Raw genomic sequence first — 228,904 nt, 5'->3', positions numbered from 1 at the left:
TCTCGGGTTCGGATGCCACGTCGAGCCGCAGGGCCTGGAGCAACGCCACGCCGTGCTTGGTGGTCAGCACGAGGCGTTCGAACTCGTCGTGACCGGTGAGGTCGACCACCACGCTGGGCTTTCGCCCGCGGATGATGACGAAGTCGTTGCCCCCCGCCGATTTCCACGTGCCCATGCCGACGGCGACGGGCAGGTTGATGCCGGGGTTGGGGACGCCGCGCAACCACGTCCACGCGTCATCGGTGAGCTGCACGCGCTCGATGTGCTCACGCGGAACGACGATGTTGGACTTCCGGAACGACATCGCCCGCTCGGTCGACGAGAGCACGACCTCGAGCTGCGTCGAATCGAGCAGCAGGGTCACCATGGCATCCATCCTGCCAGCGCGCGCGGGTGCCCACCGGCCCCGCACCTCACGAGAGCGCAACGATCGCCCTCACCGTGGGTGGCGACGCCATCGCACGACGACGCCGCGCCCGGGAGAGGTCCGGACGCGGCGTCGTCGTGAGCGATCAGCCGGGCGGTCAGCCGCAGCTCGCGGCGGCGAACGGCACCGAGACCGTGTCGGTCACAGCCTTGCCGTTCACCGTCGCCGCGGCATCCACCGTCACCGTCCCGGCGGGGATCGACCCCGCACGGGTGGTGAAGGCGGCCGACGAGCTCTTGCCCGCCGCGAGCGCACCGAACGTCTTCGTTCCGTAAGGGCCCTTCGCCGTCACCGTCACCGGGAAGCCCTCGGCGTTTCGCACCGTGACGGTCTGGGTGACCTTGCCCGCGATGCACCGGGAGCTCACGGCTCCGGTGACCTCGAGGCCGGCCGGCGCGGTGACGACGACGGTGGCCGTGACACGACGGTTGTCGGGCGCGACTTCTTCGGTGCTCTCCATGTCGAAGATCGGCAGGCCGTCCACGGCGAAGTGCACCCGGCGCACGAACATGTCGCGACCGCTGAGGTTGTTGTTATCGGTGCGGGCGTGGAAGACGTACAGCAGGTTGTCGTCCTCGTCCTGCGACCACATGCCGTGGCCCGTGCCGAGCTGCCAGGAGCCGTTGAAGACGCCCGACTTCTGGATCGGGTAGTTGAGCTTGCTCCACGCGCTCGGCGAGGTCAGGTCGACGTTCTCGCCGGCCGTGGCCAGGGCGAGCCCGGTCGTGTACGTGTCGCCGACGGTCGATCCGGAGTAGATCAGGTACAGCTTGCCGTCACGCGCGTAGACGTTCGGTCCTTCGGCGATGACGTTGTCCCAGGCGTACTCGGGGGCGAGGATGCGCACCGGCTCCGAGGTGAGGCGGGTGGGGTCGGCCGGGTCCATCCTGGCGATGAACAGAGCGCCGAGCTGCTGCCACACGTAGTACGACTGACCCGAGTCCTCGACGTAGGTCATGTCGAGCGAGATCGTCTGGACGGGGTTCAGGATGCCGCCCCCTGCCCGCAGCACCTTCTGCGCCTTCGTCCAGTTGGCGGGCACCGCGGGATCGAGGTCGCGTCCCTGCGCGTCCTTCTTGAGCTGGATGATGCTGGCCTGGCCGGTGAACATGTCGGGACGACCGTTGGCGCCGTCGTAGCAGGGCATGAACAGGATCGAGAGTCTGCCGCCGATGACGTGGTACTCCGGAGCCCAGAAGCATCCGGTCATCGCCCGGCCCTCGGCGTCGGTGTCACCGCGACGCAGCAGGTCGACCTCGACGTTGCGCCCGGCGCGGATGGCGTCGTCGGAGAGGTCCTCGATCGAGTTCGCGATGCGGATCGGCATGTGCGCGCCGCCCTGCGGGTCGATGTTGCCGCCGTAGATGTCCTCGGTCGCGATCATGAGGAACTTCTGCTGCCCGTTCAGGTCGTAACGGAACACCGAGGGGTCGGCACGCTCGTCGGCGAACGGCGTCGCGTACTCCGGCTGCTTGATCGTGCCGGTGACCTCGTAGGTACCGGGCGTGGAGGTGTCGACCGCGCCGATGGATGCGGCATCCCAGGTCACCGGGCGGGTGGCCTTCGAGCCGTCCGAGTACGACAGTTCGACGCGCTTCGCCAGGGCCGCCGCGTCGACGGTGGCCCCCTGCGCGATCTCGACCCGAGCCGGGGCGGTGACGCCGGTGTTGGCGACACGTCCGAAACGCACCTCGAGCGCCGCCAGGGTGTCGGCGTCGACCGGGACGGTGTTGCCCGAGTCGAAGTTCGCCACCTCGGCCTCGTCGACGTCGACGGTCGCGGCGACCTCGCCGCGGCGCACCTCGCCACGGGTGGAGACGTCGCCCAGGTCGGCGAACGAGGTGTACATGGCGGCGCCGGCGTCCGACGTCCACGAGACCACGTAACGGTCCGCGGCGGAGTCGTACACGGCCGCGGGGTCGTTGACCCCCGACGTCACGCCGAGGTCGACCATGCCCACTTCGTCGTAGCTGCGCAGGTCGGCGCTACGGGCGAAGAGCATGCTCGAGGTCTGCGTCCCGTCGGCTCCGCCTCCGCGGGCCGTGCGGGTGGCGACGACGCCGTAGCCGCCGTCTTCGAGCGTGAACAGGTGCGGGTCGCGCAGGCTGCGGATGTCACCGTCGCGCGGACCGTTCGCTGGCACGGGGACGGCGGTCTTCGGAAAGAAGATGCCGTAGTTCTCGTTGAGCGGACGCCAGGCGTCGTCCTCGCCCACGGCGAGGTGCATGCTGAGCGCGACATCGGCGTTGTTCGCCTCGGTGACCAGCGTGGGCACGCGGTTGTAGGCGAGCAGTTGCGCGGTCGAGTCGGCAGGGAGCACCGTGACGGCGAAGGTGCGGTCGGCGGTCGCGCCGGTGGCGATGTCGGTCACGCGCACGGTGATCGATCCGTCGGCGCCCGAGACGACGCCGTCGGTCACGACGACACCGCCGTCGGTCGACCTCACGGCGACCGTCGTCCCCTCGGGGGCGGTGGGAAGCGTCGAACCCGATTCGAGGACGCTGGGGATGACGAACCGCCCCGCGAGGCGGGCCGCGCGCTGTGCGGCGGTCTCGGTCGACGCGGTCACGGTCACGGTGATGGTCCGGGTCGCCGTCACCCCGCGGACGGCGGCGGTCGCCGTCAGCTGCGCGGTTCCGCCCGGTTGACCGGCGACGGGGGCGGTCACCGTTCCATCGGGTGCCACGAGCGCGGGATTGCTCGAGGTCCAGGTCACGCGACCGCCCGAGGTCGGGAGGTCGATGTCGGCCGAGGTCGAGATGTCCTTCAGCGCCAGTGCGTCCAGGATCGCCTGCGCCTGCGCCCGCAGCTCGGTCGCGTGGGTCTCGGCGTCGGTCTGAGCCGTGGCCGCGACCTCTGTCGCCGACAGCGCGCGATCGTAGACGCGGAAGGCCGAGATCGCTCCCTGGAAGAGCGGGTCGGGCCAGGGGGCGCGGCCGATGGTGTTCAGCGACTGGTCGCGCACGTCGGCGGGGGTGCGATCGATCGCGGCGTCGGCGACGCGGACGCCGTCGAGGTAGAGGGACGCCCGCCCTGCGGCACCGTCGACGACGGAGGCGACGTTGACCCACTGATCGGCGGCGACACCGCACGACGAGGCTCCCACGAGCCGCTCGACACCGTCGGACTTCACACCGACGAGCGGCGTCCGACCGGAGCCGCAGTTGAGGGACGCGAAGAAGTACTCGGTGGCGGCGGACTCGTTGCCCACGTTCCACAGGAAGTGGAACGAGTTGAGCATGGCCTGTGACGCTTTGACCTCCGCGACGACCGTGGCCGATCGGTCACCCGCCAGGATGTCGTCGGGCAGCTCGACCCAGTTCCCCGTCGAGGTCTTGGCCCCGCCGCGCATGGTCAGGCCGCTCGCGGTCCAGTCGGCGCTCTGCACGTTGCGGACGGTCGCGGGGCCGAACGACGATCCCATCGCAGTGTTGGGGACGGTCGCACCGGAAGGCTGACGGAAGTCGTAGGCGGCGACGAGTCCGTCGACGGGGGCGGCGGCGACGGCGGGCTGGGCGGTCGCGAAGGTCGCCGCCCCGACCGCAAGCGCGGTGAGGAAGGCGAGGCGTCGTCGGGTACTCACGGTTTCCGGCTCCTTTGCTCGGGTGGTCGTGCAACCCCGTCGAGCGATGTGCTCGTCGACGCCGAGCAAGTCGGCGGAAGTGGGGGGTGCCCGTCCGGCGATGTTAGCGGCAACATTCACGACTGTCCACGGTCACTACGCGGGACGGCCGCACGACGAGGGCGCGGACAGGATGATCGGGCGTCCCGACCGGACCTCACCGCCGCGGTCCCGGCCCCGATGTCGGGGGCGGGGGATAGCCTGGAGCGATGAGTACGGGCAGCGCTGCGCCGCGAGTCGCACCGGCCCGAGGCGCCTCAATCGACGATCTCCTGACGCGCATCGCAGAGGGTCATCGCCCCGATGTCGACGAAACCGAGATGCTGCTCGGCGCGCCGCTGCCACGGCTCTTCCGGGTGGCATCCGCTCTCCGTGACGAGGGACTCGCCCGCGCCGACCGCCCCCGCGTGATCACGTACTCGCGCAAGGTGTTCGTTCCGCTGACGACCCTCTGCCGCGACCGGTGCCACTACTGCGTGTTCGTCGACACGCCCGGCCAGCTCAACCTGCTGCGCAAACCCGCCTACATGAGCCCCGAGCAGGTGTTGACGGTGGTGCGCCAGGGGCAGGCCCTCGGCTGCAAAGAGGCACTGCTCACCCTCGGCGATCGCCCCGAGGAACGGTGGCCCGAGGCGCGCGCCTGGCTCGACGAACACGGCTTCGCCTCGACCATCGACTACGTGGCACACATCGCCGGCCTCATCACCGCCGAGACCGGCATGCTCGTGCACGCCAATCCCGGCGTGATGCACCCCGACGACCTCGCTGCCCTGCGCCCCGTCTCGCCGTCGATGGGCATGATGCTCGAGACCACCTCGCGGCGCCTGTACGAAGAGCCCGGTCAGGTGCACTTCGGCTCGCCCGACAAAGATCCCGCGCTGCGCCTACGCGTCATCGACGACGCCGGAGCCGCCGGCGTCCCGTTCACCACCGGCATCCTGGTGGGGATCGGCGAGACCGTACGCGACCGCGCCGAATCGCTCGTCGCCCTGCGCGAGCTCGACGACCGCCATGGGCACGTGCAAGAGGTGATCGTGCAGAACTTCCGCGCGAAGCCTCGCACCGCCATGCAGGGCGCACCGGACGCCGACATGCACGACTATCTCGCGGCGGTCGCGGTCGCGCGGCTCGTGTTCGGCGCCGACATGCGCATCCAGGTGCCGCCGAACCTCTCCGACCCGCGCGAGCTCGGCTTGCTCATCGAGGCCGGCGCCGACGACTGGGGAGGCGTGTCCCCACTCACCGCCGACCACGTCAATCCCGAGCGCCCCTGGCCGCAGATCGACGACCTCGCCGCGCACACGGCCGCGGCCGGGTTCCTGCTGCGCGAGCGTCTCACCGCCCACCCTGAATACGTTCGGGATGCCGCGCGCTGGATCGACCCGACGCTCCACGCTCCCCTCCGGGCATTGGCGGATGCCGAAGGACTCGCGGCCCCCGTGAAGCCTGTGGGCGTGAGCGTGCCCGCGACGGGAGGAGAATCCGCCGCGACCTCCGCGACGGGAGGAGAATTCCCCGTGGGAGGACGCACCGCCCCGGCCGCATCCTCCGCCCCTGGAATCCTCTCCATTCCCGGCGCCGTCCCCGCCGCGCCGCGTCCCTCCACCCCCCACGCCGATCCCCGGGCTGTGCGGCCCGGCGCCGACCCGGGCGTCCGCCGGCTCGCCGAGCGCGCGGCATCCGGTCCCCTCGCCCTCGACGACGGCGACTGGGTGCGTCTGCTGCACGCGACCGGCGCAGAGCTCGACGAGCTGACGGCCGTCGCCGACGACGCGCGGCGATACACCGTCGGCGAGCCGATCACCCTCGTGCAGAACCGCAACCTCACCTCGACGGGCTTCCGACGCACCGGACGCGCCGGCCCGGGCGAGTTCGACCTCGACGACGCCACCGCCATCGCCGCGGACGCCGCCGACCTCGGCGCGACCGAGGTCTGCGTGCAGGGCACGCTCCGCAGCGACGAAGACCCCGCCGGGTACCTCGACATCGTGCGGGCCATGAAGCGCGGGGCCCCCGGTATCCACGTGCACGCCTACCGTCCGCTCGACGTGCGCGATCTCGCCGACCGGGGCGGCCTCGGGCTCGATGGTGCTCTCACGGCGATGCGCGAGGCGGGCATCGACACCGTCCCCGGCACGGGTGTCAAAGTCCTCAGCGAGCGGGTGCGCGCGCTCGTCGCGCCGGGCGACCTCGAGATCGATCACTGGGTCGAGACCATCGCGGCGGCGCATCGAGCCGGTTTCCGCTCGACCTCGGTGATCTTCTATGGCCACGTCGAGACCGCCGAAGAGCGCATCGCGCACCTGCGGCGTCTGCGCGCGATCCAGGGCGAGACCCGCGGCTTCGCCGAATTCGTCCCGATCCCCCTGCCCGGCGGTGACGTGCCGCTCGTCGCGGGCCGCGCGCCGATCGACGAGCATCGGGCGATGGTCGCGGTGTCGCGGCTGCTGCTGTCGGGCAGCATCCCGCACGTCCAGATCCCGTGGACCCGCGTGGGCGGCGAGATGGCGGCTGTACTGCTGCGCTCGGGAGGCGACGACCTCGGCGGCACACTCTACGACGGCCGTGTCCTGCCCGACGCGGGCATCGAGCAGGGACTCGAGCTGCCGGTCGCCGCGGCAGAACGCATCGCGCGGAGCCTCATGCGGCCCTTCCGGCTCCGCACGACCGACTACCGCGTGGCAACGGCTCTGCCCGATCCCTCCTCCCCGTACATCGTCACGAGCGGCGGCACCCGTTACCCCCTCCCCGCCGACGGGGCGCGGCCGTGAGGGTCGTCGACGTCGCGATCGTCGGCGCCGGCTTCGCCGGACTCGCCATGGCCGGAGCCCTGCGCCGGGCCGGACGCGACGACATCGTCGTGCTCGAACGCGCCGACGATGTCGGCGGGACGTGGCGCGACAACACGTACCCCGGCGTCGCGTGCGACGTGCCCGCGCACCTCTACAGCCTGGCGGCCCACCCGAACGCCGGGTGGTCGCGCACCTTCGCGCGCGGCCAGGAGATACAGACGTACCTTCAGGGCGTCGCCGCACGTGAGGGCCTCGGCGATCGGCTGCGTCTTCGCACGCCCCTTCTCGGGGCGGAATGGGATGCCGTCGACGCGGTCTGGCGCCTCGACACGGGCGCCGAACCCGTCGTCGCCCGCTCCCTCGTGCTGGCGTGCGGCCGCCTCACCGAGCCGCACGTCCCCGACATCCCCGGACTCGAATCCTTCGACGGCCCGATCTTCCACACCGCACGGTGGGACCACAGCGTCGCCCTCACCGGCACGCGTGTCGCGGTCGTCGGTACGGGCGCGAGCGCCGTACAGCTGGTGCCCGAGCTCGCCCGTCGCGGCGCCCAGGTGACACTGTTCCAGCGCACCCCGGCGTGGATCGTGCCCCGCGGAGGCGGCGATATCCCCGGCGCCGATCGAGAGCACCTCGACGCTCACCCCGGTGACCTGGCGCGCCTGCGCGCCGACCTCTACGCCGAAGGCGAGCAGCGCTTCGCCTCGCGCTCGGGCGACGCCGCGGCGTCCGCCGCCGCCCGCGCCACCGCGCTCGACCATCTGCACGCCCAGGTCGCCGACCCGGCATTGCGTGCCGCCCTCACCCCCGATTACGCCTTCGGATGCAAGCGCGTGCTGCTCTCCGACGCGTTCTACCCCGCCGTGGCCTCGGATGCCGTGACCCTCGAGCCCACGGCCCTCGCCGCCGTCGACGGCCCGATGCTGACGGCGGAGAGCGGTGAGCGCTACGAGGCCGATGTGCTCGTGCTGGCCACCGGCTTCGCGTCGGCCCAGCAGCCCTACGCAGATCTCGTGCGGGGCGAGGACGGGACGCTCGCGGCGCACTGGTCCGAGGGCATGACCTCTTTCGGTTCGACGGTGGTCGCGGGCTTCCCCAACCTCTTCGTGCTGAACGGCCCGAACGCCAGCCTCGGTCACAACTCGGCCGTCCTCATGGCCGAGGAGCAGGCGGCCTACGTCGTGCGCGCCCTCTGCGAGCGCGACCGGCGCCCCGATCCCGTCCTGCGCGTGCGGCCCGAAGCCGAAGCGGCGTACACCGACGAGATCGCCGCGGCCGCGGCATCCACTCCCTGGCTGACCGGCGGATGCCGCAACTGGTACGTCGACGACCGCTCCGGCCGGCTGACCCTGCTCTGGCCGGGGACGGTGCAAGCGTTCCGTGAGCGCCTGGTCGGAACCGACGGGTCAGAATTCTTCGCCACGCCCGGCTCAGGACCCGAGGCGGCAGGCGCCGTCCCCGCCGCCGCAGCGTCCCCGGGTCGCGCGGCATCCCCGGGTCCGGCGGCCGAGCCCGCCCCGGTGGCCGAGCCCGCCCCGGTGGCTCAGCCTGCCGAAGCCATCCCCATCCGTCCGCACGTCCATCCGCACGCCTAGGAGACACAGTTCATGAGCGTTCCGCTGAGATTCGGTTACAAGGCCTCGAGCGAGCAGTTTGGCCCCAACGAGCTGCTCGACTTCGGTGTGATGGCGGAGCAGGTGGGCTTCGACTCCGTCTTCCTCTCCGACCACCTGCAGCCCTGGATGCACGACGACGGCCACGCCCCCAACGCCCTCCCCTGGCTCGGTGCCCTGGGTGCCCGCACCGAGCGCGTGATCATCGGCACGAGCGTGCTGACCCCCACCTTCCGTTACCACCCCGGGGTGATCGCGCAGGTGTTCGCGACCCTCGGCGTGATGTACCCGGGTCGGGTGGTGCTCGGCGTCGGCACCGGCGAGGCCCTCAACGAGGTCACCCTCGGCCTTGAGTGGCCCGAGCCGCCCGAGCGCTTCCAGCGCCTCAAAGAGGCCATCACGATCATCAACGAACTGTGGGCGGACGAACGGGTCACCTACGAGGGCACCTACTACTCGGTGAAGGATGCCACCATCTACGATCGCCCCGCGCAGAAGGTGCCGATCTACATCGGCGCCTCCGGCCCCGCCGCCACGCGCCTGGCCGGCCGCATCGCCGAGGGATACATCACCACGAGCGGCAAAGACCCCGAGCTCTACACCGACAAGCTCCTCCCCGCTCTCGACGACGGTCTGTCGAAGGCCGGGCGCACGCGCGACGACGTCGACACGCTCATGGAGGTCAAGGTGTCATACCACCCCGACCATGACACCGCTCTCGAGAAGACACGCTTCTGGGCCCCGCTGGCTCTCAGCGCTGACGAGAAGATGAGCGTTCACGACCCTCTCGAGATGCAGCGCCTCGCCGCCGAACTGCCCATCGAGCGGGTGGCATCCCGATTCATCGTCTCGACCGACCCCGACGAGCACGTGGAGCGCATCGCGCGCTACGTCGACCTCGGCTTCCGCCATCTGGTGTTCCACGATCCCGGGCACGACCAGAAGCAGTTCTTGGAGATGTACGGCGAGGAGATCCTGCCGCGCCTGCGCAAGCGCTTCAGCTGACACCGGGGGCGCCTTCGGGATCGAGACGGCGCGAGCTCCTCGAGATGACCCGTGATTCTGCCCAGACGTCGGCCATCTCGATGATCGCCGGTCGTCGCTGCACGATCTCGGACGCGCCCCACCCGTGAATGTCGGGGGTTCGACGCACAATGGACGCGATGGACATCCCTGACACCGCCGGCTGGACGATCATCGTCCCGGTGAAACCCGCCGCCGTCGGCAAGTCGCGTCTGGTCGACGTCGGCACCGACCGCGAGGCGCTCGCGCGCGCCATCGCCCTCGACACCATCGCCGCCGCGGCCGCCGCGACCCGCGTCGCCCAGGTCATCGTGGTCACCGACGATGCCGGCATCCGTGGCGCACTTCGACGCGCGCGCCGTGTGGAGGTCGTGGCCGAGGGCGAGATCCGCGGCCTCGACGCCGCCATCGCGCTCGGCGCCGCCGTCGCCGGTCAGGGCACTGCACGCGCCGCTCTGCTCGGCGACCTGCCCGCCCTGCGCGCCGCCGACCTCGACGTCGCGCTCGAGCTCGCGGCATCCGTCGAACGGGGTCTGGTTCCGGATGCCGAGGCCACCGGCTCCACCCTCGTCACCGCCCGCGCGGGGGCGGTGTGGGTCTCGGCCTTCGGCGAGGACTCCGCGGCCCGCCACCGCCTGCTCGGCTGCACCGACCTCGCCGTCGAGCGCGACTCGACCCTCCGCCGCGACGTCGACACGGCCGCGCAGCTGACGCAGGCCGTGACGCTCGGCGTGGGTGCGCACACCTCGGCGGTCCTGGCTGCTGCGGCGGCCTGAGCCATCGTGCGGGCCGCCGCCATGGGAAAAGCACCGGTGACGTGGTCAGCCACGCCACCGGTGCTCTTCGTCAGTTCGAGAACACTCGGAGTTCGTAAATCGAGTATCCGAACGAGGTGCCCCGTCGGATGCCGCGCATCCTGAGGTATCGACGCGAAGTGGCCGAGAAGGACAGAGACTCGGTTCCTCCGGCGCCGTCCTGTTTCGTCGCGGCAGTCGTCCATGAGACGCCGTCGGAGGAGACCTCGATGGCGTACTCCTTGGCGTAGGCGACATTCCAGACGATCTCGACTCGCGCCACCGTCCGATGTCCACCGAAATCGAGCGCCAACCATTGATCGTCCGGATTGGCCTGATTCGAGTAATTGCTTCCCCAACGCGTAGACGCGTCGCCATCGATGGCGTTGCTCGGAGCGAGCGAGCCTTCGACGGAGCTCGCGGATGCGCCCGCCCCCCGAGCGAGGTTCGCTGATCCCGTGGATGCCGCGTCCTTCTCGGCGAAGAAGAACGGCGTTCCGTTGCCCGGGGTAGGCGAAGTGAGACCGGTGATCTTCACGCCGGCGGGCACTTGGACGGTCTGCGGGCTCAGTTCGTGTTGGCTGGTGTGCCCGATCGCGAGCTGACCGAAGACATTCCACCCCCAGCTTCGGAGGGTTCCGTCCCCGAGCGACGCGAAAACAGATCCACCCCACGGCACGATGTTCTGAACGTCCGTCAGACCGCCGCAGTTCACGGGGCTGAGAGCGTGGCTGGTCGAGCCGTTACCCGTCTGCCCGTGCTCGTTCATGCCCCATGCGCGAAGGGTCTTGTCCGCGAGACGTGCGTACGTCGTCTCGCGTCCGGACACCAGGTCCACGACGTTCGAGAGCCCGGTGACGACCACCGGGAGGTAGCGGTCCGTGCCGGATCCGTCGCCTACCTGCCCATAGTTGTTCTGCCCCCAGGAAACGACCGTCTGATCGGTCAGGAGAGCGGCCACGGTCCAGTTGCTCGCAGAGATCTTCGTCACACGCCCAGGGATACCCAGGACCTTGCTCGATGTGAGCCGAGGGCTAATCCCCGTCGAATCCACCGACCCGTCTCCCAGTTGACCGACGTGGTTGTCACCCCACGCCCACACGGTCCCATCGGATTTGAGGACGTATCCGTTTCCGGCCGAAGCGACGATCTGGACCACGTCACTGACGTTGATGACCGTCGGCGAGAGAGCATCAGCCGTCGATCCGGTGCCGAGATTGCCGTACGACCCGGCACCCCATACTTTGATGGAGCCGTCCACGAGTCGCGCAGCGACCCAACGAGTACCGACGCTGACTTCCAGCACATCGGTCAGACCGGGGACCGCTGCCCACGTCGATCGCGACGTGGTCGTTCCGTCTCCCAGTTGGCCGTATGTGTTGTCACCTACCGTCCACACGGTCCGATCCTCGAGAACAGCGACCGAGAACCCGTCGCCGGACGAGATCTGACGAATGGATTTCGGGAACACCCGCGGCGCCTGAACCGGTGTCGAGCCGTACCCAGAACCGGAGCCGACGACGTTGGATCCGAGCAGGGTGACCGTTGTCCGCTGCGTAGCCGAGGACGTGGACGCGCTGAGCGAGACCGAGGTTCCAGCAGCCGCCCAGGAATCCGCCGTAGCCGTCACCGACGACTTTCCGTCCGACCCCGTCATTGCGGAGGGCGCGGACAGAGCGGCGACCGAGTCCGCACCGAAGGAAATGGTGCGGCCCGACACGGCCGACCCGTTTGCGAGGAGGGTTCCGGTGACGGTCGCATCAGCGCCTGCGGAAACGAGAGTCGGAGTCGCTGACAGACTCAGCGTCTCCAGACCGACGAGAAGGAAGACGGCGTCCGTCTGGCCGTTGCTGTTCATCAACCGGCTGATGACGTGGTCGGTCAGACCCGCGACGGTCACCGGAGCGGAGCTGTCGGTGGTCGTCCCGTCACCGAGACGGCCGTCGCCGTTGTAGCCCCAGCTGACCACGGTTCCGTCCGTGCGAAGAGCGTAGGAGGACAGACCAGCGCACGCGACAGCGGCCACGGAACTCAATCCGCTGACTGCGACCGGAGTGTTCCGATCTGTCGTCGAGCCATCACCGAGCTGACCCCGATCGTTCATTCCCCACATCCACACGCTTCTGTCCTGAAGGACCGCCGCCGACGACTCACGCCCGCCGGCGACCGACGTCACATTCGCCAATCCGGGGATCGTCGTCGGTGTCACGACGCTACCGGGGGACGGTCCCGTACCGGTTTGCCCACGATCGTTCTGCCCCCACGCGCGCACGGACCCGTCGGTGAGAAGGGCGATGACCGTCCTGTTGCTCGTGGCGAGCTGCGCCACGTTCGACACACTGGCTGCGACGACACCGCTCGAGCTCGAGGTCGACCCCGTTCCCATCTGTCCGGCGGTGTTCGAGCCCCACCCGACAACGGTGCCGTCCGAGCGGAGCGCATGTCCCGATACGGCCGCCGCGACGACCTGCACCACGCCGCTCAGCCCGGGGATCGCTGCGGGCGCGAGGACGTCAGCGGAACCTCCGTTGGCCATCTGTCCCACTTCATTCGCGCCCCACCCCCAGACCGTCCCGTCGCTACGTCGCGCGAAGACGATGTCGCGCCCGGCGGCGATCTGGACGACGTCTCCGATCCCCGGCACGACCGCCCATGTCGATCGATCCGTCGTCGTTCCGTTGCCGAGCTGACCTCGCGCGTTCGCTCCCTTGGACCACACGGTGCCGTCCGCGAGCAGCACGACCTGGAAGTTCAGGCTCGCGAGCGCCTGCTCGATAGGGGCCGGGAAGACCTTCTCGGCTTGTACGGCCGACGAACCGTAGCTCCCCCCGAGCGCGAACATGTTCGCGCCCAGAACGGTCGGGCTCACCGTCGAGGAGGCTCCGTCGCTCAGCGCCGCCAGGGTCACGGTCCCGCCCGGGGTCGCCCAGGGTGTGCCGAGGTCGATCGTCGTGGAGAACTGACCCGAGCCGTTGGTGGTACCACTGCTCGCCCCGAAAGAAGCGGATGCAGGTCCGGTCAAGGAGACGGCGGCGCCGGCGAATGCCGCTCCGCCGCTCTTCGCCACACTCACCTGGAGCGCCGTGGCGCCCGCGGCGGGAAGCGTAGAGCCTCCGGGCAGTGTCAACGTGACAGTGCGGTCCGTCGAAGAGGCGAATGCCGGTGACACGGACATCATGCTGATGGCCGGCACGCTCCAGGCGGCGCCGACCAGAATCGTTCGCCTACCGAGGGGGCGATCCGGCTGCGGTGGACTGTCAATTTCCGTCATGTCTTCTCCTAATCACGGGCGCGTCCCGCGGCGAATGACCGCAGAAGGGTGCTTCTGCATAGTGGCCACGCGTAGTGAAACGGTCGAATTCGATGCGCCATCGGCGTATCGAGTGCACCAACCCCGTTATCCGCCTCCCCGCGAGCGGCCTCGGCGGACGAAGTCCTCGACCTCGGGAGGTGACATCGGGGCTGACGGAGCCCATCCAGCGACGCGGATGCACAGACTCGAGCGAGTGCTATGCGAACCCACACACCCACCCCCAGCACCGCTGAGCCACGGAGTCGCGCTCATCTGATCGGCGATGACATGGCGCGATGGTTCGCTGCACAGGGGTGGGCCGCAGCGCCACGAGTAGGCTCCGTACCGCGCGCCTTCGTGGATGAATTACGTCTCTCGAAAGTCACGATCCGGAGGGTATGGCACACGCCGCTCGTTCTCACCCGGACGGTGGACGCTCCGCAGCCCACGAGACACGTCTGGCTCCAGACTCAGGGAGCCGCGCGCATCGACGACTCGACCGGAAGCGTGCACCAGTTGCGTACACAGTCAGCTATCGCGTGGGCTGATCCAGCGGTCTCTCGTCTCACCGCGTCACAACCGACGGCGCGTATCGAGATCGAGTCGCGCGGATTCACCGGCCTGCGAATCCAGGCAGATACGTACACCCACCTCGACGGGCGCACGGGAGGCCCGCTGACGGCATGGTCCTGCCTCGCCGGGACGGTGAACATGCTTCTCAACGCCGACACCCCCCTGGATGATCGGTCAGCGCGCCTCTTCGCACTGGCACTCGACGCCATGACAGACGCAGTCACCCCGCCGGCGGTCGGTGCAGGCCCACGACCTCGTCGCAACGACCTCGTCCAGGAGGCCCGGCGCCTTCTCTCCGAACATGCCTCGGATCCCTCCTACACCGTCCAACGTGCTGCCGAAGAGCTCGGGGTGACGCGGTCACATCTGACTCGAGCGTTCGGGAGAGAAGGCGATTCGCCGCGGCAGTTCCTGCGCACGCAACGAGTCAGCCGGGCTCGACACCTGCTGGCGATCGATCCCGACACGGATCTCTCAACGGTTGCACACCAAAGCGGCATCCCCTCCGCGAGAGCACTTCGCGAGAGTCTGCGGGCGAACGCTCGCGAGGACGCGCGCTCGGGCGACCCTTAGGCCCTGAGCGCCGCCTCCGCGATCCCGGCCGATGCGTTCTCGTCGCTCATCCACAGCGGAGCGACCACCGTGCGGATCCCCGCCGCCTCGACCTCGGCGACCGACGCGGCGTCCTCCTCGGCCAGCAGCCACGCGTCGAGCACGCCGCCCGCCGACCGCGCCCCGAAATGCTGCGCCACCGCCGCGGCAGACGTCTCGACCGCGATGGCCGTCAGGCAGACGTCCGCCATCCCGCGCACGACCCGCCCACCGATGATCGGCGACACGCCGACCACCCGCGCCGTGGTCTCCCGCAGGGCATCGCGCACACCAGGCACCGCGAGGATCGGACCGATCGATACGACGGGGTTCGACGGCGCCAGCAGCACCACGTCGGCCGCAGTGATGGCATCCACGACTCCGGGTGCGGGTACGGCATCCGTGATCCCGGGATTCTCGAACGCTCGGGGCGCGAGCTTCGCGCGGTGACGGGTCCACCACTCCTGGAAGTGCAGACGCCCGCCGTCCTCCAGGAGCACATGCGTGTCGACCTCGCTCTCGGTCATGGGCAGAAGACGGACGCCGAGGGGCCACCGCTCCGCCATGCGGGCGAGCACTTGGCTCGGGGTGAGACCCTCGCGCAGCCACCCGGTGCGTGCCAGGTGCGTGCCGAGGTCGAGGTCGCCCAGGGTGAACCAGGGCCAGCCGGCGCCCCACGCTTGAAGCTCTTCGTTGACACGTTCGGTGTCACCCGCGCGACCCCATCCGCGCACGGTGTCGTTCTGCCCCGCCAGCGCGTAAGTGATCGAGTCGACGTCGGGCTGCAACCGCACACCCGAGAGCCACAGGTCGTCGCCCGTGTTGACCACGACGGTGGCCTCGGGAGCGCCGAGCCGACGGAGCGCGGCGCGCACGCCGAGTAGGAACTTCGCCCCCCCGACTCCACCGGCGAGCACGACGACGCGGGGCTGAGGAATGTGCATCCGTCCAGTCTTCCACCGCGCCGCGGGGCACCGCGCGGCGTGCGCCTGAGCCCCGGGTCCGCCTCCGACATCTCGTGCGGCGGTTCCCGCCGCGCCGCGACCGATCAGCAGACGTGCGCCACTCGAGCGAGAGCGCTCGCGCGCACATCGACCACGAAGACGATGCGCGTCACCCCCGGCGGATGAGATGCGCCCGGGCGACGCCTACTGCGCGAGAAGCGTCGGATCCAGCGCCTCCGCTGCGGCCTTCGCCGCCGCCGGCAACGCGTCGAGCACGTGCTCGAGCGCCGCGTCGTCGTGCGCCGCCGTGAGGAACCACGCCTCGAACACGCTCGGCGGCAGCGAGACACCGGCATCCAGCATCGAATGGAAGAACGCGGCGTAGCGGTACGACTGCTGCGTGAGCGCGGTGGCGTAGTCGAGGGGGACCTCGGGCAGGAAGGCGACGCCGAACAGGGACCCGGCGCGCGGCACGACGTGCACCACGCCCTCCGCCGTCAGCGCCGCGTCGAGCGCATCGGCGACCCGACCGGCTGCGGCGTCGACCGCGGCGTACACCTCGGGCGTCGCCAGGCGCAGGGTCGCCAGGCCCGCGGCCACCGACAACGGGTTTCCCGACAGGGTTCCGGCCTGGTACACCGGGCCGAGGGGAGCCAGGTGGTCCATGATCTGGGCGCGGCCGGCGAGGGCGGCCAGCGGCATCCCTCCGCCGACGACCTTGCCGTACGTGAGGATGTCGGGCAGGTAGCGCTCGCCCTGCGAAGCCTGGAGGCCCCAGAAGCCGGCCGGATGCACGCGGAAGCCGGTGAGCACCTCGTCCACGATGAGCAGGGCGCCGTGGCTGTGCGCGATGTCGGCGAGCGCGGCGTTGAAGCCGGGCAGCGGCGGCACGACGCCCATGTTGGCGGAGGCCGCCTCGACGATGATCGCGGCGATGTTCTCGCCGTGCACCTCGAAGGCCTCGCGAACGGCGTCGAGGTCGTTGTAGGGCAGCACGAGGGTCTGCGCGGCGATGGGCGTGGGAACGCCCGCCGAGCCGGGCAGGGCGAGGGTGGCGACACCCGATCCGGCGGCGGCCAGCAGTCCGTCGGAGTGGCCGTGGTAATGCCCGGCGAACTTGATCAGCAGGTCGCGTCCCGTCACACCGCGCGCGAGACGGATCGCCGTCATCGTCGCCTCGGTGCCGGTCGACACCAGGCGCACCTTCTCGATCGGCTTCAGCTCGCCCACCTGCACACGGTGCGCGATGAGGTCGGCGAGCTCCACTTCGGCCCCCGTGGGTGCGCCGAACGACAATCCGCGGGACGCCGCTGACCGCACGGCCTCGACCACCTCGGGGTGCGCGTGACCGAGCAGCGCCGGACCCCACGAGGCGACGAGGTCGACGTACTCCCGGCCCGCGGCATCCGTGATGCGGGGCCCGGATGCCGACTGCACGAACCGAGGCGTCCCGCCCACGGAGCCGTAGGCACGCACGGGCGAGTTCACGCCGCCCGGAATGACGTCTTTGGCACGGGCGAACCACTGGTCGTTGAGATCGGTCATGGGGTGCTCATCCTCTCGATGTGCATAACGCAGGAGAATCGGGGGCCGTCCCGCGCCGCGGGGTCTGCAGGGTCAATCTTCCCGGAGTTGCCGGCGCAGAGGCCGCGAGAACCGGTGGGAATCTCCTGCGTCGTGTCCGGTCGACGACGCGATGGGCTGAGCGGGCCCGTGTCGCGGCTCGGCTGGGCGGGGAGACGTCAGAGCTCGGTGCGGAGCCAGCGGGCGGCCTCGACCGCCCAGTACGTCAGGATCGCGTCGGCGCCGGCACGCCGGATACCGAGCAGGCTCTCCGTGATTGCGCCCTGGCGGTCGATCCAGCCGTGGGCTGCGGCGGCCTCGACCATCGCGTACTCGCCCGACACCTGGTAGGCCCACACCGGCACGTCGACCGAGGCCTTCACCTCGGCGAGCACGTCGAGATACGGCAGCGCGGGCTTGACCATGACCACATCGGCGCCCTCTTCGACGTCGAGCAGCGCTTCGCGCACGCCCTCGCGACCGTTGCCGGGGTCGAGCTGGTACGAGCGACGATCGCCCTTGAGCTGCGAGTCGACCGCCTCGCGGAACGGGCCGTAGAAGGCGCCCGCGTACTTCGCGGAGTACGCCAGGATCAGCGTGTCGGTGAAGCCCTCGGCATCCAGAGCCTCGCGCACCGCGCCGACCTGGCCGTCCATCATGCCCGACAGGCCCAGCATCGCCGAGCCCGCGCGCGCCTGCGCGAGACCCATCGCGGTGTAGCGCCCGAGGGTGGCGTCGTTGTCGACCGCCCCGTCGGCCTGCAGGACGCCGCAGTGCCCGTGGTCGGTGAACTCGTCGAGGCACAGGTCGGTCTGCACCACCAGCGCGTCACCCACCTCGGCGACGACGGCCTCGGTCGCGCGGTTCAGGATGCCGTTCGGATCGTCGGCACCGGAGCCGACGGCGTCGCGCACCTCGGGCACGCCGAACAGCATGATGCCGCCGATGCGTTGCTCGGCCGCCTCGACCACCGCGCGGCGGAGCGAGTCGAGGGAGTGCTGGACGATCCCCGGCATCGAACCGATGGGGCTCGGCTCGCTGATTCCCTCGCGCACGAACATGGGCAGCACGAGCTGCGCGGGCACGAGGTGCGTCTCGCGGGCGAGACGACGGACGGCGGGGGTGCGACGCAGGCGCCGCGGGCGGTGCTCGGGGAAACTCATGGGGTCGATTCGGTGGGGAGGGGGAAGCGGGCGACCGCCTCGATGAGGGCGTCGACCGTCTGCCGTTCGGCGACGACGTCGACACTGAGCCCGGCGCGCTTGGCGTCCTTGGCGGTGCGGGGACCGATCGCGGCGATGACCGTGGATGCCGGGATGTCGGGGAACTGCTCGACGACCTGTTCGGCGACCGACCCGCTGGTGACGAGGATCGCGTTGATGCGACCGGAATGCACGTCGCCCGCGATCTTCTCGGAGACGGGGACCCCGACCGTACGGTACGCCACGACGCTGCGCACGTCGTGGCCCGCTTCGATGAGCAGACGCGTGAGCACCGGCTTGGCGATCTCGCTGCGCAGGGTCAGCACCTTGCGGGGCTCGGATTCGAGGTCGATCATCTGCTCGGCCATTCCCTGCGCGGAGTTGTCGCGCTCGGGCACGAGGTCGACGCGGTACCCGACCGCCTGCATGGCGGCGGCCGTCGTCTCGCCCACGACCGCGACGCGGGTCTGCACGGGGATCATCGCCTTGTACGCGTAGAGCACGTCGACGGTCGTCGCACTGGTGAGAGTGAGCCAGTCGAATGCGCCGGCGGCGAGATCGGCCAGGGCCTCGTCGAGGGTGGCCTGGTCGTTCGTGGGCGCGAAGTTGATGAGCGGTGCGATGACCGGGACGGCCCCGAGCTGCCGCAGGCGTGCGGCGACGCCGTCGCCCCACGGTCCGCCGCGCGGCACGAGAACGCGCCGCCCGGCAAGCGGCTTGGGCACGCTGCCCGTCGAGGGGTTCGGCGTGTGCCAGTGGCCTTCATTCATGTGGTCGACTCTCGTGGTACCAGGTCGGCCGCCCCGCGTTCGAGCAACCGACGCGCGGCTTCTCGGCCCATACGCGTCGCACGCGCTATGGGTCCCCCGTCGTCGGCAGCATCCGCATCATTGCCACTGCCAGGTTCCCGAGCATACCCCGTGTCAAGACGCACCGTCCGATCGATGCCGATCCGGCGGGAGCCGTCGAGGGCGTAGACGATGGCGCGCAACCGCAGGTCACCGTCGGCGATGGCCGCGTGCGTGCCCACGGGCGCGCTGCATCCGGCATCCAGAGCGGAGAGCACCGTGCGCTCCGCCGTGATCGCGATGCGGGTGTGCGCGTCGTCGAGCTGAGCGAGCGCGTCGTGGATCTCCGGGTCGATGTCGGCGCGGGTCTCGACGGCGAGCGACCCCTGCCCGGGAGCGGTGGGCCACTCGCCGAGACCCAGCTCCTCGGCGTGCAGTCCGCCGAGGTCACCGCCGAGGCGCGAGATACCCGCGGCCGCGAGGATGACGGCATCCAGCTCTCCGTTGCGGACCCGCGCGAGCCGCGAGTCGACGTTGCCGCGGATGTCGCGGATGTCGAGCCGCGGGTTGTGCCGCCGCGCCTGCGCGACGCGACGGGGTGAGCCGGTACCGACGCGGGACCCCGGCGGGAGCGAGCCGAGCGGCGTACCGTCGCGCGTCACGACGACGTCGCGGGCGTCCTCGCGCGCGGGCGTCGCCGCGATGATCAGACCCTCTGGCTGCAGCGTGGGGAGGTCTTTGAGCGAGTGCACGAGGAAATCGCACCGGTCGGCGGCGAGCGCCTCGCGCAGACCGTTCGCGAACACCCCGCGCCCGCCCAGCTGTGACAGGGAGGCGCGATTGACGTCACCCTCCGACACGATCGGCACGAGTTCCACGACCCGCCCCGACACCGCTGCCACGGCATCGGCGACCGTCTGCGACTGCGTCATCGCGAGGGCGCTGCGACGCGTGCCGAGACGCAGGGGTGCACTCACTGCAGGATCTCGGGGATCTCGTCGAGGGCGACGAGCCGCCCCGTGTAGAACGGCACCTCCTCGCGCACGTGACGGCGAGCCTCGGTGTAGCGCAGATCGCGCATCATGTCGACGAGGTCGGTGAGCACGTCGGCCTCCATCGGCAGGAGCCACTCGTAGTCGCCCAGGGCGAAGGATGCCACGGTGTTGGCGATCACGCCGCGGTACTGCGAGCCCTTCTTGCCGTGCTCGATGAGCATCTCGCGGCGCTCCTCCTCGGGCAGGAGGTACCACTCGTAGCTGCGCACGAAGGGATAGAGGCAGAGCCATTGCTGCGCCTCGATGCCGCGGAGGAACCCGGGCACGTGCGACCGGTTGAACTCCGCGTCGCGATGCACACCCATGGCGTTCCACGTCGGCAGGAGGTTCTTCAGCAGTTCGGTGCGGCGCAAGCGGCGCAGGTCGCGCTGCAGCGCCTGGGGGTCTTCGCCGTGCAACCACACCATGAGGTCGGCATCGGCGCGGAGGCCGCTGACGTCGTAGAAGCCGCGGACCGTGACCCCGTCGGCCTCGACGAGCGAGACCAGGTCGGCGAGTTCGGTCGCCTCGCTAGCGGTGACCGGGTTCTCGGGATCGCGGCGGAAGACCGCCCACAGCGTGTACACGGAAGAAGAGCTGTCGTGGGACATGGTTCCTAGTCTCGTCTCGCTGCGGCGGCGGGCCAAACCGGTTGACTCGCCGGTGGAAGACCGACAGGTGCGGCGCGCTGCCCGCCATTGGTACTGTGCGACGACGGCGTCGGGGGATGCCGCCGTGAAGGGGTGCCGGATGTGGCTCTACGACCTGCCGTTGTCCGTGGGACTGCCGGTGTTCATCGCTCTCGTGGTCGGCGGCTCGTGCGCCATTCTGCTGGTCCTTCGCAAGTGGGTCTTCCGGGTCGCACCCCAGGGTGAGGAGTGGGATCGCGTCCTCAGCTACGCGGTCGGCGCCTACGGCGTCTTCTACGGCGTGACCCTGGCGCTCATCGCCGCGGCCGCGTACGGCAACTTCACCGAGGTCGACGGCGTCGTGCTGGAGGAGTCCTCGACGCTCGCCGCGCTCTACCGCACCGGGGCGCTGCTTCCGGAACCGGCGTCGACTCAACTGCAGCAGCAGATCGCCGAGTACACGCGCAATGTCATCGACTTGGACTGGCCGATGCAGCGTCAGCTCCAGATCCCCGCCGAGACGGATGCCAACATCACCGCGATGCAGCAGGCGATCGCCTCCGTGCAGCCCACCTCCCCCGCCGAGATCCTGTACGTGCAGCAGTCGCTCGACCAGTTCCACATGCTGGTGGAGAACCGTCGGGAGCGCATCGCGCTGACCCACTTGGCACTGCCGAGCGTGCTGTGGATCGTGCTGGCCGTCGGTGCGGTGCTGAACGCGATCCTCATCGGCCTCATCGAGGTGCGAAATCTTCGCGTGCACCTGCTGATGTCGGGGATGCTCGCGCTGTTCGTCGCGCTGCTGCTCTACGCCATCGCCGGTTTCGACCACGCGTACGCCGGTCCGATCGCCGTGACGCCGGAGTATTTCGAGGATCTGCTGCAGGACCTGTTCGCCGCCGAGCCGTGACCCGCAGCCGGCCCCCGAGTGCGTCGAGGGGTCGGGCAGTCGTCCGGGCAGGTCCAGTCGCCACCGCTCAGGTTCCGGTGGCGCCGGCCTCCCGCGCCTGCCACAGTGAACTGCGCCCCCGCGCGACGACCCGAAATGATTCGAGGCCCCATGCTCCGCTCGCGCACCTCCGGACGATCCCGCCGCTTCCTGCGGTACCCGGCCGCCGTCCTCGCGGGCGCGGTCATCGTCGCCGGGAACGTGGTCGCGGCCCCCGCGCCGGCGCAGGCCGCATGGGAGGACGACGCGCAGAGTTGGATCGCGAGCATGCAGACGGGTCTCGGCTGGGCCGAAGGGCTGTTCGGCCTCAAGACCGGGCCGTGGAACACCGCTCTCTCGATCGCCTCCCCGTTGATCTCGGCGATCTTCGGCGGTTCGTCCGCTCCGTCGATCGGCGACGTGCTGGAACGGCTGAAGCAGCTCGACGACATCGAGCACAAGATCGATCAGGTGCAGAACTCGCTCGTGACGATCGAGGCGGAGATCGCCACGGTCGGCCAAGACGTCCTGACCGGTACCTGCGCCGTGCAGGCCAGCCGACCGCGCGACTATCTCACCAAGCTGGCCGCCGCGAACGACGCCTACGCGAACGTCGTCGACAAGATCGACGAGGTGCGCGTGGGCACCGCCGACGAGGACGACCTCAAGGTCGCGATCAACTCGTTCATCGCGTACACGACCGGTGAGAGCGAGGCCGTCCTTCCCGACCACAGTGCGTTCGCGGAATCCCTTCGCAGCGTGCACTCCGACATGGGCACCACCGGCGGCGTCGCGGGCATCATCCAGAGCTGCGGGCGCGCCTACCTCAACGACTGGAAGATCGGGAACACCTCCGCCGCGGCGTTGAACGGGATGCCGGCGACCGCCCACGGCGCGTGGCTCGATGATCGCGACTACTACGACCCGCTGCAGAAGCTCGTCTCGTTCTGGCAGACCGCCGTCGCTCAGGGCACCTACCTCCACCAGCAGGCATCGCTCATGCGCGTCAGCCGTGACTACGTCACCGCCCACGGACCCCTCAGCGTCGAGGACTCCGCGAGGGTGTGCGCCCTGGCGAAGGCGAACGGCCCGGCGCGGGCGAGAGCGACCTGCGAGGGCGGCCTGACCCTCGCGAAGACCATCTACAGCGGCTTCGCTGCCGAGTGGCGCGAGGTGGGGGTGCCGATCAGCGACGCGAACGTCGTGATGAGCATGGGTACCGACGTGAACGGCCTGTCGTACCAACCCCCCACACCCCGGGCCGCCGGGACATCAGCCGAAGACCCCCTCCCCTCGGCCGGAGCACCGGTGGGGGTGGCATCCCGGGTGTGGGCGAGGGATCCCTCGACGTTCCCGGCGAGCTGGACGACCGGGACCTGGTCGACGACGGCCGACGCCGTGTCGGCCTACGGAATCGACGGATTCGTCCCCGCGGGATCTCAGCAGTGGTCCGGCCTGAGCAACGGCTATCGTGCGTCGCACCCGACGGTGCAGACGACGACACGCGAAGAGGCCATGTCGTGGCGGTCGGGGAGCGGATGGCAGAACTCCGGTGTGGCCCCCTTCGCCCCGCTGGACATCCTCACGACGATGAAGGATTCCGTGGTTCCGGCGCCCACAGGCACCGATCCCACGCACGCCTTCACGGTGAAGCCGGACACGAGCGTGTGGATACCGAACGAGGCGGCCAGTCACGACTTCCCGATGTGGCGGAGTCCGATCCCGGAATGGTCCCGGGGAACGGGCCTGTCGTTCCCGCATTCGCGACTGTGGATGACGGTCGATTTCTCGCCGCGCGTGCTGGACGACGCGAAGATGAGCGTCAAGTGCTTCGTCGCGACCCAGGACGGCGTCGTGTGTCACGAGTCGGTGGGGTCGTGGTGGGTGAACCGTCTCTCGATCGAGGGGGCCATGTCCGTGCAGGACGTCTACCGCGTCACGCCCGTGAACTCCGACATCGACAGCATGGTGATGATCGACCGGGAGCGCGAGTGCCGCGGCCAGCCGAGGGTCGACGAGGAATGCGCGACCATCATCGACTCGATGTACTCCACCCGCGGCGAGTCGTTCGCGCAGGGTGCGCCCTCCTGGCTCGCCCCGATCGACGCAGCCGACGGACAGCACTACGACGGGGACCCCGCCGCGACCAGGACGCTCTGGCCGAGCGCCCCCGTTCCCGATTGCGCCCTCACCACGTGGGGCGCGAAGACCCGGTGCGGGCCCGCCGTCGAGGCCTGGATCGCGTCGCACGTGCCCAACCCGAGCCTCAGCGGTCCCGTCGCCACCACCGACGTCACCGTAGACCGAGCCGCCGACGGCAGCGCCGTATGCGTCGCCCCCGCCTGGGAGACGTCCTCGGTCATGCAGTACAGCGATGTGGCGTGGACGGCGTGGTCGCGCACCGGGCAGCCCTTCACCAAGGTCGCCCCGTTCGGCGCCCACCTCGATCTGCTCGCGCTCGTGACGGAGGCGGGCTGGAACACGGGCGGCACAGCCGGGGAGTCGGGGCGGATCACCTTCCGCTGCTCCTTCACCGCACGCACCGCCGAGGTGGCGAACGAGACGGAGGTGCGCAGTGCGACCGTCGCCGCCGTCCGCGTGGACGATCGCTTCGACTTCCCGAGCGTCGGAGTGGGCTCGCCCGGTGATCCCGGAGCCACCCCCGGCCCGGGCGTCATCCCCGATCCGTCGGGTGCGGCACCGGTCGGCGCCGTCGGATCGTCGGCGTCGGGTGCCCCCGCCCACGACACGGCGGCGCGGTCGGTCGGCGCGTCCGATCGGAACGCCTTGGCGAGCTCGGGGATCGGTGGGGAACCCTGGCGAGCGGCCGTGGGAGCCCTCATCCTGCTCGTCCTCGGCGCGCTTCTGATCGTCTTCGTCCGGACTCGACGGGCGAGACGGGGCGCGTAGCCCGTCCGCGCACGCCTCCACCGGGACTCGTGCCGGACCGGGCGCGGCCTGCGTCTGCCCGCCCGCCTGATCGGCCCGGCCCGAACCCGCGGCGGCCCCGAGCCGACTCGGGCCCGGCCTGATCGGCATCCGCAGAGGACCGCCGACGCAGAAACGGGGAGGTCGCCCTGTACGGACGACCTCCCCGCGGGAGCTTCTGGAGTGCGGATCCTCAGCGCGTGTACGCGCGGACGATCCCCCACACGGCGAGACCGACGAGCGAGGCGACACCCGCCACGGCCGCGGCGGCCACGGACGGGTTCTGCCGCGCCTTCGCGCGCACCTGATGCACGGTGCGGTCGACCGCGTCGCTCGCACGACGCGGCACGTTGGCCTTGACCTCGATGGCCGCCAACGCCGCCTTCAGCTCGGCGCGAGCCGACTCGACGGGGTCGGAGATGCCGAGCGGCACGGCGGTGCGGGGCACGGGGACGGGACGATCAATACTCATCGCGGGCCTCCTTCACGATGCGGACGTCTTCGGCGATGGCCTTGCCCGGGTTCTCGCGGTTCGACAGCTTCTTGAAACGCAGGTAGCCCAGCAGCGCCAGGATCGCGGTGATGACGACCATCACGCCGAAGACCACGAGGGCCGACAGCCAGACGGGCCACCACGACGACAGACCGGCGATGACGAAGGCGAAGAACACCGGAACGGCCCAGAACAGCACGATCAGCGCGCCGACGAACCAACCGGCGCCGATCCCGGCATCTTTCGCCGTCCGCTGCGCCCACGCCTTCGCCCCGTTGATCTCGGCGATGACGAGGTTGCGCACCAGTTCGGGGATGTCGCCGATGAGGGTGAACAAGCCGTCGTCGGAACGATCGCGGAACCCGCGAGGAGTGGTCATGCGCGTCAGCTCTCCGACGCGTCGGAGCCGCTCTGGGCCGCTTTGGCCCGCGCGGTGGCCGTCTTCTCGGCCTGCTTCGCGTCGTCGACGGAGTCTTCGACGGCGTCGGCGACCTCGGATGCCGACCGCTTGGCCGCTCGCGTCGCGCGCTCGGCGCGCTCCTGCACGGTGCCGGACTGGCTCGCGGCGCCCGTGACCGACTTCGCGCCCTTCCACACCACACCGGGGACGGACTTGAGGGCGGAGACGCCGAGCGCCTTCACCTTCTCGACCTGTCCTTGTACGGCGGGCTGGTCCCAGACCTTCTCGGCCTGCTCCTTGATCTGCTCGTAACGCTGGCGGCCGGCGCGTGCTCCGAGCACGTAGCCCGCCACGAGTCCGACGACGAGTGCTGCTTTGCCCCTCATGGGGTCTCCTCACGCTCGATCGAGTGCTGGTCGAGTCTCACAGTAGTCATGTATGCCGTTTCCGGCATCCGCCCTTGACAGCGCGCCCCGCATGGACGACCGCCTCGGCGCTCAGCTCTGCCAGAGCGCGGCGCTGCGAACGCGATCGGCTTCGTCGCGCGCGTCGGGGATCACCTGCGCCAGCCCGGTGCCCGAGATCCAGGCTCCCGTGGCACCGAGACCCGGCACGGCCCGGATCGCACCGCGCGCCGCGGCGGTCACGGCGGCACGACCGATCGTCGCGGCGGGCTGCGACTGCACATAGCGCGAGCGATGCGCGGCCAGCAGAACGGATGCCGGCAGCTCGACGCCGAGCAGAGCCGCCGCCTCCGACAGGGCGAGGCGCGCTGCGGCATCGTCGTCGAGCGCCGCGGTCGCCGGGTCCTCCCCCTGCGCACCGAACGACACGCGCACGACGTGGACGCCGGGCTCGGTGGCATCCCGAACCCAGTCCCACTTCGCGCTCGAGTGCGTGAGGGCCTTGGCGACATGACTGCCGGGCACCGTCAGAACCCCGGTCCCCCGCGGTGCCCGGTCGAGCTGCGGTGCGTTCACCACCAGGGTCACCACCTCGACCACCGGAGCGACCGGATCGCCGACGTCGAGTCCGGGGACCACCGGAGAGAGCAGCGCACGCGCCGGCCCCTCGGGCAGGGCCACGATGACGGCGCGTGCCGCGAGGGGCTCGCCGTCGGCCGAGGTGCCGACCGCCCACCCGTCGCCGGCCGGGGTCAGGCTCGTGGCGGCGACTCCCGCTCGAAGCTCGACACCGCCCTCGCGCAGCCCCTCCACGAGGGCGTCGACGAGGCGCGACATGCCTCCCCGGAGTCCTTCCACCGCGCCGCCGGGCGCGGGGGCGGCCTTCGCCGCATCGGAAGCGACGGGCACATCGGATGCCGGAGCGTCGGCGGGCCGCGCACCCGATCGACGCGCGCGCAACTCGGCGACCGCGCCCGTCAGCGAACCGGTGCGGGTGAGGGCGGCGTTGAGGCCGGGAGCGGCCAGGTCGACATCGATGTCGTCCGGGCGGGCGGAATAGACCCCGCTGGTCACGGGGGCGACGAGGCGGTCCCGCACCCGAGCGCCCAGGCGCGAGCGCACGAGCTTTCCGAGGCTGTGCGCGTGTCCGATGGTCAGCGGCGGACGCACCCGGTCGAGGTACGCGCGCCAGGAACCCGACCAGCCGATGATGCGGCGCACGTCGGGGGCGAAAGGATTGTCGGGGATGCCCAGCACCCCGCCCTTCGGCAGCGGCGCAGCGCCGACGCCGGGCACACCCGCCACCCACGCACCCGCCGGATTCGGTGACACGACGGCGTCGCCGAGATCGAGCTCGGTCAGCAGCGCGCGCACGACTCCGCCCCGGGTCGCGTAGCTCTCGGCCCCCACGTCGAGGGTCATGCCGCCGACCTCCGCGGAGCGCAGGACACCGCCGAAGGCGTCGGACGCCTCGATCACCGTGACCTGCAGTCCGACCTTCGCGCACTCGCGCGCGGCGACGAGGCCCGAGACACCGCCGCCGATGACGACCACACGCGTGTCGTGCGCGTGCTGCACCAGGCGGTCGAGGGCCTCGCTCACGCGGCGTTCCCGGGCGCGCTCTCGCCGACCGTGCCGCTTCCCCCGGCGTCCGCGCGGCCCGCATCCACGTCGTACCCGTGCGCGTGCGCCACGATGCGGGTCAGCACCTCGGGATCGGTGTCGGGCGGCACCCCGTGGCCGAGGTTGAGCACGTGCGCGCGCGCCGCGCGGCCTCGCGCGAGCACGTCGTCGACATGGGCGGCCAGCACCGGCCAGGGGGCGCCGAGCAGTGCCGGGTCGATGTTGCCCTGCAGGGTGACGTCGGGGCCGACGAGAGCTGCGGCCTCGTCGAGCGGCATCCGCCAGTCGACGCCGACCGCGTCGGCGAGGCCGCCCAGGCGCATGTCGTCGAGGAACGCGCCCGTTCCCACACCGAAGTGGATGCGGGGGACCTCGATGCCCTCGAGGGCGTCGTGCGAGTGCGGGGCGATGAACTCGCGGAAGGTCGACGGAGACAACGAGCCGGCCCACGAGTCGAAGAGCTGCACCGCCTGGGCACCGCCCTCGATCTGCGCGTCGAGGAACGCGCGCGACACCTTCGCGAGCCAGGCGGCCAAGCGGTGCCACGAGGCGGGGTCGGCGTGCATCATGCCGCGGGCGCGCAGGTGCTCCTTCGACGGCCCACCCTCGACGAGGTAGGCGGCGAGGGTGAAAGGCGCTCCGGCGAAACCGATGAGGGGCACCGCGTCGCTGAGCTCTCCCGTGACCCGACGCGCCGCCTCGCGCACGGGCTCCGCCGCGGCGGCGACGTCGTCGGGGTCGATTGAGGTGACGCGGGCCACGTCATCGGCCGTGCGCACCGGATCGGCGAAGACCGGGCCGCGCCCGGGCTCGATGACCACGTCGACACCGGCGAGGCGCAACGGCACGACGATGTCGCTGAAGAAGATGGCGGCATCCACGTCGTGGCGGCGGATCGGCTGCAGCGTGATCTCGGCCGCGAGGTCGGGGGTCAGGCACGCATCGAGCATGCGGGTGCCCACGCGGAGCTCCCGGTACTCCGGCAGCGACCGCCCCGCCTGCCGCATGAACCACACCGGCTGCCTCTCGGGGCGGTCGCCACGGAGGGCGCGGAGGAGGGGTGCGTCGAGGGAAGCCATGGCATCCATCCTCCCACCCGCCCCCTGGGCGTGAAGGGGATGCCTTGACGTCGAGACGCCGTCCGGAACACCCCGCGATACGCGGGCGTAGAATGATGACGTGTTGTTGTGCGTCAGCGCGAGTCACAAGACCGCGTCCTTCGAGCTCCTCGAGCGGCTCAGCGTACCCCGCACACCCGTCGCCCCCTTGATCGCCGCCCACGACGAGTGCGTGCAGGGCGCTGTCGTCGTGGCGACGTGCAACCGCTTCGAGGCGTACGTCGACATGGACGAGCCTGTGACCGCCGCCGTCGCACTCGGCATCGAGGCCACCCTCGCCGCGATCCAGGCCGCCACCGGCGTGCCCGCGAGCGAGCTCGAGGGCGGATACACCGTGCTGGGCGGCAGCGAGGTCGCCGAGCACCTGTTCTCGGTGGCATCCGGTCTCGAATCCGTCGTCGTGGGCGAGGGCGAGATCGCGGGCCAGGTGCGCCGCGCCCTCACCGAATCGCGCAAGCTCGGCACCACCTCCGCCGAACTGGAGCGGCTGTTCCAGCGGGCGTCCGAGGCGCAGCGCGGCGTGAAGAACTCCACGGCCATCGGTCGCGCGGGCCGTTCGCTCGTGCGTCTCGGCCTCGAACTCGCCGACAGCCGCATCGCCGACTGGTCGACGCAGCGCGTGCTCCTCGTGGGCACGGGCGCATACGCGGCCGCCACGGTCGCCGCCCTCCGCGACCAGGGCGCCGAAGACATCTCGGTGCACTCGCCCTCGGGTCGGGCGGCGAAGTTCGCCCTCAAGCACGGCCTGCGCGCGGTGTCGACCGAGACCTTCCCCCGCGCCGTCGCTCACGCCGACCTCGTCATCACGTGCACGACCGCCGAGCACTACGTGCTCAGCGCGGCCACGTTCGCGGCGGGTCGTGGCGCGTACGAGACCGCCATCGACACCTCGACCGGCACCTGCCCGGTCGATCACACCGCGAACCGCCTCGTCATCGACCTGGGGCTCCCCCGCAACGTCGACCCCGATGTCGCCACGGTCGTCGGCGTCGACCTGCTCGACCTCGAGACCATCCGCCTGCACGCCCCGCTCGAAGAACTGCAGGCGACGGACGCCGCGCGCGACCTCGTGCGAGACGCCGCGCGCCGTTTCACCTCGGTCGGCGAGCGCAAGAACATCACCCCGGCCGTCGTCGCCCTGCGCGCCCACGTCTTCGGCGTCCTCGACGCCGAGGTCGCACGTGTGCGTGCCCGCGGCGACGAGGGTGGACAGACGGAGCAGGCCCTCCGCCACTTGGTGGGCGTGCTGCTGCACACCCCGACGACGCGCGCGCACGAACTCGCCGAGACCGGCCGCGCCGACGAGTACGTCGATGCGCTCTCCGCTCTCTTCGGCATCGAGGTCACCGACCCCGCCGCCCTCGACCCCGCCGCCCTCGACCAGCGCGGCATCGCCGACGCGGGCTGACGCCCGGCGCTGCGGGGTCCGCCGCCGGTGAGCGGAGGGGATCCCGCGGGCGGAGGACCGAGGCCGCGGCATCCGTCCTCCCCTTCCCGAATCACCTCCGACGCCGGGCCTCTCCTCGCGGGGCGTGGGTCGGCTCGGGCAGGATGGATGCCGTGAACACACCGGCATCCGAGGTCTACGCCGTCGCCGGGGAGGACCGCGCCCGCAACGGGATGCGCTGGGCCGCCACCGTCGTACTCGGACTCCTCGATGCGGGCCGCGACGCGCCTTCGGTGAGCGAGGTCGTGATCCGTCGCGTCGACGGGTCGATCGTCAAACGACTGCGGGCGGGCGACGTCGATGACTTCACCGACCAGCTGAACGAGATCACGCGCGACCTCGCGACGATGGACGCCGTGCCGTTCGCCGAGAAGTGGGTCGCCGAGCGCGGGTGACCCGCGCGACGCCCGTTCGGGGCCACAGCGGGAGAATGGGGGCATGAGCTTGCGCATCACCGACGACCCCGCCGCCGACGACCTGCTGTCGAGCAATCCGCTCGCGCTGCTGATCGGGATGCTGCTCGACCAGCAGGTCGCGATGGAGACGGCGTTCGCCGGACCCCTGAAGATCCAGGAGCGCACCGGATCGATGGATGCCGCCACCATCGCCCATGACGACCCCGACGATTTCGCCGCGGCATTCTCTCAGTCGCCCGCGGTGCACCGCTTCCCCGGCTCCATGGCCAAGCGCGTCCAGTCCCTGTGCGCCGCGGTCGAGGAGGACTGGGACGGGGATGCCGCGAACATCTGGACCCGCGACGGCGCGACGGTGTTGAAGCGCCTGAAGGCATTGCCCGGCTTCGGCGAACAGAAGGCGAAGATCTTCCTCGCCCTGCTCGGCGAACAGCGCGGATACGACGGCACCGGCTGGCGAGAGGCATCGGCCCCCTACGGCGAGGAGGGCTCGTTCCGCTCCGTCGCCGACATCGTCAGCCCCGAATCGCTGACCAAGGTCCGCGAACACAAGCGCGCCGCGAAAGCCGCCGCGAAAGCGGGCGACTGACCCCTCCTCCCCCGCGCGGGAAAAAGGAGAGTTCTCTCATATTCGCTTCGTCGCCCAGGCGCGCTGGTTAGAGTCGTCGAGTTCGCTGCAAGTTGTTCACGATCGAAGGGTGGGCTCGTGAAGTTCGCAATGGGTTCCGACACTCTGGGTGTGCTGACGAAGGCAACCTCGGGGTCGAGTGATGAGCTGTCCCTGTTGGTGCGCCAACTGTTCGAGGCGGCGGAGCCGCTCGAAGGGCAGTTCCAGGGCGCGGGTCGCGCCGCGTTCGACCGCTTCAAGTCGCGCACCGACGCGATCTCCTCCGAGCTGAAGCTTGCGCTCGACGGCGTGCTCGGCGGCATCTCGAGCATGGACCGCTCCTTCCAGGAGGGCGAGTCGTCCATGGTCGACCAGACCACCGGCCTGGAAGCAGGATCATCGTTCGACGCCGCCCGCTTCGGCGCCCGTTGAGGATCGGAGAGGACTGACTCATGGTGAACCAGGGAGATCGTCGCGACTACTCGATCGCGGCCTCGCAGAACGCACAAGACAACTTCAACCGCGTCGCCGCGCTGCTGGAGTCGCTCATCGACCAGCGCGACCGCGACGTGCAGGCGGCCATGGCCGACTACTCCGCCGACGGTGTGTCCGAGGACTACCGCGCCAAAGAGTTGCGCTGGAAGAACGCCGCCGCCGAGGTGCGCGGCATCATCCAGACACTGCGTTCCTCGCTCGAGCGCAATGACGAGTCGGCCCAGACCGCGCTGAGCAAGGCCCGCGCGGCGGTGGAGTCGATCGGCTGACACGGGTGCACGATGCCGGGCGTCACCGCGCGCCCGGCATCACCAGCGCGCGACGTCCGGGGTGAGTGACGCGCGCGCAGAACAGAAGCGAAGGGGATCGGGCGATGACAGCGTGGCGTATTCAGCCGTCGGGCGTCGTATCCGTACTGCAGGACGTCAACGTCGATGCCGAGGCTCTCGGTACGGCGCTGAATGCGCTGAGCCCCGCTCTCGAGGGAGCGGTGACGGCGACACAGTCGGGTGCGATCTCCGAGGCGGTGCAGGCGTACTTCGAGCAGGAGGAGGGCCCGCGCATCCAGGGGATGAGTACGCGCATCGGCGCGGCGGCCCAGGGCGTCGTCTCCGCCACCGAGGCGTACGTCGCCGGTGACATGGAGATGGCCGCGACCGCGCAGGCCGCCGCCGTCGCCGCGGTCTACCCGCCCGCTCTTGCGAACGGGGTGATGTGATGCCCAGTCCCATCGATTACGACAAGATCCCCGGCGCCGACATCCAACCGGACGCCATCGAAGAGAACGCGCGCACGGTCGGCACGATCTCGGGCCAGGTGGCGGAGCACGGCTCGAACGTGAACTTCACGTGGCAGGGCATGGCGACGGTCTACGAAGCGCCCGAGTCGCCCACGCTGCTCGGGCTCATGGCGCCCGTCAGTTCCCAGGCGACGCAGGCCGGCGACAACCTCGCCGAGGTGTCGGCGGCGCTCGTCGCCTTCGCCGCCGAGGTCCGCCCGATCAAAGCCGAGCTCGACGCGCTGCGCGCCGACGCGAAGACCTTCGTGGACTCCATCCAGGGCGGCGTTCAGGTGCGCGAGATCAACCCGGCGTGGACGGCGGCGCAGTCCCCTTACGGCGGGGCGACCACCATGCCGACCTATCAGGGATCGTGGGGGTCGTCGACGACGACGGCTCCGACGGCCCCGGAGCAGTACCGCACGGTCACGAAAGAGTGGCACGAGTCGCAGGAGCACGTCGACCGCAACAACGAACTGCTCGCCGCGGTGAACGCCCAGCAGGTCAAGCTGTGGGAAGCCGAGCGCGCGTGCGCCAACCGCATCCGCGCGCTGTACGGCGCCGCCCCGCTGCGCGCCGCGCAGTCCGAAGACGACTCCCTCGGTTACGGCATCTCCGAGATCCCGGAGGGCACCGAGATGCCCTGGGGTGCCGAGGTCGAACGTACCGAGGGCTGCGGCGAGGCGACCGTCAACTTCGTCTTCAAAGACTTCCTGTGGGAGGGCATCGCCGTCGGCGGCATCTGGGGCACGGTCGAGGGCTTGGGCACTCTCGTGCTCGGCTACAACCCGGCCACGGGCGACTTCTTCTCGGGCGAGGCGTACGGCGCAGCCTGGGGCAACCTCGGAATGCTGCTCTTCGCGGGCGCCGCGAACACCGGCATCCTCGCCCCGATCTTCCAGTCGGACTCCCTCATGCAGTCCATGGGCATGGACGGTTTCCTCCCTCAAGAGGTGCGCGACTTCAAGGCGCAGGCCGACGAAGCCGCGATCAACACCGGCAAGGCGCTCATCGCCTGGGACAAGTGGCAGGACGACCCCGGCACGGCCCTCGGCGAGTCGGTGTTCAACGTCGGTACCGCGCTCATCCCCGTCGGCGGTGCGGCCGTCGCGGGTGTCAAGACCGCCTCGACAGCGGCGTCCGTCGTGTCGAAGATGGCGCGGGTCGTCGACTTCGTCGATCCGGCGGCCCTCGCGATGAACGGGGCCGTGCGCCTCGGCGGAGCAGGGCTGCACAGCCTCGACGGCCTCATCGGTCGCGTCGGCTCGAACTCCACCGACGCCATTCACCTCAACACCCCCGACATGCCCCTCGTCGCCGACGGCCCGACGTCGGCGCTGAGCGCACTCGACGGCGCGGGCGTGGACCTCGGCACCGTCACGGCCCGCGTCGACGACGGCGTACCCGTCTACGAGTTCCCTCCGACCGCCGAGATCCCCTCCGGTCGCATCGAGATGCCCGCCGGATCGTTCGACGGCGTCCGCGGCGCAGACGTGCCGGTTCGCACCGATCTCCCGGGTCGCGCCGAGGGCGGAATGGATGCCACGGTCACGGCGCGCGAGCCCGAGCTTGTCGCCGCCGGTGGCGTGCGCGGCGAGACCGGTCCCGCCGCGGTCGACTCGATCGTCGCAGACGCCCCGGTCCGCTCGGACGCGAGCGGCTCGAGCGAGTCGACGGTCGTGCGCGAGCCCTCCCCCGGGACCGGCGGCGGCAGCAGCCATGCCGGCGGCGAAGGCAGCTCCGGCACGGGTGGCCACGGCGGTTCCGACAACGGCAGCGGCGGCGGCGCGGGTCGTGGCGACGACGCTGCCGGCGGCGGACGCGCCGACGACACCGGTTCCGGGCACGGCGAGGATGCGCCCTCGAACGCGCCGGAGAGGGAGGCCACGGGGTCGGAGCGCGGCGATGGCCCCACGGACGCAGCTCACACGGACGGACCCGTCGAGGGTCCCGCTCACCGCGGCGACCCGATCGACCCGGGTTACGGTCAGCCGAGGGCCGAGCACGGCGCACTTGCGGAGAAGTATCTGCCGCCCGAGACCATCCCCGAGCCGGTGAGTCACCTGGTCACCGACCCCGCGGCGCCTTTCGGACGCGGTCCCGATGGTCACGCGTTCACCCGCGGCGAGTGGGAGTCGCGGTACGTCGATGAGGGCGGCGGACTCATCTACCCCGGCAATGACGGTGCAGTGCCGGGCACCCGTGTCACGTACACCGATGTCGACGCATTCCAGCGCGACTACGGAGCCACCCTCGACCGCTTCGGCGGAGACGGTGGAACGTATTTCGCCCCGGAAGGGAGCCCGTTCGAGGCGAGGGGACTCCCCGGCTCCAGCTTGTCCACTCCTTACCGTGCGTTCGGCGTCGCTGATCAGCTCCCTCCTGGCGTGCGGATCGAGGTGTCCGAGGTGGCACCGGCGTTCGGTCAGCCGGGGGGCGGTTTCCAGGTGCAGTTCGTCCACGAGACGAGTGGCCCCATCCGTCTTTTCGAGCTGAACGCGCCCGACGGCGGCGGCACGATCTTCGACGTCCAGCCCGGTGCATATCTCGACGTCGACTCGGGATCGGTCTCCGACCTCGCGACCACGGTTCCCGGGTCGACCGATGTCGTCGCGCTCCATGGCGGCAGCGTGCCCATCGAGCACCAGCCGTCGCTGTTGCGCCGGGAGTACCCGGGCTTCTTGGGCATCAACTCGAGCCGGTACACGGGTGGGGTGGGTCAGTTCGACCTCAACTGCACACGCTGCGTCATCGCGACGGATCGCCTGTTCGACGGAGACGCGTCATCCGCGATGCCCGTGACGAGCAACGGCGCGCCGGTGACCGACATCTCCCGAGCCCTGGGCACCACGGGCGGGTTCCAGATCACGGACAGCTGGGCGGCGATCACCGACGACATGACCCGTCTTCCCGTCGGCAGCCGCGGCGTCGTCCTGATCGAACGGCAGAACGGCATCGGTCACGTCGTGAACGTCGTCCACGATCGCAACGGAGTCGTCTTCCTGGACGCTCAATCCGGCCGGCTCGCCCACCTCGAGGATGCGTTCAGATTGAGACTCCTCATCACGAAAGGCAACGTGACCTGAGATGCTCACCAAGCAGGAAGCGCAGGAATGCGCGGTGCGTTACCTCTCCTCCTCGACAGAGAGCGATGGAGTGGAAAGAGTCATCCTCGGCGACCCGGTCGAGGCGGGCTCCAACTGGGTGTTCTTCTACCAGGGTCGCGGCTACGTCGAGCGCGGCGACTTGGACGACATGCTCGTGGGGAACATGCCCATCGTGGTTCCCAAAGACAACGGGGTCCCGTACGCACTCGATTCGCAGACCGATGTCGACGCACAGATCGATCGCCTCGCTCAGGGCTGACGTCCGCCGTCGTCTCAGCGGGCCGCCATTGCGGACGAGATCTCTGCGAGAGGAAGGTTCGCCACGTGGGTGAAAACGCGCGCGTCGTCGACTCGAACGAAGGTGCCCCGTTCGTCCTCGACCCTCGCGGCGTACCCCTCGGGACGGCGATCCACCGTGGCGCCGAGTGCCGGGGCGGCGGAGAACGCATCGCCCAGACCCTGAAGCGACCTCCAGAGCTGACCGAAGCGGACGAGAAGCATGGCGTCGGCCGAATGCCGGGAAGACGTCGTTCCATCCACCGTCCAGTGGCCGCGGTTGGCGTAGACCAGCGCGAATCGGTCCCCGACCGTGCGGACGCCGAACGCGACTTCGATGTCGCCCCAGGCCACGTCCGCCTCGGGGGTGCGCCGCGGCTCCAGATCGGCTCGCCGAGCCCATCCGTCGAGCAGCGACGTATCATCCATCCGTCCATCATGACAGAGCCCGTCGAGGCCCTTCCGGCCCCGCGTCCCGCGCGACGTCGGCTCATCGCCGGGTCGTCCGAGTGGGTCCCCACGCCGGCGCGACGATCGCGGCCTGCGAGCAACCGAGAGGCATCAGCATGACATTCGACTGGAAGAGCGTGCGAGAAAGGCTGGACGCCGCAGCCGTCGCGCTCGAGGCGGTGCGTCTCCCGGGTGATCGGACAGTCCCCTGGGAGGGCGCCCTCGACGTCTCTGAGGCGGCAGCGGGAAGATGGGATCTGAAGACCGTCGATTACGGCCAGGCGCGAACGTTGCTCAGCCGGACGACGAAGGACGAGATCGCATCCGCGCTCTACGCTTATCTCCTCTCGCCCCTCCCCCCTCACTCTCTCGTCGAGACAGGCGAGTACGAGCGCCTCCTCAACTGGGCCGCACCGCACATCCTCGACCTGCTGGGGCGTGCCGATCAGCCCCTGGTCATCGATGCCCCCGAAGGCCTTCTCCTCGACCGCATCGGGGCGCTCGACGGGTTCTTCCTCTACCCCGCCCGCACGTCTTTCGAAGCGCGGTCCCTGCCGCCGTCGGCCGTCGACCAACCTCTGCACGAGTTCCTCACGGCGACGACGATCAGGTTCGAGGTGCAGCGCACCGCGCCGTGGTTCGGACGGCCCGGTGGAGGTCTTCGCTTCTGCATCGTCGAACCCGGTGTCGGTGTCCGCGACCTCGTGCGCGAGGGGCGGCTCACGCAGATCGCCCACCAAGCCGAGTCGGAGCTCGCGTGAGCCTCGCAGCCCTGACGCTCTCCTCCCGCGGTGGCTGATGTCGACGGTGACCTGACCCGGAGCGCCCCGCTGCGCCTCGGGAGAGCCAGACCATGGGCGGCCCGTCGCACGACCGAATACGTGCTGATGAGTCGGCCATTCTGCCGCCCCGCGAGTTATCCACGGAAGAGCCGTACCGACTCGGCGTGGGCGCCGTGACCCGCATAGGGTGGAAGGTCGAGGAGGCGCTGATGACGAGCATGCAAGAGGCACCGCACCTGGCCGACGTGGACCCCTTCGTCTTCACCGAGCGCGCTCGCGCCGGCAAGATCGCCGGGGCTGTGGCTCTCGACCTCGTCATGCCGGTCGCCCTTCTCGCCGCCGGAGTCGTCGTCACCGCGACGGGTTCACCCGCCGTCGGATGGCCCCTCATGATCGCAGCGGTCAGCCTCCTCGCCGTGGCCGTGTGGCTCCTCGGACGCACCGGACGCACTCTCGGCACGACCACCGTCGACGCGCGCATCGTCCGCCGAACGACCGGGGCCGCCGCAGGCGGATCGGCACTGTGGGCACTGGCATCCGGCAAGCTCGAGATGTGCGACCTGCGCCGCGGTCGCGACCCGTTCGCACCGGCGATCGCGCCCTTCCGGTTCCCCGAGGCCGCCCCCGCAGCCCCGGGCCGGCACCGGCGCGGAACCGTGCCGGCACTGCTGCTCGACTCCGGCGAACGGCTGCCCCTCGACACAGCCCTCATCCTGGGCCGCGCTCCCTCGGCCCCGGCCGACGCACCCGCCGAGGTCTACCGCTGGGCCGACATGTCGCGCACGCTGTCGAAGTCGCACGTGCGTCTGGAATGGGACGGCCGGCAGGTGTGGGTCATCGATCTGGGCTCGACCAACGGCACCTTCGTCCGCGGCGACGGGTCGTCCACTCCCCTCCTCCCCCACCAACGCACCCCCGTGCCCACCGGTGTCGTCCTCGAGATCGGTGACCGCACCCTGACCGTTCGGGATGCCGTATGACCGCCGTCGACCACCCCCTCGTCGATGCCGCCGGCCCGGGTTGGGTCGGCACCGAGACGCGCGTGCCCATCATCGCCCTCACCACTGCGATGAGTGACTGGCTGCACAAGACGGCGACCCAGGGTCTGCGCCCGATCATCGTCTCGGGCGAGCACTCGCGCATGACGCAACCGCTGGCCCAGGTGCTGTCGGCCGTGCAGGGCCACTGGGTCGTCCGCGCCCGCGACCACGGCTTCTACGACGCCCGCACGGGCGTGCGCCTCGACGCTCCGGCCGATGCACTCGCCGCTGGAGCCCCGACTCCCGAGAACCTGCACCCCCTTTTCGTGAGGGCGCAGGTGGCATCCACTCTGCAGGTGGTGGCGACGGTGTCGACGCGTCATCGCGTGACGCGCCCGGTCCGGCTGGGCGGGGTCGCAGAGGCGGCTGTCGCGCTGTTCTCCGACGCGGAACCGACGGCGTGGGGCGCTGTCGAGCCGCTGCTCGCCCCCTGGGACCGCGACGACCTCACCGAGCGGTCACGGCGGCGGGTCCCCCTCGACAGCCACTGGATCGCCGTCGGCGGCGGCGAGCGCGCCGTCATCGCGACGCTGCAAGCCGCCCGGACCAGCGAGGGACTCGAAGAGACCACGCGCGTGTGGGCCGCGGTGCCGGGCGTCGGGCGCGACGCGGGAACGGCGGCGACGGCCGAGGCGCGTGAGCTCCTGGCGCGAGCGGCGACCGTGGGCCTGCCCCTCATCGGCGTCGCCTTCGCCGCGATCGGCGCCCCCGACCTCACCCGTCGCGCGACCGCCGCCCCGCACCCCGAGCCGCTCGCGCTGCTGATCGGACCGGTGGGCGTGCGGGCCCTGGGCATCGACGCGAAGCGCTGGATCGACGACGTCGGCGGAACGATCGTCGGGAGCCCTCGTCTCCCGGGCGTGCTGCTGCCCCTCGGATCCGTCGACGGCGGCGGATGGACGCGCCTGAACGAGGTGCTGGCGACGCTGGATCCGACGCGTCTCGCCGAACTGCTCGACCTCGCCCCGCACGTACGCGCGCAGCTCGTCGCGCGGGAAGGAGCCCGCTGATGCCCGACCAGCGCGACACCGTGCTCATCGAGCAGGCCAAGATCCAGCGCATGCGCCTGGGCGCAGCCCTCATCCACGGACACATCGGCGAGCGACGCACCGTCAACGACCACATGAAGCGGCTGATGGGATCCATCGTCGTCGCCGCGATCGCGTGCGCCGCGTGCGTGGGCGTGTCCTTCGTGTCGCAGCTGCTCACCGAGCGCGCGCAGTCGAGCACCTCGATCCAGACCCCGACCGGAGCCGTCACCCCGTGAGCATCTACACCCGCCTGACCGTCTCGGGATCGGAGCGTCGAGCCGAGGTCGTCGTCCCCAGCGGCGAGCCCGTCGGTGCTGCGCTGCCGCGCCTGCTCGACCTGCTCGGAGAGACCGCCGGCACCGTCGAGCGCCCCCTGGCCGTGATCGCGCCCGACGGCGAGCAGATCGACATCGCGCTGACGCCTCATCAGCTGGATCTCGTCGACGGCACCCTCGTGCGGCTCGTGCGTGTGGATGCCGCACCGCCGCCGCCCGTGGTGATCGACGTGACCGACGCCGCGGCAGATGCGCACGACGCCCGTGGCGACCGGTGGGACGAGCGGGCTCGGGCCGTGGCGGGCGGGACGGGGATAGCCGCCGCCTTCGCGGTCGCGGGCCTGCTGTCGCCGTGGTCGTCGCCGACCGTCGCGGCATTCGCGTCGCTGGTCGCGGCCGTGGTGCTCGTGGCCGTCGCCACGGGCCTCGGCCTCGGCGGGCTCCGCCGTCTGTCGACGTGCGTGTCGGCCGCCGCGGCCGGCCTGGCCCTGCCCGTCGGGGTAGCGACCACGGCGGCACTGGCATCCCACGGATCCGCGCCGGACACCGCGCTCGTCGGGGGTGTCGCCGCGGCACTGGCCACCGGATTCACCGTCGCCCTGCTCGGTGCCGGCGTCGCGCACCGCCGTCGCGGCGCCGCGTCCGGCGGAGCGCTGGGCGCGGTGCTGTCGTCACTGCTGCTCGGACTCATCCTCGGCGGGGTGGATGCCGTGGCCGCAGCGGCCGTCACCGGCGTCGTCGCCGCGTTCGCCACCGGCCCGCTGCCCTGGATCGCCCTGTCGGCCGCCGGGCTCACCGACCTCGACCAGCGCGCCGCCGACGGCGCCCCGCCCGCCCGTCCCCGCGCTTTCGCCGCCATCGACGAGGCGTACGCGGCGCTCACGTGGAGCGTGGGGGCCGTGGCATCCGTGCTCGGGGTCGCCGGCGTCGCGCTCGCGTTCTCGGGCACGGTCTGGACCGAACTGCTCGCCCTCGCGTTCTTCCTCGTCGCCGCACTCCGCACGCGTGCGTTCCCCTTGCGCTGGCAGGGCTGGCTGCTGTGGGCGGCCGCGGGAGCGATCGCCGCGGCGGGTCTGACGGTGCTGCTCTCGGGCAGCCTCGGCTGGGTCGGTGCGGGTTCCGCGATCGTGCTGGCCGCCCTCATCGCCACGATGGTGCTGGTGCGGCCCCGTCCGCACGTGCGGGCGCGGTTGCGCGGCCTCGGCAACGTCGTCGAAACGCTCGCCGTCGTGTCGCTGGTGCCGCTGCTGGTCGGCGCGCTGGGCGTCTACGCCGACCTCCTCGGCATGTTCGGCGGTCGCTCGTGAGCGTGCTCGACCTGCGTGCGGTGTCGACCACGGTGTTCGGCAGTGGGGCGAACGCCCGTGTCCGGCTGACCGAGTGGGATGCCGCGATCCGCGGCGGCTTGTCGACGACGCGGCGGGTGGGCGTGATGTCGCTCACACCGGGCGCCGGCACCAGCACCGTCGCCCACCAGCTCACGCTGGCGATCGCAGGCCGCCGCCGCGAGCCCGTGCTCGCCGTCGACGTGTCGACCGGGGCTGCGGGACTCTCCGGGCGTCTGGGGGCGGCCCCGACGCCACCCGACGAGACGCGAGCCGCCGCGCGCACCACCGCCGAAGCCCTCAGCGGGCTCGCCGAGCGCGACGGGGTCGTGGCGCTCCGCCCCCGTGACACCGACGACGCGGTGGGCGCGTGGCTCGGCGAAGCGGCGCCCATCACCCGGTTCTTCGACGTCGCGGTCACCGATTTCGGAACGCGGCATCCCGTGGTCGATCTCGCCGCGTGCGCGGCGCTGTGCGACGTCGTCTGCCTCGTCAGCGACGCACGTCGGGTCGCGGCGGAACACGCCCGCTCCGTCATCGACGCCGTTCGCGCTCTGCCCGAGTCGCCGTCGGTCACCCTCACGCTCGTCGACCACGCGCGAGAGGGCGACGGCGTGGCCCGCGCGATCACCACCGGGACCGACCACGTGGCGCTGCCCCTCCCGTTCGACGCGGGACTCGCCGCGGGCGGGCGGGCACGCCGCTCGGCCACGCACCTCGCGGTCATCCGGCTCGCAGCCTCCGTGGTGGGAGCGACGGGGAGGCCCGCGTGACCGTCCGTATCGTCCACCGTCCGGCCCGCATCAGCGAGACGGTCGAACCCGCCCCTAACGTGATCCTCGCCCCGCCGCCGCCGATCGGCGAGGGCAACACCGGCTTCCCGCTGCAGTCGCTGCTGCCGATCGTCGGCAGCCTCTCGTCGATCACGATGATCGTGCTGCTGCGCAACAACCCGATCATGGTCGTGGTCGGCGCCGTCATCCTGGTGGTCGCGCTCGTCGGCGGTCTCGGCATGGCCCTCACCCAGCGCGGCAACGCCGCCCGCCAGCGCCGCGTGCAGCGCGAGCGTTACCTCGACTACCTCGAAGAGACGCGCGAAGACGTGCGCCGCACGGCCGACACCCAGCGCAGCAGGGCGCTCGCACTGCACCCCGCTCCCGGCACGCTGGTCGAGATCGCGGCCGACCCCGCCCGACGCTGGGAGCGACGTCCGGGTGACGCCGACTTCCTCCGGACGCGGATCGGTACCGGCGACCTTCGCGCCGTCGACGTCGCGCTGCCGCCCGAGCAGAATCCCGTGCAGCCGTTCGACCCCGTGATGCGCGAGTCGGCCGAGCGGATGGTACGCCTGGCCGGCGTCTCCCAGGGGATGCCGGCGACGGTCGACCTCGAGCGTGGCGGACAGGTCTCGCTCGTCGGCGCGCGCAGCGACACCCTGCGGGTCGCCCGCGCCCTCGCCGCGCAGATCGCCGCGTTCCACTCCCCCGACGACGTGCACGTCGCCCTCGCCGTGGCTCCCGCGCAACGCGACGACTGGCACGGGTTCGACCTGCTCCCCCACGTCGCGGGCGATACGCCTCCCGCCGGCGCCGTCTCGGCGCGGCGGATCGCACCGAGTGTCGACGAGCTCCTTTCGCTGCTGCGCGACGAGCTGCGTGACCGCGTCGCCACCGCCGCCGCCTCGCGCCGAGCAGGACGACGAACCAAACCGGGCCGCCTCGTCGTCTTCGTCGACGAGGCCGACCACGCGGCATCCGCGGTCCCCCGTCTGGATGCCGCCCTCGACCTGACGGCGCTCGGCGTGACGGTCGTGCACCTCGTCGACGACCGGCTCAAGGAGCCGACGACGGTCGCTCTGCGCGTCACCGTCGACGGCGGTGTCGCCACCGTCGAGACGCCCGGGTCGGGGGAGGCCGCCGTCAGCGGCATCCGGATCGACACGTTCACCCCCGCCGCCCTCGAGATCGTCGCGCGTCCCCTCGCGGGCCTGCGCCTTCGCCGCACGTCGGCCGAAGACACCGGCACCACCCTCGCCCCCGACGTGACGCAGCTGATCGGGGTGGCCGACGTGGATGCCATCGACACCGCCGCCGCCTGGCGTGCCCGCAGCGCGGCGGAGTTCCTCCGCGTGCCGATCGGCGTCGACGATCGCGGCGGACCGGTGCTGCTCGACCTGAAGGAATCGGCGCAGCTCGGGATGGGGCCGCACGGCATCTGCATCGGCGCGACCGGCTCCGGCAAGAGCGAGCTGCTGCGCACCCTCATCCTGGGTCTCGCGCTGACGCACGCGCCCGACGATCTCAGCATGATCCTCGTCGACTACAAGGGCGGCGCCGCGTTCGCCCCGTTCGCGCGGCTCCCGCACGTCGCCGGCATCATCGACAACCTCGCCGACGACCCCCAGCTCACCGAGCGCGCCCGCGCCAGCATCCAGGGCGAGGTCGTGCGTCGACAGCGTCTGCTGAAGGAGGCCGGCAACGCGGCATCCATCGGTCACTACCGGCAGATGCGGCGCGAGCGGCCGGAACTGCCCGCCCTGCCGCATCTGTTCCTCGTCATCGACGAGTTCGGCGAGCTGCTCACCGCCGAGCCCGACTTCGTCGAACTGCTGCTGACCATCGGGCGCATCGGCCGCTCGATCGGGGTGCACCTGCTGCTGTCGAGCCAGCGCATCGAGGCCGGGCGCCTGCGCGGTCTCGACACCTACCTGTCGTACCGCATCGGCCTCCGCACGTTCTCGGAGTCCGAATCGGCCGTCGTCCTCGACACCCCCGACGCGTTCCACCTACCTGCGATCCCCGGCTTCGGCTACCTGAAGGTCGACACCTCGGTCTACACCCGCTTCCGCGCCGGGTACGTCTCGGGCCCCGTCCCCGACCCCGTCGAGTCGGGCCCCCGCCACGACGACGCCCCACCCGTGCTGCCGCTCGGCGCCTACGACCTGCCGGACGAGACCCCCGAAGACGACCATCTCGACAGCTCCGAGCCCGAGACGCCGGCCACCGGTCGCACGCTCGTGCAGACGGCGACCTCGCAGTTGGCGCGCGGCATCGCCCGCACACGGCCCGTGTGGCTGCCACCGCTGCCACCCGTGCTGACGCTCGGCGGAGTGCTGCCTCAGGCCGAAGGCGTCGGCACGCTGCGCGCACCGATGGGCCTGCTCGACGACCCCTCGACGCAGACGCAGGGGCCGTGGATGCTGGACCTGACGCGCTCGGGCGGACACGTCTCGATCACGGGCGCCCCCCAGTCGGGCCGCTCGATGTTCCTGCGCACCCTCGCCGCATCGCTCGCGTTCACCCACTCCCCGCGTCAGGTGAGCATCTACGGAATGGACCTCACCGGCGGCGGGCTCGCGCGCATCGAGCCCTTCCCGCACGTGGGCGGTGTCGCCACCCGGGGCAACCGGGAGCGGCTCACGCGCCTGCTCGAAGAGCTCACGGGCATGCTGGCCGTGCGCGAGCGCGTGTTCCGCGATCACGGCCTGGACTCGCTCGCCGACATGCGCCGCCAGCATGCGGCCGGGCGCCTCCCCGACCTGCCGAGCGCCGACGTCGTGCTGCTCGTCGACGGTCTCGGGGCGCTGCGGCAGGACTTCGAAGACCTCGAGGCACCGCTCGGCCAGCTGCTGGAACGCGGCGGGAGCTTCGGCATCCACGTCGTCGTCGCGCTCTCGCGCTGGAACGAACTGCGCATGAACCTGCAGGGGCTCATCGGCACGCGTCTCGAACTCAAGCTGAACGACCCGGCCGACTCGCAGATCGCCCGGAAGCTCTCGACGACACTCCGTGCCGACGAGCCGGGCCGCGTGCTGACCGACGCCAAGCTGTTCGCCCAGATCGCCCTGCCCCTGCTCGAAGAGGTCGACGACGGCGACACCGGAGAAGCCCTCGAACAACTCGCCCGCGAGAGCGCGGCCCGCTGGGGCGGCCAGGGAGCGGCACCGATCCGCCTGCTGCCCGAAGTCCTGCATCCGGACGACCTGCCCGACGCGATCGACGAACCGGATGCCGTGCCCCTCGGCGTCCGGCAGGACACGATGCAGCCCGTCACCCTCGATATGGCCACGCGCGACCCGCACCTGCTGGTGCTCGGCGACAGCCGGTGCGGCAAGACGACGGTGCTCCGGGGCATCGTGCAGGGAGCGATCGACCGGCACTCGCCGGAAGGGCTCGTCGTCGCTCTCATGGACGCCCGCGGTGACCTGGCATCCGAGATCCCCGACGCCTACCTCGGCGGGCACGCCACCTCCGGTCGGCAGGCGCGACTGCTGGCGGAGTCGATCGCCGTCGAGCTCGAGAAGCGGCAGAGCGACCGCGACTCCGGCCCGCGCATCCTCGTGGTCGCCGACGACTTCGACATCCTCGCCGCCGGCGGAACGGAGCCGTTGCGCCCCCTGCTGCCCTACCTGGCGTCGGCGCGCGACCTGCGGCTGAACGTGGTCGTGAGCCGCCCGGTGGCCGGTGCGTCGCGGGCGATGTTCGATCTGGCGCTGCAGGGCATCCGCGACACCGGCGGGACGACGCTCATCATGTCGGGCGACCGCTCCGAGGGTGCACTGCTGCCGAAGCTGTACGCCGAGCCGATGATCGCCGGCCGCGGGCGCCTCGCCCGCCGCGGCGACCGACCGACGCTCATGCAGGTGGCCAACTTCGTCGCCGGCGAGGAAGAAGGCGACCTGCCGGGCGACCGGGTTGTCGCGTCGATGGATGCCACGACCGCGGTGGCCGTCGCGCCCACCACGATCGACGGCGAGCAGCCACCCCTGACCCGCCGGAGGAGGAACCGTGCCCCGCAGTAGTGTCGCGTTCACGCGCGAGCCGATCGACATCGCGGCGCTGGCGGAGGCCGTGTCGGCCGTGCTCACTCCTGAGGAGCTGGCGGCGACGCCGATCGAGGTGCGCCCGCTCGACGACGGCGCGGCCGCCCAGGTCGTGATGCTCGACCGAGTGGTGCTGACGGTGCTGCGTCCGCGGCTCCTGCCCTCACCGGCGGAGATCGCCCGCGTCTACGGCGGCATGGAGCGACCGGCCGATGCCGGCTGGATGAGCGACTGCTACACGACGTGGGAACCCGAGGGCGTGATCGGTGTGCGTCTGATCGAGGCGGCCGCCACCGCCCGCGGCGGCGCGGCTGTGCACCTGGGCTGAACGCCGCCTCGAGCGGTACCGAAACGCGCGCCGCCGCGACGGCCCGACCCGCTGAACGCCCCCTCGAGCGGTGCCGCGAACGCTGGCGCCACCGCCAGAGCCCCACGCGCCGAACGCCGCCCTCCCGGCAACGCACGCGCCGCCGCCAGAGCCCCACGCCGGTGGCGGTCGAACCCGGTGACCGAGTCACTCCACCGTCAGCGGTGCCACCTTCGCCAGGAACGTCAACGTCTCGGCGAGCGCCTGCTGCGCCTCGGGTCGGTCGAGGTGGAACTGGTACTCGTGCGGCAGGGCGGGGGTGTGATCCGCCGGCCAGAACAGCGTGGTCACATCGACGTCGAGCTGCCGCAGGCGTTGCGCCATCGGGATCCCCTGCAACCAGGTCAGCCCGTCTCCGTTCCCGCCGCTGATGTAGGTCGGCGGAAATCCGGATGCCGCGAAGTCGATCGCCGACATGGTCGCGCCCGAGCTCTCGACCGACCAGTCCTTGGTGCCGGTGTACGCCCACAGCGATGACGAGAATCCCCACCCGATCAGGCCGTTGAGGTCGTCCATCGACCGCAGGTCGTAGATGCCGCAGTTCAACACGACCCCCACGAGCTGCGGCGCCGAGAGCGCCGGTGCGATGTCGAGAAGGTCGGCGTACTCGCTGTCGGTCGTGAGCGCGGTCACCTGGCTGGCGAGCTGCGCGCCCGCCGAGTCCCCGGCCAGCACGATCCGGGCGGGGTCGACGGAGAGATCGTCGCCGTGCGCGTCGATGTAGGCCAGGGCGTCGTTGATCTGGCGCACGGCCGTCGGGTAGACCTGCTCGGGGCCGAGGCTGTAGTTCAGACCGATCGCGGTGTATCCGTGGGTGGCGAGGATGCGCAGGTAGGGATCGACGTTGGCCGACGAGCCGGAGACCCAGGCTCCCCCGTGGATCCAGATGACGGCCGGGCGGCGCTCCCCCTTGTCGGCCGTGGTGAACAGGTCGAGGGTCGTGTCGTCGCCACCCGCACCGTCCTGCGCGTCGCCGTACGGCACGCCGAGTTCGGTGCGCAGCGGTGTGTCGGGCACGTAGCGCTGCATCTCGGCGACGGTGTCGGCGCCGTTCTTCTCGAAGACCGCCCGCACGATCATCGCCGACGGCCACGGGGTGAGCGAGAAGATCGCGGTGACCGCGAGTGCGACACCCACGATGATCGCCGCGGACACGGCGAGACGTCGCCGCCGACGCCGCGGCGTCGGGTACTCGGCATCCGGATGCGGCATCGTTTTCGCTCCCATGGCTCCCCCCTTGCTCAGTGTGGCAGGCGCAGGCGACGTCGTCCGCTCCGCGGCCCGACGACCGCGGGAACAACGGATGCCGCCACCCTCGGGCGACGGCATCCGGGCGTTCGACGAGAGCGTCAGGCTCCGCGCAGACGCTCCGCGAGGTAACCGTGCAGGGCGTCGAGTCCGATGCGCTCCTGGGCCATGGTGTCGCGGTCGCGGACCGTCACGGCGTTGTCGTCGAGCGAGTCGAAGTCGACGGTGACGCAGAACGGGGTGCCGATCTCGTCCTGGCGGCGGTAGCGACGGCCGATGGCGCCGGCGTCGTCGAAGTCGATGTTCCACCCGGCCGCGCGCAGGGTGTCGGCGACCTCGCGCGCCAGCGGAGACAGACGCTCGTTGCGCGAGAGCGGCAGCACGGCGACCTTGACGGGCGCGAGGCGCGGGTCGAGCTTGAGCACCGTGCGGGTGTCGGTACCACCCTTGGCGTTGGGCACCTCTTCTTCGCGGTACGCGTCGACGAGGAACGCCATCATGGCGCGCGTCAGACCGAACGACGGCTCGATGACGTAGGGCGTGTACTTCTCGCCCGAGGCCTGGTCGAAGAACGTGAGCGACTGGCCCGAGGCCTCGGAGTGGCTCTTGAGGTCGTAGTCGGTGCGGTTGGCGACGCCCATGAGCTCGCCCCACTCCTTGCCCGGGAAGCCGAAGCGGTACTCGACGTCGATCGTGCCGGCGGAGTAGTGCGCGCGGTCGTCTTCGGGCACGTCGAACCGCTTCATGTTCTCGGGGTCGATGCCGAGCTCGATGAACCAGTCCCAGCACGCCTCGACCCAGTGCTCGAACCACTCGTTGGCCTCGGCGGGCGGGGTGAAGTACTCGATCTCCATCTGCTCGAACTCGCGCGTGCGGAAGATGAAGTTTCCGGGTGTGATCTCGTTGCGGAACGCCTTGCCGACCTGGCCGACACCGAAGGGGGGCTTGCGGCGGGATGCCGTGAGCACGTTCGAGAAGTTCACGAAGATGCCCTGCGCGGTCTCGGGGCGCAGGAAGTGCAGGCCCGACTCGTCGTCGACGACGCCGAGGTAGGTCTTGACGAGGCCCGAGAACGACTTGGGCTCGGTGTACTGGCCCTTGGTGCCGCAGTTGGGGCACGGCACGTCGGCGAGACCGTTCTCGGCCCTGCGGTTCTTGCGGGCCTCGAAGTCCTCGATGAGGTTGTCGGCGCGGAAGCGCTTGTGGCAGCTGAGGCACTCGACCAGCGGATCGGTGAAGGTGGCGACGTGGCCCGAGGCCTCCCACACGCGCTTGGGCAGGATGATGCTCGAGTCCAGGCCCACCATGTCGCCGCGACCGCGGACGAAGGTCTGCCACCACTGACGGCGGATGTTCTCTTTCAGCTCCGTACCGAGGGGTCCGTAGTCCCAAGCCGAGCGCGAACCGCCGTAGATCTCACCGGCCTGGAACACGAACCCGCGATGGCGGGCGAGGGCGATGACCTTGTCGAGGCGGGACTGTTCGGCCACGGTGGCTCCAATGGTCGCAAAGATGTGGGGATCGGACGCGAGTGCGTGGGGTCCAGTTTATCGAAGCGGGCCGATCTCGCCCGGCCCGTCGGCTCGCGCCCGGTCGCGCTCCTGCCGCCCGCTCTGCGGGGAGGGCCCCGCGACGTTCACGGAGGGGGAGGCGAGGTCGCGGCAGGCGCCTCGGGTGGGGGAACGGAGCCGACGGGCCAGGGCGAGATCGGCCTCGGACATCCCCTGCCGCCCACCGGTCACCGCGTGATCCGCTCGCGGCGCACGGTGAACGCCTCCAGCGCCGCCGCGTCGACCTCGACGCCGAGACCTGCGCCGGTGGGCACCCGCACGTGTCCGTCCTCCAGCACCGCGGGTTCGGTGACGATGTCGCGATCGTAGAAGCGGGCGGATGCCGAGATGTCCCCGGGCAGCGTGAACCCGGGGAGGGCTGCGAGGGCGGCGTTCGCGGCGCGTCCGATTCCGGTCTCGAGCATGCCCCCGCACCACACCGGGATGCCGGCGGCCACCGCGCGGTCGTGGATCGCGACGGCCTCGAGGTAGCCGCCGACGCGGCCCGCCTTGATGTTGAGGATCGCCGCCGACCCCAACGCCAGCGCGTCAGCGGCCGCTTTGTCGGACACGATCGATTCGTCGAGGCACACCGGGGTGCTCAGCCGTTTCGCGAGCGTCGCGTGATCGACCAGGTCGTCCTCCTGCAGGGGTTGCTCGATCAGCAGCAGGTCGAAGCGGTCCAGCTCGGCGAGCAGTTCGGCATCCTGGAGCGTGTAGGCCGAGTTCGCGTCGACCTGCAGCGGGATCCCGCCGAAGGCCGCCCGCACGGCGGCGGTGTCGTCGACGTCGCGGCCGGGTTTGATCTTGATCTTGATGCGCACGTACCCCTCGTCGAGGTATCGGCCGACGGCGTCGACGAGAGCCCGCGGGTCGCGCTGGATGCCGACCGAGACCCCCGAGGGCACCCTGTCGTTCTCGGCGCCGAGGTACTGCGCGAAGCCGCGGCCCTCGGCGCGGAGAGCCGCGTCGATCACGGCGAGCTCGAGACCCGCCTTGGCCATGCGGTGCCCGACCACCCCGTCCAGGATGCCGCTGACGTCCTCGGGCGCGAGAGTGCGGCGCCGGAGCAGCGTCGGGGCGAGGAAGCGGGTGAGGACGTCCCACGCGCCCTGCGTGTACTCGCTGGAGTACGACGGCTCCGACTGCGTGACGACCTCGCCCCACCCGCGCCCGTCGGGCGTCTCGGCCGTGACGACGATGACCTCGCGCACGGTCTCGGTGCCGAACGACGTGGTGAACGGCGATACGAGGGGGATCTGCAGCACGCGGAGCTCCACGGCATCCAGGGTCACGGGGGCGGCGGCGCGGGTGAGGGGCATGGGGGCAGGGTAGCGGGGTCGCGCGCGCACGGTGCCGGAGATCGGCGGTCGGGTGCCGACCGTCCCGCGGGTGGCCCCCGCCCCTCCGCCCGCGTCGCATCCCGCGTATTCCTCCGTCGAGCGTGATCAGGGCCGTCGCCGCGGCATGTGCGCGGGGTGTGCGGGACGCCGTCCGGACACAACGCAGGAAAACCGTCGCCGCCGGACCCGACCCCACCAGAACCACGGCCGAGGCCGCCCGAGTCTCCTGCGTTGTGTCCCGCGCACGCCTCCGGCCCGGCCCCCTCCGGCACGCCCCGGCACGCCCCGGCACGCCCGCGGGCCGCCGGCCGCGGGCCGCGGGCCGCGACCCACCCGGCGGCCGGCCGCGACCGTAACGCCCGCACCGGGCGGTGGCAAGGCCGCCGATGTCGCGGGGGCGCACGCGTACCGTCGGGCGCATGAGCGACGACTTCACCCCCCGCCACGCCATCGTCACCGGCTCCGACTCGGGCATCGGCGCGGCCACCGCCCTCGCCCTCGCCGACGCCGGCATCGACGTCGCGATCACCTACCACTCCGACAAGGACGGTGCCGAAGAGGTCGCCGAGGCGGTGCGTGCCCGCGGCGCCCGCGCGATCGTCTCGCAGTTCGACGCCACGGACTTCGACGCGGTCCCGGATGCCGTCAACGCCATGGCCAACGAGCTCGGCGGCCTCGACGTGTTCGTGAACAACGCCGGCGGCGGAATCGGCGGCTCGTTCCTCGACCTCGACTTCGACACCTGGCGCACCGACATCTCGCTCAACCTCGACGGCGCCTTCCTCGCCCTGCACACGGCCGCCCGCCGCATGGTGAAGGCCGGGAACGGGGGCCGGCTCATCGTCGTCTCGAGTGTCCATGAGCACCAGCCGCGCGTGGGCTCCGCGCCCTACGTCGCCGCGAAGCACGGCGTCGGCGGCCTGATCAAGACGATGGCCCTCGAACTCGGCCAGTACGGCATCACGGCGAACGCGGTCGCCCCCGGTGAGATCGCCACCCCCATCAACGACATGTCGGCGGAGGACGCCGACCGCATCCATCGCCCCGGCATCCCCCTCGGACGCCCCGGCAAGCCCGAGGAGATCGCGGACGTCATCCGCTTCCTCGCCTCGCCGTCGGGCTCGTACGTGACGGGCGCGAGCTGGGTCGTCGACGGCGGGATGCTGCACATGGGCCCGCAGGCGGGCTCGCACATGGAATCGGACGCGTGGCGTTCGGCCGGCGAGGAGTGAGAGCGATGAGCGACGAGAAGAGCTTCGAAGAGAACCGCCACGATCAGCTGACGAGCGCGCCGAAGGCGACGGAGGAAGACGCCGCGCCCCGCTTCGACGTGAGTCACCGTGACGGTGTCACCCGCATCGACGTGCGCGATGACGCGGCCGTCCGCCCGGGTCCCGGTCAGGGCGACCCGGCGTCGGAAGAAGACGTTCCGATCACCGAGCAGTGACCGCGCGGGGGCGAGCAGGCGTCGCTCCCCCGCGCATCACGTGACCATGAGGTAGCCGCGGGTATCGAAGCCGCCGATGCGGCGACCGGATGCCAGCTGCCCGCGCAGGTCGTCGCGCACGCGCCTGCGCCACTCGGCGGCGAGGGTCGGGTCGTCGCGACGGAGAACCTCGATGTCGTCGGGCACGGCCACGACGGCCAGGACCTCGGCATCCGTCGGCGGCGACGCGGGGGGCTCCGCGAGAGGCCACTCGACCAGGAGACGGTCGGACTCGTCGCCGCGATTCACGGCATCCGCCATCTCCCCGTAGTGGTCGACGAGGTACTCGGTCACGCGGGCGCCGAGGACCGCGAGGTTGAAGTAGGCGTTCCTGGCCACCAACGGGTCGAACGTCCAGGTGATGCGTCCGACACCACGATCCAGCGCCCAGGCGCGCTGATGGTCCTTGAGCTGCCGCCCCAGACCTCTCCCCTGGTGGCCGGGCAGGACGCCGGTGATGTGCGAGTGCATCGACCTCTCGGCGGGCGGGCCGAAGAAGGCTGCCGACGCTCCGATCATCCGGTCGCCGTCGAACAGGCCGACGACGTAGTTGCCCGCGTGCTCGAGGGCGCGGAGGATGTTCGCCGGCATCGTGCCCTGCTCGCCCCACACCTCGTCGAGGACTCGGGCGGCTTCATGGATGCCGTCGACGTCGTCCAGGGTGCGGATCACGATCGCGCTCATGCTCCGAGTCTTTCATCGCCGCCCGGCGTCTCGGGTGCCGCTGTCGCGTGACGTTTCGCCTCGTCACCGCGTCCCACTGGCGTATGCGAACGAATGCGTCACCGACGAGAGGACACGACATGGCATCCAGGTTCACGGCCCGCGGCGAGACGTCGTCCGAGGTGCTCCCGTGATGCGCGTCTCATCGTCCCGCGCGCGCCGACCCCGGGGCGTCTATATCGCGACCGGTGTCGGTGCCGCCCTGACGGCGATCATCGCCCTGGCCCTCTACCTGCCGCTCGTGGGCTTCCTCGCCGCGACGACGGCGAGCACAGCCGGCCTCGTGCCGTTCCCCTTCGCCGGCGTCGTCGGAGTGACCCTGCTCGGCCTCGTCGTCGTGGCCGGTGCGCTGCTGCTGGCCGTCACACGGCGCCGTCCGTGGATGTCATGGACCCTTGCGATCATCGCGGTGCTCGTCGCCCTCGCGGTGACGGTGTTCCCCCTCATCGCCGTGGCCGTCGGGTCGGCCGACCGGGCGTCGGACATCGTGCCGCTCCTCATCGATCTCTGGCAGCGGGTCACCGGCGGCTGACCTCGCGCGCGGCGCCGAGGCGTGCCCGGGCGTCAGCGGGGCAGCACGCCGCCCACGTGGCGGATCGTGCGGCCGCGCTCGATGACGATGGCGATCCCGCCGATCACCCACAGGGGCACCTGCGTGAGGAAGGCGAGGCGGAACGCGTCGAGCGAGTAGGTCTCGGGCGTGCCCGCCCCCTGCAGGTCCATCGCGATGCCGATGAAGAGGATCGCCAAGAGGGCCGCGAGGAACCCGCCGCCGTTCACGATGCCGGTGGCGGTGCTGAGGCGGTGGCTGGGGGTGAAGGTGCGGGCGTGGTCGAACGCGATCATCGACGCCGGGCCCCCGGTCGACAGGGCGAACATCAGCACCACCAGCAGCCACACCGGCGCCGGCCCCGGCCAGGCGATCACGACGATCCAGATCACGGCCTGGAACACGACCACCGGCAGCACCAGCCACCGCGAGCGGCGGGTGGGATGGCGGCTCGAGAGCGCACCGATCACGGGTCCGCACACGATGCCGAACAGCACGAGCGTCGTCATGATCAGCGACGCGGTGGCCGGCGCGAGGCCCTCACCGGCGGTGAGGAAGGGGAAGCCCCACAGCAGCATGAACGCCGTACCCGCGAAGGGCGTGGCGAAATGCGACCAGAAGCCCAGGCGTGTGCCCGGATGCGCCCACGACTCGCGGAATCCCTGGCGCAGGTCGGCCGACGACGTCACGACGCGGATCGCGCCGGTCTGCGTGTCGACCGAGGTGTCGACCGGGTCGGCGCGGCGTTCGGGCGGACGGTTGCGGATGATGACATAGGTGAGCACCGCGAAGAGCAGGCCGAGGCCCGCGACGCTGCCGAAGGCGACGCTCCAGCTCGTCGCGTGCAGCAGGGCGGCCAGCGGCACCACGGCGATGATCTGACCGAACTGGCCGATGATGCCCGTCATCTGCACGAGCAGCGGAGCGCGTTGCGCCGGGAACCACGTCGCGATCACGCGCAGCACGCTGGGGAAGATCGCGGCGTCGCCCGCGCCGATGAGCACGCGGGCCAGGATGCCGATCCCCACGGCGTCGGCGAACGCCATGACGAGCTGTCCCACCGCCATCAGGACCATGCCGATCGCGATCACCGGACGCGCACCGAACCGGTCGAGCAGCAGCCCGACGGGGATCTGCATCGCGCCGTAGACGAAGAGCTGGATGACGGCGAACATCGACAGCGCCGACGCGTCCGCATCGAAGCGCACCGCTGCGTCCACCCCGACCGCCGAGAGGGAGGTGCGGTTGACGATCGACACGACGTACGCGAGCAGACCCACGCCCCACAGCGCCCAGGTGCGCCACCCCGGCCGGTCGAGGCGCGGGGGTGAGGTCATGGCATCCAGGCTATCCGGGACCCCCGACACCACGGCGGGGGGACGTTGTCTCGGGGGTCGAGATCGGACGCCGGGGCGTGGAATGTGCACCGGGGTGCGCGCCGACCGCCCCGGTGCACATTCCGTACCCCGGTGCCCCGCTCACCGTCGAAGCCGGCGCTTCGTCGACGGGGGCGAATGGTCGGCGGGCGACACGCGGGCACGGCAGAATGGTCCGATGGTCTCCGCGAGCCCCCATCTGCAGCCCGATCACGCCTGCCTCATCGTGCACGGCAAGGACACCCCCGGCATCATCGCCGCCGTCTCGGCCCTCATCGCGCGGCAGGGCGGCAACGTCGTCGCCTTCGACCAGTACTCCGACCAGCTGCGCGGCGGTGCGTACTTCCAGCGCGTCGTCTTCCACCGCCCCGACCTGCCCGCGGCCATGCCCGAGATCGAGGCAGACCTCGCGAAGACCCTCGGCGACGGTTTCGAGCTCGAATGGAACCTCACCGATCTGTCGACGCCGAAGCGCATGGCGATCCTGTCGTCGAAGCAGGACCACTGTCTGCTCGACCTGCTGTGGCGTCACCGCCGCGGCGACCTGCCCGTCAGCATCTCGATGGTCGTGTCCAACCACACCAGCTCGGCCGACGACGTGCGGTCCTTCGGCGTGCCTTTCTTCCACGTGCCGTCGACGCCCGGGCCCGACAAGTCGGCATCCGAGGCCCGCATCCTCGAGCTGCTCGTCGGCAACGTCGATTTCATCGTGCTGGCGCGGTACATGCAGATCCTCTCGCCCGACTTCCTCGAGAAGATCGGCGTGCCCGTGATCAACATCCACCACTCGTTCCTGCCGGCCTTCATCGGCGCCGAACCCTATAAGAAAGCCAAGGAACGCGGCGTCAAGCTCATCGGCGCCACCTCGCACTACGTCACGAGCGACCTCGACGAGGGCCCGATCATCGAGCAGGACACCGTGCGGGTCACCCACGCCGACTCGGCCGCCGAACTCGCCCGCCGCGGCGCCGACGTCGAGCGTCAGGTGCTCGCGCGCGCGGTGCTGTGGCACGCCGAAGACCGCGTGCTGCGCGACGGCAACCACACGATCGTCTTCTGAGTCAGTGCCGGCGTCCGGCATCCTGCGTCCGGCATCCGGCGTCGGCATCCGGAATCGACGGCCGGGGCGGATGCCGAAACCATAGGTCGCCTACCGGAACCGACGGCGGTCCCGGCGAACATGCGCGCCCAGGCGGTCGGGCCGAGACGACCACGAGCCCTGCCCGACCGAGGACGCATTCGTTCATCGAGACCGCATCCGATGGAAGGTAATCACATGCGGCCTCGACGAGGGATGAATTCGCGACGAACGGATGCCGTTTCGACGTCCCCGGCCGGCCGAGCGCGAGCCCGGCCGACCCGGTGCGGTGTCAGTCGGGGTCGCTCGCGCGGCTGAGCGGACCGGTGCCGCCCCGGGGAGACTGCTTGCGCTGACGCGCGAGCTCGCCGCCGACGCGTCCGCCGTAGGGGCGGCCGTGATCGGCGAACTCGGCGCGGAAATAAGCCAGCCGCCAGTCGCCCAGCTCGATGCGGGCACCGGTGCGGAGGATCCGTCCGCCGCCGTCGCGACCCGGACCCTGCTCGCGCGCCCCGCCGCCGCCGACCACATCGAAGCCGTACAGCACGTACTCGTCGTCGCCCTCGTGGCGGATCTCGGCGTGCACGGGCGCCAGGCCCGGCAGCCGCAGGTCGGCTTCTTCGCCGGACCCGATCACCGTCTTGGTCGGCAACAGGTCGAACTCGCGCGGTCGCGAGCCGTCCCAACTCGCATCGCCGACCGCGAAGATGAGTCGCGGTCGCCCCGAACCGGGCGTGTAGTGCGTCGTGGTGATCCGTCGGCGAACAGTGCGACCGACCGTCGGCACGAGGGGGAAGGGCGTTTCGGGCGGGATCGGGAACGCCAATGCCCGCCCCTTGTTCCGGCGCGTGAGCAGAGGCGTGACGGCCGCGACCGACCCCAGCCGGATGTGACGCGACCCGGTCATCGCCCGCTGCAAAGCGCTCTTCTTGACATCGCCGAGGTGCAGGATCGGACCGTCCGGCCCCTCCAGCTTCACCGAGATGCCTCGGGATGCCAGGGCGTCGGCGACCGTGGACAGCTCGGTGAGCGTTCGCCGGCCGTTGCCGGGCAACCGCGAGGGATCGCTCACGACGATGCGCACCTCGCTCCCCGCGGCCGTGATCGTACCCTCGAACGGCGGGGTGTCGGCATCCTCCCCCTCCTCGTGCTCCGAGAAGGCGAGGTCGATGTCGAGGCGCACCATGATGGCGCCGCCCCTCAGCTGCCGCGGTGCGGGTCGGACCCGGCCGCGGTGTCGTCGCTCGTGGTCACGCGGAGGGTGCCGTTGAGCTTCCACGTCGCGCGGGGCGCGTCGGGACCGATGTCGCGGGGCACCTCGACGGTCATGTCGACGAAGGAGTAGTTGACGGCGGCGCCGCGGCCGGTCAGGTACGACCACATCTCGCGACCGAGGTCGGTCCAGTCGGTGATGGAGTGGCCCTCGGGTCCGCTGGAGTCGGCGAACGGATCGGTGGTGGAAGAGGAGTCAGACATGGCCTCGGAGTCCCTTTCGTTCAAGCTGTTTCGATCGGTGGGCCCCCAGGGTCCCAGCGAGGAGGTGGCGCCCGGGAGGGATTGCGTTCTCGTCGCCGGAGGGGGACGATTACCGACCGTCCCTCCGCGCAGAGCTCGGCGCCCGCGGTGCGCGTTCGCCACGGCACCCCCGACCCGCCGTGGCGCGCGTGGGGACGAGGACGTGAGGGAGGGACGACTCGTGCAGGTCGACGAACGGACGCGACCCGCTGCGCGTCAGTACACGTACTCCATGAGTTCGACCCCGAGCACGCGGAACGCGTCGTGCGCGCGGAGCCGGTGCGCGATCGTGAGGTCGTCGAAGTTGACGATGAGCGCGTAGGCGACTCCCGCGCGGGGACCCCCGAGAACGCCCGCCTCGGCGCGCACCCCCGCCGCGCGGCCGGTCTTGTTGACGAACAGCAACCCGTGCTGGTCGTTCTCGTGCGCGAAGGGGTCGAGTCCGGTGGCGGATGCCACGAGCGACAGATCGTGGTTCAGGCTCAGCCACTCCGCGACCTGCGCGCTCACACCGGGCGAGACGACGGTCGAGTTCACCAGCCCCGCGAACACCTGGGCCATCTCGCGCGCGGTCGAGAGGGCGAGGTGAGGGGCGTCGTCGGGGCCGCGGTCGTCGCGGAACCGATCGAGCAGGGCGGTACGCCGCAGTCCCAGCTGTTCGATCCGCGCGCGCACGGCCTGGAGTCCCACACGGTGCAGCAGCGCGTTGACGGCGAGAGCGTCGCCCGAGGACGCCGCGAGCATGGCGACGTCGATCAGGGGCAGGGCCGGCGCCTTCAGGTGCTGCCACACGCCCCCGTGCGCGGCGCCCTGCACCGCGGCGCGATCGAGGATCTCGAGCGGATCGATGCGCCCGTCCTCGAAGGCCGCGGCCACCTCGACCAGCAGAGGCACGACCCCCAGACCGCCGACCGGGAGGGTGACGAAATCGTCGCCCGCGAGCACCTGCGCTCCCCCGTCGAGGTCGTCGATGCGCACCGAGACCTGGGCACCGGACGCAGCCAGCTCGTCGAGGGCGCGCAACGTCGCCGTGAACGAACGCCTCCCCGCCGCCGCGCGTCGAGGCAGGCGTTTGGGTCCCTTGCGGCCGGCGCCCCGCAGGGCCGGGGCGTCGCGTCGCGACGACGCCACCGGCCCGCCGATGGGATCGGGCAGGGCGGGCTCGGGAACCGGGGGCATGCCCACGAGCGTGGCTCCTTCTTCGTTATGAAGACAACAAACGCGACCTCACCAAATGGTGACGCGCTGGTCGGCGTCCAGCCACAGCGCGTCGCCCTCGGTGACGTCGAAGGCCGCGTAGAACGCGTCGATGTTACGCACGATCTGATTGCACCGGAACTCGTTCGGCGAGTGCGGGTCGATGGTGAGAAGGCGGATGGTCTCGGCATCCCGGCCCTTCTGCTGCCAGATCTGCGCCCAGCTCAGTAGCAGGCGCTGGATCCCGGTGTACCCGTCGACCACGGGTCCCTCACCCTCGGTTTCACCCTGCTCCGCGAGGAACAGGCGGTACGCGGCGATCGCGATGCCCAGACCCCCGAGATCGCCGATGTTCTCACCGATCGTGAGCTCCCCGTTGACGTGGTGCTCGTCGCCGAGGCCCTGCGGCACGAGCGCCTCGTACTGGGCGACGAGGGCCTTCGTGCGCTCCTCGAAGGCCGCGCGGTCGGCATCCGTCCACCAGTCGCGAAGCGACCCGTCGGCGTCGAAGCGGCTGCCCTGATCGTCGAAGCCGTGTCCGATCTCGTGGCCGATGACCGCACCGATCCCGCCGTAGTTGGCGGCGGCGTCGCGATCGGCGTCGAAGAAGGGGTACTGCAGGATCGCCGCGGGGAACACGATCTCGTTCATGAGCGGGTTGTAGTACGCGTTGACAGTCTGCGGGGTCATGTACCACTCGTCGCGGTCGATCGGCTGGCCGACCTTGGCGAGCTGGCGGTCGTGCTCCCACACGTGCGCACGACGGACGTTGCCGACGAGGTCGGTCGGATCGACCTCGACGTCGGAGTAGTCCTTCCACCGCACCGGGTAGCCGATCTTCGGGACGAAGGTGTCGAGCTTGGCGAGCGCACGTTGACGCGTCTCGTCGGTCATCCACTCGAGATCCTGGATCGAGCGGCGGTATGCCTCGATCAGGTCGGCGACGAGGCCGTCCATGGCATCCTTCGCTGCGGGCTTGAAGTGCCGCTCGACGTAGACCTTGCCGATCGCCTCGCCCAGCGCCGCCTCGACCAGGCTCACGCCGCGCTTCCACCGTTCACGGTTGACCGGGACGCCGGTGAGCTGCGTGCCGTAGAACGCGAAGTTCTCGGCCACGAAGTCGTCGGAGAGGAAAGCCGCCGCCGCGTGCACGATCTTGAAGCGCAGCCACGCCTTCCAGTCCTCGAGGCGCCCATCGACGAGCAGCCCGCCGAGCGACCCGACGAAGCTCGGCTGGTACACGACCACCTCGGCGAAGGCATCCTCGTGACCCGGGGCCACCCCCGCCCGCCAGGGCTCGAGGTCGACGCCCGAGAGCGCCACGACGTCGCCCCACGTCTTCAGGTTGTAGGTCTTCACCGAATCGCGGCTGTCCTCCCGCGACCAGTGTGCGGAGGCGATCTCGGTCTCGAGGGCGAAGACACGATCGGCGGATGCCGCGGCCTCGGCTACGCCGGCGAGGTCGAGGATGCGCGCGATGTGCCCGCGGTACGCCTCACGCGTCTCGGCGAAGTTGTCGAGTCGGTAGTAGCTCTCGTCGGGCAGCGAGATGCCGCCCTGGTAGATCACGGGCACGTAGCGCGTGGGGGCGCCCGGGTCGGGCTCGACGAACAGGGTGAGCAGGCCGCTGAGACCGTCGCGCTCGAGCTCTCCGACGAGTCGCAGGAAGGAGGGGATGCCGTCGACGCCGTCGACGCGCCCGAGCTGCGGCGCCAGCGGCTCGCGGCCGAGGGTCTGGATGCGCTCGGTGTCCATGAAGCTCGCGAACAGGTCGCCGATCTTGCGGGCCTCGGTGCCCGGCTCGGCGTGCTGCGACTCCTGGACGATGGTGCGGACGTCGGCCTCGGCCTGCTCGGCGATGAGGTGGAACGAGCCCCAGCGGGCCTTGTCGTCGGGGATCTCGGTGCGCTCCAGCCAACGGCCGTTCACGTGGCGGAACAGGTCGTCCTGGGGGCGGATCTCGTCGCTGAGCTCGTCGAGCGCGAGACCGGAGGAGCGGGGGATGTCGGTCATGCAGACAGGATAAAGGCCGGTTCTCTGTGCCGGCTCCGAACCCGCGGCGGGTGGGTCCGGTTCGGTGTCGGGGGTGCGTCCTAGGCTCGGGGAGTGACGACATCGCCGCCCGAGACGCTGAACCGCTCCATTCTGCGGCTCGCCGTTCCGGCACTCGGCGCGCTCATCGCCGAGCCGTTGTTCCTCATCGTCGACGCCGCGATGATCGGGCACCTCGGCGTCGCTCCGTTGGCGGGCCTCGGCATCGCCGGGGCGGTGCTGCACACGATCGTCGGGCTCATGGTGTTCCTCGCGTACGCGACCACCCCGGCCGTCGCCCGGCGGTTCGGTGCGGGCGAACCGGGTCGCGCCGTGTCGGTGGGCATCGACGGCATGTGGTTGGCCCTCGCGCTCGGTGCGGTGCTCGCCGCGGTGGGGTCGATCCTGTCCCCGCTGGTCGTCGACGTGTTCGGTGCCGCGCCCGACGTGGCCGAGAACGCCCGCACCTATCTGACGATCTCGATGTGGGGCCTTCCCGCGATGCTGATCGTCTTCGCCGCGACCGGCCTCTTGCGCGGCATGCAGAACACCGTGACGCCGCTGTGGATCGCGGGTCTCGGCTTCGGCGCGAACGCGGCCTTGAACGCCCTGTTCATCTACGGCTTCGGGTGGGGCATCGCCGGCTCCGCCGTGGGCACGGTCGCAGCCCAGTGGGGCATGGTGGGCGCCTACGTCCTGGTCGTGCGGCGCCTCGCGCGTCTGCACGCGGCGTCCGTGCGTCCGCAACGCGAGGGCCTCGGAGGAACCGTGCGGTCGGGCGGCTGGCTCTTCCTCCGCACGGTCAGCCTGCGCGCGGCCTTCCTCGCGACCGTCACCGTGGCCACCGGTCTCGGTTCGGCCGAGCTGGCGGGCTGGCAGATCGCGTTCACCATCTTCTCGACGGCCGCCTTCGCGCTCGACGCCCTGGCGATCGCCGCTCAAGCGCTGATCGGGCGCGCCCTCGGCGCCGGCGACATCGACACGGTCGGACGCGTCCTCGCTCGCACGAGCGCGTGGGGCGTGTGGTTCGGTGTGGCGGTCGGGGGCGTGGTCGCGGCGTCATCGGCCGTGATCGGCCTCGTCTTCACGGGGGATGCCGAGATCGCCGCGCTCATCCAGCCGGCGCTGCTCGTGCTCGCGGTGGCGCAGCCGCTCGCGGCGTTCGTCTTCGTGCTCGACGGCGTGCTCATCGGCGCGGGCGACGCGCGCTACCTCGCCCTCGCCGGCGTGCTGAACCTCGTGCCGTACGTGCCCGCGCTCGTGCTCGTCGGCATGTTCGCCGGGGGTGGCGCGGCGGGTCTCGCGTGGGTGGCCGCGGCGTTCTTCGGCGTCTACATGCTCGCGAGGGCGCTCACGCTGGGCCTGCGGGTGCGCGGGAAGGCCTGGATGACGGCCGGCGGTTGAGCCCTCACACGAGCGAGGCCCGTGAGCCCGTCGACGGGACCGGACGCTCGCACGCGCCACGGCTCATGCCCAGCGGCGGCACCACTCGTACATGATCACAGCCGCCGCCGAGGCCGCGTTGATCGAACGCGTCGAGCCGTACTGCGTGATCTCGACCACCCCGGAGGCTGCGGCGATCGCCTCGGGCGACAACCCCGGCCCCTCCTGTCCGAACAGCAGCACGCAGGCCTCGGGCAGATCCGCCCGGTCCACGGGCACCGATCCCTCGACGTTGTCGACGGCGATCACGGGCAGACCCGCCTCGCGCGCCCACGCGGCGAAGGCCGCGACGTCTTCGTGGTGGCGCACGTGCTGGTACCGGTCGGTCACCATGGCCCCGCGGCGGTTCCAGCGGCGCTTGCCCACGATGTGCACTTCGGCGGCGAGGAAGGCGTTGGCGCTGCGCACGATCGAGCCGATGTTGAGGTCGTGCTGCCAGTTCTCGATGGCGACGTGGAACGGATGCCGCTGGGCGTCGAGGTCGGCGACGATCGCCTCCATCGTCCAGTAGCGGTAAGCGTCGACCACGTTGCGGGTGTCGCCGTTCGCGAGCAGTTCGGGGTCGTAGCGCGGACCGTCCGGCCAGTGCGCGGGTCCCCCCGGCCAAGGGCCGACACCGTGCGTCGGCGACGGGTCGGTACGCGCCGCGGCGGCCTCGTCGCCGCCCGGCGCCGGCGTGGGCTCGTCGGCATCCGTCACCTCTCCAGGCTACCCGGGCGGGCGGTACGCCCCGCGGACCGGCGCGGGGGCCCGCGGACCGGGGCGCCGCGTGGCCCCGCGGGCCGGGGGCCTGAGCCGGACCCGCGGGCCGGGGCGGGCGCGGACCCACAGGCCCGAAGGTGGTTCGGGGAAGGGAGGACGGATTCCGCGAACCCGGTCGTCCGCTCCCCGGATGTCCTCTCGACGCGGACCACGGGGCAACTCGTCCTCTCACTTTTCGGCCACCCGAAATCCTGGTAACTTTTCGGCATGCCGAAAACAGCGAGTGCCGTGGACCGCCGCCACGCGCCGGGGCGCGCCCTCTGGCTCCTCGGCCCCGCGATGGTCGCCGGCGTCGCCTACCTCGACCCGGGCAACGTCGCCAGCAACATGACCGCCGGCGCCGCGTTCGGCTACCTGCTGGTGTGGGTCGTCGTGCTCGGCAACGTCATGGCCTGGTTGATCCAATACCTCTCGGCGAAGCTCGGCATCGTCACCGGCGAGAGCCTGCCCCAGGTGCTCGGTCGCCGCATCCGCCGGCCGTGGGCGCGACGCGCGTACTGGCTGCAGGCCGAGCTCGTCGCGATGGCCACCGACGTCGCCGAGGTCATCGGCGGAGCCGTGGCGCTGTACCTGCTCTTCGGTGTCCCTCTGCTGTGGGGCGGCGCGATCACGGGAGTGGTGTCGATGGGCCTGCTGCTCGTGCAGACGCGGCGGGGCGCCCGGGCGTTCGAGACGGTGCTGATCGGACTGCTCGTCGTCATCGCGGTGGGCTTCTCGTTCGGCCTCTTCTTCGCCCCACCCGCACCCGACGGCGTCATCGGCGGGCTCGTTCCGCGCTTCGAGGGCACGGAGTCGGTGCTGCTCGCGGCATCCATCCTCGGCGCGACGATCATGCCGCACGCCATCTATGCGCACTCGGCGCTGGCCCGCGACCGGTTCGCCCCGACGAGCGGCTTCGAGGCCGCTCCCGTTCTCGCACCGTCGGTCACCGCCTCCTCACGCGCGACATCGGATGCCACCTCGTCCGGGCCCCGCATGCCGGACGCCGACGCCGCCTCTCGACCGTCGACACGGGCCGCGGCGCCGATGGCGCCGACCACGACCGCGACCGCTGCCGCTGCCGCTGCCGCTGCCGACCCGATCGACGCCGCGCACTCCCGCCTCGAGAACGCCCGCGGCATCTCCACCCCGCGCTTGCTGCGCGCGACCCGCTGGGACGTCACCATCGCCCTCGCCGTCGCCGGCACGGTCAACCTCGCGATCCTGCTGCTGGCGGCGGCGAACCTCGCCGGCGTCGACGGCACCGACAGCCTCGAGGGTGCCTACGCCGCACTCCGCGAGGGTCTCGGTCCCGTGGTCGCGACGCTCTTCGCGGTAGGCCTGCTCGCCAGCGGCCTCGCCTCGACCTCCGTCGGCGCCTATGCGGGCGCCGAGATCATGCACGGGCTCCTCCGCACGCGGATTCCCCTCGTGGTGCGCCGGCTCGTCACGCTCGTGCCGGCGCTCGTGATCCTCGCCCTGGGCGTCGATCCGACCCTCGCGCTCGTGCTCAGCCAGGTGGTGCTGTCGTTCGGCATCCCGTTCGCGCTCGTCCCCCTCGTCGTGCTCACCGCCCGGGCCACGGTGCTCGGCACCTACCGCAACCGCATGCTGACGACCGTCGCCGGGGTCGTGGCATCCGTGTTCCTCATCACCCTCAACGTCGTGCTCCTGTGGCTGGTGTTCACGGGCGGATAGGCTGACGGCGTGGAATCGCCCGTATCCGACGACTACCTCAAGGCGATCTACCACCACACCGAGTGGCAGGACACACCGATCACGCCCTCGCAGCTGGCCGGCGTGCTGGGTCTCGCCCCCTCGAGCGTGACCGAGATGGTGAAGAAGCTTGCCGCGCAAGGGCTCGTCACCCACCGCCCCTACGGGCCCGTCTCGCTGACCACCGCGGGCGCTCGTCGTGCGGCCGGTGTCATCCGTCGCCACCGGCTCATCGAGACGTGGCTCGTGCGCGAGTTCGACTATGCGTGGGACGAGGTGCACGACGAAGCCGAGGTGCTCGAGCACGCGCTGAGCGAGCGCCTGCTCGAGGGCATCGACGAACGCCTGGGGCGGCCGCGGTTCGACCCGCACGGCGACGCGATCCCGGATGCCGAAGGCGTGGTGCACCGCGAACCCTTCGTGCTGCTGACCGAAGCGCCCACCGGCCACGCCGGACGCGTGCTGCGCGTGAGCGACCGCGATCCCGAGCTGCTGCGCGCGCTCGTCGAACGCCGCATCGACGTGGGGCACGAGCTCGAGGTCGTGTCCGACGAGGTCGTTCGCGCCGACGGTGTCGAGGTGACCCTTCCCGTGGGGGCGGGCGGGTCGGTCTGGCTGACGGCCTGAGCGCCGCCGCGGCGCGGCGTCCGGGACGGGTGCAGCCGGTCGGTCTGGCTGACGGCTTGACCGCCGCCTCGGCGGGGCACCCGGCCGGACGTCAACCGGACGGCGTCGATGCGCCTCGGCCAGCCGGTGCGGGGTGGAACCACCGTCGAGAGCCCGCGGGCACCCAGATCGCGATGATCACGGCCACCGCCGCGACGAGCGCTACCGTGAGCACCGGGTCGAGCTCGGTGAGGATCATGGCCACGGCCTGCAGCACGCCGAGCAGCGCGAGATACGCGGTGAGCAGGTTGCGCGCGAGCGCACTGCCGCGCGAGAGGGCGGATCCGCCCGCGACGGTGAGCAGCCCCAGAAGCACGGTCGCCGCGCCGACGAGCGAGGTGGGGAGCACGAGATCGTCCGGCACCCCGTAGCGGGCGAGCAGCACGACGATGCCCAGCGCGGTGTTGATGAAGCCGCCGACGTACACGAGCACGATCGCCGCCGAGACGGCCGAGGGCCGCCGCCGCGCGGAGGTGGCGGTCGCGTCATCGATCTCGTCGGGCCGGCCACCCGATCGGGCGACGAGTGAACGCCGCACGAAGCGGCGGTGCGCGAAACGGACGACCTCGATCGCGCCGATGGCCACGACGACGACCACCGTGATGACCGCCGCGCCGTCTTCGCCCGGATCCCGCAGCTGGAAGAACTCCCCCAGCGCCGGCACCGTGAAGATCGCGGTCAGGGCGATGAACATCGCACCGATGACGAGCACCTTCACCCGCGTCACCGGTCGCGACAGCACGGTGAGCACCCAGATCGCCACGATCGCGAGGATGATGGTCGCCCCGGTACGCAGTTGTTCGACGCTGAGACCGATACTCATCGCGACGCGGGTGTACAGCGTGAGCGAGACGGCGATGACGAGCCCGGCCGGGATCGCGAAGCTCAACGATCGCCTGAGGAACCCCGGCACGTAGCGCTGCGTGTTCGGCAGCAACGCCAGGAAGAACGCGGGGATGCCGATGGTCAGGCCGTCGGTGATCGACAGCTGCCGTGGGAGGAAAGGGAACTCCATCACGAGCGCTCCGAAGAGCACGGCGAGGCCCGTCGCGTACACGGTCTTGGTCAGGAAGAGCATCGAGACGCGCTCGATGTTGGCGATGACCTGGCGCCCCTCGGCCACCACCGAGGGCAGGTGCGAGAAGCGTCCGTCGAGCAGCACGAGACGGGCGACCGCCTTGGTGGCCGCGGCACCCGAGTTCATGGCGATGCCGATGTCGGCCGTCTTGATGGCCAGAGCGTCGTTGACCCCGTCGCCGGTCATGGCCACGACGTGACCGCGCGCTTGGAGCGCGGTGACCATGCGTCTCTTCTGGTCGGGCGTGACGCGACCGAAGACGTTGTGCTGCTCGAGCACGAGACCGAGCTCGGCGTCGTCCTCGGGCAGGCGCCGCGCGTCGTAGCCCTCGTCGACCTCGAGTCCCACCTCGCGGGCGATCGCGGCGACGGTGCGCGGGTTGTCGCCCGAGATGACGCGCACGCCGACGCCCTGCTCCCGGAAGTACGCCAGCGCGTCGGCGGCGTCGGGTCGCACGGCCTCGACGAACGTCAGAACGGCGACGGCGACGGGGGCCGCGGGCAGCCGCTCCTCCTCGACGTCGATGTCGTCGAGGGCTGCGCCGGAGTGAGCGAGCACGAGCGTGCGACGGCCGGATGACGCCAGCCGCGTGACGGCGGCACCCAACTCGCTGCTCGCGTCGGCGGCGAGATCGCCGAACACCATCTCGGGCGCGCCGAGGATCCAGGTGCCTCCGGATGCGAACGACACCGCGCTCCACTTGCGCGCCGACGAGAAGGGGATGCGCCGCGCCGCCTCGATCGGCTCATCGAGGGGAAACGGTTCGCGCAGACACTTCGCGGTGGCGTTCGCATCCGCCGCGGCGCCGTACCAGGCGAGGGCGGTACGCCACCCGGCGCTCTCCTCGAGGGTCAGCACGTCGTCGAAGCGGATCTCACCCGCCGTGAGCGTGCCGGTCTTGTCGAGGCAGATGACGTCGACGCGGGCGAGACCCTCGACCGCGGGCAATTCGTTGACGAGCACCTTCTGCCCCGCCAATCGCGCGGCACCCACGGCGAAGGCGATCGAGGTCATCAGCACGAGTCCGAGCGGGATCATCGCGGTCAACGACGCGATCGTGTTCACCACCGCCTGTTGCCAGGTGCCCTGCTGCCACGCCTGCACCCACCCGCCGGCGACCATCATCTGCGCGTTCAGCACGAGCAGCCCGATCGGGCCGATCCCCCAGCCGACCCACTTCAGCACGCGGTCGACCGAGGTGCGCAGCTCGCTCGACACCAGCTGGAAGCGCTTCGCCTCCGCGGCGAAGGTGTTCGCGTAGGACTCGGAGCCGACTCTCACGACGCGGGCCGTTCCCTCGCCGGCGACGACGATCGATCCCGACAGCGCTTCATCTTCGGGGCGCTTGTCGACGGCATCCGATTCGCCGGTCAGCATCGATTCGTCGATCTGAAGCCCCCGCGAGTCGACCACGACCGCATCGGCGGGCACCTGATCGCCCGCTCGAAGGACGAGCAGGTCGTCTCGCACGACGTCGGGAGGCGCGATCTCGGTGTCGACGCCCTCGCGACGCACTCGGGCACGAGGGGCGTTCAACAGCGCCAGCCGATCGAGGGCCGCCTTCGCGCGGAACTCCTGCACGCAGCCGATCACCGCGTTCGACAGGGCGGCCACGCCGAAAAGGGCGTCCTGCCAGCGCCCCAGCAGCAGCAGTACGAGGAAGCACGCCGCGACGATGGCGTTGAAGAGCGTGAAGACGTTGGCCCGCACGATGTTCCACGCGCTGCGACTGCTGTCGGCGCTGAAGGCGTTGGTCTGCCCGGCGGCGACCCGTTCGGCGACGTCGGCGGCGCTCAGGCCGCGGAGGTCGGCGGAATCGATGCTGTCGGCTGTCGCCTGGTCCATGCGATCACTGTAGGGCTCAGCGCCGACATCGACAGGGGGGATCAGGATGCCGCTCGCCGGGCCCGATCGAAGGCCCAGCGCACATGGGTCGCGGTCTCGCACTCCCGCCAGAGCTCGGCCCCGAGCTCGCTGCGCAGGGTGCGCCGCGCCGGGGTGGCCACGCGCGGCTCGCCGCGGGCGACGAGCGCGGGGCCGTACATCTCCCCACCCTCGGCGAGGGGGTCGACCACCGCACGGACGAGCGCCCAGGCGCCCTGCTCCTTCGACTGCGTGATCGGGGCCTGCAGGTTGTCGAGGAAGCGGGTGAGCCGGCTCGGCTCGTTGACGCCGCGCACCCCGCGGGTGCGTCCGCTGGTCGAGTAGCCGGGATGCGCCACCAGGCTCTGCACCGGGACGCCGTGCGCGCGCAGACGCCTGTCGGCCTCGAGCGCGAGCGCCGTGGTCGCCGCTTTCGACTGTACGTACGCGCGCCACGGTGTGTAGCCCTCGGTGAGCTCGGGATCGGTGGGCAGATGGCCCCAGATCGAGGTCGACATGCTGCCCACCCACACCATGCGACCGCGGGCGGCGGCGAGAGGCTTGAGCAGCTCACCGGCGAGTGCGAAGTGGCCGAGCACGTTGGTCGCGAACACCAGTTCGTGCCCGCCCGCGGTCTCGCGCTGCTTCGGCGGGTGCACGACACCGGCGTTCAGGAGGAGACCGTCGAGCCGCCCGCGCGCGCGGGCGGTCGCCGCAGCCGCGCGCACCGACCCCATGTTGCTGGTGTCGAGCAGCAGCGTCTCGATCGCGGCATCCGGATGCGACCGCTTCACCGCCGACTTCGCCGCGGCGAGCCGGTTCGGGTTCCGCCCCGTGAGGAGCACGCGCGCCCCGGCGCCGGCGAGCTGCTCGCAGGCGAAATAGCCGAGCCCCCGCGTCGCGCCGGTGACGAGATACGACCGCCCCGACAGGTCGGGGAGGTTCTGAGGATCCCACTCGGTGCGCGCCACCCTACGACCCTAACGAGATCGTCCTCCGCCGTCACGGGCTCATTCCATTTCCGGCATATCGCCGTCCGGGAAAATTTCCCGACCGATGCGTGACGAATCGGCGACTCCGCACGTCCCCTCTACGAGCACGTGCTCCGTCGGGACGAGATCGGTCGCCGCCGACGCCGACATTTCGAGAAGGAGTCAGATCATGGGTCTGGACGACAAGATCAAGAACGCCGCTCAGGACATCGTGGGCAAGGCGAAGGAGACGATCGGGAACGCCACCGACAACGACAAGCTCGTCGCCGAGGGCAAGGCCGACCAGGTGAAGGCGGACGCCAAGAAGGCCGGCGAGAACGTCAAGGACACCTTCAAGTAAGGCACCTCCGGCGCGGACGGGCGGGTCACGGCTTTCGAGCCGGGCCCGCCCTCGTTCGTTCGTTCATAGGGTGTGTCGGAGGCCGGGGTTAGGCTGGCCCCATGCGGACGCGTGGCGACATCGAGTGCTGGCTCACCGACATGGACGGCGTGCTCGTCCACGAGAACACGCCCATCGCGGGGGCGTCCGAACTGCTCGCGCAGTGGCGCGCCGAGGGCACGCCGTTCCTCGTGCTCACGAACAACTCGATCTTCACGCCGCGCGACCTCAGCGCCCGGTTGCGCGCGTCCGGTCTCGACGTGCCCGAGGCGTCCATCTGGACCTCGGCGCTGGCGACCGCCGACTTCCTCAAGTCGCAGATGCCGGGCGGCTCCGCCTTCGTCATCGGCGAGGCCGGACTGACCACGGCCCTCCACGAGGCCGGCTTCATCATGACCGAGACCACGCCCGATTACGTCGTCGTGGGCGAGACCCGCAACTACTCGTTCGAGGCGATCACCAAGGCCATCCGCTTCATCCTCGGCGGCGCGCGCTTCATCGCCACGAATCCGGATGCCACGGGCCCCTCGACCGAGGGAGTCCTCCCGGCGACGGGTGCGATCGCTGCACTCATCACCAAGGCGACGGGCAAAGAGCCCTACATCGTCGGCAAGCCCAATCCGATGATGTTCCGCTCGGCACTCAACCGCATCGGTGCGCACAGCGAGAACACCGGCATGATCGGCGACCGCATGGACACCGACATCGTCGCGGGCATCGAGGCGGGCCTGCACACGGTGCTGGTGCTCACCGGCATCAGCGACCAGCGCGAGATCGAGCGCTACCCTTTCCGGCCCGACGAGATCCTCGGCTCCGTCGCTCAACTCGTGCGCGCCGAACCCTTCGAGACCGAAATCGCCGACGGCGAAGAGGGCCTCGAAGCGGGCCTCTGATCATGGGCGCGCTCGACGACGGCGAGAGGGTGGCGGCGGCTGACGTCGCCGCGTGGTCCGCCTGGCTCGAGCTCCACCACGAGACGTCCAAAGGCGCATGGCTCGTCCGCGGCCGCGGCGGCGATACCGGTCGGTACGTCGGGTACGAGGATGCCGTGCGCGAGGCCCTGTGCTTCGGCTGGATCGACGGACCCGTGCGCGTGTTCGACGACCGCACCTCGGGACTGTGGTTCGCTCCGCGACGCGCCACGAGCGGCTGGGCCGCGACGAACAAGGCCCGCATCGCTCAGCTCGAGATGGAGGGGCGCCTGCGACCGGCCGGACTCCGCGCGCTCGACGTCGCCCGTGCGAACGGGGCGTGGGAGGTGCTCGACGGACCCGAGGCGGGTATCGAGCCCGCCGAGCTGACGGCGGCGCTCGACGCGGTCCCGGCGGCGCGTGCGTACTGGGACGCGTTTCCCCCCTCGGTCCGCAAGGCCGGTCTCACCCAGATCGCGATGGCGGTGCGCCCCCAGACCCGCGAGAGCCGCATCGCCAAGATCGTCGCTGATGCCGCCGAGAACCGTCGGCCGTGACCGGCCCGACGCTCGGGGTCACAGATGCGCACGCGTTCGATGCGAAACGGGCGGGCTTGACGTCGCCCTCTCCCCGTCGGGGAGGATGAGTTCATGGACGATCGCACGTTGTGGCTGATCACGGCCTTCTTCATCACCGCGGGGACGCTCACGGCATTCATCGTGCAGTGGCGGCGCTCCCGCCGCGGCGGGAATGGACGAGACCCATTCGACGGGCCGGGTCCGGACGACGACTCGCGCTGACCGTGACTCGCGGCGCCACGGGCGCGCGGCATCCGCAGTCTTCGGTCCCCGTCGAGAGGACACGGGACAGCACGAGGGCAGGCCGATCGGCGCGAGATGGCCGGGTCTACTCGGCCGCCCCGTTCTTGCCGGCACACGGCGACGACGTCGCGCGGCCGTGAGCCGGGACCGGCTTACTGCGGCTGCAGACCCAGGTCGTCAAGGTCGATGGATGCCAGCCACTGCAGTCCCTCGGCCTCGATCGCGGCCTGTGCACCGGTCTTGCGGTCGACGATGACGGCGACGGCGACGACCTCTGCGCCCTCGCGGCGTAGCGCCTCGACGGCCTTGAGCGCCGACTGACCCGTGGTCGAGGTGTCTTCGACGACGACGACGCGCTTGCCGGTGACGTCGGCGCCCTCGACCTGGCGGCCGCGACCGTGGTCCTTGGGCTCTTTGCGCACGACGAACGCGTCGAGCGGGCGGCCGGCGTGCACCGACTCGTGCATGACCGCGTTGGCGATGGGGTCGGCGCCCAGGGTCAGTCCCCCAACGGCCACGACGCCGTCGAGGTCCTTCACCAGGTCGAGCACGAGGCGACCGATCGCCGGGGCCGCGCGGTGGTCGAGGGTGAGCTTGCGCATGTCGACGTAGTACGTCGCCTTCTTGCCACTCGAAAGGGTGAAGTCGCCGTGGAACACCGCCTCGTCGTTGATGAGGCGGATCAGCGCCTGGCGGTCGGCTTCGAGCTCGGAAGTAGAGGCTGCGGTCACGGCGTCGAGTCTATTGCGCGGTCTCCGCCCGAACCGGCGCGCGCAACGGCGGGGGATAGGCGACATGCCGCATCCGGGGCGCCGTCATCCGGCACGTCGGCACGGACACCCGCCGTCCTCCACGCGGCATCCGGCGGACGTTGATGTCGGTGGCCGAAAGTAGGCTGGATGCCATGCGCCTGGCCACCTGGAACGTCAACTCCATCCGTGCCCGCGTCACCCGCACCGTCGAGTTCTGCGTGCGCGAGCACATCGACGTGCTGGCGATGCAGGAGATCAAGTGCAAGACGGAGCAGTTCCCGTACGCGGCGTTCGAGGAGGCCGGCTACCACGTCGCCGCCCACGGCCTGAATCAGTGGAACGGTGTCGCGATCGCCAGCCGTGAGCCGCTCGAGGACGTCGAGATCGGCTTCCCCGGCATGCCCGGGTTCGAAAAGGGCAAAGAGGGGCCCGACCTCCCGCAGGAGGCCCGCGCGATCGGCGCGACCGTCGGCGGCGTGCGCGTCTGGAGCCTCTACGTCCCCAACGGCCGCGGCCTCGACGACCCGCACTACGTGTACAAACTCGACTGGCTCGACACGCTCCGCGAGTACGCCGCCACCACTCTCGCGGCCGACCCCCAGCTGCCGCTCGCGCTCACCGGCGACTTCAACATCGCCCCGACGGATGCCGACAACGGCGACCCCACGGTCGTCGAGGGCGCGACCACCCACGTCTCCCCTCCCGAGCGAGCAGCCTTCGCCGCGTTCGAGACCGCGGGACTCACCGATGTGGTGCGCCCGCTCATCCCGACCGGGTACACCTACTGGGACTACAAGCAGCTGCGTTTCCCCCGCAACGAGGGCCTGCGCATCGACTTCATCCTCGGCTCCCCCGCCTTCGCCGACGCCGTGCACGGCGCCGAGATCCACCGCCACGAGCGCAAGGGCGAGGTGCCCAGCGACCACGTTCCCGTCGTCGCCGACCTCGACTTCTCGCCTGCGGACGACGATGACGACATGCCGATGATCTTCGGCTGAACGCCTCGCCAGCGGCATCCGAGAACTTTCTGCGCGAGTCTGTCGATTCCGCTCGCGCCCGTTCGACGCGATAGTAGGGGCAGGCATTCGCTCCCCTCCGATCGCTCGACCGAGCACACACGAGAAGAGTTCACGATGAAGTACATGCTGATCATGCGCGGCACCGACGAGGCGTACGCGGCATACAAGGAGATCCCCTTCGAGCAGGTCATCAACGACATGGGCGCGTACAACGAGTCCATGATCGATGCGGGCGTGCTCGTCGCCGGTGACGGACTGGCCGAGGACATGAGCGCGAACTTCGTCGTCGAGTTCGGCGGTGAGGAGCCGGTCGTCACCGACGGCCCCTACGGCGAGACGCACGAGCTGTTCAACGGCTTCTGGATCATCGAGGTGTCCTCGCGTGACGAGGCCGTCGAGTGGGCGCGGCGCGCACCCCTCATCGCCGGCAACAAGCTCGAAGTGCGCCGCGTGACCGACGAGACCGACTTCGCGGCGTTCGCCGACAACGAGTACATCCAGAAAGAGGAGGGCTGGCGCGAGGCGCAGTCCTCGCGGTGACCCGCACCCGTTCCCGCGGCGACGCCTTCCGTCGCCCCGCGGAGACGGAGCCCGCGTCGTGACCCCTGACCCCGACCTCTCGCGACGCGTCGCGGCGATCTGGCGCATCGAAGGCGCCCGGATCGTCGCGACGCTCGCGCGCGTGGTCGGCGATCTCACGACCGCCGAGGATCTGGCTCAGGATGCCGTCGCCGAGGCGCTGGCGACGTGGCCTCGCGACGGCGTGCCCCGCAATCCGGGCGCCTGGCTGACGGCCGTGGCCAAGCGCCGCGCGATCGACGACTGGCGCCGCGCGCAGAACCTGAGCGAGAAGTACCGACTGATGGGTGCCGACCTCGAAGAGATCTCGGAGGCCGAGTGGCAACCGATCGACGACGACGTGCTGCGCCTGGTGTTCGCCGCCTGCCACCCGGTGCTCGCGCGCGAGGCGCAGGTCGCCCTGACGGTGAAAGTCGTCGGTGGCCTCGACACCGAGGCGATCGCGCGGCTCTTCCTCGTGCCCGTACCCACGATGCAGCAGCGCATCGTGCGGGCGAAGAAGGCGTTGAGCGCAGCGCGGGTGCCGTTCGTCGTGCCCGAGCCCGCGGAATGGCCGGCGCGGTTGAACGGCGTGCTCGGCGTCATCTACCTCGTCTTCACCGAGGGCTACGTGGCGAGCACGGGCGACGCGGTGCTCCGCAGCGAACTCGCGCACGAGGCTGTGCGCCTCGGGCGCGTCGTGAACCGTCTGATCTCGCGCGAGCCGGAGGCGCTCGGCCTGTCGGCGCTGATGGAGTTGCAGATCGCCCGCTTCGCGGCCCGCGTGGACGCAGCGGGCGATGCCGTTCTCCTCGCCGACCAGGACCGCCGCCTGTGGGACCGCTCGGCGATCGCACGCGGCCGGGAGCTGCTCGACCGCGCGGACGGGCTCGGCCGGGGGCGTGGGCCGTACCAGCTGCAGGCGGCGATCGCCCTCTGTCACGCCCAGGCGGCGAGCGTCGAGTCGACGGACTGGGACCGCATCGTGCTGCTGTACGAGATGCTCGGACGGATCACGCCGAACCCCGTGGTCGAACTCAATCGCGCGGTCGCCGTGTCGATGGCATCCGGTGCGTCCGACGCCCTCGAACTCGTCGACGTCCTCGCCGACGCCGGCGCCTTGAAGGGGTCGCACCTCCTCCCCTCGGTCCGCGGGGAGCTCCTCGCCCGGTTGGGCCGCATCGATGAGGCGCGATCCGAGTTGTTCGCGGCAGCGGCGCTCACCCGCAACGAGCGGGAAGCGGCGCTCTTGCGACGCAAGGCGGACGCGCTGGCGACCTGAAGTCGGCGGTGCGTTCGACGCGGGCTCGGCACGGCAGACGTGCTCGCAACCTGAGGTCGGGGCGGGTTCTGCCAGGCAGACAAGCTGGCGACGTGAAGGGCGCCGCGTTCGGGGCGTGCTCTGCGCTGTGGGGCGTTCGACGTCCGCCCCGGAGCGCGAAATGCGCCCCACCGCCGCAGTATCCGCCTCGACCCCCCGCCGCCGACGACGGCGGGGCCGAGGCGAACCCCGACCCCGCCGCGCTATGGGTGGGTCAGGCCGCGGGAACCTCGGCCGGCGCGGTGCGCGCGACGAGCGTCACGAGCGCCTCGATGATCGAGCGGAGGAACTCCGCAGTGCCCTCGTCGGTCACGGTGCCGTCTTCCTCGAACAGGCCGGGGGTCGACTGGATGTAGCCCTCGGGCTGGCCGAGGACGAGGGCGTTGTAGTGCAGGAGCACCGCGCGCAGGTGCTGCTGACCGGCGGCGGTGGCGATTCCGCCCTGCGAGGTGCCGACGACGGCGGTGGGCTTGTCGTTGAACGACGCCTCGCCGTAAGGACGGGCCGACCAATCGAGGGCGTTCTTGAGCACACCGGGGATGGAGCGGCTGTACTCGGGGGTCACGATGATCATGCCGTCGGCATCCTCGATCGCGGTCTTGAAAGTGGTCGCGACCTCGGGGAAGTTCCCGTCATGGTCGGGCGAGTAGAAGGGGAGGTCCTTGATCGGGATCTCCTTCAGGGTGACGCCCTCGGGCGCGACCTTCTCGAGCGCCTTGGCGAGGCGGCGGTTGATCGAGGTGCTGGAGATGCTGCCGACGATGTAGCCGATCGTGTACTCGGTCACGATGATCCTCTCTGGGATGACGGGGGCGAAGAGCCCGGATGCATTCACGTGCAAGCATCCGGGTCGAATCTGTATTCCCCGCCCTCTTGACTCCACCCCGCGGGGGATGCACGCGTGGGAGGTCCGCTCTAGCGTGGGGGGATGCCACGCCTCACCCGCACCCAGCGACGGGGCGACGCCGTGCTCGCTCTCGTGCTGTTCCTCGGCGGTCTGCTGAGCGCGGTGCTGTCGTCGATCTCGGGCATCTACGGCGACGAACAGGGCTCCCTCGCTCTCGCGCTGGGGTACATCGCGATCCTCGCCGTCCCCCTCGCCTTCCGGCGACGATGGCCGTCGGTGACGGCGGTCATCGTCTCGGTGGCGTACTTCCTGGCCGTGACGTTCCGCATCCCCGAGATCTACGCGGGCAACATCGCGATGTTCATCGCGCTGTACACGGTCGGCGCCTGGGAGCAGAACCGGCGCCGCGCCACCATCGTGCGCATCGCCATCATCGTCGGCATGTTCGCGTGGCTGTTCGTGGTGATGTTCCAAGATGCCACCCAGCCCGTCGACCCGGCTGTCGAGGGCGCGTTCTCGCGAGCCGGCGCCTTCTCACCTTTCGTGGCGTACCAGCTGCTGATGATCGGGGTGAACGCCCTCTTCTTCGGCGGCGCATACTACTTCGGCGACCGCTCGCACCAGCAGATGCGCGAGCGCGCGGCCCTCGAAGAACGCACCGCCGAGCTCGAGACCGAGCGCGAGGTGACCGCCGCGCAAGCCGTCGCGCTCGACCGCGTGCGCATCGCGCGCGAGCTGCACGACGTCGTCGCGCACCACGTGTCGCTGATGGGAGTGCAAGCCGGAGTCGCCCGCTCGCTCCTCGACCGCGACCCCGAGGCCGCCCGTGCGGTGCTCACCGGGATCGAGGGATCGGCGCGCACGTCGCTGCACGAGCTGCGGCACCTGCTCGAGACCCTGCGCACGCCGGGAGCGGACAACGGCCCCGAAACGGCGCCGACCACGCGCGGGCTGACCTCGATACGCGCGCTGTGCGACGAGGCGACGGCGGCAGGGCTCGCGACCACCTTCGCCATCATCGGAGAGCCCGCGCACGACCCGGCACCCCTCGTACAAGTGAACCTGTACCGCATCGCTCAGGAGGCCCTCACCAACGCCCGTCGTCACGCCGGGCCCGGTGCGACCGCCGACGTTCGTCTCCGGTTCGACGCGGATGCCGTCGAGCTCGAGGTGTCGAACACCGGCCGTGGCGGGTCGTCCACGCCGGGGCTCGGACAACTCGGCATGCGCGAACGAGCCGCCGTGTCGGGCGGCACCATCGAGATCGGCCCCCGGGCCCGTGGCGGGTACCTCGTGCGCGTGCGGGTTCCGGCCGCTCGTGCGGAGGCGACCCGTGTCTGAACTGCGCGTACTGCTCGTCGACGACCACAGGATGATGCGGGCGGGCTTCCGCACCATCCTGTCGCTCGAGGACGACATCACGGTGGTCGGCGAAGCCGCCTCGGGCGTCGAAGCGATCGCCGCCGCCGCCGAAATGCGACCCGACGTGATCTGCATGGACGTGCAGATGCCCGACATGGACGGCCTCGAGGCCACCCGCCGACTCGCCGCCGACCCCGCGTCGAACGCGGCCGTGCTCATCGTCACGACCTTCGACCGCGACGACTACCTGTTCGACGCCCTCGCCGCCGGGGCGAGCGGATTCCTGCTCAAGAACGCCGGCCCGGAAGAGCTGGTGGCGGCGGTGCGCGTCGTGGGTGCCGGGGACGCGCTGCTCGCCCCCGAGGTCACGCGCCGGGTCATCGCGCGGTTCGCGGGTGGAGCGACCGCGCCGGCGGCATCCGCTCCCTCGCCCCTGGTTCTGACGGAGCCGCTCACCGAGCGCGAATGGGAGGTGCTGAAGCTCGTGGCCGAGGCGATGAGCAACGCCGAGATCGCGACGCGGCTGTTCATCGGCGAGGCGACCGTGAAGACGCACGTGTCGAACGTGCTGCAGAAGCTCGGCGCCCGCGACCGCGTGCAGGCCGTCGTGCTCGCGCACCGGCACGGGTTGGCCTGACGCGCCCCGGTCGCCCCACGCGGCGAGGCCCCGGTGCGGACACAACGCAGGAGGACCGACACCGGGCATCGATCCGCCGCCGGAGATCAGCCGGTTCGGTGAGGAATCTCCTGCGTCGTGTCCCGTCCTCCCCCTCAGGGCGGAGGCCACGACCCTTCCCTGGGCGGAGGTGCCGCGGCATCCGGATCCCTATCGTGGGAGACATCGAGAAGAAGGGATGCATCGTGCTCGATCTGAACGGCATCACCAAGAGCTACGGCGGACGCCGCGTGCTCGACGACGTGAGCTTCACCGTGGCGCCCGGGCGACTGACGGGCTTCGTCGGCGGCAACGGCGCCGGCAAGACCACCACCATGCGCATCGCGCTCGGCGTGCTCGCCAAGGACGCGGGCACGGTCGCGCTGAACGGCGCCCCGGTCACCGCCGGCGACCGCCGCCGCTTCGGGTACATGCCGGAGGAACGCGGGCTGTACCCGAAGATGAAGGTCGCCGAGCACATCGCCTACCTCGCACGTCTGCACGGCTTCGGCAAAGCCGAGGCGACGAAGAAGGCCACGGCGCTGCTGGAGCGTCTCGGACTCGGCGAGCGCCTCGGCGACCTCGTCGAGACGCTGTCTCTGGGCAATCAGCAGCGGGCGCAGATCGCGGCGTCCCTCGTGCACGAGCCCGAGGTGCTGATCCTCGACGAACCGTTCTCGGGCCTCGACCCGCTCGCCGTCGACGTCGTGGCCGGCGTGCTGCAAGAGAAGGCTGCGGCGGGAGCCGCGGTGCTGTTCTCGTCGCACCAGCTCGACGTCGTCGAGCGGCTCTGCGACGACCTCGTGATCATCGCCGCGGGCACCATCCGCGCCGCCGGTACCCGCGACGCCCTCCGCGCCCAGCACACGACGCACCGCTACGAGCTGGTCTCCGGCGGCGACGCCGGATGGGTGCGCGACGAACCGGGCATCACCGTGCTCGACTTCGACGGCGGCTACGCCCTCTTCGACGCGGCCGACGACACGACCGCACAGCGCATCCTGCGCGGCGCCGTCGCACGCGGTGACGTCGCCAGCTTCGCCCCGCAGAAACCGTCCCTCGCCGAGATCTTCAAGGAGGTCATCCAGTGAGCACCACCACTCCTCCCGTGCGTCGAACGCCCGGTGAGCTGCAGAGCATCTGGCTCGTCGCCGAGCGCGAGATCGGGTCGAAGCTGCGCAGCAAGGCCTTCGTCATCTCGACCGCGATCCTCATCGTCGCCGCCCTCGCGTCGGTGGTCTGGGGCGGTTTCGCTGCGAACAACGCTTCCGGTGGCGGCATCCCGGTCGCAGTCACCTCGCAGACGCAGAGCGCCGTGTCGGGTCTCGACGGACTCGAAGTGGCCGTGTCCGACAGCGACGACGCCGCGCGCGCCCTCGTCGAGGACGGAACCGCGGATGCCGCCCTGGTCTCCGGCTCATCGGATGCCGCGTTCGACTACACCGTCGTGGTGAAGGACGACGTCCCCTCGACCCTGCTGCAGATGCTCAGCGAGACACCGCCGGTGCAGATGCTCGATCCGGGTGCGGGCGCGGCCGACGCGTTGCGGTATCTGATCGCGCTCGGCTTCGGACTGGTGTTCCTCATCGCCGCGTCGACCTTCGGCGGCACGATCGCGCAAAGCGTCGTGGAGGAGAAGCAGACGCGTGTGGTGGAGATCCTCATCTCGGCGATCCCCGTGCGGGCACTGCTGGCCGGGAAGGTGCTGGGCAACACGATCCTCGCGATGGCGCAGATCGTGCTGCTGGCGGCCGTCGCGGTGATCGGCCTCGCGGTCACGGGACAGGCAGGGGTGCTCGACGCGCTCGGCGCTCCCATCGCGTGGTTCGCGATCTTCTTCCTGTTCGGCTTCGTGCTGCTGGCGTCGCTGTTCGCTGCGGCGGCGGCGATGGTGTCGCGGCAGGAGGACATCGGGGCGACCACGACGCCCATCACGATGCTGGTCATGGCGCCGTACTTCCTGGTCATCTTCTTCAACGACAACCCCGTCGTGCTGACGATCATGTCGTACGTGCCGTTCTCGGCGCCGGTCGGGATGCCGCTGCGCATGTACCTCGGCGACGCGCAGTGGTGGGAGCCGGTGCTGTCACTGCTGGTGCTGATGGCCTCGTGCGTGCTGGCGATCGGTCTGGCAGCGCGGATCTACCGCAACTCGCTCCTGCGCATGGGCGCACGCGTGAAGCTCGCGGAGGCGCTCCGGGGCTGACCGGGGCCGGGCGACGAGGGCGGTTCACTCCATCGTCGCCGCCTCGCGCGACACGGGCGGAGTTCTCGGAGAACCGAACGCCGCACCACGTAGGAGGGGAGGGATGCCGGGCCTCCGGCATCCCTCCCCTCCTGCGTCACTCCTGGAGAACGGAGAGGACGTTGCCGGCCGGATCGCGGAACCACGCGATGAGCGGGCCGCCTTCGCGCATGATTCCGCGCGAGTCCGTGGGCAGAGCGTCGTCGTCGTAGATCTTCGTCTCGACCCCGCGGGAGCGCAGGTCGTCGACGGCGGCCTCCACATCGGCGACGGGGAAGTTCAGCATGGTGAAGGACGCGGGCTCATGGTGGGGCTTGCCGTAGACGAGCACCCGGGCACCCGAGCCGAGATGCAGCGTCAGGAAGCCCGATCCCTCGAGCACCTCCACCTCGATCCCCAGGGTCTCGGCGTAGAAGCGATGAGCGGCGTCGAGGTCGTCGACGGAGAAGCCGGAGTAGGCGCCATCGGGGTGGAACATGTTTCTCTCCTTCGTCATCGCGCCACGTATGCCGTGACGCTGTCGGACAAACGGATGGGGATGCCGTCGACCTGAGAGCCGTCGGGATCGCCGATCGCGACGGTGAGACGGTCGTCGACGCCGAACACCGCGGCACCCTCCTGCGTGCCGCTCGCGCACCCCGCTGACCACGGACGGTCGTCGGTCGCGGTGAAGGTGACGATGCAGCGGCCGATCCCGTCTTCGGGCTGGGCGAAGTAGATGTCGAAGTCATTGACCGTGGCGATGTATCGCGTGCTGCCGGAGTCGATCGCGCTGTCGCGGAGGACGTCGGCTGAGATCGCGTCCTCGATCGTCTGCGGGAAGGTGAGCTCGGGGTAGATCGCCGCAGCGGGATCCGCCGTGGCGCCGGGCATCGACGCGGTCGCCGTCGAGCCGATCGCGGCGCCCAGGCCGACGAGGGCCAGGGCGCCCACCGCGACCAGCACCCCGCGCAGGACGGGCCGCGGGACGGATGCCCCGGCATCGGCGGGGTCGGGCTCGATGAGGGGGGCGTCCGGGTCGGCGGCACCGGGCTGACCGGGAGGGCCGTCGCCGCGCCCGAGCCGCGCCCCCGCCTTGCTCTCCGGAGCGCTCACGCCGTCGACCGGGCGACGGACGCGGTCTTCGAGCTCGACGAGCCGCTGGATCATCGCCGGTGTGGCGTGGGCGCCCTCGGTGCCGTACACGCGCTCGCGGAGGCTCCGCAGCTCGACGTCGTCGTCCATGCGATGACTCTAGAGCCGTGCCCGGTCGCGGAGGCCGGGGGCGACGGCTTCGACCGGCTGGGCCGTCCGCACGGGGCCGCGGGATCCGCAGCGAGGACCCGACCCGGCGCCCACCACCGGCGCCGACATGCGCAGCTACGCCCGTCGGCCCGGCGCGGTGGCGTCCGCGTCGTGGGGGCGGAGAGCCGTGGCATTCAGGGCATCGGCGGCGCCCACCAGAGCGAGGTGCGACAGAGCTTGAGGGGTGTTGCCCGCCTGACGCCCCGCCGTGGGGTCGTACTCCTCTGACAGCAGCCCCAGGTCGTTCGCCACCGCCGTGAGCCTCTGCATCAGGGTGACGGCCTCGTCGCGCCGACCGCTGTGCGCGTACTGCCCCACGAGCCAGAACGAGCACGCGAGGAAGGGGTGCTCGTCGCCCGTCAACCCGTCGACGCCGGTCGTCCGGTACCGCAGCAGCCAGCCGTCGGGCATGAGCGTCTCCTCCATGCGGGCGACCGTGGCCAGCATGCGCGGGTCGTCGTAGGCGCAGAAACCCACCTGCGGCAGCACGAGCAGCGAGGCGTCTACCTCGTCGGTGTCGAAGTGCTGCGTGAACCACCCTCCGTCGTGCACGCCGTTCGCGTCGATGTCTGCGCGTACGCGGTCGCGCAGGGTGCGCCAGGTGTCGACCTCCCCCTCGCGTCCTCCCTTCTCGACGGCCCGGATGCCGCGGTCGAACGCTGCCCACACCATCGCGCGCGAGTGGGTGAAGAAGTGCGGGTCGCCGCGCATCTCCCAGATGCCGAGGTCGGGCTTGTCGACCTCGCGCGCGAGCTGGTCGAGTAGGGCCCGCTGCAGTGACCACGAGAACGTCGTCTCGTCGACCCCGGCGTCGCGCGCTGCCTCGAGAGCCACCATCACCTCGCCGATCACGTCGGCCTGATACTGATCGACGGCTCCGTTGCCGATGCGCACGGGCGCCGCTCCCCCGTACCCCGGCAGGCTGCCGAGTTCCCGCTCGGGCAGGTCGCGTTCGCCCGCGATGCCGTACATGATCTGCACGTCGGCCGGGTCACCGGCGATCGCCCGCAGCAGCCAGGTGCGCCAGTGCTGCGCGACGTCGAGGTAGCCGTGATCGATGTAGGCGCTCAGCGTGAGCGCGGCGTCGCGGAGCCAGACGTAGCGGTAGTCCCAGTTGCGCGAGCCGCCGAAAGCCTCGGGGAGCGACGTGGTCGCCGCCGCGACGATGCCGCCGGTCTCGGAGTGCGTGAGCGCGCGGAGCACCATGAGCGAGCGCGTGACCAGCGCCGCGTGCGTGCCGGCCGACTGCACGCGGTCGGCCCAGGCGGCCCACCACTCGCGCGTGCGTTCCAGGGCGGCCCCGACGTCGAACGCCGACGGGGCGTCTTTCCACGATGGGCCCCACGACAGCACCGAGTCGACGCTCGCGCCGGCCGCGGTGGTCCACCGGCCGCGGTGGACGGTGCCGACGGCGATCAGTCGCGGGCCGCGGATCGTCACGGCATCCGGACCGGCGACGGCGAGGATGACGTGCTCACCGCCGTGACCGATCTGTCGTATCCAGGGCACCGCGCGGGCGTAATCGAAGCGCAAGCGCACCTCGCTGACGAAGTCCACCTCGCCCGACACCCCGACCACGCGTCGCACGACGGCGTCGACGCCCTCGTCGATCGGCATCGCGTCGTACACATCGGCGATGCCGGTCGCCGTCTCCCACCGCGTGACGAGCACGAAGGTATCGCCGTCGTAACGCCGGGTCGCTCGCGCCCCCGGATCGGCGGGGCGCAGCGACCACGCGCCGTGCGACTCGTCGCCGAGAAGAGCGGCGAACATGGACCCGCTGTCGAAACGCGGCAGGCACAGCCAGTCGACGCGGCCGTCGCGCGAGACCAGGGCGGCGGAGCGGCAGTTGCTGAGGACGGCGTAATCCTCGATCGGAGTGGTCACCCTCGGATGATGGCAGAGGTCACGGACATCGTGGCCGAGAGTCGTCGAAGGATTCCCCCGGCGGCGCGCGAACCTCCCGTGCGCGGGGGAAACGCCTCGCGCCACGATCGACGGCGAGGAGGTGCGGCGACGACGCCGCACGATGCGAACGACGCCGCGCGGCGAGCGCGAAGCAGGGCGTCGCGCTAGTGGCATCCATGGGCTCGCTGCAAGCGGCGCACCGGTGTCGGAAGGGAGCGCTACGGTGGCCGCATGGCCGCGGACACCACCCTCATCATCCTGGGCGCTTCGGGCGACCTCACGTCTCGACTGCTCCTGCCCGCCCTCGGCCAGCTGCTGACGCGCGAACCCGGCCGGTCGATCCGACTGCACGGCGCCGGCATGGAGGACTGGACCGACGAGCATTGGCGCGAGGTCGTGCACGCGGCGTTCCAGACGATAGACGCCGAGAGCGCCTTCGCCACCGTGTCGGAGACCACCTATTCGCAGGCCGACATCACCAAGCCCGCCGATCTGCAGAAGCTCCTCGATCAGGCCGAGGGCCGGCCCGCCCTGTACTTCGCGGTTCCCCCCGCCATCACCGAGAAGTCGTGCCTCGCGTTGAGCGACGTGACCATTCCGGAGGGCACGATCCTCGCTCTCGAGAAGCCGTTCGGCACCGACGAGGCCAGCGCCCACCGACTCAATGAGCAGCTGGCGAAACTCGTGCCCGAAGACCAGGTGTTCCGCATCGATCACTTCCTCGGCCGGTCGACCGTGCTCAACCTGCTCGGCGCCCGCTTCGCCAACCGTCTTCTCGAGAGCGTCTGGTCGGCCGACGACATCGGCGCGGTCGACATCGATTACCCCGAGCCCCTGGGCCTCGAGGGCCGCGCGGGCTACTACGACGGGGCGGGCGCTCTGGTCGACATGATCCAGAGTCACCTGCTGCAGGTCATGGCATTCGTCACGATGGAGCCGCCGGCATCCCTCAACCAGCTCGATCTGCGCGACGCCACGTCGGCGGTGCTGCGCGCCACCCACGTGCGGGGTGACGACCCCGTGCACAACTCCCGCCGAGCCCGATACACCGCCGGTGATGTCGGCGAGCGTCACTTCTCCTCCTACGTCGACGAGCCGGGGGTCGACGCGGCGCGCGGCACCGAGACGCTCGCCGAGATGACGGTGGAGGTGCGCAACGCCCGGTGGCAGGGCGTTCCCATCACGCTGCGCTCCGGCAAGGCGCTCAGTTCCGGCCATCGGGCCGTCACTGTCACCTTCAAGCCCGTGCGACACCTTCCCGGCGGTTTCGTCGGCGAGAGCGAGCCGTCCGAGCTCGTGTTCTCGCTGGGTCCCGACACCATGAGCCTCGGCCTGAACGTCAACGGCGCCGACGATCCCCTCGAGCTCGAGCGCGTGACCCTGGCGGCCGACCTCGGCGAGGGCGCGCTGAAGGCCTACGGCGAGGTGCTCTCGGGCATCCTCGACGGCGATGCGATGCTCGCCGTCCGCGGCGACGCGGCCGAGCAGTGCTGGCGCATCGTGCAGCCGGTCGTCGACGCATGGCGCAAGAACGAGGTACCGCTCGACGAGTATGCGGCGGGCACCGCGGGACCGGCATCCTGGACCACATGAGACGGATGCCGCAGCCCTGATCCGCGGCAGCGCACAGAACGACGCGCGACGTCACACGGGGAACATCCTGAGGGCGATGTGCGTTGACTGGGTCGGGTCAACGGCGTCCCGGTTCCGTCATCCGTCCTCAGGAGTACCCATGTCTGTCGTTCTCGACCGCACCGCCCCCACCGACGCCCCGATCCTCGACGTCCTCGCCGAGCGTTGGAGCACCCGCGTCTTCGACCCCGAGACGCCCATCGACGAGTCCGCGCTGCGCTCCGCGCTCGAGGCCGCCCGCTGGGCGCCGTCGGGCATGAACTTCCAGCCGTGGCGCTTCATCGTGGCCCGCCGTGGCACCGCTGCGCACGAACGCGTGGTGAACGCCCTCATGGGCTTCAACCGCGCCTGGGCACCCGCCGCCGGCGCCCTCGTCGTCGTGCTCGCCGAGACCGAGACCGAAGACGGCGAAGCTCGCACGTGGGCGCAGTACGACAGCGGTCAGGCCGCCGCCCACTTCACCGTGCAGGCGCACGCCGAGGGCCTCGCGACCCACCAGATGGGCGGTTTCGTCGCCGATGACCTGTGCGCGGCCTTCGACATCGACGCCCGTTTCATCCCGGTCACCGTCATCGCGGTCGGCGCCCTGGGCGACATCGACGCGGCCGAGGAGGGCCTGCGCGAGCGCGAGCTCGCTCCCCGCCAGCGTCGCACGGTCGAGGAGTCCCTGCTCGTCGACGACTGATCCCTCGGCATCCATCTCGAGAAACGCCATCTCGAGTGAGACACGCGTTGACGCGTCGTGTCTCGCTCAGGATGGCGTTTCTCACGTACGGGTCGGGGGGTCCGCGGCGGCGACGTTCTCGTCGGTCGTCGGTCGCCTCCACGAGAGAGGGGATGCCACGCACCCCGCGCGGCATCCCCTCCCTGTCACGATCACTCGACGATCTCCGCCTCGATCACATCGTCGCCGGAGTCGTCGTTCGTCTCGTCCGCCGGCCCCGCGCTGACCAGCATCAGCGAATCGGCGTCGCTGGCCACATCGACCCGCACGACGTCACCGTCGCGGACCGTCCCGGCGAGGATCGCCATCGCGAGGCGGTTCTGGACCTCGGTTTGGATGAGGCGACGCAGGGGACGGGCGCCGTACACCGGGTCGTAGCCGCGCTCGGCGAGCCACGACCGCGCGTCAGGGGTGACCGCGAGGGACAGCCGGCGTTCGCGAAGGCGCTTGTGCAGCGCGTCGACGGCGAGTTCGACGATCTGGGCGAGGTCGTCCTGGCTCAACGCGTGGAAGATCACGATGTCATCGAGGCGGTTCACGAACTCGGGCTTGAAGGCCTGGCGAACCAGCGCCTGCACCTGATGCGTCTTGGCATCCATCGACAGTGTCGGATCGATCAGGATCGGCGAACCGAGGTTGCTCGTCAAGATCAGGATGACGTTCGTGAAGTCGACCGTGCGGCCCTGGCCGTCGGTGAGGCGACCGTCGTCCATGACCTGCAGCAGCACGTCGAACACCTCGGGGTGCGCCTTCTCGACCTCGTCCAGCAGCACCACGCTGTAGGGGCGACGGCGCACGGCCTCGGTGAGCTGTCCACCCTGCTCGTAGCCGATATAGCCCGGAGGGGCACCGACCAGCCGCGACACGGAGTGCTTCTCGCCGTACTCCGACATGTCGATGCGCACCATGGCGTGCTCGTCGTCGAAGAGGAAATCGGCGAGCGACTTGGCCAGCTCCGTCTTGCCGACGCCGGTGGGGCCGAGGAAGAGGAACGACCCGACGGGCCGGTTCGGGTCGCTGATCCCCGCGCGCGAGCGACGGACGGCGTCGGACACCGCCTTCACGGCTTCCCTCTGACCGATCAGGCGCTTGCCGAGCTCGCGCTCGAGGTGCAGCAGCTTCTCGGTCTCGCCCTGCAGAAGGCGCCCGACCGGGATGCCCGTCCAGGCGGCGATGACCGCCGCGATGTCCTCGTCGGTGACCTGGTCGTTGACCATGCGGTCACCCGCGGGCTCTTCCCGTTCGGCGAGCATGAGCTCGCGCTCCAGCGCCGGGATCTCGGCGTACAGCAACCGCGACGCACGCTCGAGGTTTCCCTCGCGCTGCGCGCGTTCGGCATCCACACGGGCGGCATCGAGCCGGGTCTTGAGGTCACCCACCCGGTTGAGCGAGGCGCGCTCGCGCTCCCATCGGGTCTGCAGCTCGTCGAGCTTGGCCTGCTCGGCGGCGAGGGACTCGCGGAGCGCGACGAGGCGCTCTTTCGAGGCAGCGTCCTTCTCTTTCTTCAGGGCGAGCTCTTCGAGCTTGAGCCGGTCGACGTGGCGGCGCAGCTCGTCGATCTCGAGCGGGGCCGAGTCGATCTCCATGCGCAGGCGCGACGCCGCTTCATCGATCAGGTCGATCGCCTTGTCGGGCAGCTGGCGTGACGGAATGTACCGGTTCGACAGGGATGCCGCGGCGACCAGCGCGGCATCGGCGATGGCGACCTTGTGGTGCGCCTCGTACCGCTCCTTGAGGCCGCGGAGGATCGCCACGGTGTCCTCGACCGTGGGCTCGCCGACGTAGACCTGCTGGAAGCGGCGCTCGAGCGCGGCATCCTTCTCGATGAACTGGCGGTATTCGTCGAGCGTGGTGGCGCCGATGAGGCGCAACTCACCGCGGGCCAGCATCGGCTTGAGCATGTTGGACGCAGCAACCGAACCCTCGCCGCCGCCCGCGCCCATCAGCACGTGCAGCTCGTCGATGAACGTGATGACGCGCCCGTCGGACTCGGTGATCTCTTTGAGCACGCTCTTGAGGCGCTCCTCGAACTGGCCGCGGTACATGGCGCCGGCGACCAACGCTGAGATGTCGAGGGCGACCAGCTCCTTGTTCTTCAGGCTTTCGGCGACGTCGCCCGCGACGATGCGCTGGGCGAGGCCCTCGACGACGGCGGTCTTGCCGACGCCGGGCTCGCCGATCAGCACGGGGTTGTTCTTCGTGCGCCGGGTGAGCACCTGGCTGACGCGGCGGATCTCGCCATCGCGCCCGATCACGGGGTCGAGCTTGCCCTGGCGGGCCCGGTCGGTGAGGTTGATGCCGAACTGCTCGAGAGCGCTCCGCGCGTCCTCCTGCCCCGGCTGCTGCGTGGCGTTCATGCGTTCTCCTCGAAGGTGGTTCGCCCCGATCAAACTTGAGCGGCGATGACTCAAGTTTAACAGGAGGTGGAGGGAGGGGCAATGGATGCCGCGGCAGGACCGGCGACCGACGCATCGCGGCGCACGCCGGGACTATGGTGAGCGCGTGAGCACCCCTGAACACGCCGCGCCGCGTCCGGACATCCCCTGGAATCCGCCGCCCTCCACCGCCGAACGCCGAGCCCGCGGCCGAGAGGCGCGCAAGCGCACACCGCGCAGCGATCTGGGCCTACTCACCACCGAGGGACGCGACCCGCTCGGCATCCTCGACGCCCAGAACGCCGCGCGGATCCCCGAGCTCGTTCCTCTGCGCATCGAGCGGATGTCGGCCACCCCCTTCGCCTTCTACCGGGGCTCCGCCGCCGTTCAGGCGGCCGACCTCGCTCGGAACCCCTCGACCCCCATCCGCGTCGCCTCCTGCGGGGATGCGCACGTAGCGAACTTCGGCTTCTACGCCTCGCCCCAACGCACGCTCGTCTTCGATCTCAACGACTTCGACGAGGCCGCGTGGGCGCCCTGGGAGTGGGACCTGAAGCGTCTCGTCACCAGCGTGGTCCTCGCCGGGGCGGAGACCGATCGCGACCTCGCCGTCGTTCGTGATGCCGCCGCGTCCACGGTGCGCGCGTACGTTCGCGCGATCGGATCCCGCGTCGAGCAGGACCCCATCGAGCGCTACTTCGAACACTTCGGCCCGCGCGAGGTGATCGACTCGTTCGACCGGGCCTCGCGCGTGGTCCTCGAGCGCGCCATGGCGGACGCCGAACGCCGCACCGGTGCGCGCGCGGTTCGACGATTGACCGCCGACGGCGGCTCCGGCCGCCTCGTCTTCACCCACAGACCCCCGACCATGACCCCGGTCGACGCGGAGGTCGCCGCCCGCGTCCTCGCGGTCGACGGCGCATACCGCACCTCGGCGAACGTGGATGTGCGCCTGACCTTGGAACAGTACGACCTCAGCGACATCGCCCGGCGCGTCGTCGGCGTCGGCAGCGTCGGTACCCGCTGCTACCTGCTGCTTCTGCAAGACGGGGACGGACACGCCTTCCTGCTCCAGGGCAAGCAAGCCGGCCCGAGCGTGTTGCAGCAGTTCGGCGGCATCCGCCAGCCCGAGTCGCTCGTCTCCCTCGTCGCCGCCGACGGGGAAGGCGCGCGCGTGGTCGCCCTGCAACGCGTTCTCCAGGGCGTCTCAGACCCGTTCCTCGGCCACGTGCGCGGAAGCGACGCCGACTTCTACGTGCGGCAGTTCCACGACATGAAGGGGGGCATCGAGATGGTCGAGCTGTCGAACAAGCCCTTCCGCCGGTACGCGCAGGCCTGCGCCGTCACCTTGGCCCGCGCACACGCCCAGTCTCCCGACTCCCCTGACATCGCCGGGTACATCGGGTCGGGTCGCGTTCTGACGGAGACGCTCGTCGACTGGGCCTTCGCCTACGCCGACCTCGCCCGCGCCGACCACGCGGCTTTCGTCACCGCGCACTTCTGACGTCGGGGCGTGATCAGGGGAGCGTCGCACCGCGCTCGTCAGGCCCGGGCGAAGAGCCCGGCCTCGCCGCGCTCAGGCCGGCACCGCCTCCGCCGCCGCGGGGACCATCCCACTCGACCCCGCGCACGAGAACCGCGCGCGGTACGCGGTGGGGGTGAGCCCCATCGTGCGGGCGAAGTTCTGGCGCAGCACAGCGGCCGACCCGAACCCGCATTCGGCGGCGATCCGGTCGAGGCCGAGGTCGGTCTCCTCGAGTAGGCGCTGGGCGTGCAACAGACGCTGGCGCGCGAGCCAGGCCGCGGGCGTCGCCCCCAGATCGGCCTTGAAACGGCGGGCGAAGGTGCGCGGCGACATGTGGGCGCGCGCCGCGAGGCGGTCGATCGACAGTTCGGCATCCAGGTTCTGCAGCATCCACTCCGTCACCGGGGCGAGGGAGAGCGACGCGTCGACCGGGATGGGCGAGGCGATGAACTGCGCTTGACCCCCGTCGCGCTGCGGCGCCACGACCATGCGCCGGGCGATGCGGTTCGTCAGCTCGGAGCCGAGCTCCTGCCGCAGCAGGTGCAGGCAGGCGTCGAGCCCCGCGGCGGTGCCCGCGCTCGTGATGATGTTGCCGGACTGCACATAGAGCACGTCGGGGTCGACCTCGATCGCCGGATACATCCGCGCCATGACGTCGGCGTATCGCCAGTGCGTCGTGCCGCGCTTGCCGTCGAGCACCCCGGATGCCGCGATGACGAACGACCCGCTGCACACGCTGAGCAACCATGCACCGCGTGCGTGCGCGGCGCGGACCGACTCGATCACGCGCGGATCGACGGCGCCCCATTGCTCGCGGGGGATCGGCGCGAGGACGAGGATGTCGACGTCGGCCGCCGCATCGAGGCCGAGTTCGACGTTGACCGAGAAGCCGATGTTGGAGGGGACGACGCCCGGGTCGGGAGCGACGATGCGGAAGTCGAAGTTGGGAATGCCGTCGTCGCTCCGGTCGAGGCCGAACGCCTCGCAGGCGAGGCCGAACTCGAAGGGCGCGAACCCGGGCTGGATGACGACGGCGACCGAGCGCATGAGCGCACCTCCGGTGTGGCAGGAATCTGACGAACACCGTCCATTATGCCACTCGTGGGCACGATTCCTCTAGACATAGTTTTTCTGCCATGGCTTACTTCATCGCTCTGGGAATCCTGTCTCTCGCCGGCGTTATCGGCACCGTGTGGCTCGTGCGTACCGACGGGTACGGGCGCATCCCGACCGACCCGTCGCGCGTCGTGTCGTCGTCGCCCCGCACGACCCGCCACCGCGAAGGGGCGGTCCATGCCGCTCCCGCTGTCGAAGCCGCACGTCCGAGCATGCACGTCACCCTTCCGTCGGCATCGACGGCGACCAGTCCGTTGCGCATCGTGGGGACGGAATGACTCGGCGACGCCACACACGCCGCACCGACACGGCCGAGGATCGGGTGGCGTGGGACCCGTCGGCTCACCGACCCGCGGCGACGGCCCGCTCGTACACGGCGACCATCGCCGCCGTGCGCGACGACTGGCGGAAGCGCTCCGCGACACTCGCATCGGGTGTCACCGGCGACCCGGCCGCGATGTCGACGGCCGCGCGGCGGAGGGTCTGCGCGAGCGCAGCGACCGTGGCATCCGGAACAGTCCAGGTCCCCGCGCCGAGCTCGGCGCCGATGTCGGGGTCGCTGACGACGGCGGGAGTGCCGAGCGACGCGGCCTCGAACACCGTCATGCCCTGCGTCTCGAAGCCGATCGACGTCTGCACCACGGCGTCGGCGTCGGCGAGCCGGCGGAGGGTCTCGGCGTAGGACAATCGTCCGGCGAAGGCGACGGATGCCACCGGCGCCCCGCGCTCGACCAGTCGCTGCGCGGCACGGAGCTGACCGCCCCCGCCGATGATCTCGACCTCGGCGTCGATCCTCGACTCGACCACCGCCTCGAGGAAGGGGAGCAGACGCTTCTCGGGGCTCATGCGGCCGAGCCAGACGAAGCGCGGACGGCCCGGGCGACGTTCGGTGGGTCCGGCCGCGAGGGCGGCATCGAGCGCGTCGTCGTCGATGCCGTTCCAGATCACATCGACCGAGGGCGCCACCCCGTGCCGTTCGAGACGCCGGGCGAAGTGGGCAGAGGGCGCGGTCACGGCGCGGGACAGGGCGGCGAGCTGGCGGAGGTAGGCCCAGCCGTCGATACCGCGGCCGGCCGCCGCGCTACCTCGCCCCGCCTCCGGCACGGAGCCCCCGCGCGGCAGCGCGCGCCGCGCCCAGGCATTGAGTGCGCGCAGCACGAGCCCCGGGAAAGGTGCGGTCGCCTCGATGCCCACGTCGACGCGGTTGTGCATGGTGTGCACGACGGGCAGACCGTGGCGCTTCGCGTAGCGGTGGCCGATGAAGGCGCCCCAGAAATCGGCCTGCACGTGCACGACGTCCACGGGCAGGCGCGCGCCCATCTCGGCGTCCAGGAACCGATCGGTGCGGGCGCCGGGCCAGGTGAGCGCGTACTCGCGGTCGACCGTGATCGGCAGGGAGACGAGATCGAGGTAGGACGCGTCGTGCGCGGCGGGACGGTGCAGGCGCGGTGCCACCACCGTCACGACGTGGCCGGCACGCTCGAGGAAGCGCTTCTGCAGACGCATCGACACCTGCGCACCGCCGAGCGACTCCACGTGCTGGTCGGCGAACATCACGACGTGCACGCGCTACTCCGGCAACGGACGGCCGCGGTACAGCGCCTCGAAGGTATCGAGGGTGCGGGTGATGTCGTGCACCGCGACGGCATCGAGAGAGGCCTGCTGCATGCGCTCACGGTCGTCCGGCGAGGCGGTGAGCACGTCGGTCAGCCGTGCGGCGAGCTCGTCGGCGTCGCCCGGCGTGAAGAGGTACCCGTTCTCGCCGTGGTGCACGAGGTGCGGCAGGGCGACGGCGTCGGCCGCGACGATCGGCAGCCCGGAGGCCATGGCCTCCATCGTCGCGATCGACTGCAGCTCCGCGATCGACGCGATGGCGAACACGCTCGCGCGCGAGTAGAGCGCGCGCAGGTCTTCCTCTGAGGCGTGGCCGTGGAACGTCACGCGGGAGGCGACCCCCAGCTGGTGTGCGAGGGCCTCGAGCTTGGCGCGCTGGTCGCCGCCGCCGACGATGTCGAAGGTCACGTCGAGGGCGGAGTCGAGCTGCGACAGGGCCGTGAGCACGACGTCGATGTGCTTCTCGGTCGTGAGGCGGCCGACGAAGAGCATGCGATTCGCGTCGCGAGGCGTGAGATCGGGGCGGTAGTTCGTGCGGTCGATGCCGCATGAGATCGGGATGACGCCCGAGATGTCGATGGTCGACTCGAGGAAGTCGGCGGCCTTGCGGGTGGGCGTGGTCACCGCGCGGGTCATCTTGAACGTGCGCTCGGCGTCGGCCCAGGCGAGTTTGACGAAGATGCGGTCGAGGAAATCGGGGAGGGTCGTGAAGTCGAGGATGTTCTCGGCCATCACGTGGTTGGTCGCAACGACGGGGATGCCGCGCTTGCGCGCCTCGCGCGCGAGTCCGCGGCCGACGATGATGTGCGACTGGATGTGCACGACGTCGGGCTTGATCTCGTCGAGCAGCAGGCGGGCGTAGTGCTTCGACCGCCACGGCAGCACGAAGGTCAGCCAGTCGTGCGGCAAGAAGCGGTAGGCGGGAAGCCGGTGCATCGGAAGCGGTTGGCCCTCGATCGTCTCTGTCGCCGCCCCGGCGCTTCGACGGTCGGCAGCCGGCGCCGCGACGTGCACATCGTGGCCGCGGGCGACGAGTCCGGCGGCCAGGCGCTCGGCGAAGCGCGCGGCTCCGTTGACGTGCGGGAGGAAGGTGTCGGCGCCGATGAGGATGCGGAGCGGACGGTCGGGGGTGTTCGCCGCCTCGGATTCGCCGGAGATCTCGGTCGACGCGGCGGGCGCCGACTGGTCGGCGGGCGTCGCAGGAGTGGTCACGTGGGGTGAGGCCTATCTATGCGGCGGTCGGGTCGCGCGGTGAGGGTCATGCGCCCTTCACTGTACCGGAGCGGGTTTCGCCGCTTCGGTGACCGTCCCCAGGGTGAGGTTATCGCCGGGCGCGGCGCCGGAGGGGCGGGATGGTGCGGCCGGACGCCGGAAGAGCCGGACGGTGCGGCCCGACGCCGGAAGGGCCGCGCCGCGGAGCTCACGGCACGACAAAGCCCGCCCGGCGCATGGCCGGACGGGCTCGAAGGTGGACACCCACCCGCGGGGATCAGCCCTCGCCGTCGACCCGGCGGTCGGGTACGGGCGAGCCGTGCGCGGGGCGCGGCGGACCGTCCGTTCCGGCAGGCGCGGGAACCTCGGATGCCGCGGCCGCGAACGCCGAGACCACCTCGGCGTCGTCTGTCGCCGGCGACTGCTGCGGCCGCGCGGCCGAGTTCGACCCCGGATCGGAGGTGTCGAGGTCGGACGCTGCCTGTTCGAACTGCGAACGGTAGAGGCGGTAGTAGGGACCCTCGCACGCGATGAGCTCGTCGTGCGTGCCCTTCTCGACGATGTCGCCGTGCTCCATCACGAGGATGAGATCGGCGTCGCGGATGGTCGACAGCCGGTGAGCGATGACGAACGACGTGCGCCCCTCTCGGAGCGCTGCCATCGCCTGCTGCAGCAGCAGCTCGGTGCGGGTGTCGACCGACGAGGTCGCCTCGTCGAGGATGAGCACCGACGGACGGGCGACGAACGCGCGCGCGATGGTGATCAGCTGCTTCTCACCCGCCGAGACGTTGGCGGCATCTTCGTCGAGTACGGTGTCGTACCCGTCGGGCAGCGAATGCACGAACTGATCGACGCGCGTGGCGACGGCCGCCTCGACGATCTCATCGTCGGTCGCGCTCTCGCGGCCGTAACGGATGTTGTCTCGGATCGTGCCGGCGAACAGCCACGGGTCCTGCAGCACCATTCCGGTGCGGGCCCGGACATCGTCGCGACGGAGGTCGGCGATGTCCTGCCCGTCGAGCAGGATGCGACCGCCGTCGAGCTCGTAGAACCGCATGATGAGGTTGACCAGCGTCGTCTTGCCGGCGCCGGTGGGTCCGACGATCGCGACCGTCTGGCCGGGCTCGACGCGGAACGACAGATCGGTGATGAGCGGCCGATCGGGCGTGTAGGCGAAGCGCACGTTCTCGAACTCGATGACACCGCGCCCGCCGACGTGGCCGGGTGCGTCTGCGGCATCCGGATCTTGCTCGTCGGCGTCGAGCAGCGCGAACACGCGTTCGGCCGATGCGGTGCCCGACTGGACCACCGCGGCCATGCCGCCCAACTGCGACAGCGGTTGGGTGAACTGCTGCGAGTACTGGATGAAGGCCTGCACGTCACCGAGGCGGAGCTGGCCGCCCGCCACCATGAGACCGCCGAGTACGGCGATGCCGACGTAGGTGAGGTTCCCGACGAACATCATGCCGGGCATGATCATGCCGGACAGGAACTGCGCCTTGAAGCTCGCCTCGTACAGCTCCTCGTTCTCGACCTCGAACTTGTCTCGGGCGTCCTTCTCGCGTCCGTAGACCTTGACGAGGGCGTGACCCGAGAACGACTCCTCGACGCGGGCGTTGAGGCGGCCGACCTTCTTCCACTGTTCGCCGAACGCCTTCTGCGACTGGGGTCCGATGACGCCGAAGATGACGGCCATCAGCGGAAGGGAGACGAGAGCGACGAGAGCGAGCTGCCACGAGATCGTGAACATCATGATGAGCACGCCGACGACGGTGAGCACGGAGGTCAGCGCGCTCGAGAGCGACTGCTGCATGGTCTGCGTGATGTTGTCGACGTCGTTGGTGACGCGCGAGATCAGCTCGCCGCGCTGCACTTTGTCGAAGTACGACAGGGGCAGGCGGTTGATCTTCGCTTCGAGGTCTTCGCGCAGACGCCACATGGTGCGCACCATGATGACGTTGATGACGTAGCCCTGGATCCACGACAGCAGCGACGAACCGACGTAGATCGCAAGCACGGCCACCACCACCATGCGCAGGGCGTCGAAGTCGACGCCCGCGCCGACGGAGAAGTTGTTCATCGCGCCGACGATGTTGGCGACATCGCCTTGGCCCGCCGCGCGGAGAGCCTCGACGACGTCGGCCTGCGAGGTGCCGGCGGGGAACTGCTCGGCCAACCCCTTCGAGACCACGCCCTCGAAGATGATGTTCGTGGCGTCGCCGAGCACGCGGGGCGCGAGCACAGCGAGCACGACGCCGAGGGCGCCCAGGACGGAGACGAACGTGAACGCCCCGGCGTAGGGGCGCAGGAGGCCGATCAGTCGGCGGAAGCTGGGGCCGAAGTTCGACGCCTTTCCGGGCGCCACACTGTCCCAGTCGCCCGAATTGAGTCGAGCCTGCTCGGCCAGCTCGAGTTCGGCCCGCTCCTCTTCGGTGAGCGCATCGGTGGTGCTCATGCCTCCACCCCCAACTGCGACTCGACGATCTCGCGGTAGGTGCTGCTGGTCTGCAGGAGCTCCTCATGGGTGCCGACGCCCGCCAGCCGCCCCTCCTCGAGGACGACGATGCGATCGGCCCCCGTGATGGTCGACACGCGCTGGGCGACGACGATCTTCGTCACCTCGGGTAGCTCTTGCCACAACGCCTGTCGGAGCCGAGCATCGGTGCTGAGGTCGAGTGCCGAGAAGGAGTCGTCGAACACGAGCACCGCCGGGCGATGCACGATGGCTCGCGCGATGGCGAGACGCTGGCGCTGACCACCCGAGACGTTCGTGCCGCCCTGGGCGATGCGCCCGTCGAGTCCGCCCTCCATCTGTTCGACGAAGTCGCGCCCCTGCGCGATCTCGAGTGCCTTCCACAGCTCGTCGTCGGTGGCGTCTTCTCGACCGAAGCGGAGGTTGGATGCGACCGTGCCGCTGAAGAGGAAGGGACGCTGCGGGACGAGCCCGATGGTCTTCCACAGCCCGTCGAGGTCGGCCTCGCGCACGTCGACACCGCCGACGCGGACGGCGCCCGCGGTGACGTCGAACAGTCGCGGGAGGAGGGAGACCAGAGTGGTCTTACCCGCGCCGGTCGAGCCGACGATGGCCACGGTCTCACCGGGACGGGCGGCGAAGCTGATGCCCGACACCACGGCCGACTCAGCACCCGGGTAGGCGAAGGAGACGTCGTCGAACTCGATGGCCCCGCGCTCGGGGAACACGCTCACGGGGTTCGCGGGACGTTCGAGTGTGGAATGACTGTCGAGCACCTCGCCGATGCGCTCGGCGGACACGGCCGCGCGCGGGATCATCACCGTCATGAAGCTCGCCATGAGCACACCCATGAGGATCTGCGCCACGTACTGCATGAAGGCGAACAACGTGCCGATCTGCACGCTGCCCTGGTCGACTTGGATGCCGCCGAACCAGATCACGCCGACGACGGTGACGTTCAGCACGAGCATGGCCAGCGGGAACAGCAGCACGAAGAGCGAGCCGACTTTCCGCCCGACGATCATGATGTCGGTGTTCGCCCCGCGGAACCGCTCTTCTTCGATGCGCTCGCGAACGAACGCGCGCACGACGCGCACGCCGGTGAGCTGCTCGCGCATGATGCGGTTCACCGCATCGAGCTTCGCCTGATAACTGCGGAAGAGGGGCACCATGCGCGCGATGATGAGGCCCGCGGCGATCAGGAGCGTGGGCACCGAGACGGCGATCAGCCAGCTGAGGCCTACGTCTTGCTGGAGCGCCATGAAGACGCCGCCGATCGCCAGGAGCGGGGCGCTGACGAGCATGGTCGCGCCCATCATCGCCAACATCTGCACCTGTTGCACGTCGTTGGTGTTGCGGGTGATGAGCGACCCGGCTCCGAACTGCGACAGCTCGCGCTCGGAGAAGCCGCTGACCTTCTCGAAGATGTCGCGGCGGATGTCGCGGCCCGCCGCCATCGCCGCGCGCGCGGCGAAGTAGGTCGCGATGACGGATGCCGTGATCTGACCGAGCGAGATGGCCAGCATCATCGAGCCCTGGGACCAGATGAAGGCCGTGTCGCCCCGCGCGACACCCTGGTCGATGATGTCGGCGTTCAGGCGAGGGAGGTAGAGCGACGCCATGGCCGCCACGAACTGGAAAACCAGCAACGCCAGGAGCAACCACCGGTACCGGGAGAGGTAGCGGATGAGGATCTTGCCGAGCACGGCACCTCCAGAACAGGTCGACGCGGTCGCGGTGGCCGCGGAGTACAGCCTGGCACCAACCTCCGACACCGGCGACCCTCTCGGCTGTGGGAGCGTTCTCTCGTCGCGAACACGGGCCCTCGTCGTCCGCGGCGCAGCGACGGATCGTAGGCTGAACCCATGTCTCGACTGCAGGCCGACGCTCCCGCCGACCTCTGGGTGCCCGTGACCGGATCTCTCGGTTTTCGCGGGCGTCGTCACCGGAAGGCGGCGATCGGCATGCTGCTCAGCCAGGCGAATCAGGCCGCCGGCGCGGCCCCTCGACCCGGCGGCGGCGCGTTCGCGTGGATCCTCAGCCAAGCAGCCCCCCTGCTGATGCGCCGCGCCGCCGGTCGCGTGCTCGTATGGGTGTGGAAGAGCGATCCCGAACTGCTCGTCGTCATGGCGCAGCTGCAGGAGGCCACCCCGCAGGCGCGCACCGCGCGGGCCATGATGCCGATGGAGTACGACGACACCGAATCGTTCCCCAACCCCTTCCTCGGGGTGGGCGAGAAGCTCGCGATGCCGCTGCCGAGCGACGCACGCACTCCGCCGTTCGCGACGTACACGTGGGACACGGGCTCGCACTTCGTGACGGTCACGGCGGTGTGCGCCGATCGGGAGCGGTTCGGCACGGTCATCGGAGCAGTGGATGCCGTGGCCCGCACGATCCGCGTGGCCGACGACCTGCGGGTCGGCGAGTCGCCCACGGTCTTGCGCATCGACCCCGCCTGACCGCTGCGACGCCCGATCCCCGCCGAAGGGCTCGTGGGCCACGGGTGACTGGGCCTGTGGATGCCACCGGCACCCGTGGCATCCGGGATCCCGCGGGGATCAGTCGCCGTGGATGTCGCGCGGACGCCAGAGCACGATGTCGGTGGCACGACGCACGCGGGCACCGTGGCGGAGGGTGACGACCGAGCCCGTGGCTCCGGCCGCGAAGACGCGTGCGCCCGGGCGCGACTGGCGCTCGAGGGTGAGCTGACGCTCGAGGTCGTTCACCCGACGGGCGAGATCGTGCACCTGCTGCTCGAGGGTGAGCAGGCGGGCGATGGCGGGGAGGCTCATGCCCTCGCCCGACATCCGGGCGACCTCGCGCAGCTGGTGAACGTGGCGGCTCGAGTACCTCCGCGATCCGCCCTGGGTGCGCGCGGGCACGACGAGACCGAGCCGGTCGTACTGCCGCAACGTCTGCGGGTGCATGTTCGACAGCTCCGCCGCGGCGGCGATGGCGAAGATGGGGGCGTCTTCGTCGATCTCCCTCTCGGACACGGTCTCTCCTCTCCGTCGCTCCAGCGGGTCCCCGGCATCCTGTGACGACGGATGCCGGGAGACCTCTCGTCCTGCAGTTCTACCGCGCTTTGGCCATCAGGTCGGCGCGGGGGTTCTCTTTCGGTTGCAGTGCCTGGAACCGCTCGAGCGCTTCGCGGGCGGCATCGTCGAGGTGGGCGGGAACCGCGACCTGCACCTCGGCGAGCAGATCGCCCGAGCCCTTGGTCGACTCGATCCCGCGGCCCTTGACGCGCAGGACGCGCCCCGACGGGGTGCCGGGCGCGACGCGGAGCCGCACCGGGTCGCCGCCGAGGGTGGGGACCTCGATGGTCGCGCCGAGGGCCGCTTCGGTGAAGGTCACCGGCACCGTCACCCGCAGGTTGAGGCCGTCGCGTGTGAACACCGGGTGCGGGCGCACCGCGACGGTCACCACGATGTCGCCGCTCTCTCCACCGTCGGGAGATTTACGGCCGCGGCCGCGGAGACGGATCTTCTGCCCATCGGAGACGCCGGCCGGGATCTTCACCTTGAAGGGCACGTTGTCTTCGCCCTGGAGGGTGATGGTCTCGCCCTTGGCTGCCGTGACGAAGTCGATCGTCGTGCGCGCCGTGACGTCGGACCCGCGCTGCGGGCCGCCGAAGCCGCGGAATCCACCGGTGGTCTGACCGAACCGGCCGGAGCCGAAGCCGCCGCCCTGCTGATCGAACATCGAGAAGATGTCCTCGAAGCCGGGCTGCGGCTGCTGCCCCCGGCCCTGGCCGAACCGGCTGAAGACGTCGTCGAAGCCCCCGCCACCGCCCGTCCCCGGAGCCGAGAAGCGCGCCCCCGAGCCCATGGCCCGGATCTGGTCGTACTCCTCGCGCTGTTCGGGGTCGTTGAGCACCGAGTAGGCCTCGCTGATCTCCTTGAACTTCGCCTCGGCCTTCGCGTCTCCCGGGTTCGAGTCGGGGTGGTACTGACGCGCGAGCTTGCGGTAGGTCTTCTTCAGATCGGCCGCGCTGACGCTCTTATCGACACCGAGGACCTGGTAGAAGTCCTTGTCGAACCAGTCCTGACTCGCCATTGGTCCTCCTCTCAGGCCGGCACGGCGACGACGACCTTCGCCGGTCGCAGTTCGACCGAGCCGAGGCGGTAACCGACCTCGACGACCTCGAGGATCGTCGTCTCGGTCGCACCGGGGGTCGGAGCCTGGAAGATCGCCTCGTGCTGCTGCGGGTCGAACACGTCGCCGACGGCGCCGTACGACACCACGCCGAGACGCTCGGCTACGGCGCGAACCTTGTCGCCGATGGCGGCGAAGGGCGTGCCTTCGACGAGATCGCCGTGCTTGACGGCGCGGTCGAGATCGTCCATGACGGGCAGCAGGCCCTTCACGGCCTCTCCCTTGGCCCGCTCGATCTCGCGCTCGCGCTGCTCCTCGGTGCGCCGACGGTAGTTGGCGTACTCCGCCTGGAGTCGCTTGAGGTCGATCAGCAGCGAGGCTTCTTTGTCGGAGGAGGCCCCCTCGGCTGCGGCCTCGGGCGTCTGCTCGGCGCCGAGGATGTCGTCGATGGTCAGGCCCTCGGCATCGGCGTCCTGCGTCTCGGACTGCTCGCCCGACGGCGCGGGGCCGGAGGTGTTCTCCTCCGGCCCCGTCTCGTCAGGACCGGCGCCCGAGCCCGTGGGCTGTTCGTCGTCCTTGTGTGCCATGTTCTCTGCTTACTTCTTCTCTTCTTCGGGCTTGTCGTCTTCGACGACCTCGGCGTCGATGACGTCTTCCTCGGGGTTCGGCGTCTCACCGTTGCCGGGCTGGCCGACGTTCGGGTCGGCGGGCTGACCCGCGGCCTGCGAGGAGGCGTAGATGGCCTCGCCGAGCTTGCCCTGGCTGGCGTTCAGCTTGTCGAACGCGGCCTTGACCGCGTCGTCATCGTCACCGGCGAGAGCCGTCTTGAGCGCGTCGACGTCGCCCTGGACCTCGGTCTTGACCTCGGCGGGGAGCTTGTCGTCGTTCTCTTTGATGAGCTTGTCGATCGAGTACGACAGGGTCTCGGCCTGGTTGCGCGTCTCTGCGGACTCGCGGCGCTTCTTGTCGTCGGCCGCGTTCTCTTCGGCCTCGCGCACCATGCGCTCGATGTCCTCCTTGGGCAGCGACGAGCCGCCCGTGATGGTCATCGACTGCTCCTTGCCGGTGCCCTTGTCCTTCGCCGAGACGTGCACGATGCCGTTCGCGTCGATGTCGAAGGTGACCTCCACCTGCGGGATGCCACGGGGAGCCGGAGCGATGCCGGTGAGCTCGAAGGTGCCGAGCGGCTTGTTGTCGCGGGTGAACTCGCGCTCGCCCTGGAAGACCTGGATCGCGACCGACGGCTGGTTGTCGTCGGCCGTGGTGAAGGTCTCGCTGCGCTTGGTCGGGATGGCCGTGTTGCGCTCGATGAGCTTGGTCATGATGCCGCCCTTGGTCTCGATACCGAGGCTCAGGGGGGTGACGTCGATGAGCAGGACGTCCTTGCGCTCGCCCTTGAGGACACCGGCCTGGAGGGCTGCACCCACGGCCACGACCTCGTCGGGGTTCACGCCCTTGTTGGCATCTTTGCCCGTCTCCTTCTTGACGAGCTCGGCGACCGCGGGCATGCGGGTCGAGCCGCCGACGAGCACCACGTGGGCGATGTCGTCGACCTTGACGCCGGCCTCGCGGATGACGTCGGAGAAGGGCTTGCGGGTGCGGTCGAGCAGGTCCTTGGTGAGGTCCTCGAACTTGGCACGGGTGAGGGTCTCGCTCAGCGAGACGGGGCCCGAGTCGGTCAGCGACAGGTAGGGGAGGTTGATGCTCGTCGACGTGGAGGACGACAGCTCCTTCTTCGCCTGCTCGGCCGCTTCCTTCAGACGCTGCAGGGCGATCTTGTCACCCGAGACGTCGACACCGGTGGTGTCCTTGAACTGCTTGATGAGGTACTCGACGACGCGCTGGTCCCAGTCGTCGCCACCGAGGCGGTTGTCACCGGAGGTGGCGCGCACCTGGATGGTGGAGAAGTCGTCGTCCTTGCCCACCTCGAGCAGCGACACGTCGAACGTTCCGCCACCGAGGTCGAAGACCAGGATGAGCTCGTCTTCCTTACCCTTGTCGAGGCCGTAGGCCAGCGCAGCCGCGGTCGGCTCGTTGATGATGCGCAGCACGTTCAGGCCCGCGATCTCGCCGGCCTCCTTCGTGGCCTGACGCTCGGCGTCGTTGAAGTACGCGGGCACCGTGATGACGGCATCCGCCACGCTGTCGCCGAGGTACTCTTCGGCGTCGCGCTTGAGTTTCTGCAGGATGCGCGCCGAGATCTCCTGCGGCGTCCACTTCTTGCCGTCGACGTCGAAGCTCCAGGTGGTGCCCATGTGGCGCTTGACACTGGAGATGGTGCGGTCGACGTTGGTGACGGCCTGGCGCTTGGCGGTCTCGCCGACGAGCACCTCGCCGTCCTTCGTGTACGCGACGACCGAGGGGGTCGTGCGGAAACCCTCGGCGTTGGCGATGACCTTGGGCTCGCCACCCTCGAGCACGCTCACGACGGAGTTGGTCGTACCGAGGTCGATTCCCACTGCACGGGGCATATGTGTCTCCTTGCTTGTGAGCCGGACGTGTGCCACGGCTCGAGGTTGGTGCGAAGTCTGCTTCGCGGGTTGAGCCGCGATGACTCAAGGTTACCGCGGCCCTCCGGAGAGGTCAAGGTGACTTGATATGAATTGGCTCAACTTCTGGGTGGCGCGCCGTCAGGTCGGACTCGTGCGGTGCTCGCGGCGTCCGGATGCGACGTCTTGGGGCGCGATCGGCCGCTCGGGGCACGATCCGCCCGCCCCGAACGGCAGAACCCGCCCCGAACCCGGGGAACCGACGGGGTCGCCCCCGCGGACGCACGACACCCCCGCGACCCGGAGGTCGGCGGGGGTGTCGGACGGATGCCGGGAATCCGGCGCAGGGGCCGGGGCGTCGATCAGTCGCGGTCGCGGTCGCTCTCGCGGCGCTGGGGACGGTCGCTGCGCTTGGCGGAGCGTCCGCCGCCGTCGAGGCGCAGGTCGATCAGCTGACCCGAGATGCGGGTGTCGGCGAGGCGGCCGATCGTGTCGCTCGACAGGTCGACCGGCAGCTCGACGAGCGAGAAGTCCTGGCGGATCTGGATCGCACCGAAGTCGTTGCGGCGCAGCCCGCCCTCGTTCGCGAGAGCGCCGACGATCTGGCGGGGCTCGACGCGCTGACGACGACCGACGGCGATGCGGTAGGTCGCGAAGCGGCCGGAGGTGTCGCGGCGCGGGCCACCTTCGCGCGAGCCACCGTCACGAGACCCGCCGTCGCGCCCCCCGCCGTCACGCGCTGGACGCTCGGTGTCGAAGCGCTGCTGGCGGAAGGCCTCGGCCTCAAGCAGGAGCGGGGTGTCGCCCTGGGCGACGACGGCGAGGGCCGCGGCCACGTCGGCCTCGGGAACGTCGTGGTGCTCGACGTAGTGGGCCACGACGTCGCGGAAGGTGGCGATCGCCGCGGTGTCTTCGAGCGCGGTGGTGATCGCGTCGTCGAAGCGGGTGAGGCGTGTGGCGTTGACGTCGTCGACGCTCGGCAGCGACATCTCGGTCAGCGGCTGGCGCGTCGCCTTCTCGATCGCGGTGAGCATGCGGCGCTCGCGCGGGGTGACGAAGCTGATCGCGTCTCCGGTGCGGCCGGCGCGACCGGTGCGGCCGATGCGGTGCACGTACGACTCGGTGTCGATCGGCAGGTCGTAGTTGACGACGTGGCTGATGCGGTCCACGTCGAGACCGCGCGCGGCGACGTCGGTGGCGACGAGGATGTCGAGCTTGCCGGACTTCAGCTGGTTGACCGTGCGCTCGCGCTGCACCTGGGCGACGTCGCCGTTGATCGCGGCGGCGGTGTACCCGCGGGCGCGGAGCTTCTCGGCGACCGTCTCGGTCTCGTTCTTGGTGCGGGTGAAGACGATCATGCCCTCGAAGTTCTCGACCTCGAGGATGCGCGTGAGGGCGTCGATCTTCTGCTGGTACGACACGATCAGATAGCGCTGGGTGATGTTCGTGGAGGTCGCGGTCTTGGTCTTGACCGTGATCTCTTCGGGGTCGTTCAGGTACTGCGCCGAAATGCGACGGATCTGCGCCGGCATGGTGGCCGAGAAGAGCGCCACCTGCTTCGTCTTGGGGGTGTCGGCGAGGATCGTCTCGACGTCTTCGGCGAAGCCCATCTTGAGCATCTCGTCGGCCTCGTCGAGCACGAGGTACTTCAACTCGCTCAGGTCGAGCGTGCCCTTGTCGAGGTGGTCCATGATGCGGCCGGGCGTGCCCACGACGATGTCGACGCCGCGGCGCAGTGCCGACAGCTGCTGGCCGTAGCCCTGCCCGCCGTAGACGGGGAGCACCGAGACGCCCTTGATGTGCGCGGCGTACTTCTCGAACGCCTCGCACACCTGCAGCGCGAGCTCGCGGGTGGGGGCGAGCACGAGGGCCTGGGGATTCTTGTGTCCGGTCTCCATCTGCGAGAGCACGGGCAAGGCGAAGGCCGCGGTCTTGCCGGTACCGGTCTGGGCGAGACCGACGACGTCGCGACCCTGAAGGAGCACGGGAATGGTCGCGGCCTGGATGGCGGAGGGGGTCTCGTAGCCGACGTCTTTGAGGGCCTTGAGCACGTTGGCATCCAGACCCAGATCGGAGAAGGTGAGGGGGGCGGGAGCGGTCTCCGCCTCAGCGGAGTCGACGGGGATTTCGGATGCCATGACTCCACGGTAGTCGGCTCCACGCTCGCGCGCGGGCGTGGGGATAACCTGAACGCGCCCGGCACCGCCGGCGATGCGAGATCCCGGGCATCGCCGGGTGTTCACAGAAGGGTTCTAGCGTGACCGACATGCCTTCGCCCGGGCCCGTTCCGCCCCCCGAATCCGCCCGCCGTCCCGTGATCGCCTGGGCCCTGTGGGACTGGGGTTCTGCGGCGTTCAACGCCGTCGTGACGACCTTCGTCTTCAGCACCTATCTGGCGAGCTCGCTCTTCGTCGACCCGGCCGTCCGAGCCGCGGCGAACGGGAACGCCGACGACCCCGCCCTCGTGCGGGCGCTCGCCGACAACGCCAGTGCCGTCGGCGTCGCCCTGATGATCGCGGGCATCGTCGTCGCGCTCGTGGCCCCCGTCCTCGGGCAGCGCTCCGACGGTACGGGCCGACGCAAGCTCTGGCTGGGCGTCAACACCGGCGTGGTCGTGCTCGCGATGGCGGCGATGGTGTTCGTCGAGGGCACGCCGGGATACCTCGTGCTGGGCGCCACCCTGCTCGCCGTCGGCAACGTCTTCTTCGAGTTCGCCAGCGTCAACTACTACGCCATGCTCACGCAGGTCTCCACGCGCGAGAACATCGGCCGCGTCTCGGGCTTCGGCTGGGGCATGGGATACGTCGGCGGCATCGTGCTGCTGCTCCTGCTCCTGGTGCTGTTCATCCAGAGTTTCGGCGATCCGGATGCCGGGGGCCTCCTCGCCGTCACCGAGGAGGGCGGGCTCAACATCCGGCTCGCGGTCCTCGCCTCCGCCCTCTGGTACGCGGTGTTCGCGATTCCGGTGCTGCTGCGCGTGCCCGAGATCCCGGCGCAGGACCGCCAGGTGCGGGTCGGCTTCCTCCGCTCCTACGTCGTGCTGTGGGGGACGCTGCGCTCCCTCTGGCGCGACAGCCGCCAGGTGCTGCTGTTCCTCGCCGCCAGCGCCCTCTTCCGCGACGGTCTCGCGGGGGTGTTCACCTTCGGGGCGATCATCGCGGCGCAGGTGTTCGGCTTCACCTCCACCGAGGTGCTCTACTTCGCCGTCGCGGCCAACCTCGTCGCCGGGGTCAGCACGTTCGTCGCCGGGCGTCTCGACGACCGGTTCGGGCCGAAACGCGTGATCCTGGCATCCCTCGCCAGCCTCATCGTGCTCGGCACCGTCCTGCTCTTCATCGGAACGTCGCAGACCGGATTCTGGATCGTGGGTCTGGGCCTCGGCGCCTTCGTCGGCCCCGTGCAGTCGGCCAGCCGCTCGTTCCTCGCCCGGGTGGCTCCCGAGGGCCGCGAGGGCGAGATCTTCGGCCTTTACGCCACGACCGGCCGCGCGGTGTCGTTCCTCGCGCCGGGCCTGTTCGCGTTGTTCGTCGGCGTGACGGGCGACACGCGCCTCGGCATCCTGGGCATCGTGCTGATCCTCGCCGCGGGCCTGCTGCTCCTGCTTCCGGTCAAGGCGAAGGGCGCTGTCATCCGCTGACCAGCCCGGCGATGTCGCCGGAGGTGACCGGATGCCGGGAGCTCAGTCGCGGGGCCAGGCGTCGGCGAACTTCGCCAGCAGGCGCGCGAACTCGGTGCGCTCGTCGTCACTGAAGGACTCGAGGGCGGAGCGCACGGCATCCCGCCGGCGTCCGCGGAAGCCCGACACGAGTCCCTGGCCCTCGGGCGTCAGCCGCACGCGGGTGCGTCGCGCGTCGTCGGGGTCGGGCTCGCGCGCGACGAGACCCAGCTCGACCGACTGCTGCACGAGGCGGGATGCGCGGGGCTGGTCGACCCCCACCGCGTCGGCGATCTCGCCGACCGACAGCGATCCCGATGCCGCGACGAGCGCGTCGAGCATGCGCAGACGGGCGGGCCCTCCGAAGCGTCCGTGCGCGGGGTCGGCCCACGGCGGCGCGCCGCGGCCCCACGGACCCCCGTGGCCACCGTGCGGGTGGTGGTGCGCCTCGGGCGGGAAGGGCGGACGCGGGCGCCGGCCACGCAGACGCGCGAGGGCTGCGGCGATCTCGTCGGCGGCATCGGTGGACATACCGGGATTTTACATGTCGCTTGACAAGCAACCGGAATACATGTCACAGTACATTCGTTGTCACATGACATGCACCGGCGGATCCTCCGCCGACGAAAGGACCCCCATGAACACCTCCACACCTCCTGATCCCCGCGCACTCGCGCATCGCCTCACCACGGTCGGCCACGCGCTGCACCACCGTCTGTTCGCGCAGTTGCACGACAGCGGCATCCATCCCAAGACCCTCCTGCTGCTCAGCGCCGTGGACGGACGCATCGACGCCCCCTGGGTGCTCGATCGTCTGGCTCGCGGAGGCAAGCGCGTCACCGCCCTGGCCGACCGGGGCTGGATCGCTCGCTCCGGTGGGGACGGCGACGGCTGGTCGCTGACCGACGAGGGCCGCGCCCTCCTCGACCGCGTGGATGCCGAGCGCTCAGCGCTGCTGGCCGACGTGCCGGCCGAGCACCTCGCGAACCTGACCGCAGCGCTCGACGCGCTCGCGGCGACCCTCGACGTCGACGGCGCCGACACGGCCGGTCCTGGCCCCCGCGGAGGCTTCCGCGTCGTGCCCGGCGTCGGCCGACACGGCTTCGGCCCCGACCCCCGCAGGGCCTTCGGTCCGAACGAGCACCGCGGGTTCCGCGTGGGCGAACGCGGCGCAGGCCCCTCCCCCCAGCGTCCGGCTCACCCCGCCGAGCGCCCCGGCTCCGACCCGGGCGAACGCGACGCGTCCGGCGCGCACGGGTTCGGCCGCCCGTCACACGGGCAGGGTCTCGGCGCGCACGAGCGCTGCCACCCCGCACACGAGCACCGCGGTGGAGAACACGGTCACGACGGAGGCCTCCGCCACGATCGTCGCCGTGGCCACGAGCGCGCTTTCGAGCGCGGCTTCGACGCCGGCTACCAGCGCGGCCGCGAGGCGGGCGCCCCTCCGGCACCGCAGGAGTGAGGACTCCCGCATGAGCCTGGCGACACCGGCGCCGTCCGCGGCCGCGGCCCCCGAGCGGGACCACGGTCGCGGACCGCGAGTTACTGCGTTCCGGCTGTTCACGCAACATCCGCGGCCGTACGTGACGCCCCGTGTCACTCCGCGACGCTCCGAGACGCACTCGTTGTCCGGCATCCGCAGACCGCCCTAGCGTCTCTCGGAGTGTCGCCGGTATGCCGCACCGGCGCAGCGAAGGAACAGCCGCATCGTGACCACCAGCCAGACCCCACCGCGCGCCGCCACCCGGCCGCCGCGACCGTCGACCAAGCCCAACGGGCAGTGGAAGATCGACGGCACCACGCCTCTCAACGGCAACGAGGAGTGGAAGCAGGTCGACGACGGCCTCGCGGTGCGCGAGCGCATCGAGAACGTCTACGCCCGCGGCGGCTTCGCCTCCATCGACCCGACCGACCTGCACGGCCGGTTCCGCGTCTGGGGCCTCTACACCCAGCGCAAGCCCGGCATCGACGGCGGTCGCACCGCCACCCTGAGCCCCGAAGAGCTCGAGGACGCCTACTTCATGCTGCGCGTGCGCATCGACGGCGGCCAGCTCACCACTGCGCAACTGCGCGTCATCGCCGGCATCTCGCAGGAGTTCGGCCGCGACACCGCCGACCTCACCGACCGTCAGAACGTGCAACTGCACTGGGTCGAGGTCGAGTCGATGCCCGAGATCTGGCGCCGGCTCGAAGCGGTCGGCCTCGGCACGACCGAGGCGTGCGGCGACGTCCCGCGCGTCGTGCTCGGCTCCCCCGTCGCGGGGATCTCCGCCGAGGAGCTCATCGACCCGACGCCGCAGATCGACGAGATCACGAGCCGCTTCATCGGCGACCCGACGCTGTCGAACCTTCCCCGCAAGTTCAAGTCGGCCATCACCGGCCACCCCAACCACGACGTGGTGCACGAGATCAACGACGTCGCCTTCGTCGCGGTCGACCACCCCGAGCTCGGCATCGGCTACGACCTGTGGGTCGGTGGCGGCCTGTCGACCGCCCCGCGCCTCGGCGAGCGCCTGGGCGTCTTCGTCGCACCCGAGCGGGTCGCCGAGGCCTGGCACGGCGTCGCGCAGATCTTCCGCGACTACGGCTACCGGCGCCTCCGCAACAAGGCGCGCCTGAAGTTCCTGCTCGCGGAGTGGGGCACGGAGAGATTCCGTCGGGTGCTGCAGGACGAATACCTCGGCTACGCCCTGCCCGACGGTCCGGCGCTCCCCCAGCCCGCAGCTCCCGGTGACCACGTCGGCATCCATCGTCAGAAGGACGGCCGCTTCTACGTCGGCGCAACGCCCATCGTCGGCCGCGTCTCGGGCACCACGCTCGCCCGCCTCGCCGACCTCATCGAGGAGCACGGCTCGACGCGGCTGCGCACGACCCCGCATCAGAAGGTCGTGATCCTCGACATCCCCGAGGACCGGGTCGAGTCCCTCGTCGCCGGTCTCGACGCGCTGGGTCTGCAGGCGCGGCCCAGCCTCATCCGCCGCGGCACCATCGCGTGCACGGGCATCGAGTTCTGCAAGCTCGCGATCGTCGAGACCAAGGTGAACGCCACCGCCGCGGTCCTCGACCTCGAAGAGCGCCTCGCCGCCTTCGATCTGCCGCACCCGATCTCGTTGCACGTCAACGGCTGCCCCAACTCCTGCGCCCGCATCCAGACCGCCGACATCGGGCTGAAGGGTCAGCTCGTGACCATCGACGGCGAGCAGGTGCCCGGCTATCAGGTGCACCTCGGCGGAGGCCTCGCCTCGCAGGACCGCGACGAGGCCGGCCTCGGTCGCACCGTCCGCGACCTCAAGGTCGCCGCCGACGGCATCGCCGACTACGTCGACCGGGTCGTCCGTCGCTTCCTCGACGACCGCGACGCCGCCGTCGACGAGACCTTCGCCCAGTGGGCGCACCGCGCCGACGAGGAGGCCCTGCAGTGACCGTGTCCCTCGCGCCCCGCATCGCCGTGCGCCGCAGCGCCGCCGAGCTCGAAGCCCTCGCCGAGCAGGGCAACGTCGAGCTCCGCAGCCTCGCCGCCGACGAAGCGACCCCCGCCGAGGTCATCGCCTGGGTGGCCCGCCACTTCGCGCCCGAGGCGGCGGCCGTCGCCTGCTCGATGGCGGATGCCGCGCTGCCGCACCTCGTGGCCGAGCAGCTGCCGAACGTCGACGTGCTCTTCCTCGACACCGGCTACCACTTCCGCGAGACCCACGTCACGCGTGACGAGGTCGACCGCGCCCTCGACGTGCGCGTCGTCGACGTGCTGCCCGAGCAGACGGTCGCGGAACAGGATGCCGAGTTCGGCGCTCGTCTGTACGAGCGGGACCCCGCGCTGTGCTGCGCCCGCCGAAAGGTCGACCCCCTGCAGGGCGCGCTCGGCGGCTACGAGGTGTGGTTCACCGGCGTCCGCCGCGACGAGGCACCCACGCGCACGAACACCCCGCTGGTCAGCTGGGACGAGCGCAACGGCCTCGTCAAGGTGAACCCGGTCGCCGCGTGGAGCTTCGACGACCTCATCGGCTACGCCAACGGCCACGCCGTGCCGGTCAACCTCCTCCTCACCCACGGCTACCCCTCCATCGGGTGCGAGCCGTGCACGCGCCCGGTCGCCCCGGGCGAAGATCCCCGGTCCGGCCGCTGGGCGGGCCTGTCCAAGACCGAATGCGGGTTGCACACATGAGCGCTGTGTCCACGGCATCCACTGCCCTCTCCACCCTCGACCTGCTCGAGGCCGAGGCGATCCACGTCATCCGCGAGGTCGTCGCCGAGTTCGAGCGGCCCGTGCTGCTCTTCTCGGGGGGCAAGGACTCCGTCGTCGTGCTGCACCTGGCGACGAAGGCCTTCGCCCCGGGGCGTGTGCCCTTCCCCGTGCTGCACGTCGACACCGGGCACAACTTCCCCGAGGTGCTGCGCTTCCGCGACGACACCGTCGAGCGTCTCGGCCTGCGCCTCGAGGTCGCGCGCGTGCAGGACTACATCGACGACGGGCGCCTCCAGGAGCGTGCCGACGGCACGCGCAACCCGCTGCAGACGCTGCCCCTGCTCGACGCGATCGCCGCCGGCCGCCACGACGCCGTCTTCGGCGGGGCACGCCGCGACGAGGACAAGGCCCGGGCGAAGGAGCGCATCATCTCGCTGCGCGACGAGTTCGGCCAGTGGGACCCCCGCAACCAGCGGCCGGAGCTGTGGAGTCTGTACAACGGCCGCCACACCCCCGGCCAGCACGTGCGGGCGTTCCCCATCTCGAACTGGACCGAGCTCGACATCTGGCGCTACATCGAGCGTGAGGACATCGCGCTGCCGCCGCTGTACTTCGCCCACGAGCGCGAGGTGTACCGCCGCGGCGACATGTGGCATCCGGTCGGCCCGTTCTCCCCTCCCCGCGAGGGCGAGAGCGTCGAGGTGCGCACCGTCCGCTACCGCACGGTCGGCGACATGAGCTGCACCGGAGCGGTCGAATCGGATGCCGCCGACCTGCCGTCCATCGTCGCCGAGGTCGCACGCACCACCATCACCGAGCGGGGGGCCACCCGCGCCGACGACCGTCTCAGCGAGGCGGCCATGGAGGATCGCAAGAAGGACGGGTACTTCTGATGTCGCTCGACACCCTCGAGGCGCCGGTCACCACGACCGAGCCGACGCTCTTCCGCTTCGCCGCCGCGGGCTCCGTCGACGACGGCAAATCCACGCTCGTCGGGCGCCTGCTGCACGATGCCAAGGCGATCCTCGCCGACCAGCTCGAGCAGGTCGCGCGCACCTCGGCCGACCGCGGCTTCGCGCACGGCGCGTTCGACTTCGCGCTGCTCACCGACGGCCTGCGCGCCGAGCGCGAGCAGGGCATCACCATCGACGTCGCCTACCGCTACTTCGCCACCGGCACGCGGTCGTTCATCCTCGCCGACTGCCCCGGCCACGTGCAGTACACGCGCAACATGGTCACGGGCTCCACGACGGCCGACGCCGTCGTCGTGCTCGTCGACGCCCGCGCCGGAGTCGTCGAGCAGACGCGCCGCCACCTGGCCGTGGTCGCGCTGCTGCGCGTGCCGCACGTGATCATCGCCGTGAACAAGATCGACCTCGTCGACTTCTCGGCCGAGGTGTTCGCCCGCGTCGCCGTCGACGCGCGTTCGGTCGCGACCGAGCTCGAGATCGACGACCTGCACGTGCTGCCCGTGTCGGCACTCGAGGGCGACAACATCGTCGACCGCTCGACCCGTACGCCCTGGTACGACGGCCCCGCGCTGCTCGAGCTGCTCGAGACGCTCCCCTCGGCCGACGAGTCCGTCGGCGTCGGCGAGCCGCTGCGCCTGCCCGTGCAGTCGGTCATCCGCCCGCAGGGAGGACTCTCCCCCGAGCTCGCGGCCGACCCCGAGACCGCCACGGCCCTGCGCGACTACCGCGCCGTCGCCGGGCGCATCTCGCGCGGCGCCGTGCGCGTGGGCGACGAGGTCGAGGTGTCGGGCTCGGGCGTTCGCACGGTGGTGCGCGGCATCCGGGTCGCGGGTGTCCCCGCCGACAGCGCGGTGGCCCCGCAGTCGGTGTCGCTCGAACTCGCCGACGACGTGGATGCCGCCCGGGGCGCCGTCATCGCCTCGGCGGGCACGCTGCGCCCGGCCCGCCGCGAGGCCGACGTCGAGCTCTTCCAGCTCGACGCGCGACCCCTCACCCCTGGCGCGCGTGTGCTCGTGAAGCACGGCACCGCCACGGTGCAGGCGATCGTGGCATCCATCGATTCGCGCTACGACCTCGACGCCCTCACCCACGTCGAGGCCGACCGGCTGCAGACCAACGACATCGGCCGCGCGCGACTGCGCCTGGCCGCCGACCTGCCGCTGGAGCCCTACCGCGACAGCCGCCACGAGGGCTCGTTCCTCGTCATCCATCCGTCCGACGGCGCGACTCTGGCCGCCGGAATCGTGCGCTGACCGGCGTACGCGACACGGGGCGCGGACCAGCGCCCCGAAGAACCCGTGCGTCGACCGACGCACGACTACTGCCTACGAAGGAGGCGAACCGTGAAGACACTGCGCACCGCGACCGCGATCACAACCCTGGGACTGATTGCGGCGATGATGACCGGCTGCGCCTCGGGCGCCGCCTCCGCCGAGGGTGCCGACCAGGGACCGGCCGCTGAGCTCCGCCTCGGCTACTTCGCCAACGTCACCCACGCGCCCGCTCTCGTGGGCCTGCAGGAGGGCCTGCTGCAGGACGCGCTCGGCGACACGGCGCTGTCGACCGAGGTGTTCAACGCCGGACCCGCCGCCATCGAGGCACTGTCGGCCGGGGCGATCGACGCGACCTACATCGGGCCGAACCCGTCGATCAACACCTTCATCCAGTCGCGCGGCGAATCGGCGCGCATCGTCGCCGGCGCGGCGACCGGCGGCGCAGCGCTCGTCGTGCGCGACGGGATCGACAGCCCGGCCGACCTCGCGGGCAAGACCCTGGCGACCCCGCAGCTCGGCAACACGCAAGACGTGGCGCTGCGCGGCTGGTTGAAGAAGCAGGGCTTCCAGACCGACACCTCGGGCGGCGGCGACGTCACCATCACCCCGACCGAGAACGCGCAGACCTTCCAGCTGTTCAAGGACGGCCAGCTCGACGGCGCGTGGCTCCCCGAGCCGTGGGTGTCGCGCCTGGTGGTCGACGCGGGTGCGAAGGTGCTTGTCGACGAAGCCGACGAGTGGCCCGACGGGCAGTTCCCGACCACCGTGCTGCTGGTGCGCAAGGACTTCCTCGACGAGCACCCCGAGACGGTGTCGAAACTGCTGGCCGGGCACGAGGCATCCGTGAAGTGGATCGCCGACAACGCCGGCACCGCGGCCTCGGTGATCAACGCGCAGATCGCCGCCGACACGGGCAAGCCGCTCGCCGACGCCGTCATCGCGCGGGCGCTCGAGCACGTGACCTACTCGGTCGACCCGCACGCCGACACCTTCCAGACGCTGGTCGAGAACGGCGTCGCGGCGGGCACGCAGAAGGAGGGCTCGATCGAGGGCCTGTTCGACCTGCGGCTGCTCAACGCGCAGCTCGCGACCAGCGGCGGCGCGAAGGTCTCGGCCTCAGGCCTCGGCGAGGAGTGACATGACCACGGCCCGCATCGACAACCCGGCACCCGCCCGCACCACCGCTCCGGCGGTGCGGATCGACGGCGTCTCGAAGCGCTTCGGTGCGGGCCCGGTCGTCCTCGACGACATCACCCTCGACATCGCCCCCGGCGAGTTCGTGTGCCTCCTCGGTGCCTCGGGCTGCGGCAAGTCGACGCTGCTGAACCTCATCGCCGGCCTCGACCGCCCCACCGCGGGCCGCATCGAGACCCCCAGCGAGGGCTCGGCCGTCATGTTCCAGGAGTCCGCACTCATGCCGTGGCTGACCGCGCGCCGCAACGTCGAGCTGGCCCTGCGTTTGCGCGGCGTGCCCCGCACCCGTCGGCGCGACGAGGCGCTCGCCCTGCTTGACACCGTCAACCTCGCGGATGCCGCCGACAAGCGCCCGCACGAGCTCTCGGGCGGTATGCGCCAACGCGTGGCCCTGGCCCGCGCTCTCGCGCAGGATCGGCCCGTGCTGCTGATGGACGAGCCCTTCGCCGCCCTCGACGCCATCACCCGCGACCTGCTGCACGAGGAGCTCGAGCGGGTGTGGCGCGCGACCGGTCGCACGATCGTCTTCGTCACCCACAACGTGCGCGAGGCCGCCCGCCTCGGCCAGCGGGTCGTGCTGCTCGGGAGCCGCCCCGGCCGCGTCGTCAACGAGTGGCGCATCGAACGCACCGAGGGACGCCGCATCGAGTCGCCCGAGGTCGCCGCCCTGTCGGTGGCGATCACCGACGAACTGCGCAAGGAGATCCGCCGCAATGCGCACTGACACCACGGCCACGGCCGACGACCTCCGCAGCCTCGAAGCCGGCCTCGACAACCTGCAGACCACGACCGACGCCAGCGGCGGCCGCTGGCGCACGTTCTGGTCGAGCGTGCTGCCACCGATCATCTTCGTCGTGCTGCTCATCGCCGCCTGGCAGCTCTACATCGTCATCGCCGACCCGCGCCCCGACAAGGCGCCCAGCCCCGCCGACGTGTTCGGCGCGCTCACCTCCGCGTGGGACACCGGCCGCCTGCAGGAGGCCGTGCTGACCAGCCTGGAGCGCGGCATCCTGGGCTTCGTCATCGCCATCGTCATCGGCACCCCGATCGGACTGCTCCTGGCCGAGGTGCGCCCGATCCGTCGCGCGGTCGGCCCGATCATCTCGGGGCTTCAGGTGCTGCCGTCGGTGGCATGGGTGCCCGCGGCGATCATCTGGTTCGGGTTGACCGATGCCACGGCCTACTTCGTCATCCTGATGGGCGCCATCCCCTCGATCGTGAACGGCCTCATCTCGGGCGTCGACCAGGTGCCGCCGCAGCTGCGCCGCGTGGGTACCGTGCTCGGTGCGTCGAAGTGGCAGCTGGCGACCTCGGTGATCCTGCCCGCCGCCCTCCCCGGTTACTTCGCCGGTCTCAAGCAGGGATGGGCGTTCTCGTGGCGCTCGCTCATGGCGGCCGAGATCATCACCTCGGGCGGCACGATCGGCTTCGGCCTCGGCACGATGCTGCAGCAGACGCGCGACCTCGCCGATCTCGCGGGCGTGCTCGCCACGATCGTCGTCATCCTCGGGATCGGCATCCTGATCGAGCTCGCGTTCTTCGGCCCCATCGAACGGCGCATGCTGCGCGGACGCGGCCTGCTGCTGTCGGGCGGTGCACGATGAGCGGGCGCGTCTGGCTCGTCGGCGCGGGACCGGGAGACTCAGGCCTGCTGACCCTCCGGGGGCTTCGCGCCCTCGAATCCGCCGACGTCATCGTCGCCGACCGTCTCGGCGCCCGCGGGGTGCTCGACGGCCTCGCGGCGGATGGCGTGCACCTGGATGCCGAGGTCGTCGACGTCGGCAAGCTCCCCGGCCATCACGCCGTGCCGCAGGATGCCATCAATGCCCTGCTCGTGCGCGAAGCCCTGGCGGGACGCACCGTCGTGCGGCTGAAGGGCGGCGACCCGTACGTGTTCGGCCGCGGCGGCGAGGAGCTGTTCGCGTGCCAGGAAGCCGGCATCGAGGTGCGGGTGGTGCCCGGCGTCACGAGCGCCGTGTCGGTGCCCGCGCTCGCCGGCATCCCGCTCACCCACCGCGGGGTGGCGACGAGCTTCACCGTGGCGACCGCTCACGACCAGCTCCTGCCGCTCGGCGGCGGCCGCGACCACACCGTCGTGCTGCTCATGGGCGTCGGCACCCTCGCGCAGTCCGCGCTGACCCTCGCCCGCGGCGAGCGCGGTGGCGACTGCCCCGTCGCGATCGTCGAGGACGGCTTCGGCGCGCGCCAGCGCGTCACCGTCGGTACCCTCGCCACCATCGCGGCCCAGGCCGCGGAGCGCGGGGTGCGCTCCCCCGCCGTCGTCGTCGTCGGCGACGTCGTGCGCCTCAGTCCGTACGCGCCCGCCGCCCTGGCATCCCTCGATCTGACCTTCGACCCCCTCGCCGTTCCCCGAAAGGCCCCCTCGCTGTGACCTCGTCTTCCCTCACCTCGCTCCGTGTCGCGATCGTCGGCGCCGGCCCCGCCGGCATCTACGCGGGCAACATCCTCACGCGCGCGGTGACCGACGCCGGTGGCACTGTCGCGATCGACCTGTTCGACTCGCTGCCCGCGCCCTACGGACTGATTCGTTACGGCGTCGCCCCCGACCACCCGCGCATCAAGGGCATCGTCGACTCGCTGCACGAGATGCTCGACACAGGCTCCACCCGCTTCATCGGCAACGTCGAGGTGGGCCGCGACATCGCGGTCGACGACCTGCACACGCGCTACGACGCCGTGATCCTCGCCACCGGTGCGCTGCGCGATGCGCCACTCGACATCCCCGGCATCGACCTGCCCGGGTCCTACGGCGCGGCCGACTTCGTCGCCTGGTACGACGGACACCCCGACGTCCCGCGCGACTGGCCGCTGGACGAGCGCGAGGTCGCCGTCATCGGCAACGGCAACGTCGCCCTCGACGTGGCCCGCGTGCTCGCCAAGCACGCCGTCGACCTCCGTTCGACCGAGATCGCCGACAACGTGCTGCACGGCCTCGAGGCCTCCGCCGTCACCGACGTGCACGTCTTCGGTCGCCGCGGCCCCGCCGACATCAAGTTCACGCCCATCGAGCTGCGCGAGCTCGGCGAGGTGCCGGACGTCGACATCGTCGTGCACGACGAGGACTTCGCGGATGCCGACCCCGCCCAGGCGTCCAACAACCAGCTGAAGGTCATGCTGCGGGTGCTGAACAGCTGGCGCACGCGGGAGCAGACCGGCGCGAGCCGCCGCCTGCACCTGCACTTCTACCACTCCCCTCTCGCCGTGCTCGGCGACGAGCACGTCGAGGGCCTGCGTTTCGAGCGCACCGAGCCCGTCGGCGACGGCACCGTGCGCGGCACCGGCGAGATCCGCGAGATAGCCGTGCAGCAGGTGTACCGCGCGGTGGGCTACTTCTCGAGCCCCGTGCTCGGAGCGCCGTTCGACCCCGTGCGCGGCGTCATGCCCAACGTCGAGGGTCGGGTCGTGGAGGGCTCCGAGGTCGTACCGGGACTGTACGCGACGGGCTGGATCAAGCGCGGCCCCGTCGGTCTCATCGGACACACGAAGTCGGATGCCATGGAGACCATCGCCCACCTCGTCTCCGACATCGAGGCCGGCGCCCTGTCGGCCCCCACGGTCGAAAGCGACGTGCTCGACGCGCTCGACGAGCGCGGCGTGGAGTACACCACGTGGGAGGGCTGGCGCGCGCTCGACGCGCACGAGCGCGCACTCGGCGCCGCGCACGAGCACACCCGCGAGCGGGTCAAGGTCGTTTCGCGCGAGGAGCAGGTCTCCGTCTCGCGGTCGGGGGCCTTCGTCTCATGACGTACGTAATCGCCCTCCCCTGCGTGGACGTGAAGGATCGTGCCTGCATCGACGAATGCCCGGTCGACTGCATCTACGAGGGTGAGCGGTCGCTGTACATCCACCCCGACGAGTGCGTGGACTGCGGCGCCTGCGAGCCGGTCTGCCCCGTCGAGGCGATCTACTACGAAGACGACCTGCCCGAGGAGTGGGCGGACTACTACAAGGCGAACGTGGAGTTCTTCGACGACATCGGCTCGCCCGGCGGCGCCGCGAAGGTCGGCATCATCGCCAAGGACCACCCGGTCGTGGCGGTGCTGCCGCCGCAGGCGCATGAGTGAGGCGGGGCCGGGTCTCGTTGCCGACGTTCTCATCGTCGGCGGCGGACCCGCGGGCCTCTCTGCCGCGCTGAACCTCGCCCGCGCCCGCGCCTCGGTCGTGGTGGTCGACACCGGCCGGCCCCGCAACGCCGCGACCCTGCGCTCGCACGGATTCCTCACCCGCGACGGCATCTCGCCGATCGAGCTGCGCAAGCTCGCCCGCGAGGAACTGCGCGCCTACGACGAGGTCCGCATCCTGGATCGGTCCGCCGTCGCGCGGATCGAGACGGATGCCGACGGCTTCGTCGCGACGCTCACGGGCCGTGCCGCGGCGACATCCCCGATCCTGTCCACCCGCACCGTCGTGGTGGCGACGGGGCTCCGCGAAACCCTTCCCGACGTGCCGAACCTGCGCTCGTTCTACGGCATGTCGATCTTCAGCTGCGCCGCGTGCGACGGCTGGGAACTGCAGGACAAGCCCGTCGCGCTGATCGGTGAGACGTCCGACCTGGCCGACCGCGCGCGGCTGATCACCCGCTGGACGTCGCAGCTCACGGTGTGCACGAACGGGGCGGACGTCATCGACCCGGCGGATGAGGCCGAGCTGGTGGCATCCGGGATCGTCGTCGAAAGGCGCGCGATCGCCGACCTGGAGGGCGAGCGCGGGCAGGTCTGCGCCGTGCGTTTCGCCGACGGTTCGTCGCTCGCGGTGGCGGGCGGCTTCGTGCGGCCGACGTGGCACGCGGCTCACGAGTTCCTCGACCCGCTCGGTCCCGACGCCGATGCCGACGGTCATCTCGTCACCGACCGCTCCGGTCGCACGTCGGTGCCGGGACTGTACGCGGCGGGGGATGCCGCAGCGCCCGGCCCCCAGCAGCTCATCGTCGCGGCCGGACAGGGCGCGCGCGTGGCCGCGGTGCTGGTGCAGGACCTGCTGGGTGTGCGGACGGCGCACTGACGCGAGGGACGGTGCTGCGCCGCGTCGAGCCCGCGCTCTTCGGCGCGAGATCACACAATCGGCGCCAGCGCACTCCCCCGGCGACGCGACGACGCGTGGCCTCGGGACGATCGGGTGATGTCGGCGCGGACGTGTGATGTCGGCGCGCGCCTGCCCGCGACCTCGGTCAGCCGCCGAGCGAACCCGCGTCGGTCGAGCCGACGTCGGTGCGGTGGAAGTTCAGCGCGGAGCGCGAGGCGGTGGGGCCGCGCTGGCCCTGGTACCGGTTGCCGTAGGGACCCGAGCCGTACGGGTTCTCGGCGGGCGAGGTGAGGCGGAAGTAGCAGACCTGCCCGATCTTCATGCCCGGCCAGAGCTTGATGGGCAGGGTCGCGACGTTCGAGAGCTCGAGGGTGACGTGTCCGGAGAAGCCCGGGTCGATGAAGCCCGCGGTGGAGTGCGTCAGCAGTCCGAGACGACCGAGCGACGACTTGCCCTCGAGACGCGCGGCGACGTCGTCGGGCAGGCTCACCCGCTCGAAGGTCGACCCGAGAGCGAACTCGCCCGGGTGAAGGATGAACGGCTCGTCGGGCGCAACCTCGATCAGGCGGGTGAGCTCGGGCTGGTCCTCGGCGGGGTCGATGAAGGGGTACTTGTGGTTGTCGAACAACCGGAAGTAGCGGTCGAGCCGCACATCGACGCTCGAGGGCTGCACCATGGCCGGGTCGTAGGGGTCGAGGCCGAGGCGCTTCGCGGCGAGTTCGGCCCGGATGTCGCGATCGGAGAGCAGCACGGCCCCAGCCTAGGGCGGCGGCGGTCGCCGTGCCGCCCGCATGTTGGCGGGTGACCGGGCGCCGGGGCACCCACAGGGCACGCCCGCCGCGAGACCGCATCCGTTGCCGAGACCGCACGGGTGTGACGGCAATCGCATACGGCCGTCGGCGAGCGGATGCGTTCTCGCCGACGGATGTCCGGATGCCACGGGATGCGGACCGGACGCTGTTATGCTGGCCGGGTTGCCGCGAGGCATCCGGGGCTGTAGTTCAATGGCAGAACTTCTGCTTCCCAAGCAGATAGCGCGGGTTCGATTCCCGTCAGCCCCTCCAAAGGTCCGACATACTGGCGCAGCCGGTGTGGCGGACCTTTCGCGTGGGTGCCGTAAGAACCGATCCCGCCGCGGGTGGGCCCACGCCGCCAGAGGCTTCGCGCGTCGCGAGGCGACGTGTGGAGGGGCGGTGGGGACGATTCCCGTCAGCCCCTCCAAAGCCCTCACGGGCGGCCGCCGGCCGTTCGGGAGGGCTTTCGTGTTGCCGTGAATCGAAGCCGCGGGTGGGCGCCGCCGGAGGCTCCGCGCGCCTCAGCGACCCGAGCCCACGAGGCCCGCACTCGTCTCGATCACGGCTCCGGCGCCGCCGAGCGCCGCGAGGAACGCCGCGTGCACGGCTCGTCCGTCGACCTCCAGGCCATCGTGAGCGAGGTCGGGCGCGGCGCACGCATCGCCGACGACCGTCACGTCGTAGCCGAGGTCGATGGCGGCGCGAACGGTGGCATCCACGCACATGCTCGTCATCATGCCGACGACGAGCAGCGGCCGACCGCCGAAGTCGCGCAAACGCTCCTGCAGATCGGTACCGACGAAGGAGTTCGGCGCATGCTTGACGATCACGGGCTCGTCCGCGGTCGGCGCGACGCGAGCGTCGATCTCGGCGCCGTCGGTGCCGACCTCGAGGAAGCCACCGCCGACCGGACTCTCGTGACGCACGTGGATGACGGGCGCGTTCCTCCCTCGGTGCCAAGCCAGCACCCGCGCGGCGGCGTCCGCGGCCGCGTCGGGTCCGACGAGGGGATGACGCCCGCCCGGGAAGTAGTCACGCTGGATGTCGATGATCACGAGCACGGGAAGCATGGGAACACCCTCTCACCGCGAATCCGGTACGGGGGCCGTTCCCCTCCGTCACCGCTCGCTCAGCTGCGCAGGTGCGATGCGCCGTTCAGGTCGAGGATGGCACCCGACGCCCACTGCGAGCGGGGCGCGCTGAGGTAGACCACGGCATCGGCCACCTCTTCCGGAGTGGCGACGCGGCCGAACGGACTCTGGTCCCGGATGCCGTCGCCCGCCGCGCCCGCCAGCTTCTGCTGCTGCCGGTCGGTGCCGACGAAGCCGGGCGCGACGCTGGTGACGGCGATGCCGTGCGGGGCGAGCGCGACAGCGAGGGACTGACCCATCGCGTGCAGGCCCGCCTTCGCGGCGCCGTAGGCGGGGAACTCGGGCTCTCCGCGGAACGCTCCGCGCGAGCCCACGTTCACGATCGACCCCGGCAGCCCGCGTTCGATGAGCGAACGCGCCACCAGGAAGGTCATGTTGGCGGGAGCGCGCAGGTCGACGTCGACCATCTGCTCCCAGATGCGGTGCCAGGTCGCGTAGTCGACGGTGGAGATGGGATGCGAGGTCGACGCGTTCGGCGCGATCGCCGCATTGTTCACGAGCACGTCGATCCGCCCGAACGCCTCGAGGACGTCACTCACGACGCGCTCCGCCGTCGCCGGGTCGGAGAGGTCGCCGCCGACGACGAGATGTCCCTCGCCGGAGAGGAGCGCGAGTGTCTGGTCCGCGGCATCCCGATCGTGGCCGTAGTGGACGGCGACGCGATCCCCACGCTCACTGAGGGCGACGGCGATGGCACGGCCGATCCCGCGGGAGGCGCCGGTGACGAGGGAATGCAGCATGGCCTCATCTTCCACGAACCGAGCGTCCGGGCGGCGACGCGAAACGGCGACGCCACCCGGACTGACCGGGGCTCACACGTCGGGGTGATGAACCGGTCACGCCCGCCGTGGAGCCCTCACGTTACGTCGACGCCCGCCGACGCGGGCCCGCTTGACGAGCTCCCCCGGCGGGTGCGGGGTCTCGTTTGGGGCGAGTTCCGCGCATTGGGGCGCGAATCTCTTGCCCCGAACGGCGAAACCCGCCCCGAACCTCGGAGCCCGGGGCGCAAGGCGCGGAGCGCGGAGCGCGGAGCGCGGAGACGACTGTCAGGCGCGGGTGAAACCGTCGAGGTCGGGGTCCCAGAAGGCATCCGGGTTGTCGGAGTCGACCGTCTGCTCGTGCGCGATCGCGGGCGCGTGCGGGAAACGCTTGTGCTGGCGGAGCTCCTCGGCGGCCCCCGCGAAGTCGGGCTCTTCGCCGGTCCAGTCGCGGGCCGGCGCGCTCAGCACGTCGTTGCCGACGCCGATGACCAGCTCGGCCTGCTCGGTCTCGCCCGTGGCGGTGACGATGGGGATGCGGATCGCCTCGGACTGCCCATCGGCGGCGATCGACGCCGTCAGCTGCACGAGCGCCTCGGCGACGTCGTCGGTCGTGGTGACGGTCTCACCGGCATAGGTCACAGATCGCATTCCCCCATCGTGGGGGCGGCGACGGCCCGCGAGGGGCCGCTTGCCCTGCGGACCGTCGCTCCGGTAGGGGGCCGCGACCGACGCGAATCCGACACCCGGCGGAGGCGCGCCCGGCCCCTCGGGCCGGAGCACAGCGAGAATGGGCGTATGCGCGCGCGACGATTGCTGAGCCTGGGGGCCGTGGCATCCCTCGTCGCGGGCCTCGCCGCGTGTTCCGCCGCGGGCACGGATGCCGCCCCCTCGGCGCCGGCACTCGACGCAGACGCGCCGGTCGTGGCGTTCTACGGCGACTCGTACACGCGGGGAACGGGCGCGAGCTCGCCCGAGAAGCGGTGGTCGACGGTCGTGTCGGCCGAGCGCGGTTGGCGCGAGATCAACCGTTCCGAGAACGGGCTGGGTTTCGTCAACCGCCGCGCCTCGATGGGGCCCGGGCTCGATGACATCCCCGCGCTGATCATCGACGACGACCCCGACATCGTGTTCGTCACGATGGGCTTGAACGACAACTTCAGCTACGACCGCGCCGCGGATGAGATCCGCACCGCCATCGACAGCGACCTCGATCGCCTGCGAGACGGGCTCCCCGACGCGCGCATCGTCGTGGTCGAACCGTTCTGGTACACCGACGACCGGCCCGCCTCGGTCGACGTCATCGCGGGGTGGGTCGAGGCCGCGGCCCAGCGCATCGACGCGGACCACATCGACGGCGCGAGCCACTGGCTCGACGGGCACTACGCCGACTCGTCCGACAGCTGGATGGCCTCCGACGGCCTGCACCCGAACGACACCGGCTACGCGGACATGGCGGAGCGGATGGATGCCGCGCTCCGCGCCCTGGATCCGCCCCTCTGACGTCCGCGCGCGGATTCGCGCGTCTCGACGGGCGCCGCGCCGTCGTCCGGCTGATGTCGAGTGGCATACCACCCCGGATGCGGGCGGGCATCACTCCGGGTGTCGTGGACACTGACGTACGAAGCCCGTGCCACGGATGCCGCGGACGCCGCGGACGCTCGGGGTGGGACCGCCGCACGGAGGCTCACGACGACAGTCGGCGCGCGACCTCGCGCGTGGCCTCGGCGCGAGGACTCAGGCTGAGGACCGCCGCGACGTCCGGCGGCTGAGCGCCCATACCGCCGTCGCCGCGACCATCAGCAGCGTCAGGATGCCGACGACGTGCAGCACGAGCGACGGCAGACCCCGCTCGGGCAGCAGGAAACCGTAGGGCACCCACCCGTCGGTCGCCCCGCGCAGCAGCACGACGGTGATCCACACGAGGGGGTAAGGGAGCACCCACCACAGTCGCGTCCACGCGAGCCGTGGCCGGTCCGGCGAGAAGGCGATGTCGATCAGCACCACCGCCGGGAACACGACGTGCAGCGCGACGCTGACCCACACCGGGGCGGAACCCGTGCCCGGCACCAACGCGTTGTAGACCACCGCGACGACGATCAGGCACGCCGCTCCCACGCCCCACGCCACCGACAACCACGCGGGAGGTCGGCGGTCGGCGAGGGCGAGCCCGCCCACGGCGATGAGCACGAGCGCGGTGAGCGAGCTCGTCTGGTTGGTGAAGTATCCGAAGAAATTGAACGGACTCACGTCTCCCACCGCGATCCGCAGAACGTACGCGTACAGCACGACGAGCAGAACAGCGGAGCCCACGACGACGCGCGCGAGCGGACGGGTGCGACCTGTCGAGCGGGGTGGCTCGGGGACGGCGACGGAGGCGAGGGGCACCGGGCGACGTTACCTCGCGCGGGTCACCGAACGCCCCTTCACCGATGGCGACCAGGGGAAACGGCGGGATCTGATGCACGCCGACGGGCTCGTCCCCCTCGCTCGCCCCGGGCACCGCCGGCGCTCGAGCCGATCGGTCAGCGGCATCCGCGGGTGACGCTCCCGCGGGGCGGGTGTCAGGAGGTCGAGGCGTCGACGCGCCGCACCGTCTCGACGATGGCATCCGCCACCGCGTCGGGGTGCGACACATGCGGGGAGTGACCGGATGCCACCGACACCTGCGCATCAGCGGCGTCGGCCCACTGCCGCTGCTGCTCGGGCGGGAGCGCCTTGTCTTCGGTCGCGACGACGTAGGTCACCGTGACATCGGGGCCGGGCTCGGCCGGGGCAGGCTGGGTGAAGGACTCCACACTCTGCCATCCCAGGCGAGGGAGCGCGGTCTCGACGTCGGCGGGGTCAACACCCGAATAGATGGTCTCGGCGACATTGCCGATCTTCACGCCCCTGCCGTCGGCGGAGCGCTCGTAGTCGGGCGGGAACTCTCCGCCCTGCGCCGCGAGGAGAGAGGCGCCGACGGGGAGAGAGAACGCGGCGATCATCACCAGACCGCGCACGGAATCGACCGCTGCGGCCGCCGCACGCGCCGGGACACCGCCGTAGGAGTGCGCCGCGAGCACCACCGGGCCCTCGATGTCGGCGACAGCCGAGCGGATGGCCTCGACGTCGTCGGTCAGCGAACCGATCCCGGCGGTGTCTGCGGAACTGCTCGGCAGGTCGAGCGCGGTCGCCGACAGCCCGCGAGCGGCGAGCGCGGCGATGAGCGGCTCGAAGACCCAGGCGCCGTGCATCGCGCCGGGGATGAGGATGATCGTGGACATGGTGCTCCTTAGGTGAGGGATTCAGGCGCCGACGCTGGTGCGGGCGCGGAACCACACCGTCAACTCGCGGACTGCGCGGATGCTGGCTCTGTCGTTGTCGGACTCGAGATCGGCGAACGTATCGCGGAAGCCCTCGGGCGGCGGGGTCGCCGGGACGCCGATGGGTTCGTACCCCATCGTCCATTCCGAGAATCGTCGCTCGTCGATCTGCTCGCTCAGCAGTACCCGCACCTCGGCGTGCCGCCGATCACGCCTGATCTTCGCCATGAGCTCGTCGACGGCGCGCTCCGGGCCTTCCAAGACCTGGAAGAAGCGCCCCCGCCGATACAGCAGCATGCCGGTGAGGTCGTGATCGTGGTTGGATGCCCGGCTCTGGTCGAGCAGGCCGGCGAGCGCCGCGTCGTCGAACGCGTCGACGGCGGTGCTGACATAGGAGACGGAGACCAGCGGGGTGCTCACGCGACCGCGCTCCCGCCGTCGGACGGACGGGGCGCGGGCACGCGCACCTTCTCGAGGGCGATCGGCGCGTCGAGCGGGGGCTGACCATTGGTGACCGCAGCGATCGCCTCGGTCAGAGCGTCGAAACGACCGACGACGCGGGAGTGGCCGTCGTGCGCCAGGAACACCCCGTCGGGCTGGCGGTCGATGTAACCGAGGAAGACGCCGCTGCGGCTACCGACATGGAAACCCTCTTCGACGCGAGCCCAGATGACTCCCGCTTCGAGCTGATCGGGTGACCCCATGGTCGCCCTCCTTACACCCGCGATGGAACCGGGCAGGAGCGAACGTACCGGGGGCCTCCGACATCGAGCCGCCCTTGACAGATCACGCGGCGCTGCGCCCGCGGTGCGGCGGCGCGAAGCGGCGGCACACCAGTGGAAGGGCCGCGGGCCGCAACCGATGCGTCGGCGAGACGCCGTTTCGCGGGTGCTGCGCGCTCGCGAGCGCCGCGGGTCCGTTCAGCCGATCGCTGTGCAGATATGGGCGGCGTCGTCGGTGCCGCTCGCCTCGACGATCCGGCCGCGCTCGACCCGATACACCGCGAACGACGCGATGCTCACGCGGCGCCGGGTGGCCGTGACGTGCGCGAACGAGCCGGTGTGGGTGCCGCCTCCACGCAGGTGCACTGCGAGCCGGTCGTCTTCGACGAGGAGCTGGATGCGCTTCCACTGCCAGTCGGGGAAGCCGTGCAGCAGGTCGGCGTATTCGTCGATCCAGGCGTCGGCGCCGGCGGGCAGGTGGGCGCGGCGGACGGCCGGATGCAGGAACCCGCGCAGGTCGTCGAGGTCGTGTCGGTTGAGCGCATCGAGGAGGTCGCCGAACCACTCGCGCATCTCCCAGGGCTCCACTCCCCCATTATCCGCGGGTGCAGGGCGGGCGGGGCGCCGGGCGGCGGCCCCCTACGCCTCCACCGCCTCCGCGACCGGCTCCGCCTCGGTCGTACCGCCACCGCGCAGCTCCTCGGCGAGGTGACGCGCCCCGCGCACCGCGATCGCGACGCTCGTGAGCGTCGGGTTCATCGTGTTGGCGGTCGGGATGAGGCCGTTGCCGCCCACCACGAGGTTGTCGAAGCCCCACACCCGTGAGTACGGATCGGCCACCGACGTCTCGGGGTCGGTGCCGGCACGCATCGTGCCCATGTAGTGCAGGCTCGAACCGTTCGGCAGCAGCCGCGGGTCGGCCACGAACGTCCCGAGCGCGTGTCCGGCCCGCCGCAGACGCGCGGTTGCCTGGGCGATCTCGGCATCCTCCCGCTCGGTGAGGGCGTATTCGATCGTGAAGTTGGGCAGCCCGCGGTAGTCGAGCTCATCGTCGCTGAAGGTGACGCCGTCTTCGACGCGGGGGAACTTGCGCACGCCGAAGCCCATGTTGACGTATCCCCATCGGTTGCCGGCCGCCGGGTGGGCGGGGTCGAGCGCGAAGGGCGGGTTCTCCGCGTACATGATCTGCGCCGAGTAGGGGTGCTCGGGCTCGGAGAAGGGGATGCGGTTGACCGCGGCGACGGGGTCGGCGGGGTTGGTCGCGCGACGGGCGAGCTCGCTCTGCAGCTCGTCCTCCGTCACGAGAGCGGCCATGCGGTCGGCGTCGAGCGAAACGGTGCTGATGACGACATGGTGCTCGGTGAGGTAGCGGCCCAGGGCCGCGGGACGGATGCCGGAGGCCCACAGCAGCTGCGGAGAACGGAAAGCGTCGGCGGCGACCACGAGGGCATCCACCGGCACGAACGACTCCTCGCGGGTGCGCAGGTCCTCGACGACGACGCCGCGCACGTGGGAGCCGTCGAGCTCGATCCGTCGCACGAGGGTGAGATCGCGCAGCTCGAAACGCGCAGCGACGTCGGTGCCGGGCTCGATGAGGGGCCCCAGCACCGTGTCGGCGCCGGCCCAGCGCATCGACCCGTCGGGCTGCGGATCGCCCGCGACCGGCAGAGTGCTGACGCCGTACCCCTCGGGCAGCTCGGCTCCGAACTCGCGGTCGAGAAGGGTGCGGATCGCCGCCCCCACCGGTGAGTCCGAGAAGGCGGCGCTCTGGTGGTGCAGCAGTCCCTCGGCGGTCGAGACGAGGTCTTCCCACTCGTCGTCGGCGATGAAGTCGAGCTTCTCGCTGAACGCGGGACGCGGGATGGCACACGTCCAGTGCGAGCCCTGGCCACCGACGTTGGTCGCCGCGGCCGCGGCCGGAAAGGTCGGCGCGTGCGCGGAGCCTTCGGCGCCGAAGTCGAGCAGGTGCGTGCCTTGGCGCGCGGTGAACATGCCCTCGACGACCGCGGCGGCCGGGATGCCGAGGGACTCGCGGAAGTCGCCGGCCTGCGGCCCCTGCGACCGTTCGCGGGCGCGCGCCTTCTCATCGGGATCGGCGATGTTGCGCACGCTCTCGCCCGGGCGCTGGGTGACCTGGGGTCCCGCCTCGAACATGATCACGCGGGCGTGCGGGAGCAACTCCAGCAGCACTCGGGCGTAGGCGGAACCGATGGGGCCACTGCCGACGACGGCGATGGTGGGGGTATCGGACATGGTCTCTCCTTCGAGGTCAGGCGGGCTGACGGTCAACGTCGGACGGGGTGGGAAGCGGGGCCGGGGTCTCGTCCGAGAGGCGCCCCGCGGGCAGGAGGAGGGCGATGACGAGGCCGCAGGCGTACACGATCGCGAGCCCGAGGAAGACGGGCCCGAACACGTCGTGGTAGACAGCGGCCACCTCGGCCTGCAGACCCGCGGGGGCGCTGCGCACCGCCGCGGGGGTCAGGGTGTCGGCATCCAGTCCACCGGGGAGGTTCGCCGCGACGCCGAAGCCCACGACACCGCCGATGACCGCGGTGCCCACGGCCGAGCCGACCTGGCGCACGAGGTTCGTGGTGGCCGTGACGGCGCCGAGATCGTCGCGCGCGGCGGCGCTCTGGACGACGGCGAAGATGAGGTTCATGAACGACCCGGTGCCGATGCCGACGATCGCCATGACGACCATCGGCACCCATAGGGGCGCACCCACCGGGAGCGCGGCCATCACACCCAGACCCCCCGCACCGAGAGCGGTGCCGATGATCGGGTAGGCGCGGTAGCGGCCGGATCGGCTCACGAGCCACCCGGTGAGCAGGTTGCTGACGAGCATGCCGAGCACGGTCGCGATGGGGACCAGACCCGACACCGTCGCGGTGGTGCGATAGGCCATCTGGACGTACGTGGGGACGTAGGCGACGACCGCGAACAGCCCGGCTCCGATGATGAGCGAGAGCCCCAAGCAGGCCAGGATCGTGCGGTTGCGGAAGATCCGCGGCGGCAGGATCGGTGCGATCGCGCGCCGCTCGATGAAGACGAGGGCCAGGATGCCGATGATCGCCACCACCGCGCAGACGAGCGCCACGGGCCGAAGCGTCTCGTCGCCGATCCAGGTCACGGCCAGCACGAGCGCGAGGAGGGCTCCGGTGAAGACCACGGAGCCGGGGATGTCGAACCGCGGGTGCGCGCCGCCGGGGAGGCGCGGAAGGGCGATCAGTGCGAGCGCGAGGGCCACGAGACCCACGGGGATGTTGATCCAGAACACCCACGACCAGCCCCAGTAATCGGTGATGAGACCGCCCACGACGGGCCCGACGACGATGGCGACGGGGAAGGCGGCGCCGATGATCGCCATGTAGCGCGGACGCTGTCGGGGGCTGGTGACGCGCGCGATGATCGTCTGCGACATGAGCTGGATGCCGGCCGAGCCGAGGCCCTGCAGGACGCGGGCGGCGATGAGCCAGCCCAGGTCGGGCGCGAACCCGCACAGCAGAGAAGCGACGAGGAAGGCCACGATCGACACGAGGAACACGCGACGCGGGCCGACGATGTCGCCGAGCTTGCCCAGCACGGGCAGCATCGCGGTCGCGGCCAGGGTGTAGCCGACCACGATCCAGCTCATGTGCTCGAGGGCGCCGAGGTCGCCCGCGATCGTGGCGAGGGAGGTCGAGACGACGGTGTGGTCGAGGGCGCCGAGGAACGACACCGTGAGCAGGGCCGCGACGAGGATGCGAACGCGGGCGGGAGAGAGAGTCATCGGCGGGGCGCCCGTACGACCGGGCGATCGACGCGACCGGATGTGCCGCTCCGGCTTCCTCACCGGGCGAACGGACCCGAAGGGGCCCCGACGTCTGTTCCATCATAGCCGACTTATGTCGGTTTTCAACATTACGGACGACGCGTGCTGAGCCGACAGGTGCCCCACGGGCCCTTCGCAGGCATCTGCTCCCTCGTCGGGACCGGCTACCCCTTCAGCGACCGGACCGTCGACCGGACGGGCGACCCGACGTGGCGCACCCCCCGAGGAGAATGATCGACGCGGGGGACGGGACCGTGACTCTCCTCCGAGACCGGAGCGATCATCCCGCGCAGTCGGTCCTCGAACCCCTCGAGGTCGAAGAGCCCCGTCTCGTCACGGATGATGACGTGCAGGCAGTCCCTCACGGGGGCGATCTCCGCCCACACACCCAGCGGCAGGCGCAGGTGCGCCGCCATCCCCCCGACGAGCGTGTCGTTGTCCACGCGGGGCATCAGCGTCTCGGCGACGGAGACCTCCGTCGTCGTCAGCGAGACGTGGATCTCGAGGGGCACCCGCGGCGTCGCGCCCCGCGAGCGACGGGCGGCACCGGGGTGACGCACGGCGTTCTTCAGGGTGCTCAGCGTGGTGGCGAGCAACCAGGCGACGGGCGTACCCGACTTGCTCGCCGCCGAGATGCGCTCGGACAGGGCGGTCGCGCTCCAGTCGTCGACCAGGAGGCGCCCCATGGGGAGGGAAGGCGCGAAGTTCCCCTCGACGGCGAACTCCTTCGCCACCCAGCGACGGGCGTCGACGGGGACCACCACACGGAAGTCGGTCTCCTGCCGGAGGCTGTCGCGCAGGCATCGCAGAACCAGGCTCGCTGACTTCACCGAGAGCGGCGGGCGGGCCGGTCGTCGTCCGTCCTCGGCTCTCTCCGGCGTGGTCGCGATCGTGCGCACCACGTCCGCGGGCAGCATCATCGACACCATCCGTGTCCGCTCGATCGACTCGGCCTTGGTCAGTGTGCGCGGCAGCTGATATCCGGTCTCGGTCTGCGCGTTCAGCGCGCGGAAGGTCTCTCGAGCGGAGCGGATACCGGTCACCCCCTGCAACCCGAATTTCTTCATCACCGTGCGCAGGGGCTTCTTCGCCCACGGCAGGGCGGCGGCGGTGTCCGCTCCGGGTGCGCCGAGCTTCTCCAGGACGAGATTCACGATGCCCGTCGCACCGGTGCCGTCGAACAGGCTGTGCGGGAACTCCATCGCGAGCATCCCGCCGGCGACGAACAGCCTCACCGGCAACTCACCGGGTCGGAACTGTCTTTCCAGCACGAGGGTGGCCAGCGCCGAGCGGTCGAGGACGGGGTCCACCCGCTCGACGGCACGGTCGGCGGCCGCGAGAGCGGCGTGTCGGTCGACGCGCCGCCACCGCCGCCCACGGGTGCGCACGCGGAGCAGTGTCGCACCGCGGGGAGAACGCAGCACGTCCTCCAGAGCGCTGAGCGTCCGCTCCGGGGTGAGACCCACGAGAGGCCCCACCATGAAGCAATTGAGGAGGTCGTCGTATCCGAGGTTGCGCAGATCGCTCATGCGTGGCCGCCAAGGGGCTCAGCGGGCACTCCCATCGCCGCGCGGCACTCCACGCGCAGCTCGATCGTCGATCCGAAATCCCTCACGCCTGCTCCTCACATCTGCCGCCGGTTCCGCTCGGACGCAGCACGTCGAGACCGCATGACGAAACGGCCTCGGCGACGTCGACGTCGGCGTCAGCCTCAGCTGAGCGATCCGCCGACGCGGCCCGGTTCTTCCGTGCCGCGGCGAACGACGGATCTTCGACTCACGACTCAGCGAGAGTAAGCGCCGGGTCAGGACCGGAAGACGTCGCCGGAGCTCTCTTCTCCCGATGCTCACGGAAAACTCGGGGAACCTTGACGATCGGTCCGCATCGTCGACGCCGGGGGGCGCGGGCACGGCCGCGCGGGGCGTCGCGAACCGCAGGAGGGCGTCGCCCCGCCCAGGGGACAGGGGGTGCTTACCGCGTCCGCGACCGCGACCGCGTGCGCGCCCGAGCGACGGGCGGTGCAGCGACCCTCTCGCCCACGACGTTGACGACCTCGCCGACACCCTCGACGACCAGGCGCACCTCGTCGCCGGGCTCGAGAGGTCGCGGGTCGAGCGCACCCCGACGACCCCAGAGCTCGCCGAGGCATCCGCCGTTACCCACCGTCCCCGAGCCGAGCACGTCGCCGGGAACGACGACGGAGTTGCGTGCCGCGTAGGCCACGAGCTCGGGGAACGGCCAGCCCATGTTCGACACGAGGTCGTGCCCGATGAGCTCGCCGTTGACGAACAGCTCCGCGCGGACGGCCAGGAAGCCGTCGTCGTCGAGGTACGGCTCCAGCTCGTCGGCCGTGACGATCCACGGGCCCAGGGTCATCGCGAAGTCCTTGCCCTTCGCCGGTCCCAGGCGCACCTTCATCTCGCGCGACTGCAGGTCTCGTGCCGACCAGTCGTTCATGACGGTGTAGCCGAAGATGTGGGAGCCGGCAGTCTCGGCATCCACGTTCTCACCGGTGGAGCCGGGGGCCGCACCGATGACGACGGCGAGCTCCAACTCGACGTCGAGGCGCTGCGTCTCGGGGATGGCCACGACCTCGCCGGTCGCGCGCACGGTGTGCGGATTGGTGAAGTAGAACGTCGGCGCCTCGTACCACTCGGGGACGACCTCGCTCTTGCCGTCGACCGAGGCGCTCACGCCCTCGACGTGCTCCTCGAACGCGACGAAATCGCGGATCGAGGCGGGCACGAGCGGTGCGAGCAGGCGTACCTCGTCGAGCGGCCTCGCCGCCGCACGATCGCGGCGGTCGAACAGGGCCGACGCCGACGCGAGCCCCTGCGCGAGAACCTCGGCCACCCGCAGCCCGTCGGGGAACGGCACGACCTCGGAACCGTCGACGAACCCCTCGCCCACATCGGCACCGTCGGCCCAGCGCGCGATCCTCACGCGTGGACTCGGGTGCGCAGCAGCTCGGCGGCGTTGGCTCCCAGGATGCCGGTCACCTGCGTCTGGGCCAGTCCCGCGCCCCGCACGAAGGCGACCGGGTCGTCGAGACCCATGTCGAAAGGGAAGTCGCTGCCCAGCAGCACGCGGTCGGCTCCCGCGATCTCGACGAGGAAGCGGAGCGCCCGCTCGTCGTGCACGACCGTGTCGAACCAGATCTTCGACAGGTACGTCGAGGGGGCGTGGGCGCAGCCGCGCGCCTCGGGGCGCACCTTCCAGGCGCGGTCGGAGCGGCCGATCGCGGTCGGCAGGTACCCCCCGCCGTGCGCCGCGACGAGACGGAGTCCCGGATGCCGGTCCAGCACGCCCGCGAAGATCAGGTGCGACAGCGCAACGGCGTTCTCGGTCGGTTGGCCCACCGTGTTCGACAGGTAGAAGCGATCGAGACGTTCGTCGAGCGAGCAGCCGAAGGGATGCAGGAACACCACGGCGCGCAGTTCGGCGGCCCGCGCCCAAAAGGGCTCGAGCCGGTCGTCGCTGAGCTCGACGGAGCCCGCGAACGACGAGATCTCCACGCCCGCGAGTCCGCGCCCGAGCACCGCGTCGTCGAGCGCGTCGACGACGAGGTGCGGGTGCTGCAGCGGCACGACCCCGAGTCCGACGAGGCGGTCGGGCGCCTGGGCGACGTGCTCGGCGACGAGCCGATTGGCCTCGCCCGTCACCCAGGTCGCGAGACCCTCGTTCGCCCACGGGTAGAAGTGGTTCGGCGAGGGGCTCACCCACTGCCGGTCGATGCCCTGCGCGTCCATGGCCTCGAGGCGCGCGCGCACGTCGGTGAGGCGCGGGAAGCGCTCGCCGATCATGCGGCCCGAGGCCTGGAGGCTCGCGAGTCCGTTGCGGCGCAGTTCGAGGTCGGCCGCCGCCTGCACCTCGTCGGGCACGCGCCGCTCGACCTCGGCGTGCAGGCCGGGCATGAGCAGGTGGGCGTGGACGTCGGTGACCTCGTGTCCCCCGATGGCGCTCACGCGCGGGCCGCCGTCAGCTGTGCGACACCGAACATCAGTCCGCCCATGTCGGCGTCGCGGACGCCGTCGAGCTGCCACTGACCGAGCTGCACCGACGCCTCGACGATGGCCGTCGCGCGTGCGACCCGACGCTCGTGGAACGCGTCCCACAGCGCCTGGTCGACGGCATCCCGATCCACCAGGAGCTCGCTCAGCACCGCGGCGTCCTCGAGTCCCTGTGCCGCGCCCTGCGCGATGGTCGGGGGGCAGCTGTGCGCGGCGTCGCCGATGACCACGGCGCGACCGCGGTTCCACGGGGCGTCGACGAGGTGCCTCGTGAACCAGGTGTAGTTCGCGTCGGCACCGGCCTCGATGTCGGCGCGGATGTGGTTCCACGGGCCGTCGTAGGCGCGGGACTGCTCGACCATGATCCGCCGGGCCTCCTCGGGCGAGACGTGCGAGCGGTCCTGCGCGGCCTCGACGAGGAAGGCGTACATGGTGTCGTCGCCGGTGGGCGTGTACCCCGCGATGTACATCGGACCGCCGTAGTACAGCTCGCTGCGGTCGACGTCGGGCGGGAGCGAGACGAACGTGCGCCAGATCCCCATGCCGGTCTGTTCGGGGGTGACCTGGATGCCGATCATCTCGCGGACCGCGGAGTGCAGGCCGTCCGCACCGACGAGGAGGTCGAACGTCCCCGCCGGAGCGCCGTCGACCTCGACCGCGACGCCGTCGCCGGTCTGCGAGACGCCGGTCACGCGCTGCCCGAAGTGCACGCGCGCGCCGTTCGTCTCGGCCGCGGCCAGCAGGATGCGCGCGAGGTCGGGACGCGACATGCCCATCGTGGACGGGTAGTCGGGGCCACCGGTCTTGAGGTCGGGGAGGGCGGCGACGACGGGCGCGCCGGGGCCGGGGGCACGCAGGTTCAGCCCCTCGAACGCCTTTCCGGCAGCGGCGATCTCGTCCCAGACCCCGAGCTCGTCGAAGACGCGCAGGGCGTTGCCCTGCAGCGTGATGCCCGAACCGCGGGTGGACAGCGCAGGCTGGGCGTCGTAGAGGTCGACCTCGACACCGGCCTTGCTGAGGAGGATGGCGGTGGCGAGGCCTGCGACGCCGGCTCCGGCGATCGCGACTTTCTGTACGGCGGTCATGTCAGAACCTCTCTGTTCTGGGACGGGGATGGACTAGAGCAGGGCCAGGGGGTTCACCGGCGACCCGACGGCCCCGGTGATCGGCAGCGGAGGCGCCGAGAGCAGGAAGTCCCAGCGTCGCCTGTCGAGGCAGGCTTCGGCGAGCGCGTCGAGGTTCCACATCTCGCCGATCGTGAGACCCATGTTCGGGATGACGACCTGGTGCAGCGGTTGGAACGCCGGCACGTCGAACTCGTTCGGCCGCACCTCGAAGCCCCAGGTGTCGGTCGCGACGGCGGCGATCTCGGTGCGGTGCAGCCACCCGGCGGTGGTGAGCGAGAGCCCCGGTGCGGGTCCGCCGGCGTAGTCGCCCCAGCCCTCGCGGTGCGCGCGCGTGTAGTGGCCCGTGCGCACGAGCACGATGTCGCCGCGGCCCACCTCGACGCCCTGCGCTGCGGCGCACGCGTCGAGATCGTCGGCGGTGATCGCGTAGCCGTCAGCGAGCTCGCCGGTGTCGGGGGCGAGGTGCCGGCCGAGGTCGAGCAGCACGCCCCGCGAGACGATGACGTCGGCCGCGTGCTCGATGCCGGTGACGAGGTCGCCGTCGCTGGTGACGACGTCGCCCGCGCGGCGGCCGTTCCAGGCGTAGCCGTGGTCGAAGATGTGGCCGAGACCGTCCCACTGCGTCGAGCACTGCAGGGGCATGGCGATGACGTCGTCGGCGCCGCCGATGCCGTGCGGAAAGCCCTGGTTGCCGCGTTCGGCGTCGGTTCCCGTGTCGGTCATCGTGTGCACCGGGTTGGTGCGCCGTCGCCACCCCTTCTGCGGGCCGTCGGTGTCGAAGCGCTGCGAGAGCGAGATCGAGACGCCGTCGCGCACGAGGGCGGCTGCCGCCCGCCGTGTGCCGGCGTCGATGAAGTTGAGGGTGCCGAGCACGTCGTCCTCGCCCCAGCGTCCCCAGTTGCGGAACGCCTCGGCGCGCGCCGCGATCTCGGCCTCGGGGTTCTGCCGGTCGAGATCGGCCGGGTTCTCCGAGGGGGCGGCCCCGGGCTCCCCCGCGTCGCGAGTCGGCGTGTCGGGGGTCTGCTCGTCGCGACCCTGCGCGTCGGAAGCCGGCCCGACGGGACCCTGAGCCTGTCGAAGGGTCACGACGCCGCCTCCCCCACGCACCGCACGACCTGCGTGCCGAGCGCTCCGATGGTCCCGGTCATGACGTCGCCGTCGCGCAGGAACCTCTTCCAGTGCTGCCCGTTGCCGGCGGGGCTGCCGGTCAGCAACAGGTCGCCGGGCAGGAGCGGGTGGGTCTGGGACGCCGCCGAGACGAGCGCCGGCACGTCGAACAGCAGATCGGAGGTGTTGGCATCCTGCATCACCTGTCCGTTCAGTTCGAGGCGCACGGGGGTGTCGGCGGGGTCGACGAAGTGCGCGGGCACCAGCAGCGGACCCGTCGGCAGGAAGCCGGGCGCGTTCTTCGCCCGGTACCAGTCGGTGCCGATCTCCTTCATGTCCTTCCGGAACACGAGGTCGCGCGTGGTGACGTCGTTGACGATCGTGTAGCCGGCGACGTGGTCGAGCGCGTCCTCGCGCGAGACGCGGAACGCCTCCCGGCCGATGACCACTGCCAGTTCCAGCTCCCAGTCGTGCACCTCGCTGTACGCCGGGAGCACGAGCGGCACGTCGTCGCCGACGACGCAGGCGGTGAGCCCGATGAAGAAGTACGGCTCGCCGCTGCGGGCGCGCTCGTCCATCATGTCGGCGGCGAACGCCCGCGCCTCCTCGGGGGTGCGGTCGGTGTTCTGCGTCAGGCCCGCCGCCACCAGCTCGATCACGTGCTGGCGGTAATTCGCGCCGGTCTGCAGAACCTGCCGCGGCTCGACGGGCGCCGTGAGAGTCACCTCCGACAGGGGGTGCCACTGCCCCGGGGCCTCGACGAGGGCGGCGATCCGCTCCCAGTCGGGGGCGGCGAGGAAGGCGTTCAGACCGCCCCCGAGCTCGTCGACGGTCAGCGCACGGATGCGGTCGCCGGCCACGAGACCGACGTGCACGGCATCCCCGTCGCGGAAACGGGCGAGAGCGAAGGGGGCGGTCATCACGTTCAGCCCCGGCCCTGTACCGCGTAGGGGTTGAGCAGGGCGTCCTTGATCTCGTCGGGCACGCCCTCTTCGGTGGCGCTGGGGCCGTCGGCGGGCGGGAACGACTCGGTCATCGACATCGGCATGGCGCCGTTGCGGTACATGTTGTTCGAGCCGAGCGAGGGCTTCCACGTGTTGGCTTCCCAGTCGGGCACGTAGTTGCGGTACCCGCCCGTGTTCAGCTCGATGCGCAGGCTCGAGGGCTCGCGGTAGTAGAGGAACGTCTGCTCGCCGATGCCGTGGATGTTGGGGCCGTACTCGATCGGCACGCCGTTCTCCATGAGCGTGTCGGCGGCGATGAGGAGCTCCTCGCGGGTGTCGACCCAGAAGGCGTAGTGGTTGATGCGACCGGCGCGGCTCGAGCCGTCGAGCACGACGCCGAGGTCGTGCGACTTCTCGTTGGTCGTGAGCACCGAGAACACCGAGATGGGTGCCTCATCGAGCACGGTGCGGGCCATGAAGCGGAAGCCGAGCGTGTCGACGTACCACTGCACGAACGCGTCGACGTCGCGCGCCGCGACGGTGACGTGGTCGAGCTGGCGCGGGGCTCCGGCGACGGGGCTGCGCTTCTCCGGACGGTCGGGGTAGATCGAGGCGGTGTGCGGCTCGGCGCGGTGACGCTCGACGTCCCAGTGCAGGGTCATGTCGTGCCCCTGGGGACCGGTGAAGCGGAACGCGCGGCCGATGCCGCGGCCCTCGAACCACTCGCCCTCGATGCCGGCGGCCTGCACGCGCTTCGCCGCCTCCTCCAGGGCTTCGGCCGACGAGGTGCGCCAGGCCATCGTCTCGAGGGAGGGCTCATCGCCCTTCGCCACGACCAGGGAGTAGGCGTAGTAGTCGCCCCAGCAGCGGAGGTACACGCGGTCGTCTTCGCGAGCGACCTCGGTGAGGCCCACCTGGTTGACGTAGAAGTCCACCGACGCCTCGACATCAGGAGTCGTGATCGCGACGAACGACAGATGAGAGAGAAGCTTGATCATCTTCGATCCTTTCGGTGAATCGGGTCGTTCCGACTCTTCTTCCACTATCCGACCGAAGTCGATATCAGGGAACCCGATCCTGTGGATGTCGAACATCGGTGTGATTTATCCGCCGGTGGAGACGATCCCGTCGTCCGCCGCGAGGTCGGCGAGGTCCGTCGGCGCGGCGCCCGAGTGCATCGCGTCGAGGATCCGTCGGAGCGCGAGACGCTCGGGCGACTCCCGCCGGACGGGCGTGGTCCGCCGCCCGTCCTCGTCGTCGAACACCACCTCGGACAGCGGCGACGCGGAGTCCACGCGCACCTCGACGCGACGCACCCCGAGTGCGGTGGCGGCGAGCGCGCCGCCCACCCCGCCGCCGACCGTACGGGTGACGCTCGCCCCGACCCCGCCCGGTGCCCGCAGGGCGATCGTGGTCGCCGCGGCCGCATCGACCCGCGCGACGACCGACAGCGGGCTGCCGGCGAGCACCCGCGCCCACCCCACCGCGTCGCGGAGGAGGGCGGCGGCGTCGGTGCGCCCACCCCAGGCGTCGACCACGACGTGACGGGGCTCGACGGGCTCGCTCCCCGCATCGGAGACGATGTCGGGGCGAACGCGACGGCGCACCACCACGACCGGCGCGTCGAGGGCGCCGAGAAGAGCGTGCACCTCGGGCGGGACGGGGTCGGGCTCGTCGACGACGAACCCGGCGGCACGGTCGAGCTTCTGCCACCAGGGGCCGCGGCCGTCGATCACCCGCACGGCCTCGACACCCCCGCCCAGCCGCACCCGCGGCGCGAGCTCCGCCACCGCGGCCCGATACGCGGCCGCGTCGGTCTGCACCTCGCGCACGGTCATCGCGACGCCCCCATCCGCACGGCCGCGGCCGCGGCATCGGCGATCGCCGTCACGAACGCCGCGTCCGCGCGCAGCTCGTCGTACTCCATCGCGGCCTCGCCGCGCAGCAACGCCGCGAGCGCCCGCCACTCCCGCTCGTACCCGTCGTGTCGGTCGATCGGGTAGACCGTGTGCACCCCCGCCTCGTCGCGGACGGTGGTGCGGGCGCCGCCGACGTGCACGAAGGGCGGAGGGAACTCCACCTCGATGCGCGCGCTCGCCGTGGCCACGGTGACGCGCCACAGCGAGTCGGCCCCCTCCGGCAGCATCACCGTCGTGAAGCGCACCAGGGCGTCGTGCGCCCGCAGCGCCAGGTCGAACCCGATCGGGGCCACCGGCCGCGCCCAGACCAGCTCGGGGGCGGAGGGCACGAGATCGCGCACGAGAGGGAGGTCGTGCACTCCGAGTCCCGCGACGAGCCGGCGCACGACGGCTGCGCTCTGCGCGGGGTCGTCGAGGTCGAGCGGTGGCCTCTTTAGGGCCGGACCGGCGGGAAGCGGCTCCCCCGTCGTGAGGGCGTGATAGCGGTCGTTGGGCGACAGGCACAGCGTCACGGTGACGGCCGAGATGCGCCCGTCCAGGGCTCTGAGGTGATGCGTGGCCCGCGCCCAGGCGGGGTCGAAGAGGTGGTTGGTGCCGACGACCAGCAGCGCCCCGACGGCGGCGCACTCGGCGACGAGGCGTTCGGCCTCCTCTGCGGTGTCGGCGAGGGGCTTCTCGCAGAAGATCGCCCGCCGCCCCGCGGCCAGGCTCGCACGCACGTGCTCGGCGTGCAGCGACGGAGGGCTGCAGACGGCGACGACGTCGACGTCCGGGTCGGCGAGGAGCGTCTCGACCCCCGCCGATGCGCGAGCTCCGAAGCGTTCCGCGATCACCGCGGCCCGCCCGCTCCCGGCGTCGCTGACGTGCACCAGACGGAAGTCGCCGTCCGTGCGCGCGAGCGTCGGCGCGTGCAGCGCCGCCACGCCGGGCCCCGATCCGATGATGCCCACACCCCACGTCATCCCGGCCCCCTCGCCCACTTAAGCTCAGAATATGCGGAAGTCAGAATCTCACGAACCATAGGCGAGGACATTCCGGCAGGGGAGGCACGCTCTTGTGTGAAGATCAACGCATGGCCAACGTGTCCACCCTCCGCTTCGGCGCGCAGACCGACGAGGTCACGAGCCTGTTGCGCATCGTCAACATGGTCCGACTCGGGGAGGCCGTCACGCGCCCCGAGATCGGTCGCGTCACCGGGCTCGGACGCGGGGTCGTCGCCCAACGCGTCGACCGCGCCGTCGAGATGGGCTTCCTCGAGGACGCCGAGTACGCCCCGTCCTCGGGCGGCCGCGCGCCCCGCACGCTGCGTTTCCGCGCCGAACAGGGTCGTATCGTCGTGTGCGCACTTGGGGGGCTGCACGTGCACGTCGGCGTCACCGACCTCGACGGAGAGATCCTGAACGAGGCCCACCGCGCGTGGGACATCGCGCGGGGACCCGAGGAGACCCTCGACGCCGCAACGGCGATGGTCGACGATCTGCTCGCCGCCGGCGACGGCAGCCCCGTGTGGGCGATCGTGGTGGGCCTCCCGGGGCCCGTCGATTTCGACACCGGTCGCCCGGTCGCCCCGCCGATCATGCCGGGGTGGAACGGGTACGACGTGCGGACCGCTTTCGAGCAGCGGTACGACGCCCCCGTCTGGGTCGACAACGACGTGAACCTCCTCGCCGCCGGTGAGCGCGCCCGCCGCCGCGACGAGGGTGTCGACCTCATCTACTGCAAGGTGGGCACCGGCATCGGCGCGGGACTCGTCTCACGCGGGCGCCTGCATCGCGGGGCGAACGGCGCCGCGGGCGATATGGGCCACGTGCGGGTACCGGGCGCGACGCAGATCTGCCGCTGCGGCAAGACCGGCTGCCTCGAGGCCGTCGCCGGGGGGTGGGCGCTCGTGCGTGACGCGCACGCCGCGATCGAGGGCGGCGCCACCGGAGCGCTCGCCGAGAGCGTGGCATCCGGAAACGACCTGACCCCCGAAGACATCGCCCGCTCCGCCGAGCGCGGCGACCCCCTCGCCATCTCGCTCGTGCGGGCCGGCGCGCGCCAGGTCGGCGAGGCCGTCGCCGCACTGGTCAACATGTTCAACCCCAGCGTGATCGTCATCGGCGGAGCGATCGCGTCGGCCGGCGAGCTGTTCCTGGCCGAGATCCGCCACCGCGTATACGAGGTGTCCCTGCCGCTGGCCACCCGCGACCTCGTGATCAAGACCAGCGAGAACGACACCCGCGAGCCGGTGCGCGGGGGCGTCGATCTCGCACTGGAGCAGCTGTTCGAGGTGAGCCTGCCGCGCTGGTTCAGCGAGGGCAGACCCACGGTGGCGGCGGTGCACGGCCTGAGCGCCTGACTTCTTCCTATTTAAGACATTAGTCGCTAGGTTGTGAGCGGAAGCGCGTCGTGGGGCGCGCCGTGACACGAGGACGTGCTCGCCATGACTCTCTCCGCCCTGCGCGACGACGCCCTGCGCGTCACCGTCGCCGCCACCGAGGTGCGCCTCTCGCTGCCGTGGATCCGCTCGCTCCCGCTCGCGAGCCTGCTCGAGCCCATCGTGCACCTCGACGGACGACGGTACGAGCCCGTCGTCCTCGTCGACTCGCGGCGGGTGGCCGCCGCCGAGCTCGCCGCCGAGGACACCTGGTGGTACCTGCAGGATCGGGTGGTGCTGGAGATCCCGGATGCCGTGACCCCCGGCATCCACGACGTGGAGGTGTCGTTCCGGCTCGAGATCCCGTACCTGCCCGGCGGGCCCGATCAGCCTCTGCGCCTGCCGTTCTCGTTCCGCCGGACGCTCGACGTCGGCGCGACGGCCGCGAGCGTCTCGCGGGATGTCCGGAGCGCCGCATGAGCCTCCCCGCGGGCTGGACGCTCTCGGCCAGCGCCTTCAACCTCACCCCCGAGGTGATCCGCGCCGAGCGGACGGCTCCCGACCTGGCGCTCTCGCTCGTCGAGCGCGGCACCACACGCGCCATCGAGATCGAGCTGGGGCAGATGTGGCGCGGTTTCCCCTCCCCGCCGTCCGTCGAGACGGAGGATTTCCGCGACCGGCTCGAAGCCGCGGGAGGAGGCGTGAGCACCGTGGGCGTGAGCATCGACGAGTTCGATCGCGGGCGACGGCGGACGGATGCCGAGCGACGCGCGTTCCTCGAACCGCAGCTGCGAGCGGCGGCCTCCGCGGGAGCGACGGGTGTCCGCCTGCCGATCGGTCAGGCCGGCGCCCTGCTCGACGGGCTCGTCCCCCTGCTCGACGAGCTCGATCTCGTGCTCTACGAAGAAGCGCAGGGTCACGAGACGCCCACCGCGCGCGCAGCGGCCTACGACCGCATCGGCGAGCTCGACTCCCCGCGCGTACGCCTGTTGCTCGACATCAGCATGCTCATGCCCGCGCTCCCGGTGACCTACCTCGACCGGCTCGAGCGCGGCGGCCTCCCCGCGGAGCTGCTCCGGCGCCTCCGCGACGAGTGGCGCGATCCGGCCACCCACACCGCGGTGGTGGACGTGCTCCGCTCGGGACAGGTGCCGGGGCCGGTGCACACGCTGTACATGAACCTGCTCGTGCGCTTCGGGCGGTCGGGCGTCGGGGATCTGGCATCCGTCCTCCCCCTGATCGGAGCGGCGCACCTGAAGTTCTGGGACCTCGACGATGCCGACGGCCGGGTCACGCGACCGATCCGCGACGTGGGCGCGGCCCTGCGCACCGCGGGCTTCACCGGCACTCTCTGCAGCGAGTGGGGCGGGCAGGAATGGCTCGACGACGACCCGTGGCAGATGACGGAGCGGCACCTGACGGTCGCGCGAGAGGCCCTGAGCCGGTAGCACTCCGGGGTCTCGGCGCCGCGTCCGCTGCGCCCTCGTCGTCGAGAAACGCGATCGGCGGAGAGAAACGCCTCGTCAACGCGTTTATCGCCGCGGATCGCGTTTCTCGACGCGGGCCCGGCCCTGCGTCACCCCTCGCCGTTGTAGTACGGCCAGGGGTTGATACGGCGGTCGCCTCGTCGGTCGGGGCCGGTCAGCGAGACCTCGCCGGTCGCCGCCCACTCCACGCCCCGAGGGAACAGGCGGATGAACTCGATGCGGCGGAACGTGTCGATGTCGTGGCCGATCGTGATCGTGAACGAACGGCCCGCGCCGTACTCGTTGATCCACGCGAGCGGCTGTTCGGTGTTGATTCCGGGCAATGCCGCAATGCCGCCCTCCGGAATGTCGACCGGGTAGTGCGGCATGGGCCAGATCGGTGCCCTCTCGTACGCCTCGAGGTCGTCGAAGGTCGTCAGCAGCACCTGCGCGCCCTCGTACATCTGCACGCCGACGAGGATGTCGTCGCCGGTCACGGTCCAGGTCTCGTTGATGCCCTCGGTGATCGGATGCCGCGGCTCGGTCGTGTGCAGCTGCGCCTCGCCCCACGGCCGCGGGCGGAGCCCCGTCTCCCAGGCGCTGAGCTTGGCTCCGCGCATGACGTTGTACTCCTCGGGGTAGCCCCAGCGGTCCTCCTGAGCGGCGGAGCCGTGGAACCACACGATGCCCTTGCCCTCGTCGCGCACGAAGCGCAGGATCGCGGCATCCGTCTCGGCCCCGAAGCCCGTCGCCATGTCGTGGTAGCCGTCGCGACCCTCGAAGATGACGATGAGCACGTCGTACTTGTCGATGACGCTCGCGGGGAGTCCGCGCGGGTCCTCCACGACGCGGACCGTGAAGCGCCCCGTGTCCTCCAGCAGGGTGGTGATCCACTGGTTGTGCAGGCGGAAGCTGCGGTGGGCGTTGTCGTGCTCGATGGTCATGTGCCCCGAGAGGATGAGCACGTTGAGAACGTCGGTCATGTCAGTCCTTGCGAGAGAAGGCGGCGTCGAAGAGCTGGTGGGGAGGGGTGATCTCCCCGAGCTTGCGCACGAAGGCGAGGGCCTCGGGACCCCCGATCAGGCGGTCCATGCCGGCGTCCTCCCACTCCACGCTCGTCGGGCCGTCGTAGCCGATGGCGTTGAGTGCGCGGAAGAGGGGCTCCCAGGGCACGTCGCCGTGGCCGGTGGAGACGAAGGTCCATCCGCGACGCGGGTTGTCCCACGACAGGTGCGAGCCGAGCACGCCGTTGCGTCCGTCGAGGTTGGTCGTGGACTCCTTGCAGTGCACGTGGAAGATGTGGTCGGCGAAGTCGAGCACGAACGCGACCGCGTCCAGCTGCTGCCACACGAAGTGCGAGGGGTCGAAGTTGAAGCCGAAACTCGGGCGATGACCGATGGCTTCGAGGGTCTTCTTTGCCGTCCAGTAGTCGTACGCGATCTCGGAGGGGTGCACCTCGAGCGCGAAGCGCACGCCGACCTCCTCGAAGACGTCGAGGATCGGATGCCAGCGGGCGGCGAAGTCCGCATACCCCCGCTCGATCATGGCGTCGGAGGCGGGCGGGAACATCGCGACGTACTTCCAGATGCTCGACCCGGTGAAGCCGGTGACCGTCGAGACCCCGAGTTTCGCGGCGAACCGCGCCGTGTCCTTGAGTTCCTCGGCCGCGCGCCGGCGCACGCCCTCGGCGTCCCCGTCTCCCCACACCCGCGAGGGCACGATGTCGTGATGGCGTTCGTCGATGGGGTCGTCGCAGACGGCCTGGCCGACGAGGTGGTTGGAGATCGTCCAGACCTTCAGGCCGTTCTTCCTGAGCACGTCGAGCCGCGACTGCACGTAGGCGGCGTCGTCCCACCGGGAGACGTCGATGTGGTCGCCCCAGCACGCGATCTCGAGGCCGTCGTAGCCCCACTCCCCGGCGAGGCGCGCCACCTCTTCGAAGGGCAGGTCGGCCCACTGGCCGGTGAACAGGGTGATGGGACGAGCCATGACGGAGATCCTTTTCAGAGTGCGGGAACGAGGGCATCCACGCGGGTCCACGCGGACTCGGCGGCGCTACTGCGTTCGACGGCGTCCAGCACGCGCTGAACGCGCAGGCCCTCCTCGAACGAGGGGTGCGGGTCGGTGTTGGCGTCGATCGCGCCGACGAGGTCGACGACCTGGTGGGTGAAGCCGTGCTCGTAGCCGAGCATGTGGCCGGCGGGCCACCACGCCGAGACGTACGGATGCTGCGGCTCGGTGACGAGCACCTGGGTGAAGCCCTGGCGCCCCTCGGGGGCGGTGCGGTCGTAGAAACGCAGGCTGTTGAGGTCTTCGAGGTCGAACGCGAGTGCGCCGCGGTCGCCCGACACCTCGATGGTGAGGGCGTTCTTGCGCCCGGTCGCGAAACGCGTCGCCTCGAACGACGCGAGGGCGCCGTTCGCCAGGCGGCCGGTGAAGATGGCGACGTCGTCGACCGTGACGGCGCCCCTCTCGGCCGCACCGGCGGCCTTGGCCAGGCCCATCGACCCGTCGCTCGGCAGCGGACGCTCCGCGACGATCGTGTCGACCGTGCCCGATACCCGCTCGACGCCGAGACCGGTCACGAACTGCGTCATGTCGATGATGTGCGCACCGATGTCGCCGAGCGCACCGGACCCGGCGTGCTCCTTCTGCAGACGCCACATGAGCGGCATCTCGGGATCGACGAGCCAGTCCTGCCGGTAGGCCGCGCGCACCTGCTGCACGGTTCCGACGGCGCCCTCGGCGATCATGTCGCGCAGCAGCGTGACGGCCGGCACACGTCGATAGGTGAACCCCACCATCGAACGGATGCCACGCGCGCGGGCGCGCTCGGCGGCCTCGGCCATCGCCTCGGCCTCGGCCACGGTGTTGGCCAACGGCTTCTCGCACAGCACGTGCTTGCCGGCCTCGAGGGCGGCGATCGCGATCTCGGCGTGCGATTCGCCGGGCGTCACGATGTCGACGATGTCGATGTCGTCGCGCGCGACGATCTCGCGCCAGTCGGTGGCCGATTCGGCCCAGCCCCATTTTTCGGCGGCCGCGGCCACGGCATCCGCGTTGCGTCCGACGACGACGGTCATCTCGACCGCGCGCGGCAGGTCGAACATGCGCGGAGCCTGGCGCCATCCCACCGAGTGGGCGGCCCCCATGAAGCCGTAGCCGATCATCGCGACGCGCAGCGGCGCCTCCGGCGACGCGACGCGCAGCGGAGCCTCCGGCGAGACCGCGCGGTGGGGCTGGGCGTTCGTCATGCCAGGACCAGTTCGCGCTCGACCGGGACGCGGTTGGTGACGTAGCGACCGGGTCCGCCGTCGACGCCGGGCATGATCTGCATGTAGAGCAGGCGCATGGTCAGCACGACCTCGACCGTGACGGTCTCGCCCGCCGCCGGCGGGGTGTCGAGGCGGACGAGCACGTCGGGGCGGTCGGCGACGAACCACAGCGTCTCGGACTGCTCGGGCAGTTCGTCGACGCGGTACTCGCGGCCCTCGAGGGAGAAGCGGATGTCGTCCTTCGGCACGGTGACGCCGTTCACGGTGACGGCGACGTCGTCGACGGCCGACAGCCAGAGGCTGCGGTACCAGGGCAGCTGCACCGAGACCGCGAGGCCGTCGTCGGTGCGACGGACGTCTTTCTCGGCGAAGAGGGAGTTGTGGGTGGCCATGGCGACTCCTAGGCGAATGTGTCGGTGAAGCGGTCGTGCGCCACAGGGGGCACCGGCTCGAGCTTCTGCGTGGTCTCGGGGCTGTAGGGGTGGTTCTTCGACGACACCGGCTCATCGGCCGGTGGCATGAAGACGGGCTTGCCGTCGTCGCCGAAGTACATGAGGTCGAGGTCGAACGCGCCCTGGTTCTTCACGCCGAAGCTCACCCAGTTCTCCTCGAACGGGGCACGCGCGAGCTCGTAGCAGCGGAAGGTCCAGAACTTCCACTCGCCGTCCTGCTTGCGGAAGTCGATGGCGTACTTGCACCAGACCCAGTGCGCCCAGACCTTCCTGCCCAGCACCTCGTCGGGCGAGTACATGTCGGGGAAGGCCTCGGCGACCTTCGGGTCGGTCAGCCCCGACTCCGTGCCGGCCATCATCCAGACGCCCTTGGCCGTCTCGCCGTCGGCGGCGATCTCGATAACCGGGGTGTTGGTCGTGTGCAGGATGAGCTTGCCCTCGGGGTGCGGGCGGCCTCGGTGGTAGTCGGTGACGCTCTGCCACGTCGTGTACTGCCCCGCGTTGGTGTAGCGGGCACGGATGCCCTCGGTGCCCTCCTTCACCCACAGCGGGATGATCTGCTCGTCCTCGAAGGCGTTGTGCAGGTACATGTAGCGGTTGAACAGGTTCTCGACCTGCCCGCGATCCTCGGCGCGTTGCGCGAGCGCATGCGCCGCCTCGACCTGTTCGCGCAGACGCGCGACCTCGGCGGCGAGCTCGGAGACGGATGCCGCGGCTGTCACGGGCGTGCTCATCGCGCCGCCCCGGTCGTCTCGGCGCGCTCCGCCACCGTGTCCTCGATGGCCGTGCGCATGAGCGCGTGCTGCTTCTTGACGAGGTCGATGGGGTCGCTCTCACCCAGGTCGCTGAAGGCGTGGCCCTCCCACTCGCTGGAGAGATAGCCCTCGTAACCGCCGATCACGAACTGCTTCACGATGCGCGGGATGTCCATGGCCGGCTCTTCGCCGTCGGCGCCGATGTCGTAGAACTTCGCGTGCACGTGGAAGATCTGCGGCATGATGTCGAGCCACTCCTCGGGAGCGACGAGACCGTGCATGTTGAACGCGAGACGCGTGAAGGGCCCGAAACGCAGGAAGTCGACGCCCTCACCCGACAGGTAGTCCTCGAACTTCTGGTTGCGCACGTGCATCGGAGTCGGTTCGTGCCAGATCTCCTCCATGACCGGGAAGTGCTTCTCGTCCATGCCCATCTGTCCGAGGGTGCGCAGGAGCGTGGGCGAGAGCGAGTGCATGGTCGAGGAGAAGTCCGCGGTGAAGCCGAGGCGATCCGACTGCAGCTCTTCGTACATCTCGCGCATCTCGAGCACCTTGGGGTCGTTCGGACCCGACGGCGCGTGGATCTCGTAGCCGAGCTTCTGGTCGTACTTCTCCGCGAGTGGCAGGAGGCTGCGCAGCAGTTCTTTGCCGTGCGAGCGGATGACGATCTTCGTGAAGCCGAGGGTGTGCGCGGCCTTCAGCTGACGGGCGAGGAAGTCGTGCTCCTCGTCGAGCGTCATGTCACGGCTCTTGAGGCGGCCCATGTCGAGGTTGGTGCCGACGGCACTGGCCTCGAGGCCGTACTTCTCGAGCGAGTCGAACCAGAGCTTCACGAAGTCGGCGTCGACATCGGGGTACGAGCGCAGCAGCTGCGCGAAGTTGAACTCCACACCCGGGCCGATGCCCTGGTCGTGCACCTCTTTGATGAGGGTCTCGGGGGTGTACTGGCCGGCGGCGAACTCGCTCGTCATCGAGTAGAGGGTGGTGCCGAGCTTGATGCCGGTTCCGGCGATGCCGTCACTCATTGCGGGTGTCCTTTCGGGTGCGCGGGTGCGCGCGAGGGAGGGGGAGGGGAGGTTCAGGCCCGCACGGCGTGCGAGAGGTGGGCGTCCAACGCCCGGCGCGCCTCGGCGGCATCCGTGATCATGCGCGAACCGGCGGCCTCGGCCGCGGTGCGCTGGAGGGCCTGCTCGCCGCGGATGATCTCGAAGGGGCTCTGCCAGTGGTTCCAGTGCCACCCCTCGTACTCACTCGAGACGGCGCCGCTGTAGCCGTTCTCGACGAGCAGGGTGATGAGGTCGGCGACGGGCACCGAGGGCTCGTTCCCGTTCTCGTCGATGCCGAAGAACTTGCCGTGCACGTGCGTAACCCACGGCATGATCTCGAGCCAGTCGTCCACGCGCGCCGGGCCGAACAGCCCCGTGCCGTTGATGCCGAAGTCGATGCCGAGGTCGGGGCGGCCGTGCTGGTGCGCGAGACCGATGAAGCGACCGAAGCGCTGGCCGTGATCGGCCTGATCGGCGGGCGGGCCCTGCTCGTAGAAGTCGTCCCACAGCTGCACGACGGCGGCCAGCAGCTCCTCCGAGGCACCGCGGCGGCGGTACGCCTCGATCAACGAGGGGGCGAAGCCCGAGACGGTCGCGCCCCAGTCCATCGTGAAACCGAGGAAGGGCGAGCCGACCTTGTCGTAGCGGTCGCGCAGCGCCAGGATGCGCGGGTGCGAGGCGTACTGGTCGGCGTGCACCTCGAGGGCGAGCGTGACGCCGTACTCCTCGGCGATCGGGGCCAGGGCCTCCATCGAGTCGGGCGTGATCGAGATCTGCACGCGGGCGATGGGGAAGCCGAGCTTCGCCGCCGCCGCGATCTGCTTGCGCATGTAGGCGAGAAGCGCGTCCTGGTCCATGAGCTTGTCGGGACGCAGGCCGATGTCGGCGTTGACCGCGAGCGAGGTGCGCACGAGCCCGACCTCGTCGATCAGGTCGTTGAAGTGCCCGGCGAAGCGGTCGTCGATGTCGGGGAAGCCGCGGAAGCTCGAGAATCCGATGATCTCCAGGCCCGGGCCGAACCCCTCGGCCGCGGTCTTGCGGATGAGCTGGTCGAGGTCGTACTCGCGGCCGTGGAAGGCGCGGGTGAAGCTGTAGAGCGTGACGCCCTGGATGGGCGTTCCCTGTGCCGGAGCGCTCATGCGCGGGCCTCCTCGACCTGGCGGGCGGTCATCGTCTTCGTGTCGTGCTCCTCGATGTGGAGCACCTGGTCGTCGGCGATGATGATGTACGGGATGTAGAGCTCGAGGTCGACGCGCACCTCGTGCTCGCCGGCATCCGTTCCGACCTCTCCCGAAAGCACCGCCGAGTCGGTGGGGAACCACCACTGCTCGGTGTTCGTCTTCATGTCGGCGAAGGTGAACTCCTCGCCGTTCATGCTCCACCGCAGGGAATCGGCGGGCGCCTCGACGCCGTCGACGGTCAGCTTCGCCCCTGAGATGCAGGATGCCGGCAGCGCCCGGTACCAGGGCAGGCGCACCTCCACCGACGCGCGTCCGCCATGGGCGGTGAGCGTCCCCTGCTCGATGATGCGATCCGGGATCACGATGACCTCCTCGTCGGTGCGGCCCGAGCCGCAGACCTCTTTGTCTTGATTCCTGCACACTAATGTCTTATTCCTGCATAAGCAAGGATCAGACCGATACTGATGCCGCGTCGACCTGCTCCCGCGCGAGCACCGCCGCGATCTTCCGCGCCCCTCGCACCGCCAGCGCGACCGAGGTCAGCGTGGGGTTGCACGCCGTCGACGTCGGGATGACGCCGTTGCCCGCCACGGAGAGACCGGGGACGCCCCACACCTGGCTGTCGGTGTCGCACACGCTCGTCCCGTCGTCGACGACACCCATGCGGGTCGAGCCCTGGTAGTGCAGCGACGATCCCAGGGGCAGGGTGACCGGGCGGCTGTCGAGCGGATCGCCGACCGCCTCACCGAGGCGGACGATCTCTTGGCGCGCCCGCTCCATGACCTCGTGGTCGCGGGCGGTGAGGGTGTAGTGGATGCGGGGGGCCGGCATCCCGTATCCGTCGACGTGTTCATCGTCGAAGGCGACACGGTCGTCGGCCTGCAGGTCTTTCGCGCAGAAGAGACCGAGCCCCACGATCGAGCCGGGCACGACGGGGTCGTCCTCGGCGAGCGGGATGGGTGAGGCGTCGAGCTGCATGATCTGACCGTGGAACGGCATCCCCTCGGTGAACGGCACCCAGCTCACGCCGCTGTACTCGGCGAGCCCGGTCGCGGGCGCATCGGCGCCGAGGGGCGGCATGTCGCGCAGGCGCGCCGCGAAGACGATCTGCGCCTGGTCGTTGAGGTAGCGACCGAGCGCGTGGGGACGTACGTTCGACGCCCACAACAGCTGCGGGGTGCGCAGTGCATCGGCGGCGACCACGACGAACCGGGCGGCCACCTCGTGCTCATCGCCCGAGGCGAGGTCGCGCACGACCACGCCCACGGCACGGCCCCCCTCGATCCGCACCGACGTCACGAGCGACCGGTCGATGAGCGAGAACAAGGGATTCGCGCGCGTCACGTCGCCCAGCACGACGTCCGAGCCCGACCAGACGAGCCGGCCGTCGTCACGGCGGTGGGCGGCCAGCGGCATCCGCTGCACCCTCGTCGCCTCGGTACGGCCCTCGTCGATCGCGGCGGACAGCCGTTCGCGCACGATGGCGCCGAAGGGCGCGGCGTCGAAGGCGTCGGTGCGCACCCCCAGCAGTCGCTCCCCCTCGGCGAGCAGCTCGTCGAGGTCGGGGAGGAAGGTGATGCGCTCGCTGTCGTTCGGACGCGGGCATGCACCCGTCCAGTGCGCCGACATCCCGCCGACGTTGCTCGACATCGCCGCGACCGGCATCCCGTCTTCGCCGTCGAAGGCGTAACCGTCCTCGAGCAGGAAGGTGCCGGGGCGCGCCCCGCGCACCCCCGCCTTCGCCGCGCCCGGGTTGGCGACCTTCGCGCCCCGCTCGCCGGGGCCCTCCGACGCCACCTGCGCGCGGGCGCGCTCGGCGGGGTCGGCGATGTTCTTCACGTGCGCGCCGGGAGGATCGGACACCGTCGGGCCGACCTCGAACATCGCGACGGTCGCGTCGGGCGCCCGCTCCGAGAGGATGCGCGCGTAGGCCGCACCCGTGGGGCCGCTGCCGACGATGACGACGTCGACCGAGTGCGGGTACCGCCGGGCGTTCATGCGGCGCGTGCGATCTCGACGACGTGGGCGACCGAGGCCTCCGACGCGGTGGTCGGGTAGTACTCCAGGCCCACCGGGCCGTCGTAGCCGGCGTCACGGAGCAGACGGAAGCGCTCGGCCCAGTCGAGCTCACCGGCCCCGGGCTCTCCGCGGCCGGGGGCGTCGGCCAGCTGCACGTAGTGGATCAGCCCCCCGGCACCGGCGAGCTCGGCCTCCATGTCTTCGCCCTCGACGGCCGAGTGATAGATGTCGTACAGCACGCCGAACTGCGGCGAGGCCACGCCGCGCGCGACGTACACGGCCTCGGAGGTGCGGTCCAGGAGCGACCCCGGGTGGTCGACACGCACGTTGACCGGCTCGAGCACGAGTCCGATCCCCGAGCCGTCGATCTGCGCGATCGCCTTCTGATAGATCTCGATGAGCTTGTCGAGCTGCACCTGGCGCTTCCACCCGCCGAAGCCCGTGCCGCTGCCCACGACCAGGCGCGGGCAGCCGAGGTCGCGGGCGATCTCGACGCCCTCGTCGAGCTTGCGGAAGAACTCCGAGTGATCCCACGGCGGGATCATGAACTGCGTGCGGGGCTCGGCCAGCTGCGCGGTGAGCTGCACGCCGGTCTCCTGCAGCGCCGCCTTCAGGGCGGGGAGGTCCTTCGGCGTCGCGGGTGCGTCGACGCCGGTCGGACCCCACATCTCCACGGCGTCGAAGCCCGCCGCCGCCGCCGCGCGCACGCGGTCGTGGTAGTCGCCGGCCTCGGTGAAGAGGAGCTCGATGTTGGGGGCGAGTTGGTACACGGGGTGTCCTTTCGGGGAAACGTGGGCGCGACGGTCGACGGATGCCGCGCTTCGCGGCATCCCTCTGGAGGGCTCGGCCCGTGAGGCCGGGGGTCCGGCCTCCACGATGAGAAGGCGTCAGCCCTTCAAGCCGCCGGCGAAGCCCTGGATGAAGCGCTTCTGGGCGAAGAGGTAGAAGGCGAGGATCGGGATCATCGAGACGATGACGATCGCGAAGATCTGGTTCCAGGCCGACACGAGGGAGCCGATGTAGTAGTACATGGCCACCGGCAGGGTCTGGTTCGCCGATCCGCCGAGGAAGATCAGCGACGTGAAGAAGTCGTTCCAGACGATGAGTCCGGCGAGGATCGCAACGGTTCCCGTCGCCGGCGACATCAACGGCAGCACGATGCGGAAGAAGATCTGCGTGCGGCTCGCGCCGTCGATGGTCGCGGCCTCCTCGTACTCGGTGCCGAGCCCGCGGAAGAAGCCCGCGTAGAGGAAGATCGACAACGGCAGCAGCATGCCGGTGTAGAGGATGATCATCCCCCACGCCGATCCGGTGAGGCCGAGCGCACGGGCGCCGATGTAGAGCGGGACCGTGCCCAGCTGGGTCGGCAGCACGATGGCGACGAGGAACAGGTAGTACACCGCGCGGCTCCAGCGCCGCGTGCTGCGGGCGATGACGTAGCCGGTGAGGGAGCCCAGCAGCACCATGAGCACGATGCTGCCCGCGGTGATGATGATGCTGTTGACCAGGCCCATCACGACATTGGAGTTTCCGGTCGCGGTGAGCACCTTGACGAAGTTTCCGAAGTCGGGGGCGGCCGGCGGCGCCAGCGTCGACGACGTGATCACCTCGCGATCGGACTTCAGCGACGTGGTGACGAGGAAATAGAAGGGGAGCAGGAACACGAGGGCGGCGATCCAGAACAGGAATTCCCGCAGGCCCGTGAGCTTGGTGTAACGGAACATGTCAGTTCTCCTCCGAGCGGCCGCCGGTCAGGCGCTGCTGCACGACGGCGAAGACCAGGATGATGAAGGTCAGCAGCAGCGCGAGCGCCGCGCCGTAGCCGAAGTTGCCGAGCGCGAACGACTGCTTGTAGACCTGCGTGGCGAGGGTCTCGGTCGCCGCGGCGGGCCCCCCACCCGTGAGCGCCATGATCTGGTCGAACACGCGCAGGCCGTTGACGAGGCCCAGGGTGGTCGCGATGGCGACGGCGGGGCGGATCGAGGGAAGCGTCACGTGCCAGAAGCGCTGTCGGAGGTTCGCGCCGTCGATCGCCGCGGCCTCCTCGATCTCGACCGGCACGGCCGCGAGTCCCGCCATGTAGATGACCATCGCGAAGCCGATGTTCTGCCACACCAGCACGACGAGGATCGTCCAGATCGCCCACGTGGGGTCGGCGATCCAGGCCCGCGCCATCGAGTCGAGACCCATCCCCCGCAGCACGATGTTGAGCGGGCCGTTGTAGTCGAAGATGAACTTCCAGATGTACGAGGTGGCCAGCGGGCTCAGCACCACCGGCATGAAGAACAGGGTCCGCAGGATGTAGCGGCTCTTCAGCCCCCGGTTCAGGCCCAGCGCCACGCCGAGGCCCAGGACGTTGCTGAGGATCACCGAGCCGAACGCCAGGAACAGGGTGTTCCACAGGGCGCCGATCTTGGTGGGGTCCTGGAAGATGCGGACGAAGTTGTCGAGCCCGACGAGGTCGAAGGCGCCGATGCCCGTCCAGTTCGTGAAGGAGAAGAAGCCGCCGATGCTGGTGGCGACGTAGTGGATGCCGATGACGAAGAGCACCCCGGGCAGTGCCCACCACCAGTAGCCGAACTGCAGCAGGCCCTTTCGACGCGGAGCGGGTGCCGTGCGGCGGCGGCGACCGCCGCGGCCGGGCAGGACCACGCGTTCAGTCTCGGTGGCGGCGATGTCGCCGCTTCGGAAGGTGGTGCTCATCAGATCCTCGTCATCCTCGATCGGGGTGCGGCTCCGCCGCCCGGGTCTCGACGTCCCGGGCGGCGGAATCTCTCAGTTGCCCCAGGCCGAATCCATGTTCTGAAGCACCTGGTCGATGCTGGTCTGGCCGGTCAGCAGACCCTGGACGCCCACCTGCAGCGCCTCGTAGACGGCCGGGTTGGGCCAGACGTTGTTCGGCAGCGTCGTGTACGAACCGTTCGAGATGTCGGTGACGACCTCGGAGTAGATCGTGTCGCTGAGGTCGAGGTTCTTGTACTCCGAGATGGGGAGCAGCCCCGAGGCCTCGTAGTACTTCTGCTGCGCGTCGGGCGTCGCCAGCCAGTCGACGAACTTCGTCGCGGCATCCTTCTTGGTCGACTTCGCGTTGATGGAGATCGTGTAGTTCGAGCTCGCCAGCACGTAGGGCTTGCCGCCGTCGGCCGCCGGGAAGGGCTGCACCTTGAAGTCGGCCTCCGGCGGGGCCGCCGTGGCGATCTCGACCGCCGAGCCCGACGGGATGAAGCTGCCGACGGAGGTGCCCTGGGCGAGGCCGTTGGTGATGGCGTCGAAGCCGCCGCCCTCGGCACCGGGCTGGAAGCAGCCGCCGTCCTTGAGGTCGACGATGGTCTGGAGCGCGTCGGCCCAGCCCTTGCTGTCGGCGAAGGTGGTCTCGCCCGCGGCGCGCTCGGTGTTGAACTCCGGGTCGGACGCGTACACGCGGGTGGCGGCGATGCCCTGGGCGGTCAGACCCGCATTGGGGCCGGCGGCACCGGCGAGGGCGAGCATCGACTTGCCCTGACCCGCGAGTGCGGTGCAGTCCGCGTAGAAGTCGTCCATCGTGGTCGGCCACTCGGTGATGCCGTTCATGCCGGCGGTTCCCATGCTGGCGACCACGGCAGCGATGGTGAAGTCGAGGGGCTGACCGTAGGTCTTGCCGTCGACCTCGAACAGCGTCTCGCTGCCGGAGGGGACGAGCGAGGTGGCGGTGTCGCCGAGGGGCTCGAGGAAGCCGGCCTCCGCGAGGGGAATGAGGCCGCGGGCGTCGCCCGATCCGGGCGTGGTCTGCACGACATCGGAGGCGTTGCCGGCCTGCAGCTGCGTGCGGATGGTCTCGCCGTACTTGTCGTTGGGCGTGGGGTTGGTGGTGATGGTCACACCGGGGTTCGCCGCCATGTACTCCTTGGCGAGCGTCTCGTAGGGGCTCTCGAGGTTGTTGGAGGTGGCGAAGGTGAACGTGAACGATTCGGAATCACCCTCCGCAGCGCCGCCCGTTCCCCCGCCGGAGCATCCGGCGAGGACGAGAGCGGCGGTGGCGGGAAGAGCGAGGAGACCTGCGATCCGCGTGACGCGGCGATGCTGAGTCATGGCCAGCCTTTCTGACGACGTTGTCGGCGAGCCCTTCGGTGGGAGCGCCTGTGCTGTGTGACTCAGTATCGGCGGGATGCGTAGAAAACGCACATAAGTCTTCACGATGTGGCGCATAAGGCGGGACGCCCGCCTCATCGTTCGCGGATATGCGGCCTAGCCCCGTCATAGATGCGGTTGATACGATCGGCCCACAGCTTCCCCGAGCGAAGGATCACGACGTGGTGACCGATCATGCGACGCTGTCGCGCCTCGACCTGAACCTCCTGGTCGCCCTCGACGCGTTGCTCACCGAGCGCAGCGTCACCCGCGCGGCGGAACGGCTGCACCTGAGCCAGCCGGCCCTCAGCGCCTCACTGGCTCGCCTGCGCACGCACTTCGACGACCAGATCCTGGCCCGACGCGGCAACACCTACGAACTGACGCCGTTCGCCGTCCGGCTCACCGAGCACACGACGACGGCGCTCGAGGCCGCCCGACGCGTGTTCGAGAGCCAGGCGTCGTGGTCGCCCGCGGAGTCCACCCGCGAGTTCTCGATCTACGGCTCGGACTACGGCTTCGTCACCGTCGGCACGATCGTGTCGCAACTGGCCGCCGAAAGGGCGCCCGGCGTGCGGTTCCGGTACATGCTGCACAACCCCGGCATCGTCGAAGACGCGGCGAACCGGCTGCGCTCAGCCGACGGCATGGTGATCCCGCACGGCCCCGTCTCGGGCCTGCCCTACCTCGACCTCTGGCAGGACGACTGGTTCGCGGTCGTCTCGGCCGACAACGGCGACGTCGGCGATGCGCTGACGATGCAGAACCTCGCCGACATGCCGTGGGTGCTCACGTTCCAGTCGCGGTCGGCCTTCACCTCGGCCGCCCGTCAGATCCAGCAGCTCGGCGTCGAGCCGCACATCGAGGTGGTGCTGGAGAGCTTCCTCTCGGTCGGGCACTTCGTCAGCGGCACCCGTCGCGTCGGGCTGGTGCAGTCGGCGCTCGCCCCGCACCTGCTGCGGATCGGCGGCATCCGGGTCGTGCCTCTGCCGTTCGCCGCGACGCCTCTCGTGAGTGCGCTGTGGTGGCATCCCTCGCACACCCGCGACCCGGAGCACGAGTGGATGCGCGGCCTGTTCGCCGAGGCCGGCCGCATCATCGCCGCCGGACACGCTCCCGCGTAGCCGGCGCCCGGTCCCGCGGCCGCGTGCCGCGGGTCATCGCCTCAGCGGTGCGCACAACCTCCGTGGGATCCGAGCCGTTCGGGCTGAGGATGCGCGAATCACCGACGGGGTGCGGCGCGCCCCCACGCGCGCCGCACCCCGCGGTGCGCTCAGACGGCCGCCGTCACCGCCCGCATCGACGTGCGGATGAGGTCGTGCTGGCGCCGCACGAGCAGCAGGGGGTCGACCTCGCCGAGTTCGGCGAAGGCGTGGCCCTCCCATTCGCTCGACCAGAACCCGCGGTATCCACCCTCGACGAACACGCGCACGAGCTCGGGATAGTCGATCGCCGGCTCCTGGCCGCTGTCGTCGATGTCGTAGAACTTCGCGTGCACGTGCAGGATCTGCGGCATGATGTCGGCCCACTCCCGCGGGTCGACGTGGCCGTGCATGTTGAAGGCCAGGTGCGCGAACGACCCCAGGCGACCCGGGTCGATCCCGCGGCCGCGCAGGTAGCCGAGGAACTCCTGCTGGCGCTCGCGCATCGTGGCATCCGTCGCCCAGATCCCCTGCAGCTTCGCCACCGCCTCGTCGTCGAGACCCGCTCGGCGCACGGCCCGCAGCAGGGTCGGCGACATCGCGTGCATGGTCGAGGAGAAGTCGGCCACGAAGCCCAGCAGGGGCGAATCGAGCTCGGCGTACGTCTCACGCACCCGCAGGACGGTCTCCGCGTTCGGACCCATCGGCGCGTGGATCTCGTAGGCGAGCTTCAGCTCGAGGTCTTCCGCGAGGGGGAGCAACCGCCGCAGCAGTTCGGGCTTCGCGCTCTGGATGCGCACGAGCGGGAAGCCCAACTTCTTCGCCCCCTCGAACATGAGCGTCGAGAATGCGAACTCCTCGTCGGGGGTCATGTCGCGATCGCGTCGACGCCCCATGTCGAGGTTCGCCCCGAACGAGCTCGCGACGAACCCGTGCCGGTCGAAGGCCGCCCGCCAGGTGCGCACGAAGTCGTCGCCGACCACCGGATAGGTCGGCACCATCTGGGATGCCACGATCTCGATGCCCGGGCCGATCCCCAGTTCCGCGACGCGGTCGAGCAGGCCGTCGAAGTCGAAGTACCCCGCCCGGAACTCCGCACTCGCCGAGTACAGCGTCAGGCCCAGCTGGAACGGGTCGTCGTCGCTCGCCGGGGGCGGCGGCGTCACGTCGGACACGAGCGCGGGGATCCCGGCATCCGCATCGACCACGGTGAGGGTCTTCGCCTCGTGCACGACGTTCGGCACGTACATCCCGGGCCCGCCGTCCTGACCGGGCGCGATCTGCATGTAGGGCAGGCGCAGCTCGCCGTGCAGCACGACGTCGTGGGTCTCGCCGAGCGCGACCGGGGCGGCGCGGCGGGCGATCAGCAGCGGGTGCTCCTGCAGGAACCAGAGCCGTTCGCTCTGTTCGGGCAGTTCGTCGAGCCGGTAGGAGGTGTCGCCGAATGCGACCCGGAGGTCGTCGGCCTCCACGTGCTCTCCGTCGACGGTGAGCGCGAGCGTCGTCACCGACGACAGCCAGAGGCTGCGGTACCAGGGGATGGTCAGGCGCAGGGCGAGCCCGTCGGGGTGCGCGCGCAGGCTGTCGTCGTGGATGAGGCCGTTGGGCATTGGGGGTCTCCTCAGTGCGGTGGACGCGGGTGCGGTGGATGCGCGTCGGGGGCGGGGTGGCCGGTTGCAGGCCGGCTCAGATTCGATCGGCGATCTGGCGCATCAGCGAGTGCTGGCGGCGGACCTGTTCGATGCTGCGCCAGGGTTCGCGTTCGCCCTCGTACTCGCTGGAGAGGTATCCGGTGTACCCCGCGTCCTTCAACGCCTTCAGCACGGGCTCCCAGGGGATCTGCTGGTCGTCGAGCTGCGCGTCGATGTCGTGGAACTTCGCCTGGATGAAGACGACGTTCTCGATCACGTCGAACACGTCGGCGGGGTCGACGTGGATGCCGTCGAGGAAGGCCGGACGGTGCCCTGGCAGCTCACCGGGCTTCAGCGGGATCGGGCGGTCCTGGAAGATGCCCGTGTCGAGCAGGAGGCCGAAGTGCTTCGTGCCGGTGCGGCGGATGAGGGCGATGTAGTCGTCGACGACCTCGTGCTTGATGGGGGTGGGCGAGTGGATCTCGGGGCAGATGATCACGTCGAGCTCCTCCGCCAGCGGCAGCGAGGCTTCGACGACCTCGGTCCAGATCGGGTGCGGAATGAGGTCGCTCGAGACCACGCCGATCTTCGGCCGCACGAAGCGGAAGCCCAGACGCCGGGCGAGGCGCAGATCGCGCTGCAGGGCGGCCGTCCCCTCTTCCACCGTCATGTCACGGCCGTTCGGGCCGCTGGAGTGCAGGCGCGTGTCGATCCACGAGCCGAAGTTGGTGGGCTCGAGGCCGTACTTCTCGAGGAGCGCGAACCAGTCGTCGACCCACTCCTGCGAGGGGTTCGGGTAGTTCGGCACGTGTCCCTCGCCGAGGATCTCCACGCCCGTCGCCCCGAGGTCGGCGATCGAGGCGAGCGCGGTCTCGAGGTCCATCACGGTGCCGTAGTCGCCCATGTAGCTGTACAGCGAGACGCCGTAGCGGAAGGGAGCACCGGATGCCACGGGCGCGAGCGTGACGTTTTTGGTGACGCGGTAGCGGCTCGGCTGGTGCTCCTCGGGGATGTACGACATGCGCAGGCGCAGGTCGATCGACAGTTCGTGCGTGCCGTCGGGCAGGCCGCCGGACAGCGGCACGGTGATGATCGCCGCGTCCTCGAGCGGCCAGCGCACGCCGTCGCCGTCCCACAGCTCTGCGAGGGTGTACTGCCGCCCCTGGAGGGTCCACAGCGGTACGTCGGGTTCGACGTCGACGAGCCCCGGGATGCGCACACCGATCCCGTCGATGAGCGAGGCGGCCATCCCGCGGTACGACGGCATCCGCACGCGGAACTGGAATCCGGTGACGGAGCCATCCGCGCCGCCCTCGCGGACGTTGCGGAAGCCGACGGACTGGATGAGGTCTCTCTCGAGAAGCATCGTCGCTCACTCTCTCTGGTGTCGCTTCGACGCTACCCCGCTTCTGCCTCATTCAGACATAAGAGCTTGTGATGTTCGGCATCAGTCAGCGTTCGCCCCGTTCTCGTCGCACGGATGCCGGGGACCGGCGTCAGCGTTCCAGCACCACCGCGAGGCCCTGGCCCACGCCGATGCAGATGGCCGTCACGGCGACGCCGCCGCCGCGGCGCTTCAGCTCGTGCGCGGCGCGGGCGATGATGCGTCCGCCCGAGGCGCCCAGCGGGTGGCCGATCGCGATCGCGCCGCCGTTCTCGTTGAGCAGCTCCGGGTCGAGCTCGGTCCACAGCTTCGCGCAGGCGAGGGTCTGCGAGGCGAAGGCCTCGTTCAGCTCGACGAAGGTGACGTCGCGCCACGATCGGCCGGCGCGGGCCAGCGCGCGGTTGGCTGCCTCGACGGGGGCGACGCCGAAGACGTCGGGGTCGTTGCCGAACGCGGCGCGACCGGCGATACGGGCGAGGGGCTCGGCATCCAGCGACCCCTCGGAACCCAGCAGGACCGCCGAGGCCCCGTCGTTGATGGGCGAGGAGTTGCCCGCCGTGACCGTGCCGTCCTTCTGGAACGCCGGGCGCAGGCCCGCGAGCACCTCGGCGGTGGAGTCGTCGCGAATGCCCTCGTCACGCGCGAGCGCGTGAGCCTCGACCTGCACGATCTCATCGTCGAACCGTCCCGCGGCCCACGCGGCGGCGGCGAGGCGGTGGCTGCGGGCGGCGAAGGCGTCCTGCTCCTCGCGCGAGATGGCGTAGATCTGGGCGAGCCTCTCGGCGCTCTCGCCGTTCGAGATCGTCCAGTCCTTCCGCAGCCGCGGGTTGGTCATGCGCCAGCCGATGGAGGTGTTCCACATCGTCTGATTCGCGGCGGGGAAAGGACGGGGGCTCTTCTCCACCACGAAGGGCGCGCGGGTCATCGATTCGACGCCGCCGGCGAGGATCAGGTCGGCGTCTCCGGCCTCGATCGCGCGCGAGCCCTGGATGACGGCATCCAGAGACGAGCCGCACAGCCGGTTGATCGTCGTTCCGGGCACCGACGAGGGGAAGCCCGCGAGCAGCGCGCCGAAGCGTGCGACGTTGCGGTTGTCTTCTCCGGCCTGATTGGCGTCGCCGAAGACGATGTCCTCGATGCGAGCGGGGTCGATGCCGGTGCGCTCGACGACGGATGCCATCACGGTCGCGGCGAGATCGTCGGGGCGCACGTCGGCGAATGCTCTGCCGTGCCGGGCGAACGGGGTGCGGACGGCGTCGTAGACGAAGGAAGCGGGCATGGGTCAGACCTCCAGTCGGAGACCGAGCAGGGACTCGATCTCGCCGTGCGTGTTGTCGCCGAAGAGCTCCCGCACACGGAAGCCGTCGGGCGTGACGTCGAAGACGCCGTGGTCGGTGTAGACGCGCGAGACGCAGCCGACGCCGGTCAGCGGGTACGTGCAGGCGGCGACGAGCTTGGGTTCGCCGCCCTTCGTGAGCAGGTCGGTCATGACGTAGACGTCCTTCGCACCGATGGCGAGGTCCATGGCGCCCCCGACCGCGGGGATCGCGCCGGGCTCGCCCGTCGACCAGTTGGCCAGGTCGCCGCCCGCCGACACCTGGAAGGCCCCCAACACGCACACGTCGAGGTGCCCGCCCCGCATCATCGCGAACGAGTCGGCGTGGTGGAAGTAGGCCGCCCCCGCGAGAGCGGTGACCGGCTGCTTGCCGGCGTTGATGAGGTCGGGGTCGACGCGCCCGCGCTCGGGCGCGGGGCCCATGCCGAGCATGCCGTTCTCGGTGTGCAGCACGATCTCGAGCCCCTCGGGCAGGTAGTCGGCGACGAGGGTAGGCGCCCCGATGCCGAGGTTCACCACGGCACCCTCGGGGATGTCGGATGCCACGCGGGCGGCGAGCTCGGCGCGGGAGATGCGGGTGGTCACTGCGGTGCCCCTTCGTCAATGCATGCTTCGGTGTCGGGCGCCGAGCCGATGGCGCGGGCCGGCTGGGAGGGCGCGCTCATGACGCGTCCTCGTCCGCGAGCGGCCGACCCTCGATGTCGACCCCGCCGATGAACTCGCCGTCGCGCAACCACGGGCGCTCCCCGACTGCCACGACGCGGTCGACGTAGAGGCCGGGGGTGACGACGACCTCGGGGTCGAGCCAGCCGAGCGGCACGATCTCGTCGACCTGCACCACGGTGGTCTCCGCGGCAGCGGCCATGATGGGCCCGAAGTTGCGTGCCGTCTCGCGGTACACGAGGTTGCCCCAGCGGTCGGCCGCCCGGGCGCTGATCAGGGAGACGTCGGCACGGATCGGATACTCGAGCACGTAGTCGCGCCCGTCGATGCGCCGCGTCTCTTTGCCCTCGGCGAGGTGCGTCCCGACGCCGGTGGGAGTGAAGAACCCGCCGATGCCGGCACCGGCGGCACGGATGCGCTCGGCGAGATTGCCCTGTGGCACGAGCTCGAGTTCCACCTTGCCGTCGCGATACAGCCCGTCGAACACCCACGAGTCGCTCTGGCGCGGGAACGAGCAGATCATCTTGCGCACCTGTCCGGCGGCGAGCAGGGCGGCGAGCCCCGTGTCGCCGTTGCCGGCGTTGTTGTTGACGACGGTGAGGTCGCGGGCACCCTGGGCGATGAGCGCGTCGATGAGTTCGACGGGCTGACCGGCGCGTCCGAAGCCGCCGATCATCACGGTGGCACCGTCGCGGATGCCGGCGACGGCCGCCGCGACGTCGGGAACGGTCTTGTCGATCATGGAGACTTCCTATGTTCGCTCTGCGAACGATCGTTCGCTTGACGCACACTTTATCTCCGACCACGGGTCAGGGCAAGACCCGAGGTCATCCCAGATGCGCGTAGTCCGGCAGCTCGATGGCATCCGCGGGAGGAGTGAACAGACCAGTCGCAAGACGCGCCACGACGGGGGTCGACGCCACCCGCAGCACCCCGCGGAACACCCCGACGCCGAGACGCGAGGCCGGGTTCGCCAGCCGCGGAGTGCCCGGGGGGAGATTCTGCGCCTGGGCGACGTAGGGCCGCATCAAGCGCTCGTATCCGCGGAAGGCGTCGCGGTGATCGACGTGCGCGGCGAGCTCACCCGCCAGAACGTAACCCCCGGCGAGGGCGAGGCTCGTCCCCATGCCGCTGACCGGCGAGGCGCAGTACGCGGCGTCTCCGACCAGTGCCACCCGGCCGTTCGACCAGCGGGGCGCTCGCACCTGACCGATCGCGTCGGTGTACAGCTCCTCCGCGCGGTCGAAGCCGTCGAGCACTCGCGCCACCTCCCAGCCGGCGTCGGCGAACGTCTCGCGCAAACGGCGGCGCTGGGCGTCGAGATCACCGCGCTCCGGCCGCGGGCGCCCACGACCGGTGACCACCGACATCGTCGCGCGGATCGTGCCGTGCGGATCGGGGCGCAGGGTGATCGAGCGACCGCCCGGCGCGGAGTACCAACGCCACCAATCATCGTCCGCGGCGGTGCGAGGGATCGTCCCGTACGTCGTCTCGAGCCCCAGCGAGCGGATCTGAGGCTCGTCGCCGAAGACCAGCCCGCGCGTTCGCGAACCGATCCCGTCGGCGGCGACGACGAGCGCGAACCGCTCCTCGGGCGCCCGCTCGAAGTGCACGATGACACCCTCGGCATCCTGTTCCACCCCGGTGACCCGGTCGCCGAAGCGGTACTCGGTGCGCTCCGCGGTGCGCCCGACGAGAAGTTCAGCGAGGTCTCCCCGCAGGATCTCGAGCTCGGCGGTGGCGCCGTCGGAGTCGCCGCGACCCGCGGGGAACTCCGCCACGGTCCGCCCGTCGCGTCCGACGAACCGCGTGCCGACCTCCCCCGTGGTCGCCGCGCGCACCGCCGGCTCGAGACCCATCCGCCGCAGCACCTCGCGACCGGCACCGCGCACGTCGACGTTCTGTCCGCCGGAGCGAAGGCCGGGGGCGCGCTCGACGATCACCGTTTCGTAGCCGTACCGGTTCAACCAGTACGCCAGCGCCGGGCCCGCGATGCTCGCTCCGCAGATCAGTACTCGTCGATGGGAGTTCGCCATCTTTTCCCCGCTTCGTTGATAATCAATGAGATTGGCAATCTACACGACTATCATGGCGATGTGCCCCCGCTCGACGACTCCCCCGACGCGCACGACGACCGCCGCGAACGCGAACGCGCGCGCCGCAGCGAGGTCCCGATGGGCGACGACGACATCCGGGCGCGCGTGCAACGCGTCACCCTGCGCCAGCAGCAGTTCGAGCGGCACGTCGCCGCCACGCTCGCCGTCGACGGCCCCGGGCTCGAGGCGATGGACCACCTCATCTCCTCCGGCGACGCCACCCCCACCGAACTGGCCCGGCGCCTGGGCATCTCGACCGCGGCGATGACGCTGGTGCTTCACCGCCTCGAGAACGCCGGGCACATCCACCGCGAACGCCATCCTCACGATGGGCGCAAGCTCGTGGTCTCGGCCGTGGATCACTCCAGGGACCGCGCGCGCGACCTCGTCACGCCATTGATCGACGGCATCGAGCGGGTCGTGGACGACATGGATGCCGCGGAGCGCGCCACCGTGCAGCGTTTCCTCGACCGGCTGATCGACGTGTACGACGACGCGCTCGGCGCCGCGAGCCCACCCCCGCGCTGACGTCGCGCTCAGAGCAGGCGGAGCTCCGCATCGATCGCCGCCGCCGCAGCGATCAGCGGCGGGAGGCACCTGTCGCGCCACTCGTCGACGTCGCCACGCGCGCTCGCCGACACGTTGACGGCGGCCACGACGCTCCCGTCGCGCCCGTGGACGGGCACCGCGAGCGAGCGCAGCCCCCGCTCCAGCTCCTCGTCGACGAGGGCCCATCCCTGTTCGCGTACGCGCGCGAGCTCGGCTTCCAGCACGTCGACGTCGGTCCGGGTGCGCGGGGTCAGCGGCTCGGGCCGGGCGGCTCCGATGAGCTCTGCGATGCGTTCCTCGGGTTCGGCGGCCAGCAGCACGCGCCCCATGCTCGTGGCGTACGCAGGGAAGCGCGTGCCGATCGTGATGCCCACGCTCATGATGCGTCGCGTGGGGACGCGGGCGACGTAGACGATGTCGTGGCCGTCTCGCACCGCCGCCGAGACGCTTTCGTCGATCTGCCTCGACAGACGCTCGAGGTGCGGCTGCGCAACGGCCGGCAACGACAGCGCCGACAGGTAGCTGAAGCCCAGCTCGAGCACCCGTGGGGTGAGGGCGAAGTCGCGCCCGTCGCTGCGCACGTAACCGAGCGTCTGGAGGGTCTGCAGGAACCGTCGCGCCGCCGCCCGCGGCAGGTCGGCCCGGCGCGACACGTCGCTGAGGGTCAGCGTCGCATGGTCGGCGTCGAACGCCCGGATCACCGCGAGACCGCGCGCGAGGGACTGGACGAACTCCGGTCCCGTGCTCTCGCTCATCGGCTCACCCTATCCGCCGGTCACCCGCCGCCCTGCACGTCTCCGCCCTGCGAGCCACTGCCCCGCTCGCCGCCGGACCGCCCGTCCTGCACCGGAGCGTCCTGCACGCTGCCGGACTGTCCGTCCTACGCGGGAGCGTCCTGCGCGAACACCTCGGATGCGATCCGGAACGCCGTATTGGCCGCCGGCACCCCGGAGTAGATCGCCGACTGCAGGATGACCTCGCGGATCTCGTCGGTCGTCAGGCCGTTGCGCAGCGCCGCCCGCAGGTGCATCGCAAGCTCTTCCTGATGCCCGTGCGCGATGAGCGAACTGAGCACCGCGATCGACCGGGAGCGGCGGTCCAGGCCCGGGCGGGACCAGATGTCGCCCCAGGCGACGCGCGTGATGAAGTCCTGCCAGTCGGCGGTGAGCTCGGTGGTCGACGCGAGAGCACGGTCGACGTGGGCGTCCGACAGCACGGCGCGGCGCACGGCCATGCCCTGGTCGACGCGTTCCTGATCGGTGGGCATCAGGCGTCCTTTCGAGAAGCGGAGGCGAAGAACGACCGCAGCAGCGCCGCCACGGCCTCGGGTTGTTCGGCGGGCGGCAGGTGGCCGGCGTCGTCGATGCGCACGGTGCGGCCGTCGCGCACTCCCTCGGCGATCTCGACGGCCTTGACCTCGGGCGCGACGGCGTCGAAGGCGCCCCACGCCGCGAGCACCGGCACGGTGATCCGGCTCAGCGCCGGGCGCACGTCGTACGCGGCGAGCGCCTCGCAGCAGCGGGCGTAGCTGTCGTCGTCGGCATCCTGCAGCGCGTGCAGGAGTCGTCCGGTCAGGTCGGGGCGTCGCGCGATCGAGTCGGGGGCGAACCAGCGTTGAGCCGACGCGATGATGAGGCTCGACGTGCTCTGCGCCCGCGCCTGAGCCGCACGCTCGACCCATGCGTCGGGGTCGCCGAGTCGGGCTCCGGATGCCACGATCGCCGCGGCCCGCAGCCGCTCACCGTGGCGCAGCGAGAGCTCCAGCCCCGTCGCCCCGCCGAGCGAGACCCCGGCGTAGAAAAAGGTCTCGTCGGGCACGGCCGCCGCCACGGCATCCGCGAGGTCGGCCACCGAGAACGCCTCGCGCGCGACGGGACCCGCGCCGTGACCCGGGAGGTCCCAGGCGGCGACGCGGTAGTCGTCGGCGAGCAGCGGCACGACGTCGTCCCAGAGGATCGTCGAGGTGCCGAGCGATGGTCCGAGCACGACGAGGGGCGCGCCCTCCGGTCCGACCGGCGCCGTCAGCGAGATCAGCGGAACCGCGCTCATTCGTCCACCCCGTGTCTGTTCGCGTCCGAAGCCGTGCGGTCTCGGCGACCGTCTGCGCGTTCTGCGGCGGCGGTCCCGATCTCCACGGCATTCGTCCCGCGCGCAAACCGCGGCGCGAGCCCCACGTAGCCGGAGGGGTCGAGCAGCGCGTCGACATCGAGATCCTCGGGCAGCGCCCGCAGCACGCCGGCGAGGTCGGCGTCACCGACGAGCAGTTCGGCGAAGCGCTCGGCGCCGATCAGCGGCACGAGGGCGCCGCGCAGGCGCTCGCTCACGAGGCGCCCCCTGGTCAGCCCGGCGTTGCGCGCGGCGGCCGCGGCGTCCACCCGCAGGTGCGCCGCGAGAGAAGAGGCGTGCCACGACGCGCCGAGCGCCAGCCGCAGGAGTTCGCGCAGCGTCGGCCACTCGGCGTGCCAGGCGCCGTCGGGGCGTTCGTCGACGGCGAGGGATGCCGCGAGGTGCAGCGTCGCCCCCAGCTGCGGCGCGCGCAGAGCTGCGGAACGGATGAGCACCGCCTCGGCGGGGTTCTGCTTCTGCGGCATGGCCGACGACCCGCCGCCCGTGCCCTCCGACACCTCGCCGATCTCGGTGCGGCTCAGCGTCGCCACGTCGGCCGCGAACTTGCCCAGCGCGTCGAGCGCCTGCACGAGCGCGTCACCGAGCTCGGTCACCGGCCAGCGGGTGACGTGCCACGGCGCCTCGGGCACGTCGAGCGACGTCGCGCGGGCGAAGGCCGCGGGTAGGGCCGCCGCGGCATCCACGGATCCGGTGATCTCGACGAACGAGGCGAGCGTGCCGCCGGCGCCGCCGAGCTGCGCCGGGAAGAACAGCGCATCGAGACGGGATGCCGCGCGCTCGATGCCCTGCGCCCACGTCGCCGCCCGTGCACCCACCGTCGTGGGCACCGCGTGCTGGGTGAGCGTGCGAGCGGCCGCGACGTCGTCGGCGTGGCGCAGGGCGAGCTGCCGCAGCCACTGGGCCGTGTGTCCCACGGAACCGCGCACGTGCTCGACCGCGCGCTGCGCGACCGTCATGAGGGCGGTGTCGAGGATGTCCTGGCTCGTCGCCCCGCGGTGGATCCACGCACGGTGCGCGGCGGGCACCTGCTGCGTCATCATCCCCACGAGCGGGATGACGGGGTTCCCGCCGGCGACCGCTGCCGCGACGAGGGCGTCGACGTCGAGCGTCGCCGACGGCGAACCGCCCTTCTCGTCGAGGCCGAACGCGTGGTCTACCGCGATGCCCGCCTCTCGCGGTGCGATACCCCGCTCGACGTAGGCCGCGACCAGCGCGCACTCCGCCCGCACGAGGGCGTCGAGCACCGCGGCGTCGGACACCAGCGCATCGTGGCCGACCGCGACAGGGGTGAGCAGTCCGCGCTCGAAGGGTTCAGAACGCAAGGAACACCGTCTCTCCCGCGCCCTGCAGCCGGATATCGTGCCGCAGGTAGCCGTCGGCCGCGCGCGTCGCGACGAGAGTAGCGCGCTCCGGGGACGTCAGCGTCGACAGCAGCGGGTCGGCGGCGAGCGCCGCGTCATCCCCCGGCACGTAGATACGCGTGTGCAGCTTGTCGGGCAGGCCCCGGGCGAACACGATCGCGGCGTAGAAGCCCGCGCGACCGCGGATGCCACCGGGCTCGCGCGTCCAGAACTCGAAATGCCCCTCGTCGTCGGTGAAGGCGCGACCGAAGCCGGTGAACGTGTGGTCGTCGCGGCGGAACGCGCCGCGCGCCCGGGGCACCGAGCCGTCGGCATCCGCTCCCCAGATCTCGACGAGGGCGTCGGGGACCGGCGCTCCCGCACCGTCGTAGACCGTGCCGCCGAGCACGATCGCCCCGGGCGAGTGCGGGAACGCGACCTCGTGCTGCTTCGGGTACTCCAGCCCGTAGGCGAAGAACGGTCCGACCGTCTGGCCGGGGGTCGCGCGGTGGGTCTTTGCGGGGATCACTCGTCGCCCTCCTGCTCGAAGTAGGTGGCACCCGGTCCGTCGACGACGATGTCGAAGCGGTAACCCGTCGCCCACTCGGGCGAGGTGAGGTCGTGGTCGTAGACGCCGACGAGGGCGTCGCGGTCCTTCTGCCGGTGGATGGTGTTGTAGATCGGGTCGAGCGCGAACAGCGGGTCGCCCGGGAAGTACATCTGCGTGACGAGCCGCTGCGTGAACGACGACCCGAACACCGAGAAGTGGATGTGTGCCGGACGCCACGCGTTGCGGTGGTTCTTCCAGGGGTAGGGCCCGGGCTTGATCGTGGTGAAGCGGTACTCGCCGTTCTCGTTCGTGACCGCGCGCCCGGCGCCGGTGAAGTTCGGATCGAGCGGGGCGGGATGCTGGTCGCGCTGGTGGATGTAGCGCCCGGCGGCGTTGGCCTGCCAGATCTCGATGAGCTGGTTGGCCACCGGTCGACCCCACGAGTCGAGCAGGCGCCCCTGCACGCTCATGCGCTCCCCCAGCGGTTCGCCGGCGTGCTGCAGCGTGAGGTCGGCCTCGATCGCGGCGACGTCACGCTGTCCGAACGCGGGCGAGACGAGCTCGATCGTCTCGGGGTCGACGAGTCGGGGGTTCTTGGTGGGATGGCGCAACACGCTCGAGCGGTACGCGGGGAAGTCGTGAGCGGTGGCGGCGACGTCGTCGCCGGCGGCCTCTCGGGCATCGAGCTCGGCGTGACGGGCGCGGATCTCGTCGACGATCTGGCTCTGCGTCGCCTGATCGGGGGCGGCGAGCAGCGTCTCGGGTGCGGCAGCGGGGTTCGACATGGGGTCTCCTTCGACGTTCCCATCGTCCGACACCGCCCGCCCGTGCGGCAAACCGTTCCCGCCCAATGGGAGTCATGGCATCCTGAGCCCATGGCGAACTCCCCCTCCGGCGACTCGGTCACCGACCGGCTGGTGCGCATCCTCGAGACCTTCACCCCCACGCGCACCGCCCAGACGACGGCCGACATCGGCCGCCGAGCGGGCCTGCCGAGCTCGTCCGCGCACCGGATCGTGGGCGAACTGGTGGATGCCGGACTGCTCGAGCGCGACGACGAACGACGCGTGCGCGTGGGGATGCGGCTCTGGGAACTGGCCACGCGCTCCTCCCACGCCCTACGGCTGCGTCAGGCCGCGCTGCCGTACATGGAGCGCGTGCAGCAGCGCGTGCGCGAGCACACCCAGCTCGCCATCCTCGAGCACGACGAGGCGCTCTTCCTCGAGCGGCTCAGCGCGCCCGACTCCGGAGCGAACATCACGCGGGTCGCCGGCCGCCTGCCCGTGCACGCCTCGTCATCGGGGCTGGTGCTGCTCGCCTTCGCTCCGCACGATCTGCAGGAGCGGGTGCTCGCGCGCCCTCTCGCCGCCGTGACCCCCGAGACCATCGTCGACCCCGCCGCGCTCCGGCGCGCCCTCGCCGAGATCCGCACCCTCGGCCGGGTGGTCGCCCCCGGCACCGTCGACGAGGTCTCCACGGGTGTCGCGGCGCCCGTTCGCGACGAGACGGGCGCGGTCATCGCGGCGCTGTCGGTCGTGCTGCCTCGCGATGCGGAGACGCAGTTCGCGCTCGTCGAACTGCACCGTGCAGCCCGCGACACCGAGCGGGCGCTGGGCTATCGACGGTGACCCGCGCTCCCTCCCCCGCGCCAAGCGCCCTCTCCCGCCGTTGAGCGTCCAGGAAACGCCGCAACATCTCGCACCGAAGCGGCGTTTCCTGGACACTCGACGGCAATGCGCACCCCGGGACGGCACGCCCACGGCATCCCGATCAATGAGAGTCGGCGCCTGGCGCCGCGGGCGGGAAGGCACCATCGACCACAGCCGCCGTCGAGGGAGACGCCATGACCACCACCGTTCGCACCCGTGTCGCCATCATCGGCGCCGGCCCCGCGGGGCTGATGCTCTCGCACCTGCTGGCGCAGTCCGGCATCGAATCCGTCGTCATCGACCAGCGCACGCGCGACGAGATCGAGAGCACGATCCGCGCCGGCATCCTGGAGCAGGGCACGGTCGAACTGCTCGACACGATCGGCCCCGCCTCGCGCGCCCGCACCGTCGGGCACCGTCACGACGGCATCGAACTGCGCTTCGAGGGCGAGGGCCACCGCATCGACTTCGCCGACTCCGTCGGTCGCGCCGTCTGGCTGTACCCGCAGCACGAGGTGCTGAAGGACCTGATCGCCGCGCGCCTCGCCGCCGGGCAGGACCTGCGTTTCGGCGTCACCGCCGACGGCGTCGACGACGGCGATCGCCCCCGGGTGCTCGCGCGCGACGCCGACGGGGTCCCCGTCGAGATCGAGGCGGATTTCGTCGTCGGTTCCGACGGATCCCGCAGCGTCGCGCGGGCGGCTGTGGCGGGCGCGCGCAACGGCTCCTTCCGCGAGTACCCCTTCGCCTGGTTCGGCATCCTGTGCGAGGCTCCGCCCAGCAGCGAGGAGCTGATCTACAGCAATTCCCCCGACGGGTTCGCCCTCGTCAGCCAGCGGTCGGCGACCGTGCAGCGGATGTACTTCCAGTGCGATCCCGACACCGACACCGCCGCCTTCAGCGAGGAGCAGCTCTGGGACGAACTGCAGAAGCGCGTGCCCGGCACGACGCTGCGGCAGGGCCCCATCTTCCAACGCGACGTGCTGCGCTTCCGCAGCTTCGTCGCCAACGAACTGCGCCGGGGCCGGGTCGCGCTCGTGGGCGACGCCGCGCACACGGTGCCGCCGACCGGAGCGAAAGGCATGAACCTCGCGATCGCCGACGTGCGCCTGCTCGCGGCCGCCCTGCGGGCGTTCCTGCTCGAGGGCGATGAGCGCCTGCTCGACGCCTACCCCGACACGGCGAGCCGCCGCATCTGGAAGGCCCAGCACTTCTCGTGGTGGATGACGAGCATGCTGCACGTGGCCCCGGATGCCACCGCCTTCGACCGCCGACGTCAGCTCGGTGAGCTGCGCTCCGTCGTGGAGTCGGAGCACGGCCGCGCCTACCTCGCCGAGGCGTACTGCGGCTGGCCGCTCGACGCCTGACCCGCGGGGCGATCCCCGAGGCGTCCTACGGCTGGCCGTTCCACGCCTGACCCGCGGGGATCACTCCTTCGTGCCGGACGCCTTCGGGAACGGACTCGGCACCACCGGGTACGTCCCGGTGAACCCCTCGCGCTCCGCGGCGAGCGCGGCGATGCGCCCGCGGCAGGCGTACCAGCCGATCACGATGCCGATCACCGCGATGATGGTGGCCACCAGCGTCGCGGGGGAGTCGACGAACACGAGCACGAGGACGCCGGCGAGGAACACCAGCGTGATCCAGTTCGTGTACGGCGCCCCGAACAGCCGGAACGACGGCCGCACGAGCTCTCCGCGGTCGGCGAGTTGCTTCAGGCGCATCTGACAGATGATGATCGTCGCCCACGTCGAGATGATGCCGACCGACGCCACGCTCAGCACCGTCTCGAAGGCCTCGGCGGGGACGAAGAAGTTCAGCACGACACCCAGCAGCGCCACGGTCGCCGTGATCGCGATGCCGCCGTACGGCACGCCCGCCTTGTTCATACGAGCAGCGAACTGCGGCGCGGACCCCGCGATGGCCATCGATCGGAGGATGCGTCCCGTCGAGTACAGCCCCGCGTTCAGCGACGACAGCGCCGCGGTCAGCACGACCATGTTCATGATGACGTCGACGCCCGGAACGCCGATCGAGGCGAAGAACGTCACGAACGGGCTCTCCCCCGCCGAGTAGGCGGTGAAGGGCAGCAGAAGAGAGAGCAGCAGCACCGAGCCGACGTAGAACACCGCCACACGCACCACCACGGAGTTGATGGCCCGCGGCATGACCTTCTCGGGATTCTTCGTCTCGCCGGCGGCGGTGCCGATCAGCTCGATCGACGCGTACGCGAAGACCACGCCCTGCATGAGCAGGATGGCGGGGAGGATGCCGTTCGGCAGGAACCCGCCGTTGTCGGCGATGAGCGTGAACCCGACGGGCGAGCCGTTGGGTGTTCCGAACACGACGAAGTAGATGCCGACGAGCAGGAACGCCACGAGGGCTGCGACCTTGATGAGCGCGAACCAGAACTCCAGCTCGCCGAACACCTTGACCGACACCAGGTTGACCGCGAGCACCACGATGAGCGCGATGAGCGCCCACGCCCACTGGGGCACCGCGCCGATCCAGGGCACGTACTTGCCGAAGAAGTTCATGTAGACCGCGGCGGCGGTGATGTCGACGATCGTCGTCATCGCCCAGTTGATCCAGTAGAACCAGCCCGAGACGAAGGCCGCCTTCTCGCCGAAGAACTCGCGTGCGTACGACACGAACGATCCCGAGCTCGGGCGATGCAGGACCAGCTCGCCGAGCGCGCGCAGGATGAAGAACGCAAACACGCCGCACACGGCGTACGAGACGACGATCGCGGGACCCGCCTCGGCGAGACGACCTCCTGCACCCAGGAACAGCCCCGTGCCGATCGCACCGCCGATGGCGATCATCTGCACCTGACGCGACGACAGGCCCTTGTGGTAGCCGCTGTCCTCGAGATCGACGGTCGAGGTGTGGGTCGGCTCGGCGGCGTCGCTCGGGCCCGGAGTGGAGTCGTTCACGTACCCATCATTCGATTCGCGCACCGGCTGTCCAGCAAGCGCGCCGAGATCGGCGGCATCCGGATGCCACGGCTCAGAGCCACTTCTTCCGCTTGAACGTCAGCCACAGTCCGCCCGACACGGCCACCATGAGCGCGATCGCCATCGGATAGCCGAACTGCCATTCGAGCTCGGGCATGTTCTGGAAGTTCATGCCGTAGATCGCGCCGACCAGGGACGGCCCGAACAGGATGGCCGCCCATCCCGAGATCTTCTTCACCTGCTCGTTCTGCTCGAGAGAGGTCTCGGTCTGACGATGCGTGACGAGGGTGGCGTTGACGGTGAGCGCGTTGTCGAGGATCGCGCGCAGCGCCGTCAGCTTCTCGCACTGGCGCAGCACGTGGTCGAGCACGTCGCGGAGCGAGCGCTGCAGCTCGATGTCGACGCCGTACTTCTCGGCGCCGCGGAGCAGCGACTCGAGCATGTCGCGCAGGGGCTCGGTCGCCCGCTGGAAGTGGATGACCTCGCGGGCGAGCTGGTAGATCCGCTGCGTGAGGTCGGCACCGCCCGAGCTGAACAGTCCGTCCTCGATCTCGTCGACGTCGTTCTGGAGCCCGCGCGCGACGGGGTCGTACTGGTCGACGACCTCGTCGAGGATCGCGTAGAGCACGGCCTCGGGTCCGCGGGCCAGCAGGTCGGGCTGCTTCTCGAGTCGGCGACGCACGCGCGCGAGGTCGGGAACCTCGGCGTGGCGCACCGTCACGACGTAGTCGGGGCCGATGAACACGTGCAGTTCACCGAACTCGACCGTCTCGGTCTCATCGATGTAGCGCGCCGGACGCAGCACCGCGAAGAGGTTGCCGCCGTAGCGTTCGAGCTTCGCCCGCTGATGCCCTGTGAGCGCGTCCTCGACGGCGAGCGGATGCAGCGAGAACTCCGCGGCCACGCGCTCGAGTTCGTCGGGCGACGGGCGCAGCAGGCCGATCCACGCCATCCCGCCGTGGGCCTCCATGTACTCGAAGGTCTGGTCGAGACTCGAGGGGTTCTCGATGCGGCGACCGCTGACGTACACCGCGCTGTCGATGATGGGCATTACTCCGTTGTACTACCGCCGCCTATGCCCGGGGCCAACGCGCAGGTTACTTCTCGGGGCCGTTGCCCCCGCTTCATGAGCGCGGAACGCCAGTCGGCGCCGACGGCGTTGCCCGTCGGCTGCGACGCGCTGTGGCACGTGACGGAGCCGACCACCGTGCGCCGACCGCGGCACGGTGGCATCCGCTCAGACGACGGGCTCGCTCAGCGGTTCGTCGGCGTCGGGTCCCGGATGCCGTGCCGCGGCGCTCCGGCGGGTGGCGGCGAGTACCGCGCCGATGCTGGCCGCGATGACCAGCGCGATGCCCACGATCTCGAGCCAGGACAGGTGCTGACCGAGCAGCAGGAAGCCCGCTATCGACGCCGTCGCCGGCCCCAGGCTCATGAGGATCGCGAACGCCGAGGCGGGCAGGCGCCGGAGCGCGACGAGCTCCAACGCGTAGGGGATGGTCGACGACAGCAGCGCGACCGCCGCACCCAGCGCGAGCAGGTCGACGCGCAGCAGCGCCGGCCCCGCCTGCCAGATCCCGAGGGGCAGGGCGATGACGGCGCCCACCGCCATCGCCAGCGCGAGCCCGTCGAGCCGGGGGAACTCACGGCCCACGCGCGCCGACGCGAGGATGTACAGCGCCCAGCTCACGGCCGCCCCCAGCGCGAACACGACGCCGAGCAGGTCGAGACGGTCCCAGCCGCCCGCGCCGAGGGCGATGACGCCGGCCAAGGCCAGCCCGGCCCACAGCCACCGGGCGATCCCCGTCGCCGTGATGATGGACAGCGTCAGCGGACCGAGCACCTCGATCGTCACGGTCACCCCCAGCGGCAGCCGCGCGAGCGCGAGGTAGAACAGCCCGTTCATGGATGCCAGCACGACACCGAACCCGACGACGGAACGCCACGCGTACCCCGTGTGGCCGCGCAGGCTCGGGCGGGCGATCAGGAGCAGCAGCAGCGCTGAGAACACCAGCCTCAGCATCACGATGCCGAGGGGCCCCGTCTGCGGGAAGAGCATGACGGCGAACGACGCACCGACCTCCTGGCACGCCAGTCCCACGAGGACCAGGGCTGCGGCCGACCCCTGTCCGCCGCGTGGGGTCATCCGGCGGGGGGCGCGCAGATCGCGTTGGCGGCGATGTTGTCGCGCATCTGATCGGCCGTCCAGGGCAGCCCCGCCTCGGGCATGGTCTGGCCCTGGGCGGCGGGCGCCTTGGAAGCGATCGCCGCGAGCTGCCACGCGAGCCAGGCTCCCGTGTTCTCGTTGCCCGCCGAGTTGTTCAGCACGACGGCGACCGACATCCCGTTCGCGGGGTCTGCGAAGGCCCCGACGATGTAACCGGGCGTCGAGCCGAACTGTCCGATGAGCGACCCCGCTTGGTAGGCCCCGCCCGCCGCCGTGAACCACGTGGGCTGATCGGAGGCGACCGGCACGGGGTTGGCGAAACGGTCGCTGCCATCGGGCAGGAGCGCATCGGTGGCCAGCGCCTGCGCGTAGCGCCCGAGGTCGCGGATGTCGGTGACGGCCCCCGAGGCGGCGGCGCCGTAGCTCGCCGACATCGTCGTGAACTCCAGCGGAGCGGCGCAATCGAACGCGCCCTCGGCGTTGGGTTGGGACCAGTGCCCCGTGAGCGACGACGTACCGGGAGCCGCGGCCGCCGGCGCCGGCAGGGAGGTCGCCTGGAGGTCGAGAGGTGCCGTCACGCGCTCGGCGATGACCTCGCCGAGCGACTGGCCGGTGACGCGTTCGACGGCGAGGCCGGCGAGCAGGAAGTTCGTGGGCGAGGCGGCGAACGCCACGCCGGGGTCGTTCAGGCGCGGCTTCGAGATGCCGTAGGCCATCAGTTCACGGGCGTTCCAGACCCGATCGGGGTTGCTCAACACCAGGCCGTCGAGACTCGACGTGTAGGAGGCGAGCCCCGAGGTGCCGTCGCAGAGCTGCCGCAGCGAGATGTCTTCGTAGCCGGGCACGTTGCTGACCCACTGGGTCACCGCGTCGTCCAGCGAGAACCGGCCGTCGGCGGCGAGCCGGTAAAGGGCGTCGCAGGTCATGGCGCCGGTGACGTCGGCCGCACGGAACTGCAGGTCGGCGGTCGCCTCCGCCCCACCCGGGCTCTGGGTGCCCACGCCCGACACCCAGCTGCCGCTCCAGGGCGCCCAGACGCCGACGACGGCTCCGGTGGCACCGGTGGCGGTGATGGCCGCGGTGACGGCGTCGCGCATCTCGGTCACCGTGGCGTCGGGGAGGGGGGCGTCGACCTGTGCGGGGACGTCGATCGACACCGGGCTCGGGCCCGTGCAACCGCTCAACAGGACGACCAGCACTCCCGCGCCCGCCGCCGCGATGGCAGCGGAACGACGCCATCTCCCCATGTGAACCCCCAGTGTTTCCGAGCGCGGCGAAGCGCGCTCCCGATGCATTCAAACACACGGCGCCTGCGCGAACCCGCCGCTTGCGTGCGCAGCCCGTCACGTCTGCATCACGACTGCGCCTCGCCGCGGACGCGCGGGAATCTAGGGGTTAGGCAAACCTAACCGTTTGCGTATGATGGCCGCATGAACGTCGTCCTCCCGTTCTCCGCGGCCCTGCGCGAGCGCTCCAGCAGCGCGCACTCTCCCCGCGAGTGCGACGGCTTCATGACCGACCTGCTCACCGGCGCCGGAACCCGCGACGACTACATCGCGCTCCTCGCCCAGCACTGGTTCCTCTACGCCGCCCTCGAAGAGGCCTCGGCGCGCATGCGCACCGACCCGGTGGCATCCGTCTTCCTCAGCGACAAGCTCTCGCGCCTGCCCGCCCTCGAAGCCGACCTCTCCTTTCTGATCGGTCCGCACTGGCAGGGCGAGATCCGGCCGTTGCCCACCACCCAGGCTTATGTGTCGCGCATCCGCCGGGTTGCTGCGACGTGGCCGGGAGGGTTCGTCGCGCACCACTACACCCGCTTCCTCGGCGACCTCTCGGGCGGGCCGTCGATCGGTCGGCTGATGCAGCGCCGCTTCGGGTTCGAGACCAACGGCATCGGCTTCCTGCTGTTCGGCGACATCGCCGACCCGAAGGCGTTCAAGAGCGTCTACCGCGAGCAGCTCGACTCCGCCCCCTGGGACGACGCCGAGAAGGAACGGGTCATCGCCGAGGTGCTCGTCGCGTACCGCTTCACCACCGAACTGTTCGCGGATCTCACTCGCGCCAAGGCCCACCAGGTCGCCTGACCGATCGCGCCGCCGGTCATCGCGCCGAGCGCTCGGGGCGCTCCCCCACGGATCCGCCGCCCCACCCCGCCCGGTGAGCCGCGTGGCGCGCGCACGTCACGCCTGCTGCGCCGCCGCCGCGTCCTGCCGGCTGAGCCACGCCTGCTTCATGAAGCGGCGGACGTCTTCGTCGACCCGGATGTCGCCGGGGCGCAGCGGTCGCGTCAGGTACAGGCCGTCGAGTGAGGTGAGACGGCTGAGGGCGACGTAGGTCTGCCCCGGCGCGAAGGCACCCGAGCCGAGGTCGACCACTGCCCGGTCGTACGTCTTGCCCTGTGACTTGTGGATCGTCACGGCCCACGCCAGACGAAGGGGGAACTGCGTGAACTCGGCGACGATCTCGCGCGAGAGATTCTTCGTACCCGGGTCGTAGGCGTACCGGTACCTCTCCCACACGGCCGGCTCCACGTCGTGCTGGATGCCGTCGACCTCGACCCGCACGCTGTCGCCGGCGATACGGGTCACGGTGCCGATCGTGCCGTTGACCCAGCGCGGGGCCTCGCCGAACTGCGCCCCGTCGTTGCGCAGGAACATGACCTGCGCCCCGACCTTGAGCGTCAGCTCCATCTCGGCGGGGTAGTTCGCCTCCCCGCGGCCGAAATCGCCCGAGATCTCGGCCGCCGCCGTCTGCGTGCGCCCGATGAGTTCCTCGAGGTGGCGGCGGTTGATGGTGTTGACGCGGTCGTTGCGCGTGGCGAGCGTGATGATGGGATGCTCGCCGTCAGCCGGATGCGGGGGCGTGCGCGCTCCGGCGGTGTTCAGGATGCCGGCCATCTCGGCCGTGACGCGTCCGTACCGCACCGCGTTGAGCAGCGTCTTGAAGCCGGGGTCGGACTGCCGGTGGATCTCGACGAGCTCGTTGACGTGCAGGTCGGCCCCGTGCCGGCCGATGTCGATGAGACCGTCGCTCGCGGCCTCCCCCGACCAGACCTTCGCGTCGAAGAACCAGAACGAGCGGTAATGGTCGGCGATGTACCGCGCCTCGTCCCCACGCGGCGGTACCGGCGCCAACTGGTACGGATCGCCGAACATCACGATCTGCGTGCCACCGAACGGCTCGGAGCGCCGCCCCCGAGCCTGACGGAGCGAGCGGTCGATGGCATCCATCAGGTCGGCGTTGACCATCGAGATCTCATCGATCACCAGGGTGTCGATGGCGTTGAGGAGCTTCCGGGTGGCGTCGTTCTGGTCGATGTCGCCGTTCGCGATGAGCCCGATGGGCAGGCGGAAGAGCGAGTGGATCGTCTGCCCCTCGACGTTGAGGGCGGCCACCCCCGTCGGCGCGCAGACGGCGATCTGCTTCTTGGTGTTGTACGCCAGGTGCTGCAGCAGCGTCGACTTGCCCGTGCCGGCACGGCCCGTGACGAAGACGTGCTCGCGCGTGTCCTCGATCAGCCGGAACAGCGCCTGCTGTTCGGCGGAGAGGGGCGGCGTGGTCACCGGCCCATGCTAGTTCGCACCGTCGCCGGCGGGCGGCGGAGTGCCGACGGGACCGCCGGTCGGCTCGGTGTGCAGGAGCAGCCAGCGCGCCTCGCCCGAGAGCACGTCGGCGACGTGGCTGCGGAACCTCGGGCACTGGGTGATGTCGTGCGACCGGCATCGCAGGGCGTGCTCGGTCATCGCGCGCGCCTGCGCGATGTCGGCGGCACGGCGGTCGAGTTCGGCGACGTGCTCCTCGAGCACCCGGTGCCGGTCGGGGGCGTCGTCGTCGAGCAGCACCCGGATCTGCCCGAGAGTCAGTCCCGCCGCCTTGTTGCGCAGGATCACCGCGATGCGCACGGCGTCGTCGTCGCCGTACCGGCGCCGCCCCGCACCGTCGCGGTCGGGGCGCAACAACCCCTCGTCCTCCCAGTAGCGCAGCACGTGGGTGTCGAGCCCGAACCGCGCCGCCGCCTCGCCGATGGACTCCCCGCTTGACTTCATGTCGACATGAAGTCACACGATGGACGAGAACACAAGCGGAAGGAGTCCATCGTGTACGACGCGATCATCATCGGGGGCGGCCCCGCGGGCCTGCAGGCGGCCCTCACCCTCGGGCGCATGCACCGGCGCACCCTGTTGGTCGACTCGGGCTCGTACCGCAACGGCACCGTCCGCCACGCCCACAATCTGCTCACCAACGACGGCCGCGACCCCGCCGAACTGCGCGGGATCGGGCGCGCCGAGGTCGCGGCCTACGACAGCGTCGAGGTCCGGGATGCCGCCGTCACCGGGGTCGTACGTGAAGACGACGGTCTGACGGTCACGGTGGACGGCCGACGACTCCGCACGCACGCGGTCATCCTCGCCACGGGCGTCGCCGACGAACTCCCCCCGATCCCGGGACTCGCGGAGCACTGGGGCGACACCGTCGCCAACTGCCCGTTCTGCCACGGGCACGAGTTCGCGGGCCGACCCGTCGCCATCGTCAACGCCTCGCCGCACGCCGCCGTTCTCGCCCGCATGCTCGAGCCGGTGGCATCCGAGGTCCTCGTCGTGACGCCCGCCGACGTGCGCGCGGTCACGGGCATCGCAGACGGACTGCGCCTCCACCTGGGCGACGGTTCCTCGCGGGAGGTGGCCGGCGCGTTCGTCGCCCCCACGTGGACGGTGCGCGGAGCGATCGTCGACGCGCTCGGCCTCGAACGCCAGGAATCGGGCGCCGTCCGCACCGATCCGTTCGGCCGCACGAGCGTCGAGGGCGTCTACGCGGTGGGCGACCTCGCTCAGCCCGACCACCTCGCCGGCCCGATGTTCTCGCTGGCGGCGGCGATCGCGGGAGGTCAGCTCGCCGCCGTCACCGTCGTGCACTCGCTCGTCGCCGCGTGACCTCCCCGTGCGATCTGCGGCATTCCGCGGGAGTGTGACGTCGCGGGGCGCCGCGCGGCGTCTGCGCAGGTGCGTTTCTTAGACTGGGTGCGTGAGCAACGCCGGTGGGGGTCCCGCGACGCCCGAGGGGGGCCGCGGCGCGCGTGCGCGCCGTCGGTTCGAGATCCCCGCGATGGTCGTCATCGGCGTCCTGCTCGTCGCCGCCCTCGGCACGGGCGCCGCCTCCCTCTATCGCGAGTTCTACAGCCCCCGCGCCTTCGTGCTGCACTACCTCGAGCTGCTGCAGGAGCGTCGAGCCGCCGAAGCCCTCGCCATCCCCGGTGTCGCCATCGACTCCGTCGAGCTCGAGGCCGCGGGCTTGCCCGCCACGGCATCGGAGGCACTTCTGCGTCCCGAGTCGCTCCAGGCGGTGACGGATGCCGTCATCACCGACGAGATCGTCGACGGCGACCGCACGCGCGTCACCGCGAGCTACTCCGTGGGGGGCTACGCCGGGACGACCACGTTCGACGTGCAGCGCGACACCGGCGACGCCCTCTTGCCCCGCTGGCGCTTCGCCCGCAGCCCGTTGTCGGTGATGGACCTGTCGGTCCAGGGGTCGATGCGTTTCGCCGTCAACGGGTTCGAGGTCGACAAACGGCAGGTGTCGGTCGAGGGCACCGACGTCGACCCGACCGCCACGCTCCCCCTGCTGGTCTTCTCACCCGGGCTGTACTCCGTCGCCGTCGACACGGCGATCTCATCGACCCCCGGCGTCGCCGTGCTCGCCGACGCGCCGCTGGCCGGCATCCCCGTCGACGTGCAGGCGCAGCCGACGAAGGAGTTCCTCCGGGTCGTGCAGCAGCGGGTCGAGGATTTCCTCTCGGCCTGCGCCGAGCAGAAGGTCCTGCAGCCCACGGGTTGCCCGTTCGGGTTCACCGTGCGCAACCGTATCGACGACGCCCCCTCGTGGTCGATCGTCCAGCAGCCGGAGGTGACGGTCGAGCCCGACGGTGCCGGGTGGCGCATCCCGTCGGCGAAGGCGGTCGCCCGCATCGAGGTCGACATCCGGTCGATCTTCGACGGCAGCGTCCGCACGGTCGAAGACGACGTCGACTTCACCGTCGACGGTCAGATCACCGTGCAGCCCGACGGTTCGGCATCCATCCTGGTCGGCGGATCGTCCGACTGACGGGACGGATGGATGCCGCGGGTGCACCCACGGACCGCTCCCGCGGCACGCCGCCCGGACGCCCCGTACCGCCCGGACGGGGTCCGCTCAGGTGCGGCCGCGGGCGGCGACCCGTGCATCACGGTCGGCCAGCCGCGCCAGCTCTTCGTTGTAGGCGTCGAGTTCGAGATCGCCTACCCGGTCGACGTGACGGTCGCGGCGTTTCTGATGCCGCTCATCGCTGCGGCTCCACTGGATCGCCACCGTGATGGCGAGGATGAGGGTGGGGATCTCGCCCACCGACCAGGCCACGCCACCGCCGACGTACTGGTCCTCGAGGGGTGTCGCGCCCCAGGTGCGGCCCATCGCGCCGAACCACTCCGACACCATCAGACCGGAGTTCATCATGATCGCGATGCCGAAGAAGGCGTGCATCGCCATGATCGCGATGAGCACCAGCAGGCGCATCGGATAGGGAAGGCGGAACGGCACCGGGTCGATGCCGATGAGGCTGAGAACGAACAGGTACCCGGTGACGAGGAAGTGAGCGACCATCCAGATGTGGCCCACGTGGTCGTAGAGCGACCATCGGAACAGGTCGGTGTAGTAGAACGCCCAGAGCGAGCCGATGAACAGGCCCGCGGCGACGTACGGGTTCGTCAGCACCGTGGCGACCGGGTTGTGCACCGCCCACAGGATCCACTCGCGCGCGCCGCGTGTGCCGTCGTCGCGCTTTCGGATCGCCCGGGCGGCGAGCGAGACGGGCGCCCCGGAGACCAGCATCAGCGGGATGGCCATCGACAGCAGCATGTGCCCGATCATGTGCATGCTGAACAGGTAGTCCTGGTAGACGTTGATCGGACCCGACGTGACCCAGAACACCCCGAGCATGCCCAGGCACCACAGCACCGTGCGGTGGATCGGCCACGAGTCGCCCCGTCGGAGCAGGCGCCAGACGCCGGCGAGGTAGAAGAAGAGCCCGAAGGCCACGAAGAACGCCCACAGCAGATCGATGTTCCACGCTGTGAACCAGCGCTCGAGGGTCAGCTCGGGCGGCAGCGGTGCACCGGTGAGCACCTCGGCGGGCGAGGTGCCGATCAGGGCCGCCTCGGTGGGCGGGGGAGTGCGTGCCAGCGCCGCGGCGACACCGCTCGCGATACCCATGAAGACGAGTTCGAGGGTGATGACGCCCCAGAACCGCGCGGACCCCGGCTCATCGGCCATGCGCGCGATCAGGCGCCGCCGATACCAGGCGCCGAGCACCCCCATGGCGACGAGGGCGACGACCTTGACGAGCACGAGCGCGCCGTACGCCGACCAGAGGTTCTGCCAGCCGAGCAGGCTGATCGAGGCGCGCACCGTGCCGGAGACGGCGACGACGATGAAGGCGACGAGCGCGATCGAGGAGTACCGCAGCAGAGTGGTCTGCAGCTGTCCGCGCGACAGGGCCGGTCTCACGACGACCAGCAGAATGAGGCCGCCGAGCCATGCGGCGGCGGCGACGATGTGCAGCACGAGCGCGGTGACCGCGGCGTCGTGGCTGGCCTCGGTGCCGGCGTGACCCTGTGTGCCCATCGGGATGAGGGAGGCGAGGGCCAAGATCGCCACGATGAGCGTGGGGATCCATGAGCGCACGGCGAAGGTGAGCACCGTGAGCACCGCCCCGGCGATCGTGGTGATCAACCAGGCCTGCCCTGGCGGGCTCTCCACGAGGAAGCGTCCGAGCTGCTGGCCGAACACGGCGTCGAGGGTCGGGGTGGCGTTCAGGACGTTCAGAAACGTCATGTACCCCGTCGTGGCCGCAGCGACGGTGAAGACGGCGGCGCCGATCGATGCGGTGTCGAGGGCGATCTCGAACGCCCGCTCCCCCGCGGGCAGCGCGAACAGGGCAAGGACCAGCGAGCCGACCATGGTGGCCGCGGCGAGGTTGACCAGCACCGTGGCGATCGGCAGACCCCAGCGCACCACCGGACCGGCATCGGCCAGGCGTCCGGGGGCCGCTCCGCCGCCGAAGGCGAGGCCGGCGACGACGGCGACGATCGAGACCACGACCAGGATGACGGGTCCCGCGACGCGCAGAAGTCGGGGATTCACGCATCCAGCCTACGTCGCGCGCGAACGACGAAGGGGGATGCCGGTGGGCATCCCCCTTCGATGGTTCGACGTCGCCTTACTTGACGGCGGCCTTGAGCTTCGAGCCCGCGGTGACCTTGACGCGCTTGCCGGCGGGGATCGAGATCTCCTCGCCCGTCTGCGGGTTGCGGCCCGTGCGAGCCGACGTGGCGACTTGCTCGAAGGCGATCCAGCCGGGGATCGAAACCTTGCTGCCCTTGGCGACCGCCTCGGAGACGGTGGAGAAGAGGGAATCGAGCACGCCCGACACGGCGGACTGGCTCTGCCCGGTCGCGCTGGCGATGCTCGCGACGAGCTCGGTCTTGGTGATGGACTTGTCGGCCATGGGGTTGTCCTCCAGACGGCGGCGAAAGCCGTCTCTCGTTACTCGGACGAGGAGGAATCCTCCTCGGTGGTCGGGAGACCGCCTCGACAGTATCAACCGAACCGCGGAATTACGCGGATCTTGACCGATTTCGCCCCGTTCTCCGTCGCGTGTCGTGGTGCGGACGGTGAGGATGGGGCCGAAGCGACCCCTGATCCTCCGCGTGAGCCGTCGCGACGGTGATCGGGCGCGCGGGTGAGTACTCGGTCGTCGGCGCATCGCCCCGGGTGAAGACAGAGGGGTCGGCGGGCGATTCTGGACGACGTCCGCCGGGCGTTCTTCACACATCCGCTCGAACCCGCTTTTGACGGAACACAACAGAACTAGGATGTGCCACACGAGTTCGAGGGCACGTGAAGCCCGGGAGAACTTACCCGCTCAAGGTACTCACATAGGAGAGCCATGCCGGGAACACCCGCCTCGATCGAGGCACGCGCCGCTCTTCGCGCCGCCGCCGCGACGACGGCGCTGCGGCTCCTGCCCGGCCACGGTGCGCCCTCGGCCCGTCACCTCGCGTTGCTCGCCGAGGCGGAGCTCCCGGAGGTGCCCGTGGTGTGGACCGATGCGGCGGCCCTCTCCCTCGCCGCGCTTCTGGCCGCCCGCGCGCGTCGCGACGCCCTGGCCGATGGGGCCGGCGTCGTCGCCCGCTACTTCGACGACGTCCGTCTGATCCGCCCCGCCTCGCTGTCATCCGGGGCGCGGTCGCAGCTGTGCGCCAGCGTCGGCGAGTACTGCAACGCCATCGGATGGCCCCAGGTGGGCGCACGGTTCGGCGCCGAAGCGCTCCTGTTCGCCGACACCGACGAGACGCGTTACCGGGCCCTGGCGGTGAGCGCCCTCGGCCACGCCTTCAACGGCGAGTACATCACGGCCGAGGCCGCCCGCGCCGCCGCCGTCGAGTTGTTCGCCGCCCGCGAGTGGCCCGCATCCGAGACCGCCTACCTGCTCCTCCTCGCGGAGGCGCTCATCGCCTCCTCCAGACTGGACGTCGGCCGCCTGCTCGAGGCCGCATCGGAGATGCGTCGCGTGCAGCCCGACGACCCCTACTGGGGGTACTCCGCACGCGCGATCGAGGTGATGGCGATGATGTTCCGCCGCGATCTCGGCGCGGGTCGCGCCGAGAGCCGGCGGCTTCTGCACGGGAGTCGACGATTCAGCAGTCACCGCATCATGAGGTACTTCCTGGTCAGCACCCTGTCCGACATCCTCGTGGCGCAGGGCGAGTACCGGGAAGCGCTCTCCGCCCTCGAGCCGTACGAGACTCCCGATGGGCACGGCATCTGCTTCTCGATGCAGCGCACCGCCGCCCTTCTGCGGCTCGGCCGCGACCGTGAGCTGCTGCTCGAGACCGACGCGTGCGTGGCATCCGAGGTCGACCACTGCCTGCGCACCCTGACTCCGCTCCACCTACGGCGCGCGCTGGCGCTGAACCGCCTCGGCTTCACCCGACGAGCACGCCAGAGCATGGAGACCGCTCTGCGCCTCATCGTGCGCACGGGTTGCTCGGCGACGCCGTTCCTCATGCTCCCGCACGAGGAGACGCGGACGCTGATGGATGCCGTCGCCCTCGATGACCCCGAACTCGCGGACGTCCTGCCCTTCCTGCACGCGGCACTCGCGCGCGTGGCGACCCCGGATACCGAGGCGCACTCCTCGCTCTCGGTGGCACGACTGACGCCGATCGAGAACGCCACCGCCGAACTGCTGCTGAGGTCGCTGAGCCTGACGGAGATCGCGCGCGAGCGGGGCGTCTCGCTCAACACCGTGAAAAGCCAGGTGCGCTCGATCTACCAGAAGCTCGGTGTCGGGGGGCGCGCGGAGGCGATGGAACTTCTCGCCGCCGGTGACGACTGAGCCGCCGGGCGGGACGTCGGCGGGATGGGCGTGGCTGCCGGGCGCCACATCAGCGATCAACGACGAGAGGCGGGGGTTCCGTTCGGAACCCCCGCCTCTCGTGCGGATGTCTGGTGCTTACCAGCTCGACTTGGTCACACCGGGCAGCTCGCCACGGTGGGCCATGTCACGGAAGCGGACGCGCGAGACGCCGAACTTCGTGAGGACGCCACGGGGGCGGCCGTCGATGACGTCGCGGCTGCGCACGCGCGCGGGCGAGGCGTTGCGGGGCAGCTTCTGCAGGCCCACGCGGGCGGCCTCACGGGCCTCGTCGGTCGCGGTCGGGTCGACCAGGGTCTTCTTCAGCTCGGCGCGCTTCGCGGCGTAGCGCTCGACGACGACCTTGCGCTGCTCGTTGCGCGCGATCTTGCTCTTCTTAGCCATGTGCTTAGCGCTCCTCTCGGAAGTCGACGTGCTTGCGGACCACGGGGTCGTACTTCTTGAGCACGATGCGGTCGGGGTTGTTGCGGCGGTTCTTGCGCGTCACGTAGGTGTACCCCGTGCCCGCGGTCGAACGCAGCTTGATGATCGGACGTACGTCCTGAGCCTTCTTCGCCATTACAGCTTCACGCCCTTCGCCTGCAGGTCACGGACGACGGACTCGATACCGCGAGCGTCGATGACCTTGATGCCCTTCGCCGAAACGTTGAGCTTGATGTTGCGACCCAGCGACGGAACGAAGTAGGTCTTCTTCTGCACGTTCGGGTCGAAGCGGCGCTTCGTCCGGCGGTGCGAGTGCGAGATGTTGTGACCGAAGCCGGGAACCGCTCCAGTCACCTGGCACACTGCTGCCATGGTGATGTCTCCTTCTGTACCGTGACACCGGACGGTGCCACCCAAGATCCCTTGTCTGCACCCCGTCCGAGCACGGCGAAAGGCCATGATCGGGAGATGGGATGCGAACTGCGTGCTGGAGTGCGCGCAGACAAGGGGTCAGTCTAGCACGGGCGGCGTGTCGCCTTGACGGACGGCCTCTTCCGCAGCGCCCCGTCCCCATCGGAACGCCGAGACCGTGGCATCCCCCTCGATCCAGAAGCGCCACGGGAATGCGGCAGTCCCCGCGACCCCGGCAACTCCGACACGCGGCCCCGTCGCCACGCCGACGGGAGCCGTCTCGGGCAGCAGTAGCCGCGCCCGCGCCCCGGCCCGCTCCTCGCCCGTGATCGCGTCGATCCCGTCGTGCACCGGATGCCGCAGCCCCACCGCGTCGCCGAATCGCCCCGGCCCGCGTGCGAGGTCCCGCTCCGACCGCACGGCACCGCGCCGCTCGAGTCGTCGCCGCTCGGCGACGTCGGCCCCCTCGACGATCTCGCCGCCGCGCAGCAGGACACCGCCGGCGACCCCCTCGGGCCCGCAGACGACGTTGACGCACGAGTGGATGCCGTGACTGAGATAGACGTACAGGTGACCCGGCGCGCCCCACATGGTGGCGTTGCGCGCGGTCGGTCCCATCCGCGCGTGCGAGCCGGGATCCGGTCGTTCACCCGTGCCGCGGCCGTGATACGCCTCGACCTCGGTCAGTCGCGCGACCACGCGGTCGCCGCCCACGACGGTCTCCAGCAGTGCCCCCAGCAGCCGAGGTGCGACCTCGACGGGCAACGCCGACAGGTCGGCGCGCGTCGCCGGGCGCGTCACTGCGGGGGCACCTGGCACCACGAGAGGTCGAAGCCCTGCAGGGCGACGACTTCCTGACCGGTGTCGACCTCCACCAGGTGGGTGAGCAGCCGCTCGGGGAGGGGCAGTTGATAACGGTCGAAGGGGTTGTCGACCGCCCGCGGGGCGATGAGCACCGCCGCATACCGGCCGCTCGGCGAGACGCACGTCTGCAGCACCGTGTCGGAGCCGGGCACCTCCAGCATCGGCCGCACCGTACCGTCGGTGTCGACGTGCGCCACGGTGGTCGAGCGGGAGATCCCGTCGGCGCTGATGTCGGCGAACGAGCGGATCGTGCCGGCATCCGTTCCGGGCACCGGGGTGGCACGCCCGGCGAGGCCCGGCGGATCGACGGGTTGCACGAGGGACCGCTCCGACCCGTCGGTCAGGTCGACCTCCCGGATGCCCTCGAGGCGCTCGACGATCGCGACCGACGATCCCCGGGCGATGCCGTCGATCGACACGGCGCTGCCGAGCGGCGCCGCGTTACCGCCCTCGGCGTCGGTGAGGAGCAGACGCGAATCGAACGTGAGCACGAGCATGCTGTCGGTGTCGGGCACGAAGCGGTAGTCGGCGATGCGTGCGTCGCCGCCGTTCAAGCCCACGTCCGTGGGGGGCGCGTCATCAGCGGCCGACATCGTGAACAGTCGGCTCTCGCGCCCTCCGGCGGCACCCAGGTCGGCATCCGAGAAGGTGAAGCCGACGCGCTCTCCGCGGTCGGCCGATTGCAGATTGCTGACGAAACCGGGCCCGGGGAGCGCCACGTCGCGCGCGTTCTGCCCGTCGGAGTCCGTGACGATCACCCGGGCGGTGTCGCCGTCGCGCACCGAGATGACGAGGTGGTTCGCGGTGGCGCGGAAGTCTTCGATGTGCGGGTGCACGAAGACCGGCAACCCCGCCTCGCCCTGCAGGTCGGTGCGGAAGATCGTGTCGCCCTCGGGGGTGCCGCGCTGCATCAGGTACGCCTGCAACGGCGGCGTGCGGAAGGTCTCGGTCAGTGTCGACGAGGGCCCGGCGCCCAGGCCGCTCACTCCGTCGACCGTGATGCGGTAGTCGGTGTCGTCGCGCAGCGGCAGTGTGAAGCGCACGCCGACGCTCCGCCCCGCCGTGTCGACGGTGAACGACGTCGCCGGCTCCACCGACACCTGCGAGGCGTCCACGGTCTCGAGCGACTGCGTGGTGGTCAGGATCACGCGGGATCCGGATGCCGCGACCGCGGCCGCGGGGTCGACCTGCACGTCGGTGACGCGGGGGCCCTGCGCCACGGCGACGACCCCGCCGATCCCGCCCACGACGACGAGGCCCACGAGCACGGCGGCGAAGGCGACCGCGAACCCGCGGCCACGGCGGGAGCGGGAACGCGAGCGGCGGGACTCAGTACTCATACGGGTCCGCCGGTTCGTCGATGGATGCCACCTGCTCGGCCTGAACCTCGAGCGTGCCGTCGCCGCTGGAGCGCACCGTGCCGGTGACGGTCACCCACTGCCCGGTCGCCGGGGCGTCGCCCGTCGCCGCGATCGGCAGACGAGCCGTCTGGGCGTCGATGACGCAGTGCGTGATGACCAACCGTGTGAGATCGAAGCTCGCGCCGTCGCCGCCCGGGGTGATGAACCCGGTCAGGGTGACCGGCTTGCCGTCGAACGTCTCGGGGTTGGTCGCGTGCGCGAACACCGCCGACCAGTCGCCGATGCCGAACTGCGCCGTGTCGCCGGATGCCGCGAGCGTGATGACGTCGGAACCCGCGAACAACGGCGGCGCCCCCACGTCGCGCGAGACGGCGAGTTCGGTCGACAGCGACGCCGCCGGCGTCAGCAGCACCGCGATCACGGCACCCGAGGCGAGCACCCCGCCGGTGAAGGCCGCGATCCCACCGGGGGTCAGGCGCGGACGCGCGGCGAGCTGGTCGTGCGCGGCGTGATCGTGGTCGTCGAGCGGATCGGCGTGCTCATGATCGGCGTGCGCGAACGCTTCGCGGCGAGCGGATGCCGCGGCGGGGGCGTGACCGTGCTCGTGGTCGTGTCCGTGGTCGGCCTCGGCACCCAGCGGCAGGGCGAACGAGGCGATCGCCCCGACGAGCGCGACGACCGACATGCCGACGGCGAACCACGCCGAATCGGGGTTGATGTACAGCGACATGCGGCCCGTGACCCACAGCGTGATCGTCGTGATCGACAGGCACGTGGCCAGTCCCACGCCGAGCCAACGCGTCGCGAGGGCTTGCGTTCTAGACAAGGAGGTTCACCACCGTTCCGAGCGCGAAGGCGAACAGCACCACGACCACCGTCATCCCCGCGAGCACGCGCGTGGTGAACGTCGTACGCAGCAGCGCCATCATCTTCAGGTCGATGATCGGTCCGACCACGAGGAAGGCGACGATCGAACCGGGTGTGAAGGTCGAGGCGAACGACAGCGCGAAGAAGGCGTCGACGTTCGAGCAGAGCGACACCACGATCGCCAGCAGCATCAGGGCCGCGATCGACAGCGCCGGATCCGAGCCGATCGCCAGCAGCGCGCTGCGCGGGATGAGCACCTGCACCGCCCCCGCGAGAAGCGACCCGATGATGAGCGCCGGCATCACCGAACGCAGTTCCACGACGAACTGGGCGAGCGTTCGCCGGCCACGGTTGCCGCGCTCCTGCACGACGATCTCGCAGGTGGCGAGGAAGCGCTCGGTGAGGAGCTTGTCGGGATCGGGATGCCGGCTGTACAGCCACCCGATGAGGTTGGCGACGAGGTAGCCGCCGATCAGGCGTGCGACGAGGATGCCGTCGCTGAAGCCGAATGCCGCGTGCGTGGAGATGATGACGATCGGGTTCACGATCGGAGCGGCGACGAGGAACGTCAGGGTGTCGGACACGCCGAAGCCGCGCATGAGCAGACCCCGGGCGAAGGGCACGTTGCCGCACTCGCAGACGGGGATGAACATGCCCAGCAGCGACAGCACGGCCCGGCGCGCCCACGGCGCGCGCGGCATCCATCTCTCGATCGCCCCCGGCGGCACCCAGACCTGCACGATGATCGACAGCACGACGCCCAGCACGACGAACGGCAGCGACTCGATGAGCACGCTGAGGGCCAGGGTCAGACCGTCTTGCGCGCGGGTGGGCAGCGGCTGCGCGAAGAACGTCGGGGCGAAGGCGTCGACGAGGAACAGCGCTGTGACCACCACGACACCCAGGCCGAGCGCGACGAGGGTGCGGGAGGCGCCGGTGCGCGGGGGCGACGGCGCCGCGGTGCGACTACTCGTCGCCACGCTCGCGAGCCCGGACGCGGGCGCAATCGGTGCAGATGCCGAAGATGTCGACGACGTGCTCGGCTTCGCTGAAGCCGTGCTGGGCGGCGGTGCGCTTCGCCCAGTCCTCGACGTCGGTCGCGGCGATCTCGACCGCCTTGCCGCACGACCGGCAGATCAGGTGGTGGTGGTGCCCGCGCGTCTCGCACGCACGGAAGAGATTCTCGCCCTCGGGGCTCTGGAGGGAGTCGGCATCGCCCTTGGCCGCGAGGCCCGCGAGCGTGCGATAGACCGTGGCCAGACCGATGCCGGTGTTCTCGTCGCGCAGGGTGGCGTGCAACGCCTGTGCGCTGACGAAGCCGCCGGCTCCCGACAGGGCTTCGCGCACGCGCTCTCGCTGCCACGTGTTGCGCTGGACCATGCCGGCGAGTCTAGCGAGGCGATCGGTGAATCGGCTGGGCGCGGGAGATGTCGCGGGGGCGGGGGCGGGCCCGTGTGCGCGGGGCGCGGGAGCGCGGGCTCACAGGGCGCGGGTGGTGCGCTCGCGCCGAGCGCCGATCACCCGGCAGACCAGGTAGATCGCGAACGAGATGGTCGTGATGTACGGGCTCACCGGCAGTGTCCCGGCGACGGCGAGCAGCACGCCGCCCACGGCGGAGACGAAACCGAAGCCCGCCGCCAGCAGGGGAACCGAGAGGGGGCCGGATGTCACGCGCATCGCCGCCGCGGCGGGCGTCACGAGCAGCGCCATCACGAGCAGTGCGCCGATGATGTGCACGGCCACGGCGACGATGAGCCCGAGCAGCAGCATGAACGCCAGCGACACCGCGGTCGTGGGCACACCGCGCGCGGCGGCGGACTGCGGGTCGAGCGAGTCGAAGCGCAGCGGGCGCCAGATCAGCAGAAGGGCGGCGAGCACCGCGACGCCGATCACGACGAGCCACCCGAGCTGTTCGCTCTGCACCGAGACGATCTGGCCGGTCAGCAGGCTGAAGCGAGTGGCGCTGCGGCCGTTGTACAGCGACAGGCACAGGATGCCGACACCCAGCCCGAACGGCATGAACACGCCGATGATCGAGTTGCGATCGCGCGCGCGGGCGCCGAGCACGCCGATGAGTGCCGCCGCGATGAGGGAGCCGACGATCGAACCCGACACGACGTCGACGCCGATGAGCAGAGCCACCGCGGCGCCCGCGAACGACAGCTCGCTGATGCCGTGCACGGCGAAGGCCATGTCGCGTTGCATCACGAAGACGCCGATGAGTCCACCCACGAGACCCAGCACGGCTCCGGCGTAGACGGAGTTCTGCACCAGTTCGAGGATGGCGCCGTACTGGCTCACCCCGCCGAAGAGGGCGTCACCGACATCGGACCAGTTCATGCGTGATCCTCGTCGTGGTGATGGTGGTGGGCGTCCTCGGCATCCGGAGCTCCGACGACGATGAGCTGGTCGCCGGCGCGCACCACGTAGACCGGTGCGCCGTAGAGCGCGGTGAGGGTCTCGGTCGTGAGCACCTCGTCGGGGGTGCCGAGGGTGAAGCGCCCGTTCGCGATGTAGAGGATGCGGTCCACCCGCGAGAGCACGGGGTTGATGTCGTGGGTGACCAGCAGCACCGCGGCGTCGCGCTCGCGGCGGTGCCGATCGATCAACCGCACGACAGCCTGCTGGTTGGCGAGGTCGAGGCTGGTCAGCGGCTCGTCGCACAGCAGCACGGCGGGGTCGTCGGCGAGGGCCTGGCCCACGCGCAGGCGCTGCTGCTCCCCGCCCGAGAGCAGGCCGACTGGCCGGTCGCCGAACTCCGTGGCACCCACCGCCGCGAGGAGCTCGTCGATGCGCACGCGGTCCTTCTTGCGCGACAGCGGCAGGCCGAGGCGGTGCCCGTCGACGCCGAGGCCGACGATGTCGCGGCCGCGCAGCGGGGTCTCGCGGGGCAGCGGGCGCTGCTGGGGGATGTAACCGATGCGACGGTTGCCGGCACGACGAACCGGGTTGCCGAGTGCCTCGATGGACCCCGCACTCAGGCGTTCGAGGCCGAGGATGGCGCGCAGCAGGGTGGTCTTGCCCGACCCGCTGGGCCCGAGCACCGCGACGAGCTCGCCGGGTGCGACCTCGAGGTCGAGCCCGGCCCACAGCTCCCGACCGCCCCGCTCGAGGGCCGCGCCGCGGATGCGCAGCGGTGAGGCCGCGTTCACGCCAGCGCGTCGGACAGCGCCGTGATGTTGCTCTGCATCCACGAGATGTAAGTCTGACCCTCGGGGAGCGTTTCGGTGAACTCGATGACCGGGATGTTCTTCGCTTTCGCCGCGTCCTCGACCTGCGTGGTCTCGGCGCCGCCGGTCTGCGGGTTGACGATCATGAGCGCGATGTCACCCGACTCGATCAGCTGCAGCGACTCGAGCAGGGTCGCCGGCGGCACGTCCTGGCCCTCTTCGACCGACTCGCTGAACTCGTCAGGGGTCGCGTTGTCGAGCCCGGCGGCCTCGATGAGGTAGACCGGCACCGGCTCGGTCACGAAGACCTTGGCGCCGGCATCCTTCGCCTCGATCTGACCGAGGGAGTCCTCGAGGGCCGCGATCTGCTCGACGAAGGCGTCGGCGTTGGCCGTGAAGTCGGCCGCGTGGTCGGGGGCGAGCTCGCCGAGGTGCTCGGCGATGTCCTTCGCGAGGTCTTCGACGGTGTGCGGGTCGTACCAGACGTGCTCGTTGAAGCCTTCGATGTGGTTGTGCCCGTCGCCCTCGGCGTGGTCGTGTCCGTCGCCCTCGGCGTGCGCGTCGGCGGTCTCTGTGGGGGCTGCGCTCGCCTCGTCGGCGTGGGCCTCGTCGTGCGATTCGGCGCCCGGGTAGTCGTGGCTGAACTCCACGGCCGTGATGACGGGGGCGGTCGTTCCGCTGGCGTCGATGAGCGACTCCATGAACGCGTCGTAGCCGCCGCCGTTCTCGATCACGAGGCCGGCGTTCCTCAGCGTGAGCTGGTCTTGCGCGCTCGCTTCGTACTCGTGCGGGTCCTGCGACGACGAGGTGATGACCGACGTGACGTCGACGAAGTCGCCACCGATCGCCTCCGCGATCGAACCGTACACGTCGGTGGATGCCACGACGGCGACCGTGTCGCCGGTCGCGGCACCGGCATCGGAGGCGGACGGAGCGCCGCCGGCGCACCCGGCGAGCGCGAGAACGGAGGCGGCCCCGAGGACCACGGGAGCGAAGAGGCGGCGGGTCATGCGTACATCATATCGGTCTTGATAATCGTTCTCAAACTCAGATTACTTCGTCTCCCCCTCCAGCGCCGCCGGTGCAGCACAGCGCACCGGCGGCGCGATCTGCCGTTGTCGGTGCCGCACCGGTCGCCCCGCGCACAGCGTCGTGTCCTCGGGGCGCCGATAGCCTCCGTGGGTGCGAATTCTGCTGGATGTGCCCGACGTCGATGTGGCCTACAGTTCCGCGTCGATCACCACGGACGAGGACGTGGACCTCAGCGACATCGATGCGCCCTGGGCCGACGAGAGCAACGGTCTGTGCGGCGCCGGCATCCCCGGGGTGCTCGAGCTCACGACGGGCACGCACACGGGCTACCTGCCGTTCCGCATCGAGCTGCACGGTTCGGAGCCCGCCGTGGACCCGAGGTGGGAGGAGGTCGTGGAGGTCTCGTTCACGACGAGATCCGACGAGGCGTTCTTGACCGGGCTGATGGGCGGCACATCCTTCCCGTTCCCGCTCCTGCGCGGTGACTATCGCGTCCGCTACTGCGCCCAGGCGTTCGGCGAAGCGAAGCACAGCGACGAGGCGGGAGATTCGTACCTCATGCAGTTCTGGCCTGCCCCGCCCGCACCCAGCCGGATTCTCGTTCAGACCAGCGCTGAGGCCGCGTACTGGCACCGCGCCCGGCGAAAGCAGGCGTCTGCGGACCCGCGGGCGGCATTTCCGGAGCTGTGACCAGAAAACGTGGACCGGCGGGGAGGGCATCGCCGTTCGCCAAGAGGCGGAGGGCGGGCAACCGTCGGACGGCCGACTGACGATCTGGCACCTCCGCCCGACTCAACTGTCCGATTTGGCAGGAGCGGGCGCGCGATTCGAGACGTTTACTGAGAGCCATGACCGACACCGACCTCCCCGTCATCGCGCACTGGTTCGACGGCGCCGCGGCGCCCTCGACGTCGGGCCGCACCGCGCCCGTCTACAACCCCGCCACCGGGGCCGTGCAGGCGCACGTCGCCCTGGCCGACGAGGCGGAGGTCGACGCGGCCATCGCGTCGGCCGAGCGGGGGTTCGCGGTGTGGAGCCAGTACTCCATCGCCAAGCGGCAGGGGGTGCTGTTCGCGTTCCGCGAGCTGCTGAACTCCCGCAAGGGCGAGCTGGCCGACATCCTCACGTCGGAGCACGGGAAGGTGCGATCGGATGCCCTGGGCGAGATCGCCCGCGGTCAGGAGGTCGTGGAGCTCGCGACCGGGTTCCCCCACCTCATCAAGGGCGCCTTCAGCGAGAACGCCTCGAACGGCGTCGACGTCTACTCGTTGAAGCAGCCGCTCGGAGTGGTCGGTGTCATCAGCCCGTTCAACTTCCCGGCGATGGTGCCGATGTGGTTCTTCCCCATCGCCCTCGCCGCCGGCAACGCGGTCGTGCTCAAGCCCAGCGAGAAAGACCCCTCCGCATCCCTCTGGCTCGCGCAGCTGTGGAAGGAGGCGGGTCTTCCCGAAGGCGCGTTCACGGTGCTGCAGGGCGACAAGGTCGCCGTCGACGGGCTGTTGAACAGCCCCGTCGTGCAGTCGATCTCGTTCGTCGGCTCGACCCCCATCGCGCAGTACATCTACGAGACCGCCGCTAAGAACGGCAAGCGCGTGCAGGCCCTCGGCGGGGCGAAGAACCACATGCTGGTGCTCCCGGATGCCGACCTCGACCTCGTCGCCGACTCCGCCGTCAACGCCGGCTTCGGTGCCGCGGGCGAGCGCTGCATGGCGATCTCGGTCGTGCTCGCCGTCGAGCCCGTCGCCGACGAACTCATCGCGAAGGTCACCGAGCGCATTCAGAAGCTGCGCATCGGCAACGGCGCCGCCACCGACGAACCCGACATGGGTCCGCTGATCAGCGGACAGCACCGCGACAAGGTCTCCTCCTACGTCGACATCGCCGAAACCGACGGCGCGAAGGTCGTCGTCGATGGCCGCGGGTACACCGTCGACGGTCACGAGGACGGCTTCTTCTTCGGCCCCACGCTGCTGGATGCCGTGCCCACGTCATCCCGCGCGTACACCGAGGAGATCTTCGGACCCGTCCTCTCGGTCGTCCGCGTGAAGACCTACGAAGAGGGGCTCGCGCTGATCAACAGCGGCGAGTTCGGCAACGGCACCGCCATCTTCACCAACGACGGCGGCGCCGCCCGCCGCTTCCAGAACGAGGTGCAGGTCGGCATGATCGGCATCAACGTGCCCATCCCCGTTCCGGTGGCCTACCACTCTTTCGGCGGCTGGAAGAAGAGCCTCTTCGGCGACGCCAAGGCGTACGGCGTGCACGGCTTCGACTTCTTCACGCGAGAGAAGGCCGTCACCAGCCGCTGGCTCGACCCCGCCACCCACGGCGGCATCAACCTCGGCTTCCCGCAGAACACCTGAGCCCCCTCTCCTCGCGCGCGAGGTCGCGTTCTGTCGCCTGGATCGCACCGCGGCGACAGATTTCGACCCCTCACGCGAGGCGCACGAGGGGGCGGTTCCTCCCGCGCGAGGGGTCACCTTCTGTCGCCTGAGTGACGCCGGGGCGACCGATCTCGACCCCTCACGCGAGGCGATGCCGGGTGCGATCACACGCCGTCGGAGAACTCCAGCGCGGCCCACAGCTCGGCGCGCGCGGCGAAGGTCGACAGGTCGAGCCGGAGCAGACCCTCGAGCTGCGTGAGCCGCGCCCTCAGCGTGTGGCGGTGGATGCCGAGCGCCCGCGCTGCCGGGTCCCAGGCGCCGTTGGCATCCAGCCACGCCTTCGCCGATTCCCGGAGACGCTGCCGTTCCGCCGCGGGCAGGGCGTCGAGGGGCTCGAGGAGCGAGTGGGCCAGCACCTCGCCACCGCGTTCGCGGAGCGCCCCGACCAGGCCGCGTCGCGCGAGATCCTCGTAGGCGCGCACGGTACCGGGCCGGGCGTCGCGCGCCGCCTGCACCGCCCGCCGGAGGTCGGGGGCGAGGTCGTCGCCCGCGCCGTGGCGGGCCGTTCCCACGGGGAGACCGCGCCGTTCGGCGAGCGCGACCAGGGCGTCGCCCGCGCCCGCGGCCACCAGCACGATCACGTCGGCTCCGCGTTCGGCCGAGAACAGGCGTTGCGGGTCGCTCGAGACGAGGTCGAGCTCGTCGAGCAGTCCGGGCGTCGCGCTCGCGCCGCGGAGGACGCCGACGAGGTAGGGCTCGGCGGGGAGTCCTCCCACCGCAGAGTCGGCCACCCGACGAGCAGCGTCCACGTGACCGTCGAGCAGCATCTCCACGACGCCCGCGCGCACGCCCCGCAGCGCCGCCTGCACCCCCCGCTGCTGCTCGAGGGCGATGCTCGCGAGGGCGACGACGGTGGCGACGAGCTCTTTGCCGGCGGGGTCGAGCGGCTCCGCTCCCCCGACGGCCAGCACGCCGCGCAGCCGCGAACTCTGCCCGATGGTCTGCAGCAGCGCATGGCCGGCCGACGGCACGACGAGGCTCGCGGGGGTGCGTCGTTCGAGCAGGCGGCGCACGTCGCGGCCGACCTCGACCTCGACCCCGCGGGGCGCCGAGCGCAGCCCCGGCAGCGACAGGCGCCCCCCGACCGCGTCGTAGAGCTCGACCCAGGCGCCGAGCAGGCGCGAGAGGGTGTGCAGGATCTCGCGCAGACCGTCATCGCGCACGGCGGCCCGCGCCACGGCCCGCTGCGCGTCGAGCAGCCAGGACAAGCGCGCGGCACGGTCGGCCGCGATGATGTCGGCCACGAAGCGGATGATGCGGATGAACGGCGCCCGCCCCGCGATCTCGACGATGGGCAGGCCCACCGCCTCCCCCGCCCGCACCACGGCGGGGGGCACGCGGTCGTGGATGATGTCGGTCGCGAACCCGATGCCGACCACCCCGTGCGCGCGCAGACGCCGGCAGTAGTCGGTGGCCTCGGCGGCATCCGGTTCGGCGGCGAACTGCGCCCCGTTGGTGAGCAGCAGGTTGCCGGGCTCGAGCCACGGGGTGGGATCCATGAGGTCGGAGCTGTGCACCCACGACACCGGCCGGTCGAGGACCGCGTCGTCGAGTGCCGTCAGGACGCGAAGGGGAAAGGAGTCGTCGCCGAGGAGGACGCGGAGGGTGGCGGGCATGACTGGCCAAACTGTCGATCGTCTCCCGAGATTACCGACAGATCCGCGCTCCCCGCTTGCGGGGCCCCGCCGCACACTGGGGGAATGGCTTCTCCCCTGCACACGCCCCGCAACGCCGAGATCAGTGAGCGCGACCGCAGCAGTGTCTTCCACTCGTGGTCGGCGCAGGGCACGCTCGCCCCGCTCCCCCTCGCCGGGGGCTCGGGCGTCGAGGTGTGGGATGCCGACGGGCGCCGCTACCTCGACTTCTCGAGCATGCTGGTCAACGTCAACATCGGCCATCAGCACCCCCGCGTCGTCGCGGCCATCCAGGAGCAAGCGGCACAGCTGACCACCGTCGCGCCTGCGCACGCGCACGAGATGCGCGCCCACGCCGCCGAACTCGTGCTGAAGCGCGCCCCCGAGGGCTTCTCGAAGGTGTTCTTCACCAACGGCGGTGCGGACGCCAACGAGAACGCCATCCGCATGGCGCGCCTGACCACCGGCCGCGACAAGATCGTGTCGCACTACCGCTCGTACCACGGCAACACGGGGGCGGCCATCGTGGCCACGGGCGACTGGCGACGGATGCCGAACGAGTACTCCCGCGGCCACGTGCACGTCTTCGGTCCGTACCTGTACCGCTCCGAGTTCTGGGCCGAGACGCCCGAGCAGGAGTGCGAGCGGGCGCTCCGCCACCTCGAGCGCACCGTGCAGGCCGAGGGTCCCGACACCATCGCGGCGTTCCTGTTCGAGACGATCCCCGGCACCGCCGGCATCCTGGTGCCCCCGCCCGGATACCTGGCGGGTGTGCGCGAGATCGCCGACCGCTACGGCATCCTGCTCATCCTCGACGAGGTCATGGCCGGCTTCGCGCGCGCCGGCGAGTGGTTCGCGTTCGACGCCTTCGACGTGCGCCCCGACCTCATCACCTTCGCCAAGGGCGTCAACTCCGGCTACGTCCCCGTCGGCGGAGTGGTGATCTCGGATGCCGTGGCAGCGGTGTTCGACGACCGCGTGTTCCCGGGTGGACTGACGTACTCCGGCCACCCGCTCGCCGCGGCGTCGATCGTCGCCGCGCAGGAGGCGATGGCCGACGAGGGCGTGATCGAGAACGCCCGGCGCATCGGCGACGAGGTCATCGGCCCACGGCTGCGGACCCTCGCCGAGGAGTCGCCGCTGGTGGGCGAGGTGCGCGGGCGCGGCGTGTTCTGGGCCGTCGAACTCGTCGCCGACCCGGCGACCCGCGAGCCGGTGGCCACCGCCCGTGTCGGCGCGATCAAGGCCGCGATGCTCGAGCGGGGCGTGCTCGGCTTCGTCGCCGAGAACCGCGTGCACGTCGTGCCGCCCGCCGTCATCGGCGACGCCGACGCGCACCGCGGACTCGACGTGCTGGTCGAGGTGCTGCAGGCCGAGGCCACGCGCGGCTGACGCCGCGCCCCTCGGGGTCGAGTGTCCAGGACACGCCGCCGCCGCCGGTCCCCCACGGCGTGTCGTGGTCACTCAACGCCCCCGCGCCCCCGCGCCGCGCCGCGCCCACCTCGCGTTGAGTGTCCAGGACACACCGCACGCGCACGGCCGAAGCGGCGTGTCTTGGACACCCAACAAGGTGGGGATACCCGACCACGCGCGGCGGCGGGCAACCCGGGGATCGGTGCCCGACCGCGGGGTCAGCGGCCGGGGGACCGTCGCCGAGTTCTCCAGGCTTTCCACGCTCCGGTCGACCACAGGGCCCAGACCACCAGTAGAGGCTGGAAGAGCAGACGGATGCCACGGGCCAGGTCGGTGTCGAGGCCGAACGCGTCGGTGCCCCGGACGAACTGCTCGATGTTGCCGGGGAAGATCGCGACGAAGAAGGCCGCGACGATCCAGCCGACAGCCACGCGTTGGCGGCGGAGGACGAGGAGCGCAAGTCCGAGCGCGATCTCGACGACCCCGGATGCCACCACCGTGGCATCGACCGGGAGCGGAAGCCATGACGGCACCTGAGCGACGAACTCGTCGCGCGCGAACGAGAGGTGCGCGGTGCCGGTGAACACGAGCGCGGCACCGAGCAGCCAGCGGGCGAGGGTGCGGGGCAGGCTCATCCTCCGAGGGTAAGCCGGGAGCACCCGGGCGAGATCGCCCTGACGACCCGGCGTCACCGCCTCCACGTCGGAAGCGACCCACGCAGCCGGACCACGGTGAGTGTCCACAACACGCCGCACGCTCACGCCGGGTGACGGCGTGTCGTGGACACTCAATGGGACGGGGATGCCGCGGCCGCACCGTGCGACGGCCGCGGGCGCGCGCACCGGGCGAGAGCGAGCACTGACGTCAGCGCCGCAGGATGCGGTGGGCCAGGGTGTTGCCGAGCAGCTGCCCGGCCTGCACGATCACGACGATGATCGCCACCGTCACCCACGTCGCCTGGGCGTTGAACTGCTGGTAGCCATAGATGATCGCGAAGTTGCCGAGGCCGCCGCCGCCGATGTAGCCGGCCATGGCCGACATGTCGACGACCGCGATGAACATGAACGTGTAGCCGAGGATCAGCGGCGCGAGCGCCTCGGGGATCACCACACCGAACAACACGCCGATGCGTCGCGCGCCGACCGCGCGCGCGGCCTCGACCGTGCCGGGATCGACGGCGACGAGGTTCTGCTCGACGACGCGGGCGATCACGACCGTGGCCATGATCGTGATCGGCACGATCGCGGCATCCGTTCCCAGGGTCGTGCCGGTCACGGCGCGGGTGACGGGGGCGACGGCGGTGAGGAAGATGATGAACGGGATCGGGCGGATGAGATTGATCACGAGGTTCGCGACCGCGAAGACGACCCGGTTCTCGAACAGGTTGCCGGGCCGGGTGGCGTAGAGAAGCGCCCCGATGACGAGCCCCGCGACGCCGGAGATGAGCAGCGAGACGGCGACCATGTAGACCGTCTCGCCGATGGACTGCAGCAGCACCGGGGTGAGGGTGTCCCACTTGTTCATGCGCGCACCTCCCCGGTGGGCACGACGACGTCGGTGTGCGCGCGAAGCTCCGCGACGACGGCGCCGAGGTCGTCCGTGCGCACGCGATAGGTGAGCGTGCCGAGCTGGCGCCCGAGCACGTCGGTGACGCCGCCGTAGACGACGGAGTGACGGGCGCCGTGACGGTGGAACACGTTCGAGACGTCTTCGCTGGAGAACTCGTTGATCTCGACGCTGACCAGGTCGCCCCCGCCCGCGGCGAGCGCCGATAGCGTCTCCCCCGCCGGCACGCCCTGCGTCACCGCGGCGACGAAACGCTTGGTCAGGTCGGCGCGAGGGTGCGCGAACACGCGGTAGGTGTCGCCGCTGTCGACCACGCGGCCGCCGTCCATGACGATCACCTGGTCGCAGAGCTCGTGGACGATCGAGATCTGGTGCGTGATGACGACGATCGTGATGCCCAGGCGCCGGTTGATCTCGCGCAGCAGGTCGAGAACCTCGGCCGTGGTCTGCGGGTCGAGCGCGCTCGTGGCCTCGTCGGCGAGCAGGATGCGGGGGTCGGTCGCGATCGCCCGCGCGATGCCGACGCGCTGCTTCTGCCCGCCCGACAGGCGCCGCGGGTACTGCTTCGCCTTGTCGCCGATGCCGACGAAGTCGAGCAGCTCGGCGACGCGCTTGTCGCGGTCGGCCTTCTTCCACCCCGCCACCTTGAGCGGGTACGCGACGTTCGCCGCGACGGTGCGCGAGGTGAAGAGGTTGAACTGCTGGAAGATCATGCCCACGCTCCGCCGCAGGTCGCGCAGCTTCGCCTCGGAGGCCGCCCCCACGTCGACGCTGAGCACCTCGACGGTGCCCGACGTCGGCTGCTCGAGTCCGTTCAGCAGACGCACGAGGGTCGACTTACCGGCGCCGGAGTAGCCGATCACGCCGACGATCGACCCCTCCTCCACGCGCAGCGACACGTCGTCGACGGCGGTCGTGGAGGAGCGGCGATCGGTGCGGAAGCTCTTCGAGACGGGGTCCGGCACAGGCGGAGGGCGCGCGGCGACGCTCCCGAACGCACCGACGGCGTTTCTAAGAACCCTCTCGTGGGGGGCTTAATCGCGTTTTACAGGCCGCGGTCAGCATGGGAGACGCGGGACACCCCGCGGATGAGGCGCAACGGGCGCCCACCACCCCAGGAGGCTGCTGTGGTTCACCGGATCGCCCTGTCGTCGCACGATTCCGTCGGGCTCGGACACGTGAGGCGCAACCTCGCCCTCGCTCATTCCCTCACGCGAACGGTCCCGGGCATCGTCGGGCAGGAGGTCACGGGGGTCCTCATCACGGGCCAGGCCTCCGCGACGGCGTTCCCGACCCCGCCCGGGTGGGACTGGGTGGTGGTCCCCAGCGTCTCCGTCGACGACACCGGATACCGTTCGCGGCACCTCGCGGCCGACATCCAGCGGGTCACCGCGATGCGGGCGGGCGTCATCGCCGGGGTGCTGCGGGCCTTCGCACCCGACCTGTTCGTCGTGGACCGCCACCCCTTCGGGGTGCACGGCGAGCTGCGCAACGCGCTGCGCGAGCTGCGTGCCGCCCACCCCTCGTGCACGACGGTCCTGGGTCTTCGCGATGTGCTCGACCGCCCCGCGGTCGCCCGGGCGGAGTTCCGCACGCTCGGGGGAGCCCGCGCCGTGCGGGAGCACTTCGACGCGATCTGGGTGTACGGCGATCCGGCCGTGCACGATCTCCGGCTCAGCGGCGAGACACCCCCCGGGCTCGCGCCCCTCATCAGCTACACCGGGTACCTCGCGCACGGGCGTCCGACCCGTCCGGCGCGCGCCATCGACGGTCCGTTCGTGCTGACCACGGTCGGCGGGGGTTCCGACGGGGTGCACACCGCCGTCGCCGCGGCCGCCGCCGACCTACCCGACGGGCATCGCCACATCGTCGTCACCGGCCCCCAGATGTCGGCGCCCGATCGCGATCGTGTACGGGCGGCGGCGTCGCGGACGGGCGCGGAGGTCGTGGACAGCGTGCCCGACCTGCCGAACCTGCTCGAGCGCGCCGCCGCGGTCGTGACGATGGGCGGCTACAACACGGTCTGCGAGGTCATGAGCACCTCGACCCCCGCCCTCGTCGTTCCCCGTTCGGGCCGACGTGACGAGCAGCGCATCCGTGCCCGGGCGCTGGAGCGCGTCGGCGCGTTCGAGACGGTCGGCGACGGCCCCCTCGACAGCGCGGCCATCGCCGCCTTCTTCCGCAGGACCCATCGGACCCGCTGCCCCCGTGCCGGTCTCGAGCTCGACGGGCTCTCCACGGCCGCCACCCTCTCGGCCCACCTCCTCGCCCCGACGGAAGGACTCACCGCTCATGCCATCTGACGCCTCCCCCCTGATCGGGTACGTCGTGAAGATGTACCCGCGCTTCTCCGAGACCTTCGTCGTCACCGAGATCATCGCCCGCGAAGCACGCGGCGAGCGCCTCGAGATCTTCGCGCTGCGCCCGAGCGACGACACCCGCTTCCACGCCGAACTCGCCCGCGTGCAGGCGCCCGTCCGCGCCGTCCCCGTACCGCGTCGCCTCTCGGCCGCCTGGGACGGCCTCCGTCGGGCCCAGACCGATCCCCGCCTCGGCGCGGCCATCGCCCGGCACCTGCCGGAGCTGCTGGCCGTGGAGGCCGACGATGCGCTGCAGGCCGTCGACGTCGCCCGGCAGGCCCTCGATCGGCGCATCACCCACCTCCACGCGCACTTCGCGTCGACCGCGACGACCGTGACCCGGTTGGCGGCACTGCTCGCCGGCATCCCGTACTCCTTCACCGCTCACGCGAAGGACATCTTCCACACGTCCGTCGACCCGGTCGATCTCGAACGCAAGCTGTCTGATGCTGCTTTCACGGTCACGGTGAGCGACTTCAACCTCCGCCACCTCCGTGACGCCTTCCCCGCGGCGGGCCGCATCGTTCGCGTCTACAACGGCCTCGATCTCGAGCGCTTCCCGTTCGTGGAGCGCGGACCGCGGCGCGGTGCGCTCCGACTGCTCGCCGTCGGGCGACTCGTGGAGAAGAAGGGCTTCGGCGTGCTGATCGACGCCGTCGAGCGTCTGCGTGCCGAGGGAGTGGATGTCACCCTCGACATCGTCGGCGACGGCGAGCTCGCCCCGCAGCTGCGGAGGCTGGCGGCCGCCTCACCGGCGATCCGCTTCCTCGGTCCCCTGCCGCAGGGCGAGGTCTCGGCCCGCCTCCGCGAGGCCGACGTCTTCGTCGCCCCGTGCCTGGTCGGCGCCGACGGCAACGCCGACGGACTGCCCACGGTGCTCCTGGAGGCGATGGCGAGCGGCATCCCGTGCGTGTCGACGGCGGTCACCGGCATCCCCGAGATCATCGAGGACGGCCGCACCGGTGTACTTTGCGCCCCCGGCGATGTGGTCTCGCTGACCGAGGGGCTGCGCCGCGTCAGCCGGCCCGACTACCCCGTCGAGGCGACCACGCGCCGCGCGCGACAGCTCGTCGAGCGGCACTTCGATGCCGCGGCGCAGGCCGAACGGCTCGCCGAACTCACCGCGGCCGACGCCGCGCCCGCCCGGAAGGAGGCGGCGTGATGCGCGTGGCCTATCTCGTCGCCGACCCCGGCGTCCCCGTCTTCGGCACGAAGGGTGCGAGCGTGCATGTGCAGGAGATCGTGCGGGCGTTCCGCGCCCGCGGCGACGACGTGACGGTGTACGCCACCCGTCGGGGTGATCACGTTCCCTCCGACCTCGCCGATGTGCGGGTCGTGGTGCAGCGCGTGCAGGGAGCGGGAGCAGAGCAGCGCGAGCGCGGCATCCGCGACGCCGTGGCCGCCCTGACGGCCGCCATCGTGGCCGACGGGTGCGACCTCGTGTACGAGCGTTTCTCGCTCTTCTCGGCCGGTGGAGCCGACGTCGCCGACGCCCTCGGTGCGCCTGTCGTCCTCGAGGTGAACGCCCCGCTGGTGGAGGAGCAGCGCCGCCACCGGGAGCTGATCGACGAGCAGGCCGCGGTCGCCATCGCCGGGCGGGCGCTGCAGCGGGCCGACGTGACGGCCTGCGTCTCCGAGCCGGTGGCCGTCTGGGCGCGGGAGCACGGTGCCTCGCGCCCGCTGGTGGCCCCGAACGGCGTGAACACCGACCGTGTGCGTCCGCCCCTCGTGCGGCGGGGCGACGACGCGCCGCCCACCGTCGGATTCGTCGGGACGCTCAAGCCCTGGCACGGAGTGGACGTGCTCGTGGATGCCATGGCCGAGCTCGCGCGGCGGGGGCGGCGGGCTCGGCTGCTCGTCGTCGGCGACGGTCCGCAACGCGCCGACCTGGAGGCGCAGGCGCAGAGCCTCGGGGTGGATGCCGGGTTCACCGGCGCCGTGGCCCCGGAGGACGTGCCCGCGGTGCTGCAGCGTCTCGACATCGGCGTCGCGCCGTACCGGGCCGCCGACGACTATTTCTCGCCGTTGAAGGTCTCGGAGTACCTCGCCGCGGGCCTGCCCGTCGTGGGCAGCCGGGTGGGTCAGGTGCCATCCCTCGTCCGGCACGGGCGCTCGGGGCTGCTGACCGCGCCCGGCGACCCCCGCGCTCTGGCCGACGCCCTGCAGATGCTCGTCGATGACACCGCGCTCTGCCGACGGATGGCCGATCAGGCCCGCCAGCAGGCGGTCGCCGAGCACGGCTGGGGCGGCGTCCTCGCGAGCATCCTGGGCGGCGTGCCGACGGCGGTGGCGTCGTGAAACGGCAGAAGACCGCCTCCCCGCGCGCCCTGCGGCGCAGCCTCGCCATCGTCCGGCCGCACCTGCGCGGCAAGGCGTCGCTGATCGTGCTGGGCATGGTCGCCCTGCTGGCCGACGTCGTCTTCCGCGTGCTCGAGCCCTGGCCGCTGAAGTTCGTCGTCGACTCGGTGTCGGTGAGCCTCGGGGCATCCACGGGGGCGGCGGCGGGGATCCCGCAGGCGAGCCTCGGACTGCTCGTCGCCTGCGCGACGCTGCTTCTGGGGCTCATCGCCCTGCGCGCGGTGGCGGCGTACGCGAGCACCGTCGCCTTCGCCCTGGTCGGGTCGCGCGTGGCGACCGAGCTGCGCGCCCGCGCGTTCGCACACGTGCAGTCCCTCTCGGCCCGCTACCACTCGACCGCGTCGTCGGGTGACGTCGTGCAACGACTGGTGAGCGATATCGGCCGGCTGCAGGAGGTCGCCGTCACGGCGGGGCTGCCCCTGGTGGGGAACATCATGACCCTCGTGGTCCTCGTCGTCGTCATGTCGTTCATGGACCCCCTCCTCACCCTCGTCGTGGTGGTGGCCGCCGCGTTGTACGCGGTGTCGTCCCGCCGCAGCTCCACCCGCATCACCGACGCGTCGCGCACGACGCGAAAGGGCGAGGGCGCCCTCGCCGACACCGCCTCGGAGGCCCTCGGGGCCATCCGCGTCGTGCAGGCGTACGGTCTGGAGCGCCGCCTGGCCGGCGCCTTCGCCGACGGGAACGACCGGGCCCTGACGGAGGGTGTGCGTGCGCGCCGCCTCGCGGCCGGGCTGGAGCGACGCACCGACGTCATCGTCGGATTCGCCACCGCGGCGGTGCTCCTCGGCGGCGGCTGGCAGGTGCTGTTGGGGAGCATGACCCCGGGCGACCTGGTCGTCTTCGTCGCCTATCTCAAGCTCGCCATGCGCCCGTTGAAGGACCTCGCGAAGTACACCGGGCGCATCGCGCGGGCCGCGGCATCCGGTGAACGCGTCGCCGACCTGCTGGCCGAGCCCGTCGAGATCGCCGACGGCCCCGAGGCCGCCCCCTTGCCTCCGCTGCGCGGCGACGTGGTCTTCGAGGACGTCTCCGTCGACGACGGACGCGGCAGCACGGTCTTCCGGGATCTGACCCTCCACATCCCCGCGGGTCAGCACGTGTGTCTGCTGGGTCCGTCGGGAGCGGGGAAATCCACCCTGGCCGGCCTTCTCGTGCGCGCGGCGGATCCCCGCTCCGGTCGGGTGCGCCTCGACGGCATCGACGTCTCCCGCGCCACGATCACGAGCGTGCGCGCATCGGTGTCGCTGCTGTTGCAGGAGTCGATCCTCTTCGCCACGTCCGTCCGCGAGAACATCCGGTACGGCCGCCTGGATGCCACCGACGCCGAGGTCGAGGACGCGGCGCGACGCGCGTTCGCGCACGACTTCGTCGCCGCCCTCCCCGAGGGCTACGACACCGTCCTCGGCTCGCGCGGCGGCACCCTCTCCGGGGGGCAACGCCAGCGGATCGCGATCGCCCGGGCGCTGCTGCGCGACAGTCCGGTGATCGTGCTCGACGAAGCCACGACCGGGCTCGACCCGCACGCACGCAGCCAGGTCGGCGCGTCGCTGCAGGCGCTGACGAGGGGACGCACGACCCTGTCGATCACGCATGACGTGACCCAGGCGCTGTCGGCCGACCGCGTGCTGTGGCTGGAAGACGGTCGCATCGTCGAAGACGGAGCACCGCACGAACTCCTCGACCGCGCCGACTCGCGCGTGCACGCCTGGATGCGACGCGCCGACGATGAGAATGCCGTCGCGACGACGGGGGGCCGACGATGAACACCGCCGTGCGCGAACTGATCGACAGCGACCCGGGCGTCCCCGGGCTGAAGACGCTGCTGGATCCGGCATCCCTGTCCGACGCCGTCGGGGCACCCGTCGAGGTGCGTCATCTGCGGTACAAGCCGGGGACGAGCCTGCTCCTCGCCTACACCACGCCGAGCGGCGCGTTCTGGGCGGGCGCGTGGGCGGGGCCCGACAAGCCGGGCTCGGCCGAGCGTCGCAGCCCTGCCGTGCGAGCCCTCCCGGGCGTGCCCTGGTCGGCCGGCGGGCCGGCGCGCAGCGACCGCGTGCTCACCCGGGCCGTGGGGGATGCCGAGCGGCACGAGCCGTCGTGGCGGCTGGCCGAGATCGTTCGGCACAACCCCGGGCGACGGCTGGTCGTGCGCACCGGCGACGAGTACGCCAAGACGGCTCCCGGACGCGCGGATGCCGCGCTGCGAAACGCCGCCCTACTCCGACGGGCGGGTGCGCCCACCCTTTCTCCCCGTCTCGTCACCGCCCACACCTGGGCCACGGCATCCTGGGGCGACGGAGACCTCGCCTCGTCGCCCTCACCGGCGCACGCCGCGGCCGCGGGCAGGGCTCTGGCCCGCCTGCACGCGGTACCGGTCGCCGACATCGATGCCGGGGAAACGCCCGATGCCCGCGCCCGCAGCGCCGCCCTGGCCCTGCGCATCGCGCTCCCCGAGACCGCCCGACGCGCCGACGAGATCGCGCGGAGGCTCCCCTCCGCCCGACGCCGGACGATCGTGCACGGGGACTTCAGCGCCGACCAGGTGCTTCGCGGTCGCGAGGGGCGGGTGCGGCTGATCGACCTCGACCGTCTCGGCGCGGGCGACCCGGCGCTCGATCTGGCCGGTTTCGCCGTGGAGGAGTTCCTGCGCACCGGCGACCTCGCGACGACGACCGCGCTCTTCGCCGCGTATCAGGCGGAGGGAGGGGTCGCGACCGAGAGCGAGTGGCGCGCCTGGACGCCGCTGTGCGCGTTGGAGCGGGCGATCGAGCCCTTCCGCCGGTGGCGACGCGATTGGCCCGCGGCGGTGGCCGCGCGCCTGGATCGGGCGGAGGACCTGCTGTGATGCTTCCCCCGCGCGAGGTGCGCGACGAGCACGGCCGCTGGAGCGTCCGCCGGGCGTGGCCGTCGTCGAACGGCTGCGACCTCGAGGTCGTCCACGCCGACGGGCGTCTGCGCGCCGGGCGTCTGCGGGACGGTCGGGTCGAGCTGCTCGCCGATGGACGGGACAAGCACCTGCCGGCCCTCGAAGGCGCCTGGTCGACCGGCACGACGGTCTCGTGGCGCCGGGGACGCCGCGTCGTGCTGCGCGCCCACGACGGCTCGGGCTACGTGAAGGTCGTCCGGAGCGAATCGCTCGCCGCGATCACCCGGGCGCACGACCGCGCCGAGTCGTTCCGCGGAGGGTTCGTCACCCCCGACGTCACCCTCCTCGATGCGGCCGGCTGCGTGCACCTGTCGCGCGTGGGCGGCCGGACCCTGCACGACCTCGGCGCCGACCCCGCAACTCCGGATGCCGCCGTGCACGCGGCGTGGGACGGCTGGGCCCGCGGCTGGGAACGCGTGCTCGCGGCGCCGGTCGCGGCGGATGCCGCCCCGCACACGTCGGCCGATGAGGCCGAGATCCTGCTCCGGTGGCGCGATCACGCTCTTCGCGCCGGCGTCGAGCCGGCGGTCGCGGCGGCTTTCGACCGTGCATCCGTAGCCCTCACGATGGACGCCGTCGAGGCGTCGGCCCCCGCACACCGCGACCTGCACGACAAACAGGTGCTGTGGGACGGGCGCCGGTCCGGGCTGATCGACCTCGACACCGCCGCCCGCGCCGAACCCGCCCTCGACCTCGCGAACTTGCGCGCCCACGTGGCCTGGCGGCGAGGGCAGGGGCGCCTGTCGCCGGCGCGCGCGCACGGGGCGCTCGAGGCGATCGACCGGGTCGCCGCTCGCTCGCACGTCGACCCGGCGCGGATCGCCGCATACGAGGCATCCACGCGTCTGCGCCTGGGGGCGGTCTACCTGTTCCGGCCCGCCTGGCACTCGCGGGCCGCGCAGTGGCTCATCCGCTGCGCGGATGAGCCGGTCCGGTAGCCGGCGGTCGGTCGGGCGCTCGGCGGACCCGCGTCGCGCGAGCCCCCGCCAGCCGCCCCCTCACACCAGCCGGTACCCCGCGCCGCGCACCGTCTCGATGCGATCCGCGCCCAGCTTCTGGCGGAGGTAGCCGATGTAGACGTCGGCGACGTTGGATCCGGGGTCGAAGTCGAAGCCCCAGACCCGGCTGAGCAGCTGCTCCCGGCTGAGTACCTGCCCCGGGTGGCGCACGAGCTCCTCGGCGAGCGCGAACTCGCGCGCCGACAGCACGATCTCCCTGCCCGCGACGGAGGCGGTGCGCTGGCGCACGTCGAGCACGATGTCGCGGTGCTGCAGTTCCAGACCTTTCGCCGCCGGTTCCCGTCGGATGCGGAGGCGGATGCGGGCCACCAGCTCGTCGAACCGGAAGGGCTTTCCGAGGTAGTCGTCGGCTCCCCCCTCGAGGCCGGCGACGGTGTCTTCGAGTTCGACGCGGGCCGTCAGCATGATGACGGGCACGGCGGAGCCCGAACCGCGAAGCTGCTCCAGCACCTCGAATCCCGTCATCCCGGGCAGGTTGACGTCGAGCACGACGAGGTCGAACTCCCCCGAGAGGGCGAGCCCGAGGGCCTCCCTGCCGTCGCCGGTCACGCGGGTCGCGTACCCCGCCGACCGCAGGCCCTTCTCGATGAAGGACGAGATGCGGGTTTCGTCGTCGACGATGAGGATGGATGCCACGTCAGCCCTCCGGGCGATCAGGTGCGGGGATGCCGCGGGGGAGCGGCGGTCGCGGGGGGACGGAGTCGGGCGGGGTGTCGGCCACGATGGGGATGGTGAGCACGAACTCGGCCCCGGGACCGTTCGCCGGATCCCGCACGGTGGCGATGCCGCCGTGGTTGTGGGCGATGGCGGCCACGATGTTCAGGCCGAGGCCGCTGCCCCCGCGTCCGTCGTCGGCTGCTCCCCGGTGGAAACGTTCGAAGATGCGCTCGCGCTCGTCGACGGGGACCCCGGGGCCGTGATCCCGCACGAAGAGCTCCATCGTCTCGCCCCGTGAGCGGATCCCCAGCACGAGATCGCCGCCGCCGTGGCTGACGCCGTTCTGCGCCAGTTGCAGGAGTGCCTGGGTGATCCGGGCCCGGTCGACGACCGCGTGGATCGGTGCGACCGGCCCCCGGCGCACCGTCGCCCCCTCGATGCCGCGCACCTTGACGACGACCTGCTCGACGAGGGCCGCCATGTCGGTCGCCTGCGGGCGGAGCGGGCTCGGTCCGCGCAGGGCCGCTTCCTGGGTGAGGTCCTGGACCAAGCGGCCCATCCTCCCCAGCTCGTCCAGCACGAGTTCGCGGGTGGAACGCACATCGGCGGGGTCGTCCACGTCCATCACGTCGAGGTGACCGCTGACGATGGTGACCGGGGTCTTCAGCTCGTGCCCGACATCGCTGAGGAGCGTGCGTTGCGCGCCGAGCGCGCTGTCGAGGCGGTCGAGCATGTCGTTCATCGTGGCGGCGAGCGCGCTGACGTCGTCGTTGCCCTCGACCGGCAGCCGTTCCGCGAGCGAGCGCGCCGACACCCGGGCCGCCGTCTCGCGCATGCGACGCAGAGGCTGGAGCAGCCGCGCGGCGACGAGCCCGGCGCTGGCCGCGATGACGATGAGCGCGATCGCGGCGGCCAGGAGGTACACGCGGGCGGCGTCGTCGATCTCGGCGAGTTCGCCCTCGAGGTCGTAGGCCGTGATGAACATCACGGAGGCGGGCGGCGCCGATCCCTCGACCGCGATCGGGGCGGCGAGGTAGCGCCAGGCGACACCCTCTTCGGCGTACGTGCCGATGACGGGGTCGCCCTGGGCCACCGAGGTGACGTAGGGCACGAAGCCGGGCGCGGACTGCAGATCGACGTCGAGCGGAACCCCCGGGATGAAGGCGGCGACGCCGTCGATGACGCCGAGGGCGCCGGTGTTGTCGTCGGGGTTGATGCGCGTGACCGTGGCCTCGAGGGCCGCGGTCGACGATGGCCAGGCCGTTTCCCCGTTGCCCGCCGCGACGAGGGCGCGGGCCGACTCCAGCGCCGCCTCCAGGCGGGTGTCGACGGCGGCCAGGATGCGTGTGCGCTCGACCATGTAGACGGCGGCGCCGACCGACATCAGGCCGATCGCGGCGACCACGGTGATGACCACGACGATTCGCGTTCGGACGGTCCATCCGCCACTCGTCGCAGAGGCGGGCGCCGTTCCCATGTGCTTCAGTATGCCGGGGCGGTGACGCTCGATCCGGCGAAATAAGAAGGCTCTCACGATCGTCTTCCGCCGCCCTTACCGGCGGGCGACAGGCTTGAATCACCTCACCACGGATGGAGTCCCCGAATGTCCCGTCGCGCTTGGATCGGCACCGCCCTCATCGCCGTCGCCGCTCTGGGGGCGGTCGGCGCGACCGCCGCAGTCGCCACCGCCTTCGAGCCGCGCACCGCGACCGAGCGGGTCCTCCCCGGCGGCACGCTCACCGGCGGACCCGCTCCGGCCACCCCGTCGCCGACGCCCGTCGTCGACCCGTCGGCGGTCCCCACCGAGCAGGCGACTCCGGTCCCGGAGCAACCCGCGGCCCCGCAGCCGGTCGCACCGCCCGCGCCGCAACCGGTCGATCCTCCGGCTCCGGTACCGGTCGCGCCCGCCGATGACGACGATGACGACGATGGCCCGGACGACGACTTCGACGACGACGGGGACGACGACGACGACTGACCGTCAGCGCCGCACGCGCCGCAGCACGCGGTCGAGGGCGGCGACGAAGGTGTCGGCGTCGTCGCGCGTCAGTGTCATCGGCGGCTTGACCTTCAGCACGTTCGAGCGCTCCGAGGTGGGCTGCATGATGACGCCCTCCTCCAACAGCCGTTCGCAGATCTCGGCCGTCTCCGCGACGGCGGGGTCGAGCCCGTCGCGCACGAGCTCGATGCCCAGGTAGAGGCCCGATCCGTGGATGGTTCCGATGAGCGGATGCCGTTCCGCCAGCGTTTCGAGTGCGTTGCGCAGGTACGCCCCCACGCGGAGCGCGTTGCCCTGCAGGTCTTCGTCGGCGATGACGTCGAGCACGGCGACGCCGGCGACCGCACCCGCGGGGGCACCGCCGGCCGAGGAGAAGAACATGCCCTCCTCGCGGAGCGCCTCGACGATCTCGCGCCGGGTGACCACGGCACCGACCGGATAGGCGTTGCCCGCGGCCTTGGCCACGGTGACGATGTCGGGCACCGCGCCCAGCATCTCCCAGCCCCAGAACGTCGAGCCGAGGCGCCCGAGTCCGACCTGCACCTCGTCGGCGATCGCGAGACCGCCGTGCGCGCGGATCGCGTCGTACGCCGCGGGCAGGTAGCCGGGCGGGGGCACGACGCCACCCGCGTTGCCCAGCACGGGCTCGCTGATGAACGCGGCCGGCGCGCGGCCCTCACGGGTGAGGCGCGACGCGAGCTCGGCGACCTGCTCGGCGTAGGCGGCGCCGCTGTCGCCGCCGCGGTGCGCGCCCCGATAGGGGTTGGGGGCGTCGGCGAGGTGCACCCACTCGGGTCGCGACTGCAGGGCGGCGGGGTTGTCGAACGCGGAGGTCGTCACCGCATCGGCCCCCATCGTCCACCCGTGGTAGCCCTCGCGCAGCGCGATCACGTCGCGGCGGCCGGTGGAGAGCTGCGCGAGACGCAGCGCCAGATCCACCGCCTCCGAGCCGCTGTTCACCGGCAGCACGGTGTCGAATCGGTCGCGGGGGAAGTGCGCCAGCAGTCGCTCGGTGTACCGCGCGTACGCATCGAACAGGAACCGCGAGTTCGTGTTGAGCAGGCCGAGCTGGCGTGACACGCGTCGGACGAACGCGGGGTGGCAGTGGCCGATCGCGGTGACGTTGTTGACCATGTCGAGGTAGGCGCGCCCGCGGGCATCGATCAGACGGGTGTCCCAGCCGCGCTCGATCTGCGGCGGCGAGACGTAGTACCGTTCGCTGGCACCGCCCATCGCGCGATCGCGCGCGGCACGGGTCTCGCGCAGCACGATCACGGGATCGCGAACGGGTTCCACCCCGAGGATGGGCGAGGGGTCGAGCGCCCCGTCGGTCTCGAACTCCCCGGTGGGACCGACGAACGCGTCGTCAGCCTCCGCCCCCGCCACTCGGCGCGAGACGCGCAGGCGCGCTCCGTCCGCCGAGACCGCACCGAGCTCGTCGCCCGCACGCACCTCGCTCACCGGAGGGATGGATGCCAGCCCCTCGACGCGCAGCACCACACCGCGGTCGTCGAGCTCGACGGCATCCGGGAACGAGACGACACGGCCCGCGAACGGCGCCCGGACCGTCGCACCGGCCGGTGCCCACAGCTCCACGAACCGGGCACGTGCGGCGGTCGGCGCGGCGACGTCCCAGGGCACCCGGGTCAGGCGCGCCTCGCCGAACCGCGCCACAGCGACCGCTCTCGTCCCGCTTCCGGGCGCATCGCCCGCCCGCGCCGCCGCGGCATCCCGTGCGGCACGGTCCTCGGCCTCCGCGTCCCGCCACCGTCCCTCGTCGAGAGCCGGGCTGTCGATTCCGAGGTCGACGATCGCGGCGTCCGCGAGGCCGTCGACGAGCGGCACGTAGGCCGTACCGCGTCGGTGCGGGCGCCCGGCCGCGAGGCGGAGCTGGCTGGTGACGACGTCGTGGGCGACCCCGGCCGACAGGTCGTGCACGGAGAGCTCGTGCGCGAAGCGCTCCCGCGCGTAGTCGTTGTCGGCGTCGATACGCAACTGGCTCGCGCCGCTGACGGCGAGCACCGCGCCGCGCAGTACCACCATCGGCCACAGCACGTCGAGCTCGTCATCGGTCAGGTCGACCTCGCTCACGAAGCCGCGCACCGCGCGTCCGACCTGCGCGATGCTCTGCGTGCGGCCGAGCACGTCGGCGGCGAGGATCGCGATCTCGGCGACGCGCCACGACCGGCCGACGTCGCCGAGGTCGACCAGTGACAGACCGCCGCCGGCGCCGCGCAGCACGTTGTCGGCCGTCAGGTCGCCGTGGATGACCTGCAGCGGCAGAGACGCCGCGACCGCGTCGACGCGCGCGGCGGCCTCCCGCGCGGCCCCCAGGGAGGCGTCACGTCGGTCGACGGGGAGCTCGTCGACGAGAGTCTCGACGACCTCGAATGCTCGCCGCATCTCCCACTGGATGCCGCGCTCCGCCGCCGGATGCGCGAAGGGCGCGAGCGCCGCCACCGTGCGCCCGGCGAAGCGTCCGAGCTCCTCGGCGATGGCGCCGTCGAACTCCGGCGCGTCGGCGAGGGACCGCCCGTCCACGAGTTCGAGGGCGCGCGCGGTCGCCCCGGCACCCTCCCGATCCGTGACGGCGACCGTGGTCGCTCCGTCCTGCGCGGGGAGCGTCACCGGGGTGGGCACACCCGCCGCCACGAGGTGCCGCGCCACGACGACCTGCAGGTCGATCTCCTGCGCGGTCGTCGACGGGTGGTGGATCTTCAGCAGCAGCGACGGCGCACCACCACCACCCGTGAGGGCGAAGTTGCGGTCCTGCTGGCTGCCGAGTTCGTGCACGGCCCCCGCGGCGCCCCAGTGCATCGCGGCGAGTTCGCCGGCGAGCGCATCGTCGACGTCGGGGCGTCGCAGCAGGAAGGGCGTCGAGTCGGACATGGGGTTCCTCGTTCTCGTCGGTCGTGCGCGTGGCCGCGCGGGGTGTTCGGTGGAGCCGGGTCATGCGACCCGTCGGGCGCGTCCCGCGCGTGGTCGGCGTCCGTACGCAGGATGCCACCTGCACGGCATCCTGAGGGTGCACGTGGCCGGGCGCCGTCGTCTCGATGCGCAGCGTCGTGCGGAGAGTCTCGGCGTCAGCGCGATCATCGTGCCGCATCTGAGCAGGCGCTTCCGTCACATCCCCGTAGCCCGACCCTGGCATCCTGAAGCTCTCTCGCTTCTCCCAAGGATCCCGATGCCGACCGCCGCTCTCTTCCACATCCGCGACACCCGTCCGAACGCCCCTCGCTACCAGGCGCTCCTCGACGACCTCAACGAGGGAGCCGTGACCGCCCTCCGCGACGCCGGGTGGACGGTGGCGCTCCACCCCGCGGCCGAGAAGCCCCTCGAGACGCTCCTCGACGCCGCCCGCCGCGCCGACGTCGTCGTCATCCTGGGCGGTGAAGACGTCGACCCGCGCGCTTACGGCGCCGCCGACCTCCGGCCGCACCGGACGCCCTACGACCTGGAAGCGGATGAGGCGCAGCTCGCCGTGATCCGCGAAACGGTCGCTGCCGGTCGTCCCCTGCTCGGAATCTGTCGCGGCATGCAGCTGGTCAACGTCGCGTTCGGGGGCACCCTGCACCAGGACATCGCCGGACACCGCCGCTCCGAGGGGGACCCCTTCGTCGCGACCGACGTCCGCTTCGACCGGCCCGACCCCATCTCGGCGTCCGGCGACCTCCTGTGCAGTCATCACCAATCGGTCGACCGGCTCGGAGGGGGCCTGGATGCCACGGCGCGCGCCGCGGACGGCACCGTCGAGGCCGTGCGGCACCGCGACCTGCCGGTCTGGGCGTACCAGTGGCACCTCGAGCACCCGCGGTCGGCCGCCCGTCAGCTCGCACCCGTGATGACGTCGCTGCTCGCCGCGGGCACGGCCGATCGGATCGCGTAGCCGGGCGCTCGAAGCCGTCCGCGCTCAGTCGAGCAGCAGCGCCGGCTCCTCCAGCACGGATGCCACGTCGGCGATGAACCGCGAGATCCCGTCACCGTCGACCACGCGATGATCGAACGAACCCGAGACCGTCGTGACCCAGCGGGGGCGCACTTCGCCGTCGACGACCCACGGCTTCTGGCGGATCGCGCCGAGGGCGATGATGCCGGCCTCGCCCGGGTTGATGATCGGGGTACCGGCATCCACCCCGAACACGCCGATGTTGGTGATCGTGAACGTGCCGCCGGACTGGTCGGCGAGGCTCGTCTTGCCCTCGCGGGCGGTGAGCGTGAGGTGCTCGAGCGCCTTCGCCAGTTCGCGCGTGTTCATGCCCTGCGCGTCCTTGATGTTGGGGACGAGGAGGCCCCGCGGGGTTGCGGCGGCGATGCCGAGGTTCACGTAGTGGCGCACGCTGATCTGCGCACCGGCGTCGGTGTCGACCCACGCGGCGTTGATCATCGGCGTGCGGCGAAGGGCCCAGATCACGGCGCGGGCCATGATCAGCAGCGGTGAGATCTTCACGTCGGCGAAGTCGGGCGACGCCTTGAGTCGCTTGACGAGCTCCATGGTGCGCGAGGCGTCGACGTCGACCCACACCGACACGTGCGGGGCCGAGTATGCGCTCGAGGTCATCGCGTTGGCGGTGGCTTTACGGACGCCCCGGACGGGAATGGACTCCTCCCGCGCGTCGGCGGCCTGAGCGGCGGGAGCGGGAGCGGAGGCCACGGGCGCGGGCACTGCGGGGGCAGAGACCTCGATCGTCTCCTCGCGCACGTCGCCCCACGCGGGCGTCTCGATGTTGCGGAAGACGCTGGCCTGCTCGGCGTGCTTCACCACGTCGTCGCGGGTGACCTCACCGGCGGTGCCGCTGGGCGTGACCGCCGACAGGTCGACGCCGAGATCGCGCGCGAGCTTGCGGATCGGGGGCTTGGCGACGACGCCGACGGATGCCGCGACCGGACGCTCCGCGGGCTTGCGGCGCCGCGACGACACCGTTCCTCCCGTGCCGTAGCCGACGAGCACGGCGCCGCCCGGGTCGCTGGGCTCGGGGACGGTGGTCGGGGCCGCGGGCGCCGGGGGCGTGGCATCCGCTGAGCCGATCGTGATGATGGGCGACCCGACCTCGACGGTCGCGCCCTCCGATGCCAGCAGCTCGCCGACGGTACCCGAGTAGGGCGAGGGCAGCTCGACGAGCGACTTGGCCGTCTCGATCTCGACGATCACGTCGTTGACGGCGACGGTGTCACCGGGTGCGACGCGCCACTGCACGATTTCGGCCTCGGTGAGGCCTTCGCCGACATCGGGGAGAACGAACGTCTGATCGGTCACGGTGTGTCCTTTGCTCGGGAGCCAGCTTGTCACCGGGGTCGCCGCGACGGAATGCTCGGGCGAGGCGGAGGGGTGCGGGTCAGTAGGCGAGAGACCGGTCGACGGCCTCGAGGATGCGGTCGGCGTCGGGCAGGTAGGTGCCCTCGAGCTTGGCGGGCGGGAAGGGCACGTCGAAGCCCGAGACGCGCAGCACGGGCGCCTCGAGTGCGAAGAACGCCTTCTCCATCACGGTCGCGGCGACCTCGGAGCCGAGCGAGGTGAAGCCCGGCGCCTCCTGCGCGTAGACCATGCGGCCGGTACGGCGCACCGAGTCGAGCAGCGGGCCGTAGTCGACCGGGGACAGCGAACGCAGGTCGATGACCTCGCAGCTCGTGCCTTCGCTCTCGGCGAGCGCGGCCGCCTGCAGCAGCGTCGTCACCATGGCGCCGTGCCCGACGAGTGTCACGTCGGTGCCGCGGCGCACGATGCGGCTGGCGTGCAGCGGGAGGGCGGGGGCTTCGGTGTCGACCTCGCCCTTCTGCCAGTACTTCGCCTTGGGCTCGAAGAAGACGACCGGGTCGGGCGAGTCGATCGCCTGCTGGATCATCCAGTACGCGTCGTTCGCGTTCGAGGGGCTGACCACGCGCAGACCCGGGGTGTGCGTGAAGTACGCCTCCGGGCTCTCCTGGTGGTGCTCGACCGCGCCGATGTGCCCGCCATAGGGGATGCGGATGACGACGGGCATGCGCAGAGCGCCCTCGTGGCGATTCGTGAGCTTCGCCAGCTGCGAGGTGATCTGGTCGAACGCGGGGAAGACGAACCCGTCGAACTGGATCTCGAGCACGGGGCGGAACCCGCTCATCGCGAGACCGATCGCGGTGCCGACGATGCCCGACTCCGCCAGCGGGGAGTCGATGACGCGACGCGGACCGAAGTCTTTCTGCAGGCCCTCGGTCACGCGGAACACGCCGCCGAGCGGGCCGATGTCCTCGCCCATGAGCAGTACGCGGTCGTTCGTCTCGAGTGCGCGGCGGAGCCCGGCGTTCAGAGCTCGGCTGATCGGAAGGTTCTCGGTCACGGGGCGCCTCCGTCCATCGACGTTTCGTAGTCGTCGAGCCAGCGCTGCTCCTCGTGGATGAGCGCGTGCGTCTCGGAGTAGACGCTGTCGAACATGTGGTCGCGGGGGATCGTGCCCAGCTCGTTGGTGCGCACGCGCACGTCATCGGCGAGGGCGGCGCCCTCGGCATCCGCGTCGTCGAAGAACCGCTGCGGCGCCCCTCGTCCCTCGAGGTAGGTGCGCATGCGGGCGATGGGATCGCGCCCGGCCCACGCCTTCTCTTCGTCGGAGGTGCGGTACTTCGTGGGGTCGTCGCTCGTGGTGTGTGCTCCCATGCGGTACGTCATCGCCTCGATGGCGCGGGGGCCGCCTCCGGCGCGCGCCTCGTCGAGGGCGACCTTCGACACGGCGTAGCTGGCGAGCACGTCGTTGCCGTCGACCTGGAGGCTCGGGATGCCGTAGCCCTCACCGCGCTTGTACAGCGGCGAGCGCGACTGCGTCGCGACCGGCACCGAGATGGCCCACTGGTTGTTCTGCAGGAAGAAGACCTGCGGCGTCTGGAAGCTCGCGGCGAACACCATCGCCTCGTGCACGTCGCCCTGACTGGACGCGCCGTCGCCGTAGTAGACCATCACGGCCTCGTCGCGCTCGGGGTCGCCCGTTCCCGCCTTGCCGTCGAACACCAGACCCATGCCGAGGCCCGTGGCGTGCAACGTCTGCGCACCGAGCACGAGGGTGTAGATGTGCGTGTTGCCGTTCTTCGGGTCCGTGGGGTCCCACCCGCCGTGGGTGAGTCCGCGCATGAGCCGGATGATGTCGATCGGGTCGACGCCGCGGATGCGGGTGACCACGTGCTCGCGGTAGGAGGGGAAGATGTGGTCCTGCGCGCGGGCGGCGCGAGCGGAACCCACCTGGGCGGCCTCCTGTCCGAACGACGGGGGCCACAGGGCGAGCTGGCCCTGTCGCTGCAGGTTGGTCGCCTGCACGTCGAACGCGCGGATCGAGACCATGTCGCGATAGAACGTCTCGAGTTCGGCGTCGGTCAGGGCGTCGATGAGCGGCAGGTAGCGCTCGGCCGCGGGCGTGGGCGCCAGCGTGCCATCGGCTGCCAGAACGCGCACGAGAGCGGGATCGTCGAGCGGGGTCATTCCCCCACGCTAACGCCCGACCCATGCTGACGACCGCATGAGGTGTACAACGGATGCCGGAATCCGCCGTGGACGTCGGACAAACGGATGCCGTGTGGCGACGCGCCCTGAGCGCCGCTCAGAGTCGACACGCGGAAGCGTGGACCGACGCCCTGGCCTCAAAAGAATCTGCGCGCCACCGGCGCCCCTCGCCCCGATGCCGGCCGCGTGGAGCCGGCCCGACCGCGGCAGTGGTGCCGTCGGCGAGGGTGACGCCCAACCGCAGGCGTCCGTGCCGTGCTCTCCGACGTCCGTGGGGGTGGAGCAGTTCGCTGATGAGCGCAGATTGTTCCTGGTCGAGGTAAACAGCCCCGGCGACACCTCCCGCGTCTGCGTGATGATGACCGGCCGCGACAGCCCCGCTGCCGACCACTTCTCGTGATCGCCCTTTCCCGGCGAAGCCGCCACGCGGTCGACCGCGGTGCGCTCAGCCCGCGTGGGCGGCGGCGACCTCGACGACGCGGTCGAGCGACTCCTCTTCGCCGATGGAGATGCGGATGCCGTCGCCCGCGAACGGGCGCACGATGAGCCCCGCCGCGTCGAACGCCGCGGCCACCTCGAGCGTGCGCTCCCCCGCGGCGAGCCAGACGAAGTTGCCCTGGGCGTCGGGCACGTCCCACCCGGTCTCGCGCAGGCGGTCGACCAGCCGGTCCCGCCGTTCGGCGATGACGGCGACCCGGTGGAGCAGTTCGCCCTCGGCATCCAGGCTCGCAAGCGCGGCCGCCTCGCCCGCGGCCGTGACCGACAGGGGGATCGCGGTGCTGCGGGCGGCGTTCAGCACGGTCTCGTTGCCGATGGCGTAGCCGACACGCAGGCCCGCGAGCCCATAGGCCTTCGAGAACGTGCGGAGAACGACGATGTTGGGGCGGTCCAGCACCGCACGCACACGCCCGCCCTCGACGGAGGCGCTGTCGGTGACGAACTCGGCGTAGGCCTCGTCCAGCACGATGAGCACATCCCGCGGCACCTCGTCGACGAAGGCGGCGAACTCGTCGTAGCCGACCGTGGGGCCTGTGGGGTTGTTGGGGCTGCAGACGATCACCAGGCGGGTGCGCTCGGTGATGGCGGCGGCCATGGCGGGCAGGTCGTGGCGAGCGTCGGCGGTGAGCGGCACCTGCACGCTCGCCGCTCCCGTCACCGCGACGAGCGACGGGTAGGCCTCGAACGAGCGCCACGCGTACACGACCTCGTCGCCCGGTCCCGAGGTCGCCAGCAGCAGCTGAGCGAGCAGCGAGACGCTACCAGCCCCGACATGCACCTCGTCGGGCGAGACGCCGTACCGTGCGGCGAGTCGTTCGCGCAGGCGCGCGGCCGTGGCATCCGGGTACCTGTTGAAGGCGCCCGCGGCGACGACCGCATCGAGGACACCGGGGAGCGGCTCGTAGGGGTTCTCGTTGCTCGAGAGCTTGAAGGCGTCGGGACTGGCCTGACGGCCCTGTCGGTACGCCGGCAGCGCGGCGATCTCGGGGCGGATACGGGGCACAACCGACTCTTCACTCACCCCGCGAGCCTAACCGCGGGGCGCCCGCGCGCGTCAGTCCCCCTTCGCGCGGTTCCTCCCCACTGGCGGGACGCGGGTGACTTCCCCACAACCCCGTGCCGCGCGGGCGGGGGAGTGCCAGAGTGGACGCATGCGCTTCGTCGTCCGCGTCGCCGTCAACGCCTTCGCCATCTGGATCGTCACGCTGCTGCCCGCGCTGCAGGTGCGCCTCATCCCCTTCGCGCCCGGCGAGTGGGTGCAGGTACTGCTCACGCTGCTGCTCGTGGGGCTGATCTTCGCGCTCGTGAACACCATCGTGGGCACGGTGGTGAAGATCGTGGCCATTCCGCTCTACATCCTCACGCTCGGGCTGATCTCGCTGATCATCAACGGGTTCCTTCTTTGGCTGACGGCGGTCATCACCGAGAACTGGGACTGGGGTCTTCGCACCGGCGAGTTCTGGCTGACGGTGGTCGCGGCACTCCTCATCGGCGTGATCAACGCCGTGCTCGGCGGCATCCTGCGCCCGCGCCGCGAGGAGCGCGAGCGCCGCTGACGCGCGCGTCGCACCGTCGCGTGCGCACCCGCCCGGAATCGACGGGTGCGGACGCGACGCGTCCCCGCCATGATGGAGGGATGACCGCGAGTGCCGACGCGCCCTTCCGCGTCGTGTTCGTGTGCAGCGGAAACATCTGCCGGTCGCCCATGGCCGAGGTGGTGTTCCGTCGTCTCGCCGAGACCGCGGGCCTCGGCGCCCACGTCTCATCGACGTCTGCCGGAACCGGCGACTGGCACGTCGGCGAGCGCGCCGACCACCGCACGATCGCCGCCCTCGACCGCCTCGGCTACGACGGTGCGGCGCACCGCGCGCGGCAGTTCCAGTACGTCGACTTCACGCGCAACGACCTCGTCGTCGCGCTCGACCGCAGTCACGAACGGGTGCTGCGCGGCTGGGCGCAGAGAGATGACGACACCGACAAGATCGCTCTTCTGCAGTCGTTCCTCCCGGATGCCGAGACCCTCGACGTACCCGACCCGTACTACGCGGGCGCCCCGATGTTCGACGAGGTGCTCGGTATGATCGAACGCGCAAGCCGAGCCCTGTTCCGACAGCTCGAGCCCGCCATCCGTTCCGCGGGCTGATCCGTTCGCGCGACCCCCGGGAGACCCGTGTCCTCTCTGCCTCCGCAGCCCCTCAGCCCGCTCGACGGTCGATACTTCGCCACCGTGTCCGAGATCGGCGACTACCTGTCGGAGGCGGGTCTGAACCGCGCCCGCGTCGAGGTCGAGGTCGAGTGGCTGCTCGCCCTCACAGACCGCTCCCTGTTCGGCACCTCGCCCGTCAGCGATGCCGAGCGGACGAAGCTCCGCGCGCTCTACGAGGACTTCGGCGCCGACGAGATCGCCTGGCTCGCCGCCAAAGAGGCCGTCACCCGTCACGATGTGAAGGCCGTCGAGTACCTCGTGCGCGACCGTCTCGACGACCTCGGTCTGACCGGCCTCGCCGAGCTGACGCACTTCGCGTGCACCAGCGAAGACATCAACTCCACCGCTTACGCCCTCACCGTGCAGCGCGCGGTCGAGCGCGTGTGGCTGCCCAAGCTGCGCGCGGTCACCACCGCCCTCGCCGCGCTGGCGGCACAGCACCGCGACGCCGCGATGCTGTCGCGCACGCACGGCCAGCCCGCCACGCCCACCACCATGGGTAAAGAGATCGGCGTCTTCGCGTGGCGCCTCGACCGCGTCATCCGTCAATTGGATGCCGGGGAGTACCTCGCGAAGTTCTCCGGCGCGACGGGTACCTGGTCGGCGCACGTCGCGGCCGAGCCCGATGTCGACTGGCCCGGACTCACGCGGGGGTTCATCGAGTCGCTGGGGCTGGGCTCCAACCCCGTCACGACGCAGATCGAGTCGCACGACTGGCAGGTCGAGCTGTACGACCGCGCGCGCCACGCGGGCGGAATCCTGCACAACCTCGCCACCGACATCTGGACCTACATCTCGCTCGGGTACTTCACGCAGATCCCCGTCGAAGGTGCCACCGGATCGTCGACGATGCCGCACAAGATCAACCCGATCCGCTTCGAGAACGCCGAGGCAAACCTCGAGATCGCCGGCGGACTGTTCGGCACCCTGGCATCCACGCTCGTCACCAGCCGGATGCAGCGCGACCTGACCGACTCCACGACGCAGCGCAACATCGGCGTCGCGTTCGGTCACTCCCTGCTCGCGCTCGACAACCTGCAGCGCGGGCTCACCGAGATCTCGCTCGCCGAAGACGTGCTGCTCGCCGACCTCGACGTGAACTGGGAGGTGCTCGCCGAGGCCATCCAGACGGTGGTACGTGCCGAGATCGCGGCCGGTCGCTCGAAGATCACCGACCCCTACGCGCTGCTGAAGGACCTCACGCGCGGCCGGCGTGTGGGCGCCCCCGAGCTGGCCGAGTTCGTGCGCGGACTCGACATCGGCGACGCCGCGAAGCAGCGCCTGCTCGCCCTGACGCCCGCCACCTACGCGGGTCTGGCGTCGCGGGTGGTCGACGCGCTGTAGCGCGCCGCTGCCCGGGTCCCGCGCCACCCTCACCCCCGTCGCTCGACCGGTCGATCGCGCCCACTTGCCGCTGCGCCGCCCTTCCTGTTGAGCGTCCAAAACACGCCGCACCCGGCGAAACGCAGCGGCGCGTCCTGGACACTCGACGGGTCTCCGACGGGCGCACCACACCCGCCGGGCCCCTCCCCCGTTGAGCGTCCAAGACACGCCGCATCCGGCACGACGCGGCGGCGCGTCTTGGACACTCGACGGGTCCTCGACGCGTGCCCCGCACGCGTGAGCACCCCCTGTTGAGCGTCCGAAACACGCCGCACCCGGCACGACGCAGCGGCGCGCCCTGGACACTCGACAGGGGCCGGCGCGTGAACCGGCCGAGACGAGGCTGGACGCAGGCCCGCGCCTCGCCGTAATGTGTTGACGTCAACATTCCCCAGACCCTTGGGTCACCCGTGCGCTGCATCGTCGCGGCGCGGATCGGAAAAGACGCGATGACGCATCGACGCCCCCTGACCGCTCGCCGACTCCTCGCGGCCGCCATGGCCGCCGTCCTGGCCGGAGCCCTGGCATCCCCCCTCTCGGCCGCCGCCCTCACCGGCGTCCCGACCGACCCGAACGACGGGGTACCCCGTATCGACCCCGCCGTCACCTACGAGAAGTTCGAGCCGATCGCCGACCCGGGCCGCGGAGCGGCCGACTACTTCCAGCCGAAGTGGTACGACACCGACGGTCGTCACATCCAGGCGCACGGCGGGCAGGTCGTCACGACCGAGGAGAACGGCCAGACCGTCTATTACTGGTACGGCGAAGACCGCACCAAGGGGTACTACAACAGCCCCGGCGTCGCCGTGTACCGATCGACGGATGCCATGAACTGGACCAACCTCGGAGACGCACTGCGCAGCATCTCGCAGCGCTCCGACCTGCTGCAGCCGTACTTCGACGACCTCTACGACACCGTCGACGACAACGGCGCCGAGCGCACCGCGAAAGTGGACGCGCTGGCCTACCACCTGAACTCGACGGAGAAGTCGGACTACACCGCGATCTTCGAGCGGCCGAAGGTGCTCCACAACGCCGCGACGGGGAAATGGGTCATGTGGTGGCACGCTGACGGACGCACCGAGCCCGGCGGAAGCACCTACGCCCGCTCGATGGCCGCCGTCGCCGTGTCGGACTCCCCCGCGGGTCCCTTCCGCATGACGGGCGCGTTCCGCATGCCCAACCGCACCAACTACCAGGCCTGCACGCAGTACGCGGTGCCCGGTCAGGCGCGAGACATGACCGTCTTCCAGGACGACGACGGCACGGCGTACATCTCCTACTCGTCCGAGGAGAACTCCTCGCTCTACGTCGCCGAGCTGAACGCCGACTACACCAACGTCCTCAAGACCACCGACACGGACACCCTCGGCGTGAAGCAGTACTCCGAGGACGGACGCTACCCCTACCTCTTCGCAGACGGTAAAGAAGGCGCACCCGTTCGCGGTGAGGACTTCCAGATCGTGAAGGAGTGCGGCTACCTCGAGGCCCCCGCGATCTTCGAGCGCGACGGCACCTACACGGCGATCGCCTCCGGTGCGACCGGCTGGGCTCCGAACCCGCAGACGTACTACACGACGAAGAACCTGATGGGCTCGTGGATTCGCGGCGTACAGGCCGGCGACGCGAACGAGAACACGTTCTACTCGAGCATGCCCGACGGCTCCGACGGCCTGCTGTCGATCGGTGACAGGAACCGCTCGACGTTCGGCTCCCAGTCCACCAACGTGTTCGAGCTTGAACCCGGCAAGTTCGTCTACATGGGCGACCGCTGGAACGAGGGGAAGTCCGACTCGACCTACGTCTGGCTGCCGCTGACGGTCGGCGAGAACGGCCGCCTCGAGATGCACAACCCGGCGGCCGAAGACCCTTCGCGATACGGCGACGGATGGGACGCCTCGTACTGGGACGACAAGGGCTTCGGCCACGGCACGTGGAAGGTCGTCACGGCGCTGCCGACGACCGTCCTGCGTGGTCAGGCTCCGCAGCTTCCGAGCACGGTCTCGGTCGACGTCGACGGCACCGCCGCTCCGGTCGCGGTCACCTGGAGCACCCTCGACACCAGCGTCCTCGGACCCCAGACGGTCACCGGCACGCTCGCCGCCGACGCGAACTTCACGGTCGGACGCACCTTCCAGCGCACGATCACCGTGACGGCGCCGGGCATCGCGAACATCGCTCCCGAGGCGACGGTCACGGCCTCGAGCCGGAACGACCTCGTCGGCACGATCACCGACGGCAACCGCACCGGCAAGGGGTGGGACGACTGGACCGGCAACGGCTACCCGCGCAACAGCTGGCTCCAGTTCGACTGGGGGACGAACCGCACGTTCGACTCCCTCGCGGTCTACACGTACAAGGACGGCGCCACCGCGACCTGGCCGTCGCGTATCCAGGTGCAGTACCGCGATGCCGCCGGCGCCTGGCAGGACACGACCGTCGCCGTGACCCTCGCTCAGGATGCCGCATCTGCGGCGCCCGTCGCCATGCTTGACGGGAAGGGCCTGCCGGCATCCAGCGCTCTGCGCCTGCGCCTCACGAGCGACGCCAACACGTGGCAGTCGATCGCCGAGGTGGAGATCTGGGGCAACACCCTGGCGGCCAACGTCTGCCGCGGCGCCGACGCCACCGTGTCGGCGTCCTTCTCCCAGACCAAGTGGGCGACCCTGCCCGCGAGCAACGCCTGCGACGGCCGCCAGAACACGCAGTGGTCGACGTGGACCGACGCCGGGTTCAAGGACTCCGCGACCTTCACCCTCGAGACGAGCGAGATCCACCGCCTCGACCAGGTGCGTTTCACGAACATCGAGGGCACCGTCGCCGGCGTGTCGGCGGAGTACCGCGCCCCCTCGGGCGAGTGGAAGCCGGTCACCCTCACCGGCGGCTCGCCGACCGTGACCAACGGCGTCGAGACGACCCTGTCGTTCCCGCAGGTGCTCGCGACCGGCCTCCGACTGACGTTCGCCACTCCGGGTTCGTACCTGAAGATCCCCGAGATCGTCGTTCCCGAGGGTGTCGCGGCGCCGAAGGCCACCGCCACGGTGACCTCTCGCTGCATCGCCGGGAAGGTCACGCTGGTCACCACGGTGCGCAACGACGAGACGACGCCCGCGACCGTCGTGGTCGCCTCGCAGTGGGGCCGCAAGACCCTGACGGCGATGGCTCCCGGTTCGACCACCTCGGTCGCACAGTCGACGCGCGCGGCCTCCATCGGCGCCGGCGCGGTGACGGTGACGACGTCGGTCGACGGTGCTCAGGGAGAGCAGAGCGTGCCGTTCGCGGCGCGTAGCTGCAGCTGACCGGCGGGCGAGGCGACCCGACGCCTCGTTTCCCGCCCGTGCGACCCGCCCCGACCGTCCCCACGGCCGGGGCGGGTTGCTGCTCGGCGACGGCCGGTCTTGCTTCCGAAGCCAGGCGACGACGGTGACCGCGGTGCCGGGGCGGGACAATGGATGCCATGCGCGCGATGATCATGGATGCCCTGGCCGAACCCCTCGAGGTGCGCGACGTCGAGGCGCCGAGCGTCCCGGACGACGGGGTCGTCGTCGAGGTGTTCGCTACGGGACTGTGCAAGAGCGACTGGCACGCCTGGGTCGGGCACGACGACGTCGCCCTGCCGCACGTTCCCGGCCACGAGCTGGCGGGCGTCATCGTCGAGGTCGGCGCCGGCGTCCAGCGCTGGCAGGTGGGCGACCGTGTCACCGTTCCCTTCGTCATGGGGTGCGGGGCGTGCGAGTGGTGCCTCACCGGCAACGCGCAGGTGTGCCCCGACCAGCAGCAGCCGGGCTTCACCCAGTGGGGGAGCTTCGCCGAGCGGGTCGCCCTGCGCGCCGCCGACACGAACGTGGTGCGCATCCCCGACGGCGTCTCGTTCGAGGCGGCGGCGGCCCTCGGATGCCGCTTCGCCACCGCGTACCGCGCTCTCACCGGCCGCGCGCGCGTGCAGGCCGGAGAGTGGATCACGGTGGTCGGCGCGGGCGGCGTGGGCTTGAGCGCGGTGATGATCGGCGCGGCCCTCGGCGCCCGCGTGATCGCCGTCGACCGCACTCCGGCGGCGCTCGAGGCCGCGCAGCGGCTGGGCGCCGAGCACACTCTCGTGGCCGACGGCTCGGACATCGCCGCGACGGTTCACGAGCTCACCGGCGGCGGGGGTCACGTCTCGGTCGACGCGGTCGGCAGCGCCCAGACGGCGCGCGATGCCGTGCTCAGCCTGCGGCGGCGGGGGCGTCACGTGCAGATCGGGCTGCTCCCCACGCCGGACGGCATGAGCGCGATGCCGATGGCCCGCGTGATCGCGTGGGAGCTCGACCTGCTCGGCAGCCACGGCATGGCCGCGGTGGACTACCCCGAGATGCTCTCGCTCATCGAGAGTGGCGCCCTGCGCCCGCAGGAGCTCATCGAGCGGGTCGTCGGCCTCGGCGAAGCGGCCGTACTGCTGCCGACCATGGACACCGCGTCACCGGCGGGTATGACGATGATCGACCCGCGGCGCGACTGACCGCCGAGATCGCCGTGGCGGCGCCGCGGCGGGACTGACCGCGCGACTGACCGCGGGCCTGCGGGCGCGGCCCTGCGCGGCGCGGCCGGGGCGGTGCCGGTCGGGTGCAGAGCGGAGGAGATGCGACGAAGGGAGGATCAGTTCGGCTCGCAGAGTCCTCCGCTCACCCGATGCCCTCCGCCCGTCACCGCGGCGCGCCGAGCCCCTCCCCCGCACCGCGTCAGGGCGGGCGCAGGCGCAGCGCGCGGCCGTCAGGCCTTCGGCGCAGCGTCGCCCTCGGGCGTGTCGGCCGACGGCGACGCGGGCTTTCCCGGAGCCGCGGGATCGGTGGCCGCAGCCCCCGCAGCGGGGCCGGCCGTGGAGGCGCCGGGGGTGGTGGCATCCGGGGCGTCCTTCGGCAGGAGCAGCGGACGATCGACGGTCGCGGTGACCTTGGCGGGGTCGACGGCGAGCAGCATGAGGGCGACGCTCACGAGCACGACGATGAAGGTCGCGCCGGCCGCGACGAGCGCCACGATGAGGGCGTTCTGAATCTGGTCGGCGGGACGCGACTGGAAGAACCCCATCGACATCAGTGTGACGAAACCGGCGAAGAGAGCGGCGATGAAGGCCAGCCCCAGCAGCTGGACGGGCTTCATCAGGTCTTTGCGCGTGGTGGGCTTGTCGGTCATGACGCGGCCTCCTCAGGGGATACGGCCGCAACGGGCTCGGGGCGGCGCGGCGAGAAACCCGCGATCGCGAGGAACACGGCGACGACCGCCGCGTATCCGCCGAAGAGTCCCACGGCGATGGTGATGCCGGTCAGCGTGAACGATCCCGCACCGGTGATGTCGTAGTCGAGCGTGTACTGCATCGGGGTGAGCAGCAACACAGCCGCCAGCACGAGACTCAGGATGCCGATGAGCACTCCGTCACGCACGCCCGCGGTTCGTCCCGCCTTGCGGTCGCGGAGGGCTCCCAGCAGTTCGATGAGCCCGGACACGAGCGCCCAGGCGATGACGACGCCGAAGAAGACGCCGGTCGTGCGCCACGCTCCGACGCTGGACACGAGGCCGGCGAGGATCGAAACGGATGCCAGGAGCACCGGGATCATGCGCTCCTCGCGGCGGAACACCAGCCACGCGGCGAGGGCGAACACGAGCCCCGTGGCGAGCGCGAAACCGCTGAACACCCCGAGGCCGAGGGGCGCGGAGTGGTCCGACGAGAAGGTGACCATGATCGCCGCGAGCGCCGCGAAGGCGGCGCGCGCCAGCTGCAGATGGCGAACGTCGAAGGCGCGCGGTGTGGAGGAAGAGGTCACGGAGGGTCCCGTTAGAGCGGATTGGATGGAATCCAGTGTATTCCTCGGCACCTGTGCGGCCCCCGCGGAACCTCGACGGCGAGTAAGTGGGTCCGCCGCCCCTCTCGTCAGACGCTTCGGCGACGACGGGCGCGGATGGCGAGTCCCGCGGCGAGCGCCAGGAGCGCGAGCGCAGCGGCTCCTCCCGCGATCTCGCCGCCGGTGGCCGGCAGCGCACCGGGCCGGGGGTTCGCGGCATCCGTTCCCGGGTCGACCGGGCCGGGGCTCGCGGAGGACGTCGGATTCGGCGACGAGGGGGTCGGGATCGCCGTCGGAGACGGGGCCGCGGTCGGCGGGGGCGTCGGGGCGCTGGTTCGAGCGGGGATCTCGACCGAGATGAGCAGCGAGTCGCCCGTCGATTGCCCCGCCGGTTCGTCGTTCACGGCCAGGGGAACCCACAGGGCGGATGCCA

210 protein-coding genes and 1 tRNA gene (2 of these 211 only partly in view) are annotated in these 228,904 nt (G+C 70.9%); 89 read left to right on the top strand and 122 right to left on the bottom strand.

From position 1 onward, the window contains the following. Together FHS07_RS07590 and FHS07_RS07585 are read right to left on the bottom strand one after the other, a co-directional pair. Positions 1–367 carry the 5' portion of a hypothetical protein gene (locus FHS07_RS07590; RefSeq protein WP_183419222.1) on the bottom strand. It extends 23 nt beyond the left edge of the window, so 367 of the gene's 390 nt are visible here — the first part of the coding sequence; it begins with the start codon at positions 365–367; the stop codon falls past the left edge of the window. A 157-nt stretch (positions 368–524) separates the two neighbouring features. Further along, positions 525–4,010 carry a family 43 glycosylhydrolase gene (locus FHS07_RS07585; protein ID WP_183419221.1) on the bottom strand — a complete coding sequence of 1,162 codons (3,486 nt, stop codon included), beginning with the start codon at positions 4,008–4,010 and terminating at the stop codon, positions 525–527. 248 nt (positions 4,011–4,258) lie between these two features. On the opposite strand from FHS07_RS07585, the gene cofG reads away from it, so the two are divergent. From cofG to FHS07_RS07565, 4 genes are all read left to right on the top strand, one after another. Beyond that, positions 4,259–6,820, top strand: a complete 2,562-nt coding sequence (gene cofG, locus FHS07_RS16665; protein WP_183419220.1) for a 7,8-didemethyl-8-hydroxy-5-deazariboflavin synthase CofG — start codon at positions 4,259–4,261, stop codon at positions 6,818–6,820. Then, positions 6,817–8,436 carry an NAD(P)-binding domain-containing protein gene (locus FHS07_RS07575; RefSeq protein WP_183419219.1) on the top strand — a complete coding sequence of 540 codons (1,620 nt, stop codon included), beginning with the start codon at positions 6,817–6,819 and terminating at the stop codon, positions 8,434–8,436. The genes cofG and FHS07_RS07575 overlap by 4 nt, the downstream gene beginning before the upstream one ends. Positions 8,437–8,448: 12 nt before the next feature. After that, the gene (fgd, locus tag FHS07_RS07570) at positions 8,449–9,459 is read left to right on the top strand and encodes a glucose-6-phosphate dehydrogenase (coenzyme-F420) (protein WP_183419218.1); all 1,011 of its coding nucleotides are present in this window, start codon (positions 8,449–8,451) and stop codon (positions 9,457–9,459) included. A gap of 158 nt (positions 9,460–9,617) precedes the next feature. Continuing rightward, positions 9,618–10,253 (top strand): glycosyltransferase family protein, encoded by a 636-nt coding sequence (locus FHS07_RS07565; protein ID WP_246383144.1) that lies wholly within the window; start codon positions 9,618–9,620, stop codon positions 10,251–10,253. Positions 10,254–10,323: 70 nt separating this feature from the next. Here FHS07_RS07565 and FHS07_RS07560 read toward each other — a convergent pair whose 3' ends face one another. Then, entirely contained in the window at positions 10,324–13,440 is a 3,117-nt protein-coding gene (locus tag FHS07_RS07560) for an RCC1 domain-containing protein (RefSeq protein ID WP_183419215.1), read from the bottom strand. 342 nt (positions 13,441–13,782) lie between these two features. Between FHS07_RS07560 and FHS07_RS16890 the strand changes: the two genes are divergently transcribed. After that, on the top strand, positions 13,783–14,709 hold the full coding sequence (locus tag FHS07_RS16890; RefSeq protein WP_425488143.1) for a helix-turn-helix domain-containing protein: 927 nt from the start codon (positions 13,783–13,785) through the stop codon (positions 14,707–14,709). On the opposite strand, the gene cofD is transcribed toward FHS07_RS16890, so the two are convergent. The 6 genes from cofD to hemQ all read right to left on the bottom strand — a co-directional run bounded on the left by cofD (position 14,706) and on the right by hemQ (position 20,869). Further along, positions 14,706–15,671 (bottom strand): 2-phospho-L-lactate transferase, encoded by a 966-nt coding sequence (gene cofD, locus FHS07_RS07550; RefSeq protein WP_183419212.1) that lies wholly within the window; start codon positions 15,669–15,671, stop codon positions 14,706–14,708. The genes FHS07_RS16890 and cofD overlap by 4 nt on opposite strands. Positions 15,672–15,875: 204 nt before the next feature. Continuing rightward, positions 15,876–17,216, bottom strand: a complete 1,341-nt coding sequence (hemL, locus tag FHS07_RS07545; protein ID WP_183419210.1) for a glutamate-1-semialdehyde 2,1-aminomutase — start codon at positions 17,214–17,216, stop codon at positions 15,876–15,878. Between the two features lie 197 nt (positions 17,217–17,413). Further along, positions 17,414–18,397 carry a porphobilinogen synthase gene (gene hemB, locus FHS07_RS07540; RefSeq protein WP_183419208.1) on the bottom strand — a complete coding sequence of 328 codons (984 nt, stop codon included), beginning with the start codon at positions 18,395–18,397 and terminating at the stop codon, positions 17,414–17,416. Then, a complete protein-coding gene (locus FHS07_RS07535) occupies positions 18,394–19,206 on the bottom strand; it encodes a uroporphyrinogen-III synthase (RefSeq protein ID WP_183419207.1) in 813 nt (270 codons plus the stop codon). The genes hemB and FHS07_RS07535 overlap by 4 nt, the downstream gene beginning before the upstream one ends. Further along, on the bottom strand, positions 19,203–20,201 hold the full coding sequence (gene hemC / locus FHS07_RS07530) for a hydroxymethylbilane synthase (RefSeq protein WP_183419206.1): 999 nt from the start codon (positions 20,199–20,201) through the stop codon (positions 19,203–19,205). Before hemC ends, FHS07_RS07535 begins: the two co-directional genes overlap by 4 nt. Then, entirely contained in the window at positions 20,198–20,869 is a 672-nt protein-coding gene (hemQ, locus tag FHS07_RS07525) for a hydrogen peroxide-dependent heme synthase (RefSeq protein WP_183419204.1), read from the bottom strand. The genes hemC and hemQ overlap by 4 nt, the downstream gene beginning before the upstream one ends. Positions 20,870–21,008: 139 nt before the next feature. Here hemQ and FHS07_RS07520 point away from each other — a divergent pair, with 139 nt between their 5' ends. Next, positions 21,009–21,797, top strand: a complete 789-nt coding sequence (locus tag FHS07_RS07520; RefSeq protein WP_183419202.1) for a bestrophin-like domain — start codon at positions 21,009–21,011, stop codon at positions 21,795–21,797. A gap of 150 nt (positions 21,798–21,947) precedes the next feature. Then, positions 21,948–24,725 carry a hypothetical protein gene (locus FHS07_RS07515; protein ID WP_183419200.1) on the top strand — a complete coding sequence of 926 codons (2,778 nt, stop codon included), beginning with the start codon at positions 21,948–21,950 and terminating at the stop codon, positions 24,723–24,725. A gap of 211 nt (positions 24,726–24,936) precedes the next feature. On the opposite strand, the gene FHS07_RS07510 is transcribed toward FHS07_RS07515, so the two are convergent. The 5 genes from FHS07_RS07510 to hemE all read right to left on the bottom strand — a co-directional run bounded on the left by FHS07_RS07510 (position 24,937) and on the right by hemE (position 28,742). Next, a complete protein-coding gene (locus FHS07_RS07510) occupies positions 24,937–25,215 on the bottom strand; it encodes a hypothetical protein (RefSeq protein WP_183419198.1) in 279 nt (92 codons plus the stop codon). After that, on the bottom strand, positions 25,205–25,615 hold the full coding sequence (locus tag FHS07_RS07505; protein WP_183419196.1) for a phage holin family protein: 411 nt from the start codon (positions 25,613–25,615) through the stop codon (positions 25,205–25,207). The genes FHS07_RS07510 and FHS07_RS07505 overlap by 11 nt, the downstream gene beginning before the upstream one ends. A 5-nt stretch (positions 25,616–25,620) precedes the next feature. Next, the gene (locus tag FHS07_RS07500) at positions 25,621–26,022 is read right to left on the bottom strand and encodes a hypothetical protein (RefSeq protein WP_183419194.1); all 402 of its coding nucleotides are present in this window, start codon (positions 26,020–26,022) and stop codon (positions 25,621–25,623) included. A gap of 111 nt (positions 26,023–26,133) precedes the next feature. Further along, positions 26,134–27,642 (bottom strand): FAD-dependent oxidoreductase, encoded by a 1,509-nt coding sequence (locus FHS07_RS07495; protein WP_183419192.1) that lies wholly within the window; start codon positions 27,640–27,642, stop codon positions 26,134–26,136. Next, positions 27,639–28,742, bottom strand: coding sequence for a uroporphyrinogen decarboxylase (gene hemE / locus FHS07_RS07490; protein WP_246383142.1), 1,104 nt, complete (start codon positions 28,740–28,742; stop codon positions 27,639–27,641). Before hemE ends, FHS07_RS07495 begins: the two co-directional genes overlap by 4 nt. A 100-nt stretch (positions 28,743–28,842) precedes the next feature. On the opposite strand from hemE, the gene FHS07_RS07485 reads away from it, so the two are divergent. The 8 genes from FHS07_RS07485 to FHS07_RS07450 all read left to right on the top strand — a co-directional run bounded on the left by FHS07_RS07485 (position 28,843) and on the right by FHS07_RS07450 (position 35,887). Continuing rightward, complete coding sequence (locus FHS07_RS07485; RefSeq protein WP_183419190.1) at positions 28,843–30,189, top strand: glutamyl-tRNA reductase; 1,347 nt, start codon at positions 28,843–28,845, stop codon at positions 30,187–30,189. A gap of 143 nt (positions 30,190–30,332) precedes the next feature. Further along, the gene (locus FHS07_RS07480; RefSeq protein WP_183419189.1) at positions 30,333–30,623 is read left to right on the top strand and encodes a hypothetical protein; all 291 of its coding nucleotides are present in this window, start codon (positions 30,333–30,335) and stop codon (positions 30,621–30,623) included. A 43-nt stretch (positions 30,624–30,666) separates the two neighbouring features. Further along, a complete protein-coding gene (locus FHS07_RS07475; protein WP_183419187.1) occupies positions 30,667–31,230 on the top strand; it encodes an HhH-GPD-type base excision DNA repair protein in 564 nt (187 codons plus the stop codon). Between the two features lie 117 nt (positions 31,231–31,347). Then, positions 31,348–31,680 carry a hypothetical protein gene (locus FHS07_RS07470; RefSeq protein WP_055951834.1) on the top strand — a complete coding sequence of 111 codons (333 nt, stop codon included), beginning with the start codon at positions 31,348–31,350 and terminating at the stop codon, positions 31,678–31,680. A gap of 20 nt (positions 31,681–31,700) precedes the next feature. Beyond that, the gene (locus FHS07_RS07465; RefSeq protein WP_055951837.1) at positions 31,701–32,012 is read left to right on the top strand and encodes a pore-forming ESAT-6 family protein; all 312 of its coding nucleotides are present in this window, start codon (positions 31,701–31,703) and stop codon (positions 32,010–32,012) included. A 104-nt stretch (positions 32,013–32,116) separates the two neighbouring features. Next, positions 32,117–32,461: a DUF6507 family protein gene (locus FHS07_RS07460; protein ID WP_183419185.1), complete on the top strand. Its 345-nt coding sequence runs from the start codon at positions 32,117–32,119 to the stop codon at positions 32,459–32,461. Further along, positions 32,461–35,607 carry a glycohydrolase toxin TNT-related protein gene (locus tag FHS07_RS07455; protein ID WP_183419183.1) on the top strand — a complete coding sequence of 1,049 codons (3,147 nt, stop codon included), beginning with the start codon at positions 32,461–32,463 and terminating at the stop codon, positions 35,605–35,607. The genes FHS07_RS07460 and FHS07_RS07455 overlap by 1 nt, the downstream gene beginning before the upstream one ends. Before the next feature lies 1 nt (position 35,608). After that, a complete protein-coding gene (locus FHS07_RS07450) occupies positions 35,609–35,887 on the top strand; it encodes a YrhB domain-containing protein (RefSeq protein ID WP_183419179.1) in 279 nt (92 codons plus the stop codon). 14 nt (positions 35,888–35,901) lie between these two features. Here the strand turns inward: FHS07_RS07450 and FHS07_RS07445 are convergent, their stop codons facing one another. Then, positions 35,902–36,333: a hypothetical protein gene (locus tag FHS07_RS07445; protein WP_183419177.1), complete on the bottom strand. Its 432-nt coding sequence runs from the start codon at positions 36,331–36,333 to the stop codon at positions 35,902–35,904. 137 nt (positions 36,334–36,470) lie between these two features. On the opposite strand from FHS07_RS07445, the gene FHS07_RS07440 reads away from it, so the two are divergent. From FHS07_RS07440 to FHS07_RS07405, 8 genes are all read left to right on the top strand, one after another. Beyond that, entirely contained in the window at positions 36,471–37,115 is a 645-nt protein-coding gene (locus FHS07_RS07440) for a TNT domain-containing protein (protein WP_183419175.1), read from the top strand. Between the two features lie 230 nt (positions 37,116–37,345). Continuing rightward, positions 37,346–38,116 (top strand): FHA domain-containing protein, encoded by a 771-nt coding sequence (locus tag FHS07_RS07435; protein ID WP_183419174.1) that lies wholly within the window; start codon positions 37,346–37,348, stop codon positions 38,114–38,116. Further along, positions 38,113–39,186 (top strand): DUF6177 family protein, encoded by a 1,074-nt coding sequence (locus FHS07_RS07430; RefSeq protein ID WP_183419172.1) that lies wholly within the window; start codon positions 38,113–38,115, stop codon positions 39,184–39,186. Before FHS07_RS07435 ends, FHS07_RS07430 begins: the two co-directional genes overlap by 4 nt. Then, a complete protein-coding gene (locus tag FHS07_RS07425; RefSeq protein WP_183419171.1) occupies positions 39,186–39,443 on the top strand; it encodes a hypothetical protein in 258 nt (85 codons plus the stop codon). The genes FHS07_RS07430 and FHS07_RS07425 overlap by 1 nt, the downstream gene beginning before the upstream one ends. Beyond that, a complete protein-coding gene (locus FHS07_RS07420) occupies positions 39,440–40,789 on the top strand; it encodes a ubiquitin family protein (RefSeq protein ID WP_183419170.1) in 1,350 nt (449 codons plus the stop codon). Before FHS07_RS07425 ends, FHS07_RS07420 begins: the two co-directional genes overlap by 4 nt. Next, the gene (locus FHS07_RS16810) at positions 40,786–41,580 is read left to right on the top strand and encodes a P-loop NTPase family protein (protein ID WP_183419169.1); all 795 of its coding nucleotides are present in this window, start codon (positions 40,786–40,788) and stop codon (positions 41,578–41,580) included. The genes FHS07_RS07420 and FHS07_RS16810 overlap by 4 nt, the downstream gene beginning before the upstream one ends. Continuing rightward, positions 41,577–45,608, top strand: coding sequence for a type VII secretion protein EccCa (gene eccCa / locus FHS07_RS07410; RefSeq protein ID WP_183419168.1), 4,032 nt, complete (start codon positions 41,577–41,579; stop codon positions 45,606–45,608). Before FHS07_RS16810 ends, eccCa begins: the two co-directional genes overlap by 4 nt. Next, complete coding sequence (locus FHS07_RS07405; protein WP_183419167.1) at positions 45,595–45,957, top strand: hypothetical protein; 363 nt, start codon at positions 45,595–45,597, stop codon at positions 45,955–45,957. The genes eccCa and FHS07_RS07405 overlap by 14 nt, the downstream gene beginning before the upstream one ends. Positions 45,958–46,143: 186 nt before the next feature. Here the strand turns inward: FHS07_RS07405 and FHS07_RS07400 are convergent, their stop codons facing one another. The 3 genes from FHS07_RS07400 to menC form a co-directional block, all read right to left on the bottom strand. Further along, a complete protein-coding gene (locus FHS07_RS07400; protein ID WP_246383140.1) occupies positions 46,144–47,223 on the bottom strand; it encodes an alpha/beta hydrolase in 1,080 nt (359 codons plus the stop codon). A gap of 122 nt (positions 47,224–47,345) precedes the next feature. After that, positions 47,346–48,734 (bottom strand): glycine--tRNA ligase, encoded by a 1,389-nt coding sequence (locus FHS07_RS07395; protein WP_183419166.1) that lies wholly within the window; start codon positions 48,732–48,734, stop codon positions 47,346–47,348. Between the two features lie 248 nt (positions 48,735–48,982). Beyond that, entirely contained in the window at positions 48,983–50,116 is a 1,134-nt protein-coding gene (menC, locus tag FHS07_RS07390) for an o-succinylbenzoate synthase (RefSeq protein ID WP_183419165.1), read from the bottom strand. Positions 50,117–50,556: 440 nt separating this feature from the next. On the opposite strand from menC, the gene FHS07_RS07385 reads away from it, so the two are divergent. Further along, a complete protein-coding gene (locus FHS07_RS07385; protein WP_183419164.1) occupies positions 50,557–51,369 on the top strand; it encodes an SDR family oxidoreductase in 813 nt (270 codons plus the stop codon). A gap of 5 nt (positions 51,370–51,374) precedes the next feature. Continuing rightward, complete coding sequence (locus FHS07_RS07380) at positions 51,375–51,584, top strand: multidrug transporter (RefSeq protein ID WP_183419163.1); 210 nt, start codon at positions 51,375–51,377, stop codon at positions 51,582–51,584. A gap of 36 nt (positions 51,585–51,620) precedes the next feature. Here FHS07_RS07380 and FHS07_RS07375 read toward each other — a convergent pair whose 3' ends face one another. Further along, on the bottom strand, positions 51,621–52,307 hold the full coding sequence (locus tag FHS07_RS07375) for a GNAT family N-acetyltransferase (RefSeq protein ID WP_183419162.1): 687 nt from the start codon (positions 52,305–52,307) through the stop codon (positions 51,621–51,623). A 172-nt stretch (positions 52,308–52,479) separates the two neighbouring features. Here FHS07_RS07375 and FHS07_RS07370 point away from each other — a divergent pair, with 172 nt between their 5' ends. Beyond that, positions 52,480–52,878: an MFS transporter permease gene (locus FHS07_RS07370; protein ID WP_183419161.1), complete on the top strand. Its 399-nt coding sequence runs from the start codon at positions 52,480–52,482 to the stop codon at positions 52,876–52,878. A gap of 32 nt (positions 52,879–52,910) precedes the next feature. Here the strand turns inward: FHS07_RS07370 and FHS07_RS07365 are convergent, their stop codons facing one another. Then, positions 52,911–54,233 (bottom strand): MFS transporter, encoded by a 1,323-nt coding sequence (locus FHS07_RS07365; RefSeq protein WP_183419160.1) that lies wholly within the window; start codon positions 54,231–54,233, stop codon positions 52,911–52,913. 217 nt (positions 54,234–54,450) lie between these two features. Here FHS07_RS07365 and purU point away from each other — a divergent pair, with 217 nt between their 5' ends. Next, positions 54,451–55,332, top strand: a complete 882-nt coding sequence (gene purU, locus FHS07_RS07360; protein WP_183419159.1) for a formyltetrahydrofolate deformylase — start codon at positions 54,451–54,453, stop codon at positions 55,330–55,332. Positions 55,333–55,642: 310 nt separating this feature from the next. Here purU and FHS07_RS07355 read toward each other — a convergent pair whose 3' ends face one another. The 4 genes from FHS07_RS07355 to FHS07_RS07340 form a co-directional block, all read right to left on the bottom strand. After that, the gene (locus FHS07_RS07355) at positions 55,643–56,536 is read right to left on the bottom strand and encodes an FHA domain-containing protein (protein WP_246383138.1); all 894 of its coding nucleotides are present in this window, start codon (positions 56,534–56,536) and stop codon (positions 55,643–55,645) included. Positions 56,537–56,550: 14 nt separating this feature from the next. Continuing rightward, on the bottom strand, positions 56,551–56,826 hold the full coding sequence (locus FHS07_RS07350; protein WP_183419158.1) for a hypothetical protein: 276 nt from the start codon (positions 56,824–56,826) through the stop codon (positions 56,551–56,553). Positions 56,827–57,081: 255 nt separating this feature from the next. Then, positions 57,082–58,050: a serine hydrolase gene (locus tag FHS07_RS07345; RefSeq protein WP_343054636.1), complete on the bottom strand. Its 969-nt coding sequence runs from the start codon at positions 58,048–58,050 to the stop codon at positions 57,082–57,084. Positions 58,051–58,092: 42 nt separating this feature from the next. Beyond that, positions 58,093–60,075, bottom strand: coding sequence for a M13 family metallopeptidase (locus tag FHS07_RS07340; protein ID WP_183419156.1), 1,983 nt, complete (start codon positions 60,073–60,075; stop codon positions 58,093–58,095). A gap of 93 nt (positions 60,076–60,168) precedes the next feature. Here FHS07_RS07340 and FHS07_RS07335 point away from each other — a divergent pair, with 93 nt between their 5' ends. Beyond that, positions 60,169–61,497: an MATE family efflux transporter gene (locus tag FHS07_RS07335; protein WP_183419155.1), complete on the top strand. Its 1,329-nt coding sequence runs from the start codon at positions 60,169–60,171 to the stop codon at positions 61,495–61,497. Between the two features lie 63 nt (positions 61,498–61,560). On the opposite strand, the gene FHS07_RS07330 is transcribed toward FHS07_RS07335, so the two are convergent. Then, positions 61,561–62,235, bottom strand: a complete 675-nt coding sequence (locus FHS07_RS07330; protein WP_183419154.1) for a TrmH family RNA methyltransferase — start codon at positions 62,233–62,235, stop codon at positions 61,561–61,563. 270 nt (positions 62,236–62,505) lie between these two features. Here FHS07_RS07330 and FHS07_RS07325 point away from each other — a divergent pair, with 270 nt between their 5' ends. Then, positions 62,506–63,975, top strand: coding sequence for an Nramp family divalent metal transporter (locus FHS07_RS07325; RefSeq protein ID WP_183419153.1), 1,470 nt, complete (start codon positions 62,506–62,508; stop codon positions 63,973–63,975). Positions 63,976–63,984: 9 nt separating this feature from the next. Further along, complete coding sequence (locus FHS07_RS07320) at positions 63,985–64,620, top strand: iron dependent repressor, metal binding and dimerization domain protein (protein WP_183419152.1); 636 nt, start codon at positions 63,985–63,987, stop codon at positions 64,618–64,620. A gap of 91 nt (positions 64,621–64,711) precedes the next feature. On the opposite strand, the gene FHS07_RS07315 is transcribed toward FHS07_RS07320, so the two are convergent. Both FHS07_RS07315 and FHS07_RS07310 read right to left on the bottom strand, forming a co-directional pair. Then, on the bottom strand, positions 64,712–67,582 hold the full coding sequence (locus tag FHS07_RS07315; RefSeq protein ID WP_183419151.1) for an HAD-IC family P-type ATPase: 2,871 nt from the start codon (positions 67,580–67,582) through the stop codon (positions 64,712–64,714). Positions 67,583–67,623: 41 nt separating this feature from the next. Continuing rightward, positions 67,624–68,571 carry an SDR family NAD(P)-dependent oxidoreductase gene (locus tag FHS07_RS07310; protein WP_183419150.1) on the bottom strand — a complete coding sequence of 316 codons (948 nt, stop codon included), beginning with the start codon at positions 68,569–68,571 and terminating at the stop codon, positions 67,624–67,626. Between the two features lie 190 nt (positions 68,572–68,761). On the opposite strand from FHS07_RS07310, the gene FHS07_RS07305 reads away from it, so the two are divergent. The 4 genes from FHS07_RS07305 to FHS07_RS07290 all read left to right on the top strand — a co-directional run bounded on the left by FHS07_RS07305 (position 68,762) and on the right by FHS07_RS07290 (position 70,682). After that, positions 68,762–68,932: a CsbD family protein gene (locus FHS07_RS07305; RefSeq protein ID WP_055951934.1), complete on the top strand. Its 171-nt coding sequence runs from the start codon at positions 68,762–68,764 to the stop codon at positions 68,930–68,932. A gap of 101 nt (positions 68,933–69,033) precedes the next feature. Further along, positions 69,034–69,864 carry an HAD-IIA family hydrolase gene (locus FHS07_RS07300; protein ID WP_183419149.1) on the top strand — a complete coding sequence of 277 codons (831 nt, stop codon included), beginning with the start codon at positions 69,034–69,036 and terminating at the stop codon, positions 69,862–69,864. A gap of 2 nt (positions 69,865–69,866) precedes the next feature. Then, complete coding sequence (locus FHS07_RS07295) at positions 69,867–70,439, top strand: YdeI/OmpD-associated family protein (RefSeq protein WP_183419148.1); 573 nt, start codon at positions 69,867–69,869, stop codon at positions 70,437–70,439. Between the two features lie 93 nt (positions 70,440–70,532). Next, on the top strand, positions 70,533–70,682 hold the full coding sequence (locus FHS07_RS07290; protein WP_183419147.1) for a hypothetical protein: 150 nt from the start codon (positions 70,533–70,535) through the stop codon (positions 70,680–70,682). A gap of 173 nt (positions 70,683–70,855) precedes the next feature. Here the strand turns inward: FHS07_RS07290 and pyrE are convergent, their stop codons facing one another. Then, a complete protein-coding gene (pyrE, locus tag FHS07_RS07285) occupies positions 70,856–71,434 on the bottom strand; it encodes an orotate phosphoribosyltransferase (RefSeq protein WP_183419146.1) in 579 nt (192 codons plus the stop codon). 173 nt (positions 71,435–71,607) lie between these two features. Here pyrE and FHS07_RS07280 point away from each other — a divergent pair, with 173 nt between their 5' ends. The 3 genes from FHS07_RS07280 (at position 71,608) to FHS07_RS07270 (ending at position 74,314) form a co-directional block, all read left to right on the top strand. Beyond that, positions 71,608–72,453 carry an exodeoxyribonuclease III gene (locus tag FHS07_RS07280; RefSeq protein WP_183419445.1) on the top strand — a complete coding sequence of 282 codons (846 nt, stop codon included), beginning with the start codon at positions 71,608–71,610 and terminating at the stop codon, positions 72,451–72,453. A gap of 135 nt (positions 72,454–72,588) precedes the next feature. Further along, complete coding sequence (locus tag FHS07_RS07275) at positions 72,589–73,014, top strand: YciI family protein (protein ID WP_183419145.1); 426 nt, start codon at positions 72,589–72,591, stop codon at positions 73,012–73,014. Between the two features lie 58 nt (positions 73,015–73,072). Next, complete coding sequence (locus FHS07_RS07270) at positions 73,073–74,314, top strand: DUF6596 domain-containing protein (protein WP_183419144.1); 1,242 nt, start codon at positions 73,073–73,075, stop codon at positions 74,312–74,314. Positions 74,315–74,567: 253 nt separating this feature from the next. On the opposite strand, the gene FHS07_RS07265 is transcribed toward FHS07_RS07270, so the two are convergent. Next, the gene (locus tag FHS07_RS07265; RefSeq protein WP_183419143.1) at positions 74,568–75,140 is read right to left on the bottom strand and encodes an NAD(P)H-dependent oxidoreductase; all 573 of its coding nucleotides are present in this window, start codon (positions 75,138–75,140) and stop codon (positions 74,568–74,570) included. Between the two features lie 141 nt (positions 75,141–75,281). Here FHS07_RS07265 and FHS07_RS07260 point away from each other — a divergent pair, with 141 nt between their 5' ends. The 4 genes from FHS07_RS07260 (at position 75,282) to FHS07_RS07245 (ending at position 79,423) form a co-directional block, all read left to right on the top strand. Beyond that, positions 75,282–76,541, top strand: a complete 1,260-nt coding sequence (locus FHS07_RS07260) for a sensor histidine kinase (RefSeq protein WP_183419142.1) — start codon at positions 75,282–75,284, stop codon at positions 76,539–76,541. Further along, positions 76,534–77,199, top strand: a complete 666-nt coding sequence (locus tag FHS07_RS07255) for a response regulator (protein ID WP_183419141.1) — start codon at positions 76,534–76,536, stop codon at positions 77,197–77,199. Before FHS07_RS07260 ends, FHS07_RS07255 begins: the two co-directional genes overlap by 8 nt. 224 nt (positions 77,200–77,423) lie before the next feature. Further along, positions 77,424–78,308, top strand: coding sequence for an ATP-binding cassette domain-containing protein (locus FHS07_RS07250; protein WP_183419444.1), 885 nt, complete (start codon positions 77,424–77,426; stop codon positions 78,306–78,308). Then, positions 78,305–79,423 carry an ABC transporter permease gene (locus FHS07_RS07245; RefSeq protein WP_183419140.1) on the top strand — a complete coding sequence of 373 codons (1,119 nt, stop codon included), beginning with the start codon at positions 78,305–78,307 and terminating at the stop codon, positions 79,421–79,423. Before FHS07_RS07250 ends, FHS07_RS07245 begins: the two co-directional genes overlap by 4 nt. 136 nt (positions 79,424–79,559) lie before the next feature. Here the strand turns inward: FHS07_RS07245 and FHS07_RS07240 are convergent, their stop codons facing one another. The 3 genes from FHS07_RS07240 to FHS07_RS07230 all read right to left on the bottom strand — a co-directional run bounded on the left by FHS07_RS07240 (position 79,560) and on the right by FHS07_RS07230 (position 82,633). Next, positions 79,560–79,940 (bottom strand): VOC family protein, encoded by a 381-nt coding sequence (locus FHS07_RS07240; RefSeq protein ID WP_183419139.1) that lies wholly within the window; start codon positions 79,938–79,940, stop codon positions 79,560–79,562. A gap of 14 nt (positions 79,941–79,954) precedes the next feature. Continuing rightward, positions 79,955–80,686 (bottom strand): hypothetical protein, encoded by a 732-nt coding sequence (locus FHS07_RS07235; protein WP_183419138.1) that lies wholly within the window; start codon positions 80,684–80,686, stop codon positions 79,955–79,957. Positions 80,687–80,821: 135 nt separating this feature from the next. Continuing rightward, positions 80,822–82,633 (bottom strand): glycoside hydrolase family 15 protein, encoded by a 1,812-nt coding sequence (locus tag FHS07_RS07230; protein ID WP_183419137.1) that lies wholly within the window; start codon positions 82,631–82,633, stop codon positions 80,822–80,824. Between the two features lie 252 nt (positions 82,634–82,885). Between FHS07_RS07230 and FHS07_RS07225 the strand changes: the two genes are divergently transcribed. Then, positions 82,886–84,247, top strand: coding sequence for a glucose-6-phosphate dehydrogenase (locus FHS07_RS07225; RefSeq protein ID WP_183419136.1), 1,362 nt, complete (start codon positions 82,886–82,888; stop codon positions 84,245–84,247). 139 nt (positions 84,248–84,386) lie between these two features. Continuing rightward, positions 84,387–84,971, top strand: a complete 585-nt coding sequence (locus tag FHS07_RS07220; protein WP_183419135.1) for a nitroreductase family protein — start codon at positions 84,387–84,389, stop codon at positions 84,969–84,971. A 191-nt stretch (positions 84,972–85,162) separates the two neighbouring features. Here FHS07_RS07220 and FHS07_RS07215 read toward each other — a convergent pair whose 3' ends face one another. Beyond that, on the bottom strand, positions 85,163–87,367 hold the full coding sequence (locus FHS07_RS07215; protein WP_183419134.1) for an ATP-dependent Clp protease ATP-binding subunit: 2,205 nt from the start codon (positions 87,365–87,367) through the stop codon (positions 85,163–85,165). 145 nt (positions 87,368–87,512) lie between these two features. Between FHS07_RS07215 and FHS07_RS07210 the strand changes: the two genes are divergently transcribed. Next, entirely contained in the window at positions 87,513–88,889 is a 1,377-nt protein-coding gene (locus FHS07_RS07210; RefSeq protein ID WP_343054635.1) for a DUF2252 domain-containing protein, read from the top strand. A gap of 72 nt (positions 88,890–88,961) precedes the next feature. Here the strand turns inward: FHS07_RS07210 and FHS07_RS07205 are convergent, their stop codons facing one another. Next, positions 88,962–89,957, bottom strand: a complete 996-nt coding sequence (locus FHS07_RS07205; RefSeq protein WP_183419132.1) for a GlxA family transcriptional regulator — start codon at positions 89,955–89,957, stop codon at positions 88,962–88,964. An 89-nt stretch (positions 89,958–90,046) separates the two neighbouring features. On the opposite strand from FHS07_RS07205, the gene FHS07_RS07200 reads away from it, so the two are divergent. Continuing rightward, complete coding sequence (locus tag FHS07_RS07200; RefSeq protein ID WP_183419131.1) at positions 90,047–90,304, top strand: hypothetical protein; 258 nt, start codon at positions 90,047–90,049, stop codon at positions 90,302–90,304. A gap of 64 nt (positions 90,305–90,368) precedes the next feature. On the opposite strand, the gene FHS07_RS07195 is transcribed toward FHS07_RS07200, so the two are convergent. From FHS07_RS07195 to FHS07_RS07180, 4 genes are all read right to left on the bottom strand, one after another. Continuing rightward, positions 90,369–91,592 (bottom strand): glycosyltransferase, encoded by a 1,224-nt coding sequence (locus tag FHS07_RS07195; protein ID WP_183419130.1) that lies wholly within the window; start codon positions 91,590–91,592, stop codon positions 90,369–90,371. 3 nt (positions 91,593–91,595) lie between these two features. Beyond that, on the bottom strand, positions 91,596–92,852 hold the full coding sequence (locus tag FHS07_RS07190) for a glycosyltransferase (RefSeq protein ID WP_183419129.1): 1,257 nt from the start codon (positions 92,850–92,852) through the stop codon (positions 91,596–91,598). A gap of 277 nt (positions 92,853–93,129) precedes the next feature. Continuing rightward, positions 93,130–95,307 (bottom strand): ABC transporter ATP-binding protein, encoded by a 2,178-nt coding sequence (locus FHS07_RS07185; protein WP_246383137.1) that lies wholly within the window; start codon positions 95,305–95,307, stop codon positions 93,130–93,132. Then, positions 95,304–97,031 carry an ABC transporter transmembrane domain-containing protein gene (locus FHS07_RS07180; RefSeq protein WP_183419443.1) on the bottom strand — a complete coding sequence of 576 codons (1,728 nt, stop codon included), beginning with the start codon at positions 97,029–97,031 and terminating at the stop codon, positions 95,304–95,306. The genes FHS07_RS07185 and FHS07_RS07180 overlap by 4 nt, the downstream gene beginning before the upstream one ends. A 159-nt stretch (positions 97,032–97,190) precedes the next feature. On the opposite strand from FHS07_RS07180, the gene FHS07_RS07175 reads away from it, so the two are divergent. Continuing rightward, the gene (locus tag FHS07_RS07175) at positions 97,191–97,784 is read left to right on the top strand and encodes a hypothetical protein (protein WP_183419128.1); all 594 of its coding nucleotides are present in this window, start codon (positions 97,191–97,193) and stop codon (positions 97,782–97,784) included. Positions 97,785–97,883: 99 nt separating this feature from the next. Here the strand turns inward: FHS07_RS07175 and FHS07_RS07170 are convergent, their stop codons facing one another. The 5 genes from FHS07_RS07170 to FHS07_RS07150 form a co-directional block, all read right to left on the bottom strand. After that, complete coding sequence (locus FHS07_RS07170) at positions 97,884–98,321, bottom strand: heat shock protein transcriptional repressor HspR (protein ID WP_183419127.1); 438 nt, start codon at positions 98,319–98,321, stop codon at positions 97,884–97,886. A 79-nt stretch (positions 98,322–98,400) separates the two neighbouring features. Further along, positions 98,401–99,384, bottom strand: coding sequence for a DnaJ C-terminal domain-containing protein (locus tag FHS07_RS07165; protein ID WP_183419126.1), 984 nt, complete (start codon positions 99,382–99,384; stop codon positions 98,401–98,403). A gap of 11 nt (positions 99,385–99,395) precedes the next feature. Then, the gene (locus FHS07_RS07160; protein WP_183419125.1) at positions 99,396–100,010 is read right to left on the bottom strand and encodes a nucleotide exchange factor GrpE; all 615 of its coding nucleotides are present in this window, start codon (positions 100,008–100,010) and stop codon (positions 99,396–99,398) included. Between the two features lie 9 nt (positions 100,011–100,019). Next, on the bottom strand, positions 100,020–101,894 hold the full coding sequence (gene dnaK / locus FHS07_RS07155) for a molecular chaperone DnaK (RefSeq protein WP_183419124.1): 1,875 nt from the start codon (positions 101,892–101,894) through the stop codon (positions 100,020–100,022). 380 nt (positions 101,895–102,274) lie between these two features. Then, positions 102,275–104,050, bottom strand: coding sequence for a DEAD/DEAH box helicase (locus FHS07_RS07150; RefSeq protein WP_183419123.1), 1,776 nt, complete (start codon positions 104,048–104,050; stop codon positions 102,275–102,277). Positions 104,051–104,178: 128 nt separating this feature from the next. Here FHS07_RS07150 and FHS07_RS07145 point away from each other — a divergent pair, with 128 nt between their 5' ends. After that, positions 104,179–105,549, top strand: coding sequence for an MFS transporter (locus tag FHS07_RS07145; RefSeq protein ID WP_183419442.1), 1,371 nt, complete (start codon positions 104,179–104,181; stop codon positions 105,547–105,549). Between the two features lie 42 nt (positions 105,550–105,591). Here the strand turns inward: FHS07_RS07145 and FHS07_RS16465 are convergent, their stop codons facing one another. After that, complete coding sequence (locus tag FHS07_RS16465) at positions 105,592–106,098, bottom strand: MarR family winged helix-turn-helix transcriptional regulator (protein WP_246383135.1); 507 nt, start codon at positions 106,096–106,098, stop codon at positions 105,592–105,594. A 106-nt stretch (positions 106,099–106,204) separates the two neighbouring features. On the opposite strand from FHS07_RS16465, the gene FHS07_RS07135 reads away from it, so the two are divergent. The 12 genes from FHS07_RS07135 (at position 106,205) to FHS07_RS07080 (ending at position 118,211) form a co-directional block, all read left to right on the top strand. Continuing rightward, on the top strand, positions 106,205–107,029 hold the full coding sequence (locus tag FHS07_RS07135; RefSeq protein ID WP_183419122.1) for a helix-turn-helix domain-containing protein: 825 nt from the start codon (positions 106,205–106,207) through the stop codon (positions 107,027–107,029). Positions 107,030–107,273: 244 nt separating this feature from the next. After that, positions 107,274–108,989: a nitrite/sulfite reductase gene (locus FHS07_RS07130; protein ID WP_183419440.1), complete on the top strand. Its 1,716-nt coding sequence runs from the start codon at positions 107,274–107,276 to the stop codon at positions 108,987–108,989. Further along, entirely contained in the window at positions 108,986–109,729 is a 744-nt protein-coding gene (locus tag FHS07_RS07125; protein ID WP_183419121.1) for a phosphoadenylyl-sulfate reductase, read from the top strand. Before FHS07_RS07130 ends, FHS07_RS07125 begins: the two co-directional genes overlap by 4 nt. Continuing rightward, positions 109,726–110,643 carry a sulfate adenylyltransferase subunit CysD gene (cysD, locus tag FHS07_RS07120; RefSeq protein WP_246383133.1) on the top strand — a complete coding sequence of 306 codons (918 nt, stop codon included), beginning with the start codon at positions 109,726–109,728 and terminating at the stop codon, positions 110,641–110,643. Before FHS07_RS07125 ends, cysD begins: the two co-directional genes overlap by 4 nt. Next, positions 110,643–111,974: a sulfate adenylyltransferase subunit 1 gene (locus FHS07_RS07115; RefSeq protein ID WP_183419119.1), complete on the top strand. Its 1,332-nt coding sequence runs from the start codon at positions 110,643–110,645 to the stop codon at positions 111,972–111,974. The genes cysD and FHS07_RS07115 overlap by 1 nt, the downstream gene beginning before the upstream one ends. Before the next feature lie 90 nt (positions 111,975–112,064). Further along, entirely contained in the window at positions 112,065–113,132 is a 1,068-nt protein-coding gene (locus tag FHS07_RS07110) for an ABC transporter substrate-binding protein (protein WP_343054632.1), read from the top strand. A 1-nt stretch (position 113,133) separates the two neighbouring features. Beyond that, complete coding sequence (locus tag FHS07_RS07105) at positions 113,134–113,913, top strand: ABC transporter ATP-binding protein (RefSeq protein WP_183419118.1); 780 nt, start codon at positions 113,134–113,136, stop codon at positions 113,911–113,913. Further along, on the top strand, positions 113,903–114,793 hold the full coding sequence (locus FHS07_RS07100; protein WP_183419117.1) for an ABC transporter permease: 891 nt from the start codon (positions 113,903–113,905) through the stop codon (positions 114,791–114,793). Before FHS07_RS07105 ends, FHS07_RS07100 begins: the two co-directional genes overlap by 11 nt. Further along, positions 114,790–115,581: a uroporphyrinogen-III C-methyltransferase gene (cobA, locus tag FHS07_RS07095; RefSeq protein WP_183419116.1), complete on the top strand. Its 792-nt coding sequence runs from the start codon at positions 114,790–114,792 to the stop codon at positions 115,579–115,581. Before FHS07_RS07100 ends, cobA begins: the two co-directional genes overlap by 4 nt. After that, positions 115,578–116,954: an FAD-dependent oxidoreductase gene (locus FHS07_RS07090; protein ID WP_183419115.1), complete on the top strand. Its 1,377-nt coding sequence runs from the start codon at positions 115,578–115,580 to the stop codon at positions 116,952–116,954. Before cobA ends, FHS07_RS07090 begins: the two co-directional genes overlap by 4 nt. After that, positions 116,951–117,274, top strand: a complete 324-nt coding sequence (gene fdxA, locus FHS07_RS07085) for a ferredoxin (RefSeq protein ID WP_183419114.1) — start codon at positions 116,951–116,953, stop codon at positions 117,272–117,274. The genes FHS07_RS07090 and fdxA overlap by 4 nt, the downstream gene beginning before the upstream one ends. Then, on the top strand, positions 117,267–118,211 hold the full coding sequence (locus tag FHS07_RS07080) for an NAD(P)/FAD-dependent oxidoreductase (RefSeq protein WP_183419113.1): 945 nt from the start codon (positions 117,267–117,269) through the stop codon (positions 118,209–118,211). The genes fdxA and FHS07_RS07080 overlap by 8 nt, the downstream gene beginning before the upstream one ends. 166 nt (positions 118,212–118,377) lie before the next feature. Here the strand turns inward: FHS07_RS07080 and dcd are convergent, their stop codons facing one another. Further along, entirely contained in the window at positions 118,378–118,983 is a 606-nt protein-coding gene (gene dcd / locus FHS07_RS07075) for a dCTP deaminase (protein WP_183419112.1), read from the bottom strand. A 239-nt stretch (positions 118,984–119,222) separates the two neighbouring features. On the opposite strand from dcd, the gene FHS07_RS07070 reads away from it, so the two are divergent. Continuing rightward, a tRNA-Gly gene (locus FHS07_RS07070) sits at positions 119,223–119,296 on the top strand. A 251-nt stretch (positions 119,297–119,547) separates the two neighbouring features. Here the strand turns inward: FHS07_RS07070 and FHS07_RS07065 are convergent. The 3 genes from FHS07_RS07065 to FHS07_RS07055 all read right to left on the bottom strand — a co-directional run bounded on the left by FHS07_RS07065 (position 119,548) and on the right by FHS07_RS07055 (position 121,586). After that, positions 119,548–120,096 (bottom strand): cysteine hydrolase family protein, encoded by a 549-nt coding sequence (locus FHS07_RS07065; RefSeq protein ID WP_183419111.1) that lies wholly within the window; start codon positions 120,094–120,096, stop codon positions 119,548–119,550. Between the two features lie 59 nt (positions 120,097–120,155). Continuing rightward, entirely contained in the window at positions 120,156–120,917 is a 762-nt protein-coding gene (locus FHS07_RS07060; RefSeq protein WP_183419110.1) for an SDR family NAD(P)-dependent oxidoreductase, read from the bottom strand. 306 nt (positions 120,918–121,223) lie between these two features. Continuing rightward, entirely contained in the window at positions 121,224–121,586 is a 363-nt protein-coding gene (locus FHS07_RS07055; protein WP_183419109.1) for a hypothetical protein, read from the bottom strand. A 147-nt stretch (positions 121,587–121,733) separates the two neighbouring features. On the opposite strand from FHS07_RS07055, the gene FHS07_RS07050 reads away from it, so the two are divergent. Continuing rightward, a complete protein-coding gene (locus tag FHS07_RS07050) occupies positions 121,734–122,438 on the top strand; it encodes an SGNH/GDSL hydrolase family protein (RefSeq protein WP_183419108.1) in 705 nt (234 codons plus the stop codon). 234 nt (positions 122,439–122,672) lie between these two features. Here the strand turns inward: FHS07_RS07050 and FHS07_RS07045 are convergent, their stop codons facing one another. From FHS07_RS07045 to FHS07_RS06970, 16 genes are all read right to left on the bottom strand, one after another. Next, positions 122,673–123,323, bottom strand: a complete 651-nt coding sequence (locus FHS07_RS07045) for a Pr6Pr family membrane protein (RefSeq protein WP_183419107.1) — start codon at positions 123,321–123,323, stop codon at positions 122,673–122,675. Between the two features lie 176 nt (positions 123,324–123,499). Beyond that, the gene (locus FHS07_RS07040; RefSeq protein ID WP_183419106.1) at positions 123,500–124,201 is read right to left on the bottom strand and encodes an alpha/beta fold hydrolase; all 702 of its coding nucleotides are present in this window, start codon (positions 124,199–124,201) and stop codon (positions 123,500–123,502) included. A gap of 21 nt (positions 124,202–124,222) precedes the next feature. Further along, positions 124,223–124,660 (bottom strand): BLUF domain-containing protein, encoded by a 438-nt coding sequence (locus FHS07_RS07035; protein ID WP_183419105.1) that lies wholly within the window; start codon positions 124,658–124,660, stop codon positions 124,223–124,225. After that, positions 124,657–124,944 (bottom strand): hypothetical protein, encoded by a 288-nt coding sequence (locus tag FHS07_RS07030; protein WP_183419104.1) that lies wholly within the window; start codon positions 124,942–124,944, stop codon positions 124,657–124,659. The genes FHS07_RS07035 and FHS07_RS07030 overlap by 4 nt, the downstream gene beginning before the upstream one ends. Positions 124,945–125,160: 216 nt before the next feature. Continuing rightward, positions 125,161–125,550 carry an ester cyclase gene (locus FHS07_RS07025; RefSeq protein ID WP_183419103.1) on the bottom strand — a complete coding sequence of 130 codons (390 nt, stop codon included), beginning with the start codon at positions 125,548–125,550 and terminating at the stop codon, positions 125,161–125,163. Between the two features lie 51 nt (positions 125,551–125,601). Beyond that, a complete protein-coding gene (locus FHS07_RS07020; protein ID WP_183419102.1) occupies positions 125,602–127,215 on the bottom strand; it encodes a GMC oxidoreductase in 1,614 nt (537 codons plus the stop codon). A 16-nt stretch (positions 127,216–127,231) separates the two neighbouring features. Beyond that, positions 127,232–128,731, bottom strand: a complete 1,500-nt coding sequence (locus FHS07_RS07015; protein ID WP_183419101.1) for an MDR family MFS transporter — start codon at positions 128,729–128,731, stop codon at positions 127,232–127,234. A 206-nt stretch (positions 128,732–128,937) separates the two neighbouring features. Then, entirely contained in the window at positions 128,938–130,302 is a 1,365-nt protein-coding gene (locus tag FHS07_RS07010; RefSeq protein ID WP_183419100.1) for a hypothetical protein, read from the bottom strand. 442 nt (positions 130,303–130,744) lie between these two features. After that, a complete protein-coding gene (locus FHS07_RS07005) occupies positions 130,745–131,716 on the bottom strand; it encodes a fumarylacetoacetate hydrolase family protein (protein ID WP_183419099.1) in 972 nt (323 codons plus the stop codon). Continuing rightward, complete coding sequence (locus FHS07_RS07000; protein ID WP_425488146.1) at positions 131,713–132,729, bottom strand: amidohydrolase family protein; 1,017 nt, start codon at positions 132,727–132,729, stop codon at positions 131,713–131,715. Before FHS07_RS07000 ends, FHS07_RS07005 begins: the two co-directional genes overlap by 4 nt. 5 nt (positions 132,730–132,734) lie before the next feature. Beyond that, on the bottom strand, positions 132,735–133,868 hold the full coding sequence (locus FHS07_RS06995; RefSeq protein WP_183419097.1) for an FAD-dependent monooxygenase: 1,134 nt from the start codon (positions 133,866–133,868) through the stop codon (positions 132,735–132,737). Positions 133,869–133,901: 33 nt separating this feature from the next. Next, complete coding sequence (locus FHS07_RS06990; protein ID WP_183419438.1) at positions 133,902–134,837, bottom strand: cyclase family protein; 936 nt, start codon at positions 134,835–134,837, stop codon at positions 133,902–133,904. A gap of 155 nt (positions 134,838–134,992) precedes the next feature. Then, entirely contained in the window at positions 134,993–135,937 is a 945-nt protein-coding gene (locus FHS07_RS06985; RefSeq protein ID WP_183419096.1) for a fumarylacetoacetate hydrolase family protein, read from the bottom strand. A 5-nt stretch (positions 135,938–135,942) separates the two neighbouring features. Beyond that, a complete protein-coding gene (locus FHS07_RS06980) occupies positions 135,943–136,959 on the bottom strand; it encodes a VOC family protein (protein WP_183419095.1) in 1,017 nt (338 codons plus the stop codon). A gap of 105 nt (positions 136,960–137,064) precedes the next feature. After that, the gene (locus FHS07_RS06975) at positions 137,065–137,799 is read right to left on the bottom strand and encodes a hypothetical protein (RefSeq protein WP_183419094.1); all 735 of its coding nucleotides are present in this window, start codon (positions 137,797–137,799) and stop codon (positions 137,065–137,067) included. Next, entirely contained in the window at positions 137,796–138,842 is a 1,047-nt protein-coding gene (locus tag FHS07_RS06970) for a Gfo/Idh/MocA family protein (RefSeq protein ID WP_183419093.1), read from the bottom strand. Before FHS07_RS06970 ends, FHS07_RS06975 begins: the two co-directional genes overlap by 4 nt. A 110-nt stretch (positions 138,843–138,952) precedes the next feature. Between FHS07_RS06970 and FHS07_RS06965 the strand changes: the two genes are divergently transcribed. The 3 genes from FHS07_RS06965 (at position 138,953) to FHS07_RS06955 (ending at position 141,687) form a co-directional block, all read left to right on the top strand. Beyond that, positions 138,953–140,221 (top strand): ROK family protein, encoded by a 1,269-nt coding sequence (locus FHS07_RS06965; RefSeq protein ID WP_183419092.1) that lies wholly within the window; start codon positions 138,953–138,955, stop codon positions 140,219–140,221. Between the two features lie 84 nt (positions 140,222–140,305). Next, entirely contained in the window at positions 140,306–140,719 is a 414-nt protein-coding gene (locus tag FHS07_RS06960; RefSeq protein ID WP_183419091.1) for a hypothetical protein, read from the top strand. Next, the gene (locus FHS07_RS06955) at positions 140,716–141,687 is read left to right on the top strand and encodes a restriction endonuclease subunit R (protein WP_183419090.1); all 972 of its coding nucleotides are present in this window, start codon (positions 140,716–140,718) and stop codon (positions 141,685–141,687) included. The genes FHS07_RS06960 and FHS07_RS06955 overlap by 4 nt, the downstream gene beginning before the upstream one ends. Positions 141,688–141,815: 128 nt before the next feature. Here the strand turns inward: FHS07_RS06955 and FHS07_RS06950 are convergent, their stop codons facing one another. The 13 genes from FHS07_RS06950 to FHS07_RS06890 all read right to left on the bottom strand — a co-directional run bounded on the left by FHS07_RS06950 (position 141,816) and on the right by FHS07_RS06890 (position 154,501). Next, complete coding sequence (locus FHS07_RS06950; protein WP_183419089.1) at positions 141,816–142,688, bottom strand: ThuA domain-containing protein; 873 nt, start codon at positions 142,686–142,688, stop codon at positions 141,816–141,818. Between the two features lies 1 nt (position 142,689). Beyond that, positions 142,690–143,694: a sugar phosphate isomerase/epimerase family protein gene (locus FHS07_RS06945; protein WP_183419088.1), complete on the bottom strand. Its 1,005-nt coding sequence runs from the start codon at positions 143,692–143,694 to the stop codon at positions 142,690–142,692. Positions 143,695–143,708: 14 nt separating this feature from the next. Next, entirely contained in the window at positions 143,709–144,875 is a 1,167-nt protein-coding gene (locus FHS07_RS06940; protein ID WP_183419437.1) for a Gfo/Idh/MocA family protein, read from the bottom strand. Between the two features lie 80 nt (positions 144,876–144,955). Continuing rightward, on the bottom strand, positions 144,956–145,372 hold the full coding sequence (locus tag FHS07_RS06935) for a C-glycoside deglycosidase beta subunit domain-containing protein (RefSeq protein ID WP_183419087.1): 417 nt from the start codon (positions 145,370–145,372) through the stop codon (positions 144,956–144,958). 8 nt (positions 145,373–145,380) lie between these two features. Next, positions 145,381–146,166: a nuclear transport factor 2 family protein gene (locus FHS07_RS06930; protein ID WP_183419086.1), complete on the bottom strand. Its 786-nt coding sequence runs from the start codon at positions 146,164–146,166 to the stop codon at positions 145,381–145,383. Then, entirely contained in the window at positions 146,163–147,212 is a 1,050-nt protein-coding gene (locus tag FHS07_RS06925) for a sugar phosphate isomerase/epimerase family protein (protein ID WP_183419085.1), read from the bottom strand. Before FHS07_RS06925 ends, FHS07_RS06930 begins: the two co-directional genes overlap by 4 nt. A 53-nt stretch (positions 147,213–147,265) precedes the next feature. Then, positions 147,266–148,372: a sugar phosphate isomerase/epimerase family protein gene (locus tag FHS07_RS06920; protein ID WP_183419084.1), complete on the bottom strand. Its 1,107-nt coding sequence runs from the start codon at positions 148,370–148,372 to the stop codon at positions 147,266–147,268. Continuing rightward, entirely contained in the window at positions 148,369–148,836 is a 468-nt protein-coding gene (locus FHS07_RS06915; RefSeq protein ID WP_343054630.1) for a C-glycoside deglycosidase beta subunit domain-containing protein, read from the bottom strand. Before FHS07_RS06915 ends, FHS07_RS06920 begins: the two co-directional genes overlap by 4 nt. Positions 148,837–148,864: 28 nt before the next feature. Further along, positions 148,865–150,412, bottom strand: a complete 1,548-nt coding sequence (locus FHS07_RS06910; RefSeq protein WP_183419083.1) for a GMC oxidoreductase — start codon at positions 150,410–150,412, stop codon at positions 148,865–148,867. After that, positions 150,409–151,203, bottom strand: coding sequence for a TIM barrel protein (locus FHS07_RS06905; protein WP_183419082.1), 795 nt, complete (start codon positions 151,201–151,203; stop codon positions 150,409–150,411). Before FHS07_RS06905 ends, FHS07_RS06910 begins: the two co-directional genes overlap by 4 nt. Positions 151,204–151,320: 117 nt before the next feature. After that, the gene (locus FHS07_RS06900; RefSeq protein WP_183419081.1) at positions 151,321–152,157 is read right to left on the bottom strand and encodes a carbohydrate ABC transporter permease; all 837 of its coding nucleotides are present in this window, start codon (positions 152,155–152,157) and stop codon (positions 151,321–151,323) included. A gap of 1 nt (position 152,158) precedes the next feature. Next, entirely contained in the window at positions 152,159–153,136 is a 978-nt protein-coding gene (locus FHS07_RS06895) for a carbohydrate ABC transporter permease (RefSeq protein WP_183419080.1), read from the bottom strand. A 72-nt stretch (positions 153,137–153,208) separates the two neighbouring features. After that, positions 153,209–154,501, bottom strand: coding sequence for an ABC transporter substrate-binding protein (locus FHS07_RS06890; protein ID WP_183419079.1), 1,293 nt, complete (start codon positions 154,499–154,501; stop codon positions 153,209–153,211). A 224-nt stretch (positions 154,502–154,725) separates the two neighbouring features. On the opposite strand from FHS07_RS06890, the gene FHS07_RS06885 reads away from it, so the two are divergent. Next, the gene (locus FHS07_RS06885; RefSeq protein WP_183419435.1) at positions 154,726–155,664 is read left to right on the top strand and encodes a LysR family transcriptional regulator; all 939 of its coding nucleotides are present in this window, start codon (positions 154,726–154,728) and stop codon (positions 155,662–155,664) included. Positions 155,665–155,813: 149 nt separating this feature from the next. Here FHS07_RS06885 and FHS07_RS06880 read toward each other — a convergent pair whose 3' ends face one another. From FHS07_RS06880 to FHS07_RS06855, 6 genes are all read right to left on the bottom strand, one after another. Further along, on the bottom strand, positions 155,814–157,292 hold the full coding sequence (locus FHS07_RS06880) for a C-glycoside deglycosidase beta subunit domain-containing protein (protein ID WP_183419078.1): 1,479 nt from the start codon (positions 157,290–157,292) through the stop codon (positions 155,814–155,816). Positions 157,293–157,368: 76 nt separating this feature from the next. After that, positions 157,369–158,679: a C-glycoside deglycosidase beta subunit domain-containing protein gene (locus FHS07_RS06875; RefSeq protein ID WP_183419077.1), complete on the bottom strand. Its 1,311-nt coding sequence runs from the start codon at positions 158,677–158,679 to the stop codon at positions 157,369–157,371. 130 nt (positions 158,680–158,809) lie between these two features. Continuing rightward, positions 158,810–159,976 carry a thiolase family protein gene (locus FHS07_RS06870; RefSeq protein ID WP_183419076.1) on the bottom strand — a complete coding sequence of 389 codons (1,167 nt, stop codon included), beginning with the start codon at positions 159,974–159,976 and terminating at the stop codon, positions 158,810–158,812. Between the two features lie 3 nt (positions 159,977–159,979). Further along, the gene (locus FHS07_RS06865) at positions 159,980–160,618 is read right to left on the bottom strand and encodes a 3-oxoacid CoA-transferase subunit B (protein WP_183419075.1); all 639 of its coding nucleotides are present in this window, start codon (positions 160,616–160,618) and stop codon (positions 159,980–159,982) included. A 76-nt stretch (positions 160,619–160,694) separates the two neighbouring features. Continuing rightward, positions 160,695–161,438 carry a 3-oxoacid CoA-transferase subunit A gene (locus FHS07_RS06860; RefSeq protein ID WP_183419074.1) on the bottom strand — a complete coding sequence of 248 codons (744 nt, stop codon included), beginning with the start codon at positions 161,436–161,438 and terminating at the stop codon, positions 160,695–160,697. A gap of 85 nt (positions 161,439–161,523) precedes the next feature. Beyond that, entirely contained in the window at positions 161,524–162,732 is a 1,209-nt protein-coding gene (locus FHS07_RS06855) for an FAD-dependent monooxygenase (RefSeq protein ID WP_183419073.1), read from the bottom strand. A 60-nt stretch (positions 162,733–162,792) separates the two neighbouring features. Between FHS07_RS06855 and FHS07_RS16805 the strand changes: the two genes are divergently transcribed. Then, on the top strand, positions 162,793–163,320 hold the full coding sequence (locus FHS07_RS16805; protein ID WP_343054629.1) for a MarR family winged helix-turn-helix transcriptional regulator: 528 nt from the start codon (positions 162,793–162,795) through the stop codon (positions 163,318–163,320). Positions 163,321–163,328: 8 nt separating this feature from the next. Here the strand turns inward: FHS07_RS16805 and FHS07_RS06845 are convergent, their stop codons facing one another. From FHS07_RS06845 to pcaH, 6 genes are all read right to left on the bottom strand, one after another. After that, positions 163,329–164,096: an IclR family transcriptional regulator domain-containing protein gene (locus tag FHS07_RS06845; protein WP_183419072.1), complete on the bottom strand. Its 768-nt coding sequence runs from the start codon at positions 164,094–164,096 to the stop codon at positions 163,329–163,331. A gap of 125 nt (positions 164,097–164,221) precedes the next feature. Beyond that, positions 164,222–164,608: a 4-carboxymuconolactone decarboxylase gene (pcaC, locus tag FHS07_RS06840; protein ID WP_183419071.1), complete on the bottom strand. Its 387-nt coding sequence runs from the start codon at positions 164,606–164,608 to the stop codon at positions 164,222–164,224. Continuing rightward, positions 164,608–165,390 carry an alpha/beta fold hydrolase gene (locus tag FHS07_RS06835; RefSeq protein ID WP_183419070.1) on the bottom strand — a complete coding sequence of 261 codons (783 nt, stop codon included), beginning with the start codon at positions 165,388–165,390 and terminating at the stop codon, positions 164,608–164,610. Before FHS07_RS06835 ends, pcaC begins: the two co-directional genes overlap by 1 nt. Then, positions 165,387–166,790: a lyase family protein gene (locus tag FHS07_RS06830; protein WP_183419069.1), complete on the bottom strand. Its 1,404-nt coding sequence runs from the start codon at positions 166,788–166,790 to the stop codon at positions 165,387–165,389. Before FHS07_RS06830 ends, FHS07_RS06835 begins: the two co-directional genes overlap by 4 nt. Beyond that, the gene (gene pcaG, locus FHS07_RS06825) at positions 166,780–167,337 is read right to left on the bottom strand and encodes a protocatechuate 3,4-dioxygenase subunit alpha (RefSeq protein ID WP_343054628.1); all 558 of its coding nucleotides are present in this window, start codon (positions 167,335–167,337) and stop codon (positions 166,780–166,782) included. Before pcaG ends, FHS07_RS06830 begins: the two co-directional genes overlap by 11 nt. Next, the gene (gene pcaH / locus FHS07_RS06820) at positions 167,334–168,143 is read right to left on the bottom strand and encodes a protocatechuate 3,4-dioxygenase subunit beta (RefSeq protein WP_183419068.1); all 810 of its coding nucleotides are present in this window, start codon (positions 168,141–168,143) and stop codon (positions 167,334–167,336) included. Before pcaH ends, pcaG begins: the two co-directional genes overlap by 4 nt. A gap of 90 nt (positions 168,144–168,233) precedes the next feature. On the opposite strand from pcaH, the gene FHS07_RS06815 reads away from it, so the two are divergent. Both FHS07_RS06815 and FHS07_RS06810 read left to right on the top strand, forming a co-directional pair. Then, positions 168,234–168,986: an IclR family transcriptional regulator gene (locus tag FHS07_RS06815; protein ID WP_183419067.1), complete on the top strand. Its 753-nt coding sequence runs from the start codon at positions 168,234–168,236 to the stop codon at positions 168,984–168,986. Positions 168,987–169,201: 215 nt separating this feature from the next. Then, complete coding sequence (locus tag FHS07_RS06810; RefSeq protein WP_183419066.1) at positions 169,202–170,374, top strand: 4-hydroxybenzoate 3-monooxygenase; 1,173 nt, start codon at positions 169,202–169,204, stop codon at positions 170,372–170,374. Between the two features lie 60 nt (positions 170,375–170,434). On the opposite strand, the gene FHS07_RS06805 is transcribed toward FHS07_RS06810, so the two are convergent. The 4 genes from FHS07_RS06805 to FHS07_RS06790 form a co-directional block, all read right to left on the bottom strand. Then, positions 170,435–171,943, bottom strand: a complete 1,509-nt coding sequence (locus FHS07_RS06805) for an amino acid permease (RefSeq protein WP_183419065.1) — start codon at positions 171,941–171,943, stop codon at positions 170,435–170,437. A 73-nt stretch (positions 171,944–172,016) separates the two neighbouring features. Then, positions 172,017–173,015, bottom strand: a complete 999-nt coding sequence (gene corA, locus FHS07_RS06800; RefSeq protein WP_183419064.1) for a magnesium/cobalt transporter CorA — start codon at positions 173,013–173,015, stop codon at positions 172,017–172,019. Positions 173,016–173,201: 186 nt separating this feature from the next. Next, positions 173,202–174,110 (bottom strand): EamA family transporter, encoded by a 909-nt coding sequence (locus tag FHS07_RS06795; RefSeq protein ID WP_183419063.1) that lies wholly within the window; start codon positions 174,108–174,110, stop codon positions 173,202–173,204. Beyond that, positions 174,107–175,378 carry a serine hydrolase domain-containing protein gene (locus FHS07_RS06790; RefSeq protein ID WP_183419062.1) on the bottom strand — a complete coding sequence of 424 codons (1,272 nt, stop codon included), beginning with the start codon at positions 175,376–175,378 and terminating at the stop codon, positions 174,107–174,109. Before FHS07_RS06790 ends, FHS07_RS06795 begins: the two co-directional genes overlap by 4 nt. A gap of 183 nt (positions 175,379–175,561) precedes the next feature. On the opposite strand from FHS07_RS06790, the gene FHS07_RS06785 reads away from it, so the two are divergent. Then, complete coding sequence (locus FHS07_RS06785; protein ID WP_183419061.1) at positions 175,562–176,215, top strand: biliverdin-producing heme oxygenase; 654 nt, start codon at positions 175,562–175,564, stop codon at positions 176,213–176,215. A gap of 96 nt (positions 176,216–176,311) precedes the next feature. On the opposite strand, the gene FHS07_RS06780 is transcribed toward FHS07_RS06785, so the two are convergent. Both FHS07_RS06780 and FHS07_RS06775 read right to left on the bottom strand, forming a co-directional pair. After that, entirely contained in the window at positions 176,312–177,694 is a 1,383-nt protein-coding gene (locus FHS07_RS06780) for an AAA family ATPase (RefSeq protein WP_183419060.1), read from the bottom strand. 9 nt (positions 177,695–177,703) lie between these two features. Then, positions 177,704–178,177, bottom strand: a complete 474-nt coding sequence (locus FHS07_RS06775) for a MerR family transcriptional regulator (protein WP_183419059.1) — start codon at positions 178,175–178,177, stop codon at positions 177,704–177,706. Positions 178,178–178,228: 51 nt separating this feature from the next. Between FHS07_RS06775 and FHS07_RS06770 the strand changes: the two genes are divergently transcribed. Both FHS07_RS06770 and FHS07_RS06765 read left to right on the top strand, forming a co-directional pair. Next, the gene (locus tag FHS07_RS06770) at positions 178,229–179,062 is read left to right on the top strand and encodes an FAD-dependent oxidoreductase (RefSeq protein ID WP_183419058.1); all 834 of its coding nucleotides are present in this window, start codon (positions 178,229–178,231) and stop codon (positions 179,060–179,062) included. A 91-nt stretch (positions 179,063–179,153) separates the two neighbouring features. Further along, entirely contained in the window at positions 179,154–180,233 is a 1,080-nt protein-coding gene (locus FHS07_RS06765; RefSeq protein ID WP_183419057.1) for a hypothetical protein, read from the top strand. An 87-nt stretch (positions 180,234–180,320) separates the two neighbouring features. Here FHS07_RS06765 and FHS07_RS06760 read toward each other — a convergent pair whose 3' ends face one another. Next, positions 180,321–182,306 (bottom strand): bifunctional copper resistance protein CopD/cytochrome c oxidase assembly protein, encoded by a 1,986-nt coding sequence (locus FHS07_RS06760; RefSeq protein ID WP_343054626.1) that lies wholly within the window; start codon positions 182,304–182,306, stop codon positions 180,321–180,323. Between the two features lie 76 nt (positions 182,307–182,382). Continuing rightward, the gene (locus tag FHS07_RS06755) at positions 182,383–182,670 is read right to left on the bottom strand and encodes an HU family DNA-binding protein (RefSeq protein ID WP_013584778.1); all 288 of its coding nucleotides are present in this window, start codon (positions 182,668–182,670) and stop codon (positions 182,383–182,385) included. Positions 182,671–183,111: 441 nt separating this feature from the next. Here FHS07_RS06755 and FHS07_RS06750 point away from each other — a divergent pair, with 441 nt between their 5' ends. Continuing rightward, a complete protein-coding gene (locus tag FHS07_RS06750) occupies positions 183,112–184,563 on the top strand; it encodes a helix-turn-helix transcriptional regulator (protein WP_183419056.1) in 1,452 nt (483 codons plus the stop codon). Positions 184,564–184,680: 117 nt separating this feature from the next. Here FHS07_RS06750 and rpsN read toward each other — a convergent pair whose 3' ends face one another. The 11 genes from rpsN to FHS07_RS06695 form a co-directional block, all read right to left on the bottom strand. Next, the gene (gene rpsN / locus FHS07_RS06745) at positions 184,681–184,986 is read right to left on the bottom strand and encodes a 30S ribosomal protein S14 (protein WP_013584776.1); all 306 of its coding nucleotides are present in this window, start codon (positions 184,984–184,986) and stop codon (positions 184,681–184,683) included. Between the two features lie 4 nt (positions 184,987–184,990). After that, positions 184,991–185,161: a 50S ribosomal protein L33 gene (rpmG, locus tag FHS07_RS06740; protein ID WP_013584775.1), complete on the bottom strand. Its 171-nt coding sequence runs from the start codon at positions 185,159–185,161 to the stop codon at positions 184,991–184,993. Then, a complete protein-coding gene (gene rpmB / locus FHS07_RS06735) occupies positions 185,161–185,397 on the bottom strand; it encodes a 50S ribosomal protein L28 (protein WP_055832508.1) in 237 nt (78 codons plus the stop codon). The genes rpmG and rpmB overlap by 1 nt, the downstream gene beginning before the upstream one ends. Before the next feature lie 138 nt (positions 185,398–185,535). Next, positions 185,536–186,237 carry a DNA-3-methyladenine glycosylase gene (locus FHS07_RS06730; RefSeq protein WP_183419055.1) on the bottom strand — a complete coding sequence of 234 codons (702 nt, stop codon included), beginning with the start codon at positions 186,235–186,237 and terminating at the stop codon, positions 185,536–185,538. Beyond that, the gene (locus tag FHS07_RS06725) at positions 186,234–187,640 is read right to left on the bottom strand and encodes a hypothetical protein (protein WP_183419054.1); all 1,407 of its coding nucleotides are present in this window, start codon (positions 187,638–187,640) and stop codon (positions 186,234–186,236) included. Before FHS07_RS06725 ends, FHS07_RS06730 begins: the two co-directional genes overlap by 4 nt. Beyond that, positions 187,630–188,487 (bottom strand): TIGR03943 family putative permease subunit, encoded by an 858-nt coding sequence (locus FHS07_RS06720; RefSeq protein ID WP_183419053.1) that lies wholly within the window; start codon positions 188,485–188,487, stop codon positions 187,630–187,632. Before FHS07_RS06720 ends, FHS07_RS06725 begins: the two co-directional genes overlap by 11 nt. Further along, positions 188,480–189,508 carry a permease gene (locus tag FHS07_RS06715; protein ID WP_183419052.1) on the bottom strand — a complete coding sequence of 343 codons (1,029 nt, stop codon included), beginning with the start codon at positions 189,506–189,508 and terminating at the stop codon, positions 188,480–188,482. Before FHS07_RS06715 ends, FHS07_RS06720 begins: the two co-directional genes overlap by 8 nt. Continuing rightward, complete coding sequence (locus FHS07_RS06710) at positions 189,495–189,908, bottom strand: Fur family transcriptional regulator (RefSeq protein ID WP_183419051.1); 414 nt, start codon at positions 189,906–189,908, stop codon at positions 189,495–189,497. Before FHS07_RS06710 ends, FHS07_RS06715 begins: the two co-directional genes overlap by 14 nt. Before the next feature lie 99 nt (positions 189,909–190,007). After that, positions 190,008–190,868 carry a metal ABC transporter permease gene (locus tag FHS07_RS06705; RefSeq protein ID WP_183419050.1) on the bottom strand — a complete coding sequence of 287 codons (861 nt, stop codon included), beginning with the start codon at positions 190,866–190,868 and terminating at the stop codon, positions 190,008–190,010. Then, on the bottom strand, positions 190,865–191,680 hold the full coding sequence (locus tag FHS07_RS06700) for an ATP-binding cassette domain-containing protein (protein WP_183419049.1): 816 nt from the start codon (positions 191,678–191,680) through the stop codon (positions 190,865–190,867). The genes FHS07_RS06705 and FHS07_RS06700 overlap by 4 nt, the downstream gene beginning before the upstream one ends. After that, the gene (locus FHS07_RS06695) at positions 191,677–192,708 is read right to left on the bottom strand and encodes a metal ABC transporter solute-binding protein, Zn/Mn family (protein WP_183419048.1); all 1,032 of its coding nucleotides are present in this window, start codon (positions 192,706–192,708) and stop codon (positions 191,677–191,679) included. Before FHS07_RS06695 ends, FHS07_RS06700 begins: the two co-directional genes overlap by 4 nt. A gap of 172 nt (positions 192,709–192,880) precedes the next feature. Here FHS07_RS06695 and FHS07_RS06690 point away from each other — a divergent pair, with 172 nt between their 5' ends. Together FHS07_RS06690 and FHS07_RS06685 are read left to right on the top strand one after the other, a co-directional pair. Beyond that, positions 192,881–193,420, top strand: coding sequence for a hypothetical protein (locus FHS07_RS06690; RefSeq protein ID WP_183419047.1), 540 nt, complete (start codon positions 192,881–192,883; stop codon positions 193,418–193,420). Between the two features lie 158 nt (positions 193,421–193,578). Continuing rightward, complete coding sequence (locus FHS07_RS06685) at positions 193,579–195,093, top strand: CoA-acylating methylmalonate-semialdehyde dehydrogenase (RefSeq protein ID WP_183419046.1); 1,515 nt, start codon at positions 193,579–193,581, stop codon at positions 195,091–195,093. A 185-nt stretch (positions 195,094–195,278) separates the two neighbouring features. Here FHS07_RS06685 and FHS07_RS06680 read toward each other — a convergent pair whose 3' ends face one another. Next, positions 195,279–196,790, bottom strand: coding sequence for a PucR family transcriptional regulator (locus FHS07_RS06680; RefSeq protein ID WP_183419045.1), 1,512 nt, complete (start codon positions 196,788–196,790; stop codon positions 195,279–195,281). Positions 196,791–196,874: 84 nt separating this feature from the next. On the opposite strand from FHS07_RS06680, the gene FHS07_RS06675 reads away from it, so the two are divergent. Next, positions 196,875–198,200, top strand: coding sequence for an aspartate aminotransferase family protein (locus FHS07_RS06675; RefSeq protein ID WP_183419044.1), 1,326 nt, complete (start codon positions 196,875–196,877; stop codon positions 198,198–198,200). Positions 198,201–198,439: 239 nt separating this feature from the next. Here FHS07_RS06675 and FHS07_RS06670 read toward each other — a convergent pair whose 3' ends face one another. The 3 genes from FHS07_RS06670 to FHS07_RS06660 form a co-directional block, all read right to left on the bottom strand. Further along, entirely contained in the window at positions 198,440–198,856 is a 417-nt protein-coding gene (locus tag FHS07_RS06670) for a DoxX family protein (RefSeq protein WP_183419043.1), read from the bottom strand. Between the two features lie 229 nt (positions 198,857–199,085). Next, complete coding sequence (locus FHS07_RS06665) at positions 199,086–199,745, bottom strand: methionine ABC transporter permease (protein WP_183419042.1); 660 nt, start codon at positions 199,743–199,745, stop codon at positions 199,086–199,088. Continuing rightward, positions 199,742–200,752, bottom strand: coding sequence for an ATP-binding cassette domain-containing protein (locus FHS07_RS06660; RefSeq protein ID WP_183419041.1), 1,011 nt, complete (start codon positions 200,750–200,752; stop codon positions 199,742–199,744). The genes FHS07_RS06665 and FHS07_RS06660 overlap by 4 nt, the downstream gene beginning before the upstream one ends. 162 nt (positions 200,753–200,914) lie before the next feature. Between FHS07_RS06660 and FHS07_RS06655 the strand changes: the two genes are divergently transcribed. From FHS07_RS06655 to FHS07_RS06630, 6 genes are read left to right on the top strand one after another with little or no spacing between them, the layout of a single operon-like run. Then, entirely contained in the window at positions 200,915–202,090 is a 1,176-nt protein-coding gene (locus tag FHS07_RS06655; RefSeq protein WP_183419040.1) for a glycosyltransferase, read from the top strand. Continuing rightward, positions 202,080–203,309 carry a glycosyltransferase gene (locus FHS07_RS06650; RefSeq protein WP_183419039.1) on the top strand — a complete coding sequence of 410 codons (1,230 nt, stop codon included), beginning with the start codon at positions 202,080–202,082 and terminating at the stop codon, positions 203,307–203,309. Before FHS07_RS06655 ends, FHS07_RS06650 begins: the two co-directional genes overlap by 11 nt. Further along, entirely contained in the window at positions 203,309–204,445 is a 1,137-nt protein-coding gene (locus FHS07_RS06645; RefSeq protein WP_183419431.1) for a glycosyltransferase family 4 protein, read from the top strand. The genes FHS07_RS06650 and FHS07_RS06645 overlap by 1 nt, the downstream gene beginning before the upstream one ends. Further along, positions 204,442–206,271 (top strand): ABC transporter transmembrane domain-containing protein, encoded by a 1,830-nt coding sequence (locus FHS07_RS06640; RefSeq protein WP_183419038.1) that lies wholly within the window; start codon positions 204,442–204,444, stop codon positions 206,269–206,271. The genes FHS07_RS06645 and FHS07_RS06640 overlap by 4 nt, the downstream gene beginning before the upstream one ends. Beyond that, positions 206,268–207,353, top strand: a complete 1,086-nt coding sequence (locus FHS07_RS06635; protein ID WP_183419037.1) for a phosphotransferase — start codon at positions 206,268–206,270, stop codon at positions 207,351–207,353. The genes FHS07_RS06640 and FHS07_RS06635 overlap by 4 nt, the downstream gene beginning before the upstream one ends. Then, a complete protein-coding gene (locus FHS07_RS06630) occupies positions 207,350–208,372 on the top strand; it encodes an aminoglycoside phosphotransferase/kinase family protein (RefSeq protein ID WP_183419036.1) in 1,023 nt (340 codons plus the stop codon). The genes FHS07_RS06635 and FHS07_RS06630 overlap by 4 nt, the downstream gene beginning before the upstream one ends. A 60-nt stretch (positions 208,373–208,432) precedes the next feature. Here the strand turns inward: FHS07_RS06630 and FHS07_RS06625 are convergent, their stop codons facing one another. Then, on the bottom strand, positions 208,433–209,089 hold the full coding sequence (locus tag FHS07_RS06625; RefSeq protein WP_183419035.1) for a response regulator: 657 nt from the start codon (positions 209,087–209,089) through the stop codon (positions 208,433–208,435). Between the two features lies 1 nt (position 209,090). Next, entirely contained in the window at positions 209,091–210,587 is a 1,497-nt protein-coding gene (locus FHS07_RS06620) for a sensor histidine kinase (protein WP_183419034.1), read from the bottom strand. Positions 210,588–210,713: 126 nt separating this feature from the next. Between FHS07_RS06620 and FHS07_RS06615 the strand changes: the two genes are divergently transcribed. Next, on the top strand, positions 210,714–211,088 hold the full coding sequence (locus FHS07_RS06615) for a hypothetical protein (protein WP_183419033.1): 375 nt from the start codon (positions 210,714–210,716) through the stop codon (positions 211,086–211,088). 3 nt (positions 211,089–211,091) lie between these two features. On the opposite strand, the gene FHS07_RS06610 is transcribed toward FHS07_RS06615, so the two are convergent. Continuing rightward, positions 211,092–213,998, bottom strand: coding sequence for an aminotransferase (locus FHS07_RS06610; RefSeq protein ID WP_183419032.1), 2,907 nt, complete (start codon positions 213,996–213,998; stop codon positions 211,092–211,094). 295 nt (positions 213,999–214,293) lie between these two features. On the opposite strand from FHS07_RS06610, the gene FHS07_RS06605 reads away from it, so the two are divergent. After that, positions 214,294–214,995, top strand: a complete 702-nt coding sequence (locus tag FHS07_RS06605) for a gamma-glutamyl-gamma-aminobutyrate hydrolase family protein (RefSeq protein ID WP_183419031.1) — start codon at positions 214,294–214,296, stop codon at positions 214,993–214,995. Positions 214,996–215,019: 24 nt separating this feature from the next. Here FHS07_RS06605 and FHS07_RS06600 read toward each other — a convergent pair whose 3' ends face one another. From FHS07_RS06600 to FHS07_RS06590, 3 genes are all read right to left on the bottom strand, one after another. Continuing rightward, positions 215,020–216,363, bottom strand: a complete 1,344-nt coding sequence (locus FHS07_RS06600) for a 2-oxo acid dehydrogenase subunit E2 (RefSeq protein ID WP_183419030.1) — start codon at positions 216,361–216,363, stop codon at positions 215,020–215,022. Positions 216,364–216,442: 79 nt separating this feature from the next. Continuing rightward, positions 216,443–217,420, bottom strand: coding sequence for a transketolase C-terminal domain-containing protein (locus FHS07_RS06595; protein ID WP_183419029.1), 978 nt, complete (start codon positions 217,418–217,420; stop codon positions 216,443–216,445). Then, entirely contained in the window at positions 217,417–218,547 is a 1,131-nt protein-coding gene (locus FHS07_RS06590; protein WP_183419028.1) for a thiamine pyrophosphate-dependent dehydrogenase E1 component subunit alpha, read from the bottom strand. Before FHS07_RS06590 ends, FHS07_RS06595 begins: the two co-directional genes overlap by 4 nt. 298 nt (positions 218,548–218,845) lie before the next feature. On the opposite strand from FHS07_RS06590, the gene FHS07_RS16660 reads away from it, so the two are divergent. Next, positions 218,846–218,968 (top strand): hypothetical protein, encoded by a 123-nt coding sequence (locus tag FHS07_RS16660; protein ID WP_281369380.1) that lies wholly within the window; start codon positions 218,846–218,848, stop codon positions 218,966–218,968. A gap of 45 nt (positions 218,969–219,013) precedes the next feature. Here the strand turns inward: FHS07_RS16660 and FHS07_RS06585 are convergent, their stop codons facing one another. Continuing rightward, entirely contained in the window at positions 219,014–220,087 is a 1,074-nt protein-coding gene (locus tag FHS07_RS06585) for a histidinol-phosphate transaminase (RefSeq protein WP_183419027.1), read from the bottom strand. A 130-nt stretch (positions 220,088–220,217) separates the two neighbouring features. Here FHS07_RS06585 and FHS07_RS06580 point away from each other — a divergent pair, with 130 nt between their 5' ends. The 5 genes from FHS07_RS06580 (at position 220,218) to FHS07_RS06560 (ending at position 227,153) form a co-directional block, all read left to right on the top strand. After that, positions 220,218–220,622, top strand: a complete 405-nt coding sequence (locus FHS07_RS06580) for a phage holin family protein (RefSeq protein WP_183419026.1) — start codon at positions 220,218–220,220, stop codon at positions 220,620–220,622. 80 nt (positions 220,623–220,702) lie between these two features. Further along, positions 220,703–221,209, top strand: coding sequence for a low molecular weight protein-tyrosine-phosphatase (locus tag FHS07_RS06575; protein WP_183419025.1), 507 nt, complete (start codon positions 220,703–220,705; stop codon positions 221,207–221,209). 27 nt (positions 221,210–221,236) lie between these two features. Then, positions 221,237–222,616 (top strand): adenylosuccinate lyase, encoded by a 1,380-nt coding sequence (gene purB, locus FHS07_RS06570; RefSeq protein ID WP_183419024.1) that lies wholly within the window; start codon positions 221,237–221,239, stop codon positions 222,614–222,616. Between the two features lie 488 nt (positions 222,617–223,104). Next, positions 223,105–225,954, top strand: a complete 2,850-nt coding sequence (locus FHS07_RS06565; RefSeq protein WP_183419023.1) for a discoidin domain-containing protein — start codon at positions 223,105–223,107, stop codon at positions 225,952–225,954. 158 nt (positions 225,955–226,112) lie between these two features. After that, complete coding sequence (locus FHS07_RS06560) at positions 226,113–227,153, top strand: zinc-dependent alcohol dehydrogenase family protein (RefSeq protein WP_183419022.1); 1,041 nt, start codon at positions 226,113–226,115, stop codon at positions 227,151–227,153. Between the two features lie 251 nt (positions 227,154–227,404). Here FHS07_RS06560 and FHS07_RS06555 read toward each other — a convergent pair whose 3' ends face one another. The 3 genes from FHS07_RS06555 to FHS07_RS06545 form a co-directional block, all read right to left on the bottom strand. Then, positions 227,405–227,824 carry an amino acid transporter gene (locus FHS07_RS06555; RefSeq protein ID WP_183419021.1) on the bottom strand — a complete coding sequence of 140 codons (420 nt, stop codon included), beginning with the start codon at positions 227,822–227,824 and terminating at the stop codon, positions 227,405–227,407. Continuing rightward, the gene (locus FHS07_RS06550) at positions 227,821–228,453 is read right to left on the bottom strand and encodes an acyl-CoA synthetase (protein WP_183419020.1); all 633 of its coding nucleotides are present in this window, start codon (positions 228,451–228,453) and stop codon (positions 227,821–227,823) included. The genes FHS07_RS06555 and FHS07_RS06550 overlap by 4 nt, the downstream gene beginning before the upstream one ends. A 107-nt stretch (positions 228,454–228,560) precedes the next feature. Continuing rightward, positions 228,561–228,904, bottom strand: the 3' portion of a protein-coding gene (locus FHS07_RS06545; RefSeq protein WP_183419019.1) for an LPXTG cell wall anchor domain-containing protein. It continues 28 nt past the right edge of the window; only the last 344 of its 372 coding nucleotides appear in the window; its start codon lies off the right edge, out of view; it ends in the stop codon at positions 228,561–228,563.

This window comes from Microbacterium proteolyticum, assembly GCF_014192415.1.
Classification (GTDB): Bacteria; Actinomycetota; Actinomycetes; order Actinomycetales; family Microbacteriaceae; genus Microbacterium; species Microbacterium proteolyticum.
Note: the sequence above shows the minus strand (reverse complement) of the source record. Positions and strands in the feature narration are given on the sequence as shown.

Bases quoted from the DNA above. Each gene is read 5' to 3' on its own strand.
- FHS07_RS07010 (WP_183419100.1), bottom strand. From the start codon at position 130,302: ATGAGCGATCTGCGCAACCTCGGATACGACGACCTCCTCAATTGCTTC.
- FHS07_RS06560 (WP_183419022.1), top strand. From the start codon at position 226,113: ATGCGCGCGATGATCATGGATGCCCTGGCCGAACCCCTCGAGGTGCGC.
- FHS07_RS16890 (WP_425488143.1), top strand. From the start codon at position 13,783: ATGCGAACCCACACACCCACCCCCAGCACCGCTGAGCCACGGAGTCGC.
- FHS07_RS07450 (WP_183419179.1), top strand. From the start codon at position 35,609: ATGCTCACCAAGCAGGAAGCGCAGGAATGCGCGGTGCGTTACCTCTCC.
- FHS07_RS07515 (WP_183419200.1), top strand. From the start codon at position 21,948: ATGCTCCGCTCGCGCACCTCCGGACGATCCCGCCGCTTCCTGCGGTAC.
- FHS07_RS06575 (WP_183419025.1), top strand. From the start codon at position 220,703: ATGACCGCGAGTGCCGACGCGCCCTTCCGCGTCGTGTTCGTGTGCAGC.
- FHS07_RS07215 (WP_183419134.1), bottom strand. From the start codon at position 87,367: ATGAACGCCACGCAGCAGCCGGGGCAGGAGGACGCGCGGAGCGCTCTC.
- FHS07_RS07030 (WP_183419104.1), bottom strand. From the start codon at position 124,944: ATGGGGTCACCCGATCAGCTCGAAGCGGGAGTCATCTGGGCTCGCGTC.
- rpmG (WP_013584775.1), bottom strand. From the start codon at position 185,161: ATGGCGAAGAAGGCTCAGGACGTACGTCCGATCATCAAGCTGCGTTCG.
- FHS07_RS07455 (WP_183419183.1), top strand. From the start codon at position 32,461: ATGCCCAGTCCCATCGATTACGACAAGATCCCCGGCGCCGACATCCAA.
- FHS07_RS07350 (WP_183419158.1), bottom strand. From the start codon at position 56,826: ATGTCTGACTCCTCTTCCACCACCGATCCGTTCGCCGACTCCAGCGGA.
- FHS07_RS07275 (WP_183419145.1), top strand. From the start codon at position 72,589: ATGAAGTACATGCTGATCATGCGCGGCACCGACGAGGCGTACGCGGCA.
- FHS07_RS07050 (WP_183419108.1), top strand. From the start codon at position 121,734: ATGCGCGCGCGACGATTGCTGAGCCTGGGGGCCGTGGCATCCCTCGTC.
- FHS07_RS06940 (WP_183419437.1), bottom strand. From the start codon at position 144,875: ATGATCGGCTACGGCTTCATGGGGGCCGCCCACTCGGTGGGATGGCGC.
- FHS07_RS06580 (WP_183419026.1), top strand. From the start codon at position 220,218: ATGCGCTTCGTCGTCCGCGTCGCCGTCAACGCCTTCGCCATCTGGATC.
- hemL (WP_183419210.1), bottom strand. From the start codon at position 17,216: ATGACCGATCTCAACGACCAGTGGTTCGCCCGTGCCAAAGACGTCATT.
- FHS07_RS07205 (WP_183419132.1), bottom strand. From the start codon at position 89,957: ATGCGCTCGGTCGCCGTCGTCATCCAGCCCGGGTTCGCGCCCTTCGAG.
- FHS07_RS06935 (WP_183419087.1), bottom strand. From the start codon at position 145,372: ATGGCCACCCACAACTCCCTCTTCGCCGAGAAAGACGTCCGTCGCACC.
- FHS07_RS07305 (WP_055951934.1), top strand. From the start codon at position 68,762: ATGGGTCTGGACGACAAGATCAAGAACGCCGCTCAGGACATCGTGGGC.
- FHS07_RS07260 (WP_183419142.1), top strand. From the start codon at position 75,282: ATGCCACGCCTCACCCGCACCCAGCGACGGGGCGACGCCGTGCTCGCT.
- FHS07_RS06960 (WP_183419091.1), top strand. From the start codon at position 140,306: ATGACTCTCTCCGCCCTGCGCGACGACGCCCTGCGCGTCACCGTCGCC.
- FHS07_RS06615 (WP_183419033.1), top strand. From the start codon at position 210,714: ATGTCCCGTCGCGCTTGGATCGGCACCGCCCTCATCGCCGTCGCCGCT.
- FHS07_RS06945 (WP_183419088.1), bottom strand. From the start codon at position 143,694: ATGGCTCGTCCCATCACCCTGTTCACCGGCCAGTGGGCCGACCTGCCC.
- FHS07_RS07480 (WP_183419189.1), top strand. From the start codon at position 30,333: ATGGATGCCGTGAACACACCGGCATCCGAGGTCTACGCCGTCGCCGGG.
- FHS07_RS07295 (WP_183419148.1), top strand. From the start codon at position 69,867: ATGGGCGCGCTCGACGACGGCGAGAGGGTGGCGGCGGCTGACGTCGCC.
- FHS07_RS07115 (WP_183419119.1), top strand. From the start codon at position 110,643: ATGTCGCTCGACACCCTCGAGGCGCCGGTCACCACGACCGAGCCGACG.
- cofD (WP_183419212.1), bottom strand. From the start codon at position 15,671: ATGCACATTCCTCAGCCCCGCGTCGTCGTGCTCGCCGGTGGAGTCGGG.
- FHS07_RS07355 (WP_246383138.1), bottom strand. From the start codon at position 56,536: ATGGTGCGCCTCGACATCGACCTCGCCTTCTCGGAGCACGAGGAGGGG.
- cofG (WP_183419220.1), top strand. From the start codon at position 4,259: ATGAGTACGGGCAGCGCTGCGCCGCGAGTCGCACCGGCCCGAGGCGCC.
- FHS07_RS07080 (WP_183419113.1), top strand. From the start codon at position 117,267: ATGAGTGAGGCGGGGCCGGGTCTCGTTGCCGACGTTCTCATCGTCGGC.
- FHS07_RS07500 (WP_183419194.1), bottom strand. From the start codon at position 26,022: ATGAGGGGCAAAGCAGCACTCGTCGTCGGACTCGTGGCGGGCTACGTG.
- FHS07_RS07510 (WP_183419198.1), bottom strand. From the start codon at position 25,215: ATGAGTATTGATCGTCCCGTCCCCGTGCCCCGCACCGCCGTGCCGCTC.
- FHS07_RS07445 (WP_183419177.1), bottom strand. From the start codon at position 36,333: ATGGATGATACGTCGCTGCTCGACGGATGGGCTCGGCGAGCCGATCTG.
- FHS07_RS06680 (WP_183419045.1), bottom strand. From the start codon at position 196,790: ATGCCCGCCACCCTCCGCGTCCTCCTCGGCGACGACTCCTTTCCCCTT.
- FHS07_RS06860 (WP_183419074.1), bottom strand. From the start codon at position 161,438: ATGATCGACAAGACCGTTCCCGACGTCGCGGCGGCCGTCGCCGGCATC.
- FHS07_RS16465 (WP_246383135.1), bottom strand. From the start codon at position 106,098: ATGTCCACCGATGCCGCCGACGAGATCGCCGCAGCCCTCGCGCGTCTG.
- FHS07_RS07065 (WP_183419111.1), bottom strand. From the start codon at position 120,096: ATGCTTCCCGTGCTCGTGATCATCGACATCCAGCGTGACTACTTCCCG.
- FHS07_RS06645 (WP_183419431.1), top strand. From the start codon at position 203,309: ATGCGCGTGGCCTATCTCGTCGCCGACCCCGGCGTCCCCGTCTTCGGC.
- FHS07_RS06880 (WP_183419078.1), bottom strand. From the start codon at position 157,292: ATGCCCAACGGCCTCATCCACGACGACAGCCTGCGCGCGCACCCCGAC.
- FHS07_RS07165 (WP_183419126.1), bottom strand. From the start codon at position 99,384: ATGGCGAGTCAGGACTGGTTCGACAAGGACTTCTACCAGGTCCTCGGT.
- FHS07_RS06920 (WP_183419084.1), bottom strand. From the start codon at position 148,372: ATGAGCGCTCCGGCACAGGGAACGCCCATCCAGGGCGTCACGCTCTAC.
- FHS07_RS07430 (WP_183419172.1), top strand. From the start codon at position 38,113: ATGACCGCCGTCGACCACCCCCTCGTCGATGCCGCCGGCCCGGGTTGG.
- FHS07_RS07145 (WP_183419442.1), top strand. From the start codon at position 104,179: ATGCCTTCGCCCGGGCCCGTTCCGCCCCCCGAATCCGCCCGCCGTCCC.
- FHS07_RS06980 (WP_183419095.1), bottom strand. From the start codon at position 136,959: ATGATCAAGCTTCTCTCTCATCTGTCGTTCGTCGCGATCACGACTCCT.
- cysD (WP_246383133.1), top strand. From the start codon at position 109,726: ATGAGCGCTGTGTCCACGGCATCCACTGCCCTCTCCACCCTCGACCTG.
- FHS07_RS06815 (WP_183419067.1), top strand. From the start codon at position 168,234: ATGGCGAACTCCCCCTCCGGCGACTCGGTCACCGACCGGCTGGTGCGC.
- FHS07_RS07465 (WP_055951837.1), top strand. From the start codon at position 31,701: ATGGTGAACCAGGGAGATCGTCGCGACTACTCGATCGCGGCCTCGCAG.
- FHS07_RS06875 (WP_183419077.1), bottom strand. From the start codon at position 158,679: ATGCTTCTCGAGAGAGACCTCATCCAGTCCGTCGGCTTCCGCAACGTC.
- FHS07_RS06775 (WP_183419059.1), bottom strand. From the start codon at position 178,177: ATGAAGTCAAGCGGGGAGTCCATCGGCGAGGCGGCGGCGCGGTTCGGG.
- FHS07_RS06845 (WP_183419072.1), bottom strand. From the start codon at position 164,096: ATGAGCGAGAGCACGGGACCGGAGTTCGTCCAGTCCCTCGCGCGCGGT.
- FHS07_RS07235 (WP_183419138.1), bottom strand. From the start codon at position 80,686: ATGGACGACGACGTCGAGCTGCGGAGCCTCCGCGAGCGCGTGTACGGC.
- FHS07_RS06725 (WP_183419054.1), bottom strand. From the start codon at position 187,640: ATGAGTACTGAGTCCCGCCGCTCGCGTTCCCGCTCCCGCCGTGGCCGC.
- FHS07_RS07040 (WP_183419106.1), bottom strand. From the start codon at position 124,201: ATGTCCACGATCATCCTCATCCCCGGCGCGATGCACGGCGCCTGGGTC.
- FHS07_RS06635 (WP_183419037.1), top strand. From the start codon at position 206,268: ATGAACACCGCCGTGCGCGAACTGATCGACAGCGACCCGGGCGTCCCC.
- FHS07_RS07105 (WP_183419118.1), top strand. From the start codon at position 113,134: ATGACCACGGCCCGCATCGACAACCCGGCACCCGCCCGCACCACCGCT.
- FHS07_RS07135 (WP_183419122.1), top strand. From the start codon at position 106,205: ATGAACACCTCCACACCTCCTGATCCCCGCGCACTCGCGCATCGCCTC.
- FHS07_RS06970 (WP_183419093.1), bottom strand. From the start codon at position 138,842: ATGACGTGGGGTGTGGGCATCATCGGATCGGGGCCCGGCGTGGCGGCG.
- pcaC (WP_183419071.1), bottom strand. From the start codon at position 164,608: ATGCCCACCGATCAGGAACGCGTCGACCAGGGCATGGCCGTGCGCCGC.
- FHS07_RS06855 (WP_183419073.1), bottom strand. From the start codon at position 162,732: ATGGCGAACTCCCATCGACGAGTACTGATCTGCGGAGCGAGCATCGCG.
- FHS07_RS06710 (WP_183419051.1), bottom strand. From the start codon at position 189,908: ATGGTCCAGCGCAACACGTGGCAGCGAGAGCGCGTGCGCGAAGCCCTG.
- FHS07_RS07340 (WP_183419156.1), bottom strand. From the start codon at position 60,075: ATGACCGACATCCCCCGCTCCTCCGGTCTCGCGCTCGACGAGCTCAGC.
- FHS07_RS06790 (WP_183419062.1), bottom strand. From the start codon at position 175,378: ATGGGGAGATGGCGTCGTTCCGCTGCCATCGCGGCGGCGGGCGCGGGA.
- FHS07_RS07185 (WP_246383137.1), bottom strand. From the start codon at position 95,307: ATGAGCACCACCGATGCGCTCACCGAAGAGGAGCGGGCCGAACTCGAG.
- FHS07_RS06910 (WP_183419083.1), bottom strand. From the start codon at position 150,412: ATGAACGCCCGGCGGTACCCGCACTCGGTCGACGTCGTCATCGTCGGC.
- FHS07_RS06620 (WP_183419034.1), bottom strand. From the start codon at position 210,587: ATGGGAACGGCGCCCGCCTCTGCGACGAGTGGCGGATGGACCGTCCGA.
- FHS07_RS06870 (WP_183419076.1), bottom strand. From the start codon at position 159,976: ATGCCCGCTTCCTTCGTCTACGACGCCGTCCGCACCCCGTTCGCCCGG.
- FHS07_RS06750 (WP_183419056.1), top strand. From the start codon at position 183,112: ATGCCGGGAACACCCGCCTCGATCGAGGCACGCGCCGCTCTTCGCGCC.
- FHS07_RS06900 (WP_183419081.1), bottom strand. From the start codon at position 152,157: ATGTTCCGTTACACCAAGCTCACGGGCCTGCGGGAATTCCTGTTCTGG.
- FHS07_RS06755 (WP_013584778.1), bottom strand. From the start codon at position 182,670: ATGGCCGACAAGTCCATCACCAAGACCGAGCTCGTCGCGAGCATCGCC.
- purU (WP_183419159.1), top strand. From the start codon at position 54,451: ATGGTCTCCGCGAGCCCCCATCTGCAGCCCGATCACGCCTGCCTCATC.
- FHS07_RS06995 (WP_183419097.1), bottom strand. From the start codon at position 133,868: ATGACCGCCGTACAGAAAGTCGCGATCGCCGGAGCCGGCGTCGCAGGC.
- FHS07_RS07380 (WP_183419163.1), top strand. From the start codon at position 51,375: ATGAGCGACGAGAAGAGCTTCGAAGAGAACCGCCACGATCAGCTGACG.
- FHS07_RS06705 (WP_183419050.1), bottom strand. From the start codon at position 190,868: ATGAACTGGTCCGATGTCGGTGACGCCCTCTTCGGCGGGGTGAGCCAG.
- FHS07_RS07425 (WP_183419171.1), top strand. From the start codon at position 39,186: ATGCCCGACCAGCGCGACACCGTGCTCATCGAGCAGGCCAAGATCCAG.
- FHS07_RS07160 (WP_183419125.1), bottom strand. From the start codon at position 100,010: ATGGCACACAAGGACGACGAACAGCCCACGGGCTCGGGCGCCGGTCCT.
- FHS07_RS06555 (WP_183419021.1), bottom strand. From the start codon at position 227,824: ATGACCGACAAGCCCACCACGCGCAAAGACCTGATGAAGCCCGTCCAG.
- FHS07_RS07520 (WP_183419202.1), top strand. From the start codon at position 21,009: ATGTGGCTCTACGACCTGCCGTTGTCCGTGGGACTGCCGGTGTTCATC.
- FHS07_RS07060 (WP_183419110.1), bottom strand. From the start codon at position 120,917: ATGCTGCATTCCCTCGTCACCGGCGCCTCCCGCGGGATCGGCCGTGCC.
- FHS07_RS06795 (WP_183419063.1), bottom strand. From the start codon at position 174,110: ATGACCCCACGCGGCGGACAGGGGTCGGCCGCAGCCCTGGTCCTCGTG.
- FHS07_RS07225 (WP_183419136.1), top strand. From the start codon at position 82,886: ATGGCCGCGGACACCACCCTCATCATCCTGGGCGCTTCGGGCGACCTC.
- FHS07_RS06930 (WP_183419086.1), bottom strand. From the start codon at position 146,166: ATGAGCACGCCCGTGACAGCCGCGGCATCCGTCTCCGAGCTCGCCGCC.
- FHS07_RS07535 (WP_183419207.1), bottom strand. From the start codon at position 19,206: ATGAATGAAGGCCACTGGCACACGCCGAACCCCTCGACGGGCAGCGTG.
- FHS07_RS06695 (WP_183419048.1), bottom strand. From the start codon at position 192,708: ATGACCCGCCGCCTCTTCGCTCCCGTGGTCCTCGGGGCCGCCTCCGTT.
- dnaK (WP_183419124.1), bottom strand. From the start codon at position 101,894: ATGCCCCGTGCAGTGGGAATCGACCTCGGTACGACCAACTCCGTCGTG.
- FHS07_RS07055 (WP_183419109.1), bottom strand. From the start codon at position 121,586: ATGCGATCTGTGACCTATGCCGGTGAGACCGTCACCACGACCGACGAC.
- hemQ (WP_183419204.1), bottom strand. From the start codon at position 20,869: ATGTCCCACGACAGCTCTTCTTCCGTGTACACGCTGTGGGCGGTCTTC.
- fgd (WP_183419218.1), top strand. From the start codon at position 8,449: ATGAGCGTTCCGCTGAGATTCGGTTACAAGGCCTCGAGCGAGCAGTTT.
- FHS07_RS06610 (WP_183419032.1), bottom strand. From the start codon at position 213,998: ATGTCCGACTCGACGCCCTTCCTGCTGCGACGCCCCGACGTCGACGAT.
- FHS07_RS07400 (WP_246383140.1), bottom strand. From the start codon at position 47,223: ATGGGAGCGAAAACGATGCCGCATCCGGATGCCGAGTACCCGACGCCG.
- FHS07_RS07200 (WP_183419131.1), top strand. From the start codon at position 90,047: ATGGCTTACTTCATCGCTCTGGGAATCCTGTCTCTCGCCGGCGTTATC.
- FHS07_RS06685 (WP_183419046.1), top strand. From the start codon at position 193,579: ATGACCGACACCGACCTCCCCGTCATCGCGCACTGGTTCGACGGCGCC.
- FHS07_RS07475 (WP_183419187.1), top strand. From the start codon at position 30,667: ATGAGCTTGCGCATCACCGACGACCCCGCCGCCGACGACCTGCTGTCG.
- FHS07_RS07365 (WP_183419160.1), bottom strand. From the start codon at position 54,233: ATGACCTCACCCCCGCGCCTCGACCGGCCGGGGTGGCGCACCTGGGCG.
- FHS07_RS07300 (WP_183419149.1), top strand. From the start codon at position 69,034: ATGCGGACGCGTGGCGACATCGAGTGCTGGCTCACCGACATGGACGGC.
- FHS07_RS06975 (WP_183419094.1), bottom strand. From the start codon at position 137,799: ATGACCGTGCGCGAGGTGCAGACCGACGCGGCCGCGTATCGGGCCGCG.
- FHS07_RS07460 (WP_183419185.1), top strand. From the start codon at position 32,117: ATGACAGCGTGGCGTATTCAGCCGTCGGGCGTCGTATCCGTACTGCAG.
- FHS07_RS07325 (WP_183419153.1), top strand. From the start codon at position 62,506: ATGCCGAAAACAGCGAGTGCCGTGGACCGCCGCCACGCGCCGGGGCGC.
- FHS07_RS07375 (WP_183419162.1), bottom strand. From the start codon at position 52,307: ATGAGCGCGATCGTGATCCGCACCCTGGACGACGTCGACGGCATCCAT.
- FHS07_RS06590 (WP_183419028.1), bottom strand. From the start codon at position 218,547: ATGACCCCGCTCGACGATCCCGCTCTCGTGCGCGTTCTGGCAGCCGAT.
- FHS07_RS06955 (WP_183419090.1), top strand. From the start codon at position 140,716: ATGAGCCTCCCCGCGGGCTGGACGCTCTCGGCCAGCGCCTTCAACCTC.
- menC (WP_183419165.1), bottom strand. From the start codon at position 50,116: ATGCCCCTCACCCGCGCCGCCGCCCCCGTGACCCTGGATGCCGTGGAG.
- FHS07_RS07100 (WP_183419117.1), top strand. From the start codon at position 113,903: ATGCGCACTGACACCACGGCCACGGCCGACGACCTCCGCAGCCTCGAA.
- hemE (WP_246383142.1), bottom strand. From the start codon at position 28,742: ATGGCTTCCCTCGACGCACCCCTCCTCCGCGCCCTCCGTGGCGACCGC.
- FHS07_RS06670 (WP_183419043.1), bottom strand. From the start codon at position 198,856: ATGAGCCTGCCCCGCACCCTCGCCCGCTGGCTGCTCGGTGCCGCGCTC.
- FHS07_RS06965 (WP_183419092.1), top strand. From the start codon at position 138,953: ATGGCCAACGTGTCCACCCTCCGCTTCGGCGCGCAGACCGACGAGGTC.
- fdxA (WP_183419114.1), top strand. From the start codon at position 116,951: ATGACGTACGTAATCGCCCTCCCCTGCGTGGACGTGAAGGATCGTGCC.
- FHS07_RS06890 (WP_183419079.1), bottom strand. From the start codon at position 154,501: ATGACTCAGCATCGCCGCGTCACGCGGATCGCAGGTCTCCTCGCTCTT.
- FHS07_RS07565 (WP_246383144.1), top strand. From the start codon at position 9,618: ATGGACATCCCTGACACCGCCGGCTGGACGATCATCGTCCCGGTGAAA.
- FHS07_RS07280 (WP_183419445.1), top strand. From the start codon at position 71,608: ATGCGCCTGGCCACCTGGAACGTCAACTCCATCCGTGCCCGCGTCACC.
- FHS07_RS07385 (WP_183419164.1), top strand. From the start codon at position 50,557: ATGAGCGACGACTTCACCCCCCGCCACGCCATCGTCACCGGCTCCGAC.
- FHS07_RS06835 (WP_183419070.1), bottom strand. From the start codon at position 165,390: ATGAGCGCGGTTCCGCTGATCTCGCTGACGGCGCCGGTCGGACCGGAG.
- FHS07_RS07435 (WP_183419174.1), top strand. From the start codon at position 37,346: ATGACGAGCATGCAAGAGGCACCGCACCTGGCCGACGTGGACCCCTTC.
- FHS07_RS06675 (WP_183419044.1), top strand. From the start codon at position 196,875: ATGGCTTCTCCCCTGCACACGCCCCGCAACGCCGAGATCAGTGAGCGC.
- FHS07_RS06785 (WP_183419061.1), top strand. From the start codon at position 175,562: ATGAACGTCGTCCTCCCGTTCTCCGCGGCCCTGCGCGAGCGCTCCAGC.
- FHS07_RS06565 (WP_183419023.1), top strand. From the start codon at position 223,105: ATGACGCATCGACGCCCCCTGACCGCTCGCCGACTCCTCGCGGCCGCC.
- FHS07_RS07175 (WP_183419128.1), top strand. From the start codon at position 97,191: ATGTCTCGACTGCAGGCCGACGCTCCCGCCGACCTCTGGGTGCCCGTG.
- FHS07_RS07240 (WP_183419139.1), bottom strand. From the start codon at position 79,940: ATGTTCCACCCCGATGGCGCCTACTCCGGCTTCTCCGTCGACGACCTC.
- FHS07_RS06950 (WP_183419089.1), bottom strand. From the start codon at position 142,688: ATGACCGACGTTCTCAACGTGCTCATCCTCTCGGGGCACATGACCATC.
- corA (WP_183419064.1), bottom strand. From the start codon at position 173,015: ATGCCCATCATCGACAGCGCGGTGTACGTCAGCGGTCGCCGCATCGAG.
- cobA (WP_183419116.1), top strand. From the start codon at position 114,790: ATGAGCGGGCGCGTCTGGCTCGTCGGCGCGGGACCGGGAGACTCAGGC.
- rpmB (WP_055832508.1), bottom strand. From the start codon at position 185,397: ATGGCAGCAGTGTGCCAGGTGACTGGAGCGGTTCCCGGCTTCGGTCAC.
- FHS07_RS06985 (WP_183419096.1), bottom strand. From the start codon at position 135,937: ATGACCGCCCCCTTCGCTCTCGCCCGTTTCCGCGACGGGGATGCCGTG.
- FHS07_RS07290 (WP_183419147.1), top strand. From the start codon at position 70,533: ATGGACGATCGCACGTTGTGGCTGATCACGGCCTTCTTCATCACCGCG.
- rpsN (WP_013584776.1), bottom strand. From the start codon at position 184,986: ATGGCTAAGAAGAGCAAGATCGCGCGCAACGAGCAGCGCAAGGTCGTC.
- FHS07_RS07150 (WP_183419123.1), bottom strand. From the start codon at position 104,050: ATGGCATCCGAAATCCCCGTCGACTCCGCTGAGGCGGAGACCGCTCCC.
- FHS07_RS07015 (WP_183419101.1), bottom strand. From the start codon at position 128,731: ATGACTCTCTCTCCCGCCCGCGTTCGCATCCTCGTCGCGGCCCTGCTC.
- hemB (WP_183419208.1), bottom strand. From the start codon at position 18,397: ATGAGTTTCCCCGAGCACCGCCCGCGGCGCCTGCGTCGCACCCCCGCC.
- pcaH (WP_183419068.1), bottom strand. From the start codon at position 168,143: ATGTCGAACCCCGCTGCCGCACCCGAGACGCTGCTCGCCGCCCCCGAT.
- FHS07_RS07505 (WP_183419196.1), bottom strand. From the start codon at position 25,615: ATGACCACTCCTCGCGGGTTCCGCGATCGTTCCGACGACGGCTTGTTC.
- FHS07_RS06665 (WP_183419042.1), bottom strand. From the start codon at position 199,745: ATGAACAAGTGGGACACCCTCACCCCGGTGCTGCTGCAGTCCATCGGC.
- FHS07_RS07440 (WP_183419175.1), top strand. From the start codon at position 36,471: ATGACATTCGACTGGAAGAGCGTGCGAGAAAGGCTGGACGCCGCAGCC.
- FHS07_RS06650 (WP_183419039.1), top strand. From the start codon at position 202,080: ATGCCATCTGACGCCTCCCCCCTGATCGGGTACGTCGTGAAGATGTAC.
- FHS07_RS07020 (WP_183419102.1), bottom strand. From the start codon at position 127,215: ATGTCCGATACCCCCACCATCGCCGTCGTCGGCAGTGGCCCCATCGGT.
- FHS07_RS07220 (WP_183419135.1), top strand. From the start codon at position 84,387: ATGTCTGTCGTTCTCGACCGCACCGCCCCCACCGACGCCCCGATCCTC.
- FHS07_RS06895 (WP_183419080.1), bottom strand. From the start codon at position 153,136: ATGAGCACCACCTTCCGAAGCGGCGACATCGCCGCCACCGAGACTGAA.
- FHS07_RS06810 (WP_183419066.1), top strand. From the start codon at position 169,202: ATGACCACCACCGTTCGCACCCGTGTCGCCATCATCGGCGCCGGCCCC.
- FHS07_RS07315 (WP_183419151.1), bottom strand. From the start codon at position 67,582: ATGGACCAGGCGACAGCCGACAGCATCGATTCCGCCGACCTCCGCGGC.
- FHS07_RS07370 (WP_183419161.1), top strand. From the start codon at position 52,480: ATGCGCGTCTCATCGTCCCGCGCGCGCCGACCCCGGGGCGTCTATATC.
- FHS07_RS06605 (WP_183419031.1), top strand. From the start codon at position 214,294: ATGCCGACCGCCGCTCTCTTCCACATCCGCGACACCCGTCCGAACGCC.
- FHS07_RS06925 (WP_183419085.1), bottom strand. From the start codon at position 147,212: ATGAGTGACGGCATCGCCGGAACCGGCATCAAGCTCGGCACCACCCTC.